205 protein-coding genes, 1 tRNA gene, 4 pseudogenes and 1 riboswitch (2 of these 211 cut by a window edge) are annotated in these 226,277 nt (G+C 71.1%); of the genes and pseudogenes, 58 read left to right on the top strand and 152 right to left on the bottom strand.

Annotated elements, in window-relative coordinates; translation table 11 throughout:
• Positions 1–697, bottom strand: the 5' portion of a protein-coding gene (locus tag ACIRC0_RS09630; RefSeq protein ID WP_403613548.1) for a cytidylyltransferase domain-containing protein. Its footprint begins 578 nt before the window's first position; only the first 697 of its 1,275 coding nucleotides appear in the window; the start codon lies at positions 695–697; its stop codon lies off the left edge, out of view.
• A 23-nt stretch (positions 698–720) separates the two neighbouring features.
• Positions 721–2,094: a DUF6716 putative glycosyltransferase gene (locus ACIRC0_RS09625; protein ID WP_403613546.1), complete on the bottom strand. Its 1,374-nt coding sequence runs from the start codon at positions 2,092–2,094 to the stop codon at positions 721–723.
• A gap of 198 nt (positions 2,095–2,292) precedes the next feature.
• Between ACIRC0_RS09625 and ACIRC0_RS09620 the strand changes: the two genes are divergently transcribed.
• From ACIRC0_RS09620 to ACIRC0_RS09610, 3 genes are all read left to right on the top strand, one after another.
• Positions 2,293–3,270 carry a glycosyltransferase family 2 protein gene (locus tag ACIRC0_RS09620; protein WP_403613543.1) on the top strand — a complete coding sequence of 326 codons (978 nt, stop codon included), beginning with the start codon at positions 2,293–2,295 and terminating at the stop codon, positions 3,268–3,270.
• Entirely contained in the window at positions 3,267–4,607 is a 1,341-nt protein-coding gene (locus ACIRC0_RS09615; protein WP_403613540.1) for an alpha-2,8-polysialyltransferase family protein, read from the top strand. The genes ACIRC0_RS09620 and ACIRC0_RS09615 overlap by 4 nt, the downstream gene beginning before the upstream one ends.
• A 211-nt stretch (positions 4,608–4,818) precedes the next feature.
• On the top strand, positions 4,819–5,742 hold the full coding sequence (locus tag ACIRC0_RS09610; RefSeq protein WP_403613537.1) for a class I SAM-dependent methyltransferase: 924 nt from the start codon (positions 4,819–4,821) through the stop codon (positions 5,740–5,742).
• A gap of 150 nt (positions 5,743–5,892) precedes the next feature.
• Here ACIRC0_RS09610 and leuE read toward each other — a convergent pair whose 3' ends face one another.
• On the bottom strand, positions 5,893–6,552 hold the full coding sequence (leuE, locus tag ACIRC0_RS09605; RefSeq protein WP_403613534.1) for a leucine efflux protein LeuE: 660 nt from the start codon (positions 6,550–6,552) through the stop codon (positions 5,893–5,895).
• Positions 6,553–6,603: 51 nt separating this feature from the next.
• Positions 6,604–8,184 (bottom strand): methylmalonyl-CoA mutase, encoded by a 1,581-nt coding sequence (locus ACIRC0_RS09600; RefSeq protein WP_403613531.1) that lies wholly within the window; start codon positions 8,182–8,184, stop codon positions 6,604–6,606.
• A 239-nt stretch (positions 8,185–8,423) separates the two neighbouring features.
• Here ACIRC0_RS09600 and ACIRC0_RS09595 point away from each other — a divergent pair, with 239 nt between their 5' ends.
• Positions 8,424–9,278 (top strand): L,D-transpeptidase family protein, encoded by an 855-nt coding sequence (locus tag ACIRC0_RS09595; protein ID WP_403613529.1) that lies wholly within the window; start codon positions 8,424–8,426, stop codon positions 9,276–9,278.
• Positions 9,279–9,499: 221 nt separating this feature from the next.
• On the opposite strand, the gene ACIRC0_RS09590 is transcribed toward ACIRC0_RS09595, so the two are convergent.
• The 5 genes from ACIRC0_RS09590 to ACIRC0_RS09570 form a co-directional block, all read right to left on the bottom strand.
• On the bottom strand, positions 9,500–10,582 hold the full coding sequence (locus ACIRC0_RS09590; protein ID WP_403613525.1) for a hypothetical protein: 1,083 nt from the start codon (positions 10,580–10,582) through the stop codon (positions 9,500–9,502).
• Positions 10,582–11,256 (bottom strand): RNA polymerase sigma factor, encoded by a 675-nt coding sequence (locus tag ACIRC0_RS09585; protein ID WP_403613522.1) that lies wholly within the window; start codon positions 11,254–11,256, stop codon positions 10,582–10,584. The genes ACIRC0_RS09590 and ACIRC0_RS09585 overlap by 1 nt, the downstream gene beginning before the upstream one ends.
• Positions 11,257–11,668: 412 nt before the next feature.
• Positions 11,669–12,433: a hypothetical protein gene (locus tag ACIRC0_RS09580; protein WP_403613519.1), complete on the bottom strand. Its 765-nt coding sequence runs from the start codon at positions 12,431–12,433 to the stop codon at positions 11,669–11,671.
• 59 nt (positions 12,434–12,492) lie between these two features.
• Positions 12,493–13,125, bottom strand: coding sequence for an RNA polymerase sigma factor (locus tag ACIRC0_RS09575; protein WP_403613517.1), 633 nt, complete (start codon positions 13,123–13,125; stop codon positions 12,493–12,495).
• A gap of 91 nt (positions 13,126–13,216) precedes the next feature.
• On the bottom strand, positions 13,217–13,411 hold the full coding sequence (locus tag ACIRC0_RS09570) for a hypothetical protein (protein WP_403613514.1): 195 nt from the start codon (positions 13,409–13,411) through the stop codon (positions 13,217–13,219).
• A 186-nt stretch (positions 13,412–13,597) separates the two neighbouring features.
• Between ACIRC0_RS09570 and ACIRC0_RS09565 the strand changes: the two genes are divergently transcribed.
• Positions 13,598–14,482, top strand: a complete 885-nt coding sequence (locus ACIRC0_RS09565; protein ID WP_403613511.1) for a hypothetical protein — start codon at positions 13,598–13,600, stop codon at positions 14,480–14,482.
• Positions 14,483–14,528: 46 nt separating this feature from the next.
• Here ACIRC0_RS09565 and ACIRC0_RS09560 read toward each other — a convergent pair whose 3' ends face one another.
• The 3 genes from ACIRC0_RS09560 to ACIRC0_RS09550 form a co-directional block, all read right to left on the bottom strand.
• Positions 14,529–14,843: a hypothetical protein gene (locus tag ACIRC0_RS09560; RefSeq protein WP_403614689.1), complete on the bottom strand. Its 315-nt coding sequence runs from the start codon at positions 14,841–14,843 to the stop codon at positions 14,529–14,531.
• 220 nt (positions 14,844–15,063) lie between these two features.
• A complete protein-coding gene (locus ACIRC0_RS09555) occupies positions 15,064–15,633 on the bottom strand; it encodes a hypothetical protein (RefSeq protein ID WP_403613509.1) in 570 nt (189 codons plus the stop codon).
• Positions 15,634–15,795: 162 nt separating this feature from the next.
• Complete coding sequence (locus ACIRC0_RS09550; protein WP_403614687.1) at positions 15,796–17,367, bottom strand: glycoside hydrolase family 20 protein; 1,572 nt, start codon at positions 17,365–17,367, stop codon at positions 15,796–15,798.
• Positions 17,368–17,704: 337 nt separating this feature from the next.
• Between ACIRC0_RS09550 and ACIRC0_RS09545 the strand changes: the two genes are divergently transcribed.
• The 6 genes from ACIRC0_RS09545 to ACIRC0_RS09520 all read left to right on the top strand — a co-directional run bounded on the left by ACIRC0_RS09545 (position 17,705) and on the right by ACIRC0_RS09520 (position 22,774).
• Positions 17,705–18,307 (top strand): 2-oxo-4-hydroxy-4-carboxy-5-ureidoimidazoline decarboxylase, encoded by a 603-nt coding sequence (locus ACIRC0_RS09545; protein WP_403613506.1) that lies wholly within the window; start codon positions 17,705–17,707, stop codon positions 18,305–18,307.
• Positions 18,308–18,587: 280 nt separating this feature from the next.
• Positions 18,588–18,968, top strand: coding sequence for a succinate dehydrogenase, cytochrome b556 subunit (gene sdhC / locus ACIRC0_RS09540; RefSeq protein WP_103837432.1), 381 nt, complete (start codon positions 18,588–18,590; stop codon positions 18,966–18,968).
• A 5-nt stretch (positions 18,969–18,973) separates the two neighbouring features.
• Complete coding sequence (locus ACIRC0_RS09535; RefSeq protein WP_403613502.1) at positions 18,974–19,456, top strand: succinate dehydrogenase hydrophobic membrane anchor subunit; 483 nt, start codon at positions 18,974–18,976, stop codon at positions 19,454–19,456.
• A gap of 19 nt (positions 19,457–19,475) precedes the next feature.
• On the top strand, positions 19,476–21,230 hold the full coding sequence (gene sdhA / locus ACIRC0_RS09530; RefSeq protein WP_403613500.1) for a succinate dehydrogenase flavoprotein subunit: 1,755 nt from the start codon (positions 19,476–19,478) through the stop codon (positions 21,228–21,230).
• Complete coding sequence (locus tag ACIRC0_RS09525) at positions 21,230–22,000, top strand: succinate dehydrogenase iron-sulfur subunit (RefSeq protein WP_403613497.1); 771 nt, start codon at positions 21,230–21,232, stop codon at positions 21,998–22,000. Before sdhA ends, ACIRC0_RS09525 begins: the two co-directional genes overlap by 1 nt.
• Positions 22,001–22,156: 156 nt before the next feature.
• Entirely contained in the window at positions 22,157–22,774 is a 618-nt protein-coding gene (locus tag ACIRC0_RS09520) for a Uma2 family endonuclease (RefSeq protein WP_403613495.1), read from the top strand.
• 13 nt (positions 22,775–22,787) lie between these two features.
• Here the strand turns inward: ACIRC0_RS09520 and ACIRC0_RS09515 are convergent, their stop codons facing one another.
• The 6 genes from ACIRC0_RS09515 to ACIRC0_RS09490 all read right to left on the bottom strand — a co-directional run bounded on the left by ACIRC0_RS09515 (position 22,788) and on the right by ACIRC0_RS09490 (position 27,487).
• A complete protein-coding gene (locus tag ACIRC0_RS09515; RefSeq protein WP_403613492.1) occupies positions 22,788–23,051 on the bottom strand; it encodes a TM2 domain-containing protein in 264 nt (87 codons plus the stop codon).
• 270 nt (positions 23,052–23,321) lie between these two features.
• Entirely contained in the window at positions 23,322–23,714 is a 393-nt protein-coding gene (locus ACIRC0_RS09510) for a DUF2752 domain-containing protein (RefSeq protein WP_403613489.1), read from the bottom strand.
• Positions 23,715–23,720: 6 nt separating this feature from the next.
• Positions 23,721–24,107, bottom strand: coding sequence for a TM2 domain-containing protein (locus ACIRC0_RS09505; protein WP_403613486.1), 387 nt, complete (start codon positions 24,105–24,107; stop codon positions 23,721–23,723).
• A 156-nt stretch (positions 24,108–24,263) separates the two neighbouring features.
• Positions 24,264–25,820, bottom strand: coding sequence for an ABC transporter substrate-binding protein (locus tag ACIRC0_RS09500; protein ID WP_403613483.1), 1,557 nt, complete (start codon positions 25,818–25,820; stop codon positions 24,264–24,266).
• 148 nt (positions 25,821–25,968) lie between these two features.
• Positions 25,969–27,225 carry a metallophosphoesterase gene (locus ACIRC0_RS09495; RefSeq protein WP_403613480.1) on the bottom strand — a complete coding sequence of 419 codons (1,257 nt, stop codon included), beginning with the start codon at positions 27,223–27,225 and terminating at the stop codon, positions 25,969–25,971.
• Between the two features lie 19 nt (positions 27,226–27,244).
• Complete coding sequence (locus ACIRC0_RS09490) at positions 27,245–27,487, bottom strand: SCO4848 family membrane protein (RefSeq protein ID WP_366023995.1); 243 nt, start codon at positions 27,485–27,487, stop codon at positions 27,245–27,247.
• A gap of 103 nt (positions 27,488–27,590) precedes the next feature.
• On the opposite strand from ACIRC0_RS09490, the gene ACIRC0_RS09485 reads away from it, so the two are divergent.
• On the top strand, positions 27,591–28,859 hold the full coding sequence (locus ACIRC0_RS09485) for a D-alanyl-D-alanine carboxypeptidase family protein (protein WP_403613478.1): 1,269 nt from the start codon (positions 27,591–27,593) through the stop codon (positions 28,857–28,859).
• Here ACIRC0_RS09485 and ACIRC0_RS09480 read toward each other — a convergent pair.
• The 3 genes from ACIRC0_RS09480 to trpS all read right to left on the bottom strand — a co-directional run bounded on the left by ACIRC0_RS09480 (position 28,762) and on the right by trpS (position 31,771).
• The gene (locus ACIRC0_RS09480; RefSeq protein ID WP_403613476.1) at positions 28,762–29,724 is read right to left on the bottom strand and encodes a YihY/virulence factor BrkB family protein; all 963 of its coding nucleotides are present in this window, start codon (positions 29,722–29,724) and stop codon (positions 28,762–28,764) included. The two genes, ACIRC0_RS09485 and ACIRC0_RS09480, sit on opposite strands and share 98 nt — an antisense overlap.
• Positions 29,725–30,011: 287 nt before the next feature.
• Entirely contained in the window at positions 30,012–30,593 is a 582-nt protein-coding gene (locus ACIRC0_RS09475) for a 2'-5' RNA ligase family protein (RefSeq protein WP_403613474.1), read from the bottom strand.
• A 164-nt stretch (positions 30,594–30,757) separates the two neighbouring features.
• Positions 30,758–31,771 carry a tryptophan--tRNA ligase gene (gene trpS / locus ACIRC0_RS09470; RefSeq protein ID WP_403613471.1) on the bottom strand — a complete coding sequence of 338 codons (1,014 nt, stop codon included), beginning with the start codon at positions 31,769–31,771 and terminating at the stop codon, positions 30,758–30,760.
• Between the two features lie 90 nt (positions 31,772–31,861).
• Between trpS and ACIRC0_RS09465 the strand changes: the two genes are divergently transcribed.
• Positions 31,862–32,557 carry a hypothetical protein gene (locus ACIRC0_RS09465; RefSeq protein ID WP_403613469.1) on the top strand — a complete coding sequence of 232 codons (696 nt, stop codon included), beginning with the start codon at positions 31,862–31,864 and terminating at the stop codon, positions 32,555–32,557.
• Positions 32,558–32,567: 10 nt separating this feature from the next.
• On the opposite strand, the gene ACIRC0_RS09460 is transcribed toward ACIRC0_RS09465, so the two are convergent.
• The 3 genes from ACIRC0_RS09460 to ACIRC0_RS09450 form a co-directional block, all read right to left on the bottom strand.
• Positions 32,568–34,019 carry a glycine hydroxymethyltransferase gene (locus tag ACIRC0_RS09460; RefSeq protein WP_403613467.1) on the bottom strand — a complete coding sequence of 484 codons (1,452 nt, stop codon included), beginning with the start codon at positions 34,017–34,019 and terminating at the stop codon, positions 32,568–32,570.
• 40 nt (positions 34,020–34,059) lie between these two features.
• Positions 34,060–34,149, bottom strand: a riboswitch (ZMP/ZTP riboswitch).
• A 139-nt stretch (positions 34,150–34,288) separates the two neighbouring features.
• Positions 34,289–35,473, bottom strand: a complete 1,185-nt coding sequence (locus tag ACIRC0_RS09455) for a glutathionylspermidine synthase family protein (RefSeq protein WP_403613464.1) — start codon at positions 35,471–35,473, stop codon at positions 34,289–34,291.
• A gap of 6 nt (positions 35,474–35,479) precedes the next feature.
• A complete protein-coding gene (locus ACIRC0_RS09450) occupies positions 35,480–35,821 on the bottom strand; it encodes a hypothetical protein (RefSeq protein WP_263231552.1) in 342 nt (113 codons plus the stop codon).
• Between the two features lie 153 nt (positions 35,822–35,974).
• Between ACIRC0_RS09450 and ACIRC0_RS09445 the strand changes: the two genes are divergently transcribed.
• Positions 35,975–36,805 carry a hypothetical protein gene (locus tag ACIRC0_RS09445; protein WP_403614684.1) on the top strand — a complete coding sequence of 277 codons (831 nt, stop codon included), beginning with the start codon at positions 35,975–35,977 and terminating at the stop codon, positions 36,803–36,805.
• Positions 36,806–36,860: 55 nt separating this feature from the next.
• Here ACIRC0_RS09445 and ACIRC0_RS09440 read toward each other — a convergent pair whose 3' ends face one another.
• On the bottom strand, positions 36,861–38,252 hold the full coding sequence (locus tag ACIRC0_RS09440) for a PLP-dependent aminotransferase family protein (RefSeq protein WP_403613461.1): 1,392 nt from the start codon (positions 38,250–38,252) through the stop codon (positions 36,861–36,863).
• A 46-nt stretch (positions 38,253–38,298) separates the two neighbouring features.
• On the opposite strand from ACIRC0_RS09440, the gene ACIRC0_RS09435 reads away from it, so the two are divergent.
• Genes ACIRC0_RS09435 through ACIRC0_RS09425 form a run of 3 tightly spaced genes read left to right on the top strand, consistent with a single transcriptional unit; the run spans position 38,299 to position 39,958 of the window.
• Positions 38,299–38,802: a carboxymuconolactone decarboxylase family protein gene (locus tag ACIRC0_RS09435; RefSeq protein ID WP_403613458.1), complete on the top strand. Its 504-nt coding sequence runs from the start codon at positions 38,299–38,301 to the stop codon at positions 38,800–38,802.
• Positions 38,799–39,245 (top strand): carboxymuconolactone decarboxylase family protein, encoded by a 447-nt coding sequence (locus tag ACIRC0_RS09430; RefSeq protein ID WP_403613455.1) that lies wholly within the window; start codon positions 38,799–38,801, stop codon positions 39,243–39,245. Before ACIRC0_RS09435 ends, ACIRC0_RS09430 begins: the two co-directional genes overlap by 4 nt.
• Complete coding sequence (locus ACIRC0_RS09425; RefSeq protein ID WP_403613453.1) at positions 39,242–39,958, top strand: isocitrate lyase/phosphoenolpyruvate mutase family protein; 717 nt, start codon at positions 39,242–39,244, stop codon at positions 39,956–39,958. The genes ACIRC0_RS09430 and ACIRC0_RS09425 overlap by 4 nt, the downstream gene beginning before the upstream one ends.
• Before the next feature lie 15 nt (positions 39,959–39,973).
• Here the strand turns inward: ACIRC0_RS09425 and ACIRC0_RS09420 are convergent, their stop codons facing one another.
• The 5 genes from ACIRC0_RS09420 to ACIRC0_RS09400 all read right to left on the bottom strand — a co-directional run bounded on the left by ACIRC0_RS09420 (position 39,974) and on the right by ACIRC0_RS09400 (position 47,311).
• Positions 39,974–40,936, bottom strand: coding sequence for an ABC transporter substrate-binding protein (locus tag ACIRC0_RS09420; protein WP_403613451.1), 963 nt, complete (start codon positions 40,934–40,936; stop codon positions 39,974–39,976).
• A gap of 1 nt (position 40,937) precedes the next feature.
• The gene (locus ACIRC0_RS09415) at positions 40,938–42,881 is read right to left on the bottom strand and encodes an ABC transporter permease (RefSeq protein ID WP_403613448.1); all 1,944 of its coding nucleotides are present in this window, start codon (positions 42,879–42,881) and stop codon (positions 40,938–40,940) included.
• Positions 42,881–44,143 carry a glycine betaine/L-proline ABC transporter ATP-binding protein gene (locus tag ACIRC0_RS09410; RefSeq protein ID WP_403613446.1) on the bottom strand — a complete coding sequence of 421 codons (1,263 nt, stop codon included), beginning with the start codon at positions 44,141–44,143 and terminating at the stop codon, positions 42,881–42,883. Before ACIRC0_RS09410 ends, ACIRC0_RS09415 begins: the two co-directional genes overlap by 1 nt.
• Entirely contained in the window at positions 44,143–45,672 is a 1,530-nt protein-coding gene (locus tag ACIRC0_RS09405) for a GMC family oxidoreductase (RefSeq protein WP_403613443.1), read from the bottom strand. The genes ACIRC0_RS09410 and ACIRC0_RS09405 overlap by 1 nt, the downstream gene beginning before the upstream one ends.
• 118 nt (positions 45,673–45,790) lie before the next feature.
• The gene (locus ACIRC0_RS09400) at positions 45,791–47,311 is read right to left on the bottom strand and encodes an aldehyde dehydrogenase family protein (protein ID WP_403613440.1); all 1,521 of its coding nucleotides are present in this window, start codon (positions 47,309–47,311) and stop codon (positions 45,791–45,793) included.
• Between the two features lie 182 nt (positions 47,312–47,493).
• On the opposite strand from ACIRC0_RS09400, the gene ACIRC0_RS09395 reads away from it, so the two are divergent.
• A complete protein-coding gene (locus ACIRC0_RS09395; RefSeq protein WP_403613438.1) occupies positions 47,494–48,270 on the top strand; it encodes a hypothetical protein in 777 nt (258 codons plus the stop codon).
• A gap of 88 nt (positions 48,271–48,358) precedes the next feature.
• On the opposite strand, the gene ACIRC0_RS09390 is transcribed toward ACIRC0_RS09395, so the two are convergent.
• The 5 genes from ACIRC0_RS09390 to ACIRC0_RS09370 all read right to left on the bottom strand — a co-directional run bounded on the left by ACIRC0_RS09390 (position 48,359) and on the right by ACIRC0_RS09370 (position 53,890).
• A complete protein-coding gene (locus tag ACIRC0_RS09390; protein ID WP_200418911.1) occupies positions 48,359–49,348 on the bottom strand; it encodes a malate dehydrogenase in 990 nt (329 codons plus the stop codon).
• Between the two features lie 430 nt (positions 49,349–49,778).
• Positions 49,779–51,005 carry a DUF2690 domain-containing protein gene (locus ACIRC0_RS09385; protein WP_403613435.1) on the bottom strand — a complete coding sequence of 409 codons (1,227 nt, stop codon included), beginning with the start codon at positions 51,003–51,005 and terminating at the stop codon, positions 49,779–49,781.
• A gap of 550 nt (positions 51,006–51,555) precedes the next feature.
• Entirely contained in the window at positions 51,556–52,185 is a 630-nt protein-coding gene (locus ACIRC0_RS09380) for a helix-turn-helix domain-containing protein (protein ID WP_403613433.1), read from the bottom strand.
• A 348-nt stretch (positions 52,186–52,533) separates the two neighbouring features.
• Complete coding sequence (locus ACIRC0_RS09375; protein WP_403613431.1) at positions 52,534–53,046, bottom strand: DUF3017 domain-containing protein; 513 nt, start codon at positions 53,044–53,046, stop codon at positions 52,534–52,536.
• Positions 53,036–53,890 carry a bifunctional methylenetetrahydrofolate dehydrogenase/methenyltetrahydrofolate cyclohydrolase gene (locus ACIRC0_RS09370; protein WP_403613429.1) on the bottom strand — a complete coding sequence of 285 codons (855 nt, stop codon included), beginning with the start codon at positions 53,888–53,890 and terminating at the stop codon, positions 53,036–53,038. Before ACIRC0_RS09370 ends, ACIRC0_RS09375 begins: the two co-directional genes overlap by 11 nt.
• A gap of 273 nt (positions 53,891–54,163) precedes the next feature.
• On the opposite strand from ACIRC0_RS09370, the gene ACIRC0_RS09365 reads away from it, so the two are divergent.
• Positions 54,164–54,850, top strand: a complete 687-nt coding sequence (locus tag ACIRC0_RS09365; protein WP_403613427.1) for an RDD family protein — start codon at positions 54,164–54,166, stop codon at positions 54,848–54,850.
• A gap of 150 nt (positions 54,851–55,000) precedes the next feature.
• Here the strand turns inward: ACIRC0_RS09365 and purH are convergent, their stop codons facing one another.
• The gene (purH, locus tag ACIRC0_RS09360; RefSeq protein ID WP_200418905.1) at positions 55,001–56,563 is read right to left on the bottom strand and encodes a bifunctional phosphoribosylaminoimidazolecarboxamide formyltransferase/IMP cyclohydrolase; all 1,563 of its coding nucleotides are present in this window, start codon (positions 56,561–56,563) and stop codon (positions 55,001–55,003) included.
• Entirely contained in the window at positions 56,560–57,210 is a 651-nt protein-coding gene (purN, locus tag ACIRC0_RS09355) for a phosphoribosylglycinamide formyltransferase (protein ID WP_403613424.1), read from the bottom strand. Before purN ends, purH begins: the two co-directional genes overlap by 4 nt.
• A 367-nt stretch (positions 57,211–57,577) precedes the next feature.
• Here purN and ACIRC0_RS09350 point away from each other — a divergent pair, with 367 nt between their 5' ends.
• A complete protein-coding gene (locus tag ACIRC0_RS09350) occupies positions 57,578–58,363 on the top strand; it encodes a hypothetical protein (RefSeq protein ID WP_403613421.1) in 786 nt (261 codons plus the stop codon).
• A 225-nt stretch (positions 58,364–58,588) separates the two neighbouring features.
• On the opposite strand, the gene ACIRC0_RS09345 is transcribed toward ACIRC0_RS09350, so the two are convergent.
• A complete protein-coding gene (locus tag ACIRC0_RS09345; protein ID WP_403613419.1) occupies positions 58,589–60,154 on the bottom strand; it encodes a DUF6350 family protein in 1,566 nt (521 codons plus the stop codon).
• Positions 60,155–60,258: 104 nt separating this feature from the next.
• Here ACIRC0_RS09345 and ACIRC0_RS09340 point away from each other — a divergent pair, with 104 nt between their 5' ends.
• Positions 60,259–61,065, top strand: coding sequence for a sigma factor-like helix-turn-helix DNA-binding protein (locus ACIRC0_RS09340; protein ID WP_403613416.1), 807 nt, complete (start codon positions 60,259–60,261; stop codon positions 61,063–61,065).
• Positions 61,066–61,154: 89 nt separating this feature from the next.
• Here ACIRC0_RS09340 and sucD read toward each other — a convergent pair whose 3' ends face one another.
• The 5 genes from sucD to ACIRC0_RS09315 form a co-directional block, all read right to left on the bottom strand.
• The gene (sucD, locus tag ACIRC0_RS09335) at positions 61,155–62,039 is read right to left on the bottom strand and encodes a succinate--CoA ligase subunit alpha (protein WP_366024017.1); all 885 of its coding nucleotides are present in this window, start codon (positions 62,037–62,039) and stop codon (positions 61,155–61,157) included.
• 21 nt (positions 62,040–62,060) lie between these two features.
• Complete coding sequence (gene sucC / locus ACIRC0_RS09330; RefSeq protein ID WP_403613413.1) at positions 62,061–63,242, bottom strand: ADP-forming succinate--CoA ligase subunit beta; 1,182 nt, start codon at positions 63,240–63,242, stop codon at positions 62,061–62,063.
• A gap of 542 nt (positions 63,243–63,784) precedes the next feature.
• The gene (locus ACIRC0_RS09325; RefSeq protein ID WP_403613411.1) at positions 63,785–64,963 is read right to left on the bottom strand and encodes a VWA domain-containing protein; all 1,179 of its coding nucleotides are present in this window, start codon (positions 64,961–64,963) and stop codon (positions 63,785–63,787) included.
• On the bottom strand, positions 64,960–67,314 hold the full coding sequence (locus ACIRC0_RS09320) for a DUF5682 family protein (protein WP_403613409.1): 2,355 nt from the start codon (positions 67,312–67,314) through the stop codon (positions 64,960–64,962). The genes ACIRC0_RS09325 and ACIRC0_RS09320 overlap by 4 nt, the downstream gene beginning before the upstream one ends.
• Positions 67,311–68,531 (bottom strand): AAA family ATPase, encoded by a 1,221-nt coding sequence (locus ACIRC0_RS09315; protein WP_403613406.1) that lies wholly within the window; start codon positions 68,529–68,531, stop codon positions 67,311–67,313. Before ACIRC0_RS09315 ends, ACIRC0_RS09320 begins: the two co-directional genes overlap by 4 nt.
• A 134-nt stretch (positions 68,532–68,665) precedes the next feature.
• On the opposite strand from ACIRC0_RS09315, the gene ACIRC0_RS09310 reads away from it, so the two are divergent.
• Together ACIRC0_RS09310 and ACIRC0_RS09305 are read left to right on the top strand one after the other, a co-directional pair.
• Positions 68,666–70,018, top strand: coding sequence for an SWIM zinc finger family protein (locus ACIRC0_RS09310; RefSeq protein ID WP_403613403.1), 1,353 nt, complete (start codon positions 68,666–68,668; stop codon positions 70,016–70,018).
• 41 nt (positions 70,019–70,059) lie between these two features.
• A complete protein-coding gene (locus ACIRC0_RS09305) occupies positions 70,060–71,682 on the top strand; it encodes a DUF5691 domain-containing protein (protein WP_403613400.1) in 1,623 nt (540 codons plus the stop codon).
• 130 nt (positions 71,683–71,812) lie between these two features.
• Here ACIRC0_RS09305 and ACIRC0_RS09300 read toward each other — a convergent pair whose 3' ends face one another.
• Positions 71,813–72,229: a cobalamin B12-binding domain-containing protein gene (locus tag ACIRC0_RS09300; RefSeq protein ID WP_030233524.1), complete on the bottom strand. Its 417-nt coding sequence runs from the start codon at positions 72,227–72,229 to the stop codon at positions 71,813–71,815.
• Positions 72,230–72,875: 646 nt separating this feature from the next.
• Here ACIRC0_RS09300 and ACIRC0_RS09295 point away from each other — a divergent pair.
• Together ACIRC0_RS09295 and ACIRC0_RS09290 are read left to right on the top strand one after the other, a co-directional pair.
• A complete protein-coding gene (locus tag ACIRC0_RS09295) occupies positions 72,876–73,733 on the top strand; it encodes an alpha/beta fold hydrolase (RefSeq protein WP_103837472.1) in 858 nt (285 codons plus the stop codon).
• A 289-nt stretch (positions 73,734–74,022) separates the two neighbouring features.
• Positions 74,023–75,543 carry a M23 family metallopeptidase gene (locus tag ACIRC0_RS09290; protein WP_403613397.1) on the top strand — a complete coding sequence of 507 codons (1,521 nt, stop codon included), beginning with the start codon at positions 74,023–74,025 and terminating at the stop codon, positions 75,541–75,543.
• Positions 75,544–75,704: 161 nt separating this feature from the next.
• Here the strand turns inward: ACIRC0_RS09290 and pcrA are convergent, their stop codons facing one another.
• Positions 75,705–78,215 carry a DNA helicase PcrA gene (pcrA, locus tag ACIRC0_RS09285; RefSeq protein WP_403613394.1) on the bottom strand — a complete coding sequence of 837 codons (2,511 nt, stop codon included), beginning with the start codon at positions 78,213–78,215 and terminating at the stop codon, positions 75,705–75,707.
• Positions 78,216–78,447: 232 nt separating this feature from the next.
• Here pcrA and ACIRC0_RS09280 point away from each other — a divergent pair, with 232 nt between their 5' ends.
• Positions 78,448–79,422, top strand: coding sequence for a tellurite resistance/C4-dicarboxylate transporter family protein (locus tag ACIRC0_RS09280; protein ID WP_403613391.1), 975 nt, complete (start codon positions 78,448–78,450; stop codon positions 79,420–79,422).
• Here the strand turns inward: ACIRC0_RS09280 and ACIRC0_RS09275 are convergent.
• On the bottom strand, positions 79,400–79,753 hold the full coding sequence (locus ACIRC0_RS09275) for a hypothetical protein (protein WP_403613389.1): 354 nt from the start codon (positions 79,751–79,753) through the stop codon (positions 79,400–79,402). The genes ACIRC0_RS09280 and ACIRC0_RS09275 overlap by 23 nt on opposite strands.
• A gap of 434 nt (positions 79,754–80,187) precedes the next feature.
• On the opposite strand from ACIRC0_RS09275, the gene ACIRC0_RS09270 reads away from it, so the two are divergent.
• A complete protein-coding gene (locus ACIRC0_RS09270; protein WP_403613387.1) occupies positions 80,188–81,255 on the top strand; it encodes an NlpC/P60 family protein in 1,068 nt (355 codons plus the stop codon).
• A 16-nt stretch (positions 81,256–81,271) separates the two neighbouring features.
• Here ACIRC0_RS09270 and ACIRC0_RS09265 read toward each other — a convergent pair whose 3' ends face one another.
• Positions 81,272–81,979: a response regulator transcription factor gene (locus ACIRC0_RS09265; RefSeq protein WP_366024030.1), complete on the bottom strand. Its 708-nt coding sequence runs from the start codon at positions 81,977–81,979 to the stop codon at positions 81,272–81,274.
• Positions 81,976–83,268: a PspC domain-containing protein gene (locus ACIRC0_RS09260; RefSeq protein ID WP_403613384.1), complete on the bottom strand. Its 1,293-nt coding sequence runs from the start codon at positions 83,266–83,268 to the stop codon at positions 81,976–81,978. The genes ACIRC0_RS09265 and ACIRC0_RS09260 overlap by 4 nt, the downstream gene beginning before the upstream one ends.
• 179 nt (positions 83,269–83,447) lie before the next feature.
• On the opposite strand from ACIRC0_RS09260, the gene ACIRC0_RS09255 reads away from it, so the two are divergent.
• Positions 83,448–85,100, top strand: coding sequence for a PspC domain-containing protein (locus ACIRC0_RS09255; RefSeq protein WP_403613381.1), 1,653 nt, complete (start codon positions 83,448–83,450; stop codon positions 85,098–85,100).
• A complete protein-coding gene (locus ACIRC0_RS09250; RefSeq protein ID WP_403613379.1) occupies positions 85,087–85,350 on the top strand; it encodes a hypothetical protein in 264 nt (87 codons plus the stop codon). Before ACIRC0_RS09255 ends, ACIRC0_RS09250 begins: the two co-directional genes overlap by 14 nt.
• Here ACIRC0_RS09250 and ACIRC0_RS09245 read toward each other — a convergent pair.
• From ACIRC0_RS09245 to ACIRC0_RS09235, 3 genes are all read right to left on the bottom strand, one after another.
• Complete coding sequence (locus tag ACIRC0_RS09245) at positions 85,341–85,871, bottom strand: TQO small subunit DoxD (protein ID WP_403613377.1); 531 nt, start codon at positions 85,869–85,871, stop codon at positions 85,341–85,343. The two genes, ACIRC0_RS09250 and ACIRC0_RS09245, sit on opposite strands and share 10 nt — an antisense overlap.
• Before the next feature lie 256 nt (positions 85,872–86,127).
• Complete coding sequence (locus tag ACIRC0_RS09240; protein ID WP_403614682.1) at positions 86,128–87,417, bottom strand: hypothetical protein; 1,290 nt, start codon at positions 87,415–87,417, stop codon at positions 86,128–86,130.
• Between the two features lie 265 nt (positions 87,418–87,682).
• On the bottom strand, positions 87,683–88,477 hold the full coding sequence (locus ACIRC0_RS09235) for a class II aldolase/adducin family protein (protein ID WP_403613375.1): 795 nt from the start codon (positions 88,475–88,477) through the stop codon (positions 87,683–87,685).
• 359 nt (positions 88,478–88,836) lie between these two features.
• Here ACIRC0_RS09235 and ACIRC0_RS09230 point away from each other — a divergent pair, with 359 nt between their 5' ends.
• Positions 88,837–89,310, top strand: coding sequence for a pyridoxamine 5'-phosphate oxidase family protein (locus ACIRC0_RS09230; protein ID WP_403614680.1), 474 nt, complete (start codon positions 88,837–88,839; stop codon positions 89,308–89,310).
• A 9-nt stretch (positions 89,311–89,319) separates the two neighbouring features.
• Here the strand turns inward: ACIRC0_RS09230 and guaA are convergent, their stop codons facing one another.
• On the bottom strand, positions 89,320–90,900 hold the full coding sequence (gene guaA, locus ACIRC0_RS09225) for a glutamine-hydrolyzing GMP synthase (protein ID WP_403613373.1): 1,581 nt from the start codon (positions 90,898–90,900) through the stop codon (positions 89,320–89,322).
• Positions 90,901–91,259: 359 nt separating this feature from the next.
• Here guaA and ACIRC0_RS09220 point away from each other — a divergent pair, with 359 nt between their 5' ends.
• A complete protein-coding gene (locus ACIRC0_RS09220) occupies positions 91,260–91,550 on the top strand; it encodes a chorismate mutase (protein WP_103837487.1) in 291 nt (96 codons plus the stop codon).
• A 925-nt stretch (positions 91,551–92,475) separates the two neighbouring features.
• Positions 92,476–93,486 carry an LPXTG cell wall anchor domain-containing protein gene (locus ACIRC0_RS09215; RefSeq protein WP_403613370.1) on the top strand — a complete coding sequence of 337 codons (1,011 nt, stop codon included), beginning with the start codon at positions 92,476–92,478 and terminating at the stop codon, positions 93,484–93,486.
• Positions 93,487–93,578: 92 nt separating this feature from the next.
• Here the strand turns inward: ACIRC0_RS09215 and ACIRC0_RS09210 are convergent, their stop codons facing one another.
• From ACIRC0_RS09210 to ACIRC0_RS09170, 9 genes are all read right to left on the bottom strand, one after another.
• Complete coding sequence (locus tag ACIRC0_RS09210) at positions 93,579–95,384, bottom strand: GMC family oxidoreductase N-terminal domain-containing protein (protein WP_403613368.1); 1,806 nt, start codon at positions 95,382–95,384, stop codon at positions 93,579–93,581.
• A 39-nt stretch (positions 95,385–95,423) separates the two neighbouring features.
• Entirely contained in the window at positions 95,424–97,064 is a 1,641-nt protein-coding gene (locus ACIRC0_RS09205) for a succinic semialdehyde dehydrogenase (protein ID WP_403613365.1), read from the bottom strand.
• A gap of 115 nt (positions 97,065–97,179) precedes the next feature.
• The gene (locus ACIRC0_RS09200) at positions 97,180–98,964 is read right to left on the bottom strand and encodes a protein kinase (RefSeq protein ID WP_403613362.1); all 1,785 of its coding nucleotides are present in this window, start codon (positions 98,962–98,964) and stop codon (positions 97,180–97,182) included.
• Positions 98,965–99,052: 88 nt separating this feature from the next.
• On the bottom strand, positions 99,053–100,687 hold the full coding sequence (locus ACIRC0_RS09195; protein ID WP_403613359.1) for a serine/threonine-protein kinase: 1,635 nt from the start codon (positions 100,685–100,687) through the stop codon (positions 99,053–99,055).
• A gap of 87 nt (positions 100,688–100,774) precedes the next feature.
• Entirely contained in the window at positions 100,775–102,391 is a 1,617-nt protein-coding gene (locus ACIRC0_RS09190; protein ID WP_403613357.1) for a serine/threonine-protein kinase, read from the bottom strand.
• 120 nt (positions 102,392–102,511) lie between these two features.
• Positions 102,512–104,149 carry a serine/threonine-protein kinase gene (locus ACIRC0_RS09185; RefSeq protein ID WP_403614678.1) on the bottom strand — a complete coding sequence of 546 codons (1,638 nt, stop codon included), beginning with the start codon at positions 104,147–104,149 and terminating at the stop codon, positions 102,512–102,514.
• A gap of 174 nt (positions 104,150–104,323) precedes the next feature.
• Positions 104,324–106,792 (bottom strand): protein kinase, encoded by a 2,469-nt coding sequence (locus ACIRC0_RS09180; protein WP_403613354.1) that lies wholly within the window; start codon positions 106,790–106,792, stop codon positions 104,324–104,326.
• Between the two features lie 173 nt (positions 106,793–106,965).
• Positions 106,966–109,011, bottom strand: a complete 2,046-nt coding sequence (locus tag ACIRC0_RS09175) for a serine/threonine-protein kinase (RefSeq protein ID WP_403614676.1) — start codon at positions 109,009–109,011, stop codon at positions 106,966–106,968.
• 324 nt (positions 109,012–109,335) lie between these two features.
• Positions 109,336–111,042, bottom strand: a complete 1,707-nt coding sequence (locus ACIRC0_RS09170) for a glycerol-3-phosphate dehydrogenase/oxidase (RefSeq protein WP_403613351.1) — start codon at positions 111,040–111,042, stop codon at positions 109,336–109,338.
• Between the two features lie 263 nt (positions 111,043–111,305).
• Here ACIRC0_RS09170 and ACIRC0_RS09165 point away from each other — a divergent pair, with 263 nt between their 5' ends.
• Positions 111,306–112,514 carry a nucleotide sugar dehydrogenase gene (locus tag ACIRC0_RS09165; protein WP_403613349.1) on the top strand — a complete coding sequence of 403 codons (1,209 nt, stop codon included), beginning with the start codon at positions 111,306–111,308 and terminating at the stop codon, positions 112,512–112,514.
• A gap of 527 nt (positions 112,515–113,041) precedes the next feature.
• On the opposite strand, the gene ACIRC0_RS09160 is transcribed toward ACIRC0_RS09165, so the two are convergent.
• The 4 genes from ACIRC0_RS09160 to ACIRC0_RS09145 all read right to left on the bottom strand — a co-directional run bounded on the left by ACIRC0_RS09160 (position 113,042) and on the right by ACIRC0_RS09145 (position 117,521).
• Positions 113,042–114,166, bottom strand: coding sequence for a GuaB3 family IMP dehydrogenase-related protein (locus tag ACIRC0_RS09160; RefSeq protein ID WP_403613346.1), 1,125 nt, complete (start codon positions 114,164–114,166; stop codon positions 113,042–113,044).
• A gap of 138 nt (positions 114,167–114,304) precedes the next feature.
• Positions 114,305–115,810 carry an IMP dehydrogenase gene (guaB, locus tag ACIRC0_RS09155; RefSeq protein ID WP_403613343.1) on the bottom strand — a complete coding sequence of 502 codons (1,506 nt, stop codon included), beginning with the start codon at positions 115,808–115,810 and terminating at the stop codon, positions 114,305–114,307.
• A 230-nt stretch (positions 115,811–116,040) separates the two neighbouring features.
• Positions 116,041–116,616 carry a sigma-70 family RNA polymerase sigma factor gene (locus ACIRC0_RS09150; protein ID WP_055493219.1) on the bottom strand — a complete coding sequence of 192 codons (576 nt, stop codon included), beginning with the start codon at positions 116,614–116,616 and terminating at the stop codon, positions 116,041–116,043.
• A 293-nt stretch (positions 116,617–116,909) separates the two neighbouring features.
• The gene (locus tag ACIRC0_RS09145) at positions 116,910–117,521 is read right to left on the bottom strand and encodes a response regulator transcription factor (protein ID WP_003948568.1); all 612 of its coding nucleotides are present in this window, start codon (positions 117,519–117,521) and stop codon (positions 116,910–116,912) included.
• A 379-nt stretch (positions 117,522–117,900) separates the two neighbouring features.
• Between ACIRC0_RS09145 and ACIRC0_RS09140 the strand changes: the two genes are divergently transcribed.
• Positions 117,901–118,239, top strand: coding sequence for a WhiB family transcriptional regulator (locus ACIRC0_RS09140; RefSeq protein ID WP_388571457.1), 339 nt, complete (start codon positions 117,901–117,903; stop codon positions 118,237–118,239).
• Between the two features lie 276 nt (positions 118,240–118,515).
• Here ACIRC0_RS09140 and ACIRC0_RS09135 read toward each other — a convergent pair whose 3' ends face one another.
• Entirely contained in the window at positions 118,516–119,415 is a 900-nt protein-coding gene (locus ACIRC0_RS09135) for a LysR family transcriptional regulator (protein ID WP_366024051.1), read from the bottom strand.
• Positions 119,416–119,495: 80 nt separating this feature from the next.
• Here ACIRC0_RS09135 and ACIRC0_RS09130 point away from each other — a divergent pair, with 80 nt between their 5' ends.
• From ACIRC0_RS09130 to ACIRC0_RS09120, 3 genes are all read left to right on the top strand, one after another.
• Entirely contained in the window at positions 119,496–120,170 is a 675-nt protein-coding gene (locus ACIRC0_RS09130; RefSeq protein ID WP_403613339.1) for an MOSC domain-containing protein, read from the top strand.
• A gap of 90 nt (positions 120,171–120,260) precedes the next feature.
• The gene (locus tag ACIRC0_RS09125) at positions 120,261–121,034 is read left to right on the top strand and encodes an SDR family NAD(P)-dependent oxidoreductase (RefSeq protein ID WP_403613337.1); all 774 of its coding nucleotides are present in this window, start codon (positions 120,261–120,263) and stop codon (positions 121,032–121,034) included.
• Positions 121,035–121,110: 76 nt separating this feature from the next.
• Complete coding sequence (locus ACIRC0_RS09120; protein WP_403613335.1) at positions 121,111–121,818, top strand: ester cyclase; 708 nt, start codon at positions 121,111–121,113, stop codon at positions 121,816–121,818.
• Positions 121,819–121,898: 80 nt separating this feature from the next.
• On the opposite strand, the gene groL is transcribed toward ACIRC0_RS09120, so the two are convergent.
• The 4 genes from groL to ACIRC0_RS09100 all read right to left on the bottom strand — a co-directional run bounded on the left by groL (position 121,899) and on the right by ACIRC0_RS09100 (position 126,102).
• Positions 121,899–123,524: a chaperonin GroEL gene (gene groL, locus ACIRC0_RS09115; RefSeq protein WP_403613332.1), complete on the bottom strand. Its 1,626-nt coding sequence runs from the start codon at positions 123,522–123,524 to the stop codon at positions 121,899–121,901.
• A gap of 118 nt (positions 123,525–123,642) precedes the next feature.
• Positions 123,643–123,951 carry a co-chaperone GroES gene (gene groES / locus ACIRC0_RS09110; protein WP_009190181.1) on the bottom strand — a complete coding sequence of 103 codons (309 nt, stop codon included), beginning with the start codon at positions 123,949–123,951 and terminating at the stop codon, positions 123,643–123,645.
• 385 nt (positions 123,952–124,336) lie between these two features.
• Positions 124,337–125,146, bottom strand: coding sequence for a polysaccharide deacetylase family protein (locus tag ACIRC0_RS09105; RefSeq protein ID WP_403613329.1), 810 nt, complete (start codon positions 125,144–125,146; stop codon positions 124,337–124,339).
• A complete protein-coding gene (locus ACIRC0_RS09100) occupies positions 125,143–126,102 on the bottom strand; it encodes a polysaccharide deacetylase family protein (protein ID WP_403613326.1) in 960 nt (319 codons plus the stop codon). Before ACIRC0_RS09100 ends, ACIRC0_RS09105 begins: the two co-directional genes overlap by 4 nt.
• 30 nt (positions 126,103–126,132) lie before the next feature.
• Between ACIRC0_RS09100 and ACIRC0_RS09095 the strand changes: the two genes are divergently transcribed.
• Complete coding sequence (locus ACIRC0_RS09095; RefSeq protein ID WP_403613324.1) at positions 126,133–127,365, top strand: methyltransferase domain-containing protein; 1,233 nt, start codon at positions 126,133–126,135, stop codon at positions 127,363–127,365.
• On the opposite strand, the gene ACIRC0_RS09090 is transcribed toward ACIRC0_RS09095, so the two are convergent.
• The 10 genes from ACIRC0_RS09090 to tsaB form a co-directional block, all read right to left on the bottom strand.
• Positions 127,362–128,639 (bottom strand): RNA polymerase sigma factor, encoded by a 1,278-nt coding sequence (locus ACIRC0_RS09090; RefSeq protein ID WP_403613320.1) that lies wholly within the window; start codon positions 128,637–128,639, stop codon positions 127,362–127,364. The two genes, ACIRC0_RS09095 and ACIRC0_RS09090, sit on opposite strands and share 4 nt — an antisense overlap.
• A gap of 44 nt (positions 128,640–128,683) precedes the next feature.
• Complete coding sequence (locus ACIRC0_RS09085; RefSeq protein WP_403613317.1) at positions 128,684–129,040, bottom strand: YciI family protein; 357 nt, start codon at positions 129,038–129,040, stop codon at positions 128,684–128,686.
• A gap of 119 nt (positions 129,041–129,159) precedes the next feature.
• Positions 129,160–130,245, bottom strand: coding sequence for an LCP family protein (locus ACIRC0_RS09080; protein ID WP_403613314.1), 1,086 nt, complete (start codon positions 130,243–130,245; stop codon positions 129,160–129,162).
• A gap of 150 nt (positions 130,246–130,395) precedes the next feature.
• Positions 130,396–131,424 carry a LacI family DNA-binding transcriptional regulator gene (locus ACIRC0_RS09075; protein ID WP_403613311.1) on the bottom strand — a complete coding sequence of 343 codons (1,029 nt, stop codon included), beginning with the start codon at positions 131,422–131,424 and terminating at the stop codon, positions 130,396–130,398.
• A gap of 72 nt (positions 131,425–131,496) precedes the next feature.
• Complete coding sequence (locus ACIRC0_RS09070; protein ID WP_403613309.1) at positions 131,497–133,344, bottom strand: hypothetical protein; 1,848 nt, start codon at positions 133,342–133,344, stop codon at positions 131,497–131,499.
• An 89-nt stretch (positions 133,345–133,433) separates the two neighbouring features.
• On the bottom strand, positions 133,434–137,093 hold the full coding sequence (locus tag ACIRC0_RS09065) for an AAA domain-containing protein (protein WP_403613307.1): 3,660 nt from the start codon (positions 137,091–137,093) through the stop codon (positions 133,434–133,436).
• 141 nt (positions 137,094–137,234) lie between these two features.
• Entirely contained in the window at positions 137,235–137,492 is a 258-nt protein-coding gene (locus ACIRC0_RS09060) for a hypothetical protein (RefSeq protein ID WP_403613304.1), read from the bottom strand.
• Positions 137,489–138,586, bottom strand: a complete 1,098-nt coding sequence (tsaD, locus tag ACIRC0_RS09055) for a tRNA (adenosine(37)-N6)-threonylcarbamoyltransferase complex transferase subunit TsaD (protein WP_403613301.1) — start codon at positions 138,584–138,586, stop codon at positions 137,489–137,491. The genes ACIRC0_RS09060 and tsaD overlap by 4 nt, the downstream gene beginning before the upstream one ends.
• Positions 138,579–139,133, bottom strand: coding sequence for a ribosomal protein S18-alanine N-acetyltransferase (gene rimI / locus ACIRC0_RS09050; RefSeq protein WP_403614673.1), 555 nt, complete (start codon positions 139,131–139,133; stop codon positions 138,579–138,581). The genes tsaD and rimI overlap by 8 nt, the downstream gene beginning before the upstream one ends.
• An 8-nt stretch (positions 139,134–139,141) precedes the next feature.
• On the bottom strand, positions 139,142–139,795 hold the full coding sequence (tsaB, locus tag ACIRC0_RS09045) for a tRNA (adenosine(37)-N6)-threonylcarbamoyltransferase complex dimerization subunit type 1 TsaB (protein WP_403613298.1): 654 nt from the start codon (positions 139,793–139,795) through the stop codon (positions 139,142–139,144).
• A gap of 123 nt (positions 139,796–139,918) precedes the next feature.
• On the opposite strand from tsaB, the gene ACIRC0_RS09040 reads away from it, so the two are divergent.
• Positions 139,919–140,473: a hypothetical protein gene (locus tag ACIRC0_RS09040; RefSeq protein ID WP_403613295.1), complete on the top strand. Its 555-nt coding sequence runs from the start codon at positions 139,919–139,921 to the stop codon at positions 140,471–140,473.
• A gap of 63 nt (positions 140,474–140,536) precedes the next feature.
• On the opposite strand, the gene ACIRC0_RS09035 is transcribed toward ACIRC0_RS09040, so the two are convergent.
• From ACIRC0_RS09035 to ACIRC0_RS09005, 7 genes are all read right to left on the bottom strand, one after another.
• Positions 140,537–140,719 carry a hypothetical protein gene (locus ACIRC0_RS09035; protein WP_403613292.1) on the bottom strand — a complete coding sequence of 61 codons (183 nt, stop codon included), beginning with the start codon at positions 140,717–140,719 and terminating at the stop codon, positions 140,537–140,539.
• A 147-nt stretch (positions 140,720–140,866) separates the two neighbouring features.
• Complete coding sequence (gene tsaE / locus ACIRC0_RS09030) at positions 140,867–141,400, bottom strand: tRNA (adenosine(37)-N6)-threonylcarbamoyltransferase complex ATPase subunit type 1 TsaE (RefSeq protein WP_403613289.1); 534 nt, start codon at positions 141,398–141,400, stop codon at positions 140,867–140,869.
• Positions 141,363–142,598: an alpha/beta fold hydrolase gene (locus ACIRC0_RS09025; protein WP_403613286.1), complete on the bottom strand. Its 1,236-nt coding sequence runs from the start codon at positions 142,596–142,598 to the stop codon at positions 141,363–141,365. The genes tsaE and ACIRC0_RS09025 overlap by 38 nt, the downstream gene beginning before the upstream one ends.
• Before the next feature lie 68 nt (positions 142,599–142,666).
• A complete protein-coding gene (gene alr / locus ACIRC0_RS09020; protein WP_403613283.1) occupies positions 142,667–143,830 on the bottom strand; it encodes an alanine racemase in 1,164 nt (387 codons plus the stop codon).
• 141 nt (positions 143,831–143,971) lie between these two features.
• Entirely contained in the window at positions 143,972–145,405 is a 1,434-nt protein-coding gene (locus ACIRC0_RS09015; protein WP_403613280.1) for an NAD(P)H-hydrate dehydratase, read from the bottom strand.
• A gap of 112 nt (positions 145,406–145,517) precedes the next feature.
• Positions 145,518–145,889 carry a holo-ACP synthase gene (locus tag ACIRC0_RS09010; RefSeq protein WP_403613278.1) on the bottom strand — a complete coding sequence of 124 codons (372 nt, stop codon included), beginning with the start codon at positions 145,887–145,889 and terminating at the stop codon, positions 145,518–145,520.
• 294 nt (positions 145,890–146,183) lie between these two features.
• Entirely contained in the window at positions 146,184–146,351 is a 168-nt protein-coding gene (locus ACIRC0_RS09005) for a hydrophobic protein (RefSeq protein WP_263231471.1), read from the bottom strand.
• Between the two features lie 210 nt (positions 146,352–146,561).
• Between ACIRC0_RS09005 and ACIRC0_RS09000 the strand changes: the two genes are divergently transcribed.
• Complete coding sequence (locus tag ACIRC0_RS09000) at positions 146,562–146,735, top strand: CsbD family protein (protein ID WP_403613275.1); 174 nt, start codon at positions 146,562–146,564, stop codon at positions 146,733–146,735.
• A 125-nt stretch (positions 146,736–146,860) separates the two neighbouring features.
• Here ACIRC0_RS09000 and ACIRC0_RS08995 read toward each other — a convergent pair whose 3' ends face one another.
• Positions 146,861–147,589: an SDR family oxidoreductase gene (locus tag ACIRC0_RS08995; RefSeq protein ID WP_403613272.1), complete on the bottom strand. Its 729-nt coding sequence runs from the start codon at positions 147,587–147,589 to the stop codon at positions 146,861–146,863.
• A 152-nt stretch (positions 147,590–147,741) separates the two neighbouring features.
• Here ACIRC0_RS08995 and ACIRC0_RS08990 point away from each other — a divergent pair, with 152 nt between their 5' ends.
• Positions 147,742–148,218 carry an RrF2 family transcriptional regulator gene (locus tag ACIRC0_RS08990; RefSeq protein ID WP_403614671.1) on the top strand — a complete coding sequence of 159 codons (477 nt, stop codon included), beginning with the start codon at positions 147,742–147,744 and terminating at the stop codon, positions 148,216–148,218.
• A 353-nt stretch (positions 148,219–148,571) separates the two neighbouring features.
• Here the strand turns inward: ACIRC0_RS08990 and ACIRC0_RS08985 are convergent.
• Together ACIRC0_RS08985 and ACIRC0_RS08980 are read right to left on the bottom strand one after the other, a co-directional pair.
• Positions 148,572–148,678: pseudogene (locus tag ACIRC0_RS08985) on the bottom strand (WYL domain-containing protein); the annotation flags it as partial.
• A 150-nt stretch (positions 148,679–148,828) separates the two neighbouring features.
• A complete protein-coding gene (locus ACIRC0_RS08980) occupies positions 148,829–149,239 on the bottom strand; it encodes an ATP-binding protein (RefSeq protein WP_403613269.1) in 411 nt (136 codons plus the stop codon).
• Between ACIRC0_RS08980 and ACIRC0_RS08975 the strand changes: the two are divergent.
• From ACIRC0_RS08975 to ACIRC0_RS08960, 4 genes and pseudogenes are all read left to right on the top strand, one after another.
• A pseudogene (locus tag ACIRC0_RS08975) lies at positions 149,189–149,368 on the top strand (transcriptional regulator); the annotation flags it as partial. The gene ACIRC0_RS08980 and the pseudogene ACIRC0_RS08975 overlap by 51 nt on opposite strands.
• Before the next feature lie 8 nt (positions 149,369–149,376).
• Positions 149,377–149,586: a DUF397 domain-containing protein gene (locus ACIRC0_RS08970; RefSeq protein WP_403613267.1), complete on the top strand. Its 210-nt coding sequence runs from the start codon at positions 149,377–149,379 to the stop codon at positions 149,584–149,586.
• An 89-nt stretch (positions 149,587–149,675) separates the two neighbouring features.
• Positions 149,676–150,623, top strand: a complete 948-nt coding sequence (locus ACIRC0_RS08965; protein WP_403613264.1) for a hypothetical protein — start codon at positions 149,676–149,678, stop codon at positions 150,621–150,623.
• A 14-nt stretch (positions 150,624–150,637) separates the two neighbouring features.
• Positions 150,638–152,410 carry a M16 family metallopeptidase gene (locus ACIRC0_RS08960; protein ID WP_403613262.1) on the top strand — a complete coding sequence of 591 codons (1,773 nt, stop codon included), beginning with the start codon at positions 150,638–150,640 and terminating at the stop codon, positions 152,408–152,410.
• A gap of 49 nt (positions 152,411–152,459) precedes the next feature.
• Here the strand turns inward: ACIRC0_RS08960 and glmS are convergent, their stop codons facing one another.
• Positions 152,460–154,307, bottom strand: coding sequence for a glutamine--fructose-6-phosphate transaminase (isomerizing) (gene glmS / locus ACIRC0_RS08955; protein ID WP_403613260.1), 1,848 nt, complete (start codon positions 154,305–154,307; stop codon positions 152,460–152,462).
• Between the two features lie 250 nt (positions 154,308–154,557).
• On the opposite strand from glmS, the gene coaA reads away from it, so the two are divergent.
• Both coaA and ACIRC0_RS08945 read left to right on the top strand, forming a co-directional pair.
• Positions 154,558–155,526 carry a type I pantothenate kinase gene (gene coaA, locus ACIRC0_RS08950; protein ID WP_403614668.1) on the top strand — a complete coding sequence of 323 codons (969 nt, stop codon included), beginning with the start codon at positions 154,558–154,560 and terminating at the stop codon, positions 155,524–155,526.
• Positions 155,527–155,542: 16 nt separating this feature from the next.
• Positions 155,543–156,490: a DUF389 domain-containing protein gene (locus ACIRC0_RS08945; protein WP_403613257.1), complete on the top strand. Its 948-nt coding sequence runs from the start codon at positions 155,543–155,545 to the stop codon at positions 156,488–156,490.
• Here ACIRC0_RS08945 and glmM read toward each other — a convergent pair.
• The 3 genes from glmM to rplM all read right to left on the bottom strand — a co-directional run bounded on the left by glmM (position 156,487) and on the right by rplM (position 159,261).
• A complete protein-coding gene (gene glmM, locus ACIRC0_RS08940; RefSeq protein ID WP_403613255.1) occupies positions 156,487–157,845 on the bottom strand; it encodes a phosphoglucosamine mutase in 1,359 nt (452 codons plus the stop codon). The two genes, ACIRC0_RS08945 and glmM, sit on opposite strands and share 4 nt — an antisense overlap.
• A gap of 417 nt (positions 157,846–158,262) precedes the next feature.
• Positions 158,263–158,775, bottom strand: coding sequence for a 30S ribosomal protein S9 (rpsI, locus tag ACIRC0_RS08935; protein WP_103837531.1), 513 nt, complete (start codon positions 158,773–158,775; stop codon positions 158,263–158,265).
• Between the two features lie 42 nt (positions 158,776–158,817).
• The gene (gene rplM / locus ACIRC0_RS08930; RefSeq protein ID WP_200418844.1) at positions 158,818–159,261 is read right to left on the bottom strand and encodes a 50S ribosomal protein L13; all 444 of its coding nucleotides are present in this window, start codon (positions 159,259–159,261) and stop codon (positions 158,818–158,820) included.
• 316 nt (positions 159,262–159,577) lie between these two features.
• On the opposite strand from rplM, the gene ACIRC0_RS08925 reads away from it, so the two are divergent.
• The gene (locus ACIRC0_RS08925) at positions 159,578–160,453 is read left to right on the top strand and encodes a hypothetical protein (protein WP_403613252.1); all 876 of its coding nucleotides are present in this window, start codon (positions 159,578–159,580) and stop codon (positions 160,451–160,453) included.
• A 391-nt stretch (positions 160,454–160,844) separates the two neighbouring features.
• Here the strand turns inward: ACIRC0_RS08925 and ACIRC0_RS08920 are convergent, their stop codons facing one another.
• From ACIRC0_RS08920 to rpsJ, 38 genes are all read right to left on the bottom strand, one after another.
• Positions 160,845–161,936 carry a sugar phosphate nucleotidyltransferase gene (locus tag ACIRC0_RS08920; RefSeq protein WP_403613250.1) on the bottom strand — a complete coding sequence of 364 codons (1,092 nt, stop codon included), beginning with the start codon at positions 161,934–161,936 and terminating at the stop codon, positions 160,845–160,847.
• Positions 161,933–162,490 (bottom strand): GtrA family protein, encoded by a 558-nt coding sequence (locus ACIRC0_RS08915; protein WP_403613247.1) that lies wholly within the window; start codon positions 162,488–162,490, stop codon positions 161,933–161,935. Before ACIRC0_RS08915 ends, ACIRC0_RS08920 begins: the two co-directional genes overlap by 4 nt.
• Before the next feature lie 7 nt (positions 162,491–162,497).
• Positions 162,498–163,253 (bottom strand): polyprenol monophosphomannose synthase, encoded by a 756-nt coding sequence (locus ACIRC0_RS08910; RefSeq protein ID WP_403613245.1) that lies wholly within the window; start codon positions 163,251–163,253, stop codon positions 162,498–162,500.
• A 130-nt stretch (positions 163,254–163,383) separates the two neighbouring features.
• Complete coding sequence (locus ACIRC0_RS08905) at positions 163,384–165,006, bottom strand: glycosyltransferase family 39 protein (protein WP_403613243.1); 1,623 nt, start codon at positions 165,004–165,006, stop codon at positions 163,384–163,386.
• On the bottom strand, positions 165,003–166,883 hold the full coding sequence (locus ACIRC0_RS08900; protein WP_403613241.1) for a glycosyltransferase family 39 protein: 1,881 nt from the start codon (positions 166,881–166,883) through the stop codon (positions 165,003–165,005). Before ACIRC0_RS08900 ends, ACIRC0_RS08905 begins: the two co-directional genes overlap by 4 nt.
• Entirely contained in the window at positions 166,880–167,899 is a 1,020-nt protein-coding gene (locus ACIRC0_RS08895) for a glycoside hydrolase family 26 protein (RefSeq protein ID WP_403613238.1), read from the bottom strand. Before ACIRC0_RS08895 ends, ACIRC0_RS08900 begins: the two co-directional genes overlap by 4 nt.
• Complete coding sequence (locus tag ACIRC0_RS08890) at positions 167,896–169,482, bottom strand: glycosyltransferase family 2 protein (RefSeq protein ID WP_403613234.1); 1,587 nt, start codon at positions 169,480–169,482, stop codon at positions 167,896–167,898. The genes ACIRC0_RS08895 and ACIRC0_RS08890 overlap by 4 nt, the downstream gene beginning before the upstream one ends.
• 180 nt (positions 169,483–169,662) lie before the next feature.
• A complete protein-coding gene (truA, locus tag ACIRC0_RS08885) occupies positions 169,663–170,526 on the bottom strand; it encodes a tRNA pseudouridine(38-40) synthase TruA (protein ID WP_403613231.1) in 864 nt (287 codons plus the stop codon).
• 73 nt (positions 170,527–170,599) lie between these two features.
• Positions 170,600–171,136, bottom strand: coding sequence for a 50S ribosomal protein L17 (gene rplQ, locus ACIRC0_RS08880; RefSeq protein ID WP_403613228.1), 537 nt, complete (start codon positions 171,134–171,136; stop codon positions 170,600–170,602).
• 179 nt (positions 171,137–171,315) lie between these two features.
• A complete protein-coding gene (locus ACIRC0_RS08875) occupies positions 171,316–172,338 on the bottom strand; it encodes a DNA-directed RNA polymerase subunit alpha (protein ID WP_003966937.1) in 1,023 nt (340 codons plus the stop codon).
• A gap of 146 nt (positions 172,339–172,484) precedes the next feature.
• Entirely contained in the window at positions 172,485–172,889 is a 405-nt protein-coding gene (gene rpsK, locus ACIRC0_RS08870) for a 30S ribosomal protein S11 (RefSeq protein WP_003956432.1), read from the bottom strand.
• A gap of 65 nt (positions 172,890–172,954) precedes the next feature.
• Positions 172,955–173,335, bottom strand: a complete 381-nt coding sequence (gene rpsM, locus ACIRC0_RS08865; RefSeq protein ID WP_067240336.1) for a 30S ribosomal protein S13 — start codon at positions 173,333–173,335, stop codon at positions 172,955–172,957.
• Between the two features lie 199 nt (positions 173,336–173,534).
• A complete protein-coding gene (rpmJ, locus tag ACIRC0_RS08860) occupies positions 173,535–173,648 on the bottom strand; it encodes a 50S ribosomal protein L36 (protein ID WP_003998809.1) in 114 nt (37 codons plus the stop codon).
• A gap of 62 nt (positions 173,649–173,710) precedes the next feature.
• Positions 173,711–173,932 carry a translation initiation factor IF-1 gene (gene infA, locus ACIRC0_RS08855; protein WP_003948620.1) on the bottom strand — a complete coding sequence of 74 codons (222 nt, stop codon included), beginning with the start codon at positions 173,930–173,932 and terminating at the stop codon, positions 173,711–173,713.
• Positions 173,933–174,114: 182 nt separating this feature from the next.
• Positions 174,115–174,951 carry a type I methionyl aminopeptidase gene (gene map, locus ACIRC0_RS08850; RefSeq protein WP_403613225.1) on the bottom strand — a complete coding sequence of 279 codons (837 nt, stop codon included), beginning with the start codon at positions 174,949–174,951 and terminating at the stop codon, positions 174,115–174,117.
• Positions 174,952–175,143: 192 nt separating this feature from the next.
• Positions 175,144–175,806: an adenylate kinase gene (locus ACIRC0_RS08845; protein WP_403613223.1), complete on the bottom strand. Its 663-nt coding sequence runs from the start codon at positions 175,804–175,806 to the stop codon at positions 175,144–175,146.
• A complete protein-coding gene (secY, locus tag ACIRC0_RS08840; protein WP_403613220.1) occupies positions 175,806–177,119 on the bottom strand; it encodes a preprotein translocase subunit SecY in 1,314 nt (437 codons plus the stop codon). The genes ACIRC0_RS08845 and secY overlap by 1 nt, the downstream gene beginning before the upstream one ends.
• Before the next feature lie 251 nt (positions 177,120–177,370).
• Positions 177,371–177,826, bottom strand: coding sequence for a 50S ribosomal protein L15 (gene rplO / locus ACIRC0_RS08835; protein WP_059127184.1), 456 nt, complete (start codon positions 177,824–177,826; stop codon positions 177,371–177,373).
• Positions 177,827–177,828: 2 nt separating this feature from the next.
• Complete coding sequence (gene rpmD, locus ACIRC0_RS08830) at positions 177,829–178,011, bottom strand: 50S ribosomal protein L30 (protein WP_030174559.1); 183 nt, start codon at positions 178,009–178,011, stop codon at positions 177,829–177,831.
• 2 nt (positions 178,012–178,013) lie between these two features.
• Positions 178,014–178,619 carry a 30S ribosomal protein S5 gene (gene rpsE / locus ACIRC0_RS08825; protein ID WP_019753099.1) on the bottom strand — a complete coding sequence of 202 codons (606 nt, stop codon included), beginning with the start codon at positions 178,617–178,619 and terminating at the stop codon, positions 178,014–178,016.
• Positions 178,620–178,655: 36 nt separating this feature from the next.
• Positions 178,656–179,039 (bottom strand): 50S ribosomal protein L18, encoded by a 384-nt coding sequence (rplR, locus tag ACIRC0_RS08820; protein ID WP_200700872.1) that lies wholly within the window; start codon positions 179,037–179,039, stop codon positions 178,656–178,658.
• Between the two features lie 3 nt (positions 179,040–179,042).
• On the bottom strand, positions 179,043–179,582 hold the full coding sequence (gene rplF, locus ACIRC0_RS08815; RefSeq protein WP_403613217.1) for a 50S ribosomal protein L6: 540 nt from the start codon (positions 179,580–179,582) through the stop codon (positions 179,043–179,045).
• A 24-nt stretch (positions 179,583–179,606) separates the two neighbouring features.
• Positions 179,607–180,005, bottom strand: a complete 399-nt coding sequence (rpsH, locus tag ACIRC0_RS08810) for a 30S ribosomal protein S8 (RefSeq protein WP_103837545.1) — start codon at positions 180,003–180,005, stop codon at positions 179,607–179,609.
• Between the two features lie 213 nt (positions 180,006–180,218).
• On the bottom strand, positions 180,219–180,404 hold the full coding sequence (locus ACIRC0_RS08805; RefSeq protein WP_003956452.1) for a type Z 30S ribosomal protein S14: 186 nt from the start codon (positions 180,402–180,404) through the stop codon (positions 180,219–180,221).
• Between the two features lie 5 nt (positions 180,405–180,409).
• Positions 180,410–180,967, bottom strand: a complete 558-nt coding sequence (gene rplE, locus ACIRC0_RS08800; protein WP_019753095.1) for a 50S ribosomal protein L5 — start codon at positions 180,965–180,967, stop codon at positions 180,410–180,412.
• Entirely contained in the window at positions 180,967–181,290 is a 324-nt protein-coding gene (gene rplX, locus ACIRC0_RS08795; protein WP_103837548.1) for a 50S ribosomal protein L24, read from the bottom strand. The genes rplE and rplX overlap by 1 nt, the downstream gene beginning before the upstream one ends.
• Positions 181,291–181,292: 2 nt before the next feature.
• Positions 181,293–181,661 carry a 50S ribosomal protein L14 gene (rplN, locus tag ACIRC0_RS08790; protein ID WP_003998823.1) on the bottom strand — a complete coding sequence of 123 codons (369 nt, stop codon included), beginning with the start codon at positions 181,659–181,661 and terminating at the stop codon, positions 181,293–181,295.
• 349 nt (positions 181,662–182,010) lie between these two features.
• The gene (gene rpsQ / locus ACIRC0_RS08785; protein ID WP_004984524.1) at positions 182,011–182,295 is read right to left on the bottom strand and encodes a 30S ribosomal protein S17; all 285 of its coding nucleotides are present in this window, start codon (positions 182,293–182,295) and stop codon (positions 182,011–182,013) included.
• Positions 182,295–182,519, bottom strand: a complete 225-nt coding sequence (gene rpmC, locus ACIRC0_RS08780; RefSeq protein ID WP_018564811.1) for a 50S ribosomal protein L29 — start codon at positions 182,517–182,519, stop codon at positions 182,295–182,297. Before rpmC ends, rpsQ begins: the two co-directional genes overlap by 1 nt.
• Complete coding sequence (gene rplP, locus ACIRC0_RS08775) at positions 182,519–182,938, bottom strand: 50S ribosomal protein L16 (RefSeq protein ID WP_103837549.1); 420 nt, start codon at positions 182,936–182,938, stop codon at positions 182,519–182,521. The genes rpmC and rplP overlap by 1 nt, the downstream gene beginning before the upstream one ends.
• 5 nt (positions 182,939–182,943) lie before the next feature.
• Positions 182,944–183,762: a 30S ribosomal protein S3 gene (gene rpsC / locus ACIRC0_RS08770; protein WP_055706471.1), complete on the bottom strand. Its 819-nt coding sequence runs from the start codon at positions 183,760–183,762 to the stop codon at positions 182,944–182,946.
• Positions 183,762–184,109, bottom strand: coding sequence for a 50S ribosomal protein L22 (rplV, locus tag ACIRC0_RS08765; RefSeq protein WP_030601197.1), 348 nt, complete (start codon positions 184,107–184,109; stop codon positions 183,762–183,764). The genes rpsC and rplV overlap by 1 nt, the downstream gene beginning before the upstream one ends.
• A gap of 43 nt (positions 184,110–184,152) precedes the next feature.
• Entirely contained in the window at positions 184,153–184,434 is a 282-nt protein-coding gene (rpsS, locus tag ACIRC0_RS08760; protein ID WP_039656232.1) for a 30S ribosomal protein S19, read from the bottom strand.
• Between the two features lie 12 nt (positions 184,435–184,446).
• Entirely contained in the window at positions 184,447–185,283 is an 837-nt protein-coding gene (gene rplB / locus ACIRC0_RS08755) for a 50S ribosomal protein L2 (RefSeq protein WP_403613212.1), read from the bottom strand.
• 40 nt (positions 185,284–185,323) lie between these two features.
• Positions 185,324–185,743: a 50S ribosomal protein L23 gene (rplW, locus tag ACIRC0_RS08750; RefSeq protein ID WP_403613210.1), complete on the bottom strand. Its 420-nt coding sequence runs from the start codon at positions 185,741–185,743 to the stop codon at positions 185,324–185,326.
• On the bottom strand, positions 185,743–186,396 hold the full coding sequence (gene rplD / locus ACIRC0_RS08745) for a 50S ribosomal protein L4 (RefSeq protein WP_200418825.1): 654 nt from the start codon (positions 186,394–186,396) through the stop codon (positions 185,743–185,745). The genes rplW and rplD overlap by 1 nt, the downstream gene beginning before the upstream one ends.
• 8 nt (positions 186,397–186,404) lie before the next feature.
• On the bottom strand, positions 186,405–187,049 hold the full coding sequence (gene rplC, locus ACIRC0_RS08740) for a 50S ribosomal protein L3 (RefSeq protein WP_200418824.1): 645 nt from the start codon (positions 187,047–187,049) through the stop codon (positions 186,405–186,407).
• 18 nt (positions 187,050–187,067) lie between these two features.
• Complete coding sequence (gene rpsJ / locus ACIRC0_RS08735) at positions 187,068–187,376, bottom strand: 30S ribosomal protein S10 (protein WP_003948644.1); 309 nt, start codon at positions 187,374–187,376, stop codon at positions 187,068–187,070.
• A gap of 582 nt (positions 187,377–187,958) precedes the next feature.
• Between rpsJ and ACIRC0_RS08730 the strand changes: the two genes are divergently transcribed.
• Both ACIRC0_RS08730 and ACIRC0_RS08725 read left to right on the top strand, forming a co-directional pair.
• Entirely contained in the window at positions 187,959–189,962 is a 2,004-nt protein-coding gene (locus ACIRC0_RS08730; protein ID WP_403613205.1) for a hypothetical protein, read from the top strand.
• 66 nt (positions 189,963–190,028) lie between these two features.
• The gene (locus ACIRC0_RS08725; RefSeq protein ID WP_403613202.1) at positions 190,029–191,441 is read left to right on the top strand and encodes a hypothetical protein; all 1,413 of its coding nucleotides are present in this window, start codon (positions 190,029–190,031) and stop codon (positions 191,439–191,441) included.
• Positions 191,442–191,993: 552 nt separating this feature from the next.
• Here the strand turns inward: ACIRC0_RS08725 and ACIRC0_RS08720 are convergent.
• The 7 genes and pseudogenes from ACIRC0_RS08720 to rpsL all read right to left on the bottom strand — a co-directional run bounded on the left by ACIRC0_RS08720 (position 191,994) and on the right by rpsL (position 199,149).
• Positions 191,994–193,400, bottom strand: a complete 1,407-nt coding sequence (locus ACIRC0_RS08720) for an alpha/beta hydrolase family protein (protein WP_403613199.1) — start codon at positions 193,398–193,400, stop codon at positions 191,994–191,996.
• A 222-nt stretch (positions 193,401–193,622) separates the two neighbouring features.
• Positions 193,623–194,078: pseudogene (locus tag ACIRC0_RS08715) on the bottom strand (glycosyl hydrolase); the annotation flags it as partial.
• A 14-nt stretch (positions 194,079–194,092) separates the two neighbouring features.
• Positions 194,093–194,587: pseudogene (locus tag ACIRC0_RS08710) on the bottom strand (glycosyl hydrolase); the annotation flags it as partial.
• Between the two features lie 200 nt (positions 194,588–194,787).
• Positions 194,788–195,981 (bottom strand): elongation factor Tu, encoded by a 1,194-nt coding sequence (tuf, locus tag ACIRC0_RS08705; RefSeq protein WP_103841183.1) that lies wholly within the window; start codon positions 195,979–195,981, stop codon positions 194,788–194,790.
• A 157-nt stretch (positions 195,982–196,138) separates the two neighbouring features.
• Complete coding sequence (gene fusA, locus ACIRC0_RS08700) at positions 196,139–198,265, bottom strand: elongation factor G (RefSeq protein ID WP_403613195.1); 2,127 nt, start codon at positions 198,263–198,265, stop codon at positions 196,139–196,141.
• A 39-nt stretch (positions 198,266–198,304) separates the two neighbouring features.
• Entirely contained in the window at positions 198,305–198,775 is a 471-nt protein-coding gene (gene rpsG / locus ACIRC0_RS08695; protein WP_003998848.1) for a 30S ribosomal protein S7, read from the bottom strand.
• Positions 198,776–198,777: 2 nt separating this feature from the next.
• Positions 198,778–199,149, bottom strand: coding sequence for a 30S ribosomal protein S12 (gene rpsL, locus ACIRC0_RS08690; RefSeq protein WP_003948652.1), 372 nt, complete (start codon positions 199,147–199,149; stop codon positions 198,778–198,780).
• 379 nt (positions 199,150–199,528) lie between these two features.
• Here rpsL and ACIRC0_RS08685 point away from each other — a divergent pair, with 379 nt between their 5' ends.
• The 6 genes from ACIRC0_RS08685 to ACIRC0_RS08660 all read left to right on the top strand — a co-directional run bounded on the left by ACIRC0_RS08685 (position 199,529) and on the right by ACIRC0_RS08660 (position 207,326).
• Positions 199,529–200,287, top strand: coding sequence for a Crp/Fnr family transcriptional regulator (locus ACIRC0_RS08685; RefSeq protein WP_403613192.1), 759 nt, complete (start codon positions 199,529–199,531; stop codon positions 200,285–200,287).
• A 169-nt stretch (positions 200,288–200,456) separates the two neighbouring features.
• Positions 200,457–201,452 (top strand): hypothetical protein, encoded by a 996-nt coding sequence (locus ACIRC0_RS08680; protein WP_403613189.1) that lies wholly within the window; start codon positions 200,457–200,459, stop codon positions 201,450–201,452.
• On the top strand, positions 201,449–203,620 hold the full coding sequence (locus tag ACIRC0_RS08675; protein ID WP_403613187.1) for a hypothetical protein: 2,172 nt from the start codon (positions 201,449–201,451) through the stop codon (positions 203,618–203,620). The genes ACIRC0_RS08680 and ACIRC0_RS08675 overlap by 4 nt, the downstream gene beginning before the upstream one ends.
• Positions 203,621–203,649: 29 nt before the next feature.
• A complete protein-coding gene (locus ACIRC0_RS08670; RefSeq protein ID WP_403613185.1) occupies positions 203,650–205,047 on the top strand; it encodes a PE-PGRS family protein in 1,398 nt (465 codons plus the stop codon).
• Positions 205,044–205,577: a Pycsar system effector family protein gene (locus ACIRC0_RS08665; protein WP_403613182.1), complete on the top strand. Its 534-nt coding sequence runs from the start codon at positions 205,044–205,046 to the stop codon at positions 205,575–205,577. Before ACIRC0_RS08670 ends, ACIRC0_RS08665 begins: the two co-directional genes overlap by 4 nt.
• A 33-nt stretch (positions 205,578–205,610) precedes the next feature.
• Positions 205,611–207,326 carry a M48 family metalloprotease gene (locus ACIRC0_RS08660; RefSeq protein ID WP_403613179.1) on the top strand — a complete coding sequence of 572 codons (1,716 nt, stop codon included), beginning with the start codon at positions 205,611–205,613 and terminating at the stop codon, positions 207,324–207,326.
• A gap of 68 nt (positions 207,327–207,394) precedes the next feature.
• On the opposite strand, the gene ACIRC0_RS08655 is transcribed toward ACIRC0_RS08660, so the two are convergent.
• The 11 genes from ACIRC0_RS08655 to ACIRC0_RS08605 all read right to left on the bottom strand — a co-directional run bounded on the left by ACIRC0_RS08655 (position 207,395) and on the right by ACIRC0_RS08605 (position 221,799).
• The gene (locus tag ACIRC0_RS08655) at positions 207,395–211,294 is read right to left on the bottom strand and encodes a DNA-directed RNA polymerase subunit beta' (protein WP_403613176.1); all 3,900 of its coding nucleotides are present in this window, start codon (positions 211,292–211,294) and stop codon (positions 207,395–207,397) included.
• A gap of 97 nt (positions 211,295–211,391) precedes the next feature.
• Complete coding sequence (gene rpoB, locus ACIRC0_RS08650) at positions 211,392–214,880, bottom strand: DNA-directed RNA polymerase subunit beta (RefSeq protein WP_403613173.1); 3,489 nt, start codon at positions 214,878–214,880, stop codon at positions 211,392–211,394.
• Positions 214,881–216,131: 1,251 nt separating this feature from the next.
• A complete protein-coding gene (gene rplL, locus ACIRC0_RS08645) occupies positions 216,132–216,521 on the bottom strand; it encodes a 50S ribosomal protein L7/L12 (protein WP_103841195.1) in 390 nt (129 codons plus the stop codon).
• 116 nt (positions 216,522–216,637) lie between these two features.
• On the bottom strand, positions 216,638–217,168 hold the full coding sequence (gene rplJ, locus ACIRC0_RS08640) for a 50S ribosomal protein L10 (protein WP_403613171.1): 531 nt from the start codon (positions 217,166–217,168) through the stop codon (positions 216,638–216,640).
• Positions 217,169–217,505: 337 nt separating this feature from the next.
• Entirely contained in the window at positions 217,506–218,375 is an 870-nt protein-coding gene (locus ACIRC0_RS08635) for a hypothetical protein (RefSeq protein WP_403614665.1), read from the bottom strand.
• 161 nt (positions 218,376–218,536) lie between these two features.
• Entirely contained in the window at positions 218,537–219,262 is a 726-nt protein-coding gene (rplA, locus tag ACIRC0_RS08630) for a 50S ribosomal protein L1 (protein WP_403613168.1), read from the bottom strand.
• A gap of 93 nt (positions 219,263–219,355) precedes the next feature.
• Complete coding sequence (rplK, locus tag ACIRC0_RS08625) at positions 219,356–219,790, bottom strand: 50S ribosomal protein L11 (protein ID WP_023547415.1); 435 nt, start codon at positions 219,788–219,790, stop codon at positions 219,356–219,358.
• 120 nt (positions 219,791–219,910) lie between these two features.
• A complete protein-coding gene (locus ACIRC0_RS08620) occupies positions 219,911–220,297 on the bottom strand; it encodes a hypothetical protein (protein WP_403613165.1) in 387 nt (128 codons plus the stop codon).
• A 111-nt stretch (positions 220,298–220,408) separates the two neighbouring features.
• Complete coding sequence (gene nusG / locus ACIRC0_RS08615; RefSeq protein WP_200418806.1) at positions 220,409–221,248, bottom strand: transcription termination/antitermination protein NusG; 840 nt, start codon at positions 221,246–221,248, stop codon at positions 220,409–220,411.
• Between the two features lie 80 nt (positions 221,249–221,328).
• Positions 221,329–221,616 (bottom strand): preprotein translocase subunit SecE, encoded by a 288-nt coding sequence (secE, locus tag ACIRC0_RS08610; protein ID WP_403613161.1) that lies wholly within the window; start codon positions 221,614–221,616, stop codon positions 221,329–221,331.
• A gap of 110 nt (positions 221,617–221,726) precedes the next feature.
• Positions 221,727–221,799: transfer RNA gene (locus ACIRC0_RS08605), tRNA-Trp, on the bottom strand.
• Between the two features lie 259 nt (positions 221,800–222,058).
• On the opposite strand from ACIRC0_RS08605, the gene ACIRC0_RS08600 reads away from it, so the two are divergent.
• Positions 222,059–223,285: a pyridoxal phosphate-dependent aminotransferase gene (locus ACIRC0_RS08600; RefSeq protein ID WP_403613158.1), complete on the top strand. Its 1,227-nt coding sequence runs from the start codon at positions 222,059–222,061 to the stop codon at positions 223,283–223,285.
• A 131-nt stretch (positions 223,286–223,416) separates the two neighbouring features.
• A complete protein-coding gene (locus ACIRC0_RS08595; RefSeq protein ID WP_403613156.1) occupies positions 223,417–224,481 on the top strand; it encodes an adenosine deaminase in 1,065 nt (354 codons plus the stop codon).
• 271 nt (positions 224,482–224,752) lie between these two features.
• On the opposite strand, the gene ACIRC0_RS08590 is transcribed toward ACIRC0_RS08595, so the two are convergent.
• Complete coding sequence (locus ACIRC0_RS08590; protein ID WP_403613154.1) at positions 224,753–225,808, bottom strand: UDP-N-acetylmuramate dehydrogenase; 1,056 nt, start codon at positions 225,806–225,808, stop codon at positions 224,753–224,755.
• 94 nt (positions 225,809–225,902) lie between these two features.
• A protein-coding gene (locus ACIRC0_RS08585; RefSeq protein WP_403613152.1) for a MaoC family dehydratase crosses the window boundary here: on the bottom strand, positions 225,903–226,277 show its 3' portion. 54 nt of this gene lie beyond the right edge of the window; only the last 375 of its 429 coding nucleotides appear in the window; its start codon lies beyond the right edge, outside the window; the stop codon is at positions 225,903–225,905.

The raw sequence follows: 226,277 nt of genomic DNA, 5'->3' as shown, positions 1-226,277 counted from the left end.
CCGGGTCCGTCCGCACCAGTTCCGTACGGCCGAAGAAGCGGTGCCGGTGCTTGCGGAAGCCGGCCGCGTCCATCGCGTAGGCGGCGCCGGTCTCCAGCAGGTCCTGGGGGCGGTCCTGGCGGCGCGGGCGGAAGGACTTGTCGTGGTTGACGCCGTAGCCGCCGCCGACGGCCGCGTCGGCCTCGGCGACGGTGCCGGCGGCTGCCTCGTCCGCTGCGTCCTCGGAGTCTCGCCAGATGAAGCCGTGGAAGGGGGCCACGGTGACCGCGCTGTCCGCGCCGTTCTCGACGATCGCGCCCGCCACCCCGTCGATGTCCTCGCGGACGATGAACGGGCTGGTGCACTGCACGAGCAGGACGACGTCGACGGACGCGCCGTGCAGGGCCTCGTGGGCGTCCATGGCGTGCAGGACGGCGGCCTCCGAGGTCGCCGTGTCACCGGCGATGGCGGCCGGCCGCAGCACGACCTCGGCGCCGGCCTGGCGCGCGGTCGCCGCGATGGCCTGGTCGTCGGTGGAGACCACGACGTCCGTCACCAGGCGGGTCGCGAGGCACTCGCGCACCGCGCGCGCCACCAGCGGCACACCCCCGACGGGGGCGAGGTTCTTGGCGGGCACGCCCTTGGAGCCGCCGCGCGCGGGGATCACCGCGAGCACCCGGCGCACCGAAGCGACTTGGCCCGCTTCCGGGTTGGGCATGGGGTCTACTCCTTGAAGAGAGGTCACAGCTCACCCATCCGCCGGATGACGGGCGCCACCCGCTGCACCCCGTGCCGGTACGCGCCCCGCGCCGCGCGGCGGACGATCTGGCGTACGGGTCCGGGCGCCTTGTCGGCGGCGGGCGCGCCCGGCAGCGGGCTGCCGTCCGGGGCGAGGTGGTGGCGGGCGAGGACGCCGGGCAGATAGCCGGGCGCGGTGACGGGGGTGTAATAGGGCTTCAGCGGCGGGAGTTCACCGGTGGTGAGCAGCGCCCCGATGCGCGCCCGGGCCTCGTCGAAGGCGGTGGCGTACGAACCTCCCTGGGAGGGGGTACCCCCGGCAGCGACGCCCTGCCGGGCCACCCACTCCGCATCGGGTGTCGGCTCGTGTCCGGCGTCGAGCTGGTCCCAGGAGGCGAGGCAGCCCGAGCCCACGAAGTGGTGGTTGCCGAGCGCCTCCCGCACTCCGAGGTCGGTGAGGACGACGGTGGGGATACGGCGGTGCAGCGATTCCAGGGCGGCCGTCGAGCTGACCGTGACCAGCAGGTCGGTGTGGTCGAGGACCTCGCCCATGTTCCCGTAGACCAGGCGGAAGTTGGCCGGCAGGTCGTGCCGCTGGGCCAGCTTCTGGTAGGGCAGTTCCTCGATGTGGGTGGTGTGCTCGCCCGGCTTGGAGCGCAGCTTGAGCAGCACCTCGCGCTCGGGGTGGCGGCGCGCGTGCTGGACGAGCCGGTCCAGCAGGTACGCACGGTCCTTGCGGGTCTCCGGGACGGAGGGCTGTGCGGCGAAGACGACCGTGTAGGGGTCCTTCTTCTCGTACGGGGCGCCGCCGAGGAAGGGCAGCGCCACCTCGGTCACCGACGAGGCGTCGGCGCCCACCCCCTCGTAGAGGGCCCTGAACCGCTCCGCGTCCTGGCGGGAGTTGGCGAGGACCAGGTCCGCGCCGTGCCGCAGCAGCAGGCCGTCGGCGAGCTTCTCGTAGACGACGCCGACGTAGCCGGTGACCACCACCGGCCGCTGCGGGCGTCCCTGCCAGGCGTGGGCGAGCCCGTGCAGCATCGCCTGGACGCCGCCGCCGACGAGGGCGAGCACGAGGACGTCGTACGTCTCCTGCGTCATCTCGCGCAGGAATTCGACGGCGGTGACCTCGCGGAGGGAGTCCGCGCGGACGCCGACCTCTCTGAGCTGGCGGGCGGTGGGGGTGGCGCGGCCCCGCAGGAGGAAACCGTCGAGCCGGATGTCCGAATCGGCTGTTTTATCGGATGTTTCCGTCGATTCGGTGGTCTCCGGGAATTCCGTCGGTGAAATGCGGGCAGCGGTGAGCGCACCCCATTTCCACCGGGTGTCGGAATCGGCTAGGACGGCGACCCGCAGGCGCCTCGCAGTACTTGCTGGCACGTCGAAGACGCTAGGAAGGGATTTCGAGGCGCAGCCGAAGCAGAATGCAACAAAGGGTTAACAGCACGCCGACGAACAGCGAATCAGGCCGTGAAACCGCCGGGAAACAGCTGGGTTCACTATTCCGCCACGCGTCGTTCACTCCCCATCAAACCGCCGGTCAAGACGAATGCCGGGCCGCCGCCTACCGTCACAGGCGTGGTCAAGCTCTCCGTCATCGTGCCGTTCTACAACGTGCAGCAATACGCGCCCGACACCCTGAAGAGCCTGCGCGCGAACGCGCGCGAGGACTTCGAATTCATTCTCGTCGACGATTGCTCGCGCGACGAGACACCGGACATCCTCGCGCGTGCGGAGCGCGAGCTGCCAGGCGCGGTGTATGTCCGGCACGAGAAGAACGGGGGGCTGGCGACCGCGCGCAACACCGGGATCGACACGGCACGCGGCGAGTACCTCACGTTCCTCGACGGGGACGACTGGCTCGCCCCCGGCTACTATCCCAAACTGGTCGCCGCCATCGAGGAGTTGGGCTGCGACTTCGTACGCACCGACCACGTCCAGTGCACCGGGCGGGCGCGTGCGATCCACCGGGTGCCGCACGGCCGGCGCGGGGTGGTGATGAACCCGCGCGACGCGATCCTGCCCGCCGACCGCTCCACCTCCGTCGACTACGCGTACGCCTGGGGGGGTGCCTACCACCGCCGCCTCGTCGACCGCGGTCTGCTGCACTTCACCGACGGCCTGCGCACCGCCGAGGACCGGCCCTGGATCTGGAAGCTGCACCGGGAGGCGGAGTCCTTCGCCGCGGTGAGCCTCATGGGCGTCTACTACCGGCGCGGTGTCGCCTCCTCGCTCACCCAGATCGGGGATGTGCGGCAACTGGACTTCATCCGCGCGTTCGACCAGGTCGTGGCGGAGACCGCCGGGGACCGGGACGCCGACAAACTGCTCCCCAAGGCCGTGCGCACCTATTGCGCGATCATTTCTCACCATCTGGGATCCATCGAAAGGTTCGAGCCGCCGGTGGCACGGAAACTGAAGTCGATGAGTGCTGTCGCGCTGCGGCGCATGCCGCAGGACGTGCTCGACGACGCCCTGGACTCCATGGACATCGAGCGGGCCTCGCGTCTGCGCCGGCTGCGCCGCCGTCCCGCCCCCGCGGGGGTGGCCGCGTGAGGACGCAGATCTTCCTGGCCTCGACGCTGTACGGCACGGCGACCCTGGCCGCGGCACTGGACAGCGAGTGCTTCGCGCCCGCCGACCGGCGCATCCTGCTCGTGTCCAACAACGCGGCGACGCCCGAGACCACGCCCGGCCTGGACGAGATGCCCGGCTTCGAGCGGCTGCGCGGCCGCTTCGACGAGGTCATCTCCTGGAACGAGACCATCCACCCCTTCCACCCGGGCGGCTGGGCCCCGCGCCTGGACGACGTCCCGCTGTGGGAGCGGCACCTGCGGCTCCTGTGGAACCTCGGCGACGACGACATCGAGCTGGCCGTCGAGTCCATCCAGGTCAACCCGGCGCTCGGCGTCTGCCAGATCTTCACCGGCGCGCCCGTCACCGTCTACGCGGACGGCCTGATGAGCTACGGCCCCACCCGCAACAAGATCGACCCGCTGGTCGGCACCCGCGTGGACCGGCTGCTGCACCTGGACCTGGTCCCGGGCCTGAAGCCGCTGCTGCTGACCGAGTTCGGCGTCGAGCCGGAGATCGTGCCGACGGACGCGTTCTCCAAGGTGCTCGCGGAACTCGAGGACACCGGCGACGCGCTGCCCGCGGTGGAGGCCCCGGCGCTGCTGCTCGGCCAGTACCTCTCGGCGCTCGACATACTCACCGCCGTGGAGGAGGAGAACCTCCACGTACGGATGCTGAAGGGCGCCGTCGCCCTCGGGCACACCCGGGTGGTGTTCAAGCCGCACCCTTCGGCGCCGGCCCGCTGGTCGCGCGCGCTGGAGAAGGAGGCCGAGAAGCTGGGCGCCGACCTGACGGTGCTCGACACCCCGGTCCTCGCCGAGGTGCTGTACCAGCGCATGCGTCCGGCGCTGGTCGTCGGCTGCTTCTCCACCGCGCTGCTCACCGCGTCCGCGTTCTACGGCCACCCGGTCGCCCGTATCGGCACCGAGACCCTGCTGGAGCGGCTGGCCCCGTACGAGAACAGCAACCGCGTCCCGGTCACGATCGTCGACGCGCTGCTGCCCGAGCTGACGGCCCGGAGGGCGGTCGAGGACCAGCGCCGGGGCATGGAGGTCGAGGACCTCGACGCGCTCGTACGGACCGTGGGCTTCGCGATGCAGCCGAAGATCTACCCGGATCTGCGGGCGCACGCCGAGCGCTATCTCACCGAGCACCTGAGTCCGCACACCTGGCGGTACTTCAAGCGCCGGCGCCTGACCTCGCTGGCGCTGCCCGGCGGGATCCCCGTCCAGCTGGCGTTCATCCCGCGCAACGCCACCGTCCGCAGGGTCGCCCGCCGGGCCCGGGCCCTCGGACGCGGGCGCGCCGCCCGGGGCTGAGCCCCCGCAGCACGGCACCGCCCCGTCCCCGTCCGGTTCTCGAGGCGGGGACGGGCTGTTTCACGGCGGCGCTCTCCACGCCCCGACTCTCGGCCCGCTCAGAGGAATTGGCCTGCTGTTCACCTCGCCGCCCGTTCGGATGACCGCTGCCGGGCAGATGCTGGGCAGTTCTCGCACCGTTTCCGTTCGCACAAGGGAGTGCCCCGTCCTCATGGTCGCCACAGCAGAAACGGCTCCACCGCCCCGCCGGCTCGACGACGTCCCCGGCTGGTTCCCCGTTCTCGACCAGACGCTCTTCAACTGGTTCCTCGACCGGCAGGAATCCGCAGGGATGCGCGGAGACCTGCTGGAGATCGGGGTGTACATGGGCAAGAGTGCGATCTTCCTCGGCCGGCATCTGAGGGACGGCGAGGGGTTCACGGTGTGCGACCTCTTCGGGGGCGAGGCACCGGACGACGCCAACCGGGCGGAGTCGACGAAGTCGTACAGCGCCCTGACCCGGCAGGCCTTCGAGCAGAACTACCTCTCCTTCCACGACGCGCTGCCCCGCGTCCTGCAGGGACCGAGCTCGATGGTGCCCGACGAGGTCCCGCCGCGCTCGTGCCGGTTCGTCCACGTCGACGGCTCGCACCTGTACGAGCACGTCCACGGCGACATAGGAGCGGCCCACGACCTGCTGCTGCCCGGCGGAATCGTCGTCCTGGACGACTTCCGCTCGGAGCACACCCCCGGTGTCTCGGTGGCCGCCTGGGAAGCGGTACTGAACAGGGGCCTGCGCCCGATCTGCCTGAGCACGCAGAAGCTGTACGGGACCTGGGGCGATCCGGAGCCCGTCCAGGAGGAACTGCTGGCGATGGTGGAGGGGCGCGAGGACTGCCACCTGAGCGTCCAGCAGGCCGCCGGCCACCGCATCATCCGCCTCAAGTCCAAGGGCATGCAGGCACCGCCGTTCCCGCCGTCGCGGCACGCGGACATCCCCGAGCCCCCTGCGGCCACGATCCCCACGCAGCCCACCCGGCGGCCCGCGGACCCGCCGAAGCGTCCCGCCATCCCGCGCAGCCGCTCCCGAAAGCTCGCCGCGGACCTGCTCCCGCCGGTGGTCACCCGCGCGATCCGCAAGGCCCGCAACCGCTGAGCGGCGCGCTGACGCCCGGGGCCGCCGCGCGTTCACCCGGGCCGGGGCCGGTCCGGTCGAAGGCGCACAGCCCGGTTCAGCCGGCCTGTTCCCTGTCGTGTGGCGACCTGCCCGAGGGCTGGCCGGTCCGCACGAACGGACGGTGACGGGCTAGGCGCTCGCCAGCGAAAGCTTCACGGCGAACCCGAGGAACAGCAGGCCCACGGCCGAGGTGGCCCCCGCCGACAGCCGCTTGCGCCGCCGGAAGGCCGTCGCTAGGCGCGTGCCGCTGAATATCAGGGCGCTGAGGTAGAGGAAGCTGGCGAGCTGGGCGAAGGCGCCGAGGACGACGAAGGACAGCGCAGGGTAGGCGTATCCCCGGTCGACGAACTGCACGAAGAAGGCGACGAAGAACAGGATCGCCTTCGGGTTGAACAGGCTGATGACGAGGGCGCGGCGGTAGGGCCGCTCCTCGGCGGGGGCGGCGGGAACGGCGGCCGGCGTGTCCTCGGCGGCCTTCTCCCGCCGTGCACGCCACATCCCGACGGCGGCGCGCAGCATCCCGACCGCCAGCCAGCTGAGATATCCGGCGCCGGCGTACTTCACGACTGCGAACAGCACGGCGTTCGCCTGGAGCAGCGAGGCGACCCCGGCGGCCGACAGCGTCATCAGCACGGTGTCACCGCACCACACGCCCGCCGCGGCGGTGTACCCGGCCCGCACCCCGCGCCGGGCGGCGACGGACAGCACGTACAGGGAGTTGGGCCCGGGCAGCAGGACGATGAGGACGAGTCCTGCCAGGTAGGTGGGGAGGTCGATGACGCCGAACATGGCAAGGAGTGTCGCACGGGGGTACGACACTCCACCCCGCCGGTACGACGGTCAGAAGACGTCCGACGGCACGTACGTACCCCACACCTCCCGCAGCGCGTTGCACACCTCGCCCACCGTCGCGCGGGCCTTGAGGGCGTCCTTCATCGGGTACAGGACGTTGTCCGTGCCCTCGGCCGCCTTCTTCAGCTCCTTCAGGGCCGCGTCCACCGCCGGCTGGTCGCGTTCCGCGCGGAGCTTGGCGAGGCGTTCGGCCTGCTGGGCCTCGATCGCGGGGTCGACGCGCAGCGGCTCGTACGGCTCCTCCTCGTCGAGCTGGAAGCGGTTGACGCCGACCACGACCCGCTCGCCGGAGTCGGTCTCCTGGGCGATGCGGTAGGCGTTGCGCTCGATCTCGTTCTTCTGGAAGCCGCGTTCGATCGCCGCGACGGCGCCGCCGAGGTCCTCGACCTTCTCCATCAGCTCCAGCGCCGCCGCCTCGACCTCGTCCGTCATCTTCTCGATGACGTAGGAGCCCGCGAAGGGGTCGACCGTCGCCGTCACGTCCGTCTCGTAGGCCAGCACCTGCTGGGTGCGCAGTGCCAGACGCGCGCTCTTGTCGGTCGGCAGGGCGATCGCCTCGTCGAAGGAGTTGGTGTGCAGCGACTGGGTGCCGCCGAGCACCGCGGCCAGGCCCTGGACGGCGACCCGGACGAGGTTCACCTCGGGCTGCTGGGCCGTCAGCTGCACGCCCGCCGTCTGGGTGTGGAAGCGCAGCATCATCGACTTCGGGTTCTTCGCGCCGAACTCGTCCTTCATCACCCGCGCCCAGATCCGGCGGGCCGCGCGGAACTTGGCGACCTCCTCCAGGATCGTCGTGCGCGCCACGAAGAAGAACGACAGGCGCGGCGCGAAGTCGTCCACGTCCATCCCGGCCGCGACCGCCGTGCGCACGTACTCGATCCCGTCGGCGAGCGTGAACGCGATCTCCTGCGCGGGAGACGCGCCCGCCTCCGCCATGTGGTAGCCGGAGATCGAGATCGTGTTCCACTTGGGGATCTCGGCCTTGCAGTACTTGAAGATGTCCGCGATCAGCCGCAGGGACGGCTTCGGCGGGAAGATGTACGTCCCGCGGGCGATGTACTCCTTCAGGACGTCGTTCTGGATCGTGCCCGTCAGCTGGTCGGCGGACACGCCCTGCTCCTCCGCCACCAGCTGGTACAGGAGCAGCAGCAGGGCCGCCGGGGCGTTGATCGTCATCGACGTGGACACCTTGTCCAGCGGGATCCCGCCGAACAGCACCCGCATGTCGTCGACCGAGTCGATCGCCACGCCCACCTTGCCGACCTCGCCGTGCGCGATCGGGGCGTCGGAGTCGTGGCCCATCTGGGTGGGCAGGTCGAAGGCGACCGACAGACCCATGGTGCCGTTCGCGATCAGCTGCTTGTACCGGGCGTTCGACTCGGTCGCCGTGCCGAAGCCCGCGTACTGGCGCATCGTCCAGGGACGGCCGGTGTACATCGACGGGTACACGCCGCGCGTGAAGGGGTACGCCCCCGGCTCGCCCAGCTTCTCCGCCGGATCCCAGCCCTCGAGGGCGCCCGGCCCGTACACCGGCTCGATGGGCAGTCCGGACTCCGACTCGCGCGCCATGGTGTGTGCCTCCGCGTTGCTTCGTTGCTTCGTACTCGGCTTGGTGGCCTGGCTTCGTTACTCGCCAGTACAGACGACCCTCGCGACGGACTGTAGCGGCGGCCCTGCGCGCGGTGGAATGCCGCACGCTGGGACCTTGCTCACAACCATGCCCCCTGGTTCGCCGTCGGTCACGCGCGGGGAACATCTGAGGAGATGCGATCGGACAGAGGCGTCCGGTGAGACGGCGGGGGGTCGGTATGCGTACCAGGGGCATGGGGAAGTCGCTCGTCGCCGTCGCCGGGGCCGCCGTGCTCCTCGCGGCCGCCGGCTGCACGGCGCAGCCGGGGGACGCGGGCGGCGCAGACGGCGGGAACCGCTCACCGGTGCACATCGAGGTCCCACGCACCCCGTCCGGCGCCGGGCGCACGGCGTCCGGGGACGCGGCGCCGAGCACCGCCGCACCCGCCCCGAAGCCCTCGCCCGCCACCCTGTGGCGGCACGGCGACTCGGGCCGCGGGGTGCGCGAGCTGCAGGCCCGGCTGCGTCAGGTCGACTGGCTGTTCGACGGCCCGACGGGGACGTACGACGACCTGACCGAGAACGCCGTCAGGGGTTTCCAGGGCAAGCGCGGATTGCCCCGGACGGGTGAGGTCGACTCCGCCACCTGGCAGCGGTTGCTGGCCATGACGCACGAGCCCGGCACGTGGGAGCTGTACCTGATGGGCGGGCAGCCGGCCGGGGCCCCGGACCGGCGCTGTATGACGGGGCGGGTGCTGTGCGTCAGCAAGACGAGCCGCACGTTGCGCTGGATGGTGGACGGACGGACGCTCTCGACGATGGCGGTGCGCTTCGGCACGGAATACACCCCCACCCGCGAGGGTGTGTTCCGCGTCTACTGGAAGTCACGGGACCACGTGTCCACGCTCTACCACTCGCCGATGCCGTACGCGATGTTCTTCAGCGGCGGTCAGGCGGTGCACTACTCGTACGACTTCGCGGCGCGCGGCTATGCCGGGGGCTCGCACGGATGTGTGAACGTACGGGACGAGTCGGCGATCGCGGCGCTGTTCGCCCAGGTGCGGGTCGGCGACAAGGTCGTCGTCTACTGGTAGACGCCGGACGGAGGATGTGGGGCGCGGGCGGGACCGGGGGAACGTGTCCCGCCCGCGCCAGTGCACGAGCCGTGGGTACGGGGGGAACCCCGGCTCCGTGCGACGGCCGATGACCAGTCGGCTCACTCAGTACTGCGCCACGGCGGCCGAAAGTGTCACACCTCCGGCGAAGAATTTTTCAGGAGAAGCGAAACCGCAGGTCAGCACGGCACGGCGACGGCTCAGCGGTTCTCGGCGGAGCCCAGCGCGCTGTACGTCGGGCCCGGGGACGCCGTGTGCGTCGGGGCGGCCCCGACCAGGCCGCGGGGTGCGGTGGGGGCCGGCGCTATGTGGCCTTCGCCGTCACCGCCGTTGCCGCCCTGGTCGCCGTCTCCGCCGCCGGTGTTCCCGTTCCCGCCGCTGTTCCCTTTCCCGTCGCCGCTGCCGTTCCCGTCGCGGCCCTTGCCGCTCCCGTCGCTGCCGGAACCCTCGCCGCCGCCCAGGACGCCCTTGCAGTACGCCTTCACCCGGCCGCTGCCGCCCGCCGCGTCCGACAGGTCGCGCAGCCGCTCGGGGCCGAGGAGCTTGCCGCCGGCCATGTCACGGCAGGACGAGCGCACCTCGGCCCACCGGTCACCGGTCCGTCCCGCGGCGCGGTCGCCGGCTTCGCCGGGCCGGCCGGTCGCGGTGGAGCCGTCGCGTGCCTCGTCGCGCGAGGAGCCGTCCCGCCCGGGCGAACCGGTCGTGCCGCCCGGTGTCGCGGACGAGGGGCCTCCGGTTCCTGTCGCGCCGGGCGTGGGAGTGGCCGAAGGCTGAGGGGACGTCAGAGCGGGCGACACGGACGCGGCGGGTCCAGGCTCGTCGCGGAACGGTGTCGGCAGCACTCCGGTTCCGGCCGCCACCGCGACCCCGCCGATCATCCCGGCGGCCACCGTGGCGGCCAGCCCGAAGCGCACCGTGCGCCACCGGCGGGCCCGCCGCCCGCCCGCCTCGGGACGGCCGAGACGGACGAGTCCGGCGTCGGCGGTGGGGGTCCCCCCTGCTCGAGCGAGGTCGAGAGCTTGGGGGAGGGGCGCCGGCTGCGGGTGGAGCGCCGCCCCGTTGTCGTGCCGGGCCGCGCGGGCGGCCCGGAACGCGGCCACCGCGGCCTCCTCACCCGGGAGTTCCTCGCTGGTCGGAGAGGGTGTGGCGGCCAGAGCGGCGAGTGCTTCGGCGAGCCGTTCGGCGCGGGCACGCGCGTCGGCGTCGACGGGGGCCGGGGGCTCTCCGCGCAGCAGACGCTCCGCCGCGTCCCTGTCCAGCCACCTGTCCTGCTCGTCGGCCATCACATGTCCTTCTGCGTCCGCGAACGCGTATGCGTCACACCGGCGGACGACACCTCACGTCTGTGCGCGTCTCGCTGGGGAGGCATGGCGCCGAGCGCGCCAGCCGATTCCGGATCCGTGTCCGGATTCACGTCGAGCAGCTCCGCGAGCCGCTTCAGACCGCGGTGCGCCGCCGTGCGGACGGCTCCCGGGCGCTTGCCGAGGGTCTCGGCGGCGGTCTTGGCGTCGAGACCCACGACCACCCGCAGCACCACCGCCTCCGCCTGGTCCTGCGGAAGCTGGGCGATGAGGGAGAGCGTGCGGTCGGTCGCCAGGGCCTCGATGGCCTCCCCGGCCGTGTCCGACTCGGCGGGTTTCCCGGTCAGTTCGGTCTCGTCGCCGCCGATCGCGGGGCGGCGGCCGCGCATCCGTATGTGGTCGAGGGCCCGGTTGCGGGCGATACGGGCCGCCCAGCCGCGGAACCGGTCGGCGTCACCGCTGAACCGGTCGAGGTCACGGGCGATCTGCAACCACGCCTCGGAGGTGACGTCCTCCGCGTCCGGGTCTCCGACCAGCGTGCGCACATACCCGAGCAGCCGCGGATGCACCGCGCGGTACACGGTACGGAAAGCGGTCTCGTCCCCCTCCTGTGCCGCAAGTACCGCGGCCGTCAGCTCCGCGTCGTCCCCCAGCACCCGAACTGCCCCTCTGTGCGCCTGGTCCGGCACCGCTCGCGCGCGCCGGGTTCTCGCCGTCGTGATTCCTCGTCCTGCCTGTGGTCTTCAGGCCGCTCGTGGTCTGCGGCGGTTGCATCACCCGTTATTGCTGATCGTCGCGGTCGGCGCGAAAGGCACGTTACGGCCTGAAACCGCTCTTCGTCCACGTCCGTACGACGTGCAACCAACCCGTGACGCGGCGAGGTGTGACAGAAAACGCATCCACGGCGCTGTAGAGAGTGACGGGCCGCCGCGCGGCCCGTACCGCGCGACGGCCGGGGCCTCTCCTGTGGGGGGTGGCGGCCCCGGCCGTTGCTTCGCGGCGTCGGCCCGCCGCGCGGGCGACGCGCACGAGCCACCGGCGCGTTGGGGCCGGCGTGGGGGCGCCGGACTACTTGTTCTTCTCGCGGGCCTTGGCAGCGCTTTCGGACTGTTCCGCAGGCCCGGGAGTGCGGGAAGCCGCTGGAGCCCTGCTCGCCTTCCCCGCCTTGCCGGATTCACCCGACTTGCTCGGTTTGCCGTCGTTCTGTGCCAACTGCTCGGCACAGTAGGCGGCGACGTTCTGCTCACCGCCGGCGGCCTCGACGAGCCGCTCCCATGCCGTCGAACCGACGGCGTCGCCACGGTTCTTCACCTGCTCGTAGGCGCGGCAATGGGCCTCGGTGTCCTGGGCGGTGTCCGGGCGGTCGGAGGAGACGGAGGTGTCCGGCACAGGGGACGTCGCCGACTCCGGCGCCCCGCTCGACCGGTCCGGCGCGCTCGGCGACGGCTGCCGCCGCCCGTGACCGCCGCCATCCCCGCCGCCCGAGGAGCCGTCCGGGCCGATCGCCGCGAACGCGACTCCGCCCAGGGTCAGTCCGGCGAGGAACAGGCAGACCGTGACCTTCACCGACGACCGCACACGCCGGTGCCCGAGCGGCCGCCAGTCGTCGCGGCGCCGGGTCCGCGCCTGGGGCGCACCGGCCTCCCGGACGGCCCGGAACGCGGCCACCGCCCTCTGTTCGGCCTCGGCGTCCAGGGCACCCTCGCGCAGCGCGGCGGCGAGCAGCGCCTCCAGCGCGGCGCTCCCGGCCGCGCCCGCGGGGGCGGACGCGGTGCCGCCGGGGTGCACGCGCCGACGGCCGAACACCTGGCCGTCGCTCTGCCGTTCACCCATGTCCGCACCCATCTCTGCCCGGCGGCCGGCCCGGTCGTCGTGTCCGCCGCCGCTGCCGCTCACTTCGACTCACCCAGCGTCCCGGGGCCGTCATCCGTCACACCCCGGTCTCCCGCGCCTTCGACGCGAAGCCTGCGGGCCAGACGCTTCAGCCCCCGATGGGCCGCGGTACGCACCGCTCCGGGCCGTTTGCCGAGGACGCGGGCGGCGGCGGGGCCGTCCAGGCCGACGACCACACGCAACAGCACGGCCTCGGCCTGGTCGCGCGGCAGTTGGCGGATGAGTTCCAGGGCGTGCTCGGTGGAGATGGACTCCAGCGCCTGGTCGTGGGTGCTGTGCGCGCCCGGCAGTTCGAGTGCCTCCTGCTCCAGCCCCGACGATCGGGGCCGTACCCGCCGGCGGCGCAGGTGGTCGAGCGCGCGGTGCCGGGCGATGGTCGCCGTCCAGCCGCGGAAACCCGCCCCGTCGCCCTTGAACCGGCCCAGGTCCCGGGCGATCTCCAGCCAGGCGTCGGACGCCACGTCCTCCGCCTCGTCCGCCACGAGACCGCGCAGATACCCGATCAGCCCCGGCTGCACGATCCGGTACGCCACCGCGAAGGCGGCTTCGTCCCCCTGCTGGGCCCGCGCGACCGCAGCGCCCAGCTCCGCGTCGTACGGGTGTACGCGGCGCGGTTCCCCTCCCTGACCCAAGACTGTCCTCGCCCCATGCCGAGTTCGCGGCGGGTTTGTGTGTAACACCCACGATCATCAGCGTCAGGGCTCACAGAAGTGTCACAGCCCGTCAGGCGGCGGCCGACCGCCGGGCCCGCCCGTGCAGCGTCAGCCGGAAGGTCTGCAACGACTCCTCCGGGCCCCCGACCTCGAATCGGTTGCGGACCTTGCCGAGGGGGTGCCACACCCGCCCGTCCGGCATGCGCACGCCGACCGACTGCCCGAAGCAGGCGCAGCGCTCGCCTGCCTCGCCTGCCTCGCCCATGCCGATCCCACCCCTTCTCGACCGGAGAACGCCAAACCTTTTCGCGTTCCGCGCGTCTGCGCCGTGCCGACCGCCGAGCTCCCGTGCCCGCTCGGCGCGGCCTTTGTCCCGCTTGTCCGTGCGGTGGCGTAGACGGTCCCACCTCCTGTACAACCGGGCGCCTTCCGATCGTGAAGGAGTGCGCGCGTGAGACCCCGTTCCGCCGTTGCCGCGCTGGCGGTTTCCGCTGTGTCCCTGCTCTCGTTGTCCCTGGCCGGGTGCGCCGAGAGCGGCGGAACCGGAGCCCCGGCGGAGTCAGCCGCCGCGGACGTCGGCGCCAGGCCGAAGGCGGCAGCCGCCGCACCACGGACACCCGAGGAGTTCCTCGCCCGGGCCAGGGAAGCGATGTCGGGGCAGAAGGGCTGGACGTTCGCCGTGAAGGGGAACGAGGACCTGGCGTCGCAGGGACAGCACAGCACCGCCACGTACACGGCCACGCTGCGGCGCACGCAGAGGCCCATGGCGCTGCACTCCACGGGAACCACGTACGCCAAGGGCGTCGCCAAGCCCGAGGAGGTCTACGTCGTCGACGGGACGGGGTACGTCAGGAAGGGCGCGGCCGGGTCACGGTGGAAGAGCGGCCCGCTGTCGGATCCGGGGATCGCGGACGTGGTGCAGGACCCGGTCGCCGCGCTCACGGCGTTCGGGAACTACGCCCGGGAGGAGTCGGGCGACGGCGTCTCGGTCGTGAAGTCGGGCGGTACGGTCGAACTGCGGGCCGAGGTGGCGTCGGTGAAGCTCCCCGCCGCACGGGACCGGGGCGTCGTGAAGCAGGCGGTGCGCGAACTCACGCCGACCCTTGAGCAGTTGCGCACGGCCGGCGTCAGGACGCCCGAGAGCCAGGTCCTGGTGGAGCGCGTCGAGGAGGTGCTCTCCCTCGACTCCGCCACGTACCGCATCAGGTCCCACCGTTTCCGGTGCACCTTCCTCATCCCCTACGGCGGGCAGACGATGCGTTACAGCCAGGACGTGACCGAGCGCACGGAAGGCACGTTCACGGGGACCATCACCCTCCCGACCGGCCTCGGGTGAAACCTCGGCCGGCCGCCTCGGCCGCCGTGGCGGCCGAGGCGGACCCTCAAGCCGTCCCGCTCGTCGCGTCCCGGCACAGCAGCCGCAGCGAGCCGTCGCCGTGGTAGCAGCGGCGGGCCTCGTCGATGGGGTCCCACAGGCGGCCGTCGGGTGTGCGCACCCAGTGGTCGCCGCCGGACGACCACCACTCCCCGCCGGTCAGCCGGACCACCACCTCGCCCGCGTACGCCCCGAACCCGCGCAGCGCGCTCTCCACGGCGGCGTAGGGCGCGCCCTGACGGCTTATCTCCTCGATCGTGCGGTCCACACGCCACAGGCTCTGCGCCGAGTAGTCCAGCCGCAGCCGGGCGCCCTCGCGCATGGCCGTGACGGCGTCGGCGGCCCAGCGGACGGGCTTGGTGGCGGCGTGGGGCCTGGTCACCTCAGTTGCGTTCACACCCGGAAGAGCGCCCTCCACCGCCGCGGCGTCACGCCGTCCGGAGGGGGTCCCCGACACCGGCGCAGGACCGCCCCACCGCACCACAGGACGGTCACAGGATCCTTGCAGCGGAGGGGGTTTACGGGTCTGTGAGCCTCCGAGGCTACGAGCGGCCCCGTGCCCGCCGGGAGACCACGGCCCGCAGCACCCGGCGCCCCTCGGTCGACACGTCGAGGGCCCGGCGCAGTCCGCCCGCGCCATGGTCCGCGACCAGCTCCAGGACGGCGACCTGGCGTCGCAGTTCGGCGGCGACGAGCGGCGGCATGCGGTCCGTACGGCCCTCGCGGCGGGCAGCGACCGGGGCGTCGTCGGCGGCGGGGTCCAGCAACCGGTGGATCTGCAGCGCGGCCACCGAGCAGGCGTCGGCCCACCGGCGCAGGGCGTCGGCGGACGGCTCGGCGGGGACCGCCTCGAGCATGCGGCGGGCGAGCCGTGCGGCCTCGGCCTCGGGGGCGCACTCGGCGTCCGCCCCGGAGCCCTCCCCCACCGCCAGTTCGGAGCGCGCCTTGGTGAGCCGCTGCTCCCAGTCGTGCCCCTCGACGAGGCTCGCCCACAGCGGCCGCAGGACCTCGTCGTCGCCCCCGAGGAGCGGCACGCACCGATCCAAACAAGCCAGTCCGCTCGCCGCGAGTGCCCGCTCGTCGGCCTGCGCGATCAGGTCCACCAGGCTCATCAAGCCTCCTCGAAACGCCTCGTCGGGGCGCCTCATCCGTACGGAGCCCGCATCTTCCCTTACTGCGTGCGACGGACCGGGAGTGTCACAGTCACACCAGGGGAGCTGTCGAGGCGTTCGAGGAGGACATTTTCGGCCATCGGGCCTGCCCGAGGAGGCGTTTCAGCCCAGCCGGCCCGCCAGCGCCCTGAACTGCGTCCAGGACAGCGACGGGGTCCGCGAGTCCCACAGCTTCTGCGCCGTCGCCCGCAGCGGCATCCGGATACCGGCCGCCACCTGGTCCTGCGTCTGGGCGTTCGGGCGGTCGCTCCAGACGGCGAAGACGCCGCCGAGGATCTGCCCGTCGTACCGCGCGGGCACCGCCGTCGTGCCCCGCAGCACGCGCGGGGTCCACTGTTCGTAGATCCGCTGCCCGGTGGGGTAGACGAAGGTCTGCGGCTGGCCGAGCACGTAGTAGAGGTACTCGTCGTTGTAGTTGATCACCTTGCGGCCCGCCAGGTAGTCGGTCGGCGGCCGGGCGCCCAGCTCCTTGCCGGTCCAGTACGCGGCCTGAAGGTCCCCGGCCGGCTGCACGGAGCTCGACCGGTAGAAGCCGTCGTTCCAGGCCCGCATGGTCCTGCCGTGCGCGCGCATCACGTTCGCGCGGTCGTTCAGCCAGCCGGTCGCGAGGTCGGCGACGCCCGCCTTCGGCCCGAACCGGGCCCGCGCGGCGGCGGCGAGCTGCGGGTAGGAGGCGGCCGGGTTGCGCGCCATCAGCGCCAGGTACTCGTCGCCGCCGAGGTGCCAGTACGCGCCGGGGAACACGCCCGAGAACTCGCCCAGCAGATCGTCGACGATCTTCGCCGCCGCGGGCTTGGAGATGTCGACCGCCCCGCGCGTGGCGACGCCGGAGGCGTTGCGCAGCTGGATCTCGGGGTGGGCGGCGATGACGGCGCCCAGGTGGCCGGGCGAGTCGATCTCGGGCACCACGGTGATGTGCCGGCTCGCCGCGAGATCGACGATCCTCTTCACCTCGGCCTTGCTGAGGTGCTGCTTGGAGACGATCTCCGGGTGCGAGGAGGACTCGATACGGAAGCCCTGGTCGTCGGAGAAGTGCAGACCCAGTTCGTTGTACTTCAGGTCGCCCAGCTCACGTATGCGGTCCTCGATCCAGCCGGCCGTGTAGTACTTGCGGGCGATGTCGAGCATGAACCCGCGCCGCGGCTTGGCGGGCGCGTCGTTCACGACGCCCTCGGGCGCGGTGCCGCCGCCGCGCACTTCCTGCTTGAGGGTGCGGGTGCCGTAGAAGACGCCGGCCTCGCCGGGCCCGGTGATCTTCACCCGCCCGTTCGTGACGGTCAGCGTGTACGACTCCTGGTTGCCGCTGCCGGCCAGGCCCAGCTCCACGTCACCGGCGCCGGCGCCGGTCTGCCCGCCGTACGCCATCCCCAGCTCCCCGGCGAGCAGCCGCCCCTCGTCGGCGAGCTGAGCGTTGTCGACCACCACCCGGTGCCCGGAGGCGGGCCGCCAGCCCGGGCCCCGCGCCGCGGTGAACCGGCTGACGGCGGGGATGGTGCGGGGCGGCTGCGACAGGGGGTAGGAGCGGGACGGGACGGAGCGGGCGGAGCCCGTGGACGCCGCCGACGTGCCCACGGAGGCCCCGGCCCCGTTCGGCGAGCCGCCACCGGAGGGCCACAGCGTCACGGCCGCCGCCACACCACCGGCCACCACGATCCCGGTGGTCGCCAACAGCAACCTGGTGCGCCGTACGTGCGTCTTACCCTTGGGGACCTGCCTGCGGCCGGTCACCAGGCCACACCCGTTTCGACAACGGAGCACGGCCGCACCGTGCTCCTCTGCATGCATATGCGTATCGGTATTCGCCCGACCTTGGACCGCACGCGACTCACCTCCACACTCTGCCCCCCTGACGTTCCTTTCCGAAGCTACGACCCCTGTCCGGCCCACGTGTCCACGAGAGGCCCCGAAACTCTCCCATCCGGGTGAAATCCGGGCAGCGACTGGACGCCGACCGGATCGCCGTCGCTAACGTGGCGGCGCGTTTCTCACACGATCCCCTGCCGACCCGCACGTGGCGCGCACGAGCCGTCACGCCAGCCGCCGAGGACCCACGCTGCCCGCGCACCGTCTCCCGCACCTCCCCGGCCACACCGCCCTCCCGGCGCAACACCGCACCGAGTCCGCCACGGGCCTGGGGCGGTTCAACCGCGCACCCGCCGACGACGTCCGGCGCGCCCTGCTCACCTGCTGCCGCAGCCTGCGCTGGGCCCACCGGGTCGCCGAGCACCGCCCCTACCCGGACCTCGACTCCCTGCTCGCCGCGGCCGACGAGGCGACGTACGACCTCACCCCCGCCGACCTCGCCGAGGCCCTGGCCGGGGAATCTCTCGCCCCGCTCCCCGACGGCACGTACTCAGCCGCCCACACCGCCCTGAGCGCGGCACACGCGGCATACGAGAGCAAATTCGGACACGTGTTCATCATCTGCCTGGACGAGGTGGCGCCGGACGAGCTGCTGGACCAGCTCCTCGCGGCCATCCGGTCACGATTGGCAAACGATCCCGAGGAGGAGCGGGTCCTGGCGACAGAGGAACTGCGCCGCCTGGCGAGGGGAAGGCTGACGCGCCTGGTACGGGACTTTTCCGACCAACCCGTGCTGGACCGTGCCCCATAGGGCGCGGGGCTGTGACGGCATGCGGCTCCGTCGCGTCGACGCGCACCACCACAAACCGCCCGTACCCGGCGGAAAACCACAGCTCCCACCCCGGTAGCCGCCCGGCCGATAAGCCATCCGTGCTCGTTTGAGTGCCTGATTGATCACACCGGCAGGCCCCCCGTAAGCGCCGCAGGCAACCGTCGCTACCATGCTGGGGGCCGGTGGACCGTACCCGGCCGGGCCCGACCGACACAGAAAGCCGGCGCGGCCCTAGTCCCCGCTCCCGGAGGGTTCTTCCGTGCCGGCTGGAACGCTGTACCGCGGCCGGGAAGGAATGTGGTCCTGGGTGGCTCACCGAGTCACCGGCGTCCTCATCTTCTTCTTCCTGTTCGTACACGTGCTGGACACCGCTCTCGTCCGTGTCTCCCCCGAGGCCTACGACAAGGTCGTGGCCACGTACAAGACACCGATCGTCGCGATTCTGGAGTACGGCCTCGTCGCCGCCATCCTCTTCCACGCGCTCAACGGCCTCCGCGTCATCGCGGTCGACTTCTGGTCGAAGGGCCCGCGCTACCAGAAGCAGATGCTCTGGACCGTCGTCGGTGTCTGGGTCGTGCTGATGCTCGGGGCGATCTACCCCGTCCTCGGCCACGCCGCTCGTGAACTCTTCGGGAGCTGAGGCGCATGTCCACCACTGAAACCACCACCTCCGGCATCGGCCCGGTCGAGGGTGCCCCGCTGTACGACGTCGACAACCCGGCGCCGGTCATCGAGCCGCCCCGCAAGCGGACGAGGAAGACCCCCAAGTCGACCCGCGGCAACTTCGAGATGTACGGCTGGCTGTTCATGCGCCTGTCCGGCATCGTGCTGGTCGTCCTGGTCATCGGCCACCTGCTGATCCAGCTCGTGCTGGACGGCGGTGTCTCCAAGATCGGCTTCGCCTTCGTGGCCGGCCGCTGGGCCTCCCCCTGGTGGCAGGTCTGGGACCTGACCATGCTGTGGCTCGCGATGCTGCACGGCGCCAACGGCCTGCGCACGGTCATCAACGACTACGCCGAGCGGACGAACACGCGGCTGTGGCTGAAGGGCCTGCTGTACACCGCCACGGTGTTCACCATCCTGCTGGGCACGCTGGTGATCTTCACCTTCGACCCGAACATCCGCTAGGCACGGGGCTGCGAGAATCATGAAGATCCACAAGTACGACACCGTCATCGTCGGCGCCGGTGGCGCCGGTATGCGCGCCGCCATCGAGTCGACGAAGCGCAGCCGCACCGCCGTGCTGACCAAGCTCTACCCCACCCGCTCCCACACGGGCGCCGCGCAGGGCGGTATGGCCGCCGCGCTCGCGAACGTGGAGGAGGACAACTGGGAGTGGCACACCTTCGACACGGTCAAGGGCGGTGACTACCTGGTCGACCAGGACGCCGCCGAGATCCTGGCGAAGGAGGCCATCGACTCCGTCCTCGACCTGGAGAAGATGGGCCTGCCGTTCAACCGCACCCCGAACGGCACCATCGACCAGCGCCGCTTCGGCGGTCACTCCCGCAACCACGGCGAGGCCCCGGTCCGCCGCTCCTGCTACGCGGCCGACCGCACCGGCCACATGATCCTCCAGACGCTGTACCAGAACTGCGTGAAGGAGGGCGTGGAGTTCTTCAACGAGTTCTACGTCCTGGACCAGCTGATCACCGAGGTGGACGGCGTCAAGCGCTCGGCCGGTGTCGTGGCGTACGAGCTGGCGACCGGTGAGATCCACATCTTCCAGGCGAAGGCCGTGATCTACGCCTCCGGTGGCTGCGGCAAGTTCTTCAAGGTGACGTCGAACGCGCACACGCTGACCGGTGACGGTCAGGCAGCCGTGTACCGGCGGGGCATCCCGCTGGAGGACATGGAGTTCTTCCAGTTCCACCCGACCGGCATCTGGCGCATGGGCATCCTCCTGACCGAGGGTGCGCGCGGTGAGGGCGGCATCCTCCGCAACAAGGACGGCGAGCGCTTCATGGAGAAGTACGCGCCGGTCATGAAGGACCTCGCCTCCCGTGACGTCGTCTCCCGCTCCATCTACACGGAGATCCGCGAGGGTCGCGGCTGCGGTCCCGAGGGCGACCACGTCTACCTGGACCTCACCCACCTGCCGCCGGAGCAGCTGGACGCCAAGCTGCCCGACATCACCGAGTTCGCGCGGACGTACCTCGGCATCGAGCCGTACACGGACCCGATCCCGATCCAGCCGACCGCGCACTACGCGATGGGCGGCATCCCGACGAACGTCCAGGGCGAGGTCCTCGCGGACAACACCACGGTGGTCCCGGGCCTGTACGCGGCCGGCGAGGTCGCCTGCGTGTCGGTGCACGGCGCCAACCGCCTCGGCACCAACTCGCTGCTGGACATCAACGTGTTCGGCAAGCGGGCGGGCATCGCCGCCGCCGAGTACTCCCAGACGGCGGACTTCGTCGAGCTGCCGGAGAACCCGGAGGAGCTCGTCGTCGCCCAGATCGAGCGGCTGCGCAACTCCACGGGCAACGAGCGCGTGGCGGAGCTGCGCCGTGAGCTGCAGGAGACCATGGACGCGAACGTCATGGTGTTCCGCACCGAGCAGACGATCAAGACGGCGGTCGAGAAGATCGCCGAGCTCAAGGAGCGCTACAAGAACGTGGCGATCCAGGACAAGGGCAAGCGGTTCAACACGGACCTGCTGGAGGCCGTCGAGCTGGGCAACCTGCTCGACCTCGCCGAGGTCATGGCGGTCTCCGCGCTGGCCCGCAAGGAGTCCCGCGGCGGTCACTACCGCGAGGACTACCCGAACCGCGACGACGTCAACTTCATGCGCCACACCATGGCGTACCGCGAGGTGGGCGACGACGGCACCGAGTCCATCCGTCTCGACTACAAGCCGGTCGTCCAGACCCGCTACCAGCCGATGGAGCGTAAGTACTGATGGCTACCCCTGTTCTGGACAAGGCCGAGGCGAGCGCTTCGGGCTCGGCAGCGTCCCCCTACATCACGGTCACCTTCCGCGTCCGCCGCTTCAACCCCGAGGTCTCGGCCGAGGCGACCTGGCAGGACTTCCAGCTGGAGATCGACCCCAAGGAGCGGGTCCTCGACGGTCTGCACAAGATCAAGTGGGACCTGGACGGGTCGCTGACCTTCCGCCGCTCCTGCGCGCACGGCATCTGCGGCTCGGACGCCATGCGGATCAACGGCAAGAACCGCCTGGCGTGCAAGACGCTGATCAAGGACATCAACCCCGAGAAGCCGATCACGATCGAGCCCATAAAGGGCCTGACGGTCCTGAAGGACCTGGTCGTCGACATGGAGCCGTTCTTCCAGGCGTACCGGGACGTGATGCCGTTCCTGATCACCAAGGAGACGAACGAGCCGACGCGTGAGCGTCTGCAGTCGGCCGAGGACCGCGAGCGCTTCGACGACACGACGAAGTGCATCCTGTGCGCGGCCTGCACGACCTCCTGCCCGGTGTTCTGGAACGACGGCCAGTACTTCGGCCCGGCGGCCATCGTCAACGCGCACCGCTTCATCTTCGACTCGCGTGACGAGGCCGGCGAGCAGCGGCTGGAGATCCTGAACGACAAGGACGGCGTGTGGCGCTGCCGCACGACGTTCAACTGCACGGACGCGTGCCCGCGCGGCATCGAGGTCACCAAGGCGATCCAGGAGGTGAAGCGGGCGCTGATCACCCGCCGCCTCTGACGTTTCTTCGCCGTACGTCACCGAGGGCCCCGTTTCCGCTGGAGACGGGGCCCTCGGGCATATGCCACACCATCGGGTGAACGTGGCTGCGAAGGACGCACGGGCGTCTCCCGGCCTACGATGATGCTCTCGACACCAGCCCACGGGAGGCACCTGATGTCCGCAGCATCCGTCGAGCAGCCCTTCGAGCACGAAGAGCCGGTCAGCCTCACGACCATCGCCGACGAGATCATGGAGCGTCATCCGGGCTACCGCGTCGAGATCATCGGAGGCCATCTCCTCGTGACCCCGTCCCCGGATGCTCCTCACGCTCGAGCCCTGACCAAACTCATGCGCCCGTTCATCACGGCTGGACTCGACGACGGCGAAACCGAGGTCCTCCAGAACGTCGGTCTGTGGCTGCCCACCGACACCGAGGACTACGCCATCCCCGACCTCGTGGTGGTCGACGCGGACATCGACGACCACTTCGTCGAGAACAACTGCTACGACCCGGTCTGCTTCCGCCTCGTCCTCGAGGTCACGTCCGGCAACTGGAAGAACGACCTCAAGACCAAGGCCGCCGCCTACGCCGAGGCCGAGGTGCCCGTCTACGTCGTCGTGGACCGCAGGCACCAGCGCCTTCACGTCCTCACAGACCCCACCGGGAACAGGTACGAGAACCATCGTCCGTACGCTCCCGGTGAGATCGTCACCCTCCCCGACTCCATCGGCGCCAAAGTCACCCTGGATGTCGAGGAGATCCTGAAGGCAGGTCAGCAGAAGCCCCGGTAGGGCCCCCGCCCCCTCAGCCCCGCAGCACCCGCCCCTGCTTGTCCGTGCGGTCGTTGCTCGTCAGGAAGAGGATGCCGTCGATGAGCGACCAGATGCCCAGGCCGCCGCAGGTGAAGAGCTGGGCGATGCCCACGCCCACGGAGCCGACGTAGAAGCGGCCGATGCCGAGGCCGCCCAGGAAGATCTGCAGGATGCCCGCGACGATCTTGGACTTGTCGGAGTACGGGCGGCCCTGCGGGTCGATGCCGTAGGGAGCCTCGGGGGTGGGGACGGTCATGGGACTGCTCCTGGAAGTGCCGTAGTGGATCACGGAGAACCGGAATGGTTGGCTCCGGAATGAGGCCAGGAGGGATCCCGCCGCGAAGATGGAATGAGAGATCCGACCGGGATCCGGTCGGAGATCTTCTGTCGTCGCCCCCCTGTGAGCTGGGAGCTTAGGAAAAGAGAGCGCAAGGGCGGGAGAGGGTGTGAATGATTGTTCCTCTTCCGTGATCAAATCCGGACAGCCGGCGGTCACATCAAGCCGACGCGACTCAACTCCCGCCCGCTAGAAGGCGTTACGAACCACCGTCCACGCCACCGCCAGCCCCAGGACCAGCACCTGTGCCCGCGTGCTCAGTTGTGGCTGCCAGCGACGGCCGCGCAGCCCTTCGACCGCCCAACGGCCCAGCAGGGCGAGGGCGTACGGCGAGGCGAGCAGCAGCGCCCTGTTGTCCAGCCACGCCTCGGTGAAGTGACCGTGCATCAGGTCGTACACCATGCGGGTGCCGCCGCAGGCGGGACAGAGCAGGCCCGTGAGGAGCCGGAACGGGCACTGGGGCAGCAGGTGCCCGGGCTCGTGCGGATCGGTGACGTACAGATAGCCGGCCCCGGCCGCCCCGGCGGCGAGTACCGCCAGGGGCGCCACCGCCGGGTGCCGCAGTACGGACTGGGGAGACACCCGGGCTCAGCCGCGCAGGACGCGGCCCTGGGAGTCGGTCTGGTTGCTGCCCGTCAGCAGGATGATGCCGTCGATCAGCGCCCAGATACCGAAGCCGCCGCAGGTGAAGAGCTGGGCCAGGCCCAGCCCGACGTTGCCGATGTAGAAGCGCCCGACGCCGAAGGTGCCGAGGGCGAGTTGCAGCACACCGGCGACGATCTTCGACTTGTCCGAGTACGGACGCCCGTACGGGTCGTAGCCGTACGGGGCGTTGGGGTCGCCGGTGTACATCCCGGGCGGCACGGCGCCAGGCGCGTACCCGTACTGCGGATACCCGTACCCCGGCGGCGGGCCCGGGGGCTGGTTCGGGTACCCGTGACCGTAGGGACCGGGCTGCTGCGGCTGTTCGCTCAAGGACTGCTCCTGGGACCGGTTGCGGGGAGCCCCGCGAAGATACGACAAGACGAGAAATGAGCCCGGTCATCATGCCCGAGACACCCCCCGAGCGCAGAAGCGGGGGGCGCCTGGAAGATCACATGTGGGGGTGGGACGATCACATGTGGCGGTGGCTCAGATCCAGTTCAGCCGCCAGAGGCGGAAGACGCCCGTGCCGTCCGACAGGTACTGGCCGCCGCCGACGTCCTCGCTGTTGACCACGTACTCCTTGCGCTGCCACAGCGGGATCAGCGGGACGTCCTGCGCCACGATCTGCTGGATGCGCTGGAAGTCGTCGGCGGTCCGGCTGCGGTCGGAGTAGCGCTGGCTGTCCAGGATCAGACCGTCGACCTGCTTGTCGCTGTAGCCGTTCTTCATGCTGTTGCCCGTGCCGACGAGCGGGGCCGTGAAGGTGTCGGGGTCGGGGAAGTCGGCGACCCAGCCGACGGCGTACGCGTCGAGCTTGCCGCTCGCGTACCGCTCCTGGAAGTCGGTCCACTCATATCCCTTGACGTCCACCGTGAACAGCCCGGTCGCCTCCAGTTGGCGCTTGAGGTCAGCGGCCTCCTCCGCGGCGGCGCCCCGACCCTGCGCGTAGCCGTAGGTGAAGTGGACGGGCACGCTCACGCCCGCGGCGGTGAGCAGGGCGCGGGCCTTCTTGGTGTCGGGCTTGGGGTAGGCGTCGAAGAACGACGTGGTGTGCCCCGTGATACCCGCCGGAATCAGCGAGTACAGCGGGTCCGTCGTCCCCTCGTAGACGGTGCTGACCAGTTCCTCGCGGTTGATGACGGCGGCGATGGCCTGGCGGACACGGCGGTCGTGCAGCGGTGAGCCGGCGGCGGTGTTCAGGACGAGGTTGCGGATCTCCGCGCTGTCGGCCTCGGTGACGCGCTGGCCGGGGTCGCTCGGCGAGAGGTTGGCCAGCACGGAGGGCGGCAGCTGACGGGTGGCGACATCGACGTCCTTCGCCTTCCACGCCTTCTCCAGGGCGCCGGGGTCGGCGTAGTACCGCAGCTCGATGGGCCGGCCGGTTTCCTTGACGTCGCCCTTGTAGTGCTTGTTCGGGGCGAGGACGGCCTTGTCGTCCTTCGTGTACGACGTCAGGGTGTACGGCCCGGTCCCGTCGACACCGTTGTCGGTGCGCAGCTTGTCCTGCGGGTACTTGGTGCGGTCGACGATGGAGCCGGCACCGGTGGCCACCTTGAACGGGAAGGTCGCGTCCGGGGTGGACAGATGGAAGGTCACGGTCAGCCCGCTCGCGTCCACCGAGCGGAGGGTGTCGAGGAGGGTCGCGGGACCGACGTCGGAGTTGATGCGCTTGACCCGGTCGAAGGAGTACTTGACGTCTTCGGCGGTCATGGCGCGCCCGCTGGGGAACGTGACGTCCTCGCGCAGCGTGCAGCGGTACGTCTTCAGGTCCGTGCCCACGAACGCGCAGCTCTGGGCGGCGTCCGGCACCGGTTCCACACCGTCGGGTTCGAAGGTCAGCAGTGACTGGAAAACGCTGCTGAACAAAGCCCACGATCCGGCGTCATAGGCCCCCGCCGGATCGAGTGACGTGACGGCGTCCGTCGTCCCGACCGTGATGGTCCTGTTGTTGTTCTCCTTGGCCGGCAGCAACTGCCACCCGCCCACTCCCGCACCTGCCAACACCAGCACAGCCGCGAGAATCCGCATGCGAACCGATCGCATCGGCGCCCCTCCCCAGGCCCTCAGCGCATACCACTCCCCTGTGGTGAGGATCACCTAACCACAGTGTTTCAAGTGGGGGAAGAGGCATTAGTTGAAGATGAGAGAGAACTTACCCAGGGGTTGTTTCCGTCAGGTTTCGGCCAAGCCTTCAGGCCTGGCGGGAGGCCAGTTCGACGACCGTGATGTCCGACGGGGCGCCCACCCGCGTCGGCGGCCCCCATGCCCCCGCTCCCCGGGACACGTACAGCTGGGTGTCGCCGTAGCGGTCCAGGCCGGCGACCGTGGGGTTGGCCGCGGCCGCGACGAAGTTGCCCGGCCAGAGCTGGCCGCCGTGGGTGTGACCGGAGAGCTGGAGGTCCACGTGGTGCCTGACCGCTTCGTGGATCTGCAGCGGCTGGTGGGCCAGGAGGACCACCGCGCGTGAGGTGTCGCGGTCGCCGAGCGCCTTGGTGAAGTCGGGGCCCTCGCCCTCGCTCTCGCCCGCCAGGTCGTTGACTCCGGCGAGGTCGAACGCGGGCAGTTCCGTGCGGGCGTTCTCCAGGGGGTGCAGGCCCAGTCGGCGTACCTCCTCCACCCACTGGTCCGCGCCCGAGAAGTATTCGTGGTTGCCCGTGACGAAGTAGCTGCCGTGACGGGCCTTCAGCCGGGACAGCGGGGCCGCCGCCGGGCCCAGGTCCTTGACGCTGCCGTCGACCAGGTCGCCGACGACCGCGATCAGGTCGGGCTGGGTCGAGTTGATCGTGTCCACGACCTTCTGCGCGAAGCCCCTGCCCAGCACGGGGCCCAGGTGGATGTCGCTCACCACCGCGATCCGGAAGCCGTGCGCCGCGCGCGGGAGCCTGGCCAGCGGCACCGTCACCCGCTTCACCGCGGGGCCGCGCAGGACGCCGTAGGTGCCGTGGCCCACCGTGCCGACCGCGGCCGCGGCCACCGCGCCACCGACGACCCGGGAGACGAACAGGCGCCGGGACGGGGCGGACTGTTCCTGTGGCGGCGCGGGCTTCGGACCCGCGGGCTCCGGGTCCGCGGGTGCCGCTCCCGCCGGCACCGCTGCCGGTACCGGTGCCTTCTCCTCCGCTCGCGCCCCGCGCTCCACCAGGCGCCGCACCAGCGGTCGTGCCAACTCCCCCGCCACCAGCGCCAGCAGCAGGTACAGCGTCAGCGCCATCCACAGGAAGCCGGGCCAGCCGAGGACGCGTTGCAACCAGAACGGGGCGCCGGCGCGCTCGGCGACCAGGGCCGCGACCATCAGAACCGGTCCGGCGACGACCACCGCCGTGCCGGCGCGGCGGGCCGGGCCCGGCCCGCGGGTCGTGTCGCGGACCAGCCGGCGCCACGCGTACCAGTGCAGGGCGACGAGCGCGGCGAGGACGGCGAGGGCGACCAGCGCGAAGACGACGACCACGGTGCTGTCCCCGTCCCCGCTATGACGTTCGCCGCAGCGCGCGCAGTCCGCGCAACCCAATGACGCCGATGACAGTCCCAAGGACAAAGGAGACGACGGCGAGCGTCAGGTGCACCCAGAAGTACGCCGTCGGATTCCCCGCGTCGTCGAACGCGAGTCCGCTGCCGTCCTTCCAGAGGTTCTTGACGAAAGTGATCCAGATGACCCAGCTCCACACCCCGAAGGCGAGCAGGAACCAGGAGATGGGGCGGCTGAGCTTCATACCTTCAGTATCGCCGGTCGCGGGCGGGCACCGGCCCGGGGGTGCGCGGCAACGGCCGGGACGGGTCGGGACTTCCCCGTCGGCGCCCGGTACCTTCGCGGTCGTGTCCGCCTTGAAGAAGATCGTCGGGCGCCGCCTGCCGGTCGCCTCCGCCGTCGTGCTGTCCTTCTCGCTCGCCGCACCCGCGACCGCGTTCGCGGCCCCGAAGACCCCGGCGGCCTCGCCCTCGGCCACCCCTCCGGCCGTGATGTCGACCGTCGGCGGCGAGCAGCTCGGCAGGCCGGGCACCCAGGTGAACCTGGGCAGCGGTGCCCCGGTGCTGCCGAAGGACGTCACCGCGCGCTCCTGGATCGTCGCCGACGCCGAGTCCGGTGACGTCCTCGCCGCCCACAACGCGCACTGGCGGCTGCCCCCGGCGAGCACCCTGAAGATGCTGTTCGCGGACACCGTGCTGCCGAAGTTCCCGGCGAGCGAGACGCACAAGGTGCTCCCCTCCGATCTGGCCGGCATGGGCGCCGGATCCAGCCTGGTCGGGATAAAGGAGGGCGAGACCTACACCGTCCGCGACCTGTGGCTCGGCGTGTTCCTGCGCTCGGGCAACGACGCCGTGCACGCGCTGTCGGCGATGAACGGCGGCGTCCCGCAGACCGTGAAGGACATGCAGGCGCACGCCGAGGAGCTGCAGGCGCTCGACACGCACGTGGTCAGCCCGGACGGCTACGACGCCCAGGGGCAGGTGTCGTCGGCGTACGACCTCACTCTGATCGCCCGCTCCGGACTGCAGAAGAAGGACTTCCGGGACTACTGCTCCACGGTGCGGGCCACGTTCCCGGGCGAGACCACCGAGAAGGGCGGCAAGAAGTCCCGCGGGTCGTTCGAGATCCAGAACACCAACCGGCTGCTGGCCGGCGACTACGACATGACCCCGTACCGGGGCATCGCGGGCGTGAAGAACGGCAACACCACCAACGCGGGCGCGACCTTCACGGGGGTCGCCGAGCGCAACGGCAAGGTGCTGCTCGTGACGGTCATGAACCCGGAGAAGCACGACCACAACGAGGTCTACAAGGAGGCCGCCCGGCTGCTCGACTGGGGCTTCGGCGCCGCCGGCAAGGTGACGCCGGTCGGCGAGCTGGTCGCGCCGAAGAGCGCGGCCACGGGCACGGACCCCACCGGGACGCCGTCTCCGGCCGCCGCGGCCGGGGGGCCCGGCAAGCCGGTGGCGGCCTCGGTGCGGGAGGGCGGCTCCAGCGGGATGGGCGTGGCGCTCGCCATCACGGCCGGCCTTCTGGTGCTGCTGGGCGCGGGTGCGTTCCTGGTGAACCGCCGCTGGCCGCTGCCCGATCTGGTACGTCGCCGGACGCGTCCCTGACCTGTTCCGCCTCCTTCTCCTTGCGCTGCGTCGCCGTCCAGGCGGCGCAGAACAGCACGAGCTTGGAGGTGAAGTTGATCCACAGCAGCAGCGCGACGGGCACGCCGAAGGCCCCGTACATGCTCTTTCCGGCGACGCCCTGGATGTAGCCGCTGAGCAGCAGTTTGAGCAGTTCGAAGCCGACCGCGCCGATCAGGGCGGCGACGAGGAGACGGCGCCGCCGCGGCTCCACGCCGGGCAGCAGGGTGAGGACGTAGAGCAGGACGAGGAAGTCGGCGAGGACGGAGACGGCGAACGCGGCGATCCGCAGCAGGACGCTGCCCCAGCCGCCCCGGTCGAGGCCGAGCTGCCCGGCCATCCAGTCGACCAGCGCGGTGGCGACGGTGGACGTGGCGAGGGTGACGACGACCGCGCCGCCGAGGCCGACCAGCACCAGGCCGTCCTTGAGCGTGCGCACCAGGGGGTTCGCGGTGTCGTCCGGCAGCTCCCACACCGCGCGCAGGCAGTCCCGCATCTGGCCCACCCAGCCGATGCCGGTGAACAGCAGCACGGCCCCGGCGATCACGCCGACGGTACCGGCGTTCTGCACCAGGCCGTGGATGTCGAGCTGGCTGGAGATGCCCGGGAACTGCTCGGCGATCTTCTTCTGCACGGTGTTCTGCTGGGCCTGGCTGAGGGTCGCGGCGCCGATCGCGGCGGCGACGGTGAGCAGCGGGAAGAGCGCCACGAAGCTGACGAACGTCATCGCGGCGGCGAGCCGGGTCCACTTCACGCGGTCCAGGCGTTCGTAGGAGCGCCAGGCGTGCGTGGCCGTCAGGCGCGTGACCAGTGGCCCGATGCCGGGGAGTCTCTTCAGCCAGTCCATGATCGGTCCCTCCCCTCGTGAACCCGGTCCGTACCCCGGTACTCCGGTCTGTATCCGGTTTCCCCGCATCGCCCATTTCAGTGAGGAGCCGCAGAGAGGAGAGATATGGAGCGGTATGACTGATTTGGCGTGATACGGCCGCGGTCACGCCCGCCGCGAAGGACGCCCACCGTCCGCCCCGGTCCCTGCTGATCCCGGGCGGCACGGAGATCGCCCTGGCCACCGCCCGCCGCCTGGCCGCCCACCGCACCCGTACCCGTATGGCCATCCCTGGGGGCAGAGATCCCCTACAGGCTCGGCAGGGTGGCGTTCTCGGCCGGGGCGGCCGCCTGCGGCGGTACGACCGCGCTGCCGAAGGGGTACTCCCGCAGCTTGCGCCAGACGCCGTCCGCGCCCTGCTCGTACAGCGCGAAGCCCGTGCAGGGCCACTCGGCCGCGTAGTCCGCGAGCTCCTCGTACGCCCGGTCCATCGACGCGTCGTCGATGCCGTGCGCCACCGTGACATGCGGGTGGTACGGGAACAGCAGCTCACGCGCCACCGGCCCGGAGGGGTCCCGGACCTGCCGCTGCAGCCGGGAGCACGCCTCGGCGCCCTCGACGACCTTCACGTACACCACCGGCGACAGGGGCCGGAACGTGCCCGTGCCGGCCAGCCGCATCGGGAAGGGGCGCCCGGCCGCCGCGACGGCGACGAGGTGCGCCTCGATCGCGGGCAGATCCGCGGAGTCCACCTCCGTCGGCGGCAGCAGGGTGACATGCGTGGGAATGCAACGCGCCGCGGCGTCGCCGAAGCCCGCGCGCAGCTCCTGGAGCTCGCTGCCGTGAGGCTCCGGGACCGCGATCGACACACCGATCGTTACGGTCCCCACGTCGTCTCCCTGTCGTCGTGTCGGTCGTCGTGTCGGATTCGTGCACAGCCGTCCGGCTATCGACTGTACGGCCACGACCGCCCGGGGGGCAGGCGCAACCGCAGTGATGTACAGCGCTCTTGGCCGTGGCGCGTCCGTGCGCCGGTACGCGCCGGTCCCGGCCGTCAGTGCTTGGCGGGCAGGAAGCCCACCTTGTCGTAGGCCTGCGCCAGCGTCTCCGCGGCGACGGCGCGGGCCTTCTCCGCGCCCTTGGCCAGGATCGAGTCGAGGGACTCGGGGTCGTCCAGGTACTGCTGGGTGCGCTCCCTGAACGGCGTCACGAACTCGACCATGACGTCGGCGAGGTCCGTCTTGAGCGCGCCGTAGCCCTTGCCCTCGTACTGCTGCTCGAGGTCCCCGATCGGGGTCCCGGTGAGGGTCGAGTAGATCGTCAGCAGGTTGCTGACGCCCGGCTTCTGCTCCACGTCGTAGCGGATCACGGTGTCCGTGTCCGTGACGGCGCTCTTGACCTTCTTCGCGGTGGTCTTCGGCTCGTCCAGCAGGTTGATCAGGCCCTTCGGCGTGGACGCCGACTTGCTCATCTTGATGGACGGGTCCTGGAGGTCGTAGATCTTCGCCGTCTCCTTGAGGATGTACGGCCGCGGGATCGTGAACGTCTCGCCGAAGCGGCCGTTGAACCGCTCGGCGAGGTCGCGGGTCAGCTCGATGTGCTGGCGCTGGTCCTCACCGACCGGGACCTCGTTCGCCTGGTACAGCAGGATGTCGGCGACCTGGAGGATCGGGTAGGTGAACAGGCCGACGCTCGCGCGGTCTGCGCCCTGCTTGGCGGACTTGTCCTTGAACTGGGTCATGCGGCTGGCCTCGCCGAAGCCCGTGAGGCAGTTCATGATCCAGGCGAGCTGGGCGTGCTCGGGGACGTGGCTCTGGACGAAGAGCGTGCACCGCTCCGGGTCGAGCCCGGCCGCGAGCAGCTGGGCGGCGGCCAGGCGGGTGTTGGCGCGCAGGTCCTTCGGGTCCTGCGGGACGGTGATCGCGTGCAGGTCGACGACCATGTAGAACGCGTCGTGGGTCTCCTGCAGGGCCACCCACTGGCGGACGGCGCCGAGGTAGTTGCCGAGGTGGAACGAGCCCGCGGTGGGCTGGATACCGGAGAGCACGCGAGGACTGTCAGAGGCCATGTTCACCATTCTCTCAGGTCCGGGGGGCCGGGCTGGAACTGGCCGGGAACAGCTGTGATCCGATCTTTCTGCGACGGTGTAACAAAGAACATGACAACTGAGGGGGGTCGCGTGCGCGGGCTCGGCGGGCTGGTGGGAGCCCTGGTGACGACGGCGGTGGCGACGGTGGTGGCGCTGGGCGGGGCGGCCGCGCCGGCGCGGGCCACGAGCAGGGACATACCCGATATGGCGCTGGTCGTGGCGGGCGATTCGGGCCGCACGACGACCTTACGCCCCGGTGACCGGCGGTTCGCGCTGCTGTGGCAGTTGCTGGCGCCGACTCGGACGCGGACGGAGCGGGTGCCCGAGGCGTGGCAGCGGGGGCGGTATCCGCCGGCGCGGGCCACGGTGGTGTGGGCGCTGACCGGCATCGGCGGCTGGCCCTACACGCGGCGGGCCCCCGGGGGCGACGTGGCCATCGAGCGGCAGGACCAGGTGTTCCTGGCGGCGGACGGCACGCCCTGGGTGCGGTCGGACCCGGCGCCGGACGTGGCCGACGACGACATCCGGTGGCGGCGGGTGCCGAAGGACGTCTTCGAGCGGTTGGAGCGGGACGGGCTCTTCGGGGCCGCGCCCGCCGCGCCCGGAGGTGGTCTTCGGGACGACCTGCGCTGGGCGGCCGTGGGACTCGGGGCGGGGCTGGCGCTGGGTGCCGGTGGCACGTTGGCCGTACGACGGCGCGCGGCGGCTCAGCGGGTGGCCGAGCCGCCGCGGCAGGAGCTCATCGATCTCGGAGAGCTCGGGTGACCGGCAGCGGTCAGCCCAGGTCGATCTCCGGGTACAGCGGGAAGCCCGCCACCAGGTCCGTCGCCCGCTGGGCGATCTCCTGGGCGACCTTCTCGTCCAGGACGTGGGCCGCCTTGGACGGGGCGCCGGACTTGGTGGTGCCCGGCTCGGTGGTGGTGAGGACCCGGTCGATCAGGCCCGCCACCTCGTCCATCTCCGCCGTGCCGAGGCCACGGGTGGTGAGCGCGGGCGTGCCGATGCGGATGCCGGAGGTGTACCAGGCGCCGTTCGGGTCGGCCGGGATGGAGTTGCGGTTGGTGACGATGCCCGACTCCAGCAGGGCGGCCTCGGCCTGGCGGCCGGTGAGGCCGTAGGAGGTGGCCACGTCGATCAGGTTCAGGTGGTTGTCGGTGCCGCCGGTCACCAGCGTGGCACCGCGGCGCATCAGGCCCTCCGCCAGCGCCCGGGAGTTGTCCACGATCCGCTGGGCGTAGTCCTGGAAGGCCGGCTGCCGGGCCTCCGCGAGCGCCACCGCCTTCGCGGCCATCACGTGCGGGAGCGGGCCGCCGAGGACCATCGGGCAGCCGCGGTCGACCTGGTCCTTGAGGGAGTCGTCGCACAGGACCATGCCGCCGCGCGGGCCGCGCAGCGACTTGTGGGTGGTGGTGGTCACGATCTGGGCGTGCGGCACCGGGTCGAAGTCGCCGGTGAGGACCTTGCCCGCGACCAGGCCCGCGAAGTGCGCCATGTCGACCATGAGCGTGGCGCCGACCTCGTCGGCGATCTCGCGCATGATCCGGAAGTTGACCAGGCGCGGGTAGGCGGAGTAGCCGGCGACGATGATCAGCGGCTTGAACTCGCGGGCCTGGGTGCGCAGGGCGTCGTAGTCGATGAGGCCCGTGGCCGGGTCGGTGCCGTAGGAGCGCTGGTCGAACATCTTGCCGGAGATGTTCGGGCGGAAGCCGTGGGTGAGGTGGCCGCCCGCGTCCAGGGACATGCCGAGCATGCGCTGGTTGCCGAAGGCGCGGCGCAGCTCGGCCCAGTCCTCCTCGGAGAGCTCGTTGACCTGGCGGACGCCCGCCTTCTCCAGGGCCGGGGTCTCGACGCGCTGGGCGAGAACGGCCCAGAAGGCGACGAGGTTGGCGTCGATGCCGGAGTGCGGCTGGACGTAGGCGTGGCGGGCGCCGAACAGCTCGCGCGCGTGCTCGGCGGCCAGCGACTCGACGGTGTCCACGTTGCGGCAGCCGGCGTAGAAGCGGCGGCCGACGGTGCCCTCGGCGTACTTGTCGCTGAACCAGTTGCCCATCGCCAGCAGGGTGGCCGGGGAGGCGTAGTTCTCGGAGGCGATCAGCTTGAGCATCTCGCGCTGGTCGGCGACCTCCTGGCCGATGGCGTCGGCGACCCGGGGCTCGACCGCGCGGATCACGTCGAGGGCGGCGCGGAAGGCGGTGGACTCGGTGGAGAGGGGCTGCTGCTCTGTCATGTCGGCCTCCGGGCGGCGTGGCTTGAAGCGTTCACGGTTCACGGTTGGCCCAGGCGCACGGCACTCGCTCGCATCCGGGCCGCTCCCCGATGGTCGGTCCCATCCCAGCGCGCCAGTCACGGCCCGTCGATCAGCCTACCGGGCGTGGCGGCGCGGTCCGTTCCCGTGTCCATCATGCGAGCGACGAATGGGAAGGGGCATACGTCCGCCTGGGGCCGGAAGGGGGCCTGCCCGGCCGCGGGCGGTGCTCGGCGTCGGAGAGACCGTGTCTAGAGGATCACGTGCGGCAGGAAACGCGCGTACTCGTCCGTGACCAGGCCCGAGGACTCGCGGATGCCGAGGCCCGCCGACTCGTCCTCGACGACCCAGGCGCCGAGGACGACGTGGTTGCCGTCGAAGGAGGGCAGGGGCGCCAGTTCCTGGTAGCAGCAGGGATCCTCCCGCACGACGGGCGCGGCGCCCGGCGCGTGGACCGTGACGCCCTCGCCCTCGCGGCCGAGGAGCGGCTTGGCGACGTAGCCCGTGGTGCGGGCCAGCTCCCGGGGGCCGTCCAGGTGGGCCGGGAGCAGGTTCGGGTGGCCGGGGTACAGCTCCCAGAGGATCGCGAGCAGGGCCTTGTTGCTGAGCAGCATCTTCCAGGCGGGCTCGATCCACAGGGTGCTGCCGGTGCCGCCGCCGTTGTCGAGGGTGTCGAGGACGTGGCCGCCGAAGCGGTCGGTGGTGAGCCATTCCCAGGGGTACAGCTTGAAGCAGCTGCGGATGAAGCGGAGCCGGTTGTCGACGAAGCGCTCCGAGAGCGGGTCCCAGCCGATCTCCTCCAGGGAGATCCAGTCGGTGTCGAGACCGGCCTGCTCGGCGGTCTCCTTCAGGTAGGCGACCGTCATCAGGTCCTCGCCGAGTTCGTCGCCGGCGGAGTGCGCGAAGTACAGCGGGCCGCCGGGCGGGAGCAGCCCGGCCTGCCTCTTCCAGGCGGCGACGAGGCGTTCGTGGAGGGAGTTCCACTGGTCGGCGCCGGGGAAGCGGTCCTCCATCCAGAACCACTGGGCGCTCGCCGCCTCCACGAGCGAGGTGGGCGTGTCGGCGTTGTACTCCAGGAGCTTCGCCGGGCCCGTGCCGTCGTAGCGCAGGTCGAACCGGCCGTACACGGAGGGGAGTTCGGCGCGGCGGTGCCAGGCCTCGGCGACCGCGGCGGCCACGCGCGGGTCGGTGATGCCGAGGTCGGCGAAGCGGTCCGTGGCGACGATGTGCCCGGCGGCGGCCAGGCACAGGGCGTGCAGCTCCTCGACGACCTCTTCGAGGGCCTCCACCTCGTCGAGCGTGAAGACGTAGTAGGCGCTCTCGTCCCAGTAGGGGCGCAGGGAGTCGTCCGGGTAGCGGGTGAGGGGGTAGATCAGGCCCTGCGCCTCGACCGTCTGCTGCCAGCCGGGGCGGGGCTCGGTCGTACGGCGTTCCACTGCGGCTCAGCCGCCGGACTTGCCGTGACCGCTGCCGAAGCCGCCGCGGTCGACGCCGCCGTGGCTTCCGGAGCCGCCGGATCCCTTGCGGGGCTTGGTGAAGGAACCGCCGTTGACGAAGCCGCCCTTCTTCTTGCCGCCGTAGTACCAGCCGCCGTTCACGGACGTCTTGGTGGACGTGCAGTTCTTGTCGGAGACGACCTTGTAGCCCTTGCCGAGGGTGTAGCTGTCGCGGTCGACGCATCGCTTGTCCGGGTCCGAGGAGCAGGCGGTGAGGGCGGCGGCGAGGAGTCCCACGCCGCCGAGGACGACGGTGCCCGAGCGCAGTTGCCGGCGTGTGTCCGCCATGTTCGTTGATCCCCCGTCGAGTGAGAAGTCGAGTGAGAATTCGTTGAGCAGTCGGTGAGACTGTGCGGCAATCAGACTAGAGACCGCAGCCGTCACGTTCACGCCTGCCCCTGGCCTCGGGATGTCTCCTACAGTCGCTCTGTGCTTGTGGGAATGGTGTCCGCGCTGGGCGCGGCGGTGTGTTTCGGTACGGCGACGGTGCTGCAGGCGGTCGCGGCGCGGGCGGCGGGCACGGGCGGTGGCGGGGACGCTGCGCTGCTGCTGCGGGCGGTGCGCCAGTGGCGGTATCTCGCGGGGCTCGCGCTGGACGGGCTCGGGTTCCTGTTCCAGATCGCGGCGCTGCGGTCGATCCCGATCTACGCGGTGGGCGCGGCGCTCGCGTCCAGCCTGGCGGTGACGGCCGTGGTCGCGGCGCGGCTGCTGCGGGTGCGGCTGACCGGGAGCGAGTGGGGCGCGGTGGCGGTGGTGTGCGCGGGGCTCGCCATGCTGGGGCTGGCGTCCGGGGCCGAGGGCGAGCGGGGCGGGTCGGCGGGGCTCCGGTACGCGATGCTGGCGGCGTCGGTGTGCGTGCTGGTGTTCGGGCTGGCCGGGGGCCGGTTGCCGGGGCGGGGGCGTTCGCTGGTGCTGGGGCTGGGCGCCGGGTTCGGGTTCGGGGTGGTCGAGGTGGCGGTGCGGCTGATCGACTCGCTGGCGCCGTCGGGGCTGCTCGCCAATCCGGCGGCGTATGCGCTGGTGGTGGGCGGCGGGGCGGCGTTCGTGCTGCTGACGACGGCGCTGGAACGGGGGTCGGTGACGGTCGCGACGGCGGGCCTGGTGGTCGGCGAGACGGTGGGCCCGGCGGCCGTGGGCGTCGTGTGGCTGGGCGACCGCACGCGGGAGGGGCTGAGCTGGCTGGCGGTCCTGGGGTTCGCGGTGGCGGTGGCGGGTGCGCTGGCGCTGGCCCGGTTCGGCGAGGCGCCGGCGGAGGCCGCGGAGGCCGCCTGAAGCCTCTCGTTCGGATCAAGCCGCGCTCGCGGGGGTCTGACCCGAAGAAAGAACCCTAGGGCAACGCACGGCACAGCGCCTCCAGCGCCCCCGACCACGCGTGGTCCGGTGGTGTTCCGTAGCCCACGACCAGGGCGTCCAGTGGCCGTGTGGTTGCGGACGGGTGGCGGTAGGCCGACAGACCCTGCAGTGACAGGCCCTGCCAGGTGGCCGCCCTGATCACCGACGCCTCCGTGCCCGGGGGCAGTTGCAGCACCGCGTGCAGGCCGGCCGCGATGCCCCGGACGCGTACCTCCGGGGCGCGGGACGCGAGCGCGGCGACCAGGGCGTCACGGCGGCGGCGGTAGCGCAGGCGGGCGGCGCGGACGTGGCGGTCGTAGGCGCCCGAGGTGAGGAACTCCGCGAGGGTGAGCTGTTCCAGGACACCGGTGGCCCAGCCGCCGGCCCGCTGGACGGCCAGCACCTCCGGGAGCAGGGACGCGGGCAGGACCATCCAGCCAAGGCGCAGCCCGGGGGCGAGGGACTTGCTGGCGGTGCCCAGGTAGACCACGTGATCCGGGTCGAGGTCCTGCAGCGCGCCCACGGGCTGGCGGTCGTAGCGGAACTCGCCGTCGTAGTCGTCCTCCAGGACGAGGCCACCCGTGCGACGGGCCCAGTCGACCACCGCGGCCCGGCGCTCCGGGCGCAGGGCGCCGCCGAGGGGGAACTGGTGTGCGGGGTTCAGCAGCACCGCCGGTGTGCCGGTCAGGTCGTCCGTCCGCGTGCCGAGGTCGTCGAAGGGCAGCGGTACCGTGCGCAGCCCGGCCCGCTGAAGGATGTTCCAGTGCACGAACAGGCCGTACGACTCCACGGCCACCGAGCCTGCCCCGCGGTCCCGCAGCACCTCGCCGAGGAGCTTCAGGCCCTGCGCGAAGCCGGAGCAGACCACGATCCGCTCCGGGTCGGCCCGCACACCCCGGACCCGGGAGAGATAGCCGGCGAGCGCGGTGCGCAGTTCCACGCGGCCGCGGGGGTCGCCGTAGCCGAGGGCGTCGTGCGGGGCGGCGGCGAGGGCGCGGCGGGCGGCCTTGAGCCATGCGGTGCGCGGGAACGAGGCGAGATCCGGGGTGCCCGGCGTCAGGTCGTAGGGGAGGCGACCGCGCTCGGGCGGGTGCGGGGCGGGCCGTTCGGGCGGCCCGGCCACCGGGCGCTCGGCCACCCGGGTGCCCGAGCCCTGGCGCGCGGTGAGCCAGCCCTCGGCGACGAGGTCGGCGTAGGCGTCGGCGACCGTGTTGCGGGCGATGCCCAGGTCGGCGGCGAGCGAACGGGAGGACGGCAGCCGGGTGCCGGGCGCCAGGCGGCCGGTGCGGACCGCGTCGCGCAGGGCGTCGGTCAGGCCCCGGCGCAGCCCCGGGCCGGTCGGCTCCAGATGCAGGTCGATGCCCAGAGTGGCCCACGTTTTCCCCATGGAAATGGACCATACCCCTGGGCTGCTTCGCGCCTAGGGTCGAAGCATGACGACGAATGAGAACACCACCGTTGAGTACGCCCCCGAGCACACCCCCCGCATGAACTGGGCCAAGCACGCCCCCGAGGTCTACAAGACGATGGTCCGGCTCGACGCGGCCGCCGGACAGGGTCTGGACCCGAAGCTGCGCGAGCTGGTGAAGATCCGCGCCTCGCAGCTCAACCACTGCGCGTTCTGCCTGGACATGCACACCAAGGACGCGCTCGCGGCGGGCGAGAGCGTGGAGCGGATCATCCAGCTCAGCGCGTGGGAGGAGTCGCGGCACTTCTACACCGAGAAGGAGGTGGCCGCGCTGGAGCTGACCGACGCGGTGACCGTGCTGACGGACGGGTTCGTGCCGGACGAGGTCTACGAGAAGGCCGCCAAGCACTTCGAGGAGGCCGAGCTGGCACAGCTGATCGCCGCCATCACGGTGATCAACGCCTGGAACCGGTTCGGCGTGACGACGCGTGCGGTTCCGGGGCACTACCGGCCGGGCCAGTACAAGTGACGGTGCGCACGACGTATCTGCACGGCGAGGTCCGCGCCTCGATGCAGGCGCTGAGCGCCGCGGCGAAGAGGGGCCTCGGCGATCCCGCCCTCGCCGAACTGGTCCAGATCCGTGCCTCGCAGCTCAACCACTGCGCGTTCTGCCTGGACATGCATCTGGCGATCGCCCGGAAGCACGGGGTCGACGAGTCGCGGCTGGACCTGCTGAACGCCTGGGAGGAGGCCGGGGAGGTCTTCGACGAGCGGGAGCGGGCCGCGCTGGCGCTGACGGAGGCGGTGACCCTGCTGACGGAGGGCTTCGTGCCGGACGGGGTGTGGGAGCGGGCCGCCCGGCACTTCGACGAGGCACGGCTCGCCCACCTGCTGGCTCTGATCACCGTCATCAACAGCTGGAACCGGCTGATGGTGTCCCGGCGCATTCCGGCGGGGAGCATGGAGTGGTGAGCAAAGTCGACACCTTCCGCGCCCTGCACCACGGACGCCTCCCCGGCGATCCCCTCGTCCTGCCCGGGCCCTGGGACGCGGCGAGCGCGCGCGCCTTCGTGGACGCCGGGTTCCCGGCGCTCGCCACGCCCAGCGCCGGGATCGCCGCCTCCCTGGGGTACGCGGACGGGTCCACCCCCGCCGACGAGATGTTCTCGGCGGTCGCACGGATCACCCGGGCGGTCGACGTGCCGGTGTCGGCCGACGTGGAGGACGGGTACGGGCTCGCCCCGAAGGAGCTGGTGGAACGGCTTCTGGAGGCGGGCGCCGTGGGGTGCAACCTCGAGGACTCCAGCGGAGGTGCCCTCATCGACCCGCGGCAGCACGCCGAGCGGCTCGCCGAGATGCGGGCCGCGGCAGGCGACCGGCTGTTCCTCAACGCCCGCGTCGACACGTTCACGTGCGGGGACGGTGACCCGGAACGGGCCATCGAGCGGGCCGCGTTGTACGTCGCCGCGGGCGCCGACTGCGTCTATCCGATCGGCGCCCCGGCGAACGTACTGCCGCTGCTGCGGGCCGGCATCCAGGGGCCGCTCAACGCCTACGCCAAGCTCGACGGCGAGAGCCCCTCGCCCGCCGAGCTGGGTGAACTGGGCGCCACCCGGGTCACGTTCGGGCCCTGGCTGCTGCGGCGGGCGACAGCGGCGCTGGGCGAGATCGCCCAAGGGCTGTAGGCGGGATCGACGGGATCAGGACAGCCACGCCTTCCAGGTGGACTCGTGGCTGTCCACCCACTTCTTCGCCGCCTCGTCCGGAGTCAGCTTCTGGTCGGCGATCATCAGGGCGACCTCGTTCTGGTCCTCCGTCGTCCAGTTGAACTTCTTCAGGAACCGCGCCGCCTCCCCGCCCTTCTTCGCGAAGTCGGCGTTGAGGTACTTCTGCAGCGGCGTGTGCGGGTACGCGCAGGCGACCTTGGCCGGGTCCGCGTCGCAGCCCTCCTTGTACGGCGGCAGCTTCACCTCCGTCATGGGGACCTTCTTGAACAGCCACTGCGGAACGTACCAGTACGTCAGGAAGGGCTTCTTCTCCTTCGCGAACTGCCTCATCTGCGTGATCTGCGCCGCCTCCGAACCCGCGAAGACCACCTGGTAGTTCAGCTTCAGGTTCTGCACCAGCGCCTTGTCGTTGGTGACGTACGACGGCGAGCCGTCCATCAGCTGGCCCTTGCCGCCGCTCTCCGCCGTGCGGAACAGGGAGGCGTACTTGTTCAGGTTCTTCCAGTCGGTGATGTCCGGATGCTGCTTGGCCAGGTATGCCGGCACGAACCAGCCGATATGACCGGTGACCCCGAGGCCGCCGCCGCGGGTGATCGTCTTCTTGTCCTCGACGTACCGCTTCTCCTGGTCCGGGTGGCCCCAGTCCTCCAGGATCGCGTCGACCCGGCCCTGGCTGAGCGCGTCCCAGGCGGGCACCTCGTCGACCTGGACGGTGTCGACGCGGTAGCCGAGCTTGTGCTCCAGGACGTACTGCGCCACGGCGACGTTGGCCTGGGCGCCCACCCAGGACTGCACGGACAGGGTCACGGACTTCGAGCCCCCGGCATTCGCGAAGGGCGAGGCCTGCTTGGTCATGTCGGCCGCGCCGCACCCGGCGAGCAGCGAGCATGCGGCCGCCGTCGCGGCGATCAGCGCCGTCCTGCGGTTCAGTGTCATGTCACGCTCCCTTCGTCGCGCGTCGCTCGGTCGGCTGGGTCACCCGGTCGAGCATCAGACCGAGGCAGACGATCGCGATCCCGGCCACCAGACCGGTCGCCAGGTCGCCCTGGGCGAGGCCGAAGACGACGTTGTAACCGAGCGCGCCGCCGCCGACCAGGCCGCCGATGATGACGACGGCGAGCACCAGGACCACGCCCTGGTTGACCGCGAGCAGCAGGGCCGGGCGGGCCAGCGGAAGCTGGACCTGACGCAGCTGCTGGCCGCTGGTCGCGCCGAGCGAGCGGGCGGACTCCAGCGCCGCCGGGTCCACCTGGCGCAGGCCCTGCGCGGTGATCCGGACGACCGCCGGAAGGGCGTACACGACGGCGGCGGCGACGGCCGGGGCACGGCCGACGCCGAACAGCGCGACGACCGGGATCAGGTACACGAACTGCGGCATCGTCTGGAAGACGTCGAGGACGGGGCGCAGCAGCCGCTCGAAGCGGTCGCTGCGGGCCGCCGCGATGCCGGTCGCGAAGCCGACGACGAGGGTGACGGCGACGGCGGCGAGCACCTGCGACAGCGTGTCGAGGGACGGCTTCCACACACCGAGCACGCCGATCGCGGCCATCGCGAGGACGGCGGTCAGCGCGGTGCGCCAGGTGCCGATCAGCCAGGCCAGGGCGGCGACGATCAGCAGCACCGACCACCAGGGCAACCACTGCAGACCGGCGCGGACCGGGTCCAGGACCCAGGTGGTGAAGCGGCCCGCCCAGTCGGCGGTGCCGCCGACGACCGGGACGCCGGAGTACAGGTGGGCGGTCATCCAGTCGACGGCGCGGTTGACGGGCTCGGCGATGTTCACCGTCCAGCCCGTGGGCCAGTCGAGGCGGCCCGCCAGGCGCGCGGCCACGGCCACGGCGACGGCGGCGAGGGCCGCGTAGGCCCAGGGGCGCGCGCTGCGCTGCTCCTGCCCGATCCGGTTGCCCGCCGCTGAGGTCACCCGGTCCAGGACGACGGCCAGCAGCACGATGGGGATGCCCGCGGCCAGCGCGGCGCCCACGTCGACCGACGCCAGCGCCTGGTAGACGCGGTCACCGAGACCGCCGGCGCCGATCACGGAGGCGATGACCGCCATGGACAGCGCCATCATGATCGTCTGGTTGAGGCCGAGCAGGAGTTCCTTGCGGGCGAGCGGGATACGGGCGGTCAGCAGGCGCTGCCGTGCGGTGGCGCCGAGGGAGTCGACCGCCTCCAGCACCTCCTTGTCGGCGCCGCGCAGGCCGAGGGCGGTCAGACGGGCCATCGGCGGGGCGGCGTAGACGACCGTGGCGAGGACGGCGGCGGGCACGCCGATGCCGAAGACCAGGACCACGGGGAGGAGGTAGGCGAACGCCGGCAGCACCTGCATGGTGTCCAGCACCGGGCGCAGGGCGCGGTCCAGACGGTCGGACAGACCGGCGCCCAGACCGAGCAGCCCGCCGACGACGACCGAGGCGAGGACCGCGACCACCATGAGGGCGAGGGTCTGCATGGTCGCCACCCACATGCCGAGCAGACCGCAGGCGAGGAACGCCGCGGCGGTGCCGAGGGCGAGGCGCACACCGGCCACGCGCCAGGCGACCAGAGCGGCCGCGACCGTCACGCCCGGCCAGCCCGCGGCGAGCAGGACGAGGTAGACGGCGCGCACGGAGAGGACGACGGCGTTGCTGATGTAGCCGAAGAAGTACAGGAACAGGGGGTGGCTGTCCCGGTTGTCGATGATCCAGTTGCTGGCCGTGGTGAGGGGCTTGGAGAGGTCGACGGTGAGCGCGCCCGGCCAGCCGGCGCCCGGCCAGCGGGAGTTCACCAGCGGTGCGAGGACCGCGGTGACGACCGCGAGCACCAGGAGCTTGCGGGCGGCGCGGGTCTTGACGAAGCCGGGCAGCAGGGGGCGTGGGGCGCTTGCGGTGACCGTGGCCATCAAGCGTCCTCCTTGCTGGTGCTGAGCGGCGGGCGGTGCGCCGGGCCCTGCTTGCCGGGTGCTTCCGTCACACCCGGCTTGGCGCGCGCGGGAGTGACCCCGTCGCCCAGCTGCGCCGCCACGGCGGCACGCTTGCCGGCGGCCACGGCGGCCATCCCGGCCGCGGACTTCCTCGCCCGAGCCGTCGCGGCCGACGTCTCCTTGTCCGTGGTGCCCCCGGTCGGCGCCTCGTTGCTCGCGGCGACCCCGGCGACCACCCCGAGCAGGGCCTCCGGGTCCACCAGGCCCAGACAGCGGCCGTCGTCCACCACCCGCGCCGGGGCGCCCGCCCGGGCCACCGCCTCGATCGCCTCGGAGACCGTGGCGTCCGGCGATACCGCCGGGCCGCTGCCCGCCTCCTCCAGGGACGCGGTGCGCATGGCGCTGCGGACCGTCATGACCTGTTCGCGCGGGACGTCCCGGACGAACTCGCGGACGTAGTCGTCGGCCGGGGAGCCCACGATCTCCTCCGGGGTGCCCAGCTGGACCACGCGGCCGTCGCGCATCAGGGCGATGCGGTCGCCCAGTTTGAGCGCCTCGTTGAGGTCGTGCGTGATGAAGACCATCGTGCGGCCCTCCTCGCGGTGCAGCCGGACGACCTCCTCCTGCATGTCGCGCCGGATCAGCGGGTCGAGCGCGCTGAACGGCTCGTCGAACAGGAGCACTTCGGGGTCGACGGCGAGCGCCCGGGCGAGCCCGACGCGCTGCCGCTGACCGCCCGAGAGCTGGCCGGGGCGGCGGTGCTCCATGCCCTCCAGGCCCACCTTCGCGACGACCTCGGCGGCCTTCTCACGGCGTTCGGACCTGCCGAGGCCCTGGATCTCCAGACCGTAGGCCACGTTGTCGAGGACCGTACGGTGCGGCAGCAGGCCGAAGTGCTGGAAGACCATCGCGGCCCGGTGGCGGCGCAGTTCGCGCAGCCGGGACCTGTCCATGGCGCGGACGTCCTCGCCGTCGATGACGATCGTGCCCGCGGTCGGTTCGATGAGGCGGGTCAGACAGCGCACCAGCGTGGACTTGCCGGAGCCGGACAGACCCATGACGACGAAGACCTCGCCCTTGCGGACGTCGAAGCTCACATCGCGCACGGCGGCCGTGCAGCCGGTGCGTTCGCGCAGCTCGGCGGGGCTCAGCGCACCGAGCTCCGGGTCGGAGGGGACGCGGTCCGCCTTGGGTCCGAAGACCTTCCACAGGCCGTCCACGGAGAAGACCGGCGTGCTCATCACGCACCACCTCCGATCAGGTCGGCGGCCTTCTCCCCGACCATCAGCACCCCGATCATCGGGTTGACCGCGGTCATGGTCGGGAAGACGGAGGCGTCGGCGATGCGGATGCCGTCCAGGCCGCGGATGCGCAGCTCGGGGTCGACGACGGCGAGGTCGTCGGTCTCGGCGCCCATGCGGCAGGTGCCCGCCGGGTGGTACACGGTGTGGGCGGCCTTGCGGGCGTACTCGCTCAGCTCCTCGTCGCCGGTGATGTCGGGGCCTGGGCACACCTCCCGCTTCAGCCAGCCCGCCAACGGCTCGGTCTTCGCGATCTCGCGGGCGATACGGATGCCGTCGACGAGGGTGCGGCCGTCGTAGTCGTCCTCGTCGGTGAAGTAGCGGAAGTCGAGGGCGGGCTTGACGGACGGGTCCGGGCTGGTGAGGTACAGCCGGCCGCGGCTCTTCGGCTTGGGGATGTTCGGAGTCATCGAGACGCCGAACTCCGGCCGCTCGTAGCCCAGTCGCTCCGGGTTGTCCGTGAACGGGATCTGGTAGAAGTGGAACATCAGGTCCGGGCCCGCGTGTTCGGGGTCGCGGCGCACGAAGAGCCCGGCGTCGGAGTCCATCGCGGAGTTCTCGGGGATCGGGCCGTGCGTCTCCCAGACGATGACCGACTCCGGGTGGTCGAGCAGGTTCTCACCGACGCCCGGCAGGTCGTGCACGACGGGTATACCGAGCTGCTCCAGGTCCGCCTTGGGGCCGATCCCGGAGTGCAGCAGCAGCCGCGGGGAGTCGACGGCGCCGGCACACAGCACGACCTCGCGCCGGGCCCGTACGAGGATCTCCTCGCCCTCCTTGGTCCGCACGTGCACCCCGCGGGCGCGCGTGTCCTCCAGCTCCAGCTTGTACGCCCACGTCTCCAGCAACAGCGTGAGGTTGGCGCGTTCGTCCATCACCGGGTGCAGATACGCCACCGACGCGCTGGAGCGCTTGTTGTTCTCCGGGTGGTAGGCGAGGTCGAAGAAGCCGACGCCCTCGGTGAACGGCTTCTTGTTGAAGCCCTCGACGCGCGGCACGCCGAGCGCGGCCTGGGCCGCGTCCACGAAGTCGCGGGCGATGGCGTTCCGGTCGTTCTCGTCGACGGGGACGATGTTGTTCTTCAGACGGGCGTAGTACGCCTCCATCGGTACGGCGCCCCAGCCCTCGGCGCCGGCCGCCTCCCACTCGTCCCAGTCGGACGGCAGCGGCTTGAAGGCGATGAGGGTGTTGTGCGAGGAGCAGCCGCCGAGGACGCGGGCGCGGCTGTGCCGGATGTGGGAGTTGCCGCGCGGCTGCTGCGTGGTCGGGTAGTCGTAGTCGAGTTCGCCGCCGAGCAGGCCCATCCAGCGGCGCAGGGTGAGGACGTCGTCGCGGCCGACGTCGCTCGGGCCGCCCTCGATGACGGCGACGGTGACGTCCGGGTTCTCGGTGAGGCGGGAGGCGATGACGGAGCCTGCGGTTCCGCCACCGATGACGACATAGTCGTACTCGTGGGTGGTTTCGGACATGGGCGTCGTGCTCCAGGGATACGGGGAGGTGGGGGGAGTGCGAGGTGGGGGGAGTGCGAGGTCGGAGGGGGAAGGTGGGGACGAAGGTGGAGTGGGGTGATCGGTCGCGGGGCGGGGCTCAGCCCGCGAACCACCGCACCGGCTTGGGGGCGAGGTTCTGGTAGACGTGCTTGGTCTCGCGGTACTCGGCGAGGCCGGCGGGGCCGAGTTCGCGGCCGATGCCGCTCTTGCCGAAGCCGCCCCACTCCGCCTGCGGGAGGTAGGGGTGGAAGTCGTTGATCCAGACGGTGCCGTGGCGCAGCCGGCCGGCGACGCGGCGGGCACGGCCGGCGTCGGCGGTCCACACGGCGCCGGCGAGGCCGTACTCGGTGTCGTTGGCGAGGGCGACCGCCTCGTCCTCGGTGCGGAAGGTCTCGACGGTGAGGACGGGACCGAAGACCTCCTCCCGGACGACCTTCATCTCCCGGTGGCAGTGGTCGAGGACGGTCGGCTCGTAGAACCAGCCGGTGGCCGGCCGGGTCTCGCCGGGCTCGGGCCGCTTGCCGCCGCAGCGCAGCACCGCGCCCTCGGCGAGCGCGGAGGCGACGTACGCCTCGGTCTTCGCGCGCTGCTGTTCGGAGACGAGCGGGCCGCACTCGACGCCCTTCTCGGTGCCGCGGCCGAGCTTGATCTTCTCGGCGCGCCGGGCGAGTTCGGCGACGAAGCGGTCGCGGACGGACTCCTCGATGATGAGGCGGGCGCCCGCCGAGCAGACCTGGCCGCTGTGGATGAAGGCGGCGTTGAGGGCCTGGTCGACGGCGGTGTCGAAGCCCTCCTCGGTGGCGCAGGCGTCGGCGAAGACGACGTTGGGGTTCTTGCCGCCGAGCTCCAGGGCGATCTTCTTGACGCCCGCGGCGGCGGCCTGCGCGACCTTCGTGCCGCTGACCAGGCCGCCGGTGAAGGAGACGAGGTCGACGCCGGGGTGCTCGGCGAGCCGGGCGCCGACGGAGTGCCCGGGCCCGGTGACGATGTTCGCGACCCCGTCGGGCAGCCCGGCCTCGACCAGCAGGTCGATCAGCGCGATCGTCGTCATCGGGGTGATCTCGCTCGGCTTGACCACGAAGGTGTTGCCGGCCGCGAGAGCCGGGGCGATCTTCCAGCTGGCCTGGAGGAGCGGGTAGTTCCAGGGTGTGATCAACGTGCACACGCCGACGGGTTCGTGTACGACGACGCTGTGGACGTCCGGTGAGCCGGCGTCCACGACCCGGCCGGCGCCCTCGCCGGCGACCAGGTTCGCGAAGTAGCGGAAGGCGTCGGCGACGCAGTCGATGTCGACCCGGCCCTCCTCGACGGTCTTGCCGGCGTCCCGGCTCTCCAGCAGGCCCAGTTCTTCACGATCGCGTACGAGAAGGTCGGCGACGCGGTGCAGCAGCGCGGCGCGCTCCGCGACGGGCGTGTGCGGCCACGGCCCCTCGTCGAAGGCGCGGCGCGCGGCCTCCACCGCGGCGTCGGCGTCCCGCTCGTCACCCTCCGCGACCACCGCGAACGGCGTGGCATCCGCCGGGTCGAGGACCTCGCGCGTCGCACCGGAGAGGGCCGTGCGCCACTCCCCTGCCACGTGGATCGTCTGCTTCGCCTGCCGTGCCTGCTGTCCGGCCATGATCGGTACTGCCTTCCGTTCCTGTGCGGTGCCCCTGTGTCACGCCGGTGTGACTTCGGGAGCCCGGTGCACCTGCCCCCGGCCTGTCGATGCATGCGGGATCCGCGGCCGAAAGTGCGGAGCGTCACTAAAAATGCGGTCGAAAAGGGTGAAAAGTACGCTGAGCCACTGGAGGTGACGTGATGTCCCGAACCCATGGCTTCGCGATCGCTACGAGCGCCGTCTCTATGGCGCTGCTGTTGCCCCCGATGTTGTTCTCTCCGCCGACGAGCGCCGCCACCCCCGCCCGGACCGGAGGCAACCAGAGCCCACAGGAGCTGGCCGCGCAGGCGGAGCGGGGGCTGCGGAACGCCAGATCCGTCCGGCTCGTCTACGAGGACCGCAGCGCGACGGCCAGGTCGAGCAAGCGTCTGCCGACGGCGATGGACCTCGCCCTCGACCGGGCCGGCAACTGCGCCGGCACCATGACGCTCGGGGGACACGGCGGCACCGTCCAGATCGTCAAACGGGGCACCGAGGTTTGGCTGAAGCCGGACGCGGCGTTCTGGAAGGCGGAGTACCCCGGCAAGCGGGGTGCCGGCCTGGCCACGACGTTCGGCAACCGCTACATCCACGGCTCCACGTCCAGCAACCTGCTGGCCGGCATCGCGAGCACCTGTGACCTCCGTGAACTCCAGGAGGTCGCGAAGGTCTCCGCACCCTCCTCCCTGAAGGAGGGCCTCGCGACGACCCTGAACGGCACCCGGGTGGTCCCCCTGTCCTTCCAGGTGAACGGCTTCACCTCGACGCTGTACGTCACCACCGGCAAGGACCACCGCCTCTACCGGGCGGCCCAGAAGGGCCCGGACACGGATCTGAGCCTGACCTTCACGGGCTACAACGTGCCGGTGCCGAGGACGACCCCGCCCGCCGGCCAGACGGTGGACATCTCACGGGTTCCGCAGCCGCCGCGGAGCTGACGGAGAGGACAGGTGCCCCGGGCACGAAGAACGGGCCCCGCTCCGGACGCAACCGGAACGGGGCCCGTGGCGCAGGAGCGCCGACGTGTCAGATGAGGCCGAGGCCGCGGACCGCCTCGCGCTCCTCCTCGAGCTCCTTGACGGAGGCGTCGATGCGGGCGCGGGAGAACTCGTTGATGTCCAGGCCCTGGACGATCTCGTACTTGCCGTCCTTGGTGGTGACCGGGAAGGAGGAGATCAGGCCCTCGGGGACGCCGTAGGAGCCGTCCGACGGGATGGCCATGGAGGTCCAGTCGCCCTCGGCGGTGCCGTTGACCCAGGTGTACACGTGGTCGATGGCGGCGTTGGCGGCGGAGGCGGCCGACGAGGCGCCGCGGGCCTCGATGATGGCGGCGCCGCGCTTGGCGACGGTCGGGATGAAGTCCTCGGCCAGCCACTTCTCGTCGTTCACGACCTCGGCGGCGTTCTTGCCGGCGACCGTGGCGTGGAAGATGTCCGGGTACTGGGTCGCGGAGTGGTTGCCCCAGATGGTCAGGCGCTTGATGTCGGCGACCGTGCTGCCCGTCTTCTTCGCGAGCTGGGTCAGCGCGCGGTTGTGGTCGAGGCGGGTCATCGCGGTGAAGCGCTCCGCCGGTACGTCCGGCGCGGCGGCCTGGGCGATCAGCGCGTTGGTGTTGGCCGGGTTGCCGACGACCAGGACCTTCACGTCGTCCGCGGCGTGGTCGTTGATGGCCTTGCCCTGCGGCTTGAAGATGCCGCCGTTGGCCTCGAGGAGGTCACCGCGCTCCATGCCCTTCGTCCGCGGGCGGGCACCGACGAGGAGGGCCACGTTGGTGCCGTCGAAGGCCACGTTCGGGTCGTCCGTGATGTCGATGCCCTGCAGGAGCGGGAACGCGCAGTCGTCGAGCTCCATGGCCGTGCCCTCGGCGGCCTTGAGGGCCGGCGTGATCTCCAGGAGGCGCAGCTTGACCGGCACGTCCGCGCCGAGCAGCTGGCCGGAGGCGATGCGGAAGAGCAGTGCGTAGCCGATCTGGCCGGCCGCGCCGGTGACGGTGACGTTCACGGGAGTGCGGGTCATGGCGTTCTCCGTATGACAGCTGGCGGTGGGGCGTCGTCGCCCCGGGGTGAGGGATCCCCGTCGCCGGTTCTTGGCCGGCGCCCGCCGCGATGATCGATCACGGTTACGAATGATCGATCTCTTGGCGTCAAGAGAGATCCAGCCGTCAGGCTATCGCGCATCCGGCATCCCGCACGGCCGGGTCCGTGTGGCCCGGCCCACAACCCTCATGAGGCGGCGGCCGCCTGCTCGATGAGGGGGGACTGAGCGGCGGCCGCCGTGGGGGATGTCCTACCGGAAGGCGGTTTCGGCCCTCCGGCGCTGCCGGACTCCCGTGGGGGTGTACGGTCCGCTTGCCCCGCGACGGGAGGCTCATGCGTGTCATGGCGTGATTCTTTTGCGCGAGAGACGCACGGCACCCGTCCGCGCGCCCCTCGCTGTCGCCGCCGTGCTACTTCGTGCACCCCTTCTGCCCCGACGCCAGCGTCACACAGGCCTTCGCCGCGGCCCCGCCCTTCACCGCCACCATCGGGGTGTACGCGTCGGTGTCCCCCGCCGTGGTGACCGATCCGGTCTGCTTCCTCGCCCCGGCCGCGGACACCTCGACCGTGTCGCCCTGCGCCGCCCGGGTGATACGGGCCCACGCGGCGCCGCAGGTCCTGCTGTAGCGGACCTCGACGAGGGTGGTGCCGACGGTGACGCTGGTGCTGGTCGTGGCCTGGGTGCCGCCGCAGCCCATGGTCTCCGGGTCCTTGCCGGTGCAGCCGGCGCCGGCGCACTTGACGCCGGGCGGCAGGTCGGCCTCCGGGCTCGGCGAGGCCGCGGACGGCTTGCGGGCGGCGGCTTTCTCGTCGTTGCCGCCGGTGAGGTGGAAGGCCGCCGCGATCACCAGCAGCGCTCCGACGAGGCCCGCCACGAACATGGTCAGCCGGCGCCTGCGGCGCACGTCGCCGGACCCGCTGCCGCCTTCCGGCCGGGCGTCCGAGGGCGCCGGTCCGTGCGGCCCGGACAGGTCCGGGGCGGGTGCGGGGGCCGGGGCGGGTGCGGGGTCCGGTGCGCCGGAGTTGGGCGCCGTGGCCGGGCTGCGGCGGGCTCCCGACGGCCCCTTGAGCCCGGCGAGTCCCCAGGAGTTGCCACCCTTCGAACCGGCGCCCGTCGAGCCGGCGCCCGCCGAACCGCCGCGCACCGCACCCGAGTCGCCCGCCGCGTCCGGGGTCTGCTCGGGCGTCGGCTGCGGCGGCACCGTCGGGGACACGCCCGCGGGGCCCGCGATGCCCGGCGCCACCGTGGCGCTGCGGGCCGTCCTGCCGCCGCGGCCCTGGTTCTCGGTGGCCGCCCCGAACTCGCCGAGCGCGGCGCGCGCCTGGGAGATCCGGATGGCCTCCATGGTTCTGTCGTGGCGCATCTCCGCCCGGCTCCAGGCCCGTTCGGCCAGCTCCCACATGGTGGTCAGATGGACGGGATGGGTGTCGGTCACCTCGGCCAGCGCGACGATCGCGCCCTTCGGCGCGAGCAGCCGGCCGTTCAGGTACCGCTCCCAGGACGTCTTGCTGTAGCCGGTGCGGTCGGCCACGGCGGAGACGCTGAGACCGCTGCGGTCCACGAGCCGCCGCAACTGTGCCGCGAATTCCTTGACCTGCGGATCGAGTTCATCGGGCAAGGCCTTCCAGCGAGGCATTGCTTCCCCCCTCTTCCCCCGGTACATCCTGTTGTTCCCCCGTGCGTGGTGCCCGCTCCCGGTCCCCGTTGTGGCTACCCACGCCGGACGCGCCCGGCCGGGGCTTCCGCCCCCGAAGCGGGGCGCACGGAGGCAGTCGGACGGGAGCGAGCGCCGTCGCACGCCCCCGTGGGTCTCCGGACCAGTGTCCACCGCCTGTTCGTACGGCCGAACAGAACGCCCGGTTCGCCACGCGGGACGCCCCGGACCGTCCCGGTTGGACACGTTAGCGGCCAAGTGCGAACGGTTCGCGGTCGATGCGCGAACTTGTCAACACATCGACACAACGGGGACACAGCGGCGACCTCAGCGGACACGGGGGGACTCAGAGGACTCAGGGGGACCCCGGTCACCTCACCGAAGGATCACGACCCGCAGGGTCACGACCCGTGGGGTCACGACCCGAAGGTCACGACCCGTGGGGTCACGACCCGAAGGTCACGCCCCGTGGGGTCACGACCCGAAGGTCACGCCCCGCGGGGTCACGACCCGAAGGTCACGCCCCGCGGGGTCACGAGCCGAAGGTCACGGCGCCGACGACGGCGACGACGAGCAACGCCAGCAGCCCGAGAACCGCGGCGAGAAGGAGACGGCGGCCGGCGGGCCGCGGCTCGGGCTCCTCCTCGAGCCGGTCCCACCACGGAATCGTCGGCTCCTCTTCGTACTCCCCCGGGACGGGAGCGGGCGCCGGAGCTCCTGCGGGAGCGGTGGCCGGACTTCCGGCTGGGGCGGGAGCGGTGGCTGGACCTCCGGCTGGGGCGGGAGCGGCGGCCGAGCCTCCCACCGCGGGAGCGGTCGCCGGAGCTCCCGCCGGGGCGGAAGCAGTAGCCGGACCCCCCGTCGGCGCGGGCGCCGGGGCCGGTTGCCGGGGCCAGGCGCGCACCGCCAGCTCCCAGCGGACACCGAAACGTTCGGTCTCTTCCGCCTCCAGCCCCGCGACCCGGCACAGCGCCGTGACCGCCTGGCGGGGCGCCGGCTGGGTGGCGTTGAGGTAGCGCTGCCAGGAGGACTTGCTGTACGCGGTGCGGGCGCCGAGTGCGACGAGGCTGAGCCCGGTGCGGTCCTTCAGGAGCCGCAGCTGTTCCACGAAGTGCCGTACCTCCGGCGGCAGATCGTCCGGCAGCGGCTGCCAGGCGCCCATCCCTCACCCCTCCGCGTCACCCGGTCAAAAAGCGTGTTTCCGTTCGATTGACGACGTCAGGGGCGAAGCCGGTTCCGTTGCGGGGCGCGGACACCGTAGCGGAACGGTCACTTCCGTGCCACAGCGAACTGTCAGGTATTGAACAGCTCCAGCATGTACATGAAGGTGTTTCCGGCGCCCGGTTCCGGACGGGGGTCGGGACCGGGCGCCGCCCGAGGTCGAACACGCACTGTTCGGTAAGGACCGTTCAGAACGGCCCGTCCCTCTACGGTCCGTTCGGGATGGCGCTTCGCCAACGGACCGCCCAGGTACGCCCACTCAGGTACACCCCACTCAGGTACGGACCGCTCAGGTACGGACCGTGAAGTGCAGCGTGTCGTCCAGGAACGGTATCTCCAGCCACGGATGGGGCTGCGCCATCATCGCGAGCAGCACGATGGCCAGGCCCAGGACCCCGTACGTGATCATGTCCGTGAAGCGGGACCGCACCGCGAGCATGCCCACGTCGGGCAGCGCCCAGCGCATCACGGCGCCGCCCAGCAGCGCGACGCCGATCAGGATCGTGCCGAAGCGGAACGCGTCCAGCGCGGTCACCAGCAGCCCGAGGCCGACGACGGCCAGCACGGCGAGGATCGGCCACTGCCGGGCGGGCGCGGGAGCGTCACGGGGCGCGGCCCTGCCCCCGCCCTCGGGCCGCGCGGTGTCCCGGGTGACCCGCGGAAACCGCCGGGTCACGCGCCGTGGCACACCGTCCGCGTCGGGGGCGCTGACCGCGTCCGTCACCACCGGCTCGGTGTCGGCTTCCCGCTCCTGCGCGGCCCCCTTCTCGGGGTCGCCCGCAGGCCTGGCCTCAGCCGACACTGCGCTCCGCCGCCTCGACCACGTTGACGAGGAGCTGGGCGCGGGTCATCGGGCCGACACCGCCCGGGTTCGGGGAGATCCAGCCGGCCACCTCGGCCACGTCCGGGTGGACATCGCCGACGATCTTCCCCTCGGCGTTGCGCGAGACACCGACGTCGAGGACGGCGGCGCCCGGCTTCACGTCCTCGGCCCGGACCAGGTGGGCGGAGCCCGCCGCGGCGACGATGATGTCGGCGCGCTTGAGGTGGGCCGAGAGGTCGCGGGTGCCGGTGTGGCACTGGGTGACCGTGGCGTTCTCGCTGCGCCGCGTCAGCAGCAGCGGCATCGGGCGCCCGATGGTCACGCCCCGGCCGACGACCACGACCTCGGCGCCCTTGATCTCGACGCCGTAGCGGCGCAGCAGGGTGAGGATGCCGTTGGGGGTGCAGGGCAGCGGGGCCGGCTCGTTCAGCACGAGACGGCCGAGGTTCATCGGGTGCAGGCCGTCCGCGTCCTTGGCCGGGTCCATCAGCTCCAGGATCCGGTTCTCGTCGATGCCCCTGGGCAGCGGCAGCTGCACGATGTAGCCGGTGCAGGCCGGGTCCTCGTTGAGCTCGCGGACGACCGCCTCGATCTCCTCCTGGGTGGCAGTCGCCGGCAGCTCGCGCTGGATCGACGCGATGCCGACCTCGGCGCAGTCGCGGTGCTTGCCCGCGACGTACTTGCGGCTGCCGGGGTCGTCCCCGACGAGGATCGTGCCGAGGCCGGGCGTGACGCCCCTCTCCTTCAGCGCCGCCACGCGGGCGGTCAGATCGGACTTGATCGCGGCTGCGGTGGCCTTGCCATCGAGAATCTGGGCGGTCATGGTCCCATCCTCGCGGATGACCCGGCCCCGGTTCCAATCCGGGTGGGAACCGGTTCGGACGGTCGTCGGCGGGCGCGCCCGGACCGGGAGGATCGCGCACATTGCGACTGCACAACACATGTTTCCGCCGACTGGACAAATTGTCACCGCTGCTAGAACGATGAACGGCACAGTTCTGCGGTTCGTGTTCGGGGGGCAACCGCTCGGTTCGTGACGTTCCTCCGCGCAATCCGCACCGTCCCCGCATGTATGCGTCAACGGAGGAAACCGGCCATGAGTTTCGGCTCGCCCAACAACCCCTACGGACAGCCGCAGAACCCCCAGGAGGGGTACGGCTACCCCCAGCAGGGCCAGCAGTACCCCCAGCAGGGTCAGCAGCCCGGCTACGGCTACCCGCAGGCGCCGGGCGTGCCGCCGCAGGGGGGCTACGGATACCCGCAGCAGCCGGGCTACGCGGGCGGCGGCGCCCCGGCTCCCCGGGTGGCGTCGATGGGTCGCCGGTTCGGCGCCCGCCTGATCGACGGCGTCGTCTTCGGCGTCATCTACGGGATCCTCGCCGTCGCGGGTGTCGCCGGTGCCGTGGGCGCGGCCAAGGACTGCGACCCGAACGCCGCCGACTACAGCACCTGCATCAACAACGCGAGCTCGGACATCGTGGCCAAGTTCACGGCCGTGATCGGCATCCTCGCGGTCATCGGCCTGCTCTACGAGTGGCTGATGGTCGGCCTGGTGGGCCGCACCCTGGGCAAGATGGCCGTCGGCCTGCACGTGGTGAACGCCGAGACGGGCCAGAAGCCGGGGCTGGGCAAGTCCTTCATCCGCTGGATCATCCCGATCGTCGGCTCCATCGCCTGCGGTATCGGCCAGCTCCTGGTCTACCTGTCCCCGTTCTGGGACAAGTCCGGCCGCCAGCAGGGCTGGCACGACAAGGCCGCGGGCACGATGGTCGTCCAGAACTGACCGCAGACACGACGCGCAAGGGCCGTGCCTCGCCCCGACAAGGGGAGAGGCACGGCCCTTGCGCGTCGGGTGCAGCCCGCGTCAGGGGGTGAAGTGCCGCGGCGGGGCCGGCGTTCGCCCGATGGCGCCCGCCGGCCCCGCACCACGGTGTCAGTGGAAGAAGTGCCGCGTCCCCGTGAAGTACATCGTCACGCCCGCCTTCTGTGCGGCCTCCACGACCTGCTCGTCGCGGATCGAACCGCCGGGCTGCACGATCGCCTTGACGCCCGCGGCGATCAGGATCTCCGGGCCGTCGGGGAACGGGAAGAAGGCGTCCGAGGCGGCGTACGAGCCGCGCGCCCGCTCCTCGCCCGCCCGCTCGACAGCGAGCTTGCAGGAGTCCACCCGGTTGACCTGGCCCATGCCCACGCCGACGGAGGCACCGTCCTTGGCGAGCAGGATGGCGTTGGACTTGACGGCGCGGCAGGCCTTCCAGGCGAAGGCGAGCTCCTTCAACTCCTCGGCGCTCAGCGCCTCACCCGATGCCAGGGTCCAGTTGGCGGGGTCGTCGCCGTCGGCCTGGAGGCGGTCGGTGACCTGGAGCAGCGCACCGCCGTCGATCTGCTTGATCTCGGCGGGGTTCTCCGGGGCGTTCGGGGCCTTCAGGACGCGGATGTTCTTCTTCTTGGCGAGCGCCTCGAGCGCGCCCTCCTCGTAGTCGGGCGCGACGATGACCTCGGTGAAGATGTCGGCGACCTGCTCGGCCATCTCCCGGCTCACCGGGCGGTTCACGGCGATGACGCCGCCGTAGGCGGAGACCGGGTCGCAGGCGTGCGCCTTGCGGTGCGCCTCGGCGACGTCCGCGCCGATCGCGATGCCGCACGGGTTGGCGTGCTTGATGATGGCGACACAGGGCTCGGCGTGGTCGTACGCGGCACGGCGCGCGGCGTCCGTGTCCGTGTAGTTGTTGTACGACATCTCCTTGCCGTGCAGCTGCTCCGCCTCGGCCAGGCCACCGGTGCCGTCGACGTAGAGGGCGGCGGGCTGGTGCGGGTTCTCGCCGTAGCGCAGGGTGTTGCGGCGCTCGTAGGTGGCGCCGACGAAGTCGGGGAAGACCGAGTCGTCGACGGGCGCGTACGAGGACGCGAACCAGGAGGCGACGGCGACGTCGTAGGCGGCGGTGTGCTGGAAGGCCTCGGCGGCGAGCCGCTTGCGGGCGGTGAGGTCGAAGCCGCCGTCGCGGACGGCGGCGAGGACGTCGGCGTACCGGTCGGGGCTGGTCACCACGGCCACCGACGGGTGGTTCTTGGCGGCGGCGCGGACCATGGAGGGGCCGCCGATGTCGATCTGCTCGACGCACTCGTCGGGGGAGGCGCCCGAGGCGACGGTCTCGCGGAACGGGTAGAGGTTGACGACGACGAGGTCGAACGGCTCGACGCCCAGCTCGGCGAGCTGCTGCCGGTGGGTCTCGAGGCGCAGGTCGGCGAGGATGCCCGCGTGGACCTTGGGGTGCAGGGTCTTGACCCGGCCGTCCAGGCACTCGGGGAAGCCGGTCAGCTCCTCGACCTTGGTGACGGGGACGCCGGCGGCGGCGATACGGCCGGCGGTGGAACCGGTCGAGACGAGCTCCACGCCCGCCTCGTGCAGGCCACGGGCGAGCTCTTCGAGCCCGGTCTTGTCGTAGACGCTGACGAGCGCGCGCCGGATGGGCCGCTTGGTGCTCTCGGCGGTCACTGGATAACTACCTTTCGTCCCTCAATGCGATAGCCGTTGCGGGCGATCCGCCCCACGACCTCGACGAGCAGTCTTCGCTCGACTTCCTTGATGCGCTCGTGCAGAGCGCTCTCGTCGTCCTCGTCCCGGACCTCGACCACGCCCTGCGCGATGATCGGCCCGGTGTCGACGCCGTCGTCGACGAAGTGGACGGTGCAACCGGTGACCTTGGCGCCGTACGCGAGCGCGTCACGCACACCGTGGGCTCCGGGAAAGCTGGGCAGGAGAGCGGGGTGGGTGTTGACGAACCGCCCGCCGAACCGGGCGAGGAACTCCTTGCCCACGATCTTCATGAACCCGGCGGAGACGACGAGGTCGGGCTCATAGGAGGCGACGGCCTCGGTGAGGGCCGCGTCCCACGCGTCCCGGCTCTCGTAGTCCTTCACCCGGCACACGAAGGTGGGCAGCCCGGCGCGCTCGGCGCGGGCGAGGCCCTCGATCCCGTCGCGGTCGGCGCCGACGGCCACGACCTCGGCCCCGTAGGCGGCGGGGCCGGCCTCGGCGATGGCGTCGAGAAGCGCCTGCAGGTTGGTGCCGGAACCGGAGACCAGGACGACCAGGCGCTTGGCCGCGGACTCGGTGACGGTCTCGGCCACGGACTCGGGCACGGCGGGGCCCTTTCTCGGCGAAGTGTGCGTGTGGTCGCTCGGGAGAGCGTTTGTACGGTCGTACGAATGCTTCGCGCCCCGGGATACGGGGAAGTCTACGAAGCGGCCGACCGTCAGCAACGATACCGGCACACCGGCAGGCCCCCGGGCGACGGGGGCGTGGCCGGAAGGTAGCGTCTGGGGAGGAGCCACCCGGAGACGCGGCCCGGAAAGCGGTCAGAGGCGGGGGAACGCCGCACCTGCGCGGGACGTTGACCGGGTGAGGGGGACGCCCGCGGCACCGCCTGCGCGGGGGGTGCGCCCGCCGCATGGCGAGCTCCGTGGACGAACCGCCCGCCCGTACCACCAAGGGGAAGACGCACACCTGATGCCGGACCGCAGTCTCCGACTCCCTCCGCTGCTGCTGCGCGAGCGGCACCCTTCGCCTGTGCCGCCGCAGGAGAGCGACGGGGCACCGTCCGCGGGCGACGGATCCGTCGGGGACGGCCGGAGGCCCGAGGAGGCACCGGCGGACGACAATCCGTTCGCGCCGCCGCCGGAGGGCACACCGGACCGGCCCTGGCAGCCTCGCCGCCCCGGCCAGGGGCAGGACGGCTCCGGCGAAGGCGGACGTTCGCCCTGGGGCGGCCAGTGGAGCGACCGGCAGCCGGGCCCCGCGGCGGGCGGCCGCTTCGGCGAGCGCCCGGGCGGTCCGGGTGGCCCCGGCGGACAGGGCGGCCCTGAGGGTCCGGGCTCCGCCGGCCCCGGTGCGGGACCGCGCTGGGACCCCGCGGACCCGGTCCAGCGCCGTGCGCGGTACGCACTGCTGGGCGGTATGTGGGCGTTCTTCTTCGCGCTGTTCAGCTGGCAGTACGTGGCGCTGCTGCTGGGCGCGCTGTCGCTGTACTGGGGCGTGAGCGCCCTGCGCGCGAAGCCCCGCACCCCCGACCCGAACAGCTCCGCGTCTCCGGCCCGTCCCCAGACCACGGCAGCGATCAGCGGTCTGGTCACGGCGTCGCTGGCGCTGGCGCTGGTGGCCACCACGTTCGCGGCCCAGCTCGTCTACCGGGACTACTACACGTGCGTCAACGACGCCTTGACGACGGCGTCGAAGCAGTCCTGCAACGACCTTCTGCCGAAGGACCTGCGGGGGGTACTGGGGACGAACGGCTGACCTTCCCGACCGGCCGTATCGCATCCGCGCCCTTGGCCGGAATCTCCTCCGGTCCGGTGGACGGAAATCCCCTGCCGTCCTGTGGGTGCTGTGGACGGAATCCTCTCCGGTCCGGGGGACGCAATCCCCTCCGGTTCCGTGGCGGGATCCCCTCCGTCCTGTGGGCGGAATCCCCTCCGGTTCCGTGGACGCAATCCCCTCTGGTCCCGTGGGCGGACTGCGCCGTCACGACTCTTCCGGTGGGGTGGGCATAGGGTCCGGTCCGTCCGGCAGGAATGGATCCACGTCCGCCGGCAGCACCTCGTACGGGAACAGGTCCGGGTCCTGCCAGGCCCCGTCCACCCGCGCCCCCACCGGTTCCGACGCCACCGTCGCCGGCACGGGAGTCACTGCGGAGGCGACCGGAACCTCGACCCGCCGCTCCTCCACCTCCCGGGCCTCCGTCCCCGGGACCTCGGCCCGGGGCTCCTCCATCTGCCGCAGAGACCACCACCGCACGACCACCGCGACCGGCACCCCCACCCCCGCGACCCATCCAGCGGCGGCGCCCCCGACCTGCCACCCCACCGGCCCGAACCGTGCCAACGCCGCGACCCCGAGCGGCCCCCCGGACACCTCCGCGAGCCCTCCGAGCAGCAGGCCGCACATCACCGCCGCGCCCAGGACACCCGTCACCGTCCGCCCGACGGACCACACCGCACCCCGCCCACGCCCCGGACAGGCACAAGCGCCCCGTGCCATGAACCACCCCACCACCACCCCCGCCGCGACCGGCACCACCCCCACCACCCAGCCCAGCAGCCCGCCCCCGCCCCCGCTCCCGGGCACCGCTGCCAGCAGCGGAAACGGCGGCATCAGCGACGGCACCGTCGCCGGCGACCACGGCCCCATGCCATGCCCCGCCCCCAGCAGGAACCCGGGCCCCAGCGCGTACGCCGCCGCCCACACCGCCGCGTTCGGCGCCAGGGCGACCGCCAGCAGCAGCACCGCTCCCCGTCCCGCCCACCCCTGCGTGACCTGGAGGAACGACTCCCGCACCACCGCGCCGTGCCACACCAGCGACAGCCCCACGAGCAGCGCGCCCCCGCCGACCAGCACGGCCGTCCCGGCCAGGGCAGCCCGTCCGGCGCTCGAGAGCAACTCCTGTTCGCCACGGTCGAGCACGCGCAGCGCCCCGGTCGGCCGCTCGTACGCCCTCCACACCCCCACCCCCGCCGACACCGCGGTCACCAGCGGCAGGCAGACGAGGGTCCACACCCACGACGGCCGAAGCGCCCCCGCCGAGGCGTACAGAGCCGCCACCAGCCCCACCCCGACGTAGCCCGCCACCACACCGCACCACGCCGGCCCGACGGCAACCGGCTCCGCTCCTCCCCTGCCCTCCGGGCCCTCCGGGCCGTTCATGGCCTTCATGGTCTCCGCGCCCTCCATGGCCTCCCCGTCCGTCGCCTCCCGCGCCGCCCGGTACAGCAGCCACACCGGCACCACGGCCGCCAGCAGCGGTGTGATGCCGACGGGCGCCGGCACCCCGGACAGCGTCTCGGTGCGGAAGAGCGCCACCCCGTGCGCCAGCAGCCACGACGCGGCCGCCACCCTCAGCGCCCCATCGGGCCCGTCGTCCGGGTACGGCGCGCTGACCCACAACACGATCGCGAGCAGGGCGAACGCACCGAGCCCCGCCACCGCGGCAAGGGCTCCACTGAGCAAGCCCGCACCCAGCCCGGGCCACCGGTCGCGCGACCGGGCGAGCAGGGACGGCAACGGAATGCGGCGGTCGGTCCATTGAGTCACGCCGCCATGCTCCCAACGACACGCGCTTTCCCGGCGTAACGCATGAAACCCGGATGTGTCGTTAAAAATACTTTTATGTACTTTTCGGCACGGCAGGCCGCCTGATGAGGCAGACCCTCACGCCTCATCAGGCCTTCGACGCGCTGTACGAGTACTGCGCCCCCGCGCTCGTACGGCAGGCGTACCTGCTCACCGGCCGGCGCGGCCTGGCCCGTGAGGCGGTCGAGCGTGCCTTCCAGCTGGCGTGGCAGCGCTGGCCCGAGGTGGCCGTGGACCGCGATCCCGCGGGCTGGGTACGAGCGGCGGTGCACGACCGGGCGCTCTCCCCCTGGCACCGTTTCCGCCTTCACCACCGGCTGCCCGAGCCGCCGCCCCCGGGACCCTCGAACCGCGCCCTGCTGCACGCGCTCCTGAAACTGCCGCCGACCCAACGGCGCACCCTGCTGCTCTACGACGGCCTCGGCCTCGACCTGCCGGACGTCGCGGCCGAGACGGAGGCGAGCACCCCGGCCGCCGCCGGCCGTCTGCTGCGCGCCCGCGCCACGCTGGCCAGGCTCGTACCGGACCAGGCGGAACCGGAGATCCTGCCCCGCCGGCTCGCCGAACTGGCCTCCTCGGAAGGCCTCCGCGCCCCCAAGGCGCCCTCGGTCCGCTCCCACGGCGAACGCCACACCCGCCGCTGCGCCCGCGCGGCGATCGCCCTGACGACGGCGGTCATCGGCGCGACGACCCTGACCCTGCGCACGGCCCCGAACCACTACGAGCCCCCGGTGGGCCGGGGCACTCCCGTCCGGGACATTCCCCCGCGCCTGGCCCAGGGCCCCCTGTCCCAGCCGCAGACAGCCCTGCGCAGCAAGCTGATGTCGGCCCCGCACCATGGCCCGGCCCGGCTGACACCGCAGCCCCGCTGAGCGGTCGGCCGCCGCGGCGGCTCCCGGAAAGCCCGGTGGGCCCGCACCCCAAGGGGTACGGGCCCACCATGCGTTCAGCCGGGCGGAGTTCAGCCGGCCAGGATCTCGCGCGCGAGCTTCGCGGTCTCCGTCGGCGTCTTGCCGACCTTGACGCCCGCCGCCTCCAGCGCCTCCTTCTTCGCCTGGGCGGTGCCCGACGAACCGGAGACGATGGCGCCCGCGTGACCCATGGTCTTGCCCTCGGGCGCGGTGAAGCCCGCGACGTAGCCGACGACCGGCTTGGTCACGTTCTCCTTGATGAAGGCCGCGGCCCGCTCCTCGGCGTCGCCGCCGATCTCACCGATCATGACGATCAGGTCGGTGTCGGGGTCGTCCTGGAACGCCTTGAGCGCGTCGATGTGGGTCGTGCCGATGATCGGGTCACCGCCGATGCCGACGCAGGTCGAGAAGCCGATGTCCCGCAGCTCGTACATCATCTGGTACGTCAGCGTGCCGGACTTCGAGACCAGGCCGATGCGGCCCGGCTTGGTGATGTCGGCCGGGATGATGCCGGCGTTCGACTGACCGGGGGTGATCAGGCCGGGGCAGTTCGGGCCGATGATGCGGGTCTTGTTGCCCTTCTTGCCGGCGTACGCCCAGAAGGACGCCGTGTCGTGCACCGCGATGCCCTCGGTGATGACGACGGCGAGCGGGATCTCGGCGTCGATGGCCTCGACGACCGCGTCCTTGGTGAACTTCTCCGGGACGAAGATGACCGTGACGTCGGCGCCGGTCTTCTCGATGGCCTCGGCCACGGAGCCGAACACCGGGATCTCGGTGCCGTCGAAGTCGACGGTCTGGCCCGCCTTGCGGGGGTTCACGCCACCGACGATGTTGGTGCCGGACGCCAGCATGCGGCGGGTGTGCTTCTGGCCCTCGGAGCCGGTCATGCCCTGGACGATGACCTTGGATTCCTTGGTGAGGAAGATAGCCATGGTTGTGTGTGACCTCGTCCCTTACTTCGCGGCAGCAGCCAGCTCGGCGGCCTTGTCGGCCGCGCCGTCCATGGTGTCCACACGCTGCACGAGCGGGTGGTTGCGGTCGTCCAGGATCTGGCGACCCAGCTCGGCGTTGTTGCCGTCGAGGCGCACGACCAGCGGCTTGGTGACCTCTTCGCCCTTGGACTCGAGGAGCTCCAGGGCCTGCACGATGCCGTTGGCGACCGCGTCACAGGCGGTGATGCCGCCGAAGACGTTCACGAACACGGACTTGACGTCCGGGTCGCCGAGGATGATCTCCAGGCCGTTCGCCATGACCTCGGCGGAGGCGCCACCGCCGATGTCGAGGAAGTTGGCGGGCTTGACACCCTTGTGCTTCTCACCGGCGTAGGCGACGACGTCGAGGGTGGACATGACCAGACCCGCGCCGTTGCCGATGATGCCGACCTCGCCGTCGAGCTTGACGTAGTTGAGGTTCTTCTCCTTGGCCGCGGCCTCGAGCGGGTTGGCCGCCGCCTTGTCGTGGAGCTCCTCGAACTCGGGGTGACGGAACTCGGCGTTGTCGTCCAGGGACACCTTGCCGTCGAGGGCGATGACGTCACCGGAGGCGACCTTGGCCAGCGGGTTCACCTCGACCAGGAGGGCGTCCTCCTTGATGAAGACCTCCCACAGGCTGACCAGGACGTCGGCGACCTTGTCGGCGACCTCGGCCGGGAACTTGGCCGCGGCGACGATCTCCTGCGCCTTCGCCTTGTCCACGCCGTCGATGGCGTCGATGTCGATCTTGGCGACGGCCTCGGGGCGGGTGGCCGCGACCTCCTCGATCTCCATGCCGCCCTCGACGGAGGCGATGGAGAGGAAGGTGCGGTTGGCGCGGTCGAGGAGGAAGGAGACGTAGTACTCCTCGACGATCTCCGGGGCGGTCTGGGCGATCATCACCTTGTGGACCGTGTGGCCCTTGATGTCCATGCCGAGGATGTCCGTCGCGCGGGCGACCGCCTCGTCCGGGGTGGCGGCCAGCTTGACACCGCCGGCCTTGCCGCGGCCACCGACCTTCACCTGCGCCTTGACGACCGACTTGCCGCCCAGCCGCTCGGTGATCTCGCGCGCCGCCTCAGGCGTGTCGATGACTTCACCGGCCAGCACCGGTACACCGTGCTTGGCGAAGAGGTCCCTCGCCTGGTACTCGAACAGGTCCACGCGCTTCCGTCCCTATCAGTGATCTCGCGGTTCGTTGGATGCGTGGGCGTGCCGCGAAGGGCAACGTGACGTCCGCTGTGTCACAAGGGAGGCGCACACGGTGTCCGAGCGCGCGGCATGTCCGTCTCGCAGGTTATCGCCGCTCGCGGGGCCTCCATAAATCGGGGGTCACACCTGAGCGGTGATACCTGTCACATGATGCCGCATTCTCTGGCACGCCGTGCCAGCGGTGAAGGGCCTCACCGGGCCGGGGTCGCCCCGGTGAGGCCCCGTGAACGACCCCGAAGGGCTCAGGGCGGCTGATCCCCACCCCAATGAGGACCGGCCTACCCTTTCCGCAAGGTTCCGGGCGGACGAACCGACGGCTTTCGGCCGTCCGGAGATCGGCAGGGGTGCCGGGCGGCGGGCAGACCTGTTCCGCCCTGGCCCGCGCGGCAGGTCTCGCGGGGAGGAGGTGCTGCCCTGATCGGGGAACTCGGGAATGTCCCGGTGCCGGTCCGCACCGTGAGGTGTCCCGCTTCGGGATTCCTCGCGCGTAGCCGTCAGGCCGTCTCCGGTATCGGCAGGGGCCTCTTCTCAATCGCCGCCGCCATCACCTCCGGGAAGAGATCGGGCGTGCACGCGAACGCCGGTGCTCCGAGCGCCGCGAGCGCCGCCGCGTGCTCCCGGTCGTACGCGGGTGCCCCCTCGTCGGAGAGCGCGAGCAGCGCCACGAACTGCACCCCGGACGCCTTCATCGCCGCCACCCGCTTGAGCATCTCGTCACGGATGCCTCCCTCGTACAGGTCGCTGATGAGGACCACGACCGTCTCCGTGGGCCGCGTGATCTGCGACTGGCAGTACGCCAGCGCCCTGTTGATGTCGGTGCCGCCGCCGAGCTGGGTGCCGAAGAGGACGTCGACCGGGTCCTCGAGCTGGTCGGTGAGGTCCACGACGGCCGTGTCGAAGACGACGAGCCGGGTGGCGATGGACCGCATGGACGCCAGCACCGCCCCGAACACGGACGCGTACACCACCGAGGCCGCCATCGACCCCGACTGGTCGATGCAGAGGACGACCTCCTTCTTCACCGACTGGGACGCCCGCCCGTATCCGATCAGCCGCTCCGGCACCACCGTGCGGTACTCCGGCAGGTAGTGCTTGAGGTTGGCGGCGATCGTGCGGTTCCAGTCGATGTCCCGGTGGCGGGGGCGGGTGATACGGGCGCTGCGGTCGAGGGCGCCGGTGAGCGTGGCCCGGGTGCGGGTGGCGAGCCGCTTCTCCAGGTCCTCGACCACCTTGCGCACCACCGCCCGCGCCGTCTCCTTGGTGGTCTCCGGCATCGCCTTGTTCAGCGAGAGCAGCGTGCCGACCAGGTGCACGTCGGCCTCGACCGCCTCGAGCATCTCCGGTTCGAGCAGGAGTGTGGACAGCCCGAGCCGGTCGATGGCGTCACGCTGCATGACCTGGACGACGGACGAGGGGAAATAGGTGCGGATGTCGCCGAGCCAGCGCGCCACGGACGGCGCGGACGCCCCGAGTCCGGCCGAACGGTCCCGCCCCTGCTGCGGTCTGTCCCCCTTCCCGTACAGCGCGGTCAGTGTCCCGTCCATCGCCGCGTCCTGCCCGGTCAGCGCGTACCCGGTGCCGTCCGCCGCGTCTCCGCCGAGGACGAGCCGCCAGCGCCGCAGCCGCTCGTCGGCTCCGGCGGTGTTCGCCCCGTCGGTCGTGTGCGTGTTCATCCGGCCACCCCCACCAGGTCGTCGACATCGCTGCCGTCGGGTCCGTCCAGGCCGAGCAGCAGGCGCAGCACCGGGACCACGGCGTCCGCCCGTCCCGTGTCGAGGTCGGTGCCGAACCCGGGGACACCCGCGCCGGTGGCCGCGGCCCTTCCCCGCACGTCCGGCCCGCGGCGCACCAACTCGCCGAGGGTGCGCCGCACTCCGGGCTCGTACGCCGAGAACGTCCGCCGCAGCAGCGGCAGTACGTCGGTGAACGCCTCCGCCGGCACCCCGGTGAGCCAGGCGTCCACCAGCGCGAGCAGCCGCTCGTCGTGCACGAGCAGCATCCCGCCGCCGGAGCCGCCCCCCACGAATCCCTCGATCCAGGCGGCGGCGTCCGCCGGTGGCGTCCCCGGCGACAGCACGAGCCCCATCAGCCGTGCGGCCTGGTCCTGCGCCAGCTCCCCTTCGTCCAGGAGCAGCCGCACGGCCCTGCCGCGGATCACCCCGGGCACGGTGTCCCGTCCGCCGAGCACCCTGAGGACGGCACGCCATCGCCCCCGTATGTCGCCGTGGTCCGCCGCGATGCCGTCCCCGAGCAGCCCCACCGCCCCGTGAACGGCGTCCACATGGCGCCGCATCTCCTCGGCCGCTTCCGCGTCCAGTGCCGCGCACGCCGGTGGCAGCCCGACGAACACGCGCTCGGCGAGACCCGCCGCGACGTCCGCGAGGGCCCGGGTGTCCGTACCGCGCACGTCCCCGTAGCGCAGGGAGCGGACCAGGGCGGGCAGGGCCTGGGCGAGGTGGCCGACGTCGGCGTCGAGGGCGGCTCGGTCGGCGAGGACCCGCATCACCACGGGCAGCGCCGCCGGCAGTTCCGCCAGCAGGCACCGCTCGGCGAGCGCGGTGACGTCGGCGAGGGCCTGCGCGGCGGTGGCGTCCGCCTCGGCCCTGGCGGTCGCGGCGGCGAGCACGGTCGTCCCCCACACCCCGGCCTCGGCGACCCGCACCGCGAGCTCCGGTTCCCAGCGCAGCCGCCAGGTCTCCCGGAACGTCCCCGTGCTGCCCCGCGAGGCCGCGGACTCCCCCCAGCCGATCCCGAGGAGCCGCAGCCGGTGCAGCAGCCGGCTGCGCTCGGCGTCGGTGTCCTTGCGCAGGTCCAGCTCCACCTCCCGCTCCAGCGGCTCGGGTTTGAGCCTGAGCCGCTTCTGCAGCCGGGCGAGGTCCCGCTGCAACGGCACGGCGGGGGCCGATTCCGGCACTTCCCCCATGTCGTCGCCGACCACCAGCCGGTCGCGCACCAGCGCCAGCGGCACGTCCGAGCCCTCGCACATCACCGCCCGCACCGCGTCGGTCGTCTCCGAGAGGCCCGGAAGCGGGCGCCCGCGCAGGACGGCGAGGGTCTCGGCCAGTCGCACCGCCTCGATGACGTGCGCGGACGACACGATCCGGTCCTCCTCGCGGAGCAGCCCGGCGACCTTCGTCAGCCACCGCTCGACGGGCCGGTCGGCAGCGCGGAACAGATGCCCGTACCAGCCCGGCGAGTCGATGCCCGCCCCGTACCCACTGGCCCGGGCGAGCCTGCGGTGGGTCCAGGGCACCCAGGTCATGTCCGTCTTCACCTTGGGCAGGCCCTTCAGCAGCGCGCGGTCGGCGGTTACGGAGGTCCGCTCGCGCAGCGCGGGCACGTGCCAGGCCCCGCACACCACCGCCACGTCGGTCCCGAACTCCCGCTGGGCGGCGCGCACCTGAAGGCGCATGTACGCCTCCCGCACGAGGTCCCGCTCGTGTCCCCCGGCGCCGCACTCCTCCCGCAGGGCGGCCATGGCCTCCCCGAGCACGGCGAACGGCGCGAGCGGGTCCCCCGTCCCCACGCCCCGGTGCTCGACGACGTCCTCCCACCATCGCTCCGGGTCGTCGTACCCGGCGGCCTCGGCCAGCACGGCGAGAGGGTCGACGCGGACGGTGGTCTCGGAGCCGTCGACCTCGTCGGGCCCCTCGGCCTCGGTCCCCGTGGCCTCTTCCTTGTCCCACGCCAGTGTGTGCGCCGCCGGCAGGTCGATGAACCGGGCCGGAACCCCCTGGCACAGGGCCCAGCGGATCGCCACCCACTCCGGGGAGAACTCGGCCAGCGGCCAGAAGGCCGATCGTCCGGGCTCGTCCACGGCGTGAGCGAGCAGGGCGACGGGGGGCCGCATGTCCGGGTGGTCCGCGAGCGGGATCAGGGCGTCCGCCTCCGGTGGCCCCTCGATCAGCACGGCCCCGGGTCGCGCCGCCTCCAGTGCTGCTCGCACGGCCCGTGCGGATCCCGGCCCGTGGTGCCGCACCCCGAGCAGCAGTGGTCCCCTCCCCGGGGAGTCGGTGTCTTTCACGCGGTCACCTCCCGGCACGCGCGGTAGAAGTCGGTCCAGCCGTCGCGCTCGCGGACCACCGCTTCCAGGTACTCCTGCCAGATGACGCGGTCGGCCGCCGGGTCGCGGACGACGGCGCCGAGGATGCCCGCGGCGATGTCGCTCGGACGCAGCACGCCGTCGCCGAAGTGGGCGGCCAGCGCCAGTCCGTTGGTGACGACGGAGATCGCCTCCGCGGTGGACAGGGTGCCGCTGGGCGACTTCAGCTTGGTCCGGCCGTCCGTCGTGACCCCGCCCCGCAGTTCGCGGAAGACCGTCACCACGCGGCGGATCTCGTCGATGCCGTCGGGCACGGCCGGCAGGTCGAGCGAGCGGCCGATCTGGTCGACCCGGCGGGAGACGATGTCGACCTCGGCCTCCACGCTGTCCGGGAGTGGCAGCACCACCGTGTTGAAGCGGCGGCGGAGCGCGCTCGACAGGTCGTTGACCCCGCGGTCGCGGTCGTTGGCGGTGGCGATCAGGTTGAAGCCGCGGACCGCCTGCACCTCTTCGCCCAGCTCCGGTATCGGCAGCGTCTTCTCCGACAGGATCGTGATCAGCGTGTCCTGGACGTCGGCCGGGATGCGGGTCAGTTCCTCGACGCGGGCGGTCATCCCCTCGGCCATGGCCCGCATGACGGGGCTCGGCACCAGGGCGTCGCGGCTGGGGCCGTGCGCGAGCAGCCGCGCGTAGTTCCACCCGTAGCGGATCGCCTCCTCCGGGGTCCCGGCGGTGCCCTGCACGAGCAGGGTCGAGTCGCCGCTGATGGCCGCCGCCAGGTGCTCGGACACCCAGGTCTTGGCCGTGCCGGGCACGCCGAGCAGGAGCAGGGCGCGGTCGGTGGCGAGCGTGGTGACGGCGACCTCGACGATCCGGCGCGGGCCCACGTACTTCGGTGTGATCACGGTGCCGTCCGGCAGCGTGCCGCCGAGCAGGTAGGTGGCGACGGCCCACGGCGACAGCTTCCAGCGGGCCGGTCGCGGCCGGTCGTCCTGGGCGGCCAGCGCGGCGAGTTCGTGGGCGAAGGCGTCCTCGGCGTGCGGCCGCAGCGCTTCCTCGGGCGCGGTCTCCTTCTCCTGCCCGGCTGTGAGCACGGGTGCGGACTCCGGCCCGCCGGGGCTCGCGTCCCCGCCTCCGTTCGCGGGCGCGGACGGGCTCGGGTTCGCTTCGACGGACTTCTGGTCAACGGACGCACGCATGGCCGTATCCCCCTCCAGCTCGGCCGGTTCGGATCTGCCACCAACCGTGCACCACACCACTGACAATGCGTGGTGACCTGCGCAGACGCCGTCGCGAGGGCCGATTGTCAGTGCCGGGACCTACCGTCGACGACATGACTTGGCAGGGGGAGCGCTGGACCGCGGAGCAGGTGCTGGCACTGGCACCTGATGCGGCGTCACGCAAAGCGGGAAGCAAACTCGGCACGGCCGGGCCGTGGTCGGAGACGGGCAGTTCCGACGAGGGGACGGTGTGGGGGCTGTGCAAGGGCAGTGGCAGCAAGCCGTATCAGACGGTCGTCGACATCGCGGACGCGGCCGGGCCTGCGTACAAGTGCAGTTGTCCGAGCCGGAAGTTCCCGTGCAAGCACGCGCTGGGGCTGCTGCTGCTCTGGGCGGGCGGGGACGGCGCGGTGCCGCGGGGACAGGAGCCGGACTGGGCGGAGCAGTGGATCAAGGGGCGCCGTCAGCGTGCGCAGGAGAAGCGGGCGGCCGGTGGTTCCCCGTCGGCCGCGACCGCCGATCCGGAGGCGGCCCGGCGCAGGGCGGAGCGGCGGGCCGAGCGGATCACGGCGGGGGCGACGGAGCTGGAGCAGCGCCTGGCCGACCTGCTGCGCGGCGGCCTGGCCGCGGCCGAGCAGGCGGGGTACGGGCTGTGGGAGGAGACGGCGGCCCGCATGGTGGACGCGCAGGCTCCGGGACTCGCCGGGCGGGTGCGGGAGTTGGGGGCCCTCCCGGCGTCGGGTCCGGGCTGGCCGGTGCGGTTGCTGGAGGAGTGCGCGCTGCTGCACCTGCTGGACCAGGGCTGGCTGAGGCGTGAGCGGCTGCCGGAGGGGCTGGCGGCGACGGTCCGTTCACGCGTCGGCCTGGCGGGTTCGCCCGACGGCTCGCCCGTGCATGACCGCTGGCTGGTGCTGGCGCAGTACGACACCTCGGACGGCCGGCTGACCACACGCCGGATCTGGCTGTACGGGGAGAAGTCCGACCGCACGGTGCTCCTCCTTTCCTATGGAGCGGCAGGGCGCGCGCCGGAGCCGGCCCTGCCGGTGGGGCTGGCCTTCGAGGCCGACGTGTCGCCCTATCCGGGCGCGGGGCAGTTGCGGGCGGCGCTGGGTGAGCAGTTCACGCCCGCGTCTCCCGCAGTGACGAGACCGCCGGGGGTGACCACTGCGAACGCGGCGGCGCGGTACGGGGAAGCCCTCCGGGCCGACCCGTGGCTGGACTCGTACCCCGTGACGCTGGGCCGGGTCATACCGACCCCGCTCGACGGCTCCTGGCAACTGGCGGACGCGGACGGCGGCACGGCGCTGCCCCTGACGCCGTCGGCGGGCAACAGACCGGGCCTGTGGCGGCTGGTCGCGCTGTCGGGCGGCGCTCCGGTCACGGTCTTCGGCGAGTGCGGCCACCGCGGCTTCACTCCGCTCACCGCCTGGCCGGAGGGTGCCGGAGAGGCGGTCCCGCTGTGCTGACGACGCCCGAGCGACCAAGTACGGATCCGGAAGGGGCCGACATGAATGCGACTCCCGCTCCCCAGGGCACGTCCCCCGCCGTGCCCTGGGAGGAGCTTGTCACCGTGGCCCTGCTGGGCACCGACCGGCGCACCCCGCCCTGGCTGCCGCCCGGCCCGCAGGCCCCGGCCGCGCTGCTGGACCTGGCCGCCGTGGAGACCGTCCGCCGCAGGGCCGGGCTGCGCCCCGCACCGGCCGGACCGCGCCCGGAGCCCGCGGCGGCGGACCTGCGCCCACCGCTGCCGCCCGCGGCGGCCCGCAGACTGGCCCTGCTGCTGTCCGACCGCCCCGGCACGGGCGGCGGCGGCCGCCGGGGGACGGCACCCGACCTCATGGAGCTGCTGCCGCAGTGGCTGGCGCTGGCCAACGAACGCGGCTACGCGCCACCCCCGCAGGCGCTGCCGGCGCTGCTGGACGCGGCCCGCGCCCGCACGGATCTGCGACCGGCGGCACTGACGTTCGCCGGCCCGCGCGCCCTGTGGCTGGCCCGGATGAACCCGGAGTGGCGCTTCGCGCTGCGCTCCGTGCCCGGCGGGGGTTCCGATCTGCCGCCGCCTCAGGAGCCGGACCGCGTCCGACGACTGTGGCAGGAGGGCCTGTTCGCCGAGCGGGTGGCCCTGCTCACCGCGCTGCGCGCACGGCACCCCGCTCTCGCCCGGGACCTGCTGGCCGGCACTTGGGCGACGGAGCGGGCCGAGGACCGCCTGATGTTCCTCGACTCGCTGCGCACGGGACTTCAGCCGGCGGACGAGCCCTTCCTGGAGCAGGCGCTCTCCGACCGCAGCCGCAATGTGCGGGCGACGGCGGCGGAGTTGCTGTCCGCCCTGCCGGATTCCGCGCTGGCCGGGCGGATGGCGGCGCGGGCGGCGGCCTGCGTCGCGGTCGACCCCACCCAGGGGGAGTCGGTGATCGTGGTCGAGGCGCCGCACGAGTGCGATCCGGGCATGGAGCGCGACGGGGTGGTGCCGAAACCACCGGCGGGACGAGGCGAACGGTCGTGGTGGCTCGGTCAGTTGGTCGAGGCGGCGCCGCTCGGCACATGGCCGGCGCGGCTCGGGGGGCGTACGCCGGAGGAGATCGTCGCGCTGCCGGTGGCCGACGACTGGCGGAGCGAACTGCACGCGGCCTGGTGCCGGGCGGCGGTACGGCAGCGGGACGCCGCATGGTCGCGGGCCCTGCTGGGCCCGCCGTCCGCACCGGAGGCCGCGGGCCCTGGGGCGGTGTCGCTGGCGGAGCGGGCGAAGCTGCTGTCGACGCTGGCCCCCGGGGACCGGGCCGACTGGGTCGCCGGGTTCATCGCGACGCATGGCCTGTCCGAGGCGTTCCAGCTCCTCGGGGTATGCGCGGTGCCCTGGGCCGCTCCCTTGGGCCGGGCCGTCGTCGACGCCCTCAACATCGCGCGGGACGCCGGAAGTTACCCGTGGAGCTTCAGCGGGGTGATGGGGCTGGCGGAGCGGTGCCTGGACCCGGCGGAGGCGAGCCGCCTGGACGCGCTGACGGCGATACCGGACGAGCCGGAGGACGCGTCGCCGGGTGCTGGCGGCTACTGGGCGGAGGCGTTCCAGCGCCTGACGACGACGCTGCGGCTGCGGGCGGCGATGGCGGAGGAACTGCGGGGTGCGTGAGCCGTGGGTCCACGCCGGCCCCTCGGTCCCTCCGCTCCGGACGCCGATCAGCCCGCCGCGGCCGGCGGGCTGTGCCCGGCCTCCGCCAGGTGACACCTGCGAAAGGCGCGACGCCGCCGCCTACGGAGCGTTACGCCCCGGCCGGCTGCCGTACGTTCGCCCGTACCCAGTCCACGATCGACGCGGTCGTCGCCCCGGGCGTGAAGATCTCCGCGACGCCCTTCTCCTTCAGCAGGGGGATGTCGGCCTCGGGGATGATGCCGCCGCCGAAGACCAGGATGTCCTCCGCGTCGCGCTCCTTGAGCAGGTCGATCACCGCGGCGAACAGCGTGTTGTGCGCACCGGACAGGATCGACAGCCCGATCGCGTCGGCGTCCTCCTGGATCGCCGTGTCGACGATCTGCTCGGGCGTCTGGTGGAGACCGGTGTAGATGACCTCCATTCCCGCATCGCGCAGCGCCCGCGCGATCACCTTGGCCCCGCGATCGTGGCCGTCGAGCCCCGGCTTGGCCACCACCACGCGGATCGGACCGGCTGCCACACCCATCACTGCCTCCATGAAGCGACTACACACACCCTGTACCGATCGACCGCCTGCCGCCACATCACCGCACCGGCGGACACACGGACCGCACGGTCGGCACGCCTCGAACCGGCGGATCAGCCCCGCCGGCACCGGCGCCCCGCGCCGTACCGACCCGGGAAGTGAACGAACGTTATCGCCAGCATCCCGCAACCGGCAGTTTCACGGTGGTGACCGAGGGGGAAATCACACAATGGGACACGTTCGCCGCGCAGGGTCCCCCCTCCCCGCGGCACACGGGCCGCAGCAGCGGTTCGAGCGCCGTGGACCGAGGGGATCGTGCGCAAGGAGAGCCGCACCAAGGCGGCCGCACCACCGCCCCGCCAGCGGGGCGCCGGTGGTGGTGGGGTACGCCGGCGAAAGGAATGCAAGGGCACGAAAGCGGGAAGCACCACCCGTACGAGGAGGACGGGACACCGCGCCACGAGGACGGGCGGGTTCATGTCACCACGACGAAAACGGCGCCCGTCGCGTCACCGGCGCCGTACGTGCCGCACCCGCGGCACGGCCGTACCCGCGGCACCTGCCCCACAGGCCACCGCCACGGCTTTCCATGAGGGCACACGGGGGCACGGAGACGTCCTCGCGCGTGCCGACGGGAGGTCGGCCAATGAAGGTCACCGGGGTAGTAGAGCCTCTGGTTCCGCTGTGCCAGCGCCTGTTCCCCAGCAGACTGGCCGGACTCTCCATCGCGCTGCTGAAGGCGACCGCCCTGGAGCTGGCGATTCTCGCCGGGCATCTGCTCCTCTACCCGTCGGGGATCATCCAGGAGCGTCGCTGCGCCCCGCTCCCGCCCCCTCCGGACACCACCACACTCCCCACCGAGGCCAAGCCTCCGGTGATCCTGCTGCACGGGTTCATCGACAACCGCTCGGTCTTCGTCCTCCTGCGGCGCAACCTCGCACAGCACGGCCGTCAGCACATCGAGTCACTCAATTACTCTCCGCTGACGTGTGACATCCGCATCGCGGCCGAGCTGCTCGGCCGGCATGTGGAGGAGATCTGCGAGCGCACCGGGCAGCGGCAGGTGGACGTCGTCGGCCACAGCCTGGGCGGTCTGATCGCCCGGTACTACGTGCAGCGGCTCGGCGGCGACCTCCGCGTCCGCAGGCTCGTCACACTCGGTACACCCCACTCCGGCACCCGCGTCGCCCCGCTCGCGAACGCGCACCCCATCGTCCGCCAGATGCGTCCGGGCTCCGAGCTGATCGAGGAGCTGCGTGAGCCGGCGCCCGGCTGCCGTACGCACTTCGTGAGCTTCTGGAGCGATCTGGACCCGCTGATGGATCCACTCGAGGCGGCGTGCGTCGACCATCCGGACCTGGTGGCGCAGAACATTCGGGTGAGCGGCATCGGCCATCTGGCCCTGCCGGTGCACCCCGCGGTCGCGGCCGGGATACGACAGGCTCTGGACCTCGAGGAGCCGACGGCGGCCGCGGCCCACACCGGCGGCCTCACGGTGGCGTGACTCCCACCGCGCGCCACGCCTGACACAGCGCCCGGCGTCCGTGCCCGACCCCGCGACCCGGCACCCGACACAGCACCGGCACAGCCGCTGACGCCTCCCTGACACCCGCACGCTCTCGAACATTCATCGAACGCAGCACCAAGGCCTTGTGCGGTGACCGCCGAAACACGGCCGAATGCCCGTTTCCTGCCCACCGGAAACCTGCGGAAGATTGTCGCGCCCGCGTACCGCCGGGTACAGTCGCCGCACTGCTCTGGCAGCCCCTGTTGTCGAGGCGAAAGAGAAGTCGGTGCACGACCGTCACCCGTCGGGGACCGCAACTCCCCCGGCTCCGGCCCCCGATGCCGCCTCGGCGCAGTACGCGCCGTACGGCCCGCAGGGTGGCCAGTACGGTGAGTTCACGACCTACGCCGACTCCACCGCGACCTTCGCGACCGATCCCCTCTTCGGCGACCTTCCGGGTGACGGCGGGACCGGTTCGTACGACACCGGCCAGTGGTCCACCGGTGGCCACGACACCGGCAGCCACGAGACCTTCGGCACCGGCACGCACCAGACGCTGCACTACGACCCGTACGCCGCCCAGCACCACGCCGCGTTCGACACCGGCGCCCATGACACGGCGGCGTGGGCGACGGGATACCAGCAGCTGGCCGCCATCCCCGCGCAGGCTCCGGCCCCCGACGCCACCGGCCAGTGGGACGCGCGGGCCTGGCTCGAGGCGGAGCAGTCGGCGGGCCTCACCCAGCAGTGGGATTGGGGCACGCAGACCTTCGACACGGGCACGTACGACGCCACGCAGTGGAACTCGGCGGGAAGCCCGGAACACGAGTCGGAACAAGCGGCCACCGGCGGCTTCGAGCACGCCGCCCCCAGCTCTTTCGCCGACGCCGAGCCTTTCGCCGATGCCGAGCCCTTCGAACACCAGGCGGCCACCGCCACCTTCGATCAGCTTCCGTCCGAGCGGCACACCGACGACGACGCCCCGTCAGGAGCGGCCGACGACGTCTCGCTGCTCGACGACCAGGAAGAGCGCGCACCCCTTCCGCCCTCACGTGCCGCATCCCGCGCCGCGAGCCGTTCCCGGCGTCGCACCCCGGCGAGGCGGTCCGCGCTGCTGACGGTCGCGGTGCCGTCGGTGTGTGTGATGGGGGTTGCCGGAATCGCCGCGGCGACCGTCGGCGTGGGTGGGGACGACGGCAAGGACACCACGGCGAGCGCCGCCGACACACCGGTGAAGCCGTCCGCCGCCAACAAGAAGCTGGACTCCCAGCTCGCGAACCTCTCCGCCGGCGCGAACGACTTCGCGGACCGGGCGAGTCGCACCCAGGAACGTATCGACCTCAAGGCCCAGCAAGTGGCAGAGAAGAAGAAGGCGGCGGCCGAGGCGGCGCTCAAGGAGCGGCTGCGCCCCAAGTTCGCGCTGCCGGTCCTGCAGAGGGGCCTCAGCGCCTACTTCGGCCAGGCGGGCGTCAACTGGATGTCCGTGCACACCGGCATCGACTTCCCGGTGGCGTACGGGACGACGGTGATGGCAGCGACCGACGGCACCGTGCAGACCAAGTGGAACAGCGCGTACGGCAACATGCTGATCCTGACCGCCAAGGACGGTACGCAGACCTGGTACTGCCACCTGTCCAGCTACCGGGTCCCCTCCGGTACGACCGTGAAGGCCGGTCAGCCGATCGCGTACTCCGGCAACTCGGGCAACTCCACCGGACCGCACCTCCACTTCGAGGTGCGGCCCAGCGGAGGCGCCGCGATAGACCCGCTGCCATGGCTGCGGAGCCACGGGCTCGACCCGACCTGACCGACTCGGGCTCGACCCGACCGACCGGCTCCCCGAACGACCGGTCATCGACCGGCTCCCCGACCAACCGGTTACCGACCGGCTCCCCGACCAACCCGGCTCTCCCGACCGACCGACTCAGCGGCGAGCCCCCGCCGTTCAGCGAGGGCCCGGAAGCAGGGCTACAGCTTCTCCACCGGCGCGTACCGCAACAGCAGCCGCTTCGGCTTCTCATCCCCGAAGTCGATCGTCGCCTCCGCGTTCGACCCCGTGCCCTTCACGGCGACGACCGTCCCCAGGCCGAACTGGTCATGGGTGACACGGTCGCCCACCGCCAGCGAGACCACCGGCCGCTCCGTCGCACCACCCCGGCGCGTGGCGAACCCGGACGCGCCCGCCGCCGACGAGCGCGAACGGGACGACGACAGCGAGGCCGCCACCCCCGAGAGCGGCCCGGACGACGGCGCCGCGGAGGAACCGCCCTTCCGCTTCCACTCCACGTGCTGCTCCGGGATCTCCTCCAGGAACCGCGAGGGCGGGTTGTACGACGGCTGGCCCCAGGCGCTCCGCATGGCCGACCGCGTCAGGTAGAGCCGCTCGCGCGCACGCGTGATGCCGACGTACGCCAGGCGCCGCTCCTCCTCCAGTTCCTTCGTCTGCCCGAGCGCGCGCATGTGCGGGAAGACGCCGTCCTCCATGCCGGTCAGGAAGACCACCGGGAACTCGAGGCCCTTCGCGGTGTGCAGGGTCATCAGCGTGATGACGCCGCCGCCCTCTTCCTCGTCGGGGATCTGGTCGGAGTCGGCGACGAGTGCGACCTGCTCCAGGAAGTCGGCCAGGGTGCCGCCCGGAGCGGCAGCCCCTGCGGCCTCCGCTTCCTCGCCGCGCTCCTGTTCGAACTCCAGGGCCACGGCGGCGAGTTCCTGAAGGTTCTCGATCCGGGTCTCGTCCTGGGGGTCGGTCGAGGACTGCAACTCGGCGAGGTAGCCGGTGCGTTCGAGAACGGCCTCGAGGACCGTGGCCGGTCCGGCGCCCGACTCCACGATCGTGCGCAGCTCCTCCATCAGCGCGTTGAACCGCTTGACCGCGTTGGTGGAGCGGGCCGCCATGCCGTATGCCTCGTCCACGCGGCGCAGGGCCTGCGAGAAGCTGATCTTCTCGCGCTGAGCGAGGGCGTCGATCATCGCCTCGGCGCGCTCGCCGATGCCCCGCTTGGGCACGTTCAGGATGCGCCGCAGCGGCACGGAGTCCTCCGGGTTCGCCAGCACCCGCAGGTAGGCGAGGACGTCCCGGACCTCCTTGCGCTCGTAGAAGCGGACGCCGCCGACGACCTTGTAGGGCAGGCCGACGCGGATGAAGACCTCTTCGAAGACACGGGACTGGGCGTTGGTGCGGTAGAAGACGGCGACGTCCCCGGCCTTGGCCTCGCCCGCGTCCGTGAGGCGGTCTATCTCGTCGGCGACGAACTGCGCCTCGTCGTGCTCGGTGTCGGCGACGTAGCCGGTGATCCGGGCGCCGGCGCCCGCGTTGGTCCACAGGTTCTTCGGGCGGCGGGACTCGTTGCGCTCGATGACCGCGTTGGCGGCGGAGAGGATCGTCTGCGTGGAACGGTAGTTCTGCTCCAGCAGGATCGTCGTGGCGTCCGGGTAGTCCTCCTCGAACTGGAGGATGTTGCGGATGGTCGCGCCGCGGAAGGCGTAGATCGACTGGTCGGCGTCGCCGACGACGCACAGTTCGGCGGGCGGGACGTCGTGCTCGTTCGGCGGGACGTCCTCGTCGTGCGCGCGGGTGCCGACGAGTTCGCGCACCAGGGCGTACTGGGCGTGGTTGGTGTCCTGGTACTCGTCGACGAGAACGTGGCGGAAGCGGCGGCGGTAGTGCTCGGCGACGTCCGGGAAGGCGCGCAGCAGGTTGACCGTCGTCATGATCAGGTCGTCGAAGTCGAGCGCGTTCGCCTCGCGCAGGCGGGACTGGTAGAGCGCGTACGCCTGGGCGAGGGTCTTCTCGAAGCCGTCGGACGCCTGGGCGGCGAAGTCCTCTTCGTCGATCAGTTCGTTCTTCAGGTTGGAGATCTTGGCGCTGAAGGACTTGGGCGGGAAGCGCTTGGGGTCGAGATCCAGGTCGCGGCAGACGAGGGCCATCAGGCGCTTGCTGTCGGCGGCGTCGTAGATGGAGAAGGAGGACGTGAAGCCGAGCTTCTTGCTCTCCCGGCGCAGGATGCGGACGCAGGCGCTGTGGAAGGTCATCACCCACATCGCGTTCGCGCGCGGACCGACGAGCTGCTCGACGCGCTCCTTCATCTCGCCCGCGGCCTTGTTGGTGAAGGTGATGGCGAGGATCTGCCCGGGGTGGACGCCCCGCTCGGCCAGCAGGTACGCGATGCGGTGGGTGAGCACGCGCGTCTTGCCGGAGCCGGCGCCGGCCACGATGAGCAGGGGGGAACCGGCGTGCACGACGGCCGCTCGCTGGTTCTCGTTCAGCCCCTCCAGCAGCGCCGCCGTGTCGACGGCGGGGCGGTGCGCGCCGTTGCGGTAGTACACGTCCCTGCCCGGTGGCAGGTCGAACTTCCCGCCGAACAGATCGTCCGGAACCGGCTCCGGAGCGTGCTGGTCCTCGGGCGGCGGGGGCTCCTCCTCGTGGGCCGGAGTGGCCTTGAGGTCCGCCAGGAAGCTGTCGTCAAAGAGGCTGCTCATCGCTCTCCGAGTCTAGGCCGCCCCACCGACAGCCGGTCCCCGCCCTGGAAACTCGCCCGCGAAAGCGACCGCCCGAGCCGTCTCCACTGCCGGAATCAACCGTTCCTGCGCTCCAGGAGAACGCTGTGCCCGCCGGACCCATGGGGCCGGGCACGCGCGCGTGGGGTTGTTTTCCGTCGTCGCGCGCGTGCCCCCGTACGCAACCCGTGTGCGCGTCCCTAGCATCGGGCGCATGTCAGGCACCTCCGCGCTGCGCACCTGGTGGGCGCCGCGTCCGCCCGCCACCGGGTCCGCCGTCATGGCGACCGGCATCCTGTCGGTCGGGCTGCATCTGACCGGCCAGCAGATCCTCTCCCGCCTCGCCCTGGTCCTGGCGGGTGCCGCCTGGCTGGGGCTCGCCGCCGACGTCGCCCTGCAACTGCTGTGGGACCGGGAGCAGTGGCGGGCCCGGGTCGGCTCGCCGGCCGCGCTCACCATGGTGCCGGCGACCACCGTGCTGGGCTCGGGAGTGTCCGCTCTGAACGGGCAGCCGCTCGCCGAGGCGCTGCTCGCGCTGGCCGTGGTGCTCTGGGCCTGCCTGGTCCCGTTGACCGTGCCGGACTGGGAGCGCCGGATGCCCGGCGCGGTGTTCCTGGGGTGTGTGGCCACGGAGGGGATCGCGGTGCTCGGGGCGGTGCTCGCGGCGGCCGTGGGGGTGGCGTGGCTCGCCCACACGGCGCTGGTGTTCTTCTGGCTCGGGCTGGTGTTCTACCTGATCGGGCTGGGCTGCTTCGACCCTCGGCAGGTGGTGACCGGGCCGGGCGACCACTGGATCTCCAGCGGCGCACTCGCCCTCTCGGCGCTGGCCGGTTCGCAGCTCATGAGCGCCACGCACAAAGGGCTCTACCTGTGGAACAACGACGACAGCGGCGTCCTGCGCGGTGTGACCGTCGCCCTCCTCGTCCTCGCCCTGGCCTGCTACGTCGTCCTGGCGGTGGCCGAGGTGCTGCGGCCCCGGTTCCGCTACGACGTCCGGCGCTGGTCGACCGTGTTCCCGATGGGGATGACGGCGGTGGCGGCGCTGTCCGTCGCCTCCTCCGTCGGCGTGCCGTGGCTGCGCGGCCTCGGCCGGGTGTTGCTGTGGATCGCGGTGGCCGCCTGGCTCCTGGTCCTCGCCGGAGCCGTCGCGTCCGCCGTGGACGGCGTCAGGTCCAGAGCACGGCGATGAAGATGTTCGCCAGGGTCGCGGCGCCGACGAGGCCGAAGAGGGGCTTCTCGACGGTCTCCTCGTCCCGCTTCACATAGACCAGGCCGAGGATGACGATCAGCAGGGCCAGCTTGATCCCGATCTTGATCGTGTTGACCGAGTGGTGGTCCGCCTGGTTGAGGCCGACCAGCGCCACCCCTGTGACCAGCATGGTCAGCGCGCCGTGCAGCATGGCGGGCACGAAGCGTGCCGTGCCCTGGCCCATCGCCTTCATCTGGGTGAGGAAACCGCCGAGGAGCGCGGCGATGCCGACGATGTGCAGTCCGACGAAGAGGTGGATGAGTACGTCCATGGGGCCGGAGCCTAATCAGCGCGCCTGTGCCCGCTGACACCGCCCCGGCGGATGTGAAGGTGCTCGCTCGGCCCTCCGGACCGGCCGCATATATGCGCCCTATAGCACTCGGCAGCCGCCCGGTGCGCCGGATCCGCCGCATTGGTCATCGCAGAGTGTGAAGACGGCGACCCGGCATCGGGGACACGGTCACATACGGTCACCGTCAGTCCGGTCGCGCCACTTCCGTACATCCGGTCTCCGCCGCATCACGGACGGGTTTAGCGTCCTCCCCCAGGTGTCCGGCTCCCCATCGCCGCCCGGGCCAGGGGCGGTCGTCGGGCACCACCGCCGAGAAGGTCCGGCGGCGGCCTGTTCCCCCTGTGCGGACCGCCGCCGGACGCGTGACACCGCCCGCGGCCCCGGCGGTCGTACGGAAAGGACGTGACGTCCAGGTGGCAGCGCACCGCAAGCCCAGACAGCGTTCGCTCGGGGGCGGCACGGCCCGCACCGCCGCCACGATCGCCCTCGCGGGAGCGGCTACCGCGACCGGCTTCGACGGCACGGGGCACGCCGAGCCTCCGCTCTCGCCGGCCCAGGTCAAGGCCAAGGTCGACAAGCTGTACCAGGAGGCGGAGGCCGCCACCCAGAAGTACGACGGCGCCAAGGAGCAGGCGCAAGAAGCGCAGAAACGGCTGAACGCTCTGCGGGACGAGGCCGCCCGCCGCACGGACCGGCTGAACTCCGCCCGGGACGCCCTGGGTTCCTCGGCCGCGGCGCAGTACCGCGACGGGGGCCTCGACCCCGCGGTGCGGCTGCTGCTCTCCTCGGATCCCGGGCGGTACCTCGACAACGCCGCGTTCGCCGAGCGGGTGGACAGCCGCCAGGCGGCGGCCGTGACACGGGTACGCGACCAACTGCGGGAGATCGAACGGCTGCGCGGTGCGGCACGGGTCGAACTGGCCTCACTGACGTCCCGGCAGGCGGAGCTACGGCGGCAGAAGCGGACGATCACCGAGAAGCTGGGCGAAGCACGAGAGCTGCTGTCTCAGCTCACGCAGGGGCAGCGGCCAGGGACCTCGGCGGACGGAGACGCGGGGCGGGCGTCGCGGTCCGTGGGGCGCGATCTGCCGGGCGCCGTGCCGGCCGCGACAGCGACGGCCGAGGCGCCGGACGCCCGGGCGGCGGCCGCGGTGGCGTACGCGTACGGCAAGCTCGGCAGCCCCTACGTCTGGGGCGCGACCGGCCCGAACGCCTTCGACTGCTCGGGCCTGGTGCAGGCCGCGTACCGCTCGGCGGGCATCTCGCTGCCCCGGACGACCTACTCCCAGATCAGCGCGGGCCGGCGCGTCCCGCGCTCCGAACTCCTCCCCGGTGACCTGGTGTTCTTCTACTCCGGGATCAGCCACGTGGGGATCTACGTCGGCCACGGCCAGATGATCCACGCCCCGAACCCGTCGGCACCGGTCCGCATGGCACCGATCGACGAGATGCCGTTCGCGGGGGCCACGCGGGTCGTCTGATCCGGCGGGTCCGTGCTCACACCAGCCGGCGTGCCGTCGCCCACCGTGTCAGCTCGTGCCGGTTCGACAGCTGCAGCTTGCGCAGGACCGCCGAGACATGGGACTCGACCGTCTTCACCGAGATGAACAGCTGCTTGGCGATCTCCTTGTACGCGTAGCCGCGGGCGATGAGGCGCAGGACCTCGCGTTCGCGCTGGGTGAGGCGGTCCAGGTCCTCGTCGACGGGCGGCGCGTCGGTCGAGGCGAAGGCGTCCAGGACGAAGCCGGCCAGGCGCGGCGAGAAGACGGCGTCGCCCTCCTGGACGCGGAAGATGGAGTCGACGAGGTCGGAGCCGGTGATCGTCTTCGTCACATAGCCGCGGGCGCCACCGCGGATCACGCCGATCACGTCCTCGGCGGCGTCCGACACCGACAGCGCCAGGAAGCGCACCGGCTGCTCAGGGTCGGCCATCAACGAGGCGCAGCGGCGCAGCACTTCCACTCCGCCGCCACCCGGCAGGTGGACGTCGAGAAGGACGACCTCGGGGCGGGTGGCGGTGATGACGGCGACCGCCTGGTCGACATCGGCCGCCTCACCGACGACCTCGACGCCGGTCAGCTCCGTCTGCCCGATCTCTGCCTGGACTCCCGTACGGAACATACGGTGGTCGTCGACGAGTACGACCCGCACCCGCCGGTCCGCGTTTCCGCCGGACACCGAGGCCTCCCCGTTCGCGTCGCTCATGACGTCGTCTCCGCCCTCTCCATCTCCAGCTCGACCTCCGTGCCGCCGTCCGGAACCGCGCGCAGCCGTGCCGTGCCGCCGTTGCGCTCCATACGGCCGATGATCGATTCTCTGACACCCATGCGGTCGCCGGGTATCGCGTCGAGGTCGAAGCCGGGGCCGCGGTCGCGGACGGACACGAACACCGTCTTGCCCTCGACCTCGGCGTAGACCTGGACGGCGCCGCCCTCGCCACCGTACTTGGCGGCGTTCACCATCGCTTCGCGCGCGGCCTGCATCTGTGCGCCGATCCGTTCGTCCAGGGGGCAGTCGCCGACGATGACGACCTCTATGGGGACGCCGTGCTTGTCCTCCACCTCCGCCGCGTTGCGCCGGACCGCCTCCGCCAGGGTGTCCGGCTCCTCGGCCTCGTCCTTGCCGGTGCCCTCCGGTTTGTACAGCCAGGCGCGCAGGTCGCGCTCCTGGGCGCGGGCGAGGCGGCGCACCTCGTTCGCGTTCTCCGCGTTGCGCTGGATCAGGGTCAGGGTGTGCAGCACCGAGTCGTGGACGTGGGCGGCGACCTCGGCGCGCTCCTGGGCGCGGATGCGCATCAGGCGTTCCTCGGACAGGTCCTGGGTGATCCGCACCAGGTACGGTCCGGCGAGCAGCGTGATGCCGACGAGGACCGCCAGCGCGGCCTGCAGGACCGAGCCGAGGTGGGCGGCGGAGCCCTGCAGTACGAACATGCCGGAGACACCCGCGGTGACCAGCAGGACACCGGCCGCGGCACGCAGCAGGGTGAGCGTGCGGCGGCGGCTGCCGACCTCCATCCAGCGGGCCCGCCGCGCGTTGTCCGCCTGGCGCCAGACCAGAGCGACGCCCGCGGCGACGAGGACGGCCGGTATGAGGTAGACCTTGGCGACGCCGTCGAGCTTCATGCTGCCCACGAAGGTCAGCGCGACGACGACCATCAGGAGCAGAGCGACGATCTGCCCCCGGTCGGGCTTGCGGGCGACCAGTCTGCGGCGGCCGTGGGGTGAGTTCTCGGTGCCGACCAGGGACGGGGAGCGCCGTTCGTCGACGCCGCCGACCCCGAGCGGGACGAAGAACCAGAACGCCGCGTACAGCAGCGCGCCGAAGCCGTGTGCCAGGAACAGGCCTACGAAGACGAGGCGCACCCAGATCACGGGCAGCCCGAGATGCCCGGCGAGCCCCCGCGCCACGCCCCCGAGCCAGCGTCCGTCGCTGCTGCGGTAGAGCTTGCGCGGCGGCCGCGGATCGGCGAGGGGCAGCGTTGCGGCGTCCGGCATGCCAACGATGGTCACACGACCGGACCGGCCGGGCATCAGGGTCGGCCCCTTAGACACCCCTGATCTCCGAATGACGGGTGATCGAACACTTCCCCCGGCAGCCTGTCAGGGCAGATTTCAGGGTTGGGCCAGGGTCGTCCCGACTGCCGCCCGGCGCCTGCGGCGGCGACCATGGACGCATGACAGATCAGCAGCACGCGGCAGCGGGGCACGGCCACGGCCCTGGTGCCGGGCACGCCTCCACCGCGGGGCGCGGCCCCGGCGGGGAGCGGGGTGCCCGGACGCCGGGGGACGGCGCACCGGACGCCGCCCCGCAGCACGCCGTGCCCGCGTCCGGCCCTGCCGCGCCCGCTGCGCATGAGGAGCCGCGCGCGCATGCGGGCGCGGACGTGCGGCAGGATGCGGCCGTGCGCGAGAACGGAGGCGAGGACGCCGCCATGGGCCAGGACGCGGGCGGACACCGGGAGCCGGGCGCCCGCACGGGTGCGGCGGCGCGCGAGCGGTCCGGGGCCGGGAAGGCCGCGCCCGGACGCGGCGGAACCGCCACGCCCGACGGCGCGGCGGGCGCCGAGGAGCCCGGCCGGTTCCGGCGTGACCGGCGGCACAAGATGCTGGCGGGGGTCTGTTCGGGCCTGGCCCGGCAGTGCGACATGGATCCGGTGATCTTCCGGATCGTGCTGGCGGTGCTCTCTGCGGCGGGCGGCCTCGGCCTCCTCTTCTACGGCTTCGTCTGGCTCCTCGTGCCCTACGAGGACGAGGAGGAGAACGAGATCCGCAAGCTGCTGACGGGCCGCGTCGACGGTCAGGCCCTGGCCGCGGTGCTCTTCGCCCTGGTGGGCTGCGGAATCTTCCTGTCGATGCTCAGGAACGGCAGCGTGCTGACCTTCGCCGCCGTCCTGTCCCTGCTCCTCGCCGGCGCGGCGTACTGGTCGCTGCAGCGCGGCGCTCCGGACCCCGACCCGCTCACCGCGCAGGCGGTGGCCGACGCCCCGCCGGAGGCCACGGCACCGCCCGTCCCCGCCTCCTACCCCTCCTGGTGGCGCGACCCCATCGTCAAGGACGGCACCCACGTGGGCGGTACGGGCTATCTGTGGGGCCCGACGGACACGGTCGGCCGAGACGTCGCGGCGGCGGTCGCCATCGCCCGTGGTTCCTCCTACTCCGAGCGCATACGGACCGAGCAGCGGCACAGACCACGGGGGCCGCGCTGGACAGGCGGCTGGGTGTTTCTCCTCGCCCTGCTCGCGGGTGGCCTCGGCACCCTGCTGACCTGGGACGACCGGGCGCTCGGCACGAGTCTGCAGACGGGCCTGGCCTGCGCGCTGGTGGTGTTCGGCGTGGGCATAGCGGTCAGCTCGTTCCTGGGCCGCACGGGTGCGGGCTCGGTCTTCCTCGCGGTGCTCACGGCGGCCCTGCTCGCCGCCTCGGCGGCCCTGCCGAAGGACATCGGCACCCAGTGGAGGCATGCCACCTGGGCGCCGGCCTCGGTGGCCGCCGTGCGGGAGAAGTACGACCTGGGCACCGGTGTCGGCACTCTTGATCTCAGCCGTCTCAGGCTCGCCGCGAACCAGACGGTGACGACACGGGCCCAGGTGGGGGTGGGTCAGTTGAAGGTGGTGGTTCCCAGGGAGGCGACGGTGGAGCTGAACATCGACACAGGGGTCGGCGACATCCGGTTGCCGGGCGAGACCGACAAGGACGTGGATGTGGAGCCGGGCAAGCACCGGCAGGTGACGCTCACCCCCGCGGCGGGGACGAAGAAGGCGGCCACGCTCCGCCTCGACCTCGAGGTCGGCGTGGGACAGGTGGAGGTGGACCGTGCTGCGTCATGAGTTCCAGCCGGGCCGGCTCGTGGCCGGGGCCTTCCTGGCCGGTTCGGGCGTCGCTTACGTGGGTGATGCCGGCGGGGCGTGGGAGACACCGTGGTTCGCGATCATTCCGATCGTGATCGGCGGCCTCTGTCTCGCGGCCGTGACCGGCCTGCTGGCCCGCGCGATACGCAGGCATCGGGCGCCCCGCGCCGGCCGGCAGGCCGGGGCGGAGGAGGCGAGGGCGGCCGCGGTGCCGCCGGCTCAGCGGTAGCCGCCCGTGCGTTGCCGTCGTCGGGCGCGCAGGGCGGCGTCGAGGGACAGGACCGGGGTGCCCGCGAGGACCAGGGGGATCCAGGCCATCAGATAAGCGAGGTCGTTCCCGTAGTAGTAGGGGGTCGAGGCCCAGCTGACGGTCAGCCACAGGCTCAGCGAGATCAGCGCGCCACCGAGCGCGGCGAGGCGTCCCAACAGGCCGAGGAGCGTGCCGATTCCGACGGCGAGTTCACCGAAGGCGATGGCGTAGCCGAAGCCGACGGGATGCTTCAGGGCCAGGTCGACCAGGGCCGGGATCGCCGACGAGCCGCGCACGGAGTGCATCAGCTCGCCGATGGACCCGGTGCCGGAGGCGTGCATGAAAGCGCTGTTGGTGAGCTTGTCCAAGCCCGCGTACATGAAGGTGATGCCGAGGAAGACGCGCAGTGGAACCAGTGCGTACCGCACGGCGGTGTCCCGCCAGGTGCTGCCCTCGTCGACGTAGGAGGTGTGGGAGTCCGTGCGAATGCCATGAACCATCGTGCCGCCGCCTCTCGCCCGCCGTGCCCAGCCCTTGCCCCTCAACAGACCATACGTACGAAAGGGGGCAACCGCTCAACCACTGCGCACACACTTTTCCCGCTCCTTGGCCCGGGAGTTCCGCATCGGCCCGGGATCGACGGGAGGACGCCCCCGCTCGGCAGGGCGGCCCCAGGGGCGCCCCGGCTGGGCCGAACGAGGCACCGCATCCGGCGGTCACGAGACTCCGGAGCCTGCTCGCACAGGCCGTGCCTGGTCACTCCGTCACGTCGATGGCCACCCGGTTGGTCTCCACCCCGGCAGCCGTCACCACCTGCACCTCGACCCTGCCCGGTTCCACATCTGCCGGCACCGGCACCGTCAGCAGGGTGTCCGTCGGGTTGCTGAAGCCGCCGACGACCGGGACCAACGGGACATGGACGTGCACGGCGCCGATGCGGACCACCATCCGGGACAGCCGGTCCGCGCTCTGGGCGCCGGGCGGTACGAAACCGGCGCCCCGGATCTCGATGTCGTCGCCCGTGCGGATCGGCGCGTCCAGGTCCCCCGCCTCCCGCGCCCGGACCACCGAGAGGATCACCGGACGTCCGCCCTCCGCGTACTTCCCGGCGAGGTAGGTGGCCGCCGAGACCAGGACCAGCAGCGCTAGTCCCCACGGCAGATCGGGGAGTTGGTCGGGGCGGCGGGCCAGCCGTACCACCGCGAAGACCAGGGCGACCGCGCTGACGATCACATACTGCGTGTCCGGGAAGCTGCCCCGCCCCGAGTCGTCCGTGAGCAGGTCCGCCGCCCGCGGCCGGTCGGCGCGCACCTTCTGCAGCCGCTGCCCGAGCACCCGCAGCCCGACCACCCGCCGCACGAGCACCGCGATCCCGCACACCACGGCGACCACTGTCACCACACCCACCCCGCGGGCGAGGCCGAGCCCGGCGATCAGCTCGTCGCGCCGGCCCTCGGCCGAGGCCGCCGTCAGTTCGACGACCAGCACCAGCACCGCGTACAGGACGAACAGCACCCAGCCCGCCCCCACCGCACGGGAGGTCGACAGCCGGTTGTCCTCCCCGATGACGGGCGCGAACGCCCCGCCGCGCGCCCGGTGCAGGTACCCGGCGGCGGTCAGCGCCCCTCCCACCAGCACCGCCGCGACCAGCCCGGCCGTGCGCGCCGCGGTCCACCCGGCGCCGATCGCGGTGAGCGCCTGTGCGAGCAGCAGGACGGCGACGGCACCCCACACCGCGATCGCCGTGCGCCGCCACAGCCGGCCCAGCCAGGCCTCGGCGTCCGCGCGACCGCGCTCGGCGACGACCGCGGCGGACTGGGTCAGCTCGTCGGACACCCACTGACGGGACGCGGACGCGGAGTGCGCGACCGCCGCGGGCAGCCCCCGCCCGGACGCGAACTCCTCCCGCTTCGCCAGGAACTCGGCGACCGCGCGCCGGTGCCCCTCGCGTGCGCCGTGCGGGCAGTCCCCGCAGGTGCAGCCACCCTCGTGCGCACCCGGGCCGCTCCCGCGCCGTTCGCCCTGCCTCGCCTCCTGCACCGTCACGCCCGCCGCCGCCTTCCCCGCGCCCGAACACCACACCGCGTCCGGCCGCCGATCGGGCCGGACTACGCTCACCGGAGCCACCCGGCCCCGCCTTACAACTGCCGTGTGACGACAGCGAATTGTGCCTTACGGAACACCTCCCGCGTCCGTCAGGTCCGGTCAGGGCGGGTGAAAGCGCGAACCCCCGGTTGACCTGGCCGACCGCCGTCGACATACCCCTGGCCGACCCGCCGTCGCCCCTTTTGACCCGTGCGGCGCCGGCGGGTCAGCCGAGCAGATCCGGTTCGCGGCGGGTGATGTCCTGCCACAGCGGCTGGTAGTTGATCCAGGCCACCAGGTCACCGCCGAGTTGCTCCCGGGTGGCCACCGCCTGTCGGTGGTCGATGAGGACGGGGCGTCCCGCGGCTTTCGCGGTCAGCTGCACCTGACAGGAGCGTTCCATCGACAGGAACCACCAGGCGGCCGCGTCCACCGAGTCGCCGACGGTCAGCAGCCCGTGGTTGCGCAGGACGAGCGCCTTGCGGCTGCCGAGCGCGGTCGCGATCCGGCGGCCCTCCTCGGCGTCGACGGCGACGCCGCTGTAGGCGTCGTACACGGCGTGATCCTCGTAGAAGGCGCAGGACTCCTGGGTGATGGGGTCCAGCAGATCGCCGAGTGCGGCGAGGGCCCGTCCGTGCGCCGAGTGGCAGTGGGCGACGGCGACGACATCGGGGCGAGCGGCGTGGACCTGGGCGTGCACGGTGAAGGCGGCCTGGTTCACGTGGTAGCGGCCGTCGATCACCTGGCCGTCCTGGTTGGCGAGCACCAGGTCGCTCACGGTGACGTGCCGGAACGACATTCCGAAGGGGTTGACCCAGAAGCAGTCCGTGAACTCCGGGTCGCGTGCGGTGATGTGTCCGGACACCCCGTCCTCGAAACCCAGCCGCCCGAAGATCCGCAGGGCGCCCGCGAGCCGTTCCTTGCGGTGCCTTCGCTCGTCCTCGACCGACTCGTGCATCGGCGGCATGGCGAACCGCAGCTGGTCGGTGGGCAGGGGCGGGGGCGGAGTGGGGCCGTGCATGGATCCTCCGGCACTTGACTTCCTCAACGGGCCGGAAGGTACCGCCGGTCGGACGAGGATGACAGCGCTGATTGGTAAAGATGCGGCGCAGGACCGGGAGGCGGCTCGAACCCGAGCCGGATGCGGCCGACACCCGAGACCCGCGGACCCGACACCCGAGCCCGGCGAATCCAACACCCGAGACCCGCCGACCCGACACCCGAGCCCCGCGGATCCGCTACCCGAGCCCGGCGAATCCAACACCCGAGACCCGCGGACCCGACACCCGAGCCCCGCAAAGCCGACACCCGGACCCCGCAAACCGATACCCGACAGAAGATGTCGGGTATCGGCGTCACACTCGCCGTATGGCAACGAGCATGTCAACGAACTGGGCGGCCTTCGCCGAAGCGGAACCGGACCTCGCCCGGACCGTCGAGGAACGTTTCGGATCCTTCACCCACCACGTCCTGGCGACGCTGCGCAGGGACGGCTCGCCCCGCACCACCGGTCTGGAGGTCCGCTTCCTGGACGGCGAGCTGTGGCTCGGCATGATGCCCGGCTCGCTCAAGGCACTCGACCTGCGCCGCGACCCCCGCTTCGCGCTCCAGGCGAACCCGGGGCCGGGCACCGGGATGGGCGGCGGTGATGTGCGGATCAGCGGGCGGGCCGTGGAGGTCGAGGACGACAGGACCAAGGGCGCGTACGTGAAAGAGGTGGAACCGCCGGAGCCGTTCCACCTCTTCCGCACCGAGCTGACGGAGGTCACGAGGACCTACGTCGAGGACGACATGTACCTCGTCGTCCAGGTCTGGACGCCCGGAGAGCCGGTGCGCACTCTCAAACGGACGTGACCTCGGGGCTCACTCCCACTCGATGGTGCCCGGCGGCTTGGACGTGACGTCCAGGACCACCCGGTTGACGTCGCGGACCTCGTTGGTGATCCGGGTGGAGATCTTCGCGAGGACGTCGTACGGGAGCCGGGACCAGTCGGCGGTCATGGCGTCCTCGGAGGAGACCGGGCGCAGCACGATCGGGTGGCCGTACGTCCGGCCGTCGCCCTGGACGCCGACGCTGCGGACGTCCGCGAGCAGGACCACCGGGCACTGCCAGATCTCCCGGTCGAGGCCGGCCGCCGTCAGTTCCTCGCGGGCGATGGCGTCGGCCTCACGCAGCAGGTCCAGGCGCTCCTTGGTGACCTCGCCGACGATACGGATGCCGAGGCCGGGGCCGGGGAACGGCTGGCGCTGGACGATCTCGTCCGGCAGGCCGAGCTCCTGGCCGACCATGCGGACCTCGTCCTTGAACAGCTTGCGCAGCGGCTCGATCAGCTTGAACTCGAGGTCCTCGGGAAGGCCGCCGACGTTGTGGTGCGACTTGATGTTGGCGGTGCCGGTGCCGCCACCGGACTCGACCACGTCGGGGTAGAGGGTGCCCTGGACGAGGAACTCGACCGCCGGGCCCTCGTCCGCGATGATCTCGGCCTGGGCCTGCTCGAAGACCCGGATGAACTCGCGGCCGATGATCTTCCGCTTCTCCTCGGGGTCCGAGACGCCCTTGAGCGCGGTGAGGAAACGCTCCTCCGCGTCGACGACCTTGAGCTGGACGCCGGTGGCCGCGACGAAGTCCTTCTCGACCTGCTCGGTCTCGCCCTTGCGCATCAGGCCGTGGTCGACGTACACGCAGGTCAGCTGGGAGCCGATGGCCTTCTGGACGAGGGCGGCGGCGACGGCGGAGTCCACGCCGCCGGACAGCCCGCAGATCGCGCGCTTGTCGCCGACCTGCTCGCGGATCGCCTCGACCTGCTCCTCGATCACGTTGCCGGTGGTCCAGGTGGGCTTCAGGCCGGCGCCGCGGTAGAGGAAGTGCTCCAGCACCTGCTGGCCGTGCGTGGAGTGCATGACCTCCGGGTGGTACTGGACGCCGTACAGCTTCTTCTCGTCGTTCTCGAAGGCGGCGACCGGGACGACGTCCGTGGAGGCCGTGACGGTGAAGCCCTCGGGCGCGGCGGAGCAGGCGTCGCCGTGGGACATCCAGACGGACTGCTCGGCAGGGGTGCCCTCGAAGAGGGTGGACGACGGCTTGGAGACGGCGAGGGCCGTACGGCCGTACTCGCGCGCTCCGGTGTTGTCGACGGTGCCGCCGAGGGTCTGCGCCATCAGCTGGAAGCCGTAGCACATGCCGAAGACGGGGACGCCGGACTCGAAGATCTCGCGGTCGAGACGGGGGGCGCCCTCCTCGTACACCGACGAGGGGCCGCCGGAGAGGATGATCGCCGCCGGGTTCTTGGCGAGCATCTCCTTCACCGGCATGGTGCTCGGCACGATCTCGCTGTAGACCCGGGCCTCGCGGACGCGACGGGCGATGAGCTGGGCGTACTGCGCACCGAAGTCGACGACCAGGACGGTGTCGGGAGCGGCGGCAGCGGGGGTCGCTGATGACACGGGGTGCCTTCCGGCGGTTGGGCGGGTCCTTGTGCCACCCGATTCTACCGAGGCGGCCGTGGGTGCCGTCCCGCCGCTGCCAGGGCCCCCGCCTGTGGACCCCACCCGTGGACCCGGTCTCACCATGCGGGCCGCATTGGACGCCGTCCTCCGCGACGGCATACTGGGCCCATGCTCACGCACGCGACGATCTTCGTCTTTACCTATGGCAACCGGCCCGCCGGCTGCCATGGTCGTGCTGCTTGAGCTACTGACAAGCGACTTCCCAGGCGCCCCGGGCCGACAAGGTCCGGGGCGCCTGGCGTTTCCCGGGTCCTGTCGCTCCGGGGCACCGCGTACCCGTCCACGAGGAGCCCCGCATGACCGCCACCGCAGCCACCGAGAAGACCGGCGCTCGCACCGACGACGCCGCGAACCTGATCAGCGACGCCCGTGAACGCATCGACTCGCTCGACGACCGCATCATCGGTCTCATCCAGGAACGGATGGCCGTCTCCGCCGTCATCCAGGAGGCCCGTATCGCCTCCGGCGGCCGGCGCGTGAACCTCTCCCGCGAGATGGAGGTCCTCGGCCACTACCGGGACGCGCTGGGCAAGCCCGGCACCGCCCTCGCGATGACCCTGCTCGAGCTGTGCCGGGGCCGGATCTGAGGGCCGCCCCGCCCCGGCTCGCCCCGCCCCGGCCCGGCCCGCCCCAGCCCGGACCTGACCGCCCCGGATCCGCGTTCCGCGGACGTACGTACGCATACCCCCTCACCCGTACGGCGCGTGACCGGCCCTGCGGCGACATCGTTGAGCCGGGCGTCCGTGCCAGCCAGGGGCGGGCCCGAAAGAACCACGCGTGGCTCCGCTGGAGCGATGAGACGTACGGATCGTGCTGTGCGTCGTGGGACCTCGCTCCAGGGATGTGACCGGACGGCAGGGGACAGCAGCCCGGTCACCCAGTAAACGGTCGGCTCCGGGGACGCCCGGAGCCGACCGGCGGAATCTGTTCAGAGGTGGTCGAAACGGTTGCGGAGGCCGTGACCCATCCAGCACGATGCGAGGAACAGAGAGTCGACGGCACCCCCACACGGTCCCTGGCGGACAACAGCATCGCTCCTCCCACCGACTGCCAATGGTCGACACCACGCGCGCTCCTCGCGCGCGCCGGAGCGCACCACCGGCGGTCACGCAGGCAAGCGGCGCAACCCCCCGGCGCCGCTCCCCGGGCACCGGCGCTGCCCTGACGTCGGTGCTGACGGAGAAGGGCCCCGCGGATTCCCCGAGCCCTCGGCCACGCCGAGCCGGGGTCCCCCCGCCGCGGGGCCTTTCGCCGTCCCACGCCTTGCTTCGCCTCAGATTGGGGTGCGGGGTGAGGACCTGGACCGTCGGCAGGCTTGTGCGATGCGCCGCCCAGCGGTCCCAGCCCCGGCCCGCGGCTTCGCCGGGGAGGGCGCTTCACAAGGCGCGCAAATATGTGACGCAGCACACATAAGGATTCTGTGAATGGGAGCGCAACCATTCACCAGCCCCACGGGTCACACCTGGCGAATCACGGGCCACACCCGCGCCGCCACGCGGCGGCCTCCCCAAGATGCGTCGCGTCACAGCGGCGCACCGACTCTTCGAGGTCTTCATGAAGCTTCGCCGTGCCCTGGCCGCCGCGGCGGCGACGGCTGCCATAGCCCCGCTCGCGCTGCTGTCGGCACCGGCCGCGTTCGCGTCGGACGCCACGTCGTCCCCGTCGACCAGCGTTTCCCCGTCCGACACGTCGTCCGCCAGCGCGTCCGCGTCCGCGAGCCAGTCGGCGTCCTCGAGCGCTTCCGCGTCCGCGTCGGCGTCCGCGAGCCAGTCGTCCTCGCCGAGCAACAGCGCCTCCAGCCCGGCACCCACCACCTCCGCGCCCGAGGACACGGAGTCCCCGGAGCCCGAGCCGTCCCTCTGTGAGGACACCAAGGTCGACGTCACCATCACCGGTCTGCCGGGCAAGATCGCGGCAGGCAGCGGCTGGCACAAGTTCTCGCTCGACGTGGCGAACAACTCCGGCCACACGCTCCAGGACCTCGACTTCTTCGCCGGGGCCTCCGCCGACAAGGCCGGCGAGAACCTGTTCACGAGCAAGCAGGTCCAGCTCCAGGCCTGGAACCCGGAGGACAACGTCTGGGAGAACCTGAACGACGGCGGTTACGCGGTCGGTTACGTCGGCTACACCGACGAGCTGAAGCCCGACTACGAGGTCAACGTCCCGCTCCGCATCAACGTGGCCAAGTCCGCCCCGGTCGGCGCCGGCTTCTCGCTGGGCGCGACGATCTACGCGGACAACGACGCCAAGTGCACGGGCGCCGGTGAGGTCTCCTACAAGTTCCAGATCGTCTCCCCGGGCACCGACACCGACGGCACCAAGCCTCAGGAGGGCGGCAAGGCCCCGGTCACGAGCTCCAAGCCGAGCAGCACCACGCCGAAGGTGACCGGCACCCTCGCCTCCACCGGTTCCTCCTCCGCGCTGCCGACCATCGCGCTCGTCGGCGGTGTCGCCGTCGTCGCCGGTGGTGGCGTCATGTTCGCGGTGCGGCGCCGCAAGGCCGGGGGCCACGCCGCCGCGTAACCGTCGCGGGCGGACCACGCCTTGAAGCAAGGAGAAGGACCTGGGCTCGGAGGGGGGCCCAGGTCCTTCTTCACTCTCCTGACCGGTCTGCGCTACTGCTTCGGCGGCACCGCGGGCATCCCGAGGAACGGCAGCCGCAGCGCCCCGAACGCCTTGGCCGGCACCGCCGGGTGACGGGGTTCCACCGGCTTCAGCCGTTCGTACCGCGCCCCCTGCGCCGGGCGCGGATCCGCCTCGCCCTTGTTCGGCCAGTACGACATCGCCCGCTCGGCCTGCGCGGTGATCGTCAGCGAAGGGTTGACGCCCAGGTTCGCCGACACCGCCGCGCCGTCGACCACCGAGATGCCGGGGTGGCCGTAGAGCCGGTGGTAGGGGTCGATGACCCCGGTCTCGCGGGAGTCGCCGATCGGGCAGCCGCCGAGGAAGTGGGCGGTCAGCGGGGTGCCCATCAGTTCGCCGACGTTGCTGCCCGCGAAACCGTTGATCTCGGCGGCGAGCACGGACGCAGCCTCCGAGGCCGCCCTGATCTGCTTCGGGTTGGGCCTGCCATGGCCCTGCCGGGCCGTCAGCAGGCCCTTGCCGACGCCGTTCGGCTTCAGATACGTCGTCAGGGAGTTGTCCAGCGACTGCATCACCAGGCCGATGATGGTCCGCTCCGACCAGCGCCGGTTGGACAGCGAGCGGACCATCAGCCACGGGTGGCGTGCCGCGTTCGCGAGCCAGGCCAGGGCGCGGGAGCGGCCCTCCGCGTAGGGGACCTGGAGGATCGACAGGCCGCCCATCGCGTTCGAGCCCCTGCCGTAGCGGACCGGCTCGATGTGCGTGTTCTCGTCCGGGTGGATCGAGGACGTGATCGCCACGCCCCGCGTGAAGTCGACCTTCGGCGCGCCGTGCGCCGTGCGGTAGCGCCGGTTGTCCGTCTGCGCGCCCACCAGTGCCTCGGAGTTGGTACGGGTCAGCTCGCCCAGCCGGTCGGAGAGGTACGGCAGTTGGCCGTTCGCCTTCATGCGGTGCAGCAGGGTCTGGGTTCCGTACGTGCCCGCCGCGAGCACCACCTGCCGTGCCCTGAAGACGCGCCCCCTGCCCTTGCGCCGGTCGTCCGTCGGCAGGGTCGCCACGGCGTACCCGCCCTGCGAGTCGTCCGTGACCGACACGACCGTCGTCATCGGGTGCACGACCGCGCCCGCCTTCTCGGCGAGGTGGAGGTAGTTCTCGTTGAGGGTGTTCTTCGCGCCGCGCCGGCAGCCCGTCATGCACTCGCCGCACTCGGTGCACGCCCGGCGGGCCGGACCGGCGCCGCCGAAGTACGGGTCCGGGACCTCCTCGCCGGGCCGGGCCTTCACCGTTCCGTCGGCGTCCTCGCCGTCACCGAAGAACACGCCCACCGGTGCCAGGTGGAAGGTGTCCCCGACCCCCATCCGCTCGGCCGCCGCCTTGAGGTGCACGTCTGAGGGGGTCATGGTCGGGTTGAGCCGTACGCCGAGCATGCGCCGGGCCTGGTCGTAGTACGGGTTCAGCTCCTCCTGCCAGTCGGTGATCCCCCGCCACTGCGGGTCGTCGAAGAAGGCCTTCGGCGGTACGTAGAGGGTGTTGGCGTAGTTGAGGGAGCCACCGCCGACGCCGGCGCCCGCGAGGACCATGACGTTGCCCAGCAGGTGGATGCGCTGGATGCCGTACATGCCCAGGGCGGGCGCCCAGAGGTAGTTCTTCAGGTCCCAGGAGTTCTTCGGCAGCGTCTCGCGGGTGAAGCGGCGGCCCGCCTCGAGGACACCGACGCGGTAGCCCTTCTCCGTCAGCCGGAGCGCGGAGACGGATCCGCCGAACCCCGAGCCCACGACGATGACGTCGTAGTCATACCCGTCCTCGTCCCGGGTCTGGACAGACTTCTCCTGCGACACGTGCTCTCCTCGTTGAGAACGGGGTTGCCTGTTGGGGAACTAGCGGAGGCCGAGTGCCTTCATCACCTTCAGGCTCCGGCTCATGAACGCCGCGTACTTCTCGTCGTCCATCCCCAGCGACGGGGCCATCGGCAGCAGTCGCTGCTGGGCGACCGTCTGGGCCTCGGTGTACTTGAGGATGCCCTCCGAGCCGTGGCGGCGGCCGAGGCCGGAGTCCTTCATGCCGCCCATCGGGGACTGGACGCTGCCGTACGCCGGCGCGTAGCCCTCGTTGACGTTGACCGTGCCCGTGCGCAGCCGGGCCGCGACCGCGCGCCCCCGCCGCCCGTCCTTCGTCCAGACCGACGAATTCAGGCCGTACGGCGTGGCGTTGGCGCGCTCGATCGCCTCGTCCTCGCTCTTGAAACGGTAGATCGACACGACCGGGCCGAAGGTCTCCTCCGCGCACACCGCCATCGGGGCCTCGACGCCGTCGAGGATGGTCGGCTCGTAGAAGTACGGGCCGACGTCCGGCCGGGCCACCCCGCCGGCCAGCACCTTCGCCCCCTTGGCCACGGCCTCCTCGACGTGCCGGGTGACCGTCTCGAGCTGCCGCTCGCCGACCAGCGACCCCATGTCGGCGCCGTAGGCGAGGGACGTGCCGAGCCGCAGGGCCTTGGTGCGGGCGACGAACCGCTCCAGGAAGGCGTCCGCGATCGACTCGTGGACGTACAACCGCTCGATGGAGATGCACAGTTGCCCGGCGGAGGAGAAGCAGGCCCGCACCGCGCCCGCGGCGGCCTTCTCGATGTCGGCGTCCTCGAGGACCAGCATGGCGTTCTTCCCGCCGAGTTCGAGGGAGACGCCGACCAGCCGGGCGGCGGCGCCCTGCGCGACCTCGCGACCGGTGCGGGTGGAGCCGGTGAAGGAGACGTAGTCGGCGTGCTTGACGACCTCCGGGCCGACGACCGGGCCGTCGCCGATGACGACCTGGAAGACCTCGGCGGGCAGTCCGGCCTCGATCAGCAGGTCGCGCGCCCACAGCGCGGTCAGGCAGGTCTCCGTGTCGGGCTTCATCACCACCGCGTTGCCCGCGGCGAAGGCGGGGAGCGCGTCGCCGACCGACAGCTCCAGCGGGTAGTTCCAGGGGGCGATCTGTCCGACCACGCCGCGCGGGTGGCGCAGTTCGGTGACCTTGGTCAGCGTCGGTACGGCGCCGGTGTGCCGCTTCGGCCTCAGGTACGAGGGCGCCTTGCGGCCGTAGTGCCGGGCCGCGACGGCGACGGCCTGCACCTCCTCGTGGGCGTGCAGACGGGCCTTTCCGGTCTCCAGCTGGATCAGGTCGAGGACCTCGGCCTGCCGCTCCAGCACCAGGTCGTGGAAGCGGAGGAGCACCGCGGCGCGCTCCCGCACGGGCGTCTGCGCCCAGACGGCCTGGGCGACGCGGGCCCGTTCGAAGGCGAGGGCGACGTCCTCGGGGGTGGACTCGGGCAGGTCGGCCAGCTTCTCGCCGGTGAACGGCGTGTGGTTGGCGGTGCGTCCCGAGCCGGCCACACCCTTGGTGAGCTGGGCGACCAGCTCCGGCGTCACCACGTCGACGGCGGTGCGGGCGCCCGTGGGGGCGGGAGCGAGGGGGTTGGTGCCGGCCGTGCCCGTACCGGTCTGTGCGGTGGCCTTCTCCGGGGCCTGCGAGTCCGTCATGAGGCGCAGGGTATGCCGGGGCGGAGCGTTTGGGTACCCGTCGGTAACGCGCTTTCACGGGGCGTCCACACCGCGCCAGTGACCGCTGGCAGCGAATGCGCTGATCAGGGCGTCGTCACGACCCCGGCATGTCCTTGCCCACTTTCAGGCGGTCCCGGGCACCCTTGAACAACAAGGTGCCGCGCTTCTCGTCCGGGGTGCCCTTCGGCATGTCCACGCGCAGCGCGTAGTACTCACGGGCCGCCGTGACGATCAGCAGCTGCAGGACGCGGTACCGCTTCTTCCCCACCGTGTAGGTGGTGTCGGTGAGCATGGCGTCGTCGCCGTGGAAGCTCGTGGGGGTGTAGAGGGTGCCGGGGTCGTCGGCGGACCAGGAGGCGGTGGCCTGCCGCGCCCAGGCCTTCAGGGGGGTGGGGACCGATGTCTCCCGGGTCAGGCGGAGCCGGACGGTGTCGTCGCCGTAGGTCACCGTGCGGTCCGTGGCGGTGCCCCGGGCGATGTCCGACGGTACGGAGACGATCGCGTCGAGCTTCGCCTCGCGGTGGGCGGTCCAGGAGCTCGGGGAGGCGATGGCCGGGGCCGAGCTGTAGGTGGCGGTGTGTTCGGCGCCGCCCTCGCTCTCGGGGGTGTCGAAGTAGGAGGTGCCGATCCAGGTGCCGCCGACGAGGAGGACACCGAGCGCGGCGACGGGGGCCGGGCGCAGGAGGGCGGGGCGCTTCGGCTTCACCACCGGCGCCGCCACGGCGACGGTCTCCGGGGCGGGCGGCGCGGGGGCCTCCGGCTCGGACGGCTTGGCGGCGTCCTGCCGGGACGGCTTGGCAGCGTCCGGCTCGGGCGGCGAGGCGGCCCCCCGCTCGGACGGCGAGACGGCCTCCGCCAGCGGCGCGGCTTCCGGTGACGTGCCGGGACCGCCGTCGTCCACGGTGCCGGGCCCGTCCTCTACGGTGCCGGGGCCGTCGTCCTCCGCAGGCCGCGACGGCGCGGCCCAGAACCGTACCGTCCGGACGTCATCGGCGAACTCCCCCAGTCCGGAGCAGTCCTGAGCATCCGTCGACTCCTCCCGTTCCGCACCCGGCGCCGCCCACCCCCCGGCCACCGTCTCCAGCACCGCACCGACCTCCTCCGCGCCGGGCCGCCGCTCGGGTTCCTTGTCCAGCAGCCGTGCGATGAGGGGCCCGAGCCTCCCGGCCTGGCGGGGTTCGGGAGGATCGGTGGCGAGGATCGCGGCGAGCGTGGACTCCACCGTCGTACGGCGGAAGGGGGACGACCCTTCGACGGCGGCGTACAGCAGCACGCCCAGCGACCACAGGTCGGAGGCGGGACCCGCGATCCGGCCGGACATCCGTTCCGGTGCGATGAACTCCAGCGAGCCGACGAACTCCCCGGTGACGGTGAGGGATTCCTCGCCCTGGACGTGTGCGATGCCGAAGTCGGTGAGGACCACCCGGCCGCGCGGACCGAGCAGGACGTTCGCCGGCTTCACGTCGCGGTGCACGATGCCGACGCGGTGCGCCGCGTCCAGCGCGCCGACGACGGCGAGCCCGATGCGCGCCGCTTCCTCGGCCGGCAGCGGCCCACGGCGCAGCGCGTCCGCCAGGGACTCCCCTCGGACCAGCTCCATGACGATCCAGGGACATCCGTCCTCGACGATCACGTCGTGGATCGACACGGCCGCGGGATGGTCGACGCGGGCCGCGGCTCGTGCCTCGCGGTAGAGCCGGTGGGCGGCGCGCCGGTGCGCTTCGTCCTCCGGATCGCCGGGCAGATGGGGCTGTTTGACGGCGACGTCGCGCTCCATGAGCTCGTCCACGGCACGCCATACGGTGCCCATGCCGCCGGAGCCGAGGCGTTCGGTCAGCCGGTAGCGACCGTCGATCAGACGTCCCGCGTCAGTACGCATGCCCCATGAGTACCGTGCGGGGTCACGAGTTGTCGAAGCGGGTCCCGGTCGTCGGACGCATACCGTCCCATGGCGAGGCTCACGAGGGTCAGAGTCTGTCGATCTCCAGGTTCGCTATCGCCGTCCGCGCCACTTCGCGGCCGCGTTCCGTGAAATCGCCCTTCCCCGGGTAACTGACCGTCAGTTTGTACATGTCGCCCGCCGAGTTCTTGTAATAGAAGATCGTCAGCTCGCGCGGGCGCGGATTCAGGCTGTCGTCGGTCCTGTAGGCGACGGTGTTCTCGGCGGCTTTCCTGTCGTGGTACGTGATGCCGTCCTTCGGGGCCGTCCTCGGGCCCTTGGGCATGTCCAACTGGTAGGCGCCGCTGTTCTTGAAGGCGTCGTTGTCGGCGTACATCTCGGCCGCCGACGAGTCCTTGATCTGGTGGGAGGTGTCCTGGGACTTCCTCGCCAGGTGCAGGCCGATCGAGATGCTGCCGCTCCAGTCGGTGTACGTCACCCAGTTCTTGTCGGTGTCGTCCTTCTTCGGCCGGCTCGGCTGGTAGTCGGCGGGCACGGCGAGTGTGGCGCCCAGCGCCTTCTCCGGGTGTTGCCGCCAGCCGCCCGGCAGCGGGCCGGCGAACGGGTCCGCGACCACGAGGTACGCCGCCACCGCCGCCGCGACGACGGCCGCCCCGGCCGCGAGCAGGGTGCCGCGGCCCAGGCGGACGCCCTTGCGCCCGGGCACAGCGATCTGCACGGGCGCCGGCTCTCTCGCCGCCTCCTGAAGCAGCCGGCGCACCTCGGCCGCGTTCGGGCGGCGCGCCGGGTCCTTGTTCAGCAGGCCGCCGATGGCTTCGGCGAGCGGGCCCCGGGCGGAGGCCGGGGGCGCCGGTGTGGAGTTGAGGACCGACTGCAGGGTGGCGGGCGTGTTGGTGCGGCGGAACGGCGAGACGCCCTCCGTCGCCGCGTACAGCACCACCCCCAGCGACCACAGGTCCGACTCGGGGCCCGGGCGCCGGCCCAGCACCCGCTCCGGCGCGATGTACTCGGGGGAGCCGACGAAGCCGCCCGTCTCCGTCAGCTTCGTCTCGCCCTCGATCTGTGCGATGCCGAAGTCGGTGAGCACCACGCGGTCGTACCGGCCGAGCAGGATGTTGTCGGGCTTCACGTCGCGGTGCAGGACGCCCGCCGCGTGCGCGGCCTCCAGCGCGCCGAGCACCTCCAGGCCGATCCGTGCCGCCTCGCGCACGCCGAGCGTGCCCTCCTGGAGCACGTCGCCCAGGGAGCGGCCCCGCACCAGCTCCATCACGATCCACGGCCTGCCGTCCACGACGGCGACGTCGTGCACGTCGACGACCGCGGGGTGGTCGAGGCGGGCGGCGGCCCGTGCCTCACGGCGCATCCGCTCGTAGGCGTTGGCCCGTTCACGTTCGGGAAGGTGGTCGGGCACCCTGGGTTCCTTGACGGCGACCTCCCGGTCCACCGTCTCGTCCTTGGCCCGCCACACCGTGCCCATGCCGCCGTGCCCGAGCTTGGCGAGCAGCCGGTAGCGGCCGGCGACGAGCCGCCCGGCGCCCGGGTCGCCCGGAGCCTCGGGGGCGGCCTGGGTGGGGACGGCCTGGGCCTCCGGCTGCGGCCGGGCGTAGGGGTTTCCCGGGTACGGCACGGCCGGCCGCGGCGGTTGCAGTCCGAAACTCGTCGGTTCGCCGGCCTGCTGAGGTCTTCCCCCGTGGTCACTCATGGGCTCATGCCTATCGCGTCGGCCGCCCCCTCAGCCACCCTTGTCCCGTTCCAGTCACAGACCCGTGACGCGGGGCTTCGTGCGGGGTCACCCCGGAGCGAACGTGTCCACCGCCACGTCGAAGTACTCCTTCGCCTCCCGGACCTTCCCGACCGGCGCCGACACCCATACGTCGTACATCCGGCCGCCCTCGTCCCAGCACAGGTCGTAGGTGTGCCGCGGGCCCTCGGCCGCGGTGAAGCCGTCCCAGGTGAACTCCCACAGCGCCGCCGGGTTTCCGCGGTGCGAGGTCGCGGTGACCCGGCCGTCGTGGTAGCCCGGGTTGGTGGACGGCCCGTCCGCGTCCGAGCTCCGCATGACCGCGAGGGGGCCGCCCGCCGCGGGGTCCGCCACCTTGACGCCGAGGCGGAAGGTCCCTCCCGGCGACACGTAGAAGATCCGCTCGCCCTGCGGACTGCGGGTGAACCCGTCCGGTACGCCCAGCGAGAAACCGTTCGGGTCCCGCACCATCCGGTACCCGGAGGGCGCCGTGCGGGTGACCTCCGACGTCGCCGAGGCCGGCGCACGGGTCACCGTCACCGTGGGCGCGGGCCGGGCGGTGGACGGGAGCGTCGGCCCCCGGCTCACCGATGTGCGCGCCGGGCCCGGGCTCGCCGGGGCTCCCCCGCCGTCACCGCCGTCCCGCAGCAGCAGCGCCGCCGCCGAGACACCCGCGCCCGCCATGGCCGCGACCAGGGCGGCCGCCACGAACACGCCCCGCACGGACTGCCTGCCGGAGGCCGGCGTCACGGGCGCCTCCTGCGGGGACGACGGGGCGCCGCGAGGCACGTCCCGCTGCGTCGGCGTGTACGGCACCGGCGCCCCCGGTGTGCGCCCGGTCTCCAGGAACTCCCGCAGCAGCCGCTCCGCCTCCGCCGCGTCCAGACGCCGGTCGGGGTCGCGTTCCAGCAGCCCCCGGATGACGGGCAGGATCGGCCCGGCCTGCTCGGGCGGGCGGATCTCGCCCGCGACCACCGCGTGCAGGATGCCGCCCAACGAGTCGCGGCGGAACGGCGACTCGCCGCTCAGCGCCGTGCACAACAGGGCCCCGAGGGACCACAGGTCGGACTCGGGCCCGGTCCGTTCACCGGACATCCGTTCGGGCGCGGTGTACTCGGGGGAGCCGACGAAGGCGCCGGTCTCGGTGAGCGTGGTGGCGCCCGTGACCTGGGCGATGCCGAAGTCGGTGAGGACGACGCGGCCGGTGCCCGCCTCCAGCAGGACGTTCGCGGGTTTCAGATCACGGTGTAGCACGCCCGCGTCGTGCGCCCGGCGCAGCGCGCCCAGCAGGGCGATGCCGATACGGGCGGCCTCCCGGGCGTCGACCGGGCCGCGGGTGGCGATGCGCTGGGCGAGCGAGCCGCCGACGATCAGCTCCATCACGATGTACGGGCGTTCGTCGTGCTCCACGACGTCGTGGACCACGATGATGTGCGGGTGCCGCAACCCCGCCACCGCGCGCGCCTCGCGCAGGGTGCGCTCACGGTGCAGCCGGGCCTCCTCGGCGGACAGGGACAGGTCGAGGACGAGCTCCTTGACGGCCACCTGCCGGTCGAGGAGCTCGTCGGACGCCCGCCAGACGACGCCCATGCCGCCGCGGCCGATCCGCTCCTGAAGCCGGTAACGCCCCGCTACGACCCAGCCGTTCTCCCCCTCGGTCCCCATGCGCCCCATCATGCCGCACCCGCCGAGGACCTCCGGGACGACGCCGCGACGGTGGCCGACAACCGACCCACCGGTGGGCCTACGAGCCGCGTACGGCGGCCCGCCCGGGTGCGGTGCCCGTCAATCCGTAGGCGGACGCCACCCCCGCAGCACCGCCTGGAACTGCTGCTGCGTCGTCGTCCAGTCCGCCTCCGGGCCGGACATGTAGATGGCGTACTCGACGCCGTTGCGCGAGAAGTACGTCTCCTCGACGGCGTGGCGCGGCCCGGGGGCGGTCGCCGAGTCCTTCGCCAGCGCGGTCCAGGTGTACTCCCACAGGGAGCCCGGGCGGTCGCGGTAGATGTTCTTCCGCAGGACCACACGCTTGTAGTCGACCAGCTTGTGGAGCTGCTGCTCCAGATCGATCTGGTGGTCGTACGCGGTTTCGAAGTCGGGTGAGCTGTCGACGGCGATGCGGATGAAGTGCTCGCCGCCGTCGGGGGTGTAGTCGACCTGGTGGGTGGCCTGGTCGAACTCCTTCCGCTTCCAGTCCTTGGAGGGCACGGCGAGGCTGAATCCGTAGGGGTCGCGACGGCGCACCCAGCCGGCGGGGAGGTCACCTGTCGCGTCGGCCTCCTGCGTCCCCTGGGCGCTGGGCTCCAGGGACGGCGAAGCGGAGGAGGAAACGGACGCACCGGCCTTCCGGTCGCCCCCGTCCCACTTCTGCCACGCCACCGCGCCCCCCGCGCCGACGACCGCGGCCAGCGCGAGCACGAGCGCGGCCGTACGGGCCCGGTGCCGCTTGCGGGGCCGGGGCGCGGCCGGCACGGCCGGCTGGGGCACCGTGCCGCGGGCCGTCGCCGCCTCGCGCGCCTGCCGGGGGTGCAGCACGTTCGCGGTCGTGTCCCCGAACCCGCTCAGGTCGACGTGCTGCGTCGCCACGTACTCCTGTGCCGCCCTCGGCCGCCGTCCCTCGACCGCCTCGGCCAGCATCTGCTCCAGCCGCGACGCGTCGGGCCGCTCGGCCGGATCCTTGCGCAGCAGACCCGAGATCACCGCCTCCAGGGCGCCCGCGAACCGCGGCGCCGCCGGCTCCTCGTCGACGACGGCCTGCATGGTGGTCAGCGGCGAGGTCCGCCGGAACGGCGACCTGCCCTCCACCGCCGTGTACAGCGTGGCGCCGAGCGCCCACAGGTCGGAGGCCGGGCCCGGGTCGTGGCCGCGGACGCGCTCGGGCGCGAGGTAGTCGACCGATCCGACGATCTCTCCCGTGCGGGTGATGGTGGTGTCGCCCTCGACCTGCGCGATCCCGAAGTCGGTGAGCAGCACCCGCCCGTCGGCGGCGAGCAGGACGTTGCCGGGCTTCACGTCGCGGTGCAGCACGCCCGCGGAGTGCGCGGCACGCAGTGCGCGCAGCACCCACAGCCCGATCCGCGCGGCCTCGGTGGGCTCGACCCGGCTGCGTTCCTTGACCGCGTCGGCCAGCGAGCCGCCCTCGACGAGCTCCATGACGATCCACGGCCGGTTGTCGTGCTCCAGGACGTCGTGCACCGTGACGACGGCCGAGTGGTTGATGCGCGCGGCGGCCCGTGCCTCGGCGTGGGTACGGGCGAGGAGTACGGCTCGGTCACTTTCCGTGACGTACAGTGCGGCCGTCAGTTCCTTGATGGCGACCGCCCGGTGCAGCACCTCGTCGTGGGCGCGCCACACCCGGCCCATGCCGCCGCTGCCGATCGAGTCGACGAGCCGGTAGCGGCCCGCGAGGAGCAGGCCCTGCATCTGATTCACGTTTCCCCGCAATGTTCTTGACGAGGTCACATTAAAGAGCGGTCCCCGTGCAGGGAACCGGCGGGGCCGTAACGGAGACCGCACTGTGACGGTTCTCCCTTCCCCGTACGGGACGGAACCACCGCACACTCAGCGCAATCGGACCACCGTGGGGCCCGGGATCGGTCAGTTCGTCACCCTGTAGGTCGCCTCCGCCTGTTCGAACAGCCGGGTGACCTCGTCGCGTTCGGCGTCGGGGCCGCGCACCTGCACCACGTGGTAGTGGCCGCCGACGAGGACGGCGAGGTTGCGCACGAACAGCTCCTGCCCGTTGCCGTTCGTCCAGGTGAACTGCCCTTCGGCCATGGTCCGTCCGCCGACGTCGATGCGCCGCATCCCGCTGGAGGTGGCCCAGGTGGAGTCGCGGAACGGCTGCAGTTCGGGCTCCGACTCCCGCTGGTACGTCAGCGGGTCGCTGCCGTACCTGCCGGTGGTGTCGCGTCCGGGCACGACGATCAGCTCGAAGTCGCCCCGGGAGTAGACGACCTGGCCCTGCGCGTTCTTCGGCGTCCGGTCCCAGCCGTCGGCCACGGCGACGCTGAAGCCTTCGGGGTCCTTGCGCAGGGTGAATCCCTGGGCGACTTGGGTGCCGGTGGCCTGCGTCTGCGGTGAGTCGGCCGGTTTCGAGGGGCTGCTGGAGCCGCCCTGCTGCGGCTGCCCCGCGCCGCCCGTGTCCGACTGCTGCGGGGCGGGGCTCGCCTCCCCGGCGGCGCCGGTGCGGTCCCCCGCCGTGCCGCTGCCGCCGCTGCTGGTCCCGGCCTTCGGCATGAACGCCATCGCGTACGCGATCGCCGCGGCCAGCGCGAGCAGGATCAGCAGAAGAAGGGTGCGGCCGAGGCGGCGGGGCTGGGGGCGGCCGTCCTTGGCCCGCTTGTGACGGGCGTGGGTGGCGGCGGGCAGCCCGGCGCGCCGCCTGCGGACCAGTTCGCCCCGGCGTCGCACGATCGGCAGCCGGGTGGGGTCGACGGGCGGCGCCGCTATGACGTGCGCCCCCGCCTCCGGTTCGGGTGCGGACCGCACCAGGGAGCGCAGCCAGCCGCGCAGCTCCTCGAAGTCGGGCCGCTCGGTCGGGTCCTGGCGCAGCAACGACTCCACGACCGGACGCAGCGGGCCGCACTCCTCGGCGAAGGCGGGCGGCTCGGAGCAGACGAGCTGCACCAGCTCGGCGGTGCTCTCCTCGGGGTAGGGCGCGTGCCCCTGGACGGCCCGGAACAGCAGCGCGCCCAGCGCCCACAGGTCGGTCGCGGGCCCGATCGGCGGTGCCAGCTGCCAGTTCTCGTGCACGGGCCCGGCCTGTTCGGGCGCCCACCGTTCGGTGACCGGCCCGACCACGGCCATCCGGGCCTGCCGCGCCCGCTCGGCGGCGAGGGGGGTGGCGGGGCCGCGGTGGGGCCAGGGGGCGGCGGAAGGCGGGAGCGCGGCCCCCTCGTACGGGCCGCTGCCGTTGCCCTGAGGCCCGGGTGCGGCCTCGGGGGTGGGGGCCGTGGGGCGGGGCACGGCGCCGTGCCAGGACGCCGTACGGCCCGTGCCGTACGGGTCGGCGATCCGGCCCGGGGGCGGGGTGTCGGGGCCGCCGCCCTGGCCGGACGGCGACTGCGGCGGGGTGCCGGGGCCGGTGTCGGCCGGGCGGGGCGCTGGCAACGCCGTGTGGGGGCCGCGCTGTTCCTCCTGCACCCGTGCCGCGGCCCGGGCTCCGGCGCGGTAGGCCGCGATCGCCCCGGCCCGTGCCGCGCGCACGTCCTCCGCGGACTCCAGCGTGCGCGGCGCCACGGCGGGCACACCGGCGCCGGCCGGGCCCGCGCCCGGAGCGGCGCCGTTCGCCCGCGCCTCGATCGCCGCCCGCCGCGCGGCCTCGGCGTCCACACCGCGCAGCGACCCGCCGGGGCCGAACGGGCCGCCGCCGGATCCACCGGGCCGGGGAGCGGGCACGGGGGCCGTGGGGTCCTGATCCGTCGTACCGGACCCCGGCTCCGGCTCCCGTGCCGGCACCGGGTCGTACCCGCACAGCGCCTCCTCGGCCGCCCCGGCCGCCAGGCCGGTCAGTATCACGCGGCCGTCCTCGCAGACGAGCACCGTGCGAGCGGTGATGTTGCGGTGCACCCAGCCGTGGGCGTGCAGGACGCGCAACGCCATGAGGACGTCGGAGGCGACCTCGGCCGCGCGGTACGGCGTCAGCGGCTGCTCGGCGAGCAGGGCGGCGAGCGGGGTCGCGGCCACGAGTTCGCTCACGACCCACAGCGAGCCGCCCTCGGCGAACACGTCGAAGACCTGGTCGAGGCGGGGGTGGTCGGGTATCTGCGCGGCGGCCTGCGCGGCCTCGACGGCGCGCCGCACGGCCGGGTCGGTGGGCCGGCGCGTGGCCGTCGTCCGGCCCGGACCACCGCCGCGGCCGTCGCGCGCCACGAACCCCGCGGGCAGCCCGTCCGCGTCGAGCACCTCCGCCTCGACGACCTCGGGCAACGGCACCTGCCGTATCAGGACCTCCTGCCCGCTGTAGGTGTCGAAGGCCCGGGTCTCGGCGAACTCGTAGTCGTCGGCGGGGGGCAGCGGCAGGCGGTAGCGGTCGGCGAGTACCCGTCCCGCATAGTCGTCCACGATGCCTCCCCCGGCCGCCCGGTCGGTCAAGTCCGTTCGCCCCGCGTCCCGTTCCGAATGCGTACGGTTCGCGATCCGTCCTTCACGATACGTGCCGGAGGCAACCCGCAACCCGGGGATGTCATATCTGCCGCGACACGATCGGACGGAACGTCAGACGGACGCTCGGTACGTCACGACTTCGGCTGGAACGTCTCGGTCAGCGTCTTCCAGGTGTTCTTGCGCAGGTCCCCGTCCCAGTCGTCCGCCTTCGCCGTGTACATCAGCCCGTACCCCAGGTGCGAGTCGACGACGAATCCGCGGTCGATCACCCGGTAGGTGGTGCCCGAGTCCACGTAGGTGAACTCCCAGTCGGCGGTGTTCCAGCCGCGATAGTCCACCTCCTCGATACCGATCCGGTGGTACTGGGGGCGCACCATGTAGCGCTCCTGGCTGTTCCAGTCCGCCACCGGGTCGTCCTTCGGCGTGGACGTCCAGGCCACCAGCAGCCTCTGCCCGTTCGGCCCGGTGAAACGGTCGCCCGCGGAGTCCGACGACGCGTACTTCCAGCCGGCCGGCAAGCCGATCGAGTAGCCCTGACCGCCCTTGTGCGTCGTCACCGCGGCGCCGCCGCCCGCCGCACCGGAGGCCAACGCGCTGGCGCTCGCAGCGGGCGTGCTGTCCGCCGCGTTCTGCTGGTCCGATCCGTCCGTCGTGGTCGTGCCGGTGCTGCCGCTGTCCGAGCGGCTCCCGCCGCCGCCCTTGCCGCCGCCGCCCTTTCCGCCAGCGGTCGCGGCGGGCTTGGTGGTGCCCTTCGAGCCGTTCCGCGCGCCGTCGTCCCCGCCCGGCAGGGTGAGCGCGAGCACGGTCCCGAGCACGGCGAGCACCACGACGACGGCGACGATCACCAGCGTCCGCTTGGGCACCACGTCGGTGAGCGGCGCCCGGGGCGGCGTCACCGGTCGCGGCGGCCGGTCCGGGTCCGGCACGATGGGCCACCCCGAACTCGGCTTCGCCGGACCGGAGTTCGATCCGACGGCAGCCGTGTGTGACCGCGCGCCCGCCGAGGCCGCCCCCGAGCGTCCGGCGTCGGAGGCCCCGGTCTCGGGAGCGTCCACACGCTCGGCCACCGCACCCTCGGCCACCTTGGCGGGGGCGGAGCTCTTGGTCCGCGCGGCCGTCGCGGCACCGGCCGTCGCCGCGCCCGCCGACGCCGCCGCCTTGCGCACCGACCGCAGGGCCCCGCGCAGCCGATCCGCGGCCTCCTCGCCCCGCTTGGTCCCGGAGCCCGACGCGCCCTTCCCCTTCTCCTTCTCCTTGGACTCCTCCGGCACCGGCGGCAACGCCACGACCCGTGTCGCGTCCGCCGGCACCTCCTCCTCCGTATCGGGCGCGTGGATGACCTCGTTGAGCATCGCCCGCGCGCCCGCGTCGTCGAGCCGCTGCCCCGGGTCCTTGGTGAGCAGCCCGTAGATGACGTTCTTCAGCGGGCCGGCGTTCTTCGGCTCCTCGAGCGGCTCGGTCATCACCGCGGTCAGGGTGGCGATGGCCGACCCCTTGTCGTACGGCGGCACGCCCTCGACGGCCGCGTACAGCAGTCCGCCGAGCGACCACAGGTCCGCCGCCGGGCCGGGCTTGTGGCCACGGGCCCGCTCCGGCGAGATGTAGGAGGGGGCGCCGACGAGCATGCCGGTGGAGGTGATGGACGGGTCGCCCTCGACCTGAGCGATGCCGAAGTCGGTGAGCACGACCCGGCCGTCCTCGTCGATCAGCACGTTCGACGGCTTCACGTCGCGGTGCAGGATGCCCTCGCGGTGCGCGGCGCGCAGCACGTCGAGGATCGCGAGCCCGACCTCGGCTGCGCGCTTCGGTTCGAGCAGACCGTCCTCGCGGATGACCTCGGCGAGCGACTTGCCCTCGATCAGCTCCATGACGATCCAGGGCCGGTCGTCCTCGTGGACCACGTCGTAGACGGTCACCGCGCCGTTGTCGCGGATCCGGGCGATCGCCTTGGCCTCCCGCAGCGTGCGCGTGATGAGCCGGCGCTTCTCGTCCTCGTCGATGTTCGACGGGAACCTGAGCTCCTTGACGGCGACCGTACGTCCCAGGGTCTCGTCCTCGGCCCGCCACACCGTGCCCATGCCGCCGCGGCCGAGTACGTCCCCCAGCCGGTACCGCCCGGCGAGGAGACGTTCGCTCTTGTCCTGACGGGTTGTTCCCGCCCGCTCCGCCTCCGACATGCGTCCCCTCATGCAACCCGCCCTGACAGAGCCTCCATTGTCCCCCACGGACGGACCACCCCACGCCCAGGGTGCCCCTGATTCGACGGCTCCCCCCGGTCGGAGGACGCCCGGAGGCGGCGGACCGGGGCGGTGCGGCGGCCCGGGCGTACGCCGGGCACCCGGATCGCGCCGACGTCACACCCTGCCGCGCCCCACCGCGCCGCCGCGCCTGCCCGCCGGCGGTCCCCGCACAGTGCTTTGACGCGCCTTCAGGACGCAGGTGTCACCTCAGTCGTGCCCGCGGTGTCACCTCAGTCGTGCCCGCGCCCTTCCCAGCCCTTCCTACAAGGGCACTATGTCCGGCGCTCCCAGCCTCGCCGCGTCCGCCGTCAGGTCGTCGGGCTGGCGCTGGGACTCTCTCTCCGCCTGGACCCGCTTCTCGTAGTGCTCCACCTCGCGCTCGATCTGGTCGCCGTCCCAGCCGAGCACCGGCGCCATCAGTTCGGCCGCCTCCCGGGCGCTGCGCGCGCCGCGGTCGAACGTCTCGATCGAGATGCGGGTCCGCCGGGTCAGCACGTCGTCCAGGTGGCGCGCTCCCTCGTGCGACGCCGCGTAGACGACCTCCGCGCGCAGATAATCGTCGGCCGCGTGCAGCGGTTCGCCCAGTGACGGGTCGTCGGCGATCAGGTCGAGCACTTCCTCCGCCAGCGAGCCGTAGCGGTTCAGCAGGTGTTCCACCCGCACCACGTGCAGCCCGGTGCGCGCCGCCGTGCGGGCCCGCGCGTTCCACAGCGCGCGGTAGCCCTCGGCGCCCAGCAGCGGGACGTCCTCGGTGACGCAGTCGGCGACCCGCCGGTCCAGGGCGTGCACCGCCTCGTCGACGGCGTCCTTGGCCATCACCCGGTACGTCGTGTACTTGCCGCCCGCCACGACCACCAGGCCGGGCACCGGGTGCGCCACGGTGTGCTCGCGGGAGAGCTTGCTGGTCGCGTCCGACTCCCCGGCGAGCAGCGGCCGCAGGCCCGCGTACACGCCCTCCACGTCGTCGCGGGTGAGCGGCACCGACAGGACGGAGTTCACGTGCTCCAGCAGGTAGTCGATGTCCGCGCTGGAGGCCGCCGGGTGCGCCTTGTCGAGGCTCCAGTCGGTGTCGGTCGTCCCGATGATCCAGTGCCGGCCCCAGGGGATGACGAAGAGGACCGACTTCTCGGTCCGCAGGATCAGGCCCGTCGTGGAGTTGACCCGGTCCTTCGGCACGACCAGGTGGATGCCCTTCGACGCCCGCACGTGGAACTGGCCCCGCTCGCCCACCATCGCCTGGGTGTCGTCGGTCCACACCCCCGTCGCGTTGACGACCTGCTGGGCGCGGATCTCGTACTCCCCGCCGGCCTCCACGTCCTGCACCCTGGCGCCGACGACCCGCTCGCCCTCCCGTAGGAAGCCGGTCACCCGCGCACGGTTGGCGACTTTCGCGCCGTACCACGCGGCCGTGCGCACCAGCGTCGCGACGAAGCGGGCGTCGTCCATCTGTGCGTCGTAGTACTGCAACGCCCCGACCAGCGCGTCCTTCTTCAAGCAGGGAGCCACGCGCAGGGCGTGACGACGGCTCAGGTGACGGTGCAGCGGCAGGCCCCGGCCGTGGCCGCGGGCCATCGACATGGCGTCGTAGAGCGCGACGCCCGAGCCTGCGTACAGCCGCTCCCAGCCCTTGTGCTGGAGCGGATACAGGAACGGCACCGGCTTCACGAGGTGGGGCGCCAGGCGCTCCAGCAGCAGCCCGCGCTCTTTCAGCGCCTCGCGTACGAGGGCGAAGTCCAGCATCTCCAGATAGCGCAGGCCGCCGTGTATCAGCTTGCTGGACCTGCTCGAGGTGCCCGACGCCCAGTCACGCGCCTCGACTAGGCCGGTGGACAGACCACGGGTGACGGAGTCCAGCGCGACGCCCGCGCCGACCACACCGCCGCCCACGACCAGTACGTCCAGCTCGCGCTCGGCCATTCCCGCCAGTGACTCGGCGCGCTGCGCCGGCCCCAGTGCCGCTGTCCTCACCGCTGCCTCCCGCTCGGTCGCGCCGGCCGCACCCGTCAGTCAGGCGAAGCCCTGCTCCTTTCCCCCATGCCCAAAGTCTGACCGTGATGCCCGACTTCGGCCACCACGCGCCCGCGGCCTGTGGACAACACTCACGGAAACGCCATCAGTCAATACCGCAAATCGGTCATATTTACTCCTAGTCTGACATTGCGCTCGCTCGTTCTGTCCACAGCGCTTGCGCACCTCTCCCACCTCGGCTATTGGGAAGGACGGCCCACGCCATGCCCGCAGATCTCGCCGTCATCGGACTCGGTCATCTCGGCCTGCCCCTGGCCCAGGCCGCCGTCGCCGCCGACATCTCCACGCTCGGCTACCGGACCGGCCCCGAGGCCGGTTCCCTCACCGCCGCCGAACTGCGCCGGATGCTCGCGCGGGGCTTCCGCCCGACCGCCAACCCCGCCGAGCTCGGCCGCGTCCGCACCGCCGTCATCTGCGCCCCCGTCCCGCGCGGCGCCGACGGCGGGCTCGACCTCACCCAGGTGGAGGCGGCCGCCCGCACCCTCGCCGCGCGGCTGCGCCCGCACACCACCGTGATCCTGGAGTCACCGGTGCCGCCGGGCACCACGGAGGGGTTCCTGCGCCCGCTCCTCGAAAAGACCTCCGGGCTGCGCGCCGGACGCGACTTCCACCTCGCGTACTCACCGAGCCGCGTCGACCCCGGCAACCGCGACTTCCACGCCGCCAACACCCCCAAGGTCATCGGCGGCCTCACCCCCGCCTGCACCGAGTCGGCCGCCACCTTCTACGGGCGCCTCACCGACAAGGTGGTACGCGCGCGTGGACCCCGCGAGGCGGAGACCGTGCAGGTGCTGGAGACGAACTACCGGCAGGTCAACATCGCCCTGGTCAACGAGATGGCAGTGCTCTGCCACGACCTCGGCGTCGACCTGTGGGACGTCATCCGCTGCGCGGAGACCAAACCGTTCGGCTTCCAGGCCTTCCGCCCCGGCCCCGGCGTCGGCGGCCACTCCGTCGCCCAGGACCTGTCGGGCACGGCCGGGCGCACTCTGCGGATGGTCGAACTGGCCCAGCAGGTGAACGGCCGCATGCCCCAGTACGTAGTCCAGCGCGCCGCCACCCTCCTGAACGAGCACGGCAAGTCGGCCCGCGGCGCCCGCGTCCTGCTGCTCGGCGTGACGTACAAGCCGGACGTCGCCGACCTGCACGGCTCCCCCGCGCAGGAGGTCGCGCTACGGCTGATGGAACTGGGCGCGTCCATCAGCTACCACGACCCGTACGTCCCCGCGTGGAGCGTCCTCGACCGGCCGATCCCGCGTGCGGACTCCCTGTACGAGGCGGCGGCGGGGGCGGACCTGACGGTTCTGTTGCAGCAGCACCGGACGTACGACCTGCAGGGGCTCTCGGTGAAGGCGCAGTTGCTGCTGGACACGCGGGGGGCCACGCCTACGGGGGCGGCGCACCGGTTGTGAAGGGGGGCGCGTGGGTGCTCGAGCCCCTGGGGTCGGTGGCTCGGGGTTCTCGGCATCGATAGCGTACGAGCACGGAGCTCGTCGGCCCGGCGGCGGGCTTCCAGCCGGTAACGGGCGTCCGCGCCTGGTCTCACAGGGGCGGCCGCTCTTCTGGTGCCGTACCGGTGGACGAGTGGATCCGGTACCGCCCAAAAAGGTGGAGCCCACCGCAGAGGCCACTGCAGCGGGCTCCTGGCCGCTAGGCGGAGTGTCCACCCCTAGTTCCTATAGGGGTGGCCGCTCAGCGGCCGTGATCCGCAAGATCCACCTCCTCCGGAACTTCACCAGCCAGAGCCGGAAGGCCGCCAGCCGAGGCGAGCGTGTCTCCAGCCGAAGCCAGATGCGGTCCCAGCGAGTGGGCTTGCGGTGACGGCCCATGGGCGCGCCCCCGCCCCACAGCACGCGCCCCCACCTGCGGAGACGTCCAGGGCACACGAAGGGGCCCGGCCCACCCCGAAGGGTGAACCGGGCCCCTGAACGCCGTACGACTACCGCCGGTGCTGCGAGTCCGCCACCGTGACCTCGACCCGCTGGAACTCCTTCAGCTCGCTGTACCCGGTCGTGGACATCGCCCGCCGCAGCGCCCCGAAGAAGTTCATCGAGCCGTCCGGCGTGTGCGACGGGCCCGTGAGGACCTCCTCGATGGTGCCGACCGTGCCGAGGTCGACCTTCTTGCCGCGCGGCAGCTCCTCGTTCACGGCCTCCATGCCCCAGTGGTGGCCCTTGCCCGGGGCGTCGGTCGCACGCGCGAGCGGCGAACCCATCATCACCGCGTCCGCGCCGCAGGCGATCGCCTTGGGCAGGTCACCGGACCAGCCGACGCCGCCGTCCGCGATCACGTGCACGTACCGACCGCCGGACTCGTCCATGTAGTCGCGGCGGGCCGCCGCCACGTCCGCGACCGCCGTCGCCATGGGCACCTGGATGCCCAGCACGTTGCGCGTGGTGTGGGCCGCGCCGCCGCCGAAGCCCACGAGCACGCCCGCGGCACCCGTGCGCATCAGGTGCAGGGCCGCCGTGTACGTGGCGCAGCCGCCGACGATCACCGGGACGTCGAGCTCGTAGATGAACTGCTTCAGGTTCAGCGGCTCGTGCGAGCCGGAGACGTGCTCCGCGGACACCGTCGTACCGCGGATGACGAAGATGTCCACGCCCGCGTCGACGACCGCCTTGGAGAACTGCGCCGTGCGCTGCGGGGAGAGCGCGGCCGCGGTGACCACGCCCGAGTCGCGCACCTCCTTGATGCGCGCGCCGATCAGCTCCTCCTTGATGGGGGCCGCGTAGATCTCCTGCAGGTGCCGGGTCGCGGTCTCGGCCGGCAGCTCGGCGATCTCGTCGAGGAGCGGCTGCGGGTCCTCGTACCGCGTCCACAGGCCCTCGAGGTTCAGCACGCCGAGGCCGCCGAGCTCGCCGATGCGGATCGCGGTGGCCGGGGAGACGACGGAGTCCATGGGGGCGGCCAGGAACGGCAGCTCGAAGCGGTAGGCGTCGATCTGCCAGGCGATCGAGACCTCCTTCGGGTCCCGCGTACGGCGGCTGGGGACGACGGCGATGTCGTCGAAGGCGTACGCCCGGCGGCCGCGCTTGCCGCGCCCGATCTCGATCTCAGTCACGTCTGTGGCCTTTCCCTGATGCGTTTCAGCGTCTTCCAGTATCGCCGACGGCTGCGACGGCGGCCCTCCGCAGGTACGGCGAGGGCGGCCCCGGAGTCCGGGGCCGCCCTCTGCACGACCTTCACGCGTGCGCGTGCGTCACTTCTGGGCGCTGTAGTTCGGCGCCTCGACCGTCATCTGGATGTCGTGCGGGTGGCTCTCCTTCAGGCCCGCCGAGGTGATGCGCACGAAGCGGCCCTTGGACTCCATCTCCGCGATGGTGGCGGCGCCCACGTAGCCCATGGTCTGGCGCAGACCGCCCACGAGCTGGTGCAGCACGTTGGACAGCGGGCCGCGGTAGGGCACCTGGCCCTCGACGCCCTCGGGCACGAGCTTGTCGTCGGAGGAGACCTCGGCCTGGAAGTAGCGGTCCTTGGAGTACGACTTGCCCTGGCCGCGGGACTGCATGGCACCGAGCGAGCCCATGCCGCGGTACGACTTGAACTGCTTGCCGTTGATGAACAGCAGCTCGCCCGGCGACTCCTCGCAGCCCGCCAGAAGGCTGCCGAGCATCACGGTGTCGGCACCGGCGGCGAGCGCCTTGCCGATGTCGCCGGAGTACTGCAGACCGCCGTCGCCGATCAGCGGGATGCCCGCCGGGCGGGCGGCGAGGGAGGCCTCGTAGATGGCGGTGACCTGCGGGACACCGATGCCGGCGACCACACGGGTCGTACAGATCGAGCCCGGGCCCACGCCCACCTTGATGCCGTCGACGCCGGCGTCGATCAGGGCCTGGGCGCCGTCACGGGTGGCGACGTTGCCGCCGATCACGTCGACGTGCACGCTCGACTTGATCTTCGACATCCAGCTGAGGGCGTTGCTGTTGTGGCCGTGCGAGGTGTCGACGACCAGGAAGTCCACCCCGGCCTCGGCGAGGGCCTGGGCGCGCTCGAGCGCCTCGGGGCTGGCGCCCACGGCGGCACCGACGAGCAGGCGGCCCTCGGCGTCCTTGGCGGCGTTGGGGTACTTCTCGGCCTTGACGAAGTCCTTGACCGTGATGAGGCCCTTGAGCAGACCGGCGTCGTCGACCAGGGGAAGCTTCTCGATCTTGTGGCGGCGCAGCAGTTCCATGGCGTCGGTGCCGGAGATGCCGACCTTGCCGGTGACCAGCGGCATCGGCGTCATGACCTCGCGCACCTGCCGGGAGCGGTCGGTCTCGAAGGCCATGTCGCGGTTGGTGACGATACCCAGCAGCTTGCCCGCCGGGTCGGTGACCGGGACGCCGCTGATGCGGAACTTGGCGCACAGGGCGTCCGCCTCGGCGAGCGTCGCCTCGGGGTGCACGGTGATGGGGTCGGTGACCATGCCGGACTCGGACCGCTTGACCAGGTCGACCTGGTTGACCTGGTCCTCGATGGAGAGGTTGCGGTGCAGCACGCCGACGCCGCCCAGGCGGGCCATCGCGATCGCCATGCGGGACTCGGTCACCTTGTCCATCGCCGCCGACAGCAGCGGGATGTTCACCCGGACGTTGCGGGAGATGCGGGACGAGGTGTCGACCGCGTTCGGGAGCACCTCGGACGCTCCCGGCAGCAGCAGCACGTCGTCGTAGGTCAGCCCGAGTGTCGCGAATTTCTCGGGCACTCCGTCGACGTTTGCAGTCATGACACCTTCCCCAAATGGCCTTGATCGGTGCGGATGTCCATGCTAACGGGAAGCATGGGGCTCTCATTCCACGGTTGAGGGTGCTGGTCGGCTTCGTATGTTCGTACGGAGTCCGTGAGTCGCCTGTTCATGCAGGCCTCGTAGGCCTCCGTCCCCATGGGCTGAACCGGGTCGGCACCCCCGGATTACGCCGTCGTGGCTGATCGCCGTCACGGCGGGGAGGCGTGCCGCTACTGTTCAGCGAGCGCCCGCAACCTGCTCAGCGCCCGGTGTTGCGCCACCCTCACCGCTCCCGGTGACATTCCCAACATCTGACCCGTTTCTTCCGCCGTCAAGCCCACGGCGATGCGGAGCAGGAGCAGCTCGCGCTGGTTCTCCGGGAGGTTGGCGAGGAGTTTCTTGGCCCACTCCGCGTCGCTGCTGAGCAGGGCGCGCTCCTCGGGGCCCAGAGAGTCGTCCGGTCGTTCGGGCATCTCGTCCGAGGGGACCGCCGTCGAGCCGGGGTGACGCATCGCCGCACGCTGCAGGTCCGCGACCTTGTGCGCGGCGATCGCGAAGACGAACGCCTCGAAGGGGCGCCCGGTGTCCTTGTAGCGCGGCAGGGCGAGCAGCACCGCGACGCAGACCTCCTGGGCCAGGTCCTCGACGAAGTGCCGGGCGTCGCCGGGCAGCCGGGACAGTCGCGTACGGCAGTAGCGCAGCGCCAGGGGGTGGACGCGGGCGAGCAGATCGTGGGTCGCCTGCTCGTCGCCGTCGACGGCGCGATGGACGAGTGCACCGATCAGCGTTGTCTCGTCGTCGCGCATCGGTCCATGGTGCCTCGGCGTCGTCCGGTCCGTGGCACCGCGTCCGTAGTTGTGCACCGAAGCGTTATGAGCAGGTGCGCCGGAACTCATCTCCTGCGCCCTCCCCTCCCGCTCGATCGACTCGTCCCCGAGGAACTCCACACCCTCAAGGATGCGGCATCCGCGACGAAACGAGCAGCGGGCATCCGGCGGGCCCCTTCGCCAGGCGGTTCCAGGGAGGAGCTTCCCTGAGGTCGCCGTGCCCCGCCCGCCCTGCGGCAGGCGGGGATCTGCGCACCCCCGCGGTGATCCACTTAGCGGACCAGGCCCCACCGGAAGCCGAGCGCCACCGCGTGTGCGCGGTCGGACGCGCCGAGCTTCTTGAACAGACGCCGGGCGTGCGTCTTCACGGTGTCCTCGGAGAGGAACAGCTCGCGGCCGATCTCCGCGTTGGAACGGCCGTGGCTCATGCCCTCCAGCACCTGGATCTCCCGTGCGGTGAGCGTGGGCGCGGCACCCATCTCGGCCGAGCGCAGCCGCCTGGGCGCGAGCCGCCAGGTCGGGTCGGCGAGCGCCTGCGTGACGGTCGCGCGCAGCTCCGCGCGCGAGGCGTCCTTGTGGAGATAGCCGCGCGCGCCGGCGGCGACCGCGAGCGCCACCCCGTCCAGGTCCTCCGCGACGGTGAGCATGATGATGCGCGCACCGGGGTCGGCGGACAGCAGTCGCCGCACGGTCTCGACGCCGCCCAGACCGGGCATGCGTACGTCCATCAGAATCAGGTCCGAACGGTCGGCCCCCCAGCGGCGGAGGACTTCCTCGCCGTTGGCCGCCGTCGTCACGCGCTCGACACCGGGCACGGTCGCCACCGCGCGGCGGAGCGCCTCTCGGGCAAGCGGGGAGTCGTCGCAGACGAGGACGGATGTCATGACCGCCCTCCGCAGCTGATGCGCGTCACCTTGAGCCTCCAGGCTGGTACGAATCGTCACCTGTGCGGTCGACGCCCTCGGACGCCTGCCCGAGCGCTTGTTGTTTCAACCGCCTCCGCACTCTCAACGATGGTCACTCGAAAGAGTTACGGTGCAGCAAGCCATCTTCGGCACTGTACGTGAGGGCGCGGACACGGTGCAGACACGCGCAGCGTAACCCCCAACTTTCATCACAACCTATGCCCCATTTAGCCGCTTTTCTTCCCGTTAGCTGGTGTCTGGGGCTAGATTCGCAATGAGTCATATTTTCATCTCATAAGATCGTCGATGTACGGTCGACAACACATATCCGCCCAGAACGGCAACAAGGGGACACGCAATGGCAGATTTCTCCCGCCTTCCCGGTCCGAACGCGGATCTGTGGGACTGGCAGCTCCATGCGGCCTGCCGTGGGGTCGACAGTTCGCTCTTCTTCCATCCGGAGGGTGAACGCGGTGCGGCCCGGAGTGCTCGCGAGAACTCGGCCAAAGAGGTCTGCATGAGGTGCCCCGTCCGCGCCGAGTGCGCGGCCCACGCCCTGGCGGTGCGCGAGCCGTACGGGGTCTGGGGAGGGCTGACCGAGGACGAGCGTGAGGAGCTCATGGGGCGGGCGCGGAACCGGCTGGTACCGGCCTCGACGACCGGTGGCGGCCACGGCCACGCCGCCTCGAACAACTGAAGGAACGTTTCTTCGCACACGGGCACGCGCATGTGCCCGGCTTTGGGGCGTTCTACCGCCCCGAGGGGGCTGTTCAGGGGGCAGGCACCGCCCGCGAGGGGGCCATTTCACGGGGTCGGGCCGTCGAGGGGGATGTTTCGGGGGCCGTTCAGGGGGATATGTCGGGGGCCGTTCCGCACACCCTTCAGGGCGCCGCCACCTCTCTTCGAGAACCCGTTGCAGCTGCCGCCACCCCCCGAGAACCCGCCGCCGGACGAGAGTCCCGCCGCAGATCCCCTATCGCACGGCCGCTCGCGCCAGCTCCCCCAGTGTCGCCGCCACCGCCGGCACCTGGGCCAGGTCCGGCAGCGTGAGGGCGACGATCTCCCGCCGTACCGCCGGTTCCAGCGCGACCGGGCGCACGCCCCTCGGACGTACGGACTCGACCGCCAGCCCGGGCAGGACGGCCACGCCGAGGCCGGCGCCGACCAGGCCGACCACCGCCGGATAGTCGTCCGTCGCGAAGTCGATGCGCGGCGTGAATCCGGCGCTCTCGCAGACCTGCACCAGCTGTCCCCGGCAGCGCGGACAGCCCGCGATCCACGGTTCCCCCGCGAGTTCGCCGATGGCGACCGACTCCGCGCGCGCCAGCCGGTGCCCCTCGGGGACGAGCCCGACGAGCCGGTCGGTCAGCAGCGGCCGTACGACCAGGTCGTCCCACTCCTCGACGCCGGCCTCCGCGCCCTCGTAGCGGAAGGCCAGCGCGATGTCGCAGTCACCGGCGCGCAGCTTCTCCACAGACTGGGGCGGCTCGGCCTCCTCCAGGGAGACTCGGGTGCCCGGGTGCGCGGCGCGCAGGGCGGCGAGCGCGGTCGGGACCAGTGTGGAGCTGCCGCTCGGGAAGGAGACGAGACGGACACGGCCGGCCCTCAGGCCCGCGATGGCGGCGACCTCCTCCTCGGCGGCGGTCAGCCCGGCCAGGATGCCCGCCGCGTGCCGTACCAGTGCCTCGCCCGCCTCCGTCAGGCGCATCTCGCGGCCGCTGCGCACCAGCAGGGGCGTGCCGACGGACGCCTCCAGGGCCTTCATCTGCTGGCTGACGGCGGGCTGGGTGCAGCCCAGCTCGCGCCCCGCCGCCGAGAAGGAGCCGGTGGCGGCGACGGCGCGCAGCACACGGAGATGTCGAGCCTCGATCACGCTGTGAGCATAAGCGAACCTTGGATAGGGGCGCGAATAATGCGTCGACCCTTTGACCGCGGGTCCCTTACCGTGCGGGCATGAAGCTTCTGTCTCTGAACGTGGGCCGGCCCGTGGCCGTCGACTACACCGACCAGCCGGAGGGTCTGACCGGCATCGACAAGCGGCCGGTGGACGGGCCCGTGCGGGTGACCGCGCCGGGGCCGAAGGGGACCGGCGCGAGCGGGCTGGCCGGGGACGCGGTGTGCGACCTGCGGCACCACGGCGGTGACGACCAGGCGGTGTACGCCTTCGCCCGGGAGGACCTCGACGGCTGGGAGCGTGAGCTGGGCCGGTCGCTGCCGAGCGGCTCGTTCGGCGAGAACCTCACCACTGAGGGGCTCGACGTGGCCGGCGCGCGGATCGGCGAGCGCTGGCGGATCGGGGCGGAGCTGGTCCTGGAGGTGACCTGCGGGCGGATTCCGTGCCGCACCTTCCAGGAGCACCTGGGCGAGCGCGGCTGGGTGAAGCGGTTCACGCACAGGGGCGCGCCGGGCGCCTATCTGCGCGTGATCGAGCCGGGTGAGATACGGGCCGGCGACCCCATCGCCGTCGTGCACCGGCCCGGCCACGACGTCACCGTCGCTCTGCAGTTCCGGGCGGTGACCACGGAACGGCACCTGCTGCCGCGCCTGTTGGCGGCGGGCGACGCGCTGCACCCGGAGAGCGTGACGGCGGCACGGGAGTACGCGCGCAAGTACGCGGGACGGAACTAGCCTCAAGGCGCATGAACGTTGGCGGCGCAACCGGTGAAATGCCCGGTCCACCAGGCGGACTCGCCGACTCCGGGTCACTATCGTTGGGTCATGACAACGGCTCTGATTACGGGATCGACCGCGGGCATCGGTGCCGCGTTCGCACGGCGGCTGGCCGCCGACGGCCATGACCTCGTCCTGGTGGCGCGCGACACCAAGCGGCTGCGGGAGCAGGCGACCGAGCTGCACGACCGGCACGGCATCGAGGCCGAGGTGCTGACGGCGGACCTGGCGACCGACGGGGGCATCGAGACGGTGGCCAGGCGCCTGTCCGACCTCAAGAACCCGGTCGACCTGCTCGTGAACAACGCGGGCTTCGGCAACAAGGGCCGTTACCTCGACGTGTCGATGGCCGACGAGCTGCGGATGCTCAAGGTGCACTGCGAGGCGGTGCTGCGGCTGACGAGCGCGGCGGCGGAGTCGATGCGGCGGCGCGGTCGCGGCGGGATCGTCAACGTGGCCTCGGTCGCGGCGTTCGTGCCGCGCGGCACGTACGGGGCGTCGAAGGCGTGGGTCGTGCAGTTCACGCAGGGCGCGGCGAAGGACCTGGCCGGGTCGGGCGTACGGCTGATGGCGCTGTGCCCGGGCTTCGTCCGCACCGAGTTCCACCAGCGGGCCGGGATGGGCACGGACAACATCCCGAACTGGATGTGGCTGGACGCGGACAAGCTGGTCGCCACCGCGCTCGCCGACCTGGCCCGCGGCAAGACGCTGTCGATCCCGGACCCTCGGTACAAGGTGCTGATGGGCATGGTGAAGGTGACGCCGCGCGCGCTGCTGGGCGGGATCAGCTCGCGGACGGGGCGCAAGTACGGGCCGCAGTAGCACGGGTGACGCCGCCCCTCGGGTGGGAAAATGGGGCGTATCTGCGTCAGGACCCAGGGGGGCCGGAGGCGGCGTCATGACATTCGTGCAGCTCATCGACTGCAAGACCAGCCGGTTCGACGAGATGAACCGGATCATGGACAGATGGGTCGAGAAGACCAGGGGCAGGCGGACGGCGACCCACGACGTGATCGGCAGGGACCGGTCCGACGCCTCGCACTTCATCGAGATCGTGGAGTTCCCCTCCTACGAGGAGGCGATGCGGAACTCCAACCTCCCGGAGACCGACCAGGTCTTCCGCGACATGGTCGCCCTGTGCGACGAGATGCCCACCTTCGTCGATCTGGAGGTGGTGCGGGACGAGCAGCTGTACACGGATGCGGTGCGGCGCCTGTTCGACACGCTGGCGACGGCGGGCGAACTGCCACCGCTGAACGACCTGATCGCGGAGGGCTGCCACAGCCACGACCCCGTCAACCCGCAGGACACCATCGGCCTGGACGCCATCCGGCGCGAGTACCGGATGTGGCGGGACGCCTTCGACTTCACCTTCACGATCGAGGACCTGATCGAGCAGGGCGACCGGGTGTGCGCGCGGTGGACCTGGGACGCCACGCACAAGGGCGAGTTCCTGGGCATCCCGTCCACCGGCAGGAAGGTCAGCATGTCCGGCATGACCCTCTTCCGCTTCGGTGAGGACGCGAAGATCGCCGAGACCTGGTGGCAGCACGACCAGCTGGGTCTGATGGAGCAGCTGGGGGCGCTGGACGAGCTGGAGCAGTAGGGCGGTGGAACGACGCGGGTGCAGCGGGAAGGCCCGGCACCCCCTCGGGGTGCCGGGCCTTCTGCGACGTGGGACGTACGTCAGTGGGAGTGACCGTGGCCGTGGCCGGCCGCGGCGGGCTCCTCCTCTTCCTTCTTCTCGACGACCAGGGTCTCGGTCGTCAGGAGCAGGGAGGCGATGGAGGCGGCGTTCTCCAGGGCGGAGCGGGTGACCTTGACCGGGTCGATGACGCCGGCCTTGATCAGGTCGCCGTACTCGCCGGTGGCGGCGTTGTAGCCGTTGCCCTTCTCCAGCTCGGCGACCTTGGAGGCGATGACGTAGCCCTCCAGGCCCGCGTTCTCGGCGATCCAGCGCAGCGGCTCGACGACCGCGCGGCGCACGATGGCGACACCGGTGGCCTCGTCGCCCTCCTTGCCGAGGCCGTCGGCCAGCACCTTGGAGGCGTGGACGAGGGCGGAGCCACCACCGGAGACGATGCCCTCCTCGACCGCGGCGCGGGTCGCGGAGATGGCGTCCTCCAGGCGGTGCTTCTTCTCCTTCAGCTCCACCTCGGTGGCGGCGCCGACCTTGATCACGCACACGCCGCCGGCCAGCTTCGCGAGGCGCTCCTGGAGCTTCTCGCGGTCCCAGTCGGAGTCCGTGGTCTCGATCTCGGCCTTGATCTGGTTGACGCGACCCGCGACGTCCTCGGACTTGCCGGCGCCGTCGACGATCGTGGTGTCGTCCTTGGTGACGGTGACGCGGCGGGCGGAGCCCAGCACGTCCAGGCCGACCTGGTCGAGCTTGAGGCCGACCTCCTCGGAGACGACCGTGGCGCCGGTGAGGACCGCCATGTCCTGCAGCATCGCCTTGCGGCGGTCACCGAAGCCGGGGGCCTTGACGGCGACCGCGTTGAAGGTGCCGCGGATCTTGTTGACGACCAGGGTGGACAGGGCCTCGCCCTCGAGGTCCTCGGCGATGATCAGCAGCGGCTTGGAGGAGCCTGCCTGGATGACCTTCTCCAGCAGCGGCAGCAGGTCCGCGATGGCGGAGATCTTGCCCTGGTTGATGAGGATGTACGGGTCGTCGAGGACGGCCTCCATGCGCTCCTGGTCCGTCACGAAGTACGGCGACAGGTAGCCCTTGTCGAAGGCCATGCCCTCGGTGAAGTCCAGCTCCAGACCGAAGGTGTTGGACTCCTCGACGGTGATGACACCGTCCTTGCCGACCTTGTCCATCGCCTCGGCGATCAGCTCGCCGACCTGCTGGTCCTGGGCGGACAGCGCGGCGACGGCGGCGATGTCGGACTTCTCCTCGATCGGGCGCGCGGTGGCCAGCAGGTCGTCGGAGACGGCCTTGACGGCGGCGTCGATGCCCTTCTTCAGGGCGGCCGGGGAGGCGCCCGCGGCGACGTTCCGCAGGCCCTCGCGCACCAGCGCCTGGGCGAGCACGGTGGCGGTGGTGGTGCCGTCACCCGCGATGTCGTTGGTCTTGGTCGCCACCTCCTTGACCAGCTGGGCGCCGAGGTTCTCGTACGGGTCCTCGATCTCCACCTCACGGGCGATGGTGACGCCGTCGTTGGTGATGGTGGGGGCGCCGAACTTCTTGTCGATGACGACGTTGCGGCCCTTGGGGCCGATGGTCACCTTGACCGTGTCGGCCAGCTTGTTGACGCCGCGCTCGAGGGCGCGACGGGCGTCCTCGTCGAACTTCAGGATCTTCGCCATGGCAGCGGGAGCCCTCTCGGAAATCTGGATGAACGAAACTGCGCCCCGGGCGCCCGGCTTCTCTTAACGGTCGCGGGGGCCAGGGGCGCAGCTCAAAGCAGGAGTGCTTCGGGGTGAACTACTTCTCGATGATCGCGAGCACGTCGCGGGCCGAGAGAACGAGGTACTCCTCGTTGTTGTACTTCACCTCGGTGCCGCCGTACTTGCTGTAGAGCACGACGTCGCCGACCTTGACGTCGAGCGGAAGGCGGTTGCCGTCCTCGAAGCGGCCCGGGCCCACGGCCAGGACGACGCCCTCCTGGGGCTTCTCCTTGGCGGTGTCCGGAATGACCAGGCCAGAGGCCGTGGTCTGCTCGGCGTCCAGCGGCTGGACCACGATGCGGTCCTCGAGCGGCTTGATGGCAACCTTGGAGCTGGCGGTCGTCACGATCCGACCTCCCCCTTCGGAGATCTCACGGGGTTAACTGTCTGAGGTGGCGACCAGGTCGATCCGTCGTCGCGGGTGCCGGACCTGCCCGTCGCTTTGTTGGCACTCTCCGGTGGTGAGTGCCAGAGCCGAGACTATGACCGCGATTAGCACTCGGTCAAGCGGAGTGCCAATGCCCGCGGCGCGCGCCGCGGTGAGTTCGGTTGCCCGGGGCCTGGTGTTCACCGGAGGGGGTGACCGCCCTGGGGGCTCCGCCCCCGAACCCCCTGTCGACCTGACGGCCCGAACCCCCTGTCGACCTGACGGCCCGACGGCCCGACGGCCTGACGGCCCGACACCCCGTCCTCAAGCGCCGGGCAGGCTGATCCCACCGCCCGGCCCCCCGTCAGAGGTAGTCCTCCAAGCGGGCCACCGTGAACCCGCTCGCCTGTAGGCGGCGCAGGACCCGGGTCGTTTCCGTGGTCAGGGAGGTCAGGGGGCGGCCGGGTTCGTGGGGGCGGAGGATGTCGCCCGGATGGAGGGCCGTGGACCTTCCGTAGGCGTGCGCCGGACGCCACAGGATCAGGGCCTTGATGCCGCAGTCCGCCGCGGCCCGGAGGGTCGTGCGGTCGTATCTGCCGTAGGGCGGGCGCAACAGAACGGGCCGCCGGCCCAGGCGGGAGCGCAGCCGGTCCCGCCCGGCGCAGATCTGGGCGCGCTGCTCCGCGTAGGGCCGGCCGCGCAGTCCGGCGTGGTCCGGGGTGCGGTTCTGGATGGTCGCCCCTGCCGCCCGTAGCCGCGCGAGTCGCGCGTACACCGGTCCGACGGCCGTGTCCGGGAGGAACACGCTGATGGGCAGCCGCAGGTCCCGGACCATCTCGACGAACCGGGGGTCCCGCTCCGCGCCCTCGTCGTAGGTGAGGAAGACGACCTTGTCGCGGGTGGGGACGCGGTCGAGGACCTCCGGCAGTTCCTGCTCCGGACCGGCGTGCCGGGGCAGGGGGCGGGCGGGTCTGGGCGCGGGCGCGAGCGGGGCGGTGAGCCCCCAGTGGCGGTACGCCCCCTCGTGCGGACCGTACGACCTGCGCACCCTCTGCGCCGCCTTCTTGCCCAGCCGTTCGATGGGGTCGACGGACTGGGCGCAGCCCGCCGTCCCGGCCAGGACCGCGGCGGCCAGGATCCCCGCCAGCAGCGCGCGCAGCCGCCGTGCCCTCACAGGTAGTCCTCCAGGCGGGCCACCGCGTACCCCTCGTCGGTCACCTTCTTCAGGAACCTGCGGATCACGTCGGGCATCGTGCCGTTCCAGTCCGCCCGGCCGCGGAAGTGCGTCAGCACGATGTCCCCGGGGTGCAGGCTCCGGTCCCACTCGCGGTACTCCCAGTGGTCGACGTAGACCTCCTCGTCCCAGATCGGCGCGTATCTGATGCCGCAGGACTTCGCGGCGCGCAGGGTGTCCCGGTTGTAGTTCCCGAACGGCGGCCGGAAGACGGTCGGGCGCCTGCCGAACTGCTCCTCCATCACGTCCTGCATCCCGCAGATCTCCTGCCGCTGGTCCTCGTACGACAGCCCCGGCAGGTAGGGGTGGTGCAGGGTGTGGTTGTTGAGCGTGACGCCACGGTCGCGCATCTTCCGGAAGTACCCGTAGTCGTCCTTGATCAGGTAGTCACTGAGGAACGCCGTGTACGGGATCTTCAGGTCGCTCATCATCCGCAGGAACGCCGGGTCCTTCTCGTCGCCGTCGTCGATGGTGAGGAAGACGACCCTGTCCTTGGTGGGGATGGTCGTGAAGATCGGCGGCAGGTCGTCGCCGTCCTGCACCTCGAAGCCCTTGCGGAAGGTGATCACCGGCTTGTTCTCCGGCGGCGGGGGCGCGACCAGCGGCACCTTCTTCAGTCCCCAGCGCTTGGCGGCGGCCACGCGCTGGGCGTACGCGGCGCGCAACTTGGTGGCGTACTCGTCGAGGGCGCGCGCCGCCGGGGGCCTGAAGGGCTCCTGCGGGCCGTGCGCGCCGTGCACCCCTTCGCTGCCGGTGCACCCGGCGGCGAGGGCGGTGGCGACCAGGACGGCGAGGCCCGCGCGGGCCGCGACCGTCGACCCAGGACCCGTCAAGCGCGGCACACGCACATCAATGCATTTTGCGCACTTTTTGTAATCTTGTCCTACGAGTCGCATGGTGCCGGATCCTTCCAGCCACCGGGGGCCATGGCGGGCCGACACCGCGACCCGGCGCACGCCATCCACCGACTGGCCGACAATGACCGGGTGAACGACCTCTCCTTCGCCTCCCTGCTCACCCCCGAGGGCCGCGCCCTCCTGGACGAGGTGCGCGGCACCGACCCGGCGCGGGAGCTGGCCGTCGCCACCCGGCTGCGCCGCGAGCACCCCGCCGAGCTGGTCTCCGCGGCCCTCGCGCAGGCACGGCTGCGGGAGCGGGCGGCGGCGAAGTTCGGCGTGGGCGACGCACAGCGGATGTTCTTCACCCCGAACGGCGTCGAGCAGTCCACCAGGGCCACGGTCGCCACCCACCGCGCCGAGCGCTTCCGGGCCCTCGGGGTGACCTCCGTCGCCGACCTGTGCTGCGGCGTGGGCGGCGACGCCATCGCGCTCGCCCGGGCCGGCATCCGAGTCCTGGCCGTGGACCGCGACCCGCTGACGGCGGCCGTGGCGCGCGCGAACGCCGACGCGCTGGGCCTCGCCGGCCTGATCGAGGTCCGCGAGGCCGACGTCACCGAGGTGGACGTCTCCTCCTACGACGCCGTCTTCGTCGATCCCGCGCGGCGGGGAGGACGCGGCCGCATCTTCGACCCGGAGGCGTACTCGCCCCCGCTGTCCTGGGCGGTGGCCACGGCCCTGCAGGCGCCGCACGCCGCCCTGAAGGTGGCGCCGGGCATCCCGCACGAGGCGGTGCCCGACGAGGCGGAGGCCGAGTGGATCTCGGACGGCGGGGACGTGAAGGAGGCGGTGCTGTGGTTCGGCACGCGACCGGGGGAGGTACGGGCCACGCTCCTGCCCGGACCGCGTGTGCTGCGCGGTCGCGGCCTGCCCGACCCGGCGGTGCGTCCCCTCGGCCGTTACCTCTACGAACCCGACGGCGCCGTGATCCGCGCCCACCTGGTGGCGGAGGTGGCCGAGGAGGTGGACGGCGGCCTGATCGACGAGACGATCGCCTATGTGACGGCGGACGGGCGCCGCGACTCCCCGTACGCCACCGCGTACGAGATCACCGACCGGCTCCCCTTCAACGTGAAGAGGCTGAAGGCGCTGCTGCGGGAGCGGGAGGTCGGGATCCTGACCGTGAAGAAGCGCGGCTCGGCCGTCGAACCGGAGGAACTGCGCCGCAAGGTCCTGCCCAAGCCGCACGGCCGGAACGCGGTGACCGTGTTCCTGACCCGGGTCGCCGGGGCGCCGACGATGCTTCTGGGGCACCCCGTCTAACGACAGTCCTCCGCGCGCGCCGTGAGCAGCTCCCGTTCCCTTTCGTTGCGGGCGAGGGCGGCGGCCCGGACGAACTCCTCACGGGCCTCGGCCCCGCGCCCGAGCCGGGCCAGCAGGTCTCCGCGGACGCTCGGCAGCAAGTGGTAGCCGCGCAGGGCCGGTTCAGCGGCCAGCCGGTCGACGATCTCCAGGGCCGGGCCCGGTCCCTCCGCCATCGAGACGGCGACCGCGCGGTTCAGCTCGACGACCGGTGAGGGGGAGCGGGCGGCCAGCAGACGGTACAGGGTGGCGATACGAGCCCAGTCCGTCTCCTCGTACGTGTACGCGAGCGCGTGGCAGGCGGCGATCGCGGCCTGCAGGACGTACGGGCCAGGGGCCCCCGCGGCCACCGCGTCGGCGCGGCCGAGGGCGGCGATGCCGCGGGCGATGAGCAGGCGGTTCCAGCGCGCCCGGTTCTGGTCCTTCAGCAGCACGGGCTCGCCGTCCGGCCCGGTGCGGGCCGCGGTTCGGGAGGCCTGGAACTCCAGCAGTGCGGCCAGCCCGTGCACCTCGGGCTCCTTGGGCATCAGCTCGGCCAGCACCCGGGCCAGCCGCAGGGCGTCCTCGCACAGGGCGGGGCGCAGCAGGTCGTCGCCGGCGGTGGCCGCGTACCCCTCGTTGAAGACCAGGTAGATGACCTCGAGCACGGACCCGAGCCGGGCCTCGCGCTCGGGACCGTACGGCACCTCGAAGGCGACGCCCTTCGTCGCGAGCGTCCGTTTCGCGCGGACGATGCGCTGCGCGACGGTGGCCTCCGGCACGAGGAACGCGCGTGCGATCTCGGCCGTGGTCAGTCCGCCGAGCAGCCGCAGGGTGAGCGCGATGCGGGACTCGGCGGACAACACCGGGTGGCAGGCGGTGAACACGAGCCGCAGCAGGTCGTCGCCCATGTCGTCCGGGTCGGACGGCACGTCCACGTGGTACGGCGCCGCCCGGAGGTCCCGCCCGACCTCCTCGAGCTTGCGCGAGTACCGTTCCCGGCGGCGTACGAGGTCGATCGCGCGACGCCTGGCGGTGGCCATGAGCCAGGCGCCCGGGTTGTCGGGCACGCCGTCCCGCGGCCACTGCTCCAGCGCGGCCACCAGGGCGTCCTGCGCCAGCTCCTCGGCTATCCCGACGTCCCGGACGATCCGGGCGACACCGGCGATGACGCGGGGGGACTCCATCCGGAAGACGGTCTCGATGGCGCCGACCGGGCCGTCGGGGGCGGGGGCGGCGGTGGGCTGCTGTTCCACAGCCCACCATGCAACACCCCCGGCGGGCGGAGGCAAAGCGGCGCTCACGCCTCGGCGATCTCCCGGACCTCACAGGTGATCGTCCAGTACTCCTCATGCACCTTCACGAACCGCTTGGCCCACTCGATCGCCTCGGCCCTGTCCTTGCACTGCATGAGCGCGTAGCCGCCGATGACCTCCTTGGACTCGGTGAACGGGCCGTCCGTGACGGAGAGCTTCCCGCCCTCCCAGCGCACGCGGGCCCCCTGGGCGGCCAGCGTGAGCCCGGCGGTGTCGAGCATGACCCCGGCCTTGGTGATCTCCTCGATCAGCTCGCCCATCCGCTGCATCAGCTCGGGGCTGGGACCCTCCGCGGGCGCGGTGGTCTCGTCGACGCGCACGATCGACAGGAAACGCGGCATGGTGACTCCTCGGGTACGGCGGCCGGGCTGCTCCCGGCCTCTGTCCCTTGCGTCGAACGAACGCGCCCTGGATCGACACGGCGACGGAATTTTCTTCGATGGGTTTTCCGGGGGCGTTCTCACCGCAGCGAGGCCCACAGCTCGCTCGCCGCCGGCTCCTTCGCCACCACCCGGTTGGCGTCCGAGGGGGCGGGCACCACCGGCATCATCACCGTCGTCACGTTCTTCGACGTCAGACCCTTCAGGCTCTCGCCCAGACGCGTCAGCTCCGGCAGCGAGTCCAGGCCCGTGTCCGTGGTCAGGCTGCCGGTGGTCGCGTCGGCGACCCGGTACAGCTTCGCGGGATCGGTGAGCAGGTCCGTCGCGGCGAGCTGGTCCAGCAGCGCCTTCACCAGCTTCTGCTGGAGAGCTATGCGGCCGAGGTCGCTGCCGTCGCCTATGCCGTACCGGGTGCGGGCCAGGGCCAGGGCCTGGGTGCCGTTCAGGTGGTGGGCGCCCGCCTTCAGGTCCAGATGACTCTTGTCGTCGTCGATGTCCTGGTCCGTCGTCACCGTCACGCCGCCGAGCGCGTCCACCAGTTCGGCGAACCCCGAGAAGTCGATCTCCAGAAAGTGGTCCATGCGGATCCGTGTGATCGACTCGACCGTCTTGACCGCGCAGACCGGACCGCCCAGCTCGTAGGCGGTGTTGAACATCACCCCGTACGCCACCGACGTCCTGCCGCCCGACGCCAGCGGGCACGACGGCCGGGTGACGAGGGTGTCCCGCGGGATGCTGACCACGGTGGCCTTCGTGCGGCCCGCGTCGATGTGCACCACCATCGCCGTGTCCGAACGGGCACCCGAGACGTCGCCCCCGCCGAGGGCGGCGTTCTGCTTGCCGCTGCGCGAATCGGAGCCCAGGACCAGGATGTTCAGGGCGCCGCTCGGCAGGGGCGAGGCGGACGCGGAGGCCGAGGGTGTCGGGCGCGCCGGACGGTCGGTGCCCAGCGCACCGTCGATGTCCACGCTCTTGATGTTGTGGTTGAGGTGCCAGTACGCCCAGGCCGCCCCGGCGGCCGTGAGGACGACGCCGCACGCGATCACCGCGCCGACGAATCTGATCAGCCGTGTCCGCCGGCCGCCGCGTCTTCCCACGCCCCCGTCACCATCCCCGTCCCCGTCCCCGTCCCCGTGTGCATCAACTGGAGCCACACAGAGGAACATAAGTCCGAATTATTGCGAGCAGAGACAGCGGGGCGCCATTCTTCGGAAAATCTCACGTTCTCGCCCCTCCCTGAGCCCGGCGTCACTGCGGGAGGGCGCGAAAATTTCGGAGGACGATACGTCAACTTCCAGTCGGCATGGCCCGGTTGGTCACGCGGACGGCACTCCGGTGCTGCTGCGCACCACCAGGCTGGTCGCCAGCTCGATGCGGGTCGCCGCCGTGGGCGCTTCCGCACGGCCGAGGTCCAGTACCAGCCGTGCCGCCGCCTCCGCCATCTCCATCAGCGGCTGCCGTACGGTCGTCAGCGGCGGCCCCACCCAGCGGGCCACCGGCAGGTCGTCGAACCCGACCACGCTGAGGTCCTCCGGAATGCGCAACCCCAGCTCGCGCGCCGCCTCGTAGACCCCCAGCGCCTGGAGGTCGTTGCCCGCGAAGACAGCCGTCGGCCGGTCCGGGCGGTGCAGCAGTGCACGGCCGAGCCGGTAGCCCGCCTCGTGGTGGAAGTCCCCCGTCCGGACCAGGTCCGGAGCCACGGGCAGCCCGGCGGTCTCCAGGGCCGCCCGGTAGCCGTCGACCCGCGCGCGGCTGCACATCATGTGCGCGGGCCCGCTGATCGCGCCGATCCGGGTGTGCCCCAGCTCGATCAGATGCCGGGTCGCGGCCAGACCGCCGTGCCAGTTGGTGGCGCCGATGGACGGCACGTCGTCACCCGGGTCGCCCGCCGGGTCCATGACCACGAACGGGATGGAACGGCTGGTCAGCAGCGCGCGCTGGGAGGCGTCCAGGCCGGACAGCACGAGGATCACACCGTGCGGGCGGCGGGCGGCGACCTGGTCGGCCCAGGTACGGCCGGGGGTGAGCCGCCCCGCGCTCTCGGACAGCACCACGCTCAGCCCCGCGTCGCGCGCCACGTTCTCCACCCCACGGATGACCTCCATCGCCCAGGCGCTCTCCAGCTCGTGGAAGACGAGGTCGATCAGCGGCGCACGGCTCGCCTCGGCCCGACGCCGGCGGTAGCCGCAGGCGCGCAGCAGTTCCTCGACGCGGGCCCGGGTCGCCGGGGCGACGTCGGCCCGGCCGTTGAGCACCTTGGACACCGTGGGCGCCGACACCCCGGCCTCACGGGCTATCTCGGCGAGCGTGGCGGTCTGCGCGGAGCGCGGCTTCGCGGGCGTCATGCGCGGGATGGTATGCCTGGAAGATTCGAGACACCACCCGAAACATTCGACCTGCGAGGGCCCCTGCCCTGCCTACTTCCGCCCCGCCTGCTCAACCGTGTCCGAGCGGATACGGTCCCACGCCCGTACCGCCACATGCCCGCTGACGCTGAAGGACAGGGAAGAGGCCTTTTCGCCCCGGTGCTCGACCAGCCACCGGTCGTCCCCGGCCGTCACACGGCAGTGCTCCGGAGGCTCGGGCAGCCCTGCGGAGTCCGTCGCCTTCCAGGTGTCGGCCGTCCGCTCCAGCGACCGCCAGCCGTCGGCACCGCCCGCTGCCCGATACAGACCCGTGGCCCGCGCGCGCGGGTTCTCGGTGATCTGGGCAGCCAGGTCGTCACGGGTGGCGCCGCCGTCCGCGACGAGGAAGCGCGGCCCCTGACCCGCGCCGAGTTCCTCTCGAAGGTCGGCCGACTGGGGACCGACGAGCAGCGAAACGGTGCCGGCGCACTGGCCGTCCGGGCAGTGGGTGGACCGCGAGGGCTTCCCACCGGAACCGGCCCCGGCCGCCAGAGCGGCCTCGCCCGCCCAGCGTTCCGCCAGGTGCTTCCAGCGGTGTGCGGGAAGGCTGCCCTCGTCGCCGGGAAGGTCCTCCCACCAACCCGCGCACAGCCGGGCCACCGAGGCAAGGGCGGCCGGGTCGGAGAACCGGACGGCAGGCGTGAGCCGGCCTTGCTCGGCGGAAGGGTCCAGCAGGTCGGCACCCATCACGACGACAGGCCCCCGCTCGGTCGTGGCGAGCACCAGGTCGGTGTCGGCCGACGCCGGTGTGCGGTTGAACGCCACCTTGCCACTTCCGGGGCCGCCGCGTGCCGCGCCGAGCAGACGGCCGATCTCTTCGACGGCGCTCGCCGCCGCGGGTTCCGCAGCGGTCGGCGTCGCGGCCTGTGGCTCGGCGCCGGCGGTGCTGCAGGACCACAGCAGGTCGGCGTTGACGCCACGCTGCTTGAGGCCGGCCAGCAGTTCACGGGCCCGGCTGGCATTCCGGACGTCCATACGTGCAGCGACGATGAGGACGTTGCCAGAGCACTCGGCGAGCAGGGACTCGGCGAGCCGGCTCCCCTCGGTGCCGGTCAGTGCGAAGTCCTCACAGCTCAGGGGGGCCTCGGCACCGGGAGCGACGCTGGCGGGAACAGCGGAAGCCCGCCGGCCTCGCCGCGCCTCCACGGCGGCCGATCCCTGCATGAGTTCGCCGAGCTTCTCCTGGAAACGGGAGTCGTCGGTGAATTCCTCGTACCGCTCCTTCACCTCCTCCAGGATCAGTGGGGTGACCGACCGCCACTGGTGCGGCAACCCCATGACCTCGGACCTCTCCAGATCCACCTGGACGGGGAGGTAGTACAGGTCCGTGTTCAGCCGGGCGACGGAGTCGATCCAGCGAATCCATTCCTGCCGCATGCGGGAGCGGTACAGAAGGTGCTCGGTCTCGCCACCGTTGATCTTCGTGCGCTGCATGCGGGGCGTGACCGTGTACTTCTTCCAGTTGCGAGACCCAGTCGCACGCACGGCCTCCGGACCGGTGACGAGCCGGAGGTCCGAGGACCGCGCGAGCTGGCCGGTGAGCCGCTCACGGACGATCTTCGCGTGCCGGGTCTGGACCCGCAGCTTGCTGGGTCTGCGCCCGTGCTCGATCGTGCGCCGGCCCTCCTTGGTGACGAGGTAGTGCACCTCGTTCCCCTGCTGGACCATCGCCACCCACCCCTCCTGGATAAGGGTGACCAGCCCTTCGGTCAGCAGCCGGTCATGGACCAGGAAAGTCTTGCGCAGGTCGTCGAAGATGCATCCGGTCGGCGCTTCGGCATCGTTGACCGCCCTGAGCAACAGCTCTTCCAGTTTGCTGTAGGGGCGGCCGTGGGCGACTTCGTACGTGACTCTGTACATATTCAGTGGCAACAGGACGCGCAACAAGGGCTTGCCTCCCGCTTCTCGTGGTCTGGCGGAGTTTCTCGGGCGGAGACCGGGCCGCTGTTTCAGCGTCGACGTGAGGGTGGCCGGAAGCCCTCCAGATCGGCCCTGATCCGCACGGCGCGGCCGGTAGCGAACCACTGCTCCAACTGGTCGACGGTCAGCGCCCAGTGACGAAGCGGGTCGTTCTCCTCCTTCTTCCGCGACACATGGGCGACCTGGCTCCGGAAGAAGTCCCAGGAGCCGACAAGCACGAGGAGGAGCTCGGCGCGGGAGATGAGCACGTTCATCCGCGGCGCCTCCTTGAGGAACCCCAGACCGTCACCAGGCAGCTTGGTGTTGTTGCGGACCAGGCTGACAGCGATGATCTTCGACTGGTTTCCCTGAAAGGAATCGACGGTGAAGAACCCGTCCTGGCGCTTGTCCACCGGATCCGACGCTGCACGGCGCGGATCCGGCGCGAGTTTGAGCCTGTGCGCAGCCAGCGTCTCGCGCAGTTCGGGCGTGTCGAGGCGGGTCCTCAGCAAGCCGACCTGCTGCGCATACGGCGACAGGACGGCGATCTCCAGCGGCTCGTCGGGGGCCCGGTCGTGGGGCCCTTCCAGTGACTGGAGGAACCGCTGCAGGGCGTACGCCTCCGCCGGGTTGCTGTACTTGGGCACCGCGTCCTCGTAGACCGCCGGCTCGTCCGCGGCGGCGGGGAGATCGAGCCACACGACCGCCTTTCCGCTGATCTCGTCCGGAGCGGTGAGGCCGTGCAGGATCTTCTCGTACGGCTGCCCCGTGTCCTCGTCACAGGTGTAGTGCTTGAGTCTGCCGTCGTAGTACGTCTGAGAGACCAGCTCACCGATGTCGGGGTGCATGCGGTGCTGTCCGGTGAGCAGACCTTCGTCGTGCTCGTGGTACGAACACAGCTTGTGCAGCTTCTCGAAGAGCGTCAGCCACTCCTTGCAGTACTCCCCGAACTGCGTGCGCTGTTCGTCGGTCCGGGCCCGCCAGGCGTTCAGCAGCTCTCTGTCGAGCAGCTTGCCGAGCCCCTCCATGCGCTCCAGCGCCGCGACGGTCTCGTCCATGGTCGACACCGCGCTCTGGTAGTCCTCGATCCGGTAGGGAGGCAGCTGCTTCGGGTCACCGATCAGCAACCAGCGGTGTCCCAGGGAGAGCGGAAGCGCCAGTTCGAAGCCATGCGCTTTCGCCGCCTCCTCCACGATGGCCCAGTCGTAGCTCACCTCACCGGCGAGCGCCGCGAGGTCTCCGTCGGCGGCGGTGCTGTAGGTGATGCTCGCGCTGCGCTTCACCAGTTCACGGAACTCCTTGGCCGAGGAGGCGTCCCTGGTGCGCAGTTCCACGAGCATCGTGCGGCACGCTTCCAGCCAGTCCGCCTGGACTCCGGACAGCTCCTGCCGCCCGGCCGCGCCCTCCAACCGCTTGATCGTCCTTTCGAGAAGTTCCCGGGTCACCTGACGCTCGGAACCGGGTTCGTCCCGCGACAGATCTCCGGCCAGGTCCGTGCTGGTACGCCTCAACCGGATGGCGAGCGGTCTGCGATCCTCCGGAACCTCCTTGAACGCCTCCTTCTCGACCTTGGAGCGCAGTACGTCGACGGCGGGGTGGGCCTGCGCGGTGATGAGGATCTGGGCGACGGGGTCCTCCGCCAGGATCTCCCGCAGCAGCCAGGCGACCATGTGCGTCTTGCCCGTGCCGGGTGGGCCTTGGAGGGCGTAGATGGGCCGTACGCCGAGGATCTTCTCGATCTGACCGCGCTTGCTCGGGTCGACGGTCTTCTGGGACAGCGGCACAGGCAGGGCCACCGGTCCGCTGTCCATGATGACCTGACCGGGTTCGGAGAGGCTCTCCAGCAGGTAGGTGTGCTTCGCAAGCCGGCCGATGGCGTCCTTGCGGCGTCTGATCAGGTCAACCTGGCCCTTCAGCCCCTTGGTCCGCAGCACTCTGATGTCACCGACCTGGGGCGGTTCCAGGATCTCCGTCTCGGGGCGAAGCACGGCGGTGTGCCCGCGGACGTCGACGACGTCGACCTTCCACTCGGGCTCGGTGACCGGCACCTGCCACCCGATGCTCTCCGATTCCGGGGAGCACAGATGGATGAGATTGCTGCCCGGTTTGCCGCTGTGCTTCTCCCTCAGCAGGAACTCGGCCATACCGTCGTCCAGTTGGAACATCGACATCGGCTCGTTGAGGCGGGGCACCTCCTCGACCGTGACCGAGTCGACCATCCCGTTGGCGGCCTGCTGGACGTCGGTCACCTGGCAGCGGAAAAGCTCCGCGTCGCGGATCAGGATGTCGATCTGGTTGGTGAAACGGATGAACTCGGCGAACCGCTCCTGGTCCTCACGGCGCTCGCGTGCCGTGTCGATCCTGGGCAGCAGCGTCTCCCAACTCGGCGCTGAGGTGAGCACGTGCGCCTGCTGCCGGTAATTCCTGGCGTTGAAGAAGGCGATGCGGCCTGCCGGGATGTCGACCTGGCGCGTCGGGTCGGCGGTGAAGAAGTCCTTGGTCTCCACGCAGAACGCGTTCTGCCAGCTGGTGGAGGCGCCGGTCATGGTCCTGGCGGGTCCGATGACCAGGTGCACCGACCGCCCGGAGAGAATGTACTCGTCCCGGTTCGTGATCGGTGCCAGCGTGGCGCCGTCGGAGAAGTCGTCGAAGAGGAAGCCGAGAAGCTTGCTGCTGTGCTCGGGCCGGCGCGGGTCGAACGGGTCCGCGGGCCCCAGCTGGAGTAACTCGCGCAGGCCCAGATCAAGACAGGTCCGCTGAAGCGAGCGGTTGCCCGGGTCGATCACGACGAGGTGCCGCGGCGCGTCGGCGGTCCCTGTCGACGGCTGCTGGAGCACGTGCACGATGTCCCGGATCGCGGCGGCCACCTCGACACCGTGCTTCGGGCGAATCTCCGGCTCGGCGGCGATGAGGAGCTGGATGAAGTCGTACTCCTGAGGCGTGAGCTTGCGCTTGGCCTTGGCGAGATGGTCCAGGACGAGCCGGTAACGCTTCATGGGATCCGGCGTAGCACTCAGATGCTCGATGGGGAGCATGCAGCGGGCCACCAGCATGCCGAAGGCGAACCAGTCGGCGTCGGGCCCGAACGCCGTGCCGTCGCCCAGGGCCTCGGGCGCCGTCTCCCACGCGACGCGCGACGGCTGCGCGGACGTGGGGCGTCCGAGTCTCACGCTCCACTCGAAACCGCCGAGCAGGCAGGATTCCGGCCCCTTGCCGGGGTCCAGGAAGACCGACTCGGGTGAGACGCTCCGGTGCACGACCTGCTGCTCGTGCAGGAGAGCGAGCCCCTCGGCGATCCTGCCCAGCATCTGCCACAACTCCCGGCGCCCGGAGGGCCGTCCGGACAGCCAGTCGTGTTCGCTGCGCCTTGTGAGAAGCGACGCCAGTGTGTGCAGGCCTCCGGTCTTGAAGACCATCACGAAGCAGCGCTCGTCGCTGTCGATGCCGACATCGTGCAATTGAAGGAGCGAGTACTCAGAGCCGGGAGTGCTACGCACCTGATAGAGCGTGCGCAGCTCGGCGTCCCACAACGCGCGCTGGACGTCATCGGGCTTGCTGTCGTAGAAGTGCCAGGTCTTGAGCAGATAGGGCGGGACGAACTCCATCGTGTCCTGGGCGGCCCACAGCTGCCCCTCCCCTGTCTCGGGAACGACACGCTCCGTGATCTCGTACCTGCCGTTGAGCACGGAAGCACCCACTGTGAGATTCACACGCCCTCCCCGGTCCGCACAGTGAGTTCCGACGGTAAGGGCTACCGATTGGTAGAGTTGGGCGGTTGTCGTACCAAAATCCCTACGTCAGCGCCTTGTTCACGGTGTGAAGCGCGTGGCTCTGTACGAGTTCCGTCAGGGTCAGTCCCCGCCTACCGGCTCGAACCGCCACCGGTGCACCGACCGGGTGACCAACTCCCCGTCCGGATCGGGAAGTTCGGGGAGGTCGGCGGTGAACTCCGCGTCCCACCAGGTGATGACGAGGACGCGGTCCTGCGGGGCCCGGAAGGTCTCGCGGCGCAGGGGCGGGGGCGTCAGCTCCTGGGCGCGGGCCCAGACCAGCAGTTCCTCACCCCGGCCGGTGACCGCCCGGGCCTCCCACATCAGCGCGACCGTCACGAGTAGAGGTTCTCCTTGCTCACCTCGTGCACGTGGTCGTGGTCGTGCGAGTTGCCCGGCACATGCGGGTCCGTCACCGGCAGCGACGAGTCCGCCGACAGGTCCCAGGACGACGCCGCACGGCCCCGGGCGACCATCTCCGCGCCCAGCGCGGCGACCATCGCGCCGTTGTCCGTGCACAGCTTCGGCCGCGGCACGCGCAGGCGGATGCCGGCCGCCTCGCACCGCTCCTGGGCCAGGACGCGCAGCCGGGAGTTCGCCGCGACGCCGCCGCCGATCATCAGATGGTCGACGCCCTGGTCCTTGCAGGCACGTACCGCCTTGCGGGTCAGCACGTCCACCACCGCCTCCTGGAAGGACGCCGCCACATCACGGACCGGCACCTCCTCCCCCGCCGCGCGCCTGGCCTCGATCCAGCGGGCCACGGCCGTCTTCAGGCCGGAGAAGGAGAAGTCGTACGCGGGGTCGCGCGGGCCGGTCAGACCACGCGGGAACGCGATCGCCTCCGGGTCGCCCTCCTTGGCGTACCGGTCGATGACCGGGCCGCCCGGGAAGCCGAGGTTCAGCACGCGCGCGATCTTGTCGAAGGCCTCGCCGGCCGCGTCATCGATCGTCGAACCCATCGGCCGTACGTCCGAGGTGATGTCCGTGGACAGCAGCAGCGACGAGTGGCCGCCGCTGACGAGCAGCGCCATCGTCGGCTCCGGCAGCGCGCCGTGCTCGAGCTGGTCCACGCAGATGTGCGAGGCCAGGTGGTTGACGCCGTACAGCGGCTTGCCCAGCGCGTACGCGTACGCCTTCGCCGCGGACACGCCGACCAGCAGGGCGCCGGCCAGGCCCGGCCCGGCGGTGACCGCAATGCCGTCGAGGTCCTTCGCGGAGACTCCCGCGTCCTTCAGCGCGCGCTCGATGGTCGGCACCATCGCTTCCAGGTGGGCGCGCGAGGCGACCTCCGGGACGACCCCGCCGTAGCGCGCGTGCTCGTCGACGCTGGACGCGACGGCGTCCGCGAGGAGGGTGGTCCCGTGGACGATGCCGACACCGGTCTCGTCACAGGACGTCTCGATCCCCAGGACCAGGGGTTGGTCAGCCATTGATCTCGGTTCCTCGTACTGATGGGGAGCCCGCGGCGAAGCCGCCGTCGGGAGTGGTGGTCAGGCGCATCACCAGGGCGTCCACGTTCCCCGGCTGGTAGTAGCCGCGCCTGAAGCCGATGGCCTCGAAGCCGAAGCGCTCGTACAGCTTCTGCGCGCGTACGTTGTCGACCCGGCACTCGAGCATCACCTCGGCGCACTCGAACGCGGTCGCGGCGCGCAGCAGCTCGGTCAGCAGCCGCCCGCCGAGTCCCGTGCTCCAGCGGTCGCGGGCCACGGCGATGGTCTGGATGTCGCCGACCGCGGCGTAGCCGCTGTCAGGCGCAGCGCCCTGGGCGGCCAGCCCCGCGTAGCCGACGACGCGCTCGCCCTCGACGGCCACGACGTAGCGGCGGGTGGCCTCCGGGCCACGGGAGTGCGCGAGCTCGGACCAGAACATGCCCCGCGACCAGGCGTCCTCCGGGAAGAGATCCTTCTCCAGCTCCAGCACGGGGTCGATGTCCCACCAGCGCATCTCGCGCAGCCGGGGCGTCTCGGGCGGGGTCACGGGCTCGGTCACTTCGGCGTGACCACCTTGTAGCTCTTGGGCACCTGTGCGTCGGGACGGCGCAGGTACAGCGGACGCGGCGCGGGCAGTTCCTCGCCCCGGGCGAGCTTCTCGGCGGCCAGGGAGGCGAGGGCCGCCGCCGAGACGTGCTCGGGCTCGTGGACGTCCGGGAAGGTGTCCGGGTACAGCAGCGCGCCGGCGCCGATCGCGGGCAGGCCCGCGACCTTCTCGGTGATCTCGGCGGGACGGTCGACGGCGGGCTCGGTGACACGGGTGCGGGCATCGTCGTAGCGCGCCCAGTAGACCTCCTTGCGGCGCGCGTCGGTGGCGACCACGAAGGGCACGGTCAGGTCGGAGGCGTACGCGAGGCCGTCGAGGGTGCACAGGCCGTACACGGGCACGCCGAGCGCGAGTCCGAACGTGTCGGCGGTCATCAGGCCGACCCGCAGCCCGGTGTACGGGCCGGGGCCCACGCCGACGACTACGCCGGTGACGGCATCGAGCCGGGTGCCCGCCTCGGCGAGGATCCGGTCGACGGCGGGCAGCAGGAGTTCCCCGTGCCGCCGGGCGTCGACCTGGCTCGTCGAGGCGAGGACGGACGTGCCGTCGTGCAGCGCGACGGTCACGGCGGGGGTGGCGGTATCCAGAGCGAGCAAGAGCACGCAAACAGCGTACGGCGCCCGCGCCCCTCGCACGGCCGGGCCGGTCCCCACCGCGGCTGCTGCTACCGTCACAGCAAAGGTGTGCGACGCAAGCGCGTGCACGGTGTCGAGAGGTGGGCAAGGGTGGCTAGGAGCAGCTCGGGATTCGTGGCCGGGCTCACCGTGGCGGCCGTCGCCACGGTCGGTTTCCTCGCCTACCAGGCGTCGGCGCACGTGCCCGACACGCTGGGCAAGCCGCAGGTGAAGAAGTCGCCGGGGGCCGGCGCGTCCAAGGCCCCGCGGGGCAAGGCGAACCCGGCGGCGCTGCCCGGCGACTCCGGCACCGGGGAGCGGGTGGTGTACTCGCTCGACGACGACCGGGTGTGGCTGGTCGGCACGGACAACAAGGTGGAGCGCACCTTCACCGTGATGCCGGGGACGGTGGACCCGGCCCCGGGCACGTACGCGGTGACGTCCCGGACCGCGGCCGGGACCGGTTCGGACGGCAAGCAGGTGGAGCACATCGTGCGGTTCGCGCTGAGCGACGGCGTGGTGTTCGGCTTCAGCTCGGCCGTGGACGGTTCGACACCGAAGCCGGACGCGTCCAAGAAGCTGGGCGGCATCCGCGAGGCGCGTGCGGACGGCACGGCGATGTGGGAGTTCGCGACGATCAACCAGAAGGTGGTCGTCGTCAAGTAGCGGTCGCCGTCAGTAGCGGTCGCCGTCGAGTAACGGTCGTCGCCAAGTAGCGGCAGCCCCGCCCTACGCGGCCCTGCGCCCCTCCTCGGTCACGGGAGCCGGCTGGGGCTTGTCGGGCGCCGGGTCCCTCGGCGGGGTCGAGACCGCCTCGGCCGCGGCGCACGACGCGAGCAGGTCCTTCATCGACACGCTGCCCGGCCCGGGCACCACGCGCGGCTGCGCCTCGTCGCGTTCTGAAGCCGGCATGGACGCCTCCTGGTGTCGCGGGGGCGACAGGGTTAGGCAGACCTGACCACGGTCCTTTCCGACCATGTGACCACGCCGGATGCCCACGGCGCAATATCTTGCCGACGCCTTGTCGGGACGTGACCCGCATGATGCAGGGGGCCGCCGCTAAAGGGGCGCTCCCAGGTCCACCTGCGCCCAGCGCTCCCCGAACCCCGCGAGCGTCACATGCCGGACCTCGTCCGTCGTGTCGCCCACCGCCCGGTGGATCGTCACGTGCAGGCGGTCCTCCGTCAGCTCCTCGACCTTGCCCTCGCCCCATTCCACGACGACCACCGACTCCGGCAGCGAGACGTCGAGGTCGAGGTCCTCCATCTCCTCCAGGCCGCCGCCCAGCCGGTACGCGTCCACGTGGACCAGCGGCGGGCCGTCCCCGAGGGAGGGGTGCACGCGGGCGATGACGAAGGTCGGCGAGGTGACCGCCCCCCGTACCCCGAGGCCCTCGCCGAGCCCGCGGGTCAGCGTGGTCTTGCCCGCGCCCAGCTCGCCGTTCAGCAGCACGAGGTCGCCGGCGCGCAGCAACTTGGCCAGCCGGCGCCCCAGTTCCTGCATCTGTTCGGGGGAGGTGATGGTGAGCTCGACGGTGACGCCCGGCACGGGGGTCTCAGCCGGGCTGTGCGGTGCTGGTGCTGGTGCTTCCATAGCCCCCCACGGTAGCCCCTGCGGGGACCGCTCCCGAGCGCATCAGGAGGTCGGCGAGGCGGTCGGTGACGACCTCGGGGTGCTCCAGCATCACCAGGTGCCCGGCGTCCGGCACGAGCACCAGTTCGGCGTCGGGCAGCAGGTCGGCGATGGCCTCGCTGTGCTCGCTGGGGGTGACGAGGTCCTGCACTCCGGCGAGGACGAGCACGGGGAGGTCGGCGAAGCGGGCGAGCGCCTCGGTCTTGTCGTGGTCGGTGAAGGCCGGGTAGAACTCGGCGACCACGTCGATCGGCGTGCTCTCGATCATCCGCTCGGCGAACCGGGCGACGGCCGGATCGATGTCCCGGGACGCGAACGAGTACCGCTTGATGATCCCCGCGAACAGGTCGGCGGTGGCCCTGCGTCCCTTCTCCACCAGCTCGGCCTGCTGCCCGAGCGCTCTGAGCACTCCGGGCAGGATGCGGCGTATCGCGTTGACGCCCGCGACGGGCAGTCCGAAGTTGACCTCACCGAGCCGCCCGGACGACGTACCCACGAGGGCGACGCCGACGACCCGGTCGCGGATCAGTTCCGGGTGCTGGTCGGCGAGGGCCATGACCGTCATGCCGCCCATGGAGTGGCCGACGAGCACGATCGGCCCCTCGGGCACGGCCGCGTCGATCACGGCCTTCAGGTCGCGTCCGAGCTGGTCTATGGAGACCGGCGTGCCGTCGGCCTGCGCCATGCCCCGCCCGGAGCGGCCGTGGCTGCGCTGGTCCCAGTGCACGGTACGGACGACGCCGCGCAGCGCGGCCCGCTGGAAGTGCCAGGAGTCCTGGTTGAGGCAGTAGCCGTGGCTGAAGACGACGGTGACCGGGGCCGGGGCCTTGCGCCCGAAGAGCCGGCGGCGGCGCTGCGCGGGGATCCTCTCCGGCTCGATGTCGTCGACCTCGTAGTACAGCTCGGTGCCGTCGTCGGCGTACGCCTTGCCGGGGATGCCGCGGAGGGTGCCGTACGGCCCCGCCGAGTCGAGGGCCAGCCGGGCCTTCCTGCGCATGCCGCGGCCGACCGTCATCCGTTCGATCGCGACGCCGGCCGCGGCACCCGCCGCGACCACGCCTATCGCGGCGCCGGCGAGACCGGCGAGACGCCAGTTGCCGGCGGCAGCGGCGGTCGCGCCCATGACGGCTTCCGCCGTCTCCGCGCTGCTCTCGCTCACGTCCCGCTCCTTCGTGCCGGGGCCTCCGCTCGTTCAGCCGTACGTCTGCCCCGGCTCACCCGTGTGGATTACCCATCTTGTTCCGCGTTCACCTTTACGTAGACGCGCGGGACGCGGGTTCCGATCCGGGTCACGATTTCGTAAGCGATGGTTCCGGCCGCCTGCGCCCAGTCCTCGGCGGTGGGTTCGCCCCGGTCGCCGGGGCCGAAGAGGACCGCCTCGGTGCCGGGTGGGGGCTCGTCGCCGCCCAGGTCCACGACGAACTGGTCCATGGCGATCCGGCCCGCGACGGTGCGCAGCTTGCCGTCGACCAGGACCGGTCCGGTACCGGAGGCGTGGCGCGGGATGCCGTCCGCGTAGCCGACCGGGACCAGGCCGAGGGTGGTGGCGCCGGGGGTGGTGTACAGATGGCCGTAGCTGACGCCGTGGCCGCCGGGGACCTGCTTGACCAGGGCGAGCGAGGCCGTGAGGGTCATCACCGGGCGCAGTCCGAGGTCGGCGGGGGTGCCGAGTTCGGGGCTCGGTGAGATGCCGTACATCGCGATTCCGGTGCGCACGAGGTCGAAGTGGGCCTCTGGCAGGGTCAGCGTGGCGGGCGAGTTGGCGATGTGCCGCACCTCGGGGCGCACGCCCTGCTGTTCGGCGTACGCCACCATCTCGCGGAAGCGGGCCAGTTGGGCCTGGACGGAGGGGTGGCCGGGTTCGTCGGCGCAGGCGAAGTGGGACCAGAGGCCGACGACGGTGACCAGGCCGTCGGCCTGGGCGCGCAGGGCCTCGGCGACGAGTTCCGGCCAGTCGCCGGGCTGGCAGCCGTTCCTGCCCAGGCCGGTGTCGGCCTTGAGGTGGACCCGGGCGGCCACGCCCGCGGCGGCGGCCGCCTCGCGCACCTCGTCGAGGGCCCACAGGCCGCTGACGGACACGTCGACGTCGGCCTCGACGGCACGCTGCCAGGGGCCGCCGGGGGTCCACAGCCAGCACAGGACGCGGCCCGGCACTCCTGCCTCGCGCAGGGCGAGGGCCTCCTCGGGCGTGGCCGTGCCGAGCCACTCGGCGCCGGCTTCGAGGGCCGCGCGGGCGCACGGCACGGCCCCGTGGCCGTACGCGTCCGACTTCACGACGGCCATCAGGGCCGCGCCGGGCGCGAGGGCACGCAGGGCACGCACGTTCGCCCGCAGGGCCGCCAGATCGATCTCGGCGCGGGCGCGCAGGGGTGCTGTCTCGATACGTTCCATCGCGCCCCAGTGTCTCAGAGGGGCCGGACGGCACGGGGATGACGGTACCGGCGGGTAGCGTTCCGGCAGCCGACGTCCCTCGACCGTGCCCGGTCCGAACGCCCGACCGGGCCCGTCCAGGCCGTATAGGGGCCCACCCGCTCACCCCCGCACGTCCCGCCAGGCCTCTGGAATCGCGTCGGCCACGTCGTGCGCCCCCGCCGGTGCGCCGTCCGCGGCGTAGCGGCCCGCCAGGCCGTGCAGGTACGCCGCCACGCTCGCCGCGTCCCGGGCCGAGAGGCCGGCCGCGAGAAGCGACCCCGACAGGCCGGACAGCACGTCTCCGCTGCCCGCGGTCGCCAGCCACGGGGTGCCGGTGGCGTTCACCCGTACCGGGCCGCCGTCGGGGTCCGCCACCAGCGTCGTCGAGCCCTTGAGGAGGACGGTCGCCCGGTAGCGGGACGCCAGCTCCCGTACCGCCGCGAGCCGAGCGCCCTCGACCTCCTGGCGCGCCACGCCGAGCAGCGCGGCGGCCTCGCCGGCGTGCGGGGTCATCAGCGTCGGTGCCGTACGGGCGCGTACGGCGTCCCGGTCGGCCAGCCTGAGCCCGTCCGCGTCGACGAGGACGGGTACGTCCGCCTCCAGCACCTCGGCCACGGTCGCCGCGTCGTCGCCCGCGCCGGGACCGACCACCCAGGCCTGCACCCGCCCGGCCTTGGCGGGCCCCCGTTCGGAGACCAGTGTCTCCGGGAAGCGGGCGATCACCGCGCTCCCGGCGGGTCCCACATACCGCACGGCCCCGGCCCCGCCGCGCAGCGCCCCCGAGACGGCGAGCACGGCCGCTCCGGGATAGCGCGCGGACCCGGCGGCGATGCCGACGACGCCCCGCCGGTACTTGTCGCTCTCGGCGCGCGGCACCGGCAGCAGCGCGGCCACGTCCGCGTGCTGCAACGCCTCCAGCTCGGCCTCCTCGGGCAGTTCGAGCCCGATGTCGACGAGCCGTACGGAACCGGCGTACTCCCGCGCGGGATCGATGAGCAGCGCCGGCTTGTGCGTACCGAAGGTCACGGTGAGGTCCGCCCGTACGGCGTCCCCCCGCACCTCCCCGCTGTCGGCCTCGACACCGCTCGGCAGGTCCACGGCGACGACGACCGCGCGCGAGGCGCCGGCGAGCGCGGCGAGCCGTGCCGCGTCGGGCCGGAGCCCGCCCTTGCCGCCGATGCCCACGATCCCGTCGACGACGAGGTCGGCGGCCCGGATCACCTCCTCGGCGGCGTCAGAGGGGTCCGCGGCCGTACCGCCCGCCCTGCGAAGGGCCGCGAGCCCGCCCTGGTGGGTCCTCTCGGGCGACAGCAGTACCGCCGTCACCCCGGCCCCGCGCCGGGCGAGCCGCGCCCCGGCGTACAGGGCGTCGCCGCCGTTGTCCCCGCTGCCGACCAGCAGCACCACCCGGCTGCCGTACACCCGCCCCAGCAACTGGGCGCAGGCCGCGGCCAGTCCGGCGGCGGCGCGCTGCATGAGCGCCCCCTCCGGAAGCCGGGCCATGAGCGCACGCTCGGCCGTCCTCACCGTCTCCACGCTGTACGCAGTACGCATACGGCCGAGTCTCCCCCACCGCGCTCGCACCATGACGAAGGGCGCGGGAGTCGCCCGGCTCCCGGCCCCGGCCCCGGCCCCCGGCCCTCGCTCCGAGCGCCGGGATCGCGCGCTATCCCTCGGCGACGACCACCGCCGAGGCGACACCCGCGTCATGGCTGAGCGACACATGCCAGAACCGCACGCCCAGTTCGGCCGCGCGGGCCGCGACCGTGCCCGTCACGCGCAGCCGGGGCTGACCACTGTCCTCGACGTACACCTCGGCGTCGGTCCAGTGCAGCCCTCCGGGCGCGCCCAGCGCCTTGGCCACCGCCTCCTTCGCCGCGAACCGCGCGGCCAGCGAGGCGATCCCGCGCCGCTCACCGCCCGGCAGCAGCAACTCGCGCTCCAGGAAGAGTCGTTCGGCCAGCCCGGGGGTGCGCTCCAGCGCGGCCCGGAAGCGATCGATCTCGGCCACGTCGATGCCGACTCCGATGATGCTCATGCGGGGCACCCTATGCGGCCCCGACCGCCCGTTCGCCGCGTGACGAAGGGGCATCGCGCCGCGACCCTTCGTCGCGCGGCGACCACAAGGCCGGGCGCCGGGTTGGAGGCCGCTGGTTCCGGTTGCGCACCGGCGCCCGACGGGCCACGAATGCCCTGGCAGCGGGGAGGTACGCACCTTTTCACCCTTTCCACTCGTATGTGACGACCGAGCGGACGGCAAGGTCCGTGGGCGCACACACGTAGGGCCCCGGACACGGCCGGGGCCCTACGTGACGTGTGTCGACGCGCGCCGCTACCAGCGGTACCAGCGACCCCGTCGACCGCCACTCGCCGGGCGGACGACGAAGCCCAGCAACCACACCGCCAGCACGATGACGGCGAGCCACCACAGCGCCTTCAAGGCGAAGCCCGCACCGAAAAGGATCAGGGCCAGAAGAAGAACCAGAAGCAAGGGAACCATGTTTCATCAACCTCCGGTCGAGCGGGTTCCCCGTCGACGGCTCGGCACGCATCGAAGAACTCGGGTTTCTTCAAGGCTTTCAGTGGAATTCTGATTGGTTCGCCGCGAATCCTCGTGCACGGCACAGCGCATTGCTGTGACGTTTAGGCGTTACGACGGGGGCAATCCGAACGTCACCGAACGCCGTGACGACGTAGGGATGTGACACCCATGGCTGAGAACCAGAAGGCGCAGGCCAAGACAGAGCAGGCCAAGGGCAAGGTCAAGGAGACCGTCGGCCGCACCGTCGGCAACGAGCGCATGGAGGCCGAGGGCCGCATGGAGCAGGCGCGCGGCGACGCCCGCGAGGCCAAGGAGAAGACCAAGGACGCCTTCCGGCACTGAGCCTCGCCCGGGGCAGGTTCGGGCACTCGCAGAAATGGGGTGCCCGGACCTGCCTTTCTTTTGCATTCCCACTCTCGCGGACCATCACTGAATGGCCGTCAATTGGCGCCCGATTGTCGCGGGGGTCAGGAGAGCCAGTCGGCGTAGCGGGTGGGGGCGAGGTGGGCGTTCCTGTCGGTGAGGACGTCGCCCTTGACGACGGCGAACATGCCGGCTGTGGGGTCGGTGACGACGGTGCGGTTGTCGCCCTTGTGGGACAGGGTGATCCGGCCCAGCTCGTCCAGGTTGAAGATCTCGGGGCCGGCGATGTTGCGAATGCCGTTCAGCGGGGCGCCCGCGGCCACCTCCGCCACCGCCGCTGCCACGTCCCTGGAGGCGATCGGCTGGATCGGCGTGGCCGGCAGCCGGACGGTGTCACCCTCCGCGGTCCAGGACATGACGGCGTCCATGAACTCCATGAACTGCGTCGCCCGGACGATCGAGTAGGGGATCGGCCCGGCCGCGAGGATGGCCTCCTGGAGCACCTTGGCCCGGTAGTAGTCCAGCTCCGGCACCTGGTCCACACCGACGATCGAGAGGATGACGAAGTGGCCGACGCCGCCCTTGCGGGCCGCGGACAGAAGGTTGTCCATCGAGGCCTGGAAGAACGCCGGGGAGGCTTCGTCGAAGGTCGGGGAGTTCGTCAGGTTGACGACGACGTCGGCTCCCGCCACCGCCGCGTCCAGTCCCTGGCCGCTGATGACGTCGACCCCGGTGGACAGCGAGTGCGGTACCGCCTGGTGCCCGGCGGCGTTCAGGTCCTTGACGACCTGTGACCCGATCAGCCCGGTGCCCCCGATGACTGCGAACTTCATGACACGCCTTTCGTCGGGAATATGTCCGCAATATGGCATATGAGCCCATACGTGGGCGTGCCATGCACCAAACTCGGACACGATCTGTCCGGGACTATACACGGACATAAATTGTCCGAGTCAAGCGGTCTGATTAGAGTGGGCGCGTGAAGATGTCCGGCGGAGTCGAGTGGGCCCTGCACTGCTGCGTCGTGCTCACGTCGGTCCAGGAGCCCGTGCCCGCGACCAGGCTGGCGGAGCTGCACGACGTCTCGGCGAGCTATCTGGCCAAGCAGCTGCAGGCGCTCTCCCGGGCTGGGCTCGTGCGCTCGGTCCAGGGCAAGTCGGGCGGCTACGTGCTCACCCGGGAACCAGCCTCGATCACCGTGCTCGATGTGGTGGAGGCGGTCGACGGCCCCGGCCAGGCGTTCACCTGCACGGAGATCCGCCAGCGCGGCCCGCTCGCCACCCCGGCCGAGTCGTGCACCGCGCCCTGCCCGATCGCCCGCGCGATGACCGCGGCGGACACGGCCTGGCGGGAAGCCCTGCGCGCGGTCTCGATCGCCGATCTGGTCCAGGACGTCACCTCGGACTCCGGCCCCTCCGCGCTGGCCCGCGTCAGCGCGTGGCTGACCGCGCCGGAAGCCTGAAAACACTGGCCCGGTGAAGCCTGGAGCATGCCGCTCCTCCCCCGTCCCGCTCGTGCCGTGGACGAGAAGAACCCCCGGCCACGTCTCGGATGCTCCGCAGCCCGCGTTGGCGTAGCGCGCGGCCAGTTCGCCGAAGGCACTGGCCAGTTGGGGTGGGCCGATCCAGGAGCCGAGGGTGAAGCGACAGCGGTCGGGGCCGAGTTCCTCGACGATTCCGTCCTGCGCGACGGGGGCCACAGCCTGCGCGGGGAGGCCGAGGACGACTTCGCCATGGCAGGGCCAGTCGGTGGTGGAGCCGTCAGCCCCTCGGAATCGTCCGGTGACGAACGCGGCCACGTCGTCGCCGGGGAGACCGCGTCGGGTGAAGCGCGGGCCGGTTGGGGGTGCGGGGGCGTATGCGGTCGACGCGGAAGGTGCGCCAGTCGTCACGGTCGAGGTCCCAGGCGATGAGGTACCAGCGGGACAAGGACATGGGCGACGCGCAGAACGAGAACGAGGCGGACCGGGACGAGTCGTGCCGGGCTTCCGGCACAGATGGACGGGCAGGGGGTTGATCCACAGGTGCGACAGATTTCCGGGATGTGTTGCAGTTCGGCGGGCGGGACAGGGCCTATGCGGCGGCGAGCTCGCACCAGACGACCTTGCCCCGGTTGCCGCCCCTCGCCAGCGGCTGCCAGCCCCACAGGTCGGCGCACGCCCGGACGAGCGCCAGCCCCCTCCCTTCCTCCACGTCGTCCACCTGCTCCAGCGGTACGGGCGGCTCCGGCGGCTCGGGGTCGGCGTCCCACGCCCCGATCCGCAACACGCCCGCGGACCAGCGCACCCGCAGGGCCGCGGGCCCCTTCGTGTGGCGTACGGCGTTGGAGACCAGCTCGGTCGCGAGGAGTTCAGCGGTGTCGACCAGGCGGATCAGGCCGTGCATGGTGAGGATGAGACGGAGGGTCCGGCGGCTGACGGTGACGGCGCGCGGGCAGGTGGTGCGGTACCGAAACTCGACACCGCAGTTCGCGATGCACCGCATGGCACGGGCTTTGTCGATGCCGAAGCCCAACTCGGCGTCCTTCGAACACTCTTCCGTAGGGTGGAAGCTGCGTCGCTCGATCCCGAACGGTCGCGTGACTTCATCCACGGCTTGCTCAAGGAATTGTGAGGCGCACCGTGACCACTCCCACCAACTGGCGGAAGTCCTCCTACTCCGCCGGTGGCGACGGTAACTCCTGCGTGGAAATCGCCAACCGCCGCACCCACATAGCCGTCCGCGACTCCAAGGCGCTGGCCCGCGCCCCCCTCTCCTTCCCCACCGCCGCCTTCACCACCTTCGTCGAAGCCCTCAAAACCCAGTCCCCTCACGTCACAGCTCCCTGCTAGCCTGCGCAGGCTCGATCGCGCGCCCTGGGGGAACAGCCGGCGCGCCGCGCAGTCGAGGTGCATCCGAAAAACGCCAGGGGGGCGGACGCATGAGCAGTACCGGCACGGCGTCGGAGCCGGTGACCGATCCGTTCGACGCGCTGCCCGGGCTCGCCCCGCTGCGCACCGCCGCCCGGGCCGGTGACTGGGCTGCCACCCAGGCCTTCTTCGCCGGGCTCGACTCCGTCGACAAGGTGTCCTTCGCCGTCGGCGCCCTCGCCGACATCGACGGGACCGAGGAGTACCTGGAGAAGGCCGCGGCGGCCCTGCCCGGCAACCCGCTGCCGGCCACACTGCTCGCCGAGCGGTACATCCGCATCGGCTGGGGCATCCGCAGCGGTGCCCGTGCCAAGCACGTCTCCCGGGACCAGTTCGACCAGTTCCACGCCTGGCTGCGCAAGGCCGAGCAGATGCTCATCGAGGTGTGCGCGGAACAGCCCGCGTACGCCCCCGCCTGGACCGCCCGGCTGCTCACCGCCCGCGGCCTGGAGCTGGGGCAGTCCGAGGCCCGGCGCCGCTACGACCGGCTCTCGGCCCACCACCCCCACCACTTCCGCGCCCAGTCGCAGTTGCTGCAACAGCTCTGCCCGAAGTGGGGCGGTTCCTGGGAGGACGCGCACGGCTTCGCCCAGGAGTGCGCGAGCGCGGCGCCGGACGGATCGCAGGCCGGGATCCTGGTCGCCGAGGCCCATATCGAACACTGGCTGGAGCTGGACGGGAGCGAGGCGACGGCCTACATGCGGGGCCTGCCCGTCCGCGACGACCTCCGTCACGCCGCCCAGGTGTCCGTGCTGCACCCGGACTACCGGCCGGGCTGGCACTGGATCACCGGGCACAGCGCCTTCGCCCTGGCCTTCTCGCTCGGCGGCCACCTGGAGGACGCCGCCCCGCACTTCGCCGCCCTGGGCAACACGGCCTCCAAGTCCTCGTGGCAGTACCTGGCCGACTGGAAGAGCCGGTTCGCGAAGTACCGCACGGCCGCGCTGGCGACGCTCTGAGGGGGAGACGGAAGATGACCACGCACGACGCGACCATGAGACCTGAGGCCGCGGACCTCACCCACCTCGCCGCTCTCGACGGCGTGGTCGCCCACACCACCGTCCAGGGCGTCCCCGTCCTGCACGCCCCGCGTCCCGGCGACATCACCGCCGGCCTCTTCTTCCGCGTGGGTCGCGCCGACGAGACCCTGGCCACCTCCGGCGTCACCCACCTCGTCGAACACCTCGCGCTGCACCGCCTGGGCATGTCCGACGGGCACTACAACGGCGCCACGGCGAACACATACACCCTCTTCCACGTCACCGGCGGCGAGGACGAGGTCGTCACCTACCTCAACGACGTCTGCGCGGCCCTGCGCGACCTGCCGCTGGAGCGTCTGGAAACGGAGAAGGAGATCCTCCGCACGGAGGCCGCGAGCCGGGCGAACGGCGTCAACTCCCAGATGCCGCTGTGGCGTTACGGCGCCCAGGGATACGGCCTGTCCAGCTACGACGAACTGGGCACCTGGGGACTGACGGCCGACCAGGTACGGGACTGGGCCGAGACCCGCTTCACCCGGGACAACGCCGTGCTGTGGATCACCAGTGACCGGGTACCGGACGGCCTCGACCTCACCCTGCCCACCGGCAGCCGCATCCCGGCACCGGCCGCGTCCAGCGCGCTGCCCGTCACGCCCGCCTACATCCGCGGCGACGACGGCCACGTCGTCTTCAACGCCGTACTGCGCCGCTCCACCGCTGCCTCCGTCTTCGCCGACGTCCTGGGCCGCGCCCTCTTCCAGGACCTGCGTCACGAGGGCGGGTACTCGTACACGGCGGAGGCCGACTACAGCCCGCGCGACGCGGACTTCGCCACCCTCACCGCGTACGCCGACGCGTTGCCCAAGAAGCAGGCCGCGGTGGTCGGCGGGTTCGTCGACACGCTCGCCCGCCTGCGCGCCGGCCGTATCGAGCAGGCCGAACTGGACTCCGCGCGCGGCAAGATGCTCAAGCGGTACGACACTCCCGACCTCGGCGCCGCGCTGCTGCCGTCGTACGCGCTCAGTCTGCTGCTCGGCCACCGGATCCTCTCCCCCGAGCAGCACATGGCCGAGGTGCGGGCGGTCACGGTCGCGGACCTGCGCGAGGTCGCCCGTGAGGCCTGGGACGGCGGGCTGCTCCAGGTGCCCACCCGGGGCGCCGAGTGGGCGGGCTTCGAGCCCGCCCCGCAGTACTCGTCGTCCGCGCTCGCCGGTACCCGGCACCCGTCGCTGGAGGACGACGGCGTCACGCTGGTGATCGGCGCCGAGGGTGTGAGCCTGCTGCTGCCGGGCGGCCCGGTCACCGTGCGGTACGACGCGTGCGCCGCGATGACCACCCGCCCCGACGGGGGCCGCGTCCTGACCGGCCTCGACGGCTTCCGCGTGGCCGTCGAGCCGACCTTGTTCGAGGGCGTCACGGCCGAGCGGATCGCGGCGCTGGACGCGGCCGTCCCCGCCGCCGCGGTCGTCCCGCTGCCGGCCCGTGAACCGGAGCGGATCCCGCAGCCGCGCAAGCGGGAGACCACCGTGCCGACGGCCCGGGGCGGCGACAGCGGGAAGGCGGCGCTCCGGAGGTGGCCCGTCGGCCTGGTCCTCCTGGTGGCGCTGGACGTGGTGTTCGGGCTGGGGCTCCTGTTCGCCGTCGTCCGCCTGTCCGACGAGACCCACCCGGCGTGGAGCATCCTGGCCAGGGCGGTCCTGCCGGCCGCGGTGCTGATCCGCTACACCCACCGGGCGTACCGCCGCGCCAAGCTCGCCCGCGGCTGACCCCCGTGCCCTCCGGGCCCGGGGTGGCATCCACGCCGAGAACGTTCCCCTACTCCACCGTGACGGACTTCGCCAGGTTCCGCGGCTGATCCACCTCGTTGCCCCGAGCCGTGGCCAGCTCGCAGGCGAAGACCTGCAACGGCACCGTCGCGACCAGCGGCTGGAGCAGGGTCGGGGTCGCCGGGATGCTGATCAGGTGGTCGGCGTAGGGGACGACCGCCTCGTCGCCCTCCTCCGCGATCACGATCGTGCGCGCACCCCGCGCCCGGATCTCCTGGATGTTCGAGACGATCTTGTCGTGCAGGACCGAGCGTCCGCGCGGCGAGGGCACCACCACGACCACCGGCAGGTCCTGCTCGATCAGCGCGATCGGCCCGTGCTTCAGCTCGCCAGCGGCGAAGCCCTCGGCGTGCATGTACGCCAGTTCCTTGAGCTTGAGGGCGCCTTCCAGGGCGACCGGGTAGCCGACGTGCCGTCCCAGGAACAGCACCGTGTTCTTGTCGGCGAGGGAGCGCGCCAGCCGGCGTACCGGCTCCATGGTCTCCAGGACCCGCTCGACCTCGTCGGAGATCCTCGACAGGTCGCGGATGACGACGTGGATCTCGTCGCCCCACTTGGTGCCGCGCACCTGGCCCAGGTACAGGGCCACCAGGTAGCAGGCGACGAGCTGCGTCAGAAACGCCTTCGTGGAGGCCACCGCGACTTCCGGCCCCGCATGCGTGTACAGGACCGCGTCCGACTCCCTGGGAATCGTCGAGCCGTTGGTGTTGCAGATCGCCAGCACCTTGGAGCCCTGCTCGCGGGCGTGCCGCAGGGCCATCAGGGTGTCCATGGTCTCGCCGGACTGGGAGATGGCGATGACCAGGGTGCGCGGGTCGAGGATGGGGTCCCGGTAGCGGAACTCGCTGGCCAGTTCGACCTCGCAGGGGATCCGCGTCCAGTGCTCGATGGCGTACTTGGCGATCAGCCCGGCGTGGAAGGCGGTCCCGCAGGCGACGATCACCACCTTGTCGACCTCGCGCAGTTCCGCGGGCGAGATCCGCAGCTCGTCCAGGCGCAGCGAACCAGCGGCGTCGATACGGCCGAGGAGCGTGTCGGCGACCGCCTTGGGCTGCTCGGCGATCTCCTTGAGCATGAAGTAGTCGTAGCCGCCCTTCTCGGCGGCCGAGGCGTCCCAGTCGACGTGGTAGGAGTGCACGTCGGCGGGCCGGCCGTCGAAGCCGGTGACCGTGACGCCGTCGCGGCGCAGTTCCACCACCTGGTCCTGGCCCAGCTCGATCGCGGACCGGGTGTGGGCGATGAACGCGGCGACGTCCGAGGCGAGGAAGGCCTCGCCCTCGCCGACGCCGACGACCAGCGGCGAGTTGCGCCGCGCGCCCACGACCACGTCGGGCTCGTCGGCGTGCACCGCGACCAGGGTGAACGCGCCGTCCAGGCGCCGGCACACCAGCCGCATCGACTCCGCGAGGTCCGCGGTCACGGAGAACTCCTCGGCGAGCAGATGGGCGACGACCTCGGTGTCCGTCTCGGAGGCGAGGGTGTGGCCCCGTTCCTCCAACTCGGCGCGCAGCAGCGCGAAGTTCTCGATGATCCCGTTGTGGACGACGGCGACGCGGCCCGCGTTGTCGAGGTGCGGGTGCGCGTTGGGGTCGTTCGGCGCACCGTGGGTGGCCCACCGGGTGTGCCCGATGCCGGTGGTGCCGGTCGGCAGCGGCCGGTCGACCAGCTCCTTCTCCAGGTTGACCAGCTTCCCGGCCTTCTTCGCCGCGGCCAGCCCGCCGTCCGCGAGCACGGCGACGCCCGCCGAGTCGTAGCCCCGGTACTCCAGCCGCTTCAGCCCGGCCATCACGACGTCGAGCGCCGACTGCGATCCCACGTAACCCACGATTCCGCACATGATCCGCAGCCTACGGTCCGACGCCCGCCGATACCCGCCCTCGCGTGCCCGAAATCGGAAATTCCCACCGGGGTACGAACGCCGGACAGCCTCGAAGTGCACGGGTCGAAGCCGGGGTCGACAATCAGCCATCTTCGCCGAGTGGGTCACTGCACCGCCCATCCGGAAGCCGGGCGGCACGTGACGCAGCCCACCCCCCACCCCGTTCAAACTCCGTTAACAATGGACTGTGATCTCTCCGGTCTCCTCGATGCCCCGGAGCGCCCACCGGCCCAGGCCGGAGGCGACTCCCTACGTCGACCTCACCCGTGCCGAGTGGAGTGCGCTGCGCGACAAGACGCCGCTGCCGCTGACCGCCGAGGAGGTCGAGAAGCTGCGCGGTCTGGGTGACGTCATCGACCTCGACGAGGTGCGGGACATCTACCTGCCGCTGTCCCGGCTGCTCAACCTGTACGTGAAGGCCACGGACGGCCTCAGGGGCGCCCTGAACACCTTCCTCGGCGAGCAGGGCTCCCAGTCCGGGACGCCGTTCGTGATAGGCGTCGCCGGCTCCGTCGCCGTCGGGAAGTCCACCGTGGCCCGTCTTCTCCAGGCCCTGCTGTCCCGCTGGCCGGAGCACCCGCGGGTGGAGCGGGTGACGACGGACGGGTTCCTGCTGCCCACGCGGGAACTGCAGGCGCGGGGCCTGATGGCGCGCAAGGGGTTCCCCGAGTCGTACGACCGCCGCGCGCTCACCCGTTTCGTCGCCGACATCAAGGCCGGCAAGGACGAGGTGACCGCACCCGTCTACTCCCACCTGATCTACGACATCGTCCCCGGCCGGAAGCTCACCGTGCGCCGCCCGGACATCCTGATCGTCGAGGGGCTGAACGTCCTCCAGCCCGCCCTGCCCGGCAAGGACGGCCGCACCCGGGTCGGTCTCGCGGACTACTTCGACTTCAGCGTGTACGTCGACGCGCGCACCGAGGACGTCGAGCAGTGGTACCTCAACCGGTTCCGCAAGCTGCGCGAGACCGCCTTCCAGGACCCCTCGTCGTACTTCCGCAAGTACACCCAGGTCTCCGAGGAGGAGGCCCTCGACTACGCCGGCACCATGTGGCGCACCGTCAACAAGCCCAACCTGGTGGAGAACATCGCCCCCACCCGCGGCCGCGCCACCCTGGTGCTGCGCAAGGGCCCGGACCACAAGGTGCAGCGGCTGAGCCTGCGGAAACTCTGACGGCTACCCTGCGGGGATGCTGCATCTGCGTCTGATCACCCCGACCGAGCGTACGGCGGAGGCGGTACGTCTGATCGAGGGGACGGTCGGCACCGCGCACCTCGTCGTCATACCGGGTGCCGCCCGCAACCCCGCCGGGGACGTCGTGATGTGCGACGTCGCGCGCGAGGCCGCGGACGAACTCCTCAGCGCGCTCCAGGAGCTGGGGCTGGAGAGCACCGGTTCCATCGCCGTCGAGAACATCGACCTGTCGCTGTCCAGGCAGGCCGACAAGGCCGAGGCGGAGGCCCCGGGCGAGGGCGCGGACGCGGTGCTGTGGGAGCACCTGACGGAGGCCACGCACGAGGAGTCGACGCTGTCGATCACCTATCTCGCGTTCATCACGCTGGCCACCGTGATCGCGGCGTGCGGCGTGGTGCTCGACAACGCGATCCTGATCGTGGGCGCGATGGCGGTGGGTCCGGAGTTCGGCCCGCTGGCGGGGATCGGCACGGCGTTGGTGCAGCGGGCGCCCCGGCTCGCGCTGCGCTCGCTGACCGCGCTGCTGGTGGGGTTCGCGGTGGCGATGGCCGTGACGGTGGGGTTCAGCCTGTTCATGGACGCGGTCGGCCTGTTCAGCGAGGAGCAGTTGGAGAGCGCCCGGCCCAACACCGGCTTCGTCTACGCCCCCGACTGGTTCTCCCTCGTCGTGGCGGTCCTCGCCGGAGCCGCCGGCACGCTCTCCCTGACCTCCGCCAAGTCCGGCGCCCTCGTCGGGGTCGCCATCTCCGTGACGACGATCCCGGCCGCCGCCAACGCGGCCGTCGCGCTGAGCTACGGCGACACCGGGCAGACCTGGGGCTCCACGAAACAGCTCCTGCTGAACCTGCTGGGCATCGTGGTGGCGGGGACGCTCACGCTGCTGGCCCAGAAGTGGATCTGGTCCAGGCAGCGCGAACGTTCCCTGAAGGCGAGGCGTCTCTAGCCCAGCGCCGACTTCACCGCGTCCGCCAGCCGTCCCGCCACCGACCGCGCCTGGTCGATGTCCGCGGCCTCGACCATGACCCGTACGAGGGGCTCGGTGCCCGACGGCCGCAGCAGCACCCGCCCCGTCGCGCCCAGCTCCCGCTCCGCCTCGGTCACGGCGGCGGCCAGGTCCGGGGACGAGCCGACCCGGGACTTGTCGACGTCCGGCACGTTGACCAGCACCTGCGGCAGCCGCTCCATCACGGACGCAAGCTCCCGCAGCGTACGGCCGCTCTGGGCGACCCGCGCGGCCAGCAGCAGGCCGGTCAGTGTGCCGTCGCCGGTGGTGGCGTGGTCGAGGATGATGACGTGGCCGGACTGCTCGCCGCCGAGCGCGTAGTCCTTCTCCTTCATCTCCTCCAGCACGTACCGGTCGCCGACCGCGGTCTGCACGAGGTGGATGCCCTCGCGCTCCATGGCCAGCTTGAAGCCCAGGTTGGACATGACCGTCGCGACGACGGTGTCCGAGCGCAGCGCGGAACGCTCCCGCATCGCCAGCGCGAGCACGGCGAGGATCTGGTCGCCGTCCACCTCCTCGCCGGTGTGGTCCACGGCGAGGCAGCGGTCGGCGTCACCGTCGTGCGCGATGCCGAGGTCGGCGCCGTGCTCGACGACGGCGGCCTTCAGCTTGTCCAGGTGGGTGGAGCCGCAGCCGTCGTTGATGTTGAGGCCGTCCGGCTCCGCGCCGATGGTGACGATCTCGGCGCCCGCGCGCGTGAACGCCTCGGGCGAGACCCGGGAGGCGGCGCCGTGCGCCTCGTCGAGGACGATCTTCAGCCCGTCGAGACGGTTCGGCAGGACGCCCAGGAGGTGGGCCACGTACTGCTCGAAGCCCTCGTCGTAGGACGTCACCCGGCCGACCCCGGCCCCGGTGGGGCGGTCCCAGGGGGCGCCGGTGCGGTGCTCCTCGAACACGGCCTCGATCTTGTCCTCCAGCTCGTCGGCGAGCTTGTGGCCGCCGCGGGCGAAGAACTTGACGCCGTTGTCGGGCATGGCGTTGTGGCTGGCGGAGAGCATCACGCCGAGGTCCGCGCCGAGCGCGCCCGTCAGATACGCGACGGCCGGGGTGGGCAGCACGCCGACCCGCAGCACGTCCACACCGGCGCTGGCGAGACCGGCGACCACGGCGGCCTCCAGGAACTCCCCGGACGCGCGCGGGTCCCGTCCCACCACCGCCTTGGGCTTGTGGCCCTCGAACGTGCCCGCCTCGGCCAGTACGTGCGCCGCCGCGACGGACAGGCCGAGCGCCATCTCGGCCGTGAGATCCGCGTTGGCGACACCGCGCACGCCGTCCGTGCCGAAGAGTCGTCCCACTGTGGTGTCCTCCGAACTTGCTGCGAATGTGCGGCTCTTGCCGAGTGTCCGGACAGGGGCGGAATACGTACGTCCCGCCGACGTCGTCCGCCGATGTCACCCGGCTGTCGTAGTCCCGCGAACGTACAACCTGTGGACGTATGTGCCACAGGACACATGTCTCGCCGACGGGTGTCCCGCCGACGTGCGTCCCGCGGACGCTACGCCCCACCGGCCTACGTACCGCGGCCCTGTCCTGTGATGGCTTCCCCGAAGCCCCCGCCGGGACTGTCGGGATTGCTCCATAAGCCCCAAAAGCCGGTGATAAGCACCGTCCCCCGTAAACGAACCGCCCCGGCGGCACGGAACGTGCTGCCGGGGCGATGCGTGCATGCGCACAGCAGGCAGGGGGTCGCCCGCTGTGACCAGCGGACGCGATTAGCGCTTGCTGTACTGCGGAGCCTTGCGGGCCTTCTTCAGACCGGCCTTCTTGCGCTCGACCGCACGGTCGTCGCGGCGCAGGAAGCCGGCCTTCTTCAGCGGACCGCGGTTGTTGTCGACGTCCGCCTCGTTCAGGGCGCGGGCGACACCGAGACGGAGCGCACCGGCCTGACCGGAGACGCCGCCACCCGCGATACGGGCGATGACGTCGTAGCGGCCCTCGAGCTCGAGCACCTTGAAGGGCTCGTTGACCTCCTGCTGGTGCACCTTGTTCGGGAAGTAGTCCTCGAGCGTGCGCCCGTTGATCTTCCACTTGCCGGTGCCCGGGACGATCCGGACGCGGGCGATGGCGTTCTTGCGGCGGCCCAGGCCGGCGGCCGGCTGGGGCTCACCGAAGCGGGAGGCGAGGGACTCGGAGGTGTACTCACCCTCCAGCGGGACCTCGGTCTCGGTGGTGTAGCTGTCGATGTCAAGCTCTTCGAGCGGCTGCTCGGCAGTGGTCTCGGCCACGATTCTCCTCAGATTCTCTTCAGTCTTAGGGGGTGGCCGGACTTACTGCGCGACCTGGGTGATCTCGAACGGCACCGGCTGCTGGGCAGCGTGCGGGTGCTGGTCACCCTTGTAGACCTTCAGCTTCGAGAGCATCTGACGGCCCAGGGAGTTCTTGGGGAGCATGCCCTTGACGGCCTTCTCGATGGCCTTCTCGGGGTTGTTCGCCAGCAGGTCGTCGTAGCGGATCGAGCGCAGACCACCCGGGTAGCCGGAGTGGCGGTACGCCATCTTCTGGGTCCGCTTGTTGCCGGACAGGTGGACCTTGTCCGCGTTGATGATGATGACGAAGTCACCAGCGTCCACGTGGGGCGCGTAGATGGGCTTGTGCTTGCCACGCAGGAGAGTGGCAGCGGTGGTGGCCAGACGGCCCAGGACGACGTCCTGCGCGTCAATGACGTGCCACTGACGCGTCACATCGCCGGGCTTGGGGCTGTACGTACGCACGGTTCGTAGCCTTCGCTTCTTCAGTGAGGTTCCTGACAAGGTCACCGAAGACGATCACGACAGCCCTGACCGCACAGCGGTGACGCAAGCCGCGTGCTGGTCGCTGGTCATCGGCCCGGTGGACCGGTGTAAGGGCCCCTCACGTGAGAATGAGCAAGCCAATACACACAACGAACAGCCAGGATAACGGCGCCCATGAGAAGGGTCAAAACGAAGCCTTCGCCGCGGTCGCGCCTCGGGGCCACCGGCTGTGCGGTTGCCGCAGGGGTTACCGAACGGGAACAAGCGTGCCCCTGGCCCGTCTAAGATGCGCCGCATGAGTTATGGGCAGGGGGAGCCCCAGTGGGATCCCTGGAAACCGAGTTCCCAGCAACCCCAGTGGGGCAGTCAGAGCGGTTCGCCGGACTGGGCCGCGCTCGCCGAGGCCTCGGAGGCCCGCAACAAGCGCCGTCGGGTGCTGATGATCGTCGGCGGTGCCCTGGCCACGGTCGGGATCGGCGCCGCCGTCGCCGTCGCGGTGGTGTCCGCGAACGGCGGCAGCGAGGCGTCGAACAGGCCGGCCGGCGCCCTGCCGAGTACCGCGAACATCCCTAGTGGGAGCGCCGACGCCGCCCCGTCCTTCGCGCCGACCTCGGCCCCTCCGCCGCTGAACCCGATGGACTTCATATCCAGCGCGAAGAAGGACACGGCCCCGATCAGCGCGGACACGCTGTTCCCCGGCACCCAGCTGACCGTGGGCACGAACGTCTACAAGAAGGGCGCCACCGCCTCCACCACGAACTGCGCGTCGGCCGCCCTCCGCACCTTGCCCGCGGTGCTCACCAGGAACGGCTGCACCCGCCTGATCCGCGCCACCTACACGAAGGACGGCGTCGCGGTCACGGTCGGCGTGGCCCTGTTCGACACCGCGGCCAAGGCCACGAAGGCCAGGCAGGAGGCCGACAACAAGAGCATCATCGCGTCGCTGAGCGGCCAGGGCGTGCCCGCGTTCTGCCGTACGGCCATCTGCCGCTCCACGACCAACACCTACGGCCGCTACGCGTACTTCACGCTCGCCGGGTTCACCAACGGCAAGGACGTGACGACCAAGGACGCCAAGGTCTTCCAGGCCGGCGACGACCTGGCCGAGTTCGCGTTCCGCCAGATCCGGCGCCGCGGCGAGGCCCAGGCGTCGGCGGCGGCCAACCAGTGAGCAGCCACCCCGCCGCCGGGGCCGAAGCCGCCGGGCCGGTCGGGGAACCGGTCCGGCCCGGCCGGCGGCGGCCCACGCCGAGCTGACCGACTGCTCCGGCACGACGGCGGTACGGCACGACGGCGGTACGGCGCTACGGCGGTACGGGGCGCTACGGCACTACGGCGGTACGGCACCACAGCGGTACGGCGCTACGGCACCACGGCGGTACGGCACTACGGCACTACGGCACCACAGCGGTACGGCATCACGGCGCTACCGCATCCCGGCCCCCACGACCGGCGGGGCCTGGCCGGGAAGGCCCGGCTGTGATGCCGGACACCCGCACGGCCGGCCACCTCGGGATGGCCGTGCGGGTGAGGGCTCGGCGGGCGCGATGCCGGGCCGGGGGTCAGCCGTGGTGTGTGGGCACCGAGACGCGGACCGCCCGCTCGGGCAGGTGGACGCCGCAGTCGACGCGCACGCCCGCCGGGACCTCGTTGTGCGGCCCCAGGTGCGCGTGGTCCCCGACCACCGCCTCGACGACGCTGGTGCACTCGCCGACGACCGCGTCGCGCCCCACCACGGACCGCTGGACCAGCGCCCCCCGGCCGATGCGCGCCCCGGGCAGGACGACGCTGCCCTCCACGACGGCCCCCGCCTCCACCACGGCGCCGTCGCACACCGCCGTGCCTTCCGTCAGCACCGCCAGCGGGTCGACCCGCGCCCCCGGCAGGATCAGCGCGTCCCCGGTCGGGCCGGGAAGCGCGGGCGAGGACACGTGGCCGCGCACCAGGTCGGCGGACCCGGTCACGAAGGCCGACGGCGTACCGAGGTCCAGCCAGTACGTGTCGTCGACGACGCCGCGCAGGAGGGCGCCCGAGGCCAGCAGGCCGGGGAACGTCTCCCGCTCGACGGAGACGACCCGGCCCTCGGGGATGGTGTCGATGACGGAGCGGGTGAAGACGTAGCAGCCCGCGTTGATCTGGTCGGTGACGATCTCCTCGGGGCGCTCGGGCTTCTCCAGGAACGTCATGACCCGGCCGTGCTCGTCGGTGGGGACCAGCCCGTAGGCCCGCGGGTCCGCGACCCGGGTCAGATGCAGGGTGACGTCGGCGCCGGAGGCGACGTGACCGTCCCTGAGGCCCTGGATGTCGAGACCGCTGAGGATGTCGCCGTTGAAGACCAGGACCGGTTCGTCGGGGCCGCAGGTCAGATGGCGGGCGGCGTTGCGGATCGCGCCACCCGTGCCCAGGGGCTCGGTCTCGGTGACGTACACGAGTTCCAGGCCCAGTCCGGCGCCGTCGCCGTACTCCCGCTCGAACAGCTCCGCCAGGTAGGACGTGGCGAAGACGATCCGGGTCACCCCCGCCGCCGCGGCGCGGGCCAGCTGGTGGGTCAGCAGCGGCACACCCGCCACGAGCAGCAGCGGCTTGGGGGTGAAGGTGCACAGCGGATGCAGCCGGGTGCCCTTGCCGCCGACGAGGAGGATGGCTTCGCTCATGATGATGTCCTCTCGGCGGAGAAGCTGAAGTAGGTTTCGGCGGGCTCGGCCGGCGGTGCGTGGAAGGCGGGCGCGGCACCGTGGGAGACCGCCACGGTGTGTTCCGGCGGGCGGCCGGCCGTCTTGAAGACCCACGTCCGGTAGGACCAGAAGCGGAAGAGGGTCGCGATGCCGATGCCGAGGAACTTGCAGATGTTGTTGGCGAGCGTGCTGTCCCAGCCGAACGCGTAGGTGGTCACGTAGAGGACCGAGTTCTCGATGACCAGGCCGACAGCGCTGAAGAAGAGGAAGAGACCCAGCTCCTTCTTCTGGCCGCTCCGCTCCTCCTGGCCGCGGTCCCGGTAGGCGAAGTACCGGAGGCCGATGTAGTTGCCCATGATGGCGACAGCGGTCGCGGCCACACTCGCCCTGACCGTCTGCCAGTGGGCCACGCTTCTGATGAGGTTGAAGACCGCGAGGTTGAGTACGAATCCCGAGAGCCCCACCAGGCCGAACTTCGCGATCTCGCGGTACAGGTTCCCCAGCCGCGAGGGCAGCGCGTGCCGTCCGCTCATGGTGAGGTCAGCTCCGTCGGTTGCGCATCCGCAGTCGCAGCGGCACGAGCGCCGACTCGACCTGCGTCGCGAGGTTCATCTTGGACACGCCTTCGGTGCGCTCCTCGAACCGGATCGGGATCTCGACGGCGCTGTGACCGGCCCGGACGGCCTTGAACTTCAGCTCCACCTGGAAGCTGTAGCCGGCGCTGTCCACGGTGGCCAGGTCGACGTCCCTAAGGGTCTGCGCGGACCACAGGTTGAAGCCGGCGGTGATGTCCCGGATCTTGGTGCCGAGCACGGTTCGGGCGTACCGGTTGGCGAAGCGGGACAGCAGCACCCGGTGCTTGCCCCACTCCTCGTCCAGCGCACCGCCCTCGACGTACCGGCTGCCGATCACCAGGCCGACCCCGGAGGCCACGGCCGTGCCGAGCATGCGCGGCACCGCCTCCACCGGGTGGCTGCCGTCGGCGTCCATCTGGACGACGTACGCGGCGCCCTCGGCGAGCGCGGCGCTCATGCCCGCCACGTACGCGCGCCCCAGCCCGTCCTTCTCGGTGCGGTGCAGCACGCTCATCCGCCACCGGCCGTCCCAGTTGTGCTTCTCGGCCAGCTCCTCGGCGATCCGCCCGGTGCCGTCCGGGCTGGAGTCGTCGACGACCTTCAGGTGCAGCCCGTCGATCGGCAGTCCCAGCACCGCCTCGGCCATCCGCGGCAGGTTCGCCGCCTCGTTGTAGGTGGGCATCACCACGGTGACGCGGGCACCCCCCAGGTCGTACGTCATGTCGTTTCCCCTCCGTGGAAATCCCCTGGTTTGCGTTTCCCCCCACCCGGGTGCCGTTGCCGGCAGCCGGACGTCCGGAGGGGGTCCGGCGGACCCCCTCCCGACCAGTCCTCGAGCGTCCTCGGACGGCTCAGGCGTGCACCTTGCGCCGGGACGCGTCGTCCTTGCCCGCGGTGTCGTCCGCGGCCTTCTTCACGGGCTCCAGCAGCACCAGCTGGAGGCTGGTCAGCTTCCGGGTCCTGACCACGCGGAACCCGCGCTCGACCGCGGCCGCCGTCTGCTTCGGCATCCCGCTCAGCGGCTGCCCGTCGAACGTGGTCGACACCAGCCACAGCCGCTTGGCCTTCGCCAGACACGGCGCCGGCCGCGGGCACTCGGCCGCCCCGAAGGAGCCCAGCTCCTGCGGCGTCTGGTACATGAGCACGTCACGTGGCCGGCCGGGGTCGTCGCGCAGCTCGTAGGCCATGGCCCGGCGTTCCGCCATCACCCCGCTGAAGGCGATCCCGTCGCCCTTGCGCTGCTCGGCCCGGATGATGCGGGCGGCGCCCCGGAAGTCCGGCTCCCCCTGCGCGTTCTGGCGGGTCTCCCGGATGCCCGGCAGTGCCTGCCACAGGAGCCCGGCGACGGCCCCCGCGGCCAGCACCCAGCCGAACCCCCGCCGCACCGCCGCCCCCGTCCCGGCCTTGGCGCCTGCGACCGGACCGGCCAGCCGGGTCACGGCGACCGCCGCCAGGAGCACCCAGGCGGGCAGGGTGAAAAACAGGTAGCGCGGCAGGAAGAGGTGGAGCTTCGAGGCCGTCACATAGGTCGCCAGCGGCGGGAGCACGACCCACACGGCCAACGGCAGCGCCCGCTTCCCGGCGAAGAACAGGCCCACCAGCCCAAGGGCCAGCACCGGCACCGCCACAGCCCAGGATCCGAACAGGTTCTTCGGAAACTCCAGCAGGTCCTTCAGCACGGGGTTGTTCCAGGCGATCTGCCCGCTCTGCCCCGAGCCCTGGACGGCCGCCGGGAAGACGAAGCACAGGCCGAGGGTGCCTGCGGCCGCGTACGCCCAGCCCGCGATCCGGTCCCCGGAGCGCCGTGCGATCAGGATCATCGTCAGGTGCGCCCCGAGCACCGCCATGGAGGCCAGATGGCTCCAGCCGATCAGGGGCACGGACAGTGTGTAGCCCACCCACACCTTGAAGGACGGCTGGTCCAGGGCCCGGGCGAGCAGAAGCGTCGACAGCAGCACTGCGGCCACGGCGAAGGCATAGGGGCGGATCTCCTGCCCGTAGCGCGTCACCGTGGGCACGACCGCGAACGCCAGTCCCGCGAGCACGCCCGTCTGCGTGGTGAACATCCGCCGTCCGAGCAGCGCGAGCAGCCCGGCCGAGCATGCCATCGCGACGGCCTCCGGCAGGCGCATCGCCGTCGGCGAGTCGCCGGCGACGGCGATCCACGCGTGCATCAGCACGTAGTACGGCGTGAAGACCACGTCGATCGTGCGGATCAGATGGCTCAGGTCCTGGAAGGAGAGCGTGGCCGCCCACCAGGTGGCGTGCTCGTCGCGCCACAGCTGCCGCACCCCGATCCCGCGGAGGATCACGGCCATCGCGGCGGCGGTGGGGACCAGGAAGACCAGGGCGGCCGTGAGGCGGCCGCCGCCGGGGCCGTCGGCCCGCTCGGTCTCCCGGCGGGCCCTTCGGCCGCCGGGGACGGGTTCCTCGTGCCCGGCGGGCGCGTAGTCGGTCGTCGTATCGCTGCTCATCGCTTGACCCAGACCCGGTAGGCGCTCTCGCCGCTGCTCGTCGTGTACGGGAACACGGCGGCCAGGCGGTAGTGCGTGTTGCCCTTCAGCCCCGCCTGAACCGCCCGGTACGTGTCGGGCGTCACGTTGCCGTGCATCACGATCACGTCGAACCAGCCGTCGTGCACCGCCTGCCGGAAGGCGTCGGGGCCGGTGTACTGCTTGCCGGCCTTGTCCCGGTAGTCCATGAAGTAGGTGTTCTGCCACTGCTTCCAGCCGGTGACGTCCCGCAGGTAGTACGCGGGCACCTCCTGCTCCTCCGCCAGATAGCGGCCCTTGTGGTCCACCATCGTGCGCAGGTACGCGGTCATCTGCGAGGAGTCCGGGAAGCTGTACGACTGCTGAGCCTGCACCATGCCGAACACCAGCGTGAGGACGTACAGCATGATCCCGAGCTGCGGGTGCCGGAAGTGCGGGCCGATCAGACGGGCCATGCCCAGTCCCGCCATGGGGGCGGCGAAGAGCAGGCCGAAGCCGACGTGCTTGAAGAGGGACACCTGGGTGTGCAGGTGGATCTGATAGGCCGGGGCCAGCAGTGCCGTCCCGGTGAGCAGCGCCCCGAGTGCGGCGCGGCGCCAGCGTCCCGGGGTGACTCCCTCGATCCAGGGCATCTCACCCATGCGGCCGCGCAGCGCGTAGGCGATCGAGCCGCCCAGGGCCGCGAGGAAGACCAGGCCGCCCCATTCCGCGCTGTGCTCCAGCAGCATGAGTGTGGAGTCCGAGCCGTGCGCGCGGTTGGTGGTGGTGGAGCTGATGCCGCCGAGCGGCCCGGACAGGGCGTATCCGGCGCCGAGGAGGGCCGCGATGCCGGCGCCCAGCACCACGCCGCGGCCGGCCGCCTTCACACTGCGGTGCCGGTGGGCGGTGACGATCGCCAGCACCACCAACGTGGGCAGGTACAGGCCGGATGCGTACTTGACGGCGAAGGCCAGCGCCGCCGGGGGTGCGGCGAGCAGGACGGCCACCGCGGGCATCCGGTCGGTGCGCACCACGGCGTACATCGCCAGCGCCAACAGGAAGATCGCCGCGGCGTCATAGGTGGCGAAGTTGCCGAGCACCGTCGTGGGCTCCACCACGGAGAACAACGCGGCGGCACCGAGCGCCGCCCGCAGGTTGAACAACCGCCGCGTCAGGGCGTACAGCAGCGCGGTGGCACCCAGCATGAACCCGAGGCTCACCAACCGGACGCCGGTCAGCCCGAACGCGGAGTCCACGGCCGCCGCCAGCACGGGGTACAGCTTCGGGTGGCCCGAGAAGTAGCCCGCGAAGTCCACCGGCAGCTTGGTGCCGTGCAACAGGTTGTCGAGTTCGTAGTGGCCGGACGCGATGTACAGGGCCTCGTCCTGGAACGCGGTCCCCTTCAGCCTGAGCGACAGCCCGGCCTGCACCAGGAGCAGGAAGAGCAGGGCCACGCGGCCGAGCAACTTGCTGCGCCGGGTGTCCACGTCCCAGGCGGACTCCTGGACGTCGGGCAGGGTGTAGCCCGGTGCCCGCTCGGCCTCGCCGACGATCACCGCCGGCTGCGCGGACGGCTCGGGTTCGGGCTCCGCGTAGGGGTCGTAGACGTCGTAGTACGGCGGATAGGCGTCGGTGGTCTGCGCCGTCCCCGCCTGCGCCGGCTGCTGCTGGGGCCAGTCGTAGGTATGGGGCGCGCTGGCCTGCTGGGCGTACTCCCCCTGATACGGGGGGTGGCCGTCAGCCATGGAGTGGCCGTCAGCCTCGTGCCCGTAGGCTTCCCGCCCGTACGCCTGTCCGCCGTATTCCTGTTCCTGGTAGGGGCCAGGCTGCCCGTACGCCTGCTGCTCCGTCCACGGGCCAGGCGGCTGTCTGCTGCTCATGGCTTCGTCACGTCGAATCCGAAACGGTCACTGGCCGCCTTCCGACGGAACGTTTGCTCCGACAGAGGCCCGCTGCTGATGCGCCAGTCCGTTTCCTTGTTGAAGTTGAACCAGACGAAGCCGATCACGTCGTCGTGCGCGGCCGTGCCCTGGAAGAGATCGGTGATGTCGGCGGGCTTGCGGTCCCCCGCCTCGACGGCCGTCTCCGCGATGATCACCGGCTTCCTGGTGAAGGCCCGGACCTGGTCGAAGGTCGGCCCGTACAGCGTGCGGAAGGTGGACGGTCCGGTCTTGGCGTAGTAGCCGATGACGCCGACCCAGTCGACGTAGTTCTCGCCCGGCCAGTACGGCTTCAGCTTCACCTTGGGCATCGGGTTGACCACGTTCGGGCTCCACACCCAGATGACCTGGGTGGCGCCCACCTCGTCGAAGACGTCGTGGACGTGCCGGAAGGCGGAGACGAACTGCGCCGCGGTGGCCTTCTTCGTGCCCCACGGGTACCAGAAGCCGTTCATCTCGTGCGCGAAGCTGATGGCCACCGGCAGGTTGAGCTCCTTGACGGCACTCGCGTACTCACGGATGTACGCGTCGTCCTTGCCGGACGCGATCTCCTTCAGCGATGCCTTGAAGGGCTCCCAGGCGATGAAGGCCAGCGCCCCGTAGTCCCAGGAACTGCGCACCAGACGCGCTTCGTACTGATCGCCCCACGCGGAGTAGAACTCGATCAGATTGGGCTGCTTGCCGGCCGCCTTCGCGAAGTCCGTGATGTTCTTCATGCTGGCGGGGGCCCCTTCGGCGGCCACGCCGAGGTATTTCTTCGCCGGCGCGAGCAGCGGCCGTACGTCGTACGGCGGCTCGGGCTTCTCGGTCTGCGACCCGGACGACTCGCTCCCGTCCGGGTTCTTGCCCTCGGCCTGCTCGTACTGCTGCCGGCCCTTGTCGGAGAAAGTGCTGCAGCCCGCAAGGAGCGCGCAGGCGATCAGCAGGGCGGCCAGCGCACGGATCTGTCGGCTCACGCGGTGCGCTCCCGGGGCTGGACGAGCACGCGTGCGACGACGACGGCGTAGAAGAGGCCGGCGGACAGCATCAGAGCGAAGTCCGGCGGGTATTCGGTGAGCATGCGCCAGCCGGCCACGACCACCCACAGCACGGCGGTGCCGCCGGTCCATCCGATCATGCCGATCCAGTACCTGCGCATGCCGTTCTTCTTGGCGCCCTGCGAGCCCGTGGGCTTCCAGCCCATGGGGCGACCGCGCAGCACGTCCCACACGGCGAAGACGTGCGACCAGCCGTACATCACGCGCACCGCCCAGGCCTCGAGGCGGTACGGCGCCCGGTGCCACAGCGGCAGCACCAGCGTCACATAGGCCACGCTGGGCAGCACCCACAGGGCGGCCTCCGCGCGCAGCAGGTCGGGACGCAGGATCATCAGCGAGAGCGGAATGATCGGCGTGATGAAGGTGGCAAGAGCCGTCTGGATGTAGTACAGGAAGCCCGAGATGTAGCACAGACGGGTCGTGAACTTCAGGTCCAGCTCCCAGAACCGCTTGCCGGTGATCAGCTCCAGCGAGCCCATGCACCAGCGGTACTGCTGGTTGTGGAAGGCGCCCGCCGTGTCCGGGCAGACGCCCACCGACAGCGCGACCGGCACGTAGCGCAGCTTCCAGCCCAGCGCCCGCAGGTCGAAGCCGGTGTACATGTCCTCGGAGTGCTCGATCAGCGTGATGCCGCCGATCTGGGCCAGGGCCGCGCGCCGGTACACCGCGCACGAGCCCACACAGATCGATCCGTCCTTGTCCTCACGGGAGGTCTGCACCGAGCGGTAGAACTGCTCCTGGACGGCGCCGGCCCCGCGCTCGATCCAGTTCTGCCGGTCGGTGATCCGGAAGAACTGCGGCGACTGCACGATTCCGATCTTGTCGTCGGCGTCCATGTACGGCAGCAGCTCGTCGAGCAGGTCGGCGCGCGGAGCGAAGTCGGCGTCGAGAATGAGGATGTGGTCGCCGTCGGTGATCCCGAACGCGTGGTGCAGGTTGCCGGCCTTCTTGAACCAGCCGCGGTTGGGCCGCACCACGTAGTGGAAGCCGAAGTCGTGCGCCATCGCGCCCACCTCGGCGTCGTCGCCGTCGTCGAGGACGTACACGTTGACGACGCCCTTGTAGGTGCCGGCCAGCCGGTTCACGTTGACCCAGGTGTTGTGCAGCACCTCCAGCGGCTCGCCGCACACCGGCAGGAAGACGTCGACGCTGGGGTACACGGCGGGCCGCCAGTCGCGCACCAGCTGCTTGTGCGCCTTGATGTCGAAGTCCTTGCTGAGCCCGTCCAGGTACAGCGAGATCAGGTAGTCGGCGACCACGAAGGCGAGCAGCGGCATCGTCAGCCAGAACCACGGGCTCGATGCCGTGAACAGGGCCTGGCTCACCGCGAGGCACGCGAAGCTGATCAGCGAACCGATCGTCAGCATCCACAGATGCCTGCGCGTGTACGAATACTTCTCTGTTTCGTCCGGCGGCTGCGGCAGGAGTCCGTGGCTCTCGGCCACCCTCCTGCGCCTGCGGCGCTGAGACGTGCGCGCGTCAGCACGCACTGCACTACTCATGAAAAGAAACCCCCAGGGCCGAACCGGCCCGGTACCCCACCCATACTCGGCGTCCCCATTCGAATCATTGGCCGAGTGTCGCAAGAGTAACCGAGTAGTAAGACATATGTAAGGGGCAGCAAGTTGCTTACGCCCGAAGAGTGGCGACATGGGCGATATGTCGCTGGAAATTCTGCGTTACTAGCAGGTTTCGCAGCCGGTCCTGAGGGGCAGGGTCCGCTTGTTTCGCGCTTCCCTGTTCCGCGCCGCCAGCAACTCGTCGGCCGGGTAGCCGACTTCCTCCAGGGTGAGCCCGAGCGGTCGTACGACATGCACCGCCGAGTCCCGTACACCGGCGGCCAGCACCTTGGCGGGCCAGTCGGGCGTGCGGTGGCCGTCGCCGACGAAGAGCAGGGCGCCGATGAGCGAGCGCACCATGTTGTGGCAGAAGGCGTCGGCCCGGACGGTGGCGGTGATGATGCCGTCCGCCCCCCGCTCCAGGCTCAGCTCCTGCAGCGTACGGATGGTCGTCGCGCCTTCCCGCCGCTTGCAGTACGCGGCGAAGTCGTGCTCCCCGAGCAGCCCTCGGGCCGCCTCGTTCATGGCGTCGACGTCCAGGGGCCAGTCGTGCCACAGGACGTGGTGGCGCAGCAGCGGATCGACACCGCCGGGGTTGTCGGTGACCCGGTAGGCGTAGCGCCGCCAGATCGCGGAGAAGCGGGCGTTGAAGCCGCTGGGCGCCTCGCGCAGGGCCCACACCCTGACGTCCTTGGGCAGTCGTCCGGCGAGCCTCTTGAGCAGCTTCCCGCGGTGTTCGCCCCACACCTGAAGCGGCAGATCGACATGGGCGACCTGCCCCCGGGCGTGCACCCCGGCGTCGGTCCGTCCGGCGACGGTCAGTTCGTACGTCTCCGGGGAGCGGGTGACGGTACGCAGGGCGTCCTCGAGCTCCCCCTGCACGGTCCGCCTGCCGCCGGCCTGCTTGGCCCATCCGTGGAACTCGGTGCCGTCGTAGGACAGATCGAGGCGGATGCGGACGTAACCGGGCTGTACTTCGTCACTCACGGGGGAATCCTCTCAGGTACGCGAAAGCGGGTCCGCCCGGCAAGGGCGGACCCGCTCAGCGCGAGGTGAGACCTCAGGCGTCCTTCGACTCCTCGGCAGCGGCCTCTTCGGCCGGCGCCTCGGTGGTCTCGTCGGCCTTGGTCTCGTCGGCCTTGGTCTCCTCGGCCTTGGTCTCCTCAGCCTTGGCCTCGGACTCCTTGACGGCACGCTTGGTCGCCGCCTCGGCCTCGCCGACCGCCTTCTGCTGCACCGTCAGCGCCTCGACCAGCTCGATGACGGCCATGGGCGCGTTGTCGCCACGGCGGTTACCGATCTTGGTGATGCGGGTGTAACCACCCGGACGGTTCTCGTAGCGCGGGCCGATCTCGGTGAAGAGCGTGTGGACGATGCTCTTGTCCGTGATGACCTGGAGCACCTGACGGCGGTTGTGAAGGTCGCCCTTCTTCGCCTTGGTGATCAGACGCTCGGCGTACGGGCGCAGGCGGCGGGCCTTCGCCTCGGTGGTGGTGATACGACCGTGCTCGAACAGCGACTTCGCGAGGTTCGCGAGGATGTGCTTCTCGTGCGCGGCACTGCCGCCCATGCGGGCACCCTTGGTGGGCTTCGGCATCGTGTTTCTCCTAGGTGTCTGCCCCGGCCGTGTCAGGTACCGGGGTCAGTATCCGAGCGGGCGGTTGCCCGTCGGAGATCCGGGAGCAGCCCCGAAGGGGCGCTCCCGGAAGGGGCGCGGGGACTGCGCGACAAGCCACAGCGCACCCGCACCCGAAATCCGGCGTCCTCGCGGAGCGCCTAGTACTGCTCGGTCTCCACGAACCCGGCGTCCGCGTCGTCGTCCGCACCGAAGGCGTCCGCAGCCGCGGTCGGGTCGAATCCGGGCGGGCTGTCCTTGAGCGCCAGGCCCATGCCGGCCAGCTTCGCCTTGACCTCGTCGATCGACTTCGCACCGAAGTTGCGAATGTCGAGGAGGTCCGCCTCGGAGCGCGCGACAAGCTCACCCACGGAGTGGATGCCCTCACGCTTGAGGCAGTTGTACGACCGAACGGTGAGCTCCAGCTCCTCGATCGGCAGCGCCAGGTCCGCAGCCAGCGCAGCGTCCGTCGGGGACGGACCCATGTCGATGCCCTCGGCGTCGATGTTGAGCTCGCGCGCGAGACCGAACAGCTCGACCAGGGTCTTACCGGCGGAGGCCATGGCGTCACGCGGACGCATCGCCTGCTTGGTCTCGACGTCGACGATCAGCTTGTCGAAGTCGGTGCGCTGCTCGACACGGGTGGCCTCGACCTTGTACGTGACCTTGAGCACGGGGCTGTAGATCGAGTCGACCGGGATACGGCCGATCTCCTGGCCCACCTGCTTGTTCTGCACGGCGGAGACGTAACCGCGGCCGCGCTCGACCGTCAGCTCCATCTCCAGCTTGCCCTTGCCGTTGAGCGTGGCGAGGACCAGGTCGGGGTTGTGCACCTCGACACCGGCCGGGGGCGCGATGTCGGCGGCGGTGACCAGACCCGGGCCCTGCTTGCGCAGGTACATCACGACCGGCTCGTCGTGCTCCGAGGAGACGACCAGCTGCTTGATGTTGAGGATCAGGTCGGTGACGTCCTCCTTGACGCCCGGCACGGTGGTGAACTCGTGCAGGACGCCGTCGATGCGGATGCTGGTGACAGCAGCGCCGGGGATCGACGACAGGAGGGTGCGGCGCAGGGAGTTGCCGAGGGTGTAGCCGAAGCCCGGCTCCAGTGGCTCGATCACGAACCGGGAGCGGAACTCGTCGACGACCTCTTCGGTCAACGAGGGACGCTGAGCGATCAGCATGTGTGGATCAGATCCTTCAGTCGGGGGCGCCCGCTATATGACGCCCGACCACACCGCACCCGGAGGGGTACGGGTACTGCAAGGGTACGGGCGGCACGACCCGAACCGGGACCGTACCGCCCGAATCCTCCAAGCCGGGCCCTGCCTCAGACGCGGCGGCGCTTCGGCGGGCGGCAGCCGTTGTGCGGGGTCGGGGTGACGTCCTGGATGGAGCCGACCTCGAGGCCCGTGGCCTGCAGGGAGCGGATCGCGGTCTCACGACCGGAGCCCGGGCCCTTGACGAACACGTCGACCTTGCGCATGCCGTGCTCCTGGGCGCGGCGGGCGGCCGACTCGGCGGCCATCTGCGCGGCGAACGGCGTGGACTTCCGGGAGCCCTTGAAGCCGACGTGGCCGGCGGAGGCCCAGGAGATCACGTTGCCGGACGGGTCGGTGATCGAAACGATGGTGTTGTTGAACGTGCTCTTGATGTGCGCGTGACCGTGAGCGACGTTCTTCTTTTCCTTGCGGCGCACCTTCTTGGCAGCGCCCTGACGTCCCTTGGGGGGCATCCTTTAACTCCTACGGGAGGTGGTCGGTCCTACAGCGAAGACCGTGGACAGGTGTCCGCTGCGGACTACTTCTTGCCCGGCTTCTTCTTGCCGGCGATGGCGCGACGCGGGCCCTTGCGGGTACGGGCGTTGGTGCTGGTGCGCTGACCGCGGACGGGCAGACCGCGACGGTGACGCAGACCCTGGTAGGTACCGATCTCCACCTTGCGGCGGATGTCGGCCTGGATCTCGCGACGGAGGTCACCCTCGGTCTTGATGTTGTTGTCGACGTACTCGCGGATCGCGACCAGCTGCTCCTCGGTCAGGTCCCGAACACGGGTGTTCGGGTCGACGCCGGTCGCAGCCAGCGTCTCCTTCGAGAGGGTCCGGCCGATGCCGAACACGTAGGTGAGGGCGATCTCCACGCGCTTTTCGCGCGGGATGTCGACACCGGAAACGCGTGCCATTCAATGGCTCCTGGTGATCTTCGGAGGTCTTCCACAGGACCGGTTCCCAGCCGCCGTATCAGGTACGAACTGGGTCCCCGGCCTCCGAACCGGGGGTATCAAGCCGCCTCGAGCGGCTTGGGCCCTGCGTATGAACAAATTCAGCTCGCGTCGCGCGAAACTCTGCGATAGCGGTGCAGAGGGTGCGGTCGGTCGTGCGTCAGCCCTGGCGCTGCTTGTGGCGCGGGTTCTCGCAGATGACCATGACCCGGCCGTGACGGCGGATCACCCTGCACTTGTCGCAGATCTTCTTGACGCTCGGCTTGACCTTCATGGGATGTGAGGTTCTCCGGGTCAGTTGCCGGCGGCCCCGCTCACGCGGGACGTGGGCAAGATCTACTTGTAGCGGTAGACGATCCGGCCACGCGTCAGGTCGTACGGAGACAGCTCCACCACGACCCGGTCGTCAGGGAGGATGCGGATGTAGTGCATACGCATCTTGCCGCTGATGTGTGCCAGGACCTGGTGGCCGTTCTGGAGCTCGACCTTGAACATGGCGTTCGGAAGAGACTCGACGACAGTGCCCTCGATCTCGATGGCACCTTGCTTCTTGGCCACGCTTCGCCCTTCGAATCGACTACCTTGATCGACTCCTGGTGCGCCTTACGCGTGCATGCGGACATGCGGGTGCACAAGAGCCGACGAGTCAGTCTACGTCAGCGCACCCGGAAAGACGAATCGCGAAAGTCTGCCCCATCGGGGTGATCGCTATGCACGGGAGGACCGTTCCTTGACCGACGTCAGCCCAGCGGATCCGGCGCCGCCGTGACCCCGTGCTCGGCGAGCTTCGCCCTGCCACCGTCGGGAGCCGTCAGCACCAGGGGGCCCTCCTCGGTGAGGGCGACGGAGTGCTCCCAGTGGGACGACCACGTGCCGTCCGTCGTGATGACCGTCCAGTCGTCCGACAGGACCTCGGTCTTCGGGGTGCCGAGCGACACCATCGGCTCGATCGCCAGGCAGAAACCGGGCACCAGCTTCGGGCCCTTGCCGCGGCGCCGGTCGACGTAGTTCAGCAGGTGCGGGTCCATGTGCATCTCGGTGCCGATGCCGTGGCCGCCGTAGTCCTCGATGATCCCGTACCGGCCGCCGCCCGGCTTCGGCTGCCGCCGGATGTACGTCTCGATGGCCCGGGAGACGTCGACGAGGCGGTGGCCCTGCTTCACCGCCGCGATGCCGGCCCACATGGACTCCTCGGTCACCCGGGACAGCTCGATGAGCTCCGGGGCGTGGCCGGAGCCGACGAACGCGGTGAACGCGGCGTCGCCGTGCCAGCCGTCCACGATCGCGCCGGCGTCGATGGAGATGATGTCGCCGTCCTTGAGGACCACCTCGTCGGAGGGGATGCCGTGGACGACGACCTCGTTCACCGAGGTGCAGATGGTCGCCGGGAAGCCGCCGTACCCCAGGAAGTTCGACTTCGCCCCGTGCTCCGCCAGCACCTTGCGGGCGACCTCGTCCAGGTCCTTCGTCGTGGCGCCCGGCACGGCCGCCTCGCGTGTGGCCGCGTGCACGGCGGCGACGACCAGCCCCGCCTCACGCATCTTGGCGATCTGCTCGCGGGTCTTGATCTGCACCATGGGGGCTGCGGCCTTTCTGGACCGGGGAGAGACGGACACCAACAAAGATACGGGGCGGCGCGTCCAGCCCGTCCGGCGCTTGGGGACGGGCCCTCGGGCCGGCGCCCGCGTCCGGGGGCGCACAGCAGTGCCACCCCACACGTCGGCCGCGGCCCCCGTCGGGGAACCGCGGCCGTGGAGCGCCGGGAGCGACTACCTGTCGCCCACCTTCTGCTGGAGCGCCTCCATCGCGCGTGCCGTGACCTCTTCCACCTTGCCGAGGGCCGAGATCGTGACCACCAGGCCCTGGGCCTTGTAGTAGTCGATGATCGGCTCGGTCTGCGTGTGGTAGACCTCGAGGCGCTTGCGGACCGTCTCCTCGGAGTCGTCGTCCCGCTGGTACAGCTCCCCGCCGCAGACGTCGCAGACGCCTTCCTGCTTCGGCGTCTTGTACGAGACGTGGAACACGTGCGACGAGTCGTTGCGGCACACCCGGCGGCCCGCGATGCGCTTGACGACCTCGTCCTCGGGGACCTCCAGGTCCAGCACCGCGTCCAGCTTCATGCCTTCGGCCTCGAGCATGTCGTCGAGCGCCTCGGCCTGCGAGACGTTGCGCGGGAAGCCGTCCAGCAGGAAGCCGCCCTGCGCGTCCTGCTGCTCCATGCGGTCCTTGGCCATCGCGATGGTGACCTCGTCGGGCACCAGGTTGCCCGCGTCCATGTAGGACTTCGCGAGTTTCCCGAGCTCCGTCTGCCGGCTGATGTTGGCGCGGAACAGGTCGCCCGTGGAGATGTGCGGGATCGACAGGTTCTTGGCGAGGAACGCGGCCTGCGTCCCCTTGCCGGCACCAGGCGGCCCGACGAGCACGATTCGCATCAGCGGAGGAACCCTTCGTAATTGCGCTGCTGGAGCTGGCTCTCGATCTGCTTCACCGTCTCGAGGCCGACACCCACGATGATCAGGATGCTGGTGCCACCGAACGGGAAGTTCTGGCTCGCCCCGAAGCCCACCAACGCCATTGTCGGTACGAGAGCGATCAGACCCAGGTACAGCGACCCCGGCCAGGTGATCCGGTTGAGTACGTACGACAGGTACTCAGCGGTGGGCCGACCGGCCCGGATGCCCGGGATGAAGCCACCATACTTCTTCATGTTGTCCGCGACTTCCTCGGGGTTGAACGAGATGGCCACGTAGAAGAACGCGAAGAACACGATCAGCAGGAAGTAAAGGGTGATGTAAATCGGGTGGTCACCCTTGGTGAGGTTCTGCTGGATCCAGGACTTCCACCCGGAGTTGCCCCCGGCGAACTGCGCGATCAGCGCCGGGATGTAGAGCAGCGACGACGCGAAGATGACGGGGATCACACCCGCCTGGTTGACCTTGAGCGGGATGTACGTGGACGTGCCGCCGTAGGAGCGGCGGCCGATCATCCGCTTGGCGTACTGCACGGGGATGCGCCGCTGCGCCTGCTCGACGAAGACCACCAGGCCGACCATGACCAGGCCGACCAGGATGACCGTGCCGAACTCGATCCAGCCGCCGGCCAGGGTGCCCTGCTTCTTGATCGCCCACAGCGCGGACGGGAAGGTCGCGGCGATCGAGATGAACATCAGGATGGACATGCCGTTGCCGATGCCGCGGTCGGTGATCAGCTCGCCGAGCCACATGACGACGGCGGTACCGGCGGTCATGCAGATGACCATCGTGATGGTGGTGAAGATCGACTGGTCGGGCACGATCGAGGACGCCACCGGGCAGCCCGAGAACAGGGCGCCGCTGCGGGCGGTGGCCACCAGACCGGTGCCCTGGAGGATCGCCAGCGCCACCGTCAGGTAACGGGTGTACTGCGTGATCTTCGTCGTACCCGCCTGGCCCTCCTTCTTCAGGGCTTCCAGGCGCGGGATGACCACGGTCAGCAGCTGGAGAATGATGCTCGCCGTGATGTACGGCATGATGCCCAGCGCGAAAACCGTGATCTGCAGCAGCGCGCCGCCGCTGAACATGTTGACCAGACCGAACAGGCCCTGCTGTCCCTTGGCCACGTCGATACAGGTCTGAACGCTCTTGTAGTCGACGCCGGGGATCGGGATGTGGGTACCGACCCGGTAGACCACGATGATCCCGAGCGTGAAGAGCAGCTTCTTGCGCAGGTCGGGCGTCCTGAACGCCCGGGCGAACGCGGTGAGCACGGTGCCTCCTGCGACCCCCGCGCAACTGCGTCAAGGGTGACGGTCTGAGTTTCCGACTGAACAAGGACAACAACGACATACTTAACGGTCGACTGCCGCCCCGGGTGCCCGAACCGCGACACCCGGTGAAACTGGGCAGTGCAGGCCACCATACCGGCGAGACTGCCCCCCTTGGAACGACCGACCGGGGATACCCCTATGTGAGGTATCCCCGGTCGGGATCGTTCAGGTCATCGAGACGCCCGAAAGTTTCAGACGAGCTCGGTGACGGTACCGCCGGCGGCGGTGATCTTCTCCTTGGCGGAGCCGGAGACGGCGTCGACCGTCACCTGCAGCGCCACGGAGATCTCGCCCTGGCCGAGCACCTTGACGAGCGCGTTCTTGCGAACGGCACCCTTGGCCACCAGACCCTCGACGGTGACCTCGCCACCCTCGGGGTAGAGCGCGGCCAGCTTGTCGAGGTTCACGACCTGGTACTCGGTCTTGAACGGGTTCTTGAAGCCCTTCAGCTTCGGGAGGCGCATGTGCAGCGGCATCTGGCCGCCCTCGAAGCGCTCCGGAACCTGGTAGCGGGCCTTCGTGCCCTTGGTACCACGACCGGCCGTCTTACCCTTCGACGCCTCACCACGACCGACACGGGTCTTGGCGGTCTTGGCGCCCGGGGCGGGACGGAGGTTGTGGATCTTGAGCGGGTTCTGCTCCGCCATGATCAGTCGACCTCCTCGACCGTCACGAGGTGGCGGACGGTGTGCACCATGCCGCGGAACTCGGGACGGTCCTCCTTGACGACCACGTCACCCAGGCGCTTGAGGCCCAGGGAACGCAGGGTGTCGCGGTGGTTCTGCTTGCTGCCGATGTAGGACTTGACCTGCGTGATCTTGAGCTGCGCCATGATTACGCACCCGCCCCGGCACGCGCACGCAGCAGGGCCGCGGGGGCGACGTCCTCGAGCGGCAGACCACGGCGGGCCGCGATCTCCTCGGGACGCTGCAGGCCCTTCAGGGCCTCCACGGTCGCGTGCACGATGTTGATCGCGTTGTCGGAGCCGAGCGACTTCGACAGCACGTCGTGGATACCGGCGCACTCGAGCACGGCACGCACCGGACCACCGGCGATAACACCGGTACCGGGGGACGCGGGCTTGAGCAGCACGACGCCGGCAGCCTTCTCACCCTGGATGGGGTGCGGGATGGTGCCCTGGATCCGGGGGACCTTGAAGAAGTGCTTCTTGGCCTCCTCAACGCCCTTGGCGATGGCGGCCGGCACCTCCTTGGCCTTGCCGTAACCGACACCCACGGTGCCGTCACCGTCGCCCACCACGACCAGCGCGGTGAAGCTGAAGCGACGACCACCCTTCACAACCTTGGCGACGCGGTTGATCGCGACGACGCGCTCAACGTACGCGGTCTTCTCGGCGGCAGCAGCGCCGCCGTCACGGCCCTTCCGGTCCCGCCGCTCGCCGCCACCGGCACCGCTTCCGCGGCGCTGGGGTCCAGCCATTGGATTACCTCTCTCTTTCCGCTAGCTACAAGCGGCTCAGAACTTGAGCCCGGCTTCGCGGGCGGCGTCCGCCAGGGCGGCGATGCGCCCGGCGTACTGGTTGCCACCACGGTCGAACACGACGGCCTCGACACCGGCGGCCTTGGCACGCTCGGCGACCAGGGCGCCGACCTGCTTGGCCTGCGCGGACTTGTCGCCCTCGCCACCGCGGATCGAGCTGTCCAGGGTGGACGCCGACGCCAGGGTGTGACCCTTCAGGTCGTCGATCACCTGCGCCACGATGTGGCGGTTGGAGCGGGTCACGACCAGACGGGGACGCTCCGCCGTACCGGACACCTTCTTGCGGATCCGGATGTGACGGCGCTTGATCGCGGCGCGCTTGTAGGCGTCGCCCTTGAGGATCTTCTGCCCGTATGCCATGGCTTACTTACCCGCCTTTCCGACCTTGCGGCGGATGACTTCGCCCTCGTACTTGACGCCCTTGGCCTTGTACGGGTCGGGCTTGCGCAGCTTGCGGATGTTGGCCGCAATCTCGCCGACCTTCTGCTTGTCGATGCCCTCGACCGAGAAGCGGGTCGGGGTCTCCACCTTGAAGGTGATGCCCTCGGGGGCCTCGACGGTGATCGGGTGGCTGTAGCCGAGCGCGAACTCGAGGTTCGAACCCTTGGCCGTCACGCGGTAACCGACACCGCTGATCTCGAGCTTCTTCACGTAACCCTGGGTCACGCCGGTGATCATGTTCGCCACCAGCGTGCGGGACAGGCCGTGCAGGGCCTTGTTCTGACGCTCGTCGTTGGGGCGGGTCACCTGCAGGGTGCCGTCCTCGCCCTTGGCGATGTCGATCGGCGCGGCAACGGTGTGGGTCAGTTCGCCCTTGGGGCCCTTGACCGAGACCGTACGGCCGTCGATGGTGACGTCCACGCCGGCGGGAACCGCGATGGGGAGCTTGCCGATGCGCGACATAGCTGTTTCCTCCGTTCCCTTCTGCTACCAGACGTAGGCGAGGACTTCCCCACCCACGCCCTTCTTGCCGGCCTGCTTGTCGGTGAGGAGCCCGTGAGACGTGGAGATGATCGCCACGCCGAGGCCGCCGAGCACCTTCGGCAGGTTGGTGGACTTCGCGTACACCCGGAGACCGGGCTTGGAGATCCGCTTGATGCCCGCGATGGAGCGCTCACGGTTGGGGCCGAACTTCAGCTCCAGGACGAGGTTCTTGCCGACCTCGGCGTCCTCGACGCGCCAGCCCGTGATGAAGCCCTCCTGCTGGAGGATCTCCGCGATGTGCGACTTGATCTTGGAGTGCGGCATCGTCACGGTGTCGTGGTACGCCGCGTTCGCGTTCCGCAGACGCGTGAGCATGTCTGCGATCGGATCAGTCATGGTCATGAATTGGCCTTCGGCCTCTCTCGCCGGGGTTTCCTGGTGCGCCATCCCTCTCCCCGATCCGAGACGGGACGGGTGCGGCGCGGTGGACCTACGGCGTAGTAAGTCGTAAGGGCGGCGACAGACGCCCAACCCCACAAGCCTAAGGCATGCGGGCTGGGCGTCCTGCCGCCCCAGTTGCTTACCGAGAGCCCTGGGGAATCCCCAATTGGGGGATTACCAGGAGCTCTTGGTCACGCCCGGCAGCTCGCCACGGTGAGCCATCTCACGAAGGCACACGCGGCAGAGGCCGAACTTGCGGTACACGGAGTGCGGACGGCCGCAGCGCTGGCAGCGGGTGTACGCGCGCACACCGAACTTGGGCTTGCGAGCAGCCTTAGCGATCAGAGCCTTCTTCGCCATCTCGCTCACGCCTCCTTGAACGGGAAGCCGAGGTGACGAAGGAGCGCGCGGCCCTCAGCGTCGTTGGTCGCCGTGGTGACCACGGTGATGTCCATACCCCGGACGCGGTCGATCTTGTCCTGGTCGATCTCGTGGAACATGACCTGCTCCGTGAGACCGAAGGTGTAGTTGCCACGGCCGTCGAACTGCTTGGGGGACAGGCCGCGGAAGTCGCGGATGCGCGGCAGCGCGAGCGACAGGGTGCGGTCCAGGAACTCCCACATGCGGTCGCCACGGAGCGTGACGTGGGCACCGATCGGCTGACCCTCACGCAGCTTGAACTGCGCGATGGACTTGCGGGCCTTGGTGACGGCCGGCTTCTGACCGGTGATCGTGGTGAGGTCGCGGATGGCGCCCTCGATCAGCTTGGAGTCGCGGGCGGCATCGCCCACACCCATGTTGACCACGATCTTGACGAGGCCGGGAACCTGCATGACGTTCTCGTACTTGAACTCGTCACGCAGCTTGCCCGCGATCTCCTCGCGGTACTTCTGCTTCAGACGCGGAGTGGTGGTGGTAGCCATCAGATGTCCTCACCCGTCCGCTTGGCAACGCGGATCTTGTTGCCGTTCTCGTCGAAGCGGTAGCCGACGCGGGTCACGACCTTGTTGCCGTCCTTCTCCACGACCAGCTGAACGTTGGACACGTGGATGGGGGCCTCGGTCGTGATGATGCCGCCGGCCTGCGAGCCGCGAGCGGTCGGACCAGCCTTGGTGTGCTTCTTGACCCGGTTGACACCCTCGACCAGGACGCGCTCCTCGCGCGGGAAAGCGGCAATGACCTTGCCCTGCTTGCCCTTGTCCTTGCCGGTGATGACCTGGACCAGGTCGCCCTTCTTGATCTTCATGCTTACAGCACCTCCGGAGCCAGCGAGATGATCTTCATGAACTTCTTCTCGCGCAGCTCACGCCCGACCGGGCCGAAGATGCGGGTGCCGCGAGGGTCGCCGTCGTTCTTCAGAATGACGGCGGCGTTCTCGTCGAAGCGGATGTACGAGCCGTCCGGACGGCGGCGCTCCTTGACGGTGCGAACGATGACCGCCTTGACGACGTCACCCTTCTTCACGTTGCCACCGGGGATCGCGTCCTTGACGGTGGCGACGATGACGTCACCGATGCCCGCGTAGCGGCGACCGGAGCCACCGAGCACACGGATGCAAAGGATCTCCTTCGCACCAGTGTTGTCGGCGACACGCAGTCGCGACTCCTGCTGGATCACGTCTATCTCCTGATCGTCTGCCGGTTCCCTCCGGGGCCTGCCCGGAGAGCCTGGCGGAACTCTCCTGCGAGGTCTGCCCCGCAGGAATTACTTGCACCTCTGCAGGCGGAAACCCTCTCCGCCGGGGGCGGGACCGCGCTCACGCGCGGGCCGCCCGGGCCGCAGGCCGTCCGGCCGGATTCCGCGAGGACTCGCGGGCCGGCCGGACCGCCTGGCGTCGGCCTCCCCGGGCCTCGCCCGTCGGCCGGAGGCCGAGAGCGGGTGCCCGGGCTCGGGGGCCAAAGCCCCCGACGGGGTACCAGGGGCGGCAGCCCCTGGCGGGGTCAGCGGGGGCTGAAGCCCCCGCTTCTTACTTCGCCTTCTCGAGGATCTCGACGACGCGCCAGCGCTTGGTCGCGGACAGCGGCCGGGTCTCCATCAGGAGGACGCGGTCGCCGACACCCGCGGCGTTCTGCTCGTCGTGCGCCTTGAGCTTGTTCGTACGGCGGATGACCTTGCCGTACAGCGCGTGCTTGACGCGGTCCTCGACGGCGACGACGACGGTCTTGTCCATCTTGTCGCTGACGACGAGACCCTCACGGGTCTTGCGGAAGCCGCGCGCCTCAGTGTTCTCAGTCACGTTGTTCTCGCTCATCAGGCGTTCTCCACCGTTTCGATGCCCAGCTCACGCTCGCGCATCAGGGTGTAGATCCGCGCGATGTCCTTGCGGACCGCCTTCAGACGGCCGTGGTTCTCGAGCTGGCCCGTCGCCGCCTGGAAGCGGAGGTTGAACAGCTCTTCCTTGGCCTCGCGGAGCTTGCCCAGAAGCTCCTCGTTGCCCAGCTCGCGCAGCTCGGACGCCTTGGTACCGGCCGACATCACGCTTCACCTGCCTCGCGCTTGACGATCCGGCACTTCATCGGCAGCTTGTGGGCCGCACGGGTCAGCGCCTCACGGGCGATCTTCTCGTTGGGGTACGACAGCTCGAACATCACGCGTCCGGGCTTGACGTTGGCGATCCACCACTCCGGAGAACCCTTACCGGAACCCATGCGGGTCTCGGCGGGCTTCTTGGTGAGCGGACGGTCCGGGTAGATGTTGATCCAGACCTTGCCACCACGCTTGATGTGACGCGTCATGGCGATACGAGCGGCCTCGATCTGGCGGTTCGTCACGTAGGCCGGGGTGAGCGCCTGGATGCCGTACTCGCCGAACGCAACCGTCGTGCCACCCTTGGCCGCGCCGTCGCGCTTGGGGTGGTGCTGCTTGCGGTGCTTGACCCTACGGGGGATCAGCATTTCGGTCAGGCCTCCGTTCCGGTGCTCTCAGCCGGAGCGGCAGGGGCCTCGGCCTTGGGGGCCTCGGCGCCGGCAGCCTGCTGCGGCTTGCGACCGCGCCGCTCGCCACCGCGGCCACCACGGGCCGGGCGGTCGGCACCGCCACGCGCCGGGCGGTTGCCCGCACGGGCGGCGGCGTTCTCGGCGCGGACCTCGGCGATGTTCTTGACGTCGCCCTTGTAGATCCAGACCTTCACACCGATGCGGCCGAAGGTCGTCTTGGCCTCGAAGAAGCCGTAGTCCACGTTCGCGCGGAGCGTGTGCAGGGGCACACGGCCCTCGCGGTAGAACTCCGAGCGGGACATCTCGGCGCCGCCGAGGCGGCCACCGCACTGGATCTTGATGCCCTTGGCGCCGGCCTTCATGGCGGACTGCATGCTCTTGCGCATGGCCCGACGGAAGGAGACGCGGGAGGAGAGCTGCTCGGCGACGGCCTGGGCCACGAGCTGAGCGTCGGTCTCGGGGTTCTTGACCTCGAGGATGTTCAGCTGGACCTGCTTGCCCGTGAGCTTCTCGAGGTCACCGCGGATGCGGTCGGCCTCGGCGCCACGGCGGCCGATGACGATGCCCGGACGAGCGGTGTGGATGTCCACACGCACGCGGTCACGGGTGCGCTCGATCTCCACCTTGGAGATGCCGGCGCGCTCCATGCCGGACGTCATCATCCGACGGATGGCGACGTCTTCCTTGACGTAGTCCTTGTACAGCTTGTCGGCGTACCAACGCGACTTGAAGTCGGTCGTGACACCGAGCCGGAACCCATGCGGGTTTACCTTCTGGCCCATTACCGGGTTCCTTCCTTGCTGCTGACGACCACGGTGATGTGGCTGGTCCGCTTGCGGATCCGGTAGGCACGGCCCTGGGCACGCGGACGGAACCGCTTCAGGGTCGGGCCCTCGTCGACGTACGCCTCGGAAACGAAGAGGCTGTCGACATCGGTGTGGTCGTAGTTGTGCGCGGCGTTGGCGATGGCGCTGTCCAGCACCTTGCCCACCGGCACCGAGGCGGCCTGCGGAGCGAATCGCAGGACGGCCTGGGCCTCCGTGGCGTTCATGCCACGGATGAGGTCCACCACGCGGCGGGCCTTCATGGGCGTGACGCGGATGTACCGCGCCTGGGCCCTGGCTTCCATGGTTGTCCCTTCAGTTACTTACGTGTCTGAATGCGATCCGCTACTAGCGGCGCTTCGACTTCCGGTCTTCCTTGACGTGGCCCCGGAAGGTGCGGGTCGGCGAGAACTCGCCGAGCTTGTGGCCGACCATCGACTCGGTGACGAACACCGGGATGTGGGTCTTGCCGTTGTGCACCGCGATCGTGTGGCCCAGCATGGCCGGGACGATCATCGAGCGGCGGGACCAGGTCTTGATGACGTTCTTGGTGCCGGCTTCGTTCTGCGAGTCCACCTTCTTCATCAGGTGGTCGTCGACGAAGGGCCCCTTCTTCAAGCTACGAGGCATCTCAACCCGTCCTTAGCGCTTCTTGTTCGTCTTGCGGCGGCGGACGATGTACTTGTTGCTCGCCTTCTTGGGAGAACGCGTACGACCTTCCTTCTGGCCCCACGGGGAAACGGGGTGACGGCCACCGGAGGTACGGCCCTCACCACCACCGTGCGGGTGGTCGACCGGGTTCATGACCACACCACGGACGGTCGGGCGAACGCCCAGCCACCGCTTGCGGCCCGCCTTGCCCCAGTTGATGTTGCTCTGCTCGGCGTTGCCGACCTCGCCGACGGTGGCGCGGCAGCGGACGTCGACGAGGCGGACCTCACCGGACGGCATGCGCAGGTGGGCGTAGGCGCCCTCCTTCGCGAGCAGCTGCACGGAGGCACCGGCGGAGCGGGCGAACTTGGCGCCGCCACCCGGACGGAGCTCGATCGCGTGGATCGTGGTACCGACCGGGATGTTGCGGAGGGCCAGGTTGTTGCCCGGCTTGATGTCGGCCCCGGGACCGTTCTCCACGGTGTCGCCCTGCTGCAGGTTGCGCGGGGCGAGGATGTAGCGCTTCTCGCCGTCGGCGTAGTGCAGCAGCGCGATGCGCGCGGTGCGGTTGGGGTCGTACTCGATGTGCGCGACCTTCGCCGGCACGCCGTCCTTGTCGTGACGACGGAAGTCGATCACGCGGTAGGCGCGCTTGTGGCCACCGCCCTGGTGGCGGACGGTCACACGACCGGAATTGTTACGGCCGCCCTTGCTGTGCAGGGGACGGACCAGCGACTTCTCCGGCGTGGACCGCGTGACCTCGACGAAGTCGGCGACGCTGGCGCCACGACGGCCCGGCGTAGTCGGCTTGTACTTGCGGATACCCATTTCTCAGTCCTCGTCCGATATCGGACGATCCGGACCGCCCTCAGGCGGTCGGACCGCCGAAGATGTCGATACGGTCGCCCTCGGCGAGGGTCACGATCGCGCGCTTGGTGGCCGCACGCTGGCCGAAGCCGGTGCGGGTCCGCTTGCGCTTGCCCTGGCGATTGATCGTGTTGACCCCGGTGACCTTGACCGAGAAGACCGCCTGGACGGCCTGCTTGATCTGGGTCTTGTTGGCACTCGGGTCGACGATGAACGTGTACTTGTTCTCGTCGAGGAGCGCGTAGCTCTTCTCGGAGACGACCGGCTTGATCAGGACGTCACGGGGGTCCGTGTACGTCTTGCTCAGCGGGGTCTCGACGGTGTTCTTGCCCTCCGCGGCGTGACGACGCGCCTTGGCGACGCGCGCGGCCTTGGCGGCCTTGGCGGCCTTCGAGGCAATGGCGGGGTGACGGATAGCCATCAGACCTCGCTCCCTTCGGTGTCAGTGGCCTTCGGGCCGGACACGAAGGACTCGAAAGCGGCCTGGGTGAAGACCACGTCGTCGGAGACGATCACGTCGTACGTGTTCAGCTGGCCCGGCTCCAGGATGTGGACCTGGGGCAGGTTGCGAGCGGACAGCACGGCCTTCTCGTTCTCGCGGTCGACGACCAGCAGCACGTTCTTGCGCTCGCTGATCTTGGCGAGGAGAGCCTTGGCGGCCTTGGTGGAGATGTCCGACTCGACCACGTCGGTCACGACGTGGATGCGGTTGTTGCGGGCCCGGTCGGTGAGGGCGTGGCGCAGGGCCGCGGCCTTCATCTTCTTCGGGGTCCGCTGCGAGTAGTCGCGCGGCACGGGACCGTGCACGACGCCACCACCGGCGAACTGCGGCGCGCGGGTCGAACCCTGGCGGGCGCGACCGGTGCCCTTCTGGCGGTACGGCTTCTTGCCGCCACCACGGACCTCGCCACGCGTCTTCGTCTTGTGCGTGCCCTGGCGGGCAGCGGCCAGCTGCGCGACGACGACCTGGTGGATCAGCGGGATGCTGACCTTCTCAACGCCGAAGATCTCCGCAGGGAGCTCGACGGAACCGGCCTTCTCGCCCGCCGGCGAAAGGATGTCAACAGTGCTCATCGGTTACCTCAGGCCCCCTTGGCCGCGGTGCGGACCAGGACGAGGCCGCCGTTCGGACCGGGAACCGCGCCCTTGATGAGCAGCAGACCCTTCTCCGCGTCAACGGCGTGGACGGTCAGGTTCTGGGTGGTGACCCGCTCGTTGCCCATGCGACCCGCCATGCGGAGGCCCTTGAACACACGGCCCGGGGTGGCGCAGCCACCGATGGAGCCGGGGGAGCGGTGCTTGCGCTGGGTGCCGTGACCGGCGCCGAGGCCCTTGAAGTTGTGACGCTTCATGACACCGGCGAAGCCCTTGCCCTTGCTCTTGCCGGTGACGTCGACCTTCGTACCGGCCTCGAACACCTCAGCGGTGATCTCCTGGCCGAGCGTGTACTCGGAGGCGTCCGCGGTGCGGATCTCGACGAGGTGACGACGAGGGGTGACGTCGGCCTTGGCGAAGTGACCCTTGAGGGGCTTGTTCACCTTGCGCGGGTCGATCTCGCCGAAGGCGATCTGGACGGACTCGTAGCCGTCGACGTCGTTCGTACGGACCTGGGTGACGACGTTCGGCCCGGCCTTGACGACGGTGACCGGGACAACGCGGTTGTTGTCGTCCCACACCTGCGTCATACCGAGCTTCTCGCCCAGGATGCCCTTGATCTGCTTAGCCATCTCTTCAGATCACCGGCCTCAGAGCTTGATCTCGATGTCGACGCCGGCCGGGAGGTCGAGTCGCATCAGAGAGTCAACGGTCTTGGGGGTCGGGTCGAGGATGTCGATCAGGCGCTTGTGCGTGCGCATCTCGAAGTGCTCGCGCGAGTCCTTGTACTTGTGCGGCGACTTGATGACGCAGTACACGTTCTTCTCAGTGGGCAGCGGCACCGGGCCCGCGACCGACGCACCAGTGCGGGTCACCGTCTCGACGATCTTCTTCGCCGAGGAGTCGATGACCTCGTGGTCGTAGGCCTTGAGCCGGATGCGGATCTTCTGTCCCGCCATGGCTACTTCGTAGTCCTGTCTCTCTTACGCTCTGGAACCCGGCGTATTCCCTGCCCTCGTCCTCCGACCCACGCGGTCGGGCGTGTCGCACCCCCGCTGACACAGATGTCCCTTGTCCGAACATCCCTGCGGGATTGCGCACGGCCCTGCGAACCGCGCCGACCGGGACCGAAAGGCCCACCGGGTGCCTGGTCGGCGCCGCGCCCACGCTTCCCGGAAGATTCCCGTACGTCCGCCCCAGCGCTGCCCTCAGGCAGTTAGGACGACGAGTACTGTGGGACTCGCTTCCGGTCCTCCCGGCGGGAGGCGCGCAGCATCAACACTCGACCGAGCAACTCCGACAGTCTGCCATAAGGGGCGGGGGCCTGGCCAATCGGGCCGGAGAGATTACCCCGGGAGTGACGTAGAACAAACCCCGCGGGTCGTGAGGCCCCCCTCGGAAGCACGCTCGTCGACAACCGGCCGCTTCCACCCGCGTAACAGTCTCTCACCCGGCAGACGCCGTCCGGCGATCTTCGGTCTACTCTGTGCCCCCTGTTGAGCACGGAGCGCATGGGGATGCGCTGGGGTGGGGGTTTGACAATGACATCAACGCTGCGCGGATCCGGCAGATGGCTGCCGCGTACCGGCGTGGTCATCGGCAGTGCCGTACTGCTGATCGGGCTGCTTCCGGTCACGGCCGAGGCACACCGCGACGGATGCCACCGTTGGCATTCCTGTCCTTCCGACACCGGCTCGTACGTGTGCGGGGATCTGGGGTACGACACGTACTGCGGCGGGTCGGACGAGAGCGGGCCCACCGCGTCCGTCGACATCACCGCACCGCGGCAGCCGGAGGTCACCCGACAGCACGCGGGCAAGGGGGGCCGTGTCAGCCTGACGGTCACCGCCGAGCGGGGGGCGCGGATCGAGGTCACGGAGACCGACGAGTACGGCACCGCCCACCGCACCGTAGCGGAGGCAACGGCCACCGGAGGCGCCCAGACCATCACTTTCACGGCCGCCGACGGCTCGCACACGTATGCCGTCACGGCCACGGACGCCGCCGGCAACACCAGTGACGAGTCCGACGACGTCACGCTCGATGTCGACGCGGAGGCTCCCGCCATCAGCGACTTCTCCGTGGCGGATCCGGACACGGCGACCGCCACCTCACGGGTGGCGTTCACTTCCGAAGCGGGTGCGGCGTACGAGCTGACCGTCCAGGGCCGCAAGGAGCGGATCACCGGCACCGTGGGCAGCGACGGCGAGGTCTCGGACCAGACTCTGTTCCTCCCGAACGGCAGCTTCACCGCCCGGCTGGCCGTGACCGACGAGGCGGGCAACGTCGGCCACGCGGAGCAGAAGGTACGCGTGGGTCTCGGCGCGCTCGCCCCGCGGGTGAACGCCGACAGGTCGCGGGGATCGGGCCTCGTACGGTTCACCGTCACGGCTCCGCCGCGCAGCAAGGGCCGGCTCACGGTCGGTAAGGCGGTGGACCGCGCCTTCACCACGGACGGCGACGGCAGTGCCACGATCGACACCCGGATGGCGGACGGACGCTACCCGGCACCGGTCGTCACGGTCGCCGACCCGTACGGACGCACCGGCCGTGCGACGGACCGGAACCTGGTCGTCGACACCGTGGCGCCGCTTCTCAAGGTCACGCCGGACGCCGGCCGCGCTGCCCGGGGCGACCTGTCCCTCGCCGTGACCACCGAGGCCCACGCGAAAGTGTCGGTGACGTACGGCTCGGGCGAGCACGACGGCTTCACCTCGACCGGGCACGCGGCGACCGTGACCAGGGCTCTCGCCCCCGGCACATACCGGGTCACGGTCACCGCGACGGACGCGTACGGCAACACCGCGACCAGGCGACTGGACGTCGCGGTGGACGACCAGTGGACCTTGGCCGAGTGGCTGATCCTGCTGCTGACGGTGCTGCTGGTTCTCGGCCTGCTCGTGGCGGCCTGGTACGTCCACCGCCGCACCCGGCCGGCCCGCGAGGCGCGTAGGGCGAGGCGCGCAGTGGAACTCCATGAACGCGAGATGCGGGCTTGGGAGCGAGAGCGCGAGAGACTGGTCGCGCTGGCCGAGTTCGCGGCGGAGTTGGGGGAGGACGAGGGAATCGGCGGTGAGTGGCTCGCGGACTGGGGCAAGCGGAAGCGGGGCGAGTCGGTGTGGTGGATGACCGACGCCGACATGGTGCAGCCCGCCACGAACGGCCAGGAAGCCGCCGTACGGGACTCCGGAACGCTGTTGATCACCGCCCACCGGGTGTTGTTCGTCGGCAGGACCAGACGCGAATGGCTCTTCTCGAAGCTCGTGCGGGTGGAGCACGTGGGCCACGACATCACATGGATGCAGGTGACCAACCGCGCCGCCGTCTCCGGCGTCCGCTACCGGCGGGAGCCCGAGAGGACGCGCATCGCCATCGAGACGGCTATCGCAGAGGCTCCGTCCGGCCAGGCCCCCGAACTCGGCGCGGGTCGCGGTCCTGTCCTGACCCGCGTGCGTCAGGAGATCACGGTGCACGACCGGCGACGCCCGTCAAGCCTTGAACCGACCGCTCCGGCACCGCGACCCGGGACAGTGACGGCCGTCTGACCACCCTGGATCGGGCGCAGCACACGCGACCTGTACACACGGGCGCCCGAACGCTTGTATCGGCCCATGCGAAGATCCACCGTCTGGACCCGCCGCTGGGGCGCCTCGGCCCTGATGTCCGCCGCCGTGGCCGCCCTGCTGCCCCTTCTCGGATACGGGGCACCGGTCCCCCGCTGGGACATCCTGGCCGCGCTCGCCGTCGCGCTGGTGTGCGGCCTGGGCTGGGTGGCGGCGACCCGTCGCGCACCGCTGATCGGCCCGCCCCTGATGAAGCCCGACCCGGACGCGCACGCCGAACTCCCCGTCCCGGGGGTGATCCCCCGCGTCCCCCTGGCCGCGCAGGCCGGCGTCCTGGCGGGCACCCTCGCCGTGTACGCGCTGGTCGCGGCGCAGGTACTGGCCTGGCAGCCGGACGGTCGCCAGGCCCGTACGCTCGCCGCGCTCCAGGACGCGGGTGCGCGGGTGGCGACGGCCGAGATCACCGGGGTCAGGGCCGAGGAGGCGTCCCACGTGGGCGTCTCCGGGCAGAAGCACGGCGTCTACTGGTACGCGTCCTTCACCGCCGCACTGGCCGACGGCACCAAGCTGTCCGTGGACCGGGGCATCGTCGCCCATGCGCCCCATGCCGACGACAAGGTGTCGATCCTCTACGCCCCCGGGCACCCGGAGCTGGGCGGCTGGGTGGACGACAGCACCGACATCACGGCGTACGTACGAGGCTGGGGGCCGCCGTTCGCCTTGGGACCGATCTTCTTGAGTGTCATCGCGGTCGCTGTGGCCCTGGCCTCCGGACTGGCCGGCAGCAGCCTGGTGGGGGGCGGTCCCCGGCGTCTGCTGACGGAGGACGCGGCGGCGGGCCGGGTGTACGCGGTGCGGGTGGACGCACTGACGGCGACACGGGAGGAGCACACGACCGTCGGCTCCCGGGCGGGCACCACCAAGGTGGACGTACGCCTCTCCCTGCGGGCGTCGACCGAGTACGGCTCACCGGACCTGACCGTGGGGTCGCCGTCCGACATCGCGGCCCTGGCGACGGAGTTCGGCTCCGGCGGTGGCCGGCTGCTCTGGGCCCGGCGCTGGCGGATGACCGACGAGAAGAGGCGGGTCCCCGGCGTCCACCTGGCCCCCGACGGCCGGATCTTCCGCTTCACGGCTTCCCGGTCGGACGTCGCACGCCTCACGCGCAGCGAGCGCGCCCTGACCTCCACGGCCCCGTCCGTGGCGGCCCGAAACTGGTCCGGTGTCTGCCGTACGACCCCGGCCGGCCGCCTGCTGATCGTCGCCCTGTACGCGGCCGCGGCCGTCGGCGCGATCCCCGTGCTGACAGGGACCGCCTCCCACGCGACGGGCTACCTTCCGCTCCCGGCCTTGGCACTGGCGGCCGTACTCGGCCCCGTCCTGGCCAGACGCCGGGCGTCGACAGCGAAGCACGCGATCTGGGCGCGCAGCACGAGCACGGACCCGCGGGTGACGACATAGGCCGAAGGCACAGCCCGGGTGGCGTACGACAGGAAGGCCGACCGTGCGGGCGGTCGGCGTGACGGCGAGCCGGGGGCCCTGGATGTCCAACTCTCGCGGAGCGCTTCCCGGAGGGACGCAACCGGATCGCCGCCGGGTCACGCGAGCTGCGCACCCGTTCCGGCCGTCTCCACGGGCGTGGTGGACCCACTGAACTGCAACACTCCCGGGAAATGTGTCGCACCTGCGGACTCGGCCCCCGCGGAACACACCTCCAGCGGGAGGCCGCGAGGACCCCGCAAGAAACACCCGCTCCCGCCCGGCCCCAGCCGGCGCACCCCTCCCCCGCCCTCCTCCGCACGGCCACCGACCTCCTGGCCACCCTGCACCACCGGGACCCGCGCCTGCTGCTCAGCGCCTGCGACACGGCCCACCTGGCCCCGGGAGTCGCCGCCTGGCTGCACCGCGCGAAGACGAGTGACCGCACTGGTTCCCGCCCCGAGCAGCCCGCGAGCGGCTCCCGTACGCCTGGCGGAGCCGCTCGCCATGACCAGCCCAGGGCAACCTGGAGCGTCAGCCCCTCGCCAACCTCTCCCCCAGCCAGTCGAACACCACCTCGCAGTGCTGCTGCGGAGCCATCGGTGAGCAGTGCAGTTGGGCGCCCGTCGCCGCCGTGAGCTTCACGTAGTCCTTGGGGGCCCTCAGCTTGTCGTACATCTGGGGTGCCTGACCCGGGTAGAACTGCTCGTCCTGGTAGTCGAGGACCAGGGTGGGGGCCTTGATGCGGCCCACGACGTCCGTGATCCTCAGCGACCGGATGAGGTCGGCCGGGGTGTGGAAGTCCGTGAACATCCTTCCCTTGCGGGCCGCCAGCATCGCCGGGGCCGAGAAGGGCTCGAAGCGTTTCTTCAGCGTGGCCGCGTCGGCGGGGGACAGCGCCGGCACGACCTCCTTGTTCCAGACGGCGTTGGTCTCCGCCTTGTCCGGGCTGAGGACCTTCCGGAGCTCCGGGGGGAAGCCGAGCCACGGCTCCAGGCAGCCGGGCATCGCCACCAGGGCCGCGATCCGGCGCTCGAAGGCGGCCGCGCGGGGAGCCAGGCAGCCCCCCATGCTCAGCCCCGTGAGGGCGATCCTGTCGGCGTCGACGTCGGAGCGGGCGACCAGCCAGTCGACGAGCGGCCTGACCACGTTCTCCCAGCGCGGGGTGAACACCACCTGGTCGATGAAGATCAGCCGGCCCTGGCCAGGTCCCTCGTACACGAGTGCGTTCCACCCCCGGTCCAGGGCGGCGGACACGCCGTACGTCCACATGTCGACGTTCTGTCCGTCGCTGCCGTTGGTGAGGATCACGGTGGGGCGAGCTCGGCCCGATGCGTCCGGGCGGAAGAGCCACACGGGCAGCGGGGTCCTCCCGTACGGGACCTTCGCCGTCACCGGCGCCGGGTCGCACAGCCCGCAGAAGGTGTCCCAGGCGCCGCGCCCGGCCCTGTACAGCGCCTCCTCGCTGTCGGGGTCGTTGGAGCCGAGGACGAAGAACAGCGCCTGGGAGTAGTACTGCGAGGCCCGCAGGGCACGGAAGCGCCGGGTCTCCCGGTCGGCTCTGCCGCCCTCCGGCGCCTTCATCAGCTGGTCGCCGAGGTTCCTGAAGGTCTGGACGTACGTCTGTGCGGAGAGGCCGGCCTTGTTGATCGCGTTCACGGCGGTGAGCACCTCGCCCACCTCGCTGCTGCGCTGACCGGCCGCGCCGAGCGCCAGCAGCCCGCTGAAATTGAACTCCGGGGCGTCGAAGAGCGTCATCGCACCGGGTGCCGGGGCGCCGGCCGTCGCGGAGGCCGACGCTCCGGCCACCGGCCTGTGTCCCGAGGAGGTGTCCGCGGCCGTGCATCCGGCGGCCAGCAGGGCACCGGCCGCACCGGCGAGCCCGGACAAGGCGCTGCGCCGGCTGGGTCCGGGCATGGGGGCGGCCGTTGCGTTCTCCATGCCGCCCGAACGTAGGACCGCGCCCGTCGCGCCTCTGAGCACGACACCGGCCGTTCGCCCGAACAGCCTCGGGGATCAGCCCGGCCAGGGCACCGTCGACGCGAAGACGAGCACGAGCACGACGGTGCCGGGTGCGGGGACGGCGAGGACCCAGTGGGACCACCCGTCGTGGGGCGGTCGGCAGGCACATGAGTGCTCGCACTCAGCGCTTGTACGCACGGCTCAGAGGCGCCGGCTCTCCAGCGGCCCCAGATACGTCTCGGGCAGCCCGCCCGTGTCGATCAGCAGACGTTGCAGCACCACCGTCGGGTCCACCATCCAGAACTTCAGGCGGTGGACACCGGCGCCCGCGACCACGTGCTGCGTCGCCGTCCTGTTGACGTTGTCCGAGGTGTTCCGTGCCCAGGTCGTGTTCAGTGCGCCGTCGTCGGCACCCACGGTGCTGTCGACCGTCTGAGGGGCGTCCTCGTCGAAGGACACCGCATAGCGCAGTCCGCCCGTCGGCAGCGCCGGATTGCGCGGTGAGACGTAGGCCCACACCGTGACCGCTCCCGGCGTCAGCAGCGTCACCTCGTACTCCAGGCGGGGTGAGGAGCCTCCCGGGCTGTGGCGCGGGGCCGTGACCGGCCAGGGGGTCATTCCGGCGCCCGTACGGCCGATGCCGTCGATGCGGCGCCACTCCCCCACCGCTCACCGATGCCGTACGAGACGTCGTACGTCCCGAAGATCGTGCCGCGCGGGTCGCTGCCCGCGATGACAAGGGCGCGCTCGACTCCGGGTATCGGCTGCTCGACCACCGTTTGCAACGACGTCTCCCACTTGCCGCGCACGCCGGTCACATCGAGCTTCCCGGACGCCACCAGCCCGTCGATCAACGGGCTGCGCCCGATCGTCCCGATCAGCACGGCCTCCCGGGCGATCGTCGTGCCCGGCCGTACGCCCGTGACGCGCTCGATGTCGTCGCGCAGGTCGCCCGCCGCCCGTACCACCCCGGGATGATCGGCGCCGCTCACCACCACCGGGGCACCGACGAGGGAGAGGGCGCCGCCCGTGAAGGAGATGTACGCCCCCGGATCGGTCACCCGTAAGTCCCGCAACTCCCCGCCCGCCGCCCACGCGACCCCGGACGACAGCACCGGCACCGCGGCGACTCCCGCGCCCAACACCGCCCTGCGGCTGACAGACATGGCTCACCCCTCACGCGACTCACCCGAATTTGCTCAGCGCATGACAAATAGTGGGCGGAGGGCACCGTGGGAACCAGGGAACCAGGGGTCGTACGCGTCGAATACTTTCGTGACAACGCGAAGAGGCCCGCACGACCCAAGTCGTGCGGGCCTCTTCAGGTCAGCTGACCCAGAGGGTCAGACCCTCAAGCAAGCGGAACTTACTTGACGATCTTGGTGACCTGGCCGGCGCCCACGGTCCGACCACCCTCACGGATGGCGAACTTGAGGCCCTCCTCCATGGCGACGGGCTGGATGAGCTCCACCTTCATCTCGGTGTTGTCACCCGGCATGACCATCTCGGTGCCCTCGGGGAGGGTCACCACGCCGGTCACGTCCGTCGTACGGAAGTAGAACTGCGGGCGGTAGTTGTTGAAGAACGGCGTGTGGCGGCCACCCTCGTCCTTGGACAGGATGTAGGCCTGCGCCTCGAACTCGGTGTGCGGGGTGACCGAGCCCGGCTTGATGATGACCTGGCCGCGCTCGACGTCCTCGCGCTTGATGCCGCGGAGCAGCAGACCGACGTTCTCACCGGCCTGGCCCTCGTCGAGCAGCTTGCGGAACATCTCGATGCCGGTGACCGTGGTGGAGGTCTTCTCCGGCTTGATGCCGATGATGTCGACGGTCTCGTTGACCTTCAGGACACCGCGCTCGATACGGCCGGTGACGACCGTACCACGACCGGTGATCGTGAAGACGTCCTCGATGGGCATCAGGAACGGCTTGTCGACGTCACGCTCGGGCTCCGGGATGGAGGTGTCGACAGCGTTCATGAGGTCCAGGACCGACTGGGTCCACTTCGGGTCGCCCTCGAGCGCCTTCAGAGCGGAGACCTGGACGACCGGAACGTCGTCGCCCGGGAACTCGTACTCGGTGAGGAGCTCACGGACCTCGAGCTCGACGAGCTCCAGGATCTCCTCGTCGTCCACCATGTCGGCCTTGTTGAGGGCGACAACGATGTACGGCACGCCGACCTGGCGGGCCAGGAGCACGTGCTCCTTGGTCTGCGGCATCGGGCCGTCGGTGGCGGCGACCACCAGGATGGCGCCGTCCATCTGCGCCGCACCGGTGATCATGTTCTTGATGTAGTCCGCGTGACCCGGGCAGTCGACGTGGGCGTAGTGACGCGACTCGGTCTGGTACTCGACGTGCGCGATGGAGATGGTGATACCGCGCTGGCGCTCCTCGGGCGCCTTGTCGATGTTGTCGAACGGGGTGGCCTCGTTCAGGTCCGGGTACGCGTCGTGCAGCACCTTGGTAATGGCGGCCGTGAGGGTCGTCTTACCGTGGTCGATGTGACCGATGGTGCCGATGTTGACGTGCGGCTTAGTCCGCTCGAACTTCGCCTTCGCCACTGGGGTCCTCCTGTGGAGTGGTTCTGTACGCCTTACTCATCGGCGCCAGGTGATCTTTGCTGGGGTGCCGGCCGCCGGGGTCGCTCCCACCCGGGTGAAACGGGGTTTTGAAACCCCGGCGGTCGGTGTCAAGCCTAAAGCGTGTGAACGGGGTGCGTTACTCGCCCTTGGCCTTCGCGATGATCTCCTCGGCGACGTTCCGCGGAACCTCGGCGTAGGAGTCGAACTGCATCGAGTAGCTCGCGCGACCCGACGTCTTGCTGCGGAGGTCGCCGACGTAGCCGAACATCTCCGACAGCGGAACCAGGCCCTTCACGACACGGGCGCCGGCACGCTCCTCCATGGCCTGAATCTGACCACGGCGGGAGTTGATGTCACCGATGACCTCACCCATGTAGTCCTCGGGCGTGGTGACCTCGACGGCCATCATCGGCTCGAGCAGCACGGGCTTGGCCTTGCGCGCGGCCTCCTTGAAGGCCTGCGAACCGGCGATCTTGAACGCGAGCTCGGAGGAGTCGACCTCGTGGTAGGCACCGTCGAGCAGGATGACGCGCACGCCGGTCATCTCGTAACCGGCGAGGATGCCGAACTGCATGGCCTCCTGCGCACCGGCGTCGACCGAAGGGATGTACTCCTTCGGGATACGACCACCGGTCACCTGGTTCACGAACTCGTACGAGGTGTCGCCGCTCTCGATCGGCTCGATCGAGATGATGACGCGACCGAACTGGCCGGTACCACCCGTCTGCTTCTTGTGGGTGTACTCGACCTTCTCGACCTTCTGGCGAATGGTCTCGCGGTACGCGACCTGCGGCTTGCCGACGTTGGCCTCGACCTTGAACTCACGGCGCATACGGTCGACCAGCACCTCGAGGTGCAGCTCGCCCATACCGCCGATGATGGTCTGGCCGGTCTCCTCGTCCGAGTGGACCTGGAAGGACGGGTCCTCCTCGGCCAGGCGCTGGATCGCGACGCCCAGCTTCTCCTGGTCGCCCTTCGACTTGGGCTCGATGGCGACCTGGATGACCGGCGCCGGGAAGTCCATGGACTCCAGGATCACCGGGGCCTTCTCGTCGCACAGCGTCTCACCGGTCGTGGTCTGCTTCAGACCCATGACCGCGACGATGTCGCCGGCGCCCACCGACTCGATCTCCTCACGCTTGTTGGCGTGCATGCGGTAGATCTTGCCGATGCGCTCCTTACGGCCCTTGACGGAGTTCAGCACGGCGGTGCCGGACTCCAGGCGGCCGGAGTACACGCGGACGAAGGTGAGCTTGCCCAGGTGCGGGTCGCTCATGATCTTGAACGCCAGCGCGGCGAGGGGCTCCTCGTCGGACGGCTTGCGCTTGATGACCGTCTCCGGGTCCTTGACGTCGTGGCCCTCGATGGCCTCGATGTCGACCGGGGACGGCAGGTAGCGCACGACCGCGTCGAGCAGGGGCTGAACGCCCTTGTTCTTGAACGCGGTACCGCAGAACACCGGGGTGACGGTGGTGCCGGTGCCCTTGCCGGACGCGATGGTGATACGACGGATCGCCGCGTACAGCTGCTCCTCGGTGGGCTCCTCGCCCTCGAGGTACAGCTCCATCAGCTCCTCGTCGTTCTCCGCGACGGCCTCGAGCAGCTTGCCGCGCCACTCCTCGGCGGCCTCGGTGTGCGTGGCCGGGATGTCGACGGTGTCGTACATCTCGCCCTTGGTGGCCTCGGCGGACCACACCAGGGCCTTCATCTTCACCAGGTCGACGACGCCCTTGAAGTCCGCCTCGGCACCGATCGGCAGCTGCATGACCAGCGGCTGCGCGCCCAGGCGGTCGGAGATCATGTCGACGCAGCGGTGGAACTCGGCGCCGGTGCGGTCGAGCTTGTTGACGAAGCAGATGCGCGGAACGCCGTAGCGGTCCGCCTGACGCCACACCGTCTCGGACTGCGGCTCAACGCCGGCAACGCCGTCGAACACCGTCACGGCACCGTCGAGCACGCGCAGGGAGCGCTCCACCTCGACCGTGAAGTCGACGTGGCCCGGGGTGTCGATGATGTTGATGGTGTGGTCGACGTTCTCCAGCGGCCAGTGACAGGTGGTGGCAGCAGAGGTGATCGTGATGCCACGCTCCTGCTCCTGCTCCATCCAGTCCATGGTGGCAGCGCCGTCGTGGACCTCACCGATCTTGTACGAAACGCCGGTGTAGAACAGGATCCGCTCGGTGGTGGTCGTCTTGCCCGCGTCGATGTGGGCCATGATGCCGATATTGCGCACCCTGGCCAGGTCAAGCGAAGTGGTAGCCATAAGGCTTCAGTCTTCTCTCGGTTCTCGATGGGGTAGCGACTACCAGCGGTAGTGCGCGAAGGCCTTGTTGGACTCGGCCATCTTGTGCGTGTCCTCGCGCTTCTTCACAGCGGCGCCGAGGCCGTTGGACGCGTCGAGGAGCTCGTTCAGCAGACGCTCGGTCATGGTCTTCTCGCGACGGGCGCGGGAGTAACCGACCAGCCAGCGCAGCGCCAGGGTGTTGGCACGGCCGGGCTTGACCTCGACCGGGACCTGGTAGGTGGCGCCACCGACACGGCGGGACTTGACCTCGAGGGTCGGCTTGATGTTCTCGAGAGCGCGCTTGAGCGTGATGACCGGGTCGTTGCCGGTCTTCTCGCGCAGGCCCTCCATGGCGCCGTAGACGATGCGCTCGGCGGTGGAGCGCTTGCCGTTCAGCAGCACCTTGTTGATCAGGGAGGTCACCAGAGGGGAGCCGTAGACCGGGTCGATGATGACCGGACGCTTCGGGGCGGGGCCCTTACGAGGCATTCTTACTTCTCCTTCTTGGCGCCGTAACGGCTGCGGGCCTGCTTGCGGTTCTTGACACCCTGGGTGTCGAGGGAGCCGCGGATGATCTTGTAGCGAACACCCGGCAGGTCCTTCACACGGCCGCCGCGCACGAGCACGATGGAGTGCTCCTGCAGGTTGTGTCCCTCACCCGGAATGTAGGCCGTGACCTCGATGCCGCTGGTCAGACGCACACGCGCGACCTTGCGGAGGGCCGAGTTCGGCTTCTTCGGGGTGGTCGTGAACACACGCGTGCAGACGCCGCGGCGCTGAGGGGAACCCTCGAGTGCGGGCGTCTTGTTCTTCTCGACCTTGTCCTGCCGGCCCTTGCGGACCAGCTGCTGGATCGTAGGCACTACTTCTCCGGTTTCTGTGTGCCGATGGGTACAGCTAACCTGGAACGTCGCCGACCCACGCGGTCGGGTGTGTCGAATCCCGCAGACTCCCGCCGCTAGGCGAAAAGGGCGCAGATTACGGTGGCCGGTCACGGCTCCCGGTGCGGTGTGAAGGCACGCACGAGAGCCAGGGCACACCCCAGGCACAAGGTCTGAGCGTACCTACCGTACGGACTTCGGTCAAAACAAATGGAGCGCCCCCCGACACGCCGGACTTGTCCGGGTTCTCTGCTCCCAGTTCTTGCCCCTTCGGCATGAACCCCGACCGTTCCCTCCCCGCGCGGCTCGTCGCTTCTGTACGTTGAGCGGTCCCTGTTCGGGTTGTGGGGGACGAGGTTCGATGACGGGGGACATACCACACGCATTACCGCGGCAGACGCCTGCCGCGCCACCGGACGAGTCAGCGGCGGACGACGGTCTCGACGACCGGGTGCCGTTCCTGGCCCGGCTGGAGAAGGGGGACCGGGCCACGCTGCTCGCCCTCGGTCACGAGCTGGACTTCCCGCCCCGCGGGGTGCTGCTGCGTCAACGGGAGCCGTCCGCGCACGTGCTGTTCGTCGTCCACGGCTGGACGAAGGTCACGGCGGCCGCCGCCAACGGCTACGAGGCGCTCCTCGCCCTGCGCGGGCCCGGCGACATCATCGGCGAGTCGGCGGCGCTGACCGGCCGGACCCGCTCGGCGACCGTGACCGCACTGGAACCGGTACGGGCCGTGGCCGTCCAGCGCGAACGCTTCACTGAGTTCCTGGCCGGCTCTCCCGCCGTCTCCTTCGCCCTGCTCGGCCTCACCTCGGACCGCACCCGCGCCGCCGACCGACGCCGTCTGGAGTTCGCGTCCATGACCGTCAGGGAGCGGTTCGCGACCCTGCTGCTGGACCTCGCCCGTACCCACGGCCACCGCACGGCCGAGGGCGTCGAGCTGTCGGTGCCGCTGAGCAAGCAGGAGCTGGCCGGCTCGGTGGGCGCCTCACGCGAGGCGGTGCAGCGGCTGCTGAAGGAGCTGCGGGGGCGTGACGTGGTCCGCACCGGCCGACGGGCGCTGGTGATCGTACGGCCTGACGTGCTCCGCAGGATCGCGCGGGCGGAGACGCCGCAGTGAGAGGCGAGCACCGGGGTGCCGTCCGCGCCGCCGGTGGGCCGAGACGGCTTCTGTGCACACGGTCACAGTCCGAGTGGTTCATCCGTCCTCACGTTCCTCCGGTCCCCCGCGCCACTCTTCTGACCGGCGGCGCGGCCCGATCCAGTACGGCACTCAGCGAGAGGCGATCATGAACGATCCCGTGAGCCGGACGATGCTCCTGCTCGACATCGAGAGGTACAGCGACCGGGACGACGTGGAGCAGGCGTATCTGCGACGCGTTCTCTACAGCATCGCCGACCGGGCCCTGGAGCACGCCGGGATCGAGGAGACACAGCGTCTGCGGGCCGACCGGGGCGACTCCGTCATGGAGCTGATCGACGCGGGCACCTCCGTCGCTGCACTGCTGCGGGCCCTGCTCACCGAGGTGCCCGCCCAGCTGCACGGTTACAACCGGCTGGCGTCGAGTTCGGCCCAGATCCGGCTGCGCGGCGTGGTCGCCACCGGGTACGTCGCCCTCGACGAGCACGGCGGCTGGGTCGGCTCCGATCTGAACCAGGCCTGCCGGCTGCTCGACGCCCCGCTGCTGCGCGCCGCCCTGCGGGAGCGCAGCGACGGTTTCGCGCTGTGCGTGTCGGAGGGCGTGCACTCCGGGATCGTGCGCCACGACCACCACGGCATCCGTGCCGACGACTTCCATGCGGTGACCCTGACCAGCAAGAACGGAATGCTGCGCGCCTGGCTCCACGGGCCGGTACCGCGCGGCGCCGAGAACCACGGTGACACGGGGGCGGGGGAGACCCCGGTGCCGGGAACGTCGGGGGACGTCCCGGCACCGGGGGCCACAGCACCGGCACCACCCGCCCGGGAGCCGTCGGCACAGGGTTCGCCCGCAGCCGGAGCGACGGCATCAGGAGCCCCGGCACCGACGTCGCCGGCCCGGCCATCGTCGCCGCAGACGTCACCGGCCCAGGGACCGCCCGCACCCGGCACCACCGCACCGGGGGCGACCGCACCGGACGTGCCCTCCGCGCCGCGCCCCGCCGCCGGTGGTGTCGTGTTCGACTTCGGCAGCGGCTCGCCCCGCTTCGGCGGCAGTCTCGTCGCCGGTGACCAGCACGGCGTGTCCGGCGGGCAGGTCACCGGGGACGTGCACCTCGGCGGAGAGACGGGTGAGGTGTCGTGACGGCCGCACCCGGAGCCGTACCCGCCTCCGACGGCGGTTCTCCCGGCGCCGCTCCTCCCCCGCAGTCCCCGCACGGACAGCCGGCGTCCACCGAGGACCCGCTGACCGACACCGCCGGCTCGGAGCCGGAGGCGGACGGCCTCCATGAGGCCCGGGCCGCCCAGCGGGAGCTGTTCGCGCACACCCCGGGCTTCTTCCTCGGCGACGAGGCCCGCTTCGGCGGCAGCGCGGTCGGCGGCTCCCAGCACGGCGTGTCCGGCGGGCAGGTCGGCGGTGACGTCTACATGGGCGGCCGGACCGAGCACCACTACCACGGCACCCAGGGCGTCACGCCCGACGCCTCCGGGGAGATACCCCGCGAACGGATCGAGGAGCTGGCGACCGTCTTCGCCGACGGGCCCGCCTTCGCGTCCGCGCTGAAGCGGTTACGCGAGGAGCGGGTGCTGGTCCTCTCCGGCGCCCACGCCACCGGTCGCAACGCCGCCGCCCTGATGCTGCTGCACCGTCTGGGTGTCCCCGCCGTACACGCGCTGAGCCCCGAGACCACGCCCGCCGCCCTCAGTGGCCTGCTCACCCGGCCCGGCGGTTACGTCCTGCGCGACCTGCCGCTCAGCCGCAACCGGCCGTTGCGCGACACCCACCTGTTCGCGGCCCGCGACCAGCTCGTCAAGACCGAGGGCTACCTCGTCGTCACCGTCGAGAACTCGCCACACCTGCCCGGCGTCACCGCCTGCCCGTGGACCCCGCCGCCCGCCGAGGACGTCGTACGGGCCCTGCTCTCCCGGCACAGACCCGCCGACACCGAAGCCCTGCTCGCACTGCCGCCGGTGGCCGACTTCCTCGCCACCGAACGCGATCCCGCCGAGGCCGCCGCGTTCGCCGAAGCCCTGGCCGCCTACGACGGCAGCCCGGAGGCACTGGCGCGGCTCGCGGACTTCGGACAGGCCGCCGTCGAGAAGCAGTGCCGGGACTGGCTCGGCGACCCGGAGACCGGGCTGCGCGACAAGGCCTTCCTCATCGCGCTCGCCGTCTTCGACCAGGCGCCCTACGTGCTCGCCGCCGAGCTGGCCGACCAGCTGTTCGTGCAGTTCGAGCAGTTGCAGCACCCCGACAGGCCGCCGACCATCCCGGTGTTCGGACCGGCCGCCGAGGACCGCCTGCTGCTCGCACGGGCCCACGGAGAGATTCGGCAGGAGCAGACCGACTGGGGCCCGGTGCCGCAGTTCATGGCCGCCTTCCGTGACGAGCGCACCCCCCGGGTGCTGCTCACCGAGGTGTGGACCAGCCACCCCTCGGCCCGCCCCGCCGTGGTCGAGTGGCTGAGACAGCTCGCCCGCGACGGCCGTCCGCTGGTCCGCACCCGCGCCGCCGCGGCCGCCGCACTGCTCGCCGCCGCCGACCTGCCCTCCACGATGGCGCTGCTCGTCGACCGCTGGGCCACCGCCCGCGCCGTCGGGGCGCGCGTCACCGCCGCCAACACCCTGACGCTGGCGCAGCTCCTCGGCGCGCCGGTCGTCCTGCGGCTGCTCACCCAGTGGTGCAACGACGGCCGGTGGGAACGCCGTTGGACCGCCATCCGCGCGCTCGGCCTGCTCGCCCCGCTCCGCCCCGACCTGGCCGGGCCGGCCCTCGACGCGCTGGCCTCCCGCGCCCGGGTCGGCGCCAGCAGCCAGGCCGAGCAGGACAACCTCACCGAGTCCGCCGCCCTGTTGCTGTCCGCCGGCCAGCGCCGCGGCGAGGTGCTCGCCGAGTTCGTACGGCTGCTGTACCGGGACACCCCGGCGGTCCGCGACCTCGCCCTGGCCGCCTTCGTCCGCGCCTGCGACAACGCCGAGGAGGGCGCGCTCGTCGGCTGGTACGCCGAGAGCGGCATGTACCAGCCGGACGCGGCCCGCGACACGGCCACCCTGTGGCGCACCGCGCTCGGCGACCGCACCCACACCCGGCCCGCGCTGAACGCCCTGCAGACCTGGGTGCACGTCGCCGCACGCCGCACGGACGCGGCACGGGCCCTGGAGCTGCTGCTGCCCGCCCTGGTGGTGACCGCCCAGGACCGCAAGCGCCTCGACCACGAACTGCGCACCATGCGCGCCGAGGACGGCAGCCCGCGCCCGCCGATGGCCGAGCACCTGCTCACGATGGTGCAGCCGGTGCCGGCCGCGCACTGAAAGACCCCGGGAACAAGAGGAGTTGAGCCATGGCGGACTTCCGCCGACCGCCGGAGTGGACGCAGAACGCCGACCGGCACACCGCGCTGATCGACCCGGTGCTGACCGTGCGCCCGATCTCGCGCTTCGACTACACCGCCCGCCGGCAGGTCGGGGCGATCGACCACGCCCTGGTCTTCGTCACCGCGAGCGGTTCGTACGACGTCTACATGCCGCCGCACCGCCCGAGCCGCACGGAGGCCGCGACCCGTCGCTACACCTCCGTCTACGAGGTGGACATGGGCAGCCACCCGGTCCAGCTGGAACTGGAACTGCCCAGCGACGACGACGCGTTCTCCTTCGGTGCGACCGCCGACCTCACCTGGCGGGTAGCCGATCCGGTCGCCTTCGTGGCGAGCGGCGAACGGGACGTGCCGACCCGGCTCACCCGCGAACTGCAGCAGGTGGCCCGTCCGGTCACCCGGCGTCACCCCATCGAGGAGAGCCCCTCAGCCGAGCGTGCCGTGCAACGGGCGGTCGAGGACGTGTCGTTCGCCGCGGGCACCGGTCTGAGCGTGACGTGCGTGGTGCGGCTGCGACTGGACGACGACGCGATCGCCCACCGCCGGCGCAAGCGCGCCCTGCGCTACGAGTCGGAGATGCTCGACCCCGAGCACGAGTACCGGATGCGCCAGGCGCAGCTCGAGCACCAACTGGAGGTCATGCGCGAGCGGCAGTCCCAGGAACTGGTCGCGCAGAAGATCGCCTTCTACCAGTACTGGCTGCAGCACGGCGGAGTCGCCGCGTGGGCCCTGCACCTGGCGGCCCACCCCGGGGACACCCGGATGGTCGTCGGCACGCTGCAGAAGGACCAGCTCGGCGCCATCCGCAAGGAACTGGAACTGATCGCCGGGGACACCCTGGAGGACTACCAGAAGGCCGAGTCGGCCCGCGCCGTGCTGCGCTCCGTCGACGACCTCATGAACGAGCAGGCGGCACCGCCCCAGGCCCTGCCCCCGGGCCTGCCGCCGCAGCAGCCGTATGTCCCACCGCAGCCCGCCACCCCGCCCCCGTACGCCCAGCCGCCGCAGGCACAACCGCCGTACGGTCAGCCGCCGCAGGCACAACCACCGTACGGTCAGCCGCCGCAAGGACAGCCCGCGTACGGTCAGCCGCCGTACGCCCAGACGCCCCGCGACCAGGTGTCCTACGACCAGGCGTCCTACGACCAGGCGTCCTACGACCAGGCGTCCTACGACCAGGCGTCCTACGACCAGGCGTCCTACGCCGCCCAGGCCTCCCCGACGCCTCCGCCGCCCTCCGCACCACCGGCGCCGCCCGCCCCGGGCATGCCTCCGCTGACGCTCGTCTCCGACGGGCCCGCACCGGCCGTACCACCCGCGCCCGGCACGGCCCAGGAGAAGTCACCCGAGGCGGGGTCGGCATGACCTCCCCCGACACCACCGCACCCCCGGCCGCCCCCGTCCCCGCCACCCACCACACGGCGGAACGGCTGCTCGCCGAGCTGCGCGAGGAGATCGCGCGGGCCGACACCAAGGCCTCCGTGCTGGTGGCGGCGCTGGGTATGACGGCCGGGGTGTTCACCGGGCTGGTCGCAGGCAAGAACTGGTCGCCGGGCCGGCTCTCCGCTCCCGGAACGGTCCTGTGGTGGGCGGGGGCGGTGGCGCTGGCCCTGTCGCTGGTCGCGCTGCTGCTGGCCGTCCTGCCCCGCTTCCGCTCCGGGTCGTGGGCCGAGGGGCGCCCCCTGTGCTACTTCGGCGACATCCAGCAGGCGGTACGGCAGGGCCGACTGGCCGAGGCGCTCGCCGACACCGACCGGGACCCCAGCGCCGCCGTGCTGGCCGCACTCGCCGAGAAGAGCCGGATCGCCGCGTCCAAGCACCGGTGGATCCGTTCCGGCCTGATCGCCTTCTGCGTCGGCGCACTGCTGCTGCCCACCGCCGCGCTCATCGGCTGACGTCCCCGCACTCGCCCAAAAGGAGCCCCGCTCATGTCCCAGCCGCCGGACCCCTCCGTACCGCCCCAGTACCCCGAGCCGTCCTACCCGGAAGCCACGCTCCCGGCGCCGCCCGCCGACCCACCGCCGTATCCGGGCGAACCACCGACGCGGCCCGCCGGGCCACCGGCGTACGCCGGCGAGCCGCGGTCCCCCGAAGCCACGCTCCCGGCGCCGCCCGCCGGCCCACCGCCGTATCCGGGCGAACCATCGACGCGGCCTGCCGGGCCACCGCCGTACCCCGGCGGGACGCCGTCCCCGGCCGCCGCCATTCCGACACCGCCCACCACCCCACCGCCATACCCCGGCGACCCCTCCCACGTTGAGGCCACGATCGCGACGCCGCCCGCCGGACCGCCGTACCCCGGCGAGCCGTCGTATCCCGCCTCCCCGCCGCAGTACCCGCACACCGCTGCGAGCCGTCTCTCCGCTCCGCCGGAGTACCCGGCCGCGGCGCCCACGCATCACGTGCCTCCGCCGGAGTACCCGGCCGCGGCACCCGCGCGTCAGGGGCCTCCCCCGGAGTACCCGGCCACCGTGCCGGCGGCCCCGGGCAGGCCCCCCGTGTATCCGGGCGAGGGCCCGGCCTACCAGGGTCAGGGGCCCGGCCTGCCCCCGCAGTACCCCCCGCCCCCGCAGGCCCCCGCAGCACCGCCCGGGACGCCGCACGCCACCGCCACGCCCGCTCCCGCACCCGCTCCCGCTCCGGCACCGGAAACCGCACCCGCACCCGCACCCGCACCAGAACCCGCTCCCGACGACCTCGACTACCGGCACCGCGGCGCCCGGCTGCATGTGGCCGAGCACCAGCGTGGGGCCGACGCGACGGCGATCGGGCGGCTGGCGGTGCAGCTGCCGGGGGCCCTGGTGAGCCTCGCGCTGGTCAGCTCCATAGCCCTCGGCCTGTTCGGAAGCGCCGTGGGAACGCTGGTGGTCGTCGCCTGGGTCGCCTCCGGCCTGCTCGTCTTCCACCGGCCGACCGAGCTGGCCTTCGCCCGGTACGTGCTCAAGCTCCGCCTGCCCACCCAGGAGGAGCGGGCCCGGCTGGAGCCGATCTGGAACGAGGTGACCGCCCGCGCGGGCATCGAACCGGGCACGTACGAGCTGATGGTGGAGAACAGCGACGAGCTGAACGCTGTGGCGGTGGCCGGCCATGTCGTCGGCGTCACGACCTACTCCCTGAACCGGATCCCGACCAGCAACCTGGCCGCCGTACTCGCGCACGAACTGGGCCACCACACCGGTGGCCACGCATGGGCCGGTCTGCTCGGCTACTGGTACTCCCTGCCCGGCCGGATCGCCTGGGCGGTGACCCGCGGGCTGGCCCGGTTCGCGATCGCGGTAGCCGGCGTCTTCTCCATGGCGGCCACCGGGTTCCTGATCCTCTTCATGGCGTTGGTGGCGGTCGCCGCGTTCTTCGCCGCCTGGTACCTCACGATCCCGCTCGTGCTCGCCCCCTACCTGCTGGCCTACGCGGGCCGGCGCGGCGAGCTGCGCGCGGACCAGCAGGCCGCAGAGCTGGGCTTCGCCCGGCAGCTGGCGGAGGTTCTCCACCACTCCCAGGCCGAGGAAGCGGCGACGAAGGCGGCCCTGGCCGCGACGGGCCAGAAGCTGAAGGAGCCCGGTGCCCTGGACAGACTCCTCTCCTCCCACCCGGACCACGTCACACGGCTGAACGCCCTGCAGCCCTACCTGGGCCTGCACCGCTGACGCTCCCCGCGACACGCCGAAGGGCGGCCACCCGCTCGGGTGACCGCCCTTCGGTTCATGCTGCTCGCTTACTGGTTGTACGGACCGTAGTCGTAGTCCTCCAGCGGCACGGCCTGGCCGGAGCCCGTGCCGAACGGCGAGTAGTCGATGTCGTCGTAGCCCACGGCCGAGTACATCGCGGCCTTGGCCTCCTCGGTCGGCTCGACCCGGATGTTGCGGTAGCGGGCGAGGCCCGTACCGGCCGGGATGAGCTTACCGATGATGACGTTCTCCTTGAGGCCGATCAGGGAGTCGGACTTGGCGTTGATCGCCGCGTCCGTGAGGACCCTGGTCGTCTCCTGGAAGGACGCCGCCGACAGCCAGGACTCGGTCGCCAGCGAGGCCTTGGTGATACCCATGAGCTGCGGACGACCGGAGGCCGGGTGACCGCCCTCCTGGACCACACGACGGTTCTCCTGCTCGAACTTCGAGCGCTCGACCAGCTCGCCGGGCAGCAGCTCGGCGTCGCCGGACTCGATGATCGTCACACGGCGCAGCATCTGCCGGATGATGATCTCGATGTGCTTGTCGTGGATCGACACACCCTGCGAGTTGTACACCTTCTGGACCTCGCCGACCAGGTGGACCTGGACGGCACGCTGGCCCAGGATGCGCAGCACATCGTGCGGGTTGGTGGCACCCACGGTGAGCTTCTGGCCCACCTCGACGTGCTCGCCCTCGCTGACCAGGAGTCGGGCGCGCTTCGAGATCGGGTAGGCCGTCTCGTCGCTGCCGTCGTCCGGGGTGATGACGATCTTCTTGGTCTTCTCGGTCTCCTCGATCCGGACGCGGCCGGACGCCTCGGAGATCGGGGCGACACCCTTCGGGGTACGGGCCTCGAAGAGCTCGACGACACGCGGCAGACCCTGGGTGATGTCGTCACCGGCCACACCACCGGTGTGGAAGGTACGCATCGTCAGCTGGGTACCGGGCTCACCGATGGACTGGGCGGCGATGATGCCGACCGCCTCACCGATGTCGACCAGCTTGCCGGTGGCCAGCGAACGGCCGTAGCACATGGCGCAGGTGCCGACGGCGGACTCGCAGGTCAGGACCGAGCGGGTCTTGACCTCCTCGACGCCGCGGGCCACGAGCTCCTCGATGAGGACGTCACCGAGGTCGGTGCCGGCCGGGGCCAGGACCTGACCGTCGACGACGATGTCCTCGGCGAGGCAGCGCGCGTACACGGACGTCTCGACGTTCTCCGCCTTGCGCAGCACGCCGTCCGCGCCGCGCTCCGCGATGTGGAGCTTGAGGCCGCGCTCGGTGCCGCAGTCCTCCTCGCGGATGATGACGTCCTGCGACACGTCCACCAGACGACGGGTCAGGTAACCCGAGTCGGCGGTACGCAGAGCGGTGTCCGCGAGACCCTTACGGGCACCGTGCGTGGAGATGAAGTACTCCAGCACGGACAGACCCTCACGGAACGACGCCTTGATGGGCCGCGGGATGGTCTCGTTCTTCGCGTTCGACACCAGACCACGCATACCGGCAATCTGACGCATCTGCATCATGTTGCCTCGGGCACCCGAGTTCACCATCATGAAGATCGGGTTGGTCTTCGGGAAGTTGTCGTTCATGGCCTCGGCGACCTCGTTGGTCGCCTTGGTCCAGATCGCGATCAGTTCCTGGGTGCGCTCGTCCTTGGTGATCAGACCGCGCTCGTACTGCTTCTGGACCTTCTCGTCCTGCGCCTCGTAGCCCTTGACGATCTCCTTCTTCGCCTCGGGAACGACGACGTCGGAGATGGCGACGGTGACGCCGGAACGGGTGGCCCAGTAGAAGCCGGCCGTCTTCAGGTTGTCGAGCGTGGCCGCCACGACGACCTTCGGGTAGCGCTCGGCGAGGTCGTTGACGATCTCGGAGAGCTGCTTCTTGCCGACCTCGTAGTCGACGAACGGGTAGTCCTCGGGCAGCAGCTCGTTGAAGAGCGCACGGCCCAGCGTGGTCTTCAGCGTGAAGCTGTCACCCTGCTGCCACTCCGGCTCGCCCTCCTCGCGGACCGGCGGGGTCCAGCCGCGCGGCGGGATGGTGCCCACCGGGAAGCGGATGTCCACGCGCGCCTGCAGCGAGAGCTCGCCGGCGTCGAACGCCATGATCGCCTCGGCCACGGACGCGAACGAGCGGCCCTCGCCCTTCACGTCGCGCATCTCGCCGTCGGTGGTGAGGAAGAACAGACCGAGGACCATGTCCTGGGTCGGCATCGTCACCGGACGGCCGTCGGCCGGCTTGAGGATGTTGTTCGAGGACAGCATCAGGATGCGGGCCTCGGCCTGCGCCTCCGCGGACAGCGGCAGGTGCACGGCCATCTGGTCACCGTCGAAGTCCGCGTTGAACGCGGTGCAGACGAGCGGGTGGATCTGGATGGCCTTGCCCTCGACCAGCTGCGGCTCGAAGGCCTGGATGCCGAGGCGGTGCAGGGTGGGAGCACGGTTCAGCAGAACCGGGTGCTCGGCGATGACCTCTTCGAGGACGTCGTACACGACCGTACGGCCGCGCTCCACCATGCGCTTGGCGCTCTTGATGTTCTGCGCGTGGTTCAGGTCGACCAGGCGCTTCATCACGAACGGCTTGAAGAGCTCCAGCGCCATCGCCTTCGGCAGACCGCACTGGTGCAGCTTCAGCTGCGGACCGACGACGATCACGGAACGCGCCGAGTAGTCGACACGCTTACCGAGCAGGTTCTGACGGAATCGACCCTGCTTACCCTTCAGCATGTCGCTGAGGGACTTCAGCGGGCGGTTACCGGGACCGGTGACCGGACGGCCGCGACGACCGTTGTCGAAGAGGGCGTCAACAGCCTCCTGAAGCATGCGCTTCTCGTTGTTGACGATGATCTCCGGGGCACCGAGGTCCAGGAGCCTCTTCAGACGGTTGTTGCGGTTGATGACACGGCGGTACAGGTCGTTCAGGTCGGAGGTCGCGAAGCGGCCACCGTCCAGCTGCACCATCGGACGCAGGTCCGGCGGGATGACCGGGACGCAGTCGAGGACCATGCCCTTGGGGCTGTTGGACGTCTGCAGGAACGCGGAGACGACCTTCAGGCGCTTGAGGGCACGGGTCTTCTTCTGGCCCTTGCCGGTGCGGATGATCTCGCGGAGCTTTTCGGCCTCCTCCTCGAGGTCGAAGGACTCCAGGCGCTTCTGCAGCGCCGCGGCACCCATCGAGCCGTCGAAGTACGTGCCGAAGCGGTCACGCAGCTCGCGGTAGAGCAGCTCGTCGCCCTCGAGGTCCTGGACCTTGAGGTTCTTGAACCGGGTCCACACCTCGTCGAGGCGGTCGATCTCGCGCTGCGCACGGTCGCGCAGCTGCTTCATCTCGCGCTCGGCACCCTCGCGCACCTTGCGGCGCACGTCGGCCTTGGCGCCCTCGGCCTCGAGCTCGGCCAGGTCGGCCTCGAGCTTCTTGGCGCGGGCCTCCAGGTCGGCGTCGCGGCGCTGCTCGATCTGCTGGCGCTCGACGGAGACGTGGGCCTCCAGCGAGGGCAGGTCGCGCTGACGGCGCTCCTCGTCGACGTACGTGATCATGTACGCCGCGAAGTAGATGACCTTCTCCAGGTCCTTCGGAGCGAGGTCGAGCAGGTAACCCAGGCGCGACGGGACGCCCTTGAAGTACCAGATGTGCGTGACGGGGGCGGCCAGCTCGATGTGGCCCATCCGCTCACGGCGCACCTTGGCGCGGGTGACCTCGACGCCACAGCGCTCACAGATGATGCCCTTGAAGCGGACGCGCTTGTACTTGCCGCAGTAGCACTCCCAGTCCCGGGTGGGGCCGAAGATCTTCTCGCAGAAGAGGCCGTCCTTCTCGGGCTTGAGGGTGCGGTAGTTGATGGTCTCGGGCTTCTTGACCTCGCCGTGGCTCCACTGACGGATGTCGTCAGCGGTGGCCAGGCCGATCCGGAGCTCGTCGAAGAAGTTGACGTCGAGCACTATGCGTCAATCCCTCTCAGGGTCGTAAGTCTTTGGTCTGAAACGGGGGCCTGGGGGTCGGCGGGGCCCTGTGGGTGAGGGCCCCGCCGGACTCCCGTCAGACCTCTTCGACGCTGCTCGGCTCGCGCCGGGACAGGTCGATGCCGAGCTCCTCCGCAGCGCGGAAGACGTCCTCGTCGGTGTCGCGCATCTCGATGGACATACCGTCGCTGGACAGCACCTCCACATTCAGGCAGAGCGACTGCATCTCCTTGATGAGCACCTTGAAGGACTCGGGGATGCCGGGTTCGGGGATGTTCTCGCCCTTGACGATGGCCTCGTAGACCTTCACGCGGCCGGTGACGTCGTCGGACTTGATGGTCAGCAGCTCCTGGAGGGCGTACGCGGCGCCGTAGGCCTCGAGGGCCCACACCTCCATCTCGCCGAAGCGCTGGCCACCGAACTGGGCCTTACCACCCAGCGGCTGCTGGGTGATCATCGAGTACGGACCGGTCGAGCGGGCGTGCAGCTTGTCGTCGACCAGGTGGTGCAGCTTCAGGATGTACATGTACCCGACCGAGATCGGGTCCGGGAACGGCTCACCGGAGCGGCCGTCGAACAGCCTGGCCTTGCCGGACGGGAGGACCATGCGGTCGCCGTCGCGGTTCGGCAGCGTGTGCTGCAGCAGGCCGGCCAGCTCGTCCTCGCGGGCACCGTCGAACACCGGGGTGGCGACGTTGGTGCGCGGTTCGACCTGGTCGGCGCCGATCGCCTGCAGGCGCTGCGCCCACTCGTCCGCCAGGCCGGAGACGTCCCAGCCCTGGCTGGCGAGCCAGCCGAGGTGGATCTCCAGGACCTGTCCCGGGTTCATTCGGGACGGCACACCCAGCGGGTTGAGGATGATGTCGACCGGGGTGCCGTCCTCCAGGAACGGCATGTCCTCGATCGGCAGGATCTTGGAGATGACGCCCTTGTTGCCGTGGCGGCCGGCGAGCTTGTCACCGTCGGTGATCTTGCGCTTCTGCGCGACGTACACGCGGACCAGCTGGTTCACGCCCGGCGGCAGCTCGTCGCCCTCCTCGCGGTCGAAGACGCGCACGCCGATGACCTTGCCGGTCTCGCCGTGCGGCACCTTCAGCGAGGTGTCACGGACCTCACGGGCCTTCTCACCGAAGATCGCGCGCAGCAGGCGCTCCTCCGGGGTCAGCTCGGTCTCACCCTTGGGGGTCACCTTGCCGACGAGGATGTCGCCCGCGATGACCTCGGCACCGATGCGGATGATGCCGCGCTCGTCGAGGTCGGCGAGGACCTCCTCGGAGACGTTCGGGATGTCCCGGGTGATCTCCTCGGGGCCGAGCTTGGTGTCACGGGCGTCGACCTCGTGCTCCTCGATGTGGATCGAGGAGAGGACGTCGTCCTGGACCAGGCGCTGGCTGAGGATGATCGCGTCCTCGTAGTTGTGGCCTTCCCAGGGCATGAAGGCGACCAGCAGGTTCTTGCCGAGCGCCATCTCGCCGTTCTGGGTGGCCGGGCCGTCGGCGAGGACCTGGCCCTCGATGACGCGGTCGCCCTCGTTGACGATGACCTTCTGGTTGACCGAGGTGCCCTGGTTGGAGCGGGCGAACTTGGCCAGGCGGTACGTGATGTACGTGCCGTCGTCGTTGGCCGTGGTGATGTAGTCCGCGGAGACCTCCTGGACCACACCCGCCTTCTCGGCCTTGACCACGTCGCCGGCGTCGACGGCGGAGCGGTACTCCATGCCGGTGCCGACGAGCGGGGACTCGGACTTAATCAGCGGCACGGCCTGACGCATCATGTTCGCGCCCATGAGGGCACGGTTGGCGTCGTCGTGCTCGAGGAAGGGGATCATGGCGGTCGCGACCGACACCATCTGGCGCGGCGAGACGTCCATGTAGTCCACGTCCTCGGGGGCGACGTAGTCGACCTCACCGCCACGGCGGCGCACCAGGACGCGGGCCTCGGCGAACCGGAGGTCCTCGGTCAGCGGCGCGTTGGCCTGGGCGATGACGAACCGGTCCTCTTCGTCGGCCGTGAGGTAGTGGACCTCTTCGGTGACGACACCGTTCTCGTCGACCTTGCGGTACGGGGTCTCGACGAAGCCGAACGCGTTCACGCGGCCGTAGGTGGCGAGCGAGCCGATCAGACCGATGTTCGGGCCTTCGGGCGTCTCGATCGGGCACATGCGGCCGTAGTGCGACGGGTGCACGTCACGGACCTCGAAGCCGGCCCGCTCACGGGACAGACCACCCGGGCCCAGCGCGGACAGACGCCGCTTGTGCGTCAGCCCGGAGAGCGGGTTGTTCTGGTCCATGAACTGGGACAGCTGGCTGGTGCCGAAGAACTCCTTGATGGAGGCGACGACCGGCCGGATGTTGATCAGGGTCTGCGGCGTGATCGCCTCGACGTCCTGCGTGGTCATGCGCTCGCGCACGACGCGCTCCATACGGGCCAGACCCGTGCGGACCTGGTTCTGGATGAGCTCGCCGACGCTGCGCAGGCGGCGGTTGCCGAAGTGGTCGATGTCGTCGGTCTCGACGACGACCTTCTGGCCGTTGTCACCGACCGTCTCGGTCTCGCCGGCGTGCAGCTTCACCAGGTACTTGATCGTCGCGATGATGTCCTCGACGGTCAGGATGCCCGCGTCCAGCGGGGTGTCCGTACCCAGCTTCTTGTTGACCTTGTAGCGGCCGACCTTCGCGAGGTCGTAGCGCTTGGGGTTGAAGTACAGGTTCTCGAGCAGCGTCTGCGCGGCCTCACGCGTCGGGGGCTCGCCCGGGCGCAGCTTGCGGTAGATGTCGAGCAGCGCGTCGTCCTGGCCCTGGGTGTGGTCCTTCTCCAGGGTGGCGCGCATGGACTCGTACTCGCCGAACTCCTCGAGGATCTGCTCGGTGGTCCAGCCGAGCGCCTTCAGGAGGACGGTGACGGACTGCTTGCGCTTGCGGTCGATGCGGACACCGACCATGTCGCGCTTGTCGATCTCCATCTCCAGCCAGGCACCCCGGGACGGGATGATCTTGGCGGAGAAGATGTCCTTGTCGGACGTCTTGTCGATGGTGGAGTCGAAGTAGACACCGGGGGAACGGACCAGCTGCGACACCACGACACGCTCGGTGCCGTTGATGACGAAAGTGCCCTTGTTCGTCATGAGCGGGAAGTCGCCCATGAAGACCGTCTGGGACTTGATCTCACCGGTCTCGTTGTTGGTGAACTCGGCCGTGACGAAGAGGGGCGCGGCGTAGGTGAAGTCGCGCTCCTTGCACTCGTCGATCGAGTTCTTCGGCGGCTCGAAGCGGTGGTCCCGGAACGTCAGCGACATCGACCCGGAGAAGTCCTCGATCGGGGAGATCTCCTCGAAGATCTCCTCGAGGCCGGACTTGGTGGGGACGTCCTGACCGTTCTCCAGAGCCTCCTCGACGCGAGCCTTCCATGCGTCGTTGCCGAGCAGCCAGTCGAAGCTCTCGGTTTGCAGCGCGAGAAGGTTCGGAACCTCGAGGGGCTCCTTGATCTTTGCAAAGGAGATGCGCAGCGGGGCGGTGCTGGCGCCGTTGTTCGTATTCGCGGTCGAGGCGTTGCGCGAGGCGGCCAAGAGGGGGTCCTTCCGAGGGCTCGGACTCACTACGCGCGTCCCGGTCCCCGCCGGGCACAGAGATGGAAAGTCTCAGGTCAGAGACTCTTTATCCTCGGTGCTCAAGCATGGGGCGTGCTCCTGGTGACGGGCAGGAGACAGCTAACAGGCAGCGCAAAGGGTCAGTGTAGCCACAAGGCACACTGATGTCCAGTGCGGGTTTTCAGGCTTCCGCTGGAGGCCCTCGTTGTCCCTCAACACCTGCGGCACGCCACGCCTTCGATGCACATCGATACTGCCCTCTTCGTCGCCGATCCATGCCTCGGATCCGGATCGTAGTGACGACGCGTCCTGAGAATTGCGCGCTGCGTGCGGTTCGTCAAGGCCCCCCTTGCCCAAACCGGGTGCTGCCATCGTCACGTTCGACCTGTCACCGGGGCCCTCGGAGGCACGACCGAAGATCACCATACCCGCCACGGCGACGCACGCAAGGCAGCCGCCACCGGACCCCCCGGAACACCGAAGAGCGACCACCCGGATGGATGATCGCACCTCGGCGCCTTCGCGTTACAGCCTTGAGGGTGAGGCGTGCCGGGGATCGTGGGCGGGGGGTTACGGCGTCCGGGTGAATGCTGTTCGGAGAACTCGGCGGGGGCGCCGGCCATCCGGGCGGTGCATCCGGGCGCCCCCCGGCCCCGGCCACGGCCACGGGCCCGGCAGAGGCCCCAGGCGCTCGAGGCCAGGGCCGGGGCTGGGGCCGGGCCCGTGGGCCGGGGCCGGGGCCTGACCGGGGCCAGGCCGGGCCCGGGGGCCGGGAACGGGGCCGGGGCCAGGCCGGGCCCGGGGGCCAGGAACGGGAACGGAGCCGGGGCCAGGCCGGGCCCGGGACCGGAGCGTGGACGGGGCCGGGGCGAGCCCGGGCCCGCAGCCGGGGGCCGGGACCCGGAGCCGGAGCCGGAGCGTGACTTGGGCCGAAGCCGGGGCCGGAGCGTGGCCGGGGCCGGGGACCGGGGCCAGGCCGTGGCCGGAGCGAGCCCGGGCCCAGGGCCAAGCCGCGGCCGGGGCCAAGCCGCGGCCGGGGCCAAGCCGCGGCCGGGGCCAAGCCGCGGCCGGGGCCAAGCCGGGGTCGGGCGGGGCATCCGTCCCCGTCGGCGGGCTTCGCCGGCCACAAGGGTGTCGGCACATGCGAAAGGGGGCCGTACGGAGCGTCGCTCCGTACGGCCCCCTCGGGTCCTGTGCGGACCCGGAGTCCTGGTGGACCCGCGGGAGGTCTTACTTGACCTCGACCGAGGCGCCGGCGCCCTCGAGGGACTCCTTGGCCTTGTCCGCGGCCTCCTTGTTGACCTTCTCGAGAACCGGCTTCGGCGCACCGTCGACCAGGTCCTTGGCCTCCTTCAGGCCCAGGGAGGTCAGCTCGCGCACGACCTTGATGACCTGGATCTTCTTGTCGCCGGCACCGGTGAGGATGACGTCGAACTCGTCCTTCTCCTCCTCGGCCTCGGCAGCGGCGCCACCAGCGGCACCACCGGCGACGACGACCGGCGCGGCAGCGGCGGCGGTGACGTCGAACTTCTCCTCGAAAGCCTTCACGAACTCGGAGAGCTCGATGAGGGTCATCTCCTCGAACTGGGCAAGCAGCTCGTCCTGGGTGAGCTTCGCCATGATGGCGGTCCTTCCACTCAATCGGCAGGTGCCGGATGTACTGGATAAGGCGGGCGTACGTCGGCCCGCTGCGACCCTCGCCGCGTCAGACGGCCAGGATCAGAAAGCGAGCCGAATTACTCGGCACCGCCCTGCTCGGCCTGCTTGGCGCGCAGCGCGTCCACGGTGCGGACGAGCTTCGACGGCAGCGCCTGGAAGACGGAGGCAGCCTGGGACTGCTTCGCCTTGAAGGCACCGGCCAGCTTGCTGAGCAGAACCTCGCGGGACTCGAGGTCCGCAAGCTTCTTGATCTCGTCGGCGGTCAGCGCCTTACCGTCAAGGACACCGCCCTTGATGACGAGATTCGGGTTGTCCTTGGCGAAGTCACGGAGACCCTTCGCCGACTCCACCGGGTCACCGGTGACGAAGGCGACGGCCGTCGGACCAGCGAAGAGCTGGTCGTCCAGCGTGATCCCGGCCTCGTTGGCCGCAATCTTGGTCAGCGTGTTCTTCACCACGGCGTACTGGGCGTTCTCACCGAGCGACCGGCGCAGCGTCTTGAGCTGCGCCACGGTGAGACCGCGGTACTCGGTCAGCACGGCGGCGCTGGAGCTGCGGAACTTGTCCGTCAGCTCCGCAACCGCGGCAGCCTTGTCGGGCCTCGCCATAGAGCCTCGGCCTCCTTCCGGGTGATTCGGACCGCGCGGACCCGAAGGAGGACTGGGGAAAACGAAACGCCCCGGCGCAGGCGCACGGGGCGGACTCGACCGGCCGCACGCACGTCACGACGTACGTACTCCGGGAGCTCTTCCACTGTCACCTGCGCGGGTCGTCCGCAGTTCAGCGGATCCTTCGGCCACCGCGCCCTCGTACGAGCGCACGGCAACGACCAGCGGTCTTTGGCTTCTGTAGGAGAGTACGGGAACGAATCGCCGTCAAGCAAATCCGCTCCCCGGGCGACCGGAGCCGGCCCACCACGGAACCGCCGGGGGCTCCGCAGAACCGCTAGGAGCCCCGCGTCCCCAGCAGGTCCTTGAAGTCGGCCGTGTCGGACTCCGGAGGCCGCGGTGCCGTGACCTTCACCCCGTAGTCCCGGTAGTACGCCGTCGAGGACATCCGGCCGCTCGACAGCTCTCCCCGCTCGGCCCTCTTCACCAGCAGGTCGTGGTCGTCGACCCAGATGTCGACCGTCTCCTCGGTGACGCCGGCCTGCTCCAGTTGCTCCTTGAGGGCTCCCGTGAGGGACGCCGGTGTGACCGTGCCCGAGTAGTGCGTGGTGCGGCGGCCGCGCACCGTCTCCTCGCCGACCCTGCGCACGTCCCCGGAGGCGAGCAGCAGCCTGAGCGGCTGCAGCGGCGCGGTGTTGCGCAGCTGGTCCGTCAGATACGCCCCCGAGCCGCCCGGCAGGGACGCCAGGTCGTCGTAGGCGTATCTGATCCAGTGCCGGCCGTGCAGGCGCCGCGCGAACGCGTCGCCCACCTTCGCGTAGTAGGCGTCGGGCAGCAGCCGGGCCTCCATCGACGTACTGCCCAGCGCGCGCATCGTCTCGGCGAGCTGTCCGCCGGTGTACGTGATCCGGAGCGTGCCCACCGAGTCGCCGGCCCAGCCGAGCAGGCCGCCCGTCTCCAGGGCGAGCATCCCGCCCATGGACGTCGTGGACTCGACCCGCGCGGAGCCGGCCTTCGCGGTGGCCTTCTCGACGGCTCGCAGGGCCGCCAGAGACCGTGGGTCGGCGGGGGCGGCCCGACCGCCGGACGGCCCCGCCGAGCGCCGGGAGGAGTCACCGTCGCCGAAGTGGCTGCACGCCGTCAGGGGGCACAGGGCGAAGACCACCGCGACCGGGAGGATGCCGCGCCTGAAGATGCCGTCCTTCATACGTTCCCCCCTGGTGCGCTCCGTGATCTTCACGCTAACTCCGGCCCAGGGGGTTCGGCACGCACCTCCGGCGAAACGGCATGTGCCCCATGTCTCAGACGCCGACGGGCCCCGCACCTCGAAGGTGCGGGGCCCGTGACCGACTGGGGTGAGCCTCAGGCTCAGACCGCGGCCGGGTCCTCCTCGACGAGGAGGTTGCGGGTGCGGTTCGGGTCGACCGGGATGCCGGGGCCCATCGTGGTGGTGATGGCGGCCTTCTTGATGTAGCGACCCTTGGCGGCGGACGGCTTGAGACGCAGGATCTCCTCGAGCGCCGCGCCGTAGTTCTCCACCAGCTTGGTGTCGTCGAAGGACGTCTTGCCGATGATGAAGTGCAGGTTCGAGTGCTTGTCGACGCGGAACTCGATCTTGCCGCCCTTGATCTCGGTGACGGCCTTCGCCACGTCCGGGGTCACGGTGCCGGTCTTGGGGTTCGGCATCAGACCACGGGGACCGAGCACGCGGCCGAGGCGGCCGACCTTGCCCATGAGGTCCGGGGTGGCGACGACGGCGTCGAAGTCCAGACGGCCCTTCGACACCTCGTCGATCAGCTCGTCGGCGCCGACGATGTCGGCGCCCGCGGCACGAGCGGCCTCGGCACGGTCACCGGTCGCGAAGACCAGGACCCGGGCGGTCTTACCGGTGCCGTGCGGGAGGTTCACGGTGCCACGGACCATCTGGTCGGCCTTGCGCGGGTCGACACCCAGACGCAGGGCGACCTCGACGGTGCCGTCGAACTTGGTCGTGGAGGTCTCCTTGGCGAGACGGACGGCCTCGAGCGGGGCGTACAGCTTCTCCCGGTCGATCTTGGCGTCCGCAGCGCGGAGAGCCTTGCTGCGCTTGCTCACAACTGCTCCTGTGGGTTCTGAAGGAGTCGTGGTACGGGCCGAGCAGGCCCTGCCACGTGCGGCCGCAGCCGCATGGTTCTACAAGGGAGGTGCTCAGCCCTCGACCGTGACGCCCATGGAGCGCGCGGTGCCGGCGATGATCTTCGCGGCCGCGTCCAGGTCGTTCGCGTTGAGGTCGGGCATCTTGGTCTGGGCGATCTCGCGGACCTGCGCCTCGGTGATCTTGGCGACCTTGGTCTTGTGCGGCTCGCCGGAGCCCTTCTCGATGCCCGCGGCCTTGAGGATCATCTTGGCGGCCGGCGGAGTCTTGGTCACGAAGGTGAAGGAACGGTCCTCGTAGACCGTGATCTCCACCGGGATGACCCAACCGCGCTGCGACTCGGTCGCGGCGTTGTAGGCCTTGCAGAACTCCATGATGTTGACGCCGTGCTGACCCAGCGCCGGACCGACCGGCGGGGCCGGGTTGGCCGCACCGGCCTGGATCTGGAGCTTGATGAGCCCCGTGACCTTCTTCTTCTTGGGAGGCATGACTCTCTCCGGGTCCTTACTGAGAGGTTGAGGCCATCTGCGCCGTCGGATGCATGATCCTGCAGATGGCATACCGCACAACGATAGCCGTTGTGGCCGCGCGACATGAAATCGGGCAGCTCAGGCGGGGTTCGAGGAGGTGCGTTTCCTCAGCGCGAAGCCCGTACCGATCAGCTCTGCGAGCAGCAGGACGATGCCCGGCGTACCGGGTAGCGCGACCATGAACACCGCGTCCGCGTACCCGGTGTCACCCTCGGCCGCCACCACCGCCGGGTCCGAGGCCCGGTACCTGATGGCGATCGGGTCACCGTACTCGTACCCCTTGCCGCTGCTGCCTGCTGGCACCTCGGCGACCACAGGCGTTCCGCCCGCATCGAACTCGACCCGGCAGCCGACCAAGAGGCGGCCGGAAGCGGGCTCGTCCACCAGCGTGGCGGTCGCGCGCTCGCCGTCCCGGAGCCCGTACGACCGCTGCGCCGCGGGCAGCATCACGAAGACCGTCAGCACCACGAGGAGCGTCCCCAGGAGGACCAGTGCTCCGAGGGGCAGAAAGCGGCGAGGGCCCCTCGGCCCGGACAGGCCCGAGGCGCCCTCGCTGTGCAGGTCGGTCGAATCCGCTCAGTTCTTCTGGATCTGGTCGAAGGAGAGCTCGACCGGCGTCTCGCGGCCGAAGATCTCCACCAGGCCCTTGACCTTCTTCGAGTCGGGGTTGATCTCGTTGATGGTCGCCTGCAGCGTGGCGAACGGGCCGTCGGTGACGGTGACCGAGTCGCCGACCTCGAAGTCCAGCACCTGGACCTCGACCTTGCGCTGCGGGGCCGGCTTGCCCTCGGCCTCGGCGGCCTCGCGGGCGGCCTTGGCCTCGGCCTCCGGGGCGAGCATCTTGACGACCTCGTCGAGGGACAGCGGGTACGGGTCGTAGGCGTTGCCGACGAAGCCCGTGACACCGGGCGTGTTGCGGACGACGCCCCAGGACTCGTTCGTCAGGTCCATGCGGACGAGCACATAACCGGGCAGCTTGTTCTGCTTGACGGTCTTCCGCTCGCCGTTCTTGATCTGGACGATCTCTTCCTCGGGGACCTCGGCCTGGTAGATGTACTCCTCGACGTTCAGCGTGACGGCACGCTGCTCCAGGTTCGCCTTCACCCGCTTCTCGTAGCCGGCGTAGGTGTGGATCACGTACCACTCGCCGGGCAGCGAGCGCAGTTCCTCGCGCAGCTTCTCGACCGGGTCGAGCTCGGACTCCGGCTCGCCCTCGGCCTCGGCGTCCTCGGACGCGGCCTCGTCCTCGCCCTCCACGTGCAGGGCGGTCTCCTCGGCCGACTCGCCCGCGGCGGCTTCGGCAGCCTCGGCCTCGTCGACCTCGTCCGCGCCCTCGACGATGTCGAGCTCGTCATCCACGGACTCGACGGCCTCCCCGCGAGGCTCCATGGCGTCGTTCAGGTTCGGGTCAGACACGGTGGCTGCTTCTTCCTGGATACATAGGGGTGGAACATGCGAAAGGGACGCCGGGCACGACGGCGTCCTTCGCTCTCGGCTCAGCCGAAGACGTACTTGGCGGCGTGGTTGAGCCCATAGTCAATCAGGGTCACCAGGGCGATCATGATCGCGACGAAGAAGATCACCACGGTGGTGTACGACGTCAGCTGGTTACGGGTCGGCCAGACGACCTTGCGGAGTTCCGCGACGATCTGGCGGTAGAAGAGGGCAAGGCGCTTCAGCGGGCCCTTCTTGGCTCGCTTGCCACCCTTACGTGCCTTCTTCTTCGACTCCTGCACCTCGTCCTGGGCGTCAGGCATGTCGATGGAGCCCACGGCGTCCGTCACTCGTCCTCACCTGATTTCCCGGGTCGTGACCGTGCCGCGCCCGGTGGAGCCGCACGGCGAGTGCAATACGTACGTACTGTCCGCACACTTCCTGGTGGAGGAGTGTGTAGCAGGGCCGGAGGGACTTGAACCCCCAACCGCCGGTTTTGGAGACCGGTGCTCTACCAATTGAGCTACGACCCTTTGTGTGTACCCCAACGTACCGCATCCGGCCGGGTGCTCGGTGTGCACCGCCGATCGCGACCGCTGAAGGCCAACGAGGTGAGAGTGTACGTGTTCCACGGCCGGGCGTCGAACAGAAAGCGCCCGTAGGTGTCTTGCCCGTGGAAGATCGGCCGGTCCGGGGCGCGAATCCGGACAGTTGTTCAGCCGTCGATCCGTTCCTGTTCAGTCTGTGAAACCCGCGTGCCGGGCGCGTTTCCTGTCTGAAACCATGGGCCTCATGAGCGCTGCAACCCCTCCCACCGAGCGCCGGGTCTCCGCCCGGATCGGGGCGATCTCCGAGTCCGCCACCCTCGCCGTGGACGCCAAGGCGAAGGCCCTCAAGGCCGCCGGGCGCCCGGTGATCGGCTTCGGCGCCGGTGAGCCCGACTTCCCGACGCCGGACTACATCGTCGAAGCGGCCGTCGAGGCCTGCAAGAACCCGAAGTACCACCGCTACACGCCGGCCGGCGGCCTGCCCGAGCTGAAGGCCGCGATCGCCGCGAAGACGCTGCGCGACTCCGGCTACGAGGTGGACCCCTCGCAGATCCTCGTCACCAACGGCGGCAAGCAGGCCATCTACGAGGCCTTCGCCGCGATCCTCGACCCGGGCGACGAGGTGATCGTCCCGGCGCCGTACTGGACGACGTACCCGGAGTCGATCCGGCTGGCCGGCGGTGTCCCGGTGGAGGTCGTCGCGGACGAGACGACCGGCTACCGCGTCTCCGTCGAGCAGCTGGAGGCGGCCCGCACCGAGAAGACGAAGGTCGTCCTGTTCGTCTCCCCCTCCAACCCGACCGGCGCGGTCTACACCGAGGCCGAGACCGAGGCGATCGGCCGCTGGGCCGTCGAGCACGGCCTGTGGGTGCTGACGGACGAGATCTACGAGCACCTGGTCTACGGCGACGCGGCCCGCGTGTCGCTGCCCGCGCTCCTGCCGGAGCTGCGCGACAAGTGCATCGTGGTCAACGGCGTGGCGAAGACGTACGCCATGACGGGCTGGCGGGTCGGCTGGATCATCGGCCCGAAGGACGTCGTGAAGGCGGCGACGAACCTGCAGTCGCACGCCACGTCGAACGTGGCGAACGTCTCCCAGGTGGCCGCGCTGGCCGCCGTGTCGGGCGACCTGGACGCGGTCGCGAAGATGCGCGAGGCCTTCGACCGGCGCCGCAAGACCATCGTGCGGATGCTGAACGAGATCGACGGCGTGGTGTGCCCGGAGCCGGAGGGCGCCTTCTACGCGTACCCGTCGGTGAAGGCTCTGGTCGGCAAGGAGATCCGCGGCAAGCGCCCGAAGGACACCGTGGAGCTGGCCGCGCTGATCCTGGAGGAGGCCGAGGTCGCGGTGGTCCCGGGCGAGGCGTTCGGCACGCCGGGCTACCTGCGGCTGTCGTACGCGCTCGGGGACGAGGACCTGGTCGAGGGCGTGAGCCGGATCCAGAAGCTGCTGGCGGAGGCGCGGGACTGACGTCCCGGCGCCCTTCACGCGCGTGTGCGGGCCGTTTCCCTTCGGGGAGGCGGCCCGTTCGCGTGTGCGAGCAAGACCACGTTCGGGGAAAGCGCTACCGGGGCGGCGGGGGCGTACGGCAGGATCCTGGAATGGAGCACGTACGTGATGCTGCTGAGCGTGATCTCTCTCGGCTGCCGAAGGCCCATCTGCACCTGCACTTCACCGGGTCGATGCGGCCCGCCACCCTGCTGGAACTGGCCGACAAGTACGGCGTGCGCCTGCCCGAGGCGCTCACCGAAGCCCTGACCAGCGGGGAACCGCCGAGACTGCGGGCGACGGACGAGCGGGGCTGGTTCCGCTTCCAGCGGCTGTACGACGCGGCGCGCTCGTGCCTGCGGGAACCCGAGGACATCCAGCGGCTGGTGCGCGAGGCCGCGGAGGAGGACATCAAGGACGGCTCGGGCTGGCTGGAGATCCAGGTCGATCCGACGTCGTACGCGCCGCGTCTGGGCGGCCTGATCCCGGCGCTGGAGGTCATCCTGGACGCGGTGGAGACGGCCATGCGGGAGACGGGCCTCGGCATGCGGGTCCTGGTCGCCGCGAACCGCATGAAGCACCCTCTGGACGCCCGCACACTGGCCCGCCTGGCGGTCCGCTACAGCGACCGGGGCGTGGTCGGCTTCGGCCTGTCGAACGACGAGCGGCGGGGCCTGGCCCGGGACTTCGACCGCGCCTTCGCCATCGCCCGCGACGGCGGCCTGCTGTCGGCCCCGCACGGGGGCGAGCTGACGGGCCCGGCCTCGGTGCGCGACTGCCTGGACGACCTGCACGCGAACCGTGTGGGCCACGGCGTACGGGCCGCGGAGGACCCGCGCCTGCTCCGGCGTCTCGCCGACCGGGGCGTGACCTGCGAGGTGTGCCCGGCGTCGAACGTGGCCCTCGGGGTCTACGAGAAGCCGGAGGACGTCCCGCTGCGAACGCTGTACGAGGCGGGCGTCCCGATGGCCCTGGGCGCCGACGACCCCCTGCTCTTCGGCTCCCGCCTGGCGGCCCAGTACGAGCTGGCCCGCCGCCACCACGCCTTCACGGACGAGGAACTGGCGGAACTGGCCCGCCAGTCGGTACGGGGTTCGGCGGCCCCGGAGACCGTGAAGGCGAAACTGCTGGCCGGCATCGACGACTGGCTGAGCGAACCCGGCTCGTCCGGGGCCTGAGAGGGCGGGTGGGGGCGGCAGCCCCGGGGGATTCGGGGTGGCAGCCCCGCCAGGGGTTCAGAGCGGCAGCTCCCGCCAGGGGGTCCAGGAGCGGCAGCCCCTGGAGGGGACTCGGGGCAGCAGCCCCCGAAGGGGACTCCTGGGCGGCAGCCCCCGAAGGGGACTCGGGAGCGGCAGCCCCCGGGGCGGGAAGGATAGGGGCGGCGGAGGCGAACACCGTCATCGGGCTACCCCGTCGTCCCACTACGGCCTATCGGGCCGACCGGTCGGCTCAGAGACGCACGCCGACCGTCACCGGCTCGTTCACCAGCGTGATCCCGAAGGCCTCGCGTACCCCCGCCACGACCTCGCGGGCCAGCGCGAGCAGGTCCTCGGTGGTGGCGCCGCCCCGGTTGGTGAGGGCCAGGGTGTGCTTGGTGGAGATACGGGCGGGCCCGGTGCCGTACCCCTTGGTGAAGCCCGCCTTGTCGATCAGCCAGGCCGCCGACGTCTTGGTGTGCCCCTCCCCCGCCGGGTACGCGGGCGGCTCCGCGTCCTCGCCCAGCCGCTCCTTCACGCGGGTGCGGAACGCGGCGAAGTCCTCGTCCGTGAGGATCGGGTTGGTGAAGAAGGAGCCCGCCGACCAGGTGTCGTGGTCCTCCGGGTCCAGGACCATGCCCTTCCCCGAACGCAGCTTCAGCACGGTCTCGCGGGCGTCGGCCAGCGGCACACGGTCGCCGGGCTCCACGCCGAGGGCGCGGGCGGTCTCGGCGTACCGGATGGGCGCGGACAGTCCGTCCGCGTCCTCAAGCGCGAAGCGGACGCGCAGGACGACATGCCGGTCGGGGTCGGCCTTGAAGCGGCTGTGGCGGTACGAGAACGCGCACTCGGCGTTCGGGATCGTGACCGTCTCGCGGGTCGTGCGGTCGTAGGCGATCACCTCGGTGATCGTGGAGGAGACCTCCTGGCCGTACGCCCCGACGTTCTGGATCGGGGTCGCGCCCGCGGAGCCCGGGATTCCGGCGAGGCACTCGATACCGGCGAGCCCGGCCTCGACCGTGCGGGCGACGGCGTCGCTCCACACCTCGCCCGCGGCCAGCTCCAGCTTCGTGCCGTCGAGGGAGAAGCCCTTCGTCGCGATGCGCAGGGCGGTGCCGTCGAAGCCCTTGTCGCCGATGACCAGGTTCGATCCGCCGCCGATCAGCAGCAGCGGCGTACCGGAGTCGTCGGCCTCGCGGACGGCTTCGATCACCTCGGCGTCGGTGGTGGCGGTGATCAGGCGGTGCGCGGGGCCGCCCAGCCGGAAGGTGGTCAGCGGGGCGAGCGGGGCGTCGTGGAGTTCCTGCACGCGCCAAGACTACGAGACGGCACCGACGGCCCCGGCACCACGTAAGGGGCGCCCGCAATGGCGAGCGCCCCTTACCGAATCCTCCGACCGCGGGTCAGGCCAGCCGTACGACCGCTCGCGACATGCCCAGCACCTTCTGGCCGCCGCTGGTCGCCGTGAGGTCGACGCGGACCGTGTTGTCGTCGAGCTTGGCCGCGACCTTGCCGCTGACCTCGACGAGGGCGCCCTGGTCGTCGTTGGGGACGACGACGGGCCTGGTGAAGCGGACGCCGTACTCGACGACCGCGCCGGGGTCGCCCACCCAGTCGGTCACCACACGGATCGCCTCGGCCATGGTGAACATGCCGTGCGCGATGACGTCCGGCAGGCCGACCTCCTTGGCGAACTTCTCGTTCCAGTGGATCGGGTTGAAGTCCCCGGAGGCGCCCGCGTACCGCACGAGGGTGGCGCGGGTCACGGGGAAGGTCTG

The sequence above is a fragment of the Streptomyces sp. NPDC093984 genome (assembly GCF_044764595.1).
GTDB lineage: Bacteria > Actinomycetota > Actinomycetes > Streptomycetales > Streptomycetaceae > Streptomyces > Streptomyces cynarae.
The sequence above is the reverse complement of the archived record's forward strand: the minus strand, read 5'-3'. Positions and strand labels throughout refer to the sequence as shown.

What these genes read in the sequence shown, in the direction of transcription:
- ACIRC0_RS09610 (WP_403613537.1), top strand. Translation starts at nt 4,819, where the DNA reads ATGGTCGCCACAGCAGAAACGGCTCCACCGCCCCGCCGGCTCGACGAC.
- leuE (WP_403613534.1), bottom strand. Translation starts at nt 6,552, where the DNA reads ATGTTCGGCGTCATCGACCTCCCCACCTACCTGGCAGGACTCGTCCTC.
- ACIRC0_RS09600 (WP_403613531.1), bottom strand. Translation starts at nt 8,184, where the DNA reads ATGGCGCGCGAGTCGGAGTCCGGACTGCCCATCGAGCCGGTGTACGGG.
- ACIRC0_RS09595 (WP_403613529.1), top strand. Translation starts at nt 8,424, where the DNA reads ATGCGTACCAGGGGCATGGGGAAGTCGCTCGTCGCCGTCGCCGGGGCC.
- ACIRC0_RS09590 (WP_403613525.1), bottom strand. Translation starts at nt 10,582, where the DNA reads ATGGCCGACGAGCAGGACAGGTGGCTGGACAGGGACGCGGCGGAGCGT.
- ACIRC0_RS09580 (WP_403613519.1), bottom strand. Translation starts at nt 12,433, where the DNA reads ATGGGTGAACGGCAGAGCGACGGCCAGGTGTTCGGCCGTCGGCGCGTG.
- ACIRC0_RS09570 (WP_403613514.1), bottom strand. Translation starts at nt 13,411, where the DNA reads ATGGGCGAGGCAGGCGAGGCAGGCGAGCGCTGCGCCTGCTTCGGGCAG.
- ACIRC0_RS09560 (WP_403614689.1), bottom strand. Translation starts at nt 14,843, where the DNA reads ATGCGCGAGGGCGCCCGGCTGCGGCTGGACTACTCGGCGCAGAGCCTG.
- ACIRC0_RS09555 (WP_403613509.1), bottom strand. Translation starts at nt 15,633, where the DNA reads ATGAGCCTGGTGGACCTGATCGCGCAGGCCGACGAGCGGGCACTCGCG.
- ACIRC0_RS09535 (WP_403613502.1), top strand. Translation starts at nt 18,974, where the DNA reads ATGTCCACCACTGAAACCACCACCTCCGGCATCGGCCCGGTCGAGGGT.
- sdhA (WP_403613500.1), top strand. Translation starts at nt 19,476, where the DNA reads ATGAAGATCCACAAGTACGACACCGTCATCGTCGGCGCCGGTGGCGCC.
- ACIRC0_RS09525 (WP_403613497.1), top strand. Translation starts at nt 21,230, where the DNA reads ATGGCTACCCCTGTTCTGGACAAGGCCGAGGCGAGCGCTTCGGGCTCG.
- ACIRC0_RS09520 (WP_403613495.1), top strand. Translation starts at nt 22,157, where the DNA reads ATGTCCGCAGCATCCGTCGAGCAGCCCTTCGAGCACGAAGAGCCGGTC.
- ACIRC0_RS09515 (WP_403613492.1), bottom strand. Translation starts at nt 23,051, where the DNA reads ATGACCGTCCCCACCCCCGAGGCTCCCTACGGCATCGACCCGCAGGGC.
- ACIRC0_RS09500 (WP_403613483.1), bottom strand. Translation starts at nt 25,820, where the DNA reads ATGCGATCGGTTCGCATGCGGATTCTCGCGGCTGTGCTGGTGTTGGCA.
- ACIRC0_RS09490 (WP_366023995.1), bottom strand. Translation starts at nt 27,487, where the DNA reads ATGAAGCTCAGCCGCCCCATCTCCTGGTTCCTGCTCGCCTTCGGGGTG.
- ACIRC0_RS09480 (WP_403613476.1), bottom strand. Translation starts at nt 29,724, where the DNA reads ATGGACTGGCTGAAGAGACTCCCCGGCATCGGGCCACTGGTCACGCGC.
- trpS (WP_403613471.1), bottom strand. Translation starts at nt 31,771, where the DNA reads ATGGCCTCTGACAGTCCTCGCGTGCTCTCCGGTATCCAGCCCACCGCG.
- ACIRC0_RS09465 (WP_403613469.1), top strand. Translation starts at nt 31,862, where the DNA reads ATGACAACTGAGGGGGGTCGCGTGCGCGGGCTCGGCGGGCTGGTGGGA.
- ACIRC0_RS09460 (WP_403613467.1), bottom strand. Translation starts at nt 34,019, where the DNA reads ATGACAGAGCAGCAGCCCCTCTCCACCGAGTCCACCGCCTTCCGCGCC.
- ACIRC0_RS09450 (WP_263231552.1), bottom strand. Translation starts at nt 35,821, where the DNA reads ATGGCGGACACACGCCGGCAACTGCGCTCGGGCACCGTCGTCCTCGGC.
- ACIRC0_RS09445 (WP_403614684.1), top strand. Translation starts at nt 35,975, where the DNA reads ATGGTGTCCGCGCTGGGCGCGGCGGTGTGTTTCGGTACGGCGACGGTG.
- ACIRC0_RS09440 (WP_403613461.1), bottom strand. Translation starts at nt 38,252, where the DNA reads ATGGGGAAAACGTGGGCCACTCTGGGCATCGACCTGCATCTGGAGCCG.
- ACIRC0_RS09435 (WP_403613458.1), top strand. Translation starts at nt 38,299, where the DNA reads ATGACGACGAATGAGAACACCACCGTTGAGTACGCCCCCGAGCACACC.
- ACIRC0_RS09420 (WP_403613451.1), bottom strand. Translation starts at nt 40,936, where the DNA reads ATGACACTGAACCGCAGGACGGCGCTGATCGCCGCGACGGCGGCCGCA.
- ACIRC0_RS09415 (WP_403613448.1), bottom strand. Translation starts at nt 42,881, where the DNA reads ATGGCCACGGTCACCGCAAGCGCCCCACGCCCCCTGCTGCCCGGCTTC.
- ACIRC0_RS09410 (WP_403613446.1), bottom strand. Translation starts at nt 44,143, where the DNA reads ATGAGCACGCCGGTCTTCTCCGTGGACGGCCTGTGGAAGGTCTTCGGA.
- ACIRC0_RS09405 (WP_403613443.1), bottom strand. Translation starts at nt 45,672, where the DNA reads ATGTCCGAAACCACCCACGAGTACGACTATGTCGTCATCGGTGGCGGA.
- ACIRC0_RS09400 (WP_403613440.1), bottom strand. Translation starts at nt 47,311, where the DNA reads ATGGCCGGACAGCAGGCACGGCAGGCGAAGCAGACGATCCACGTGGCA.
- ACIRC0_RS09395 (WP_403613438.1), top strand. Translation starts at nt 47,494, where the DNA reads ATGTCCCGAACCCATGGCTTCGCGATCGCTACGAGCGCCGTCTCTATG.
- ACIRC0_RS09390 (WP_200418911.1), bottom strand. Translation starts at nt 49,348, where the DNA reads ATGACCCGCACTCCCGTGAACGTCACCGTCACCGGCGCGGCCGGCCAG.
- ACIRC0_RS09385 (WP_403613435.1), bottom strand. Translation starts at nt 51,005, where the DNA reads ATGCCTCGCTGGAAGGCCTTGCCCGATGAACTCGATCCGCAGGTCAAG.
- ACIRC0_RS09380 (WP_403613433.1), bottom strand. Translation starts at nt 52,185, where the DNA reads ATGGGCGCCTGGCAGCCGCTGCCGGACGATCTGCCGCCGGAGGTACGG.
- ACIRC0_RS09370 (WP_403613429.1), bottom strand. Translation starts at nt 53,890, where the DNA reads ATGACCGCCCAGATTCTCGATGGCAAGGCCACCGCAGCCGCGATCAAG.
- ACIRC0_RS09365 (WP_403613427.1), top strand. Translation starts at nt 54,164, where the DNA reads ATGAGTTTCGGCTCGCCCAACAACCCCTACGGACAGCCGCAGAACCCC.
- ACIRC0_RS09350 (WP_403613421.1), top strand. Translation starts at nt 57,578, where the DNA reads ATGCCGGACCGCAGTCTCCGACTCCCTCCGCTGCTGCTGCGCGAGCGG.
- ACIRC0_RS09340 (WP_403613416.1), top strand. Translation starts at nt 60,259, where the DNA reads ATGAGGCAGACCCTCACGCCTCATCAGGCCTTCGACGCGCTGTACGAG.
- sucD (WP_366024017.1), bottom strand. Translation starts at nt 62,039, where the DNA reads ATGGCTATCTTCCTCACCAAGGAATCCAAGGTCATCGTCCAGGGCATG.
- ACIRC0_RS09325 (WP_403613411.1), bottom strand. Translation starts at nt 64,963, where the DNA reads ATGAACACGCACACGACCGACGGGGCGAACACCGCCGGAGCCGACGAG.
- ACIRC0_RS09315 (WP_403613406.1), bottom strand. Translation starts at nt 68,531, where the DNA reads ATGCGTGCGTCCGTTGACCAGAAGTCCGTCGAAGCGAACCCGAGCCCG.
- ACIRC0_RS09310 (WP_403613403.1), top strand. Translation starts at nt 68,666, where the DNA reads ATGACTTGGCAGGGGGAGCGCTGGACCGCGGAGCAGGTGCTGGCACTG.
- ACIRC0_RS09305 (WP_403613400.1), top strand. Translation starts at nt 70,060, where the DNA reads ATGAATGCGACTCCCGCTCCCCAGGGCACGTCCCCCGCCGTGCCCTGG.
- ACIRC0_RS09300 (WP_030233524.1), bottom strand. Translation starts at nt 72,229, where the DNA reads ATGGGTGTGGCAGCCGGTCCGATCCGCGTGGTGGTGGCCAAGCCGGGG.
- ACIRC0_RS09295 (WP_103837472.1), top strand. Translation starts at nt 72,876, where the DNA reads ATGAAGGTCACCGGGGTAGTAGAGCCTCTGGTTCCGCTGTGCCAGCGC.
- pcrA (WP_403613394.1), bottom strand. Translation starts at nt 78,215, where the DNA reads ATGAGCAGCCTCTTTGACGACAGCTTCCTGGCGGACCTCAAGGCCACT.
- ACIRC0_RS09280 (WP_403613391.1), top strand. Translation starts at nt 78,448, where the DNA reads ATGTCAGGCACCTCCGCGCTGCGCACCTGGTGGGCGCCGCGTCCGCCC.
- ACIRC0_RS09275 (WP_403613389.1), bottom strand. Translation starts at nt 79,753, where the DNA reads ATGGACGTACTCATCCACCTCTTCGTCGGACTGCACATCGTCGGCATC.
- ACIRC0_RS09265 (WP_366024030.1), bottom strand. Translation starts at nt 81,979, where the DNA reads ATGAGCGACGCGAACGGGGAGGCCTCGGTGTCCGGCGGAAACGCGGAC.
- ACIRC0_RS09260 (WP_403613384.1), bottom strand. Translation starts at nt 83,268, where the DNA reads ATGCCGGACGCCGCAACGCTGCCCCTCGCCGATCCGCGGCCGCCGCGC.
- ACIRC0_RS09255 (WP_403613381.1), top strand. Translation starts at nt 83,448, where the DNA reads ATGACAGATCAGCAGCACGCGGCAGCGGGGCACGGCCACGGCCCTGGT.
- ACIRC0_RS09245 (WP_403613377.1), bottom strand. Translation starts at nt 85,871, where the DNA reads ATGGTTCATGGCATTCGCACGGACTCCCACACCTCCTACGTCGACGAG.
- ACIRC0_RS09235 (WP_403613375.1), bottom strand. Translation starts at nt 88,477, where the DNA reads ATGCACGGCCCCACTCCGCCCCCGCCCCTGCCCACCGACCAGCTGCGG.
- ACIRC0_RS09230 (WP_403614680.1), top strand. Translation starts at nt 88,837, where the DNA reads ATGTCAACGAACTGGGCGGCCTTCGCCGAAGCGGAACCGGACCTCGCC.
- ACIRC0_RS09220 (WP_103837487.1), top strand. Translation starts at nt 91,260, where the DNA reads ATGACCGCCACCGCAGCCACCGAGAAGACCGGCGCTCGCACCGACGAC.
- ACIRC0_RS09215 (WP_403613370.1), top strand. Translation starts at nt 92,476, where the DNA reads ATGCGTCGCGTCACAGCGGCGCACCGACTCTTCGAGGTCTTCATGAAG.
- ACIRC0_RS09205 (WP_403613365.1), bottom strand. Translation starts at nt 97,064, where the DNA reads ATGACGGACTCGCAGGCCCCGGAGAAGGCCACCGCACAGACCGGTACG.
- ACIRC0_RS09200 (WP_403613362.1), bottom strand. Translation starts at nt 98,964, where the DNA reads ATGCGTACTGACGCGGGACGTCTGATCGACGGTCGCTACCGGCTGACC.
- ACIRC0_RS09195 (WP_403613359.1), bottom strand. Translation starts at nt 100,687, where the DNA reads ATGAGTGACCACGGGGGAAGACCTCAGCAGGCCGGCGAACCGACGAGT.
- ACIRC0_RS09190 (WP_403613357.1), bottom strand. Translation starts at nt 102,391, where the DNA reads ATGGGGACCGAGGGGGAGAACGGCTGGGTCGTAGCGGGGCGTTACCGG.
- ACIRC0_RS09185 (WP_403614678.1), bottom strand. Translation starts at nt 104,149, where the DNA reads ATGCAGGGCCTGCTCCTCGCGGGCCGCTACCGGCTCGTCGACTCGATC.
- ACIRC0_RS09175 (WP_403614676.1), bottom strand. Translation starts at nt 109,011, where the DNA reads ATGTCGGAGGCGGAGCGGGCGGGAACAACCCGTCAGGACAAGAGCGAA.
- ACIRC0_RS09165 (WP_403613349.1), top strand. Translation starts at nt 111,306, where the DNA reads ATGCCCGCAGATCTCGCCGTCATCGGACTCGGTCATCTCGGCCTGCCC.
- guaB (WP_403613343.1), bottom strand. Translation starts at nt 115,810, where the DNA reads ATGACTGCAAACGTCGACGGAGTGCCCGAGAAATTCGCGACACTCGGG.
- ACIRC0_RS09150 (WP_055493219.1), bottom strand. Translation starts at nt 116,616, where the DNA reads ATGCGCGACGACGAGACAACGCTGATCGGTGCACTCGTCCATCGCGCC.
- ACIRC0_RS09145 (WP_003948568.1), bottom strand. Translation starts at nt 117,521, where the DNA reads ATGACATCCGTCCTCGTCTGCGACGACTCCCCGCTTGCCCGAGAGGCG.
- ACIRC0_RS09140 (WP_388571457.1), top strand. Translation starts at nt 117,901, where the DNA reads ATGGCAGATTTCTCCCGCCTTCCCGGTCCGAACGCGGATCTGTGGGAC.
- ACIRC0_RS09130 (WP_403613339.1), top strand. Translation starts at nt 119,496, where the DNA reads ATGAAGCTTCTGTCTCTGAACGTGGGCCGGCCCGTGGCCGTCGACTAC.
- ACIRC0_RS09125 (WP_403613337.1), top strand. Translation starts at nt 120,261, where the DNA reads ATGACAACGGCTCTGATTACGGGATCGACCGCGGGCATCGGTGCCGCG.
- ACIRC0_RS09120 (WP_403613335.1), top strand. Translation starts at nt 121,111, where the DNA reads ATGACATTCGTGCAGCTCATCGACTGCAAGACCAGCCGGTTCGACGAG.
- groL (WP_403613332.1), bottom strand. Translation starts at nt 123,524, where the DNA reads ATGGCGAAGATCCTGAAGTTCGACGAGGACGCCCGTCGCGCCCTCGAG.
- ACIRC0_RS09100 (WP_403613326.1), bottom strand. Translation starts at nt 126,102, where the DNA reads ATGCGACTCGTAGGACAAGATTACAAAAAGTGCGCAAAATGCATTGAT.
- ACIRC0_RS09095 (WP_403613324.1), top strand. Translation starts at nt 126,133, where the DNA reads ATGGCGGGCCGACACCGCGACCCGGCGCACGCCATCCACCGACTGGCC.
- ACIRC0_RS09085 (WP_403613317.1), bottom strand. Translation starts at nt 129,040, where the DNA reads ATGCCGCGTTTCCTGTCGATCGTGCGCGTCGACGAGACCACCGCGCCC.
- ACIRC0_RS09080 (WP_403613314.1), bottom strand. Translation starts at nt 130,245, where the DNA reads ATGTTCCTCTGTGTGGCTCCAGTTGATGCACACGGGGACGGGGACGGG.
- ACIRC0_RS09075 (WP_403613311.1), bottom strand. Translation starts at nt 131,424, where the DNA reads ATGACGCCCGCGAAGCCGCGCTCCGCGCAGACCGCCACGCTCGCCGAG.
- ACIRC0_RS09070 (WP_403613309.1), bottom strand. Translation starts at nt 133,344, where the DNA reads ATGTACAGAGTCACGTACGAAGTCGCCCACGGCCGCCCCTACAGCAAA.
- tsaD (WP_403613301.1), bottom strand. Translation starts at nt 138,586, where the DNA reads ATGGCTGACCAACCCCTGGTCCTGGGGATCGAGACGTCCTGTGACGAG.
- ACIRC0_RS09035 (WP_403613292.1), bottom strand. Translation starts at nt 140,719, where the DNA reads ATGCCGGCTTCAGAACGCGACGAGGCGCAGCCGCGCGTGGTGCCCGGG.
- tsaE (WP_403613289.1), bottom strand. Translation starts at nt 141,400, where the DNA reads ATGGAAGCACCAGCACCAGCACCGCACAGCCCGGCTGAGACCCCCGTG.
- alr (WP_403613283.1), bottom strand. Translation starts at nt 143,830, where the DNA reads ATGGAACGTATCGAGACAGCACCCCTGCGCGCCCGCGCCGAGATCGAT.
- ACIRC0_RS09015 (WP_403613280.1), bottom strand. Translation starts at nt 145,405, where the DNA reads ATGCGTACTGCGTACAGCGTGGAGACGGTGAGGACGGCCGAGCGTGCG.
- ACIRC0_RS09010 (WP_403613278.1), bottom strand. Translation starts at nt 145,889, where the DNA reads ATGAGCATCATCGGAGTCGGCATCGACGTGGCCGAGATCGATCGCTTC.
- ACIRC0_RS09005 (WP_263231471.1), bottom strand. Translation starts at nt 146,351, where the DNA reads ATGGTTCCCTTGCTTCTGGTTCTTCTTCTGGCCCTGATCCTTTTCGGT.
- ACIRC0_RS09000 (WP_403613275.1), top strand. Translation starts at nt 146,562, where the DNA reads ATGGCTGAGAACCAGAAGGCGCAGGCCAAGACAGAGCAGGCCAAGGGC.
- ACIRC0_RS08995 (WP_403613272.1), bottom strand. Translation starts at nt 147,589, where the DNA reads ATGAAGTTCGCAGTCATCGGGGGCACCGGGCTGATCGGGTCACAGGTC.
- ACIRC0_RS08990 (WP_403614671.1), top strand. Translation starts at nt 147,742, where the DNA reads ATGTCCGGCGGAGTCGAGTGGGCCCTGCACTGCTGCGTCGTGCTCACG.
- ACIRC0_RS08980 (WP_403613269.1), bottom strand. Translation starts at nt 149,239, where the DNA reads ATGCGGTGCATCGCGAACTGCGGTGTCGAGTTTCGGTACCGCACCACC.
- ACIRC0_RS08965 (WP_403613264.1), top strand. Translation starts at nt 149,676, where the DNA reads ATGAGCAGTACCGGCACGGCGTCGGAGCCGGTGACCGATCCGTTCGAC.
- ACIRC0_RS08960 (WP_403613262.1), top strand. Translation starts at nt 150,638, where the DNA reads ATGACCACGCACGACGCGACCATGAGACCTGAGGCCGCGGACCTCACC.
- glmS (WP_403613260.1), bottom strand. Translation starts at nt 154,307, where the DNA reads ATGTGCGGAATCGTGGGTTACGTGGGATCGCAGTCGGCGCTCGACGTC.
- coaA (WP_403614668.1), top strand. Translation starts at nt 154,558, where the DNA reads ATGCCCCGGAGCGCCCACCGGCCCAGGCCGGAGGCGACTCCCTACGTC.
- ACIRC0_RS08945 (WP_403613257.1), top strand. Translation starts at nt 155,543, where the DNA reads ATGCTGCATCTGCGTCTGATCACCCCGACCGAGCGTACGGCGGAGGCG.
- ACIRC0_RS08925 (WP_403613252.1), top strand. Translation starts at nt 159,578, where the DNA reads ATGAGTTATGGGCAGGGGGAGCCCCAGTGGGATCCCTGGAAACCGAGT.
- ACIRC0_RS08920 (WP_403613250.1), bottom strand. Translation starts at nt 161,936, where the DNA reads ATGAGCGAAGCCATCCTCCTCGTCGGCGGCAAGGGCACCCGGCTGCAT.
- ACIRC0_RS08915 (WP_403613247.1), bottom strand. Translation starts at nt 162,490, where the DNA reads ATGAGCGGACGGCACGCGCTGCCCTCGCGGCTGGGGAACCTGTACCGC.
- ACIRC0_RS08910 (WP_403613245.1), bottom strand. Translation starts at nt 163,253, where the DNA reads ATGACGTACGACCTGGGGGGTGCCCGCGTCACCGTGGTGATGCCCACC.
- ACIRC0_RS08905 (WP_403613243.1), bottom strand. Translation starts at nt 165,006, where the DNA reads ATGAGCAGCGATACGACGACCGACTACGCGCCCGCCGGGCACGAGGAA.
- ACIRC0_RS08900 (WP_403613241.1), bottom strand. Translation starts at nt 166,883, where the DNA reads ATGAGCAGCAGACAGCCGCCTGGCCCGTGGACGGAGCAGCAGGCGTAC.
- ACIRC0_RS08890 (WP_403613234.1), bottom strand. Translation starts at nt 169,482, where the DNA reads ATGAGTAGTGCAGTGCGTGCTGACGCGCGCACGTCTCAGCGCCGCAGG.
- rplQ (WP_403613228.1), bottom strand. Translation starts at nt 171,136, where the DNA reads ATGCCGAAGCCCACCAAGGGTGCCCGCATGGGCGGCAGTGCCGCGCAC.
- ACIRC0_RS08875 (WP_003966937.1), bottom strand. Translation starts at nt 172,338, where the DNA reads ATGCTGATCGCTCAGCGTCCCTCGTTGACCGAAGAGGTCGTCGACGAG.
- rpsK (WP_003956432.1), bottom strand. Translation starts at nt 172,889, where the DNA reads ATGCCCCCCAAGGGACGTCAGGGCGCTGCCAAGAAGGTGCGCCGCAAG.
- rpsM (WP_067240336.1), bottom strand. Translation starts at nt 173,335, where the DNA reads ATGGCACGCGTTTCCGGTGTCGACATCCCGCGCGAAAAGCGCGTGGAG.
- rpmJ (WP_003998809.1), bottom strand. Translation starts at nt 173,648, where the DNA reads ATGAAGGTCAAGCCGAGCGTCAAGAAGATCTGCGACAAGTGCAGGGTG.
- map (WP_403613225.1), bottom strand. Translation starts at nt 174,951, where the DNA reads ATGGTGCAGATCAAGACCCGCGAGCAGATCGCCAAGATGCGTGAGGCG.
- ACIRC0_RS08845 (WP_403613223.1), bottom strand. Translation starts at nt 175,806, where the DNA reads ATGCGAATCGTGCTCGTCGGGCCGCCTGGTGCCGGCAAGGGGACGCAG.
- rplO (WP_059127184.1), bottom strand. Translation starts at nt 177,826, where the DNA reads ATGGCGGAGCAGAACCCGCTCAAGATCCACAACCTCCGTCCCGCCCCG.
- rpmD (WP_030174559.1), bottom strand. Translation starts at nt 178,011, where the DNA reads ATGGCGCAGCTCAAGATCACGCAGGTCAAGTCCTACATCGGCAGCAAG.
- rpsE (WP_019753099.1), bottom strand. Translation starts at nt 178,619, where the DNA reads ATGGCTGGACCCCAGCGCCGCGGAAGCGGTGCCGGTGGCGGCGAGCGG.
- rplR (WP_200700872.1), bottom strand. Translation starts at nt 179,039, where the DNA reads ATGGCATACGGGCAGAAGATCCTCAAGGGCGACGCCTACAAGCGCGCC.
- rplF (WP_403613217.1), bottom strand. Translation starts at nt 179,582, where the DNA reads ATGTCGCGCATCGGCAAGCTCCCCATCGCGGTTCCCGCCGGCGTGGAC.
- rpsH (WP_103837545.1), bottom strand. Translation starts at nt 180,005, where the DNA reads ATGACCATGACTGATCCGATCGCAGACATGCTCACGCGTCTGCGGAAC.
- ACIRC0_RS08805 (WP_003956452.1), bottom strand. Translation starts at nt 180,404, where the DNA reads ATGGCGAAGAAGGCTCTGATCGCTAAGGCTGCTCGCAAGCCCAAGTTC.
- rplE (WP_019753095.1), bottom strand. Translation starts at nt 180,967, where the DNA reads ATGGCTACCACCACCACTCCGCGTCTGAAGCAGAAGTACCGCGAGGAG.
- rplX (WP_103837548.1), bottom strand. Translation starts at nt 181,290, where the DNA reads ATGAAGATCAAGAAGGGCGACCTGGTCCAGGTCATCACCGGCAAGGAC.
- rpsQ (WP_004984524.1), bottom strand. Translation starts at nt 182,295, where the DNA reads ATGAGCGAGAACAACGTGACTGAGAACACTGAGGCGCGCGGCTTCCGC.
- rpmC (WP_018564811.1), bottom strand. Translation starts at nt 182,519, where the DNA reads ATGTCGGCCGGTACCAAGGCGTCCGAGCTGCGCGAGCTGGGCAACGAG.
- rplP (WP_103837549.1), bottom strand. Translation starts at nt 182,938, where the DNA reads ATGCTGATCCCCCGTAGGGTCAAGCACCGCAAGCAGCACCACCCCAAG.
- rpsC (WP_055706471.1), bottom strand. Translation starts at nt 183,762, where the DNA reads ATGGGCCAGAAGGTAAACCCGCATGGGTTCCGGCTCGGTGTCACGACC.
- rplV (WP_030601197.1), bottom strand. Translation starts at nt 184,109, where the DNA reads ATGGAAGCCAGGGCCCAGGCGCGGTACATCCGCGTCACGCCCATGAAG.
- rpsS (WP_039656232.1), bottom strand. Translation starts at nt 184,434, where the DNA reads ATGCCTCGTAGCTTGAAGAAGGGGCCCTTCGTCGACGACCACCTGATG.
- rplB (WP_403613212.1), bottom strand. Translation starts at nt 185,283, where the DNA reads ATGGGTATCCGCAAGTACAAGCCGACTACGCCGGGCCGTCGTGGCGCC.
- rplW (WP_403613210.1), bottom strand. Translation starts at nt 185,743, where the DNA reads ATGGCTATCCGTCACCCCGCCATTGCCTCGAAGGCCGCCAAGGCCGCC.
- rplD (WP_200418825.1), bottom strand. Translation starts at nt 186,396, where the DNA reads ATGAGCACTGTTGACATCCTTTCGCCGGCGGGCGAGAAGGCCGGTTCC.
- rplC (WP_200418824.1), bottom strand. Translation starts at nt 187,049, where the DNA reads ATGGCTAAGCAGATCAAGGGCATCCTGGGCGAGAAGCTCGGTATGACG.
- rpsJ (WP_003948644.1), bottom strand. Translation starts at nt 187,376, where the DNA reads ATGGCGGGACAGAAGATCCGCATCCGGCTCAAGGCCTACGACCACGAG.
- ACIRC0_RS08730 (WP_403613205.1), top strand. Translation starts at nt 187,959, where the DNA reads ATGACATCAACGCTGCGCGGATCCGGCAGATGGCTGCCGCGTACCGGC.
- ACIRC0_RS08725 (WP_403613202.1), top strand. Translation starts at nt 190,029, where the DNA reads ATGCGAAGATCCACCGTCTGGACCCGCCGCTGGGGCGCCTCGGCCCTG.
- ACIRC0_RS08720 (WP_403613199.1), bottom strand. Translation starts at nt 193,400, where the DNA reads ATGGAGAACGCAACGGCCGCCCCCATGCCCGGACCCAGCCGGCGCAGC.
- fusA (WP_403613195.1), bottom strand. Translation starts at nt 198,265, where the DNA reads ATGGCTACCACTTCGCTTGACCTGGCCAGGGTGCGCAATATCGGCATC.
- rpsG (WP_003998848.1), bottom strand. Translation starts at nt 198,775, where the DNA reads ATGCCTCGTAAGGGCCCCGCCCCGAAGCGTCCGGTCATCATCGACCCG.
- ACIRC0_RS08685 (WP_403613192.1), top strand. Translation starts at nt 199,529, where the DNA reads ATGACGGGGGACATACCACACGCATTACCGCGGCAGACGCCTGCCGCG.
- ACIRC0_RS08680 (WP_403613189.1), top strand. Translation starts at nt 200,457, where the DNA reads ATGAACGATCCCGTGAGCCGGACGATGCTCCTGCTCGACATCGAGAGG.
- ACIRC0_RS08670 (WP_403613185.1), top strand. Translation starts at nt 203,650, where the DNA reads ATGGCGGACTTCCGCCGACCGCCGGAGTGGACGCAGAACGCCGACCGG.
- ACIRC0_RS08665 (WP_403613182.1), top strand. Translation starts at nt 205,044, where the DNA reads ATGACCTCCCCCGACACCACCGCACCCCCGGCCGCCCCCGTCCCCGCC.
- ACIRC0_RS08660 (WP_403613179.1), top strand. Translation starts at nt 205,611, where the DNA reads ATGTCCCAGCCGCCGGACCCCTCCGTACCGCCCCAGTACCCCGAGCCG.
- rplL (WP_103841195.1), bottom strand. Translation starts at nt 216,521, where the DNA reads ATGGCGAAGCTCACCCAGGACGAGCTGCTTGCCCAGTTCGAGGAGATG.
- rplJ (WP_403613171.1), bottom strand. Translation starts at nt 217,168, where the DNA reads ATGGCGAGGCCCGACAAGGCTGCCGCGGTTGCGGAGCTGACGGACAAG.
- ACIRC0_RS08635 (WP_403614665.1), bottom strand. Translation starts at nt 218,375, where the DNA reads ATGAAGGACGGCATCTTCAGGCGCGGCATCCTCCCGGTCGCGGTGGTC.
- rplK (WP_023547415.1), bottom strand. Translation starts at nt 219,790, where the DNA reads ATGCCTCCCAAGAAGAAGAAGGTCACGGGGCTCATCAAGCTCCAGATC.
- ACIRC0_RS08600 (WP_403613158.1), top strand. Translation starts at nt 222,059, where the DNA reads ATGAGCGCTGCAACCCCTCCCACCGAGCGCCGGGTCTCCGCCCGGATC.
- ACIRC0_RS08595 (WP_403613156.1), top strand. Translation starts at nt 223,417, where the DNA reads ATGGAGCACGTACGTGATGCTGCTGAGCGTGATCTCTCTCGGCTGCCG.